This is a genomic window from Amycolatopsis anabasis, assembly GCF_009765355.1.
Classification (GTDB): domain Bacteria; phylum Actinomycetota; class Actinomycetes; order Mycobacteriales; family Pseudonocardiaceae; genus Amycolatopsis; species Amycolatopsis anabasis.
Genome location: NZ_VTHK01000011.1, coordinates 1 through 227,638, shown reverse-complemented (window position 1 = coordinate 227,638; position 227,638 = coordinate 1). Strand labels below are relative to the sequence as shown.

At 70.0% G+C, this 227,638-nt stretch carries 219 protein-coding genes, 3 pseudogenes and 1 riboswitch (1 of these 223 cut by a window edge); of the genes and pseudogenes, 135 read left to right on the top strand and 87 right to left on the bottom strand.

Annotated features, from left to right (window positions below; all coding sequences use genetic code 11):
• Nucleotides 1–513, bottom strand: partial view of a hypothetical protein gene (locus FXO23_RS17305; protein WP_158886031.1) — the 5' portion only. The gene continues 1,200 nt to the left of window position 1, outside the view; the window shows 513 of its 1,713 coding nt (coding positions 1–513); it begins with the start codon at nt 511–513; its stop codon lies beyond the left edge, outside the window.
• 718 nt (nt 514–1,231) lie between these two features.
• On the opposite strand from FXO23_RS17305, the pseudogene FXO23_RS17300 reads away from it, so the two are divergent.
• Nucleotides 1,232–1,531, top strand: a pseudogene (locus FXO23_RS17300) (SDR family NAD(P)-dependent oxidoreductase); the annotation flags it as partial.
• Nucleotides 1,532–1,860: 329 nt separating this feature from the next.
• Here the strand turns inward: FXO23_RS17300 and FXO23_RS17295 are convergent.
• On the bottom strand, nt 1,861–2,364 hold the full coding sequence (locus FXO23_RS17295; RefSeq protein ID WP_158886029.1) for a hypothetical protein: 504 nt from the start codon (nt 2,362–2,364) through the stop codon (nt 1,861–1,863).
• A 276-nt stretch (nt 2,365–2,640) separates the two neighbouring features.
• Here FXO23_RS17295 and FXO23_RS17290 point away from each other — a divergent pair, with 276 nt between their 5' ends.
• On the top strand, nt 2,641–3,321 hold the full coding sequence (locus FXO23_RS17290; protein WP_158886027.1) for a TetR/AcrR family transcriptional regulator: 681 nt from the start codon (nt 2,641–2,643) through the stop codon (nt 3,319–3,321).
• 451 nt (nt 3,322–3,772) lie between these two features.
• Here FXO23_RS17290 and FXO23_RS17285 read toward each other — a convergent pair whose 3' ends face one another.
• Nucleotides 3,773–4,696: a MarR family transcriptional regulator gene (locus FXO23_RS17285; RefSeq protein ID WP_158886025.1), complete on the bottom strand. Its 924-nt coding sequence runs from the start codon at nt 4,694–4,696 to the stop codon at nt 3,773–3,775.
• A gap of 190 nt (nt 4,697–4,886) precedes the next feature.
• Between FXO23_RS17285 and FXO23_RS17280 the strand changes: the two genes are divergently transcribed.
• Together FXO23_RS17280 and FXO23_RS17275 are read left to right on the top strand one after the other, a co-directional pair.
• A complete protein-coding gene (locus tag FXO23_RS17280) occupies nt 4,887–5,135 on the top strand; it encodes a hypothetical protein (RefSeq protein WP_246257394.1) in 249 nt (82 codons plus the stop codon).
• Nucleotides 5,132–6,508: a serine hydrolase domain-containing protein gene (locus FXO23_RS17275; RefSeq protein ID WP_158886021.1), complete on the top strand. Its 1,377-nt coding sequence runs from the start codon at nt 5,132–5,134 to the stop codon at nt 6,506–6,508. Before FXO23_RS17280 ends, FXO23_RS17275 begins: the two co-directional genes overlap by 4 nt.
• Nucleotides 6,509–6,699: 191 nt before the next feature.
• On the opposite strand, the gene FXO23_RS17270 is transcribed toward FXO23_RS17275, so the two are convergent.
• Nucleotides 6,700–8,856 carry an ATP-binding protein gene (locus FXO23_RS17270; RefSeq protein ID WP_158886019.1) on the bottom strand — a complete coding sequence of 719 codons (2,157 nt, stop codon included), beginning with the start codon at nt 8,854–8,856 and terminating at the stop codon, nt 6,700–6,702.
• Between the two features lie 359 nt (nt 8,857–9,215).
• Here FXO23_RS17270 and FXO23_RS17265 point away from each other — a divergent pair, with 359 nt between their 5' ends.
• Nucleotides 9,216–12,305 carry an AfsR/SARP family transcriptional regulator gene (locus FXO23_RS17265; RefSeq protein WP_158886017.1) on the top strand — a complete coding sequence of 1,030 codons (3,090 nt, stop codon included), beginning with the start codon at nt 9,216–9,218 and terminating at the stop codon, nt 12,303–12,305.
• A 58-nt stretch (nt 12,306–12,363) separates the two neighbouring features.
• Here FXO23_RS17265 and FXO23_RS17260 read toward each other — a convergent pair whose 3' ends face one another.
• Complete coding sequence (locus tag FXO23_RS17260; protein ID WP_158886015.1) at nt 12,364–13,956, bottom strand: carboxypeptidase-like regulatory domain-containing protein; 1,593 nt, start codon at nt 13,954–13,956, stop codon at nt 12,364–12,366.
• Complete coding sequence (locus tag FXO23_RS17255) at nt 13,953–15,224, bottom strand: MFS transporter (protein WP_246257445.1); 1,272 nt, start codon at nt 15,222–15,224, stop codon at nt 13,953–13,955. Before FXO23_RS17255 ends, FXO23_RS17260 begins: the two co-directional genes overlap by 4 nt.
• 266 nt (nt 15,225–15,490) lie before the next feature.
• Here FXO23_RS17255 and FXO23_RS51595 point away from each other — a divergent pair.
• From FXO23_RS51595 to FXO23_RS17240, 4 genes and pseudogenes are all read left to right on the top strand, one after another.
• Nucleotides 15,491–15,636, top strand: a pseudogene (locus tag FXO23_RS51595) (IS256 family transposase); the annotation flags it as partial.
• 592 nt (nt 15,637–16,228) lie between these two features.
• Nucleotides 16,229–17,806 (top strand): DUF8189 domain-containing protein, encoded by a 1,578-nt coding sequence (locus tag FXO23_RS50765; protein ID WP_246257391.1) that lies wholly within the window; start codon nt 16,229–16,231, stop codon nt 17,804–17,806.
• Nucleotides 17,807–18,085: 279 nt separating this feature from the next.
• Nucleotides 18,086–18,571 carry a bifunctional nuclease family protein gene (locus FXO23_RS17245; RefSeq protein WP_246257443.1) on the top strand — a complete coding sequence of 162 codons (486 nt, stop codon included), beginning with the start codon at nt 18,086–18,088 and terminating at the stop codon, nt 18,569–18,571.
• Nucleotides 18,572–18,678: 107 nt separating this feature from the next.
• Complete coding sequence (locus FXO23_RS17240) at nt 18,679–18,891, top strand: hypothetical protein (protein ID WP_179956800.1); 213 nt, start codon at nt 18,679–18,681, stop codon at nt 18,889–18,891.
• 9 nt (nt 18,892–18,900) lie between these two features.
• On the opposite strand, the gene FXO23_RS17235 is transcribed toward FXO23_RS17240, so the two are convergent.
• From FXO23_RS17235 to FXO23_RS17225, 3 genes are all read right to left on the bottom strand, one after another.
• Complete coding sequence (locus FXO23_RS17235; RefSeq protein ID WP_158886008.1) at nt 18,901–19,149, bottom strand: hypothetical protein; 249 nt, start codon at nt 19,147–19,149, stop codon at nt 18,901–18,903.
• 112 nt (nt 19,150–19,261) lie between these two features.
• Nucleotides 19,262–19,603, bottom strand: coding sequence for a terpene synthase family protein (locus FXO23_RS17230; RefSeq protein WP_158886006.1), 342 nt, complete (start codon nt 19,601–19,603; stop codon nt 19,262–19,264).
• Between the two features lie 183 nt (nt 19,604–19,786).
• Nucleotides 19,787–22,594, bottom strand: coding sequence for an AfsR/SARP family transcriptional regulator (locus FXO23_RS17225; RefSeq protein WP_218952071.1), 2,808 nt, complete (start codon nt 22,592–22,594; stop codon nt 19,787–19,789).
• 146 nt (nt 22,595–22,740) lie between these two features.
• Here FXO23_RS17225 and FXO23_RS17220 point away from each other — a divergent pair, with 146 nt between their 5' ends.
• Together FXO23_RS17220 and FXO23_RS17215 are read left to right on the top strand one after the other, a co-directional pair.
• Nucleotides 22,741–23,646 carry a hypothetical protein gene (locus tag FXO23_RS17220; protein ID WP_158886004.1) on the top strand — a complete coding sequence of 302 codons (906 nt, stop codon included), beginning with the start codon at nt 22,741–22,743 and terminating at the stop codon, nt 23,644–23,646.
• Complete coding sequence (locus FXO23_RS17215) at nt 23,621–24,913, top strand: hypothetical protein (protein WP_158886002.1); 1,293 nt, start codon at nt 23,621–23,623, stop codon at nt 24,911–24,913. Before FXO23_RS17220 ends, FXO23_RS17215 begins: the two co-directional genes overlap by 26 nt.
• A 236-nt stretch (nt 24,914–25,149) precedes the next feature.
• Here the strand turns inward: FXO23_RS17215 and FXO23_RS52680 are convergent, their stop codons facing one another.
• A complete protein-coding gene (locus tag FXO23_RS52680) occupies nt 25,150–25,353 on the bottom strand; it encodes a hypothetical protein (RefSeq protein WP_158886000.1) in 204 nt (67 codons plus the stop codon).
• A gap of 748 nt (nt 25,354–26,101) precedes the next feature.
• Between FXO23_RS52680 and FXO23_RS17205 the strand changes: the two genes are divergently transcribed.
• The 11 genes from FXO23_RS17205 to FXO23_RS17155 all read left to right on the top strand — a co-directional run bounded on the left by FXO23_RS17205 (nt 26,102) and on the right by FXO23_RS17155 (nt 56,936).
• Nucleotides 26,102–26,761 (top strand): helix-turn-helix transcriptional regulator, encoded by a 660-nt coding sequence (locus FXO23_RS17205; RefSeq protein WP_158885998.1) that lies wholly within the window; start codon nt 26,102–26,104, stop codon nt 26,759–26,761.
• A gap of 31 nt (nt 26,762–26,792) precedes the next feature.
• Complete coding sequence (locus tag FXO23_RS17200; RefSeq protein ID WP_158885996.1) at nt 26,793–27,290, top strand: DUF3291 domain-containing protein; 498 nt, start codon at nt 26,793–26,795, stop codon at nt 27,288–27,290.
• A 504-nt stretch (nt 27,291–27,794) separates the two neighbouring features.
• The gene (locus FXO23_RS17195) at nt 27,795–29,135 is read left to right on the top strand and encodes a serine hydrolase domain-containing protein (RefSeq protein ID WP_343034489.1); all 1,341 of its coding nucleotides are present in this window, start codon (nt 27,795–27,797) and stop codon (nt 29,133–29,135) included.
• A 12-nt stretch (nt 29,136–29,147) separates the two neighbouring features.
• Complete coding sequence (locus tag FXO23_RS17190; protein WP_158885992.1) at nt 29,148–30,050, top strand: ArsR/SmtB family transcription factor; 903 nt, start codon at nt 29,148–29,150, stop codon at nt 30,048–30,050.
• A gap of 108 nt (nt 30,051–30,158) precedes the next feature.
• Nucleotides 30,159–30,371: an MbtH family protein gene (locus FXO23_RS17185; RefSeq protein ID WP_158885990.1), complete on the top strand. Its 213-nt coding sequence runs from the start codon at nt 30,159–30,161 to the stop codon at nt 30,369–30,371.
• Between the two features lie 131 nt (nt 30,372–30,502).
• Nucleotides 30,503–39,973, top strand: a complete 9,471-nt coding sequence (locus FXO23_RS17180) for a non-ribosomal peptide synthetase (RefSeq protein WP_158885988.1) — start codon at nt 30,503–30,505, stop codon at nt 39,971–39,973.
• Between the two features lie 16 nt (nt 39,974–39,989).
• Nucleotides 39,990–41,087, top strand: coding sequence for an SAM-dependent methyltransferase (locus FXO23_RS17175; RefSeq protein ID WP_158885986.1), 1,098 nt, complete (start codon nt 39,990–39,992; stop codon nt 41,085–41,087).
• A 21-nt stretch (nt 41,088–41,108) separates the two neighbouring features.
• Nucleotides 41,109–53,411, top strand: a complete 12,303-nt coding sequence (locus tag FXO23_RS17170) for a non-ribosomal peptide synthetase (RefSeq protein ID WP_158885984.1) — start codon at nt 41,109–41,111, stop codon at nt 53,409–53,411.
• Nucleotides 53,412–53,444: 33 nt separating this feature from the next.
• A complete protein-coding gene (locus FXO23_RS17165) occupies nt 53,445–54,419 on the top strand; it encodes a TauD/TfdA family dioxygenase (protein ID WP_218952070.1) in 975 nt (324 codons plus the stop codon).
• A 25-nt stretch (nt 54,420–54,444) separates the two neighbouring features.
• On the top strand, nt 54,445–55,701 hold the full coding sequence (locus FXO23_RS17160) for an MFS transporter (RefSeq protein WP_158885982.1): 1,257 nt from the start codon (nt 54,445–54,447) through the stop codon (nt 55,699–55,701).
• An 11-nt stretch (nt 55,702–55,712) separates the two neighbouring features.
• Nucleotides 55,713–56,936 carry a cytochrome P450 gene (locus FXO23_RS17155; protein ID WP_158885980.1) on the top strand — a complete coding sequence of 408 codons (1,224 nt, stop codon included), beginning with the start codon at nt 55,713–55,715 and terminating at the stop codon, nt 56,934–56,936.
• Here FXO23_RS17155 and FXO23_RS17150 read toward each other — a convergent pair.
• Nucleotides 56,910–57,401: an ABA4-like family protein gene (locus FXO23_RS17150; protein WP_158885978.1), complete on the bottom strand. Its 492-nt coding sequence runs from the start codon at nt 57,399–57,401 to the stop codon at nt 56,910–56,912. The two genes, FXO23_RS17155 and FXO23_RS17150, sit on opposite strands and share 27 nt — an antisense overlap.
• Entirely contained in the window at nt 57,398–58,366 is a 969-nt protein-coding gene (locus FXO23_RS17145; protein WP_158885976.1) for a hypothetical protein, read from the bottom strand. Before FXO23_RS17145 ends, FXO23_RS17150 begins: the two co-directional genes overlap by 4 nt.
• A gap of 96 nt (nt 58,367–58,462) precedes the next feature.
• On the opposite strand from FXO23_RS17145, the gene FXO23_RS17140 reads away from it, so the two are divergent.
• Nucleotides 58,463–59,107: a MerR family transcriptional regulator gene (locus FXO23_RS17140; protein ID WP_158885974.1), complete on the top strand. Its 645-nt coding sequence runs from the start codon at nt 58,463–58,465 to the stop codon at nt 59,105–59,107.
• Nucleotides 59,108–59,185: 78 nt separating this feature from the next.
• On the opposite strand, the gene FXO23_RS17135 is transcribed toward FXO23_RS17140, so the two are convergent.
• Together FXO23_RS17135 and FXO23_RS17130 are read right to left on the bottom strand one after the other, a co-directional pair.
• Entirely contained in the window at nt 59,186–59,797 is a 612-nt protein-coding gene (locus tag FXO23_RS17135) for a hypothetical protein (protein ID WP_158885972.1), read from the bottom strand.
• A complete protein-coding gene (locus tag FXO23_RS17130) occupies nt 59,790–60,311 on the bottom strand; it encodes an RNA polymerase sigma factor (RefSeq protein ID WP_158885970.1) in 522 nt (173 codons plus the stop codon). Before FXO23_RS17130 ends, FXO23_RS17135 begins: the two co-directional genes overlap by 8 nt.
• Nucleotides 60,312–60,859: 548 nt before the next feature.
• On the opposite strand from FXO23_RS17130, the gene FXO23_RS17125 reads away from it, so the two are divergent.
• The 11 genes from FXO23_RS17125 to FXO23_RS17075 all read left to right on the top strand — a co-directional run bounded on the left by FXO23_RS17125 (nt 60,860) and on the right by FXO23_RS17075 (nt 71,714).
• On the top strand, nt 60,860–61,738 hold the full coding sequence (locus FXO23_RS17125; protein ID WP_158885968.1) for a hypothetical protein: 879 nt from the start codon (nt 60,860–60,862) through the stop codon (nt 61,736–61,738).
• Nucleotides 61,739–61,811: 73 nt separating this feature from the next.
• Nucleotides 61,812–62,219: a peptidase inhibitor family I36 protein gene (locus tag FXO23_RS17120; protein WP_158885966.1), complete on the top strand. Its 408-nt coding sequence runs from the start codon at nt 61,812–61,814 to the stop codon at nt 62,217–62,219.
• 595 nt (nt 62,220–62,814) lie between these two features.
• Nucleotides 62,815–64,020, top strand: coding sequence for a type III PLP-dependent enzyme (locus tag FXO23_RS17115; protein WP_425484872.1), 1,206 nt, complete (start codon nt 62,815–62,817; stop codon nt 64,018–64,020).
• Between the two features lie 61 nt (nt 64,021–64,081).
• Nucleotides 64,082–65,401, top strand: a complete 1,320-nt coding sequence (gene speD, locus FXO23_RS17110) for an adenosylmethionine decarboxylase (RefSeq protein WP_158885964.1) — start codon at nt 64,082–64,084, stop codon at nt 65,399–65,401.
• Between the two features lie 78 nt (nt 65,402–65,479).
• Nucleotides 65,480–66,049 carry a DUF3291 domain-containing protein gene (locus FXO23_RS17105; RefSeq protein ID WP_158885962.1) on the top strand — a complete coding sequence of 190 codons (570 nt, stop codon included), beginning with the start codon at nt 65,480–65,482 and terminating at the stop codon, nt 66,047–66,049.
• Nucleotides 66,046–67,167 (top strand): hypothetical protein, encoded by a 1,122-nt coding sequence (locus FXO23_RS17100; protein WP_158885960.1) that lies wholly within the window; start codon nt 66,046–66,048, stop codon nt 67,165–67,167. Before FXO23_RS17105 ends, FXO23_RS17100 begins: the two co-directional genes overlap by 4 nt.
• Before the next feature lie 19 nt (nt 67,168–67,186).
• Complete coding sequence (locus FXO23_RS17095) at nt 67,187–67,537, top strand: cupin domain-containing protein (protein ID WP_158885958.1); 351 nt, start codon at nt 67,187–67,189, stop codon at nt 67,535–67,537.
• Nucleotides 67,534–69,207, top strand: coding sequence for a methionine--tRNA ligase (locus FXO23_RS17090; RefSeq protein WP_158885956.1), 1,674 nt, complete (start codon nt 67,534–67,536; stop codon nt 69,205–69,207). The genes FXO23_RS17095 and FXO23_RS17090 overlap by 4 nt, the downstream gene beginning before the upstream one ends.
• A complete protein-coding gene (locus FXO23_RS17085) occupies nt 69,204–70,250 on the top strand; it encodes an FAD-dependent oxidoreductase (protein ID WP_158885954.1) in 1,047 nt (348 codons plus the stop codon). Before FXO23_RS17090 ends, FXO23_RS17085 begins: the two co-directional genes overlap by 4 nt.
• A 40-nt stretch (nt 70,251–70,290) precedes the next feature.
• The gene (locus FXO23_RS17080) at nt 70,291–70,776 is read left to right on the top strand and encodes a DUF4178 domain-containing protein (protein WP_158885952.1); all 486 of its coding nucleotides are present in this window, start codon (nt 70,291–70,293) and stop codon (nt 70,774–70,776) included.
• Nucleotides 70,773–71,714, top strand: coding sequence for a DMT family transporter (locus FXO23_RS17075; RefSeq protein WP_158885950.1), 942 nt, complete (start codon nt 70,773–70,775; stop codon nt 71,712–71,714). Before FXO23_RS17080 ends, FXO23_RS17075 begins: the two co-directional genes overlap by 4 nt.
• Before the next feature lie 98 nt (nt 71,715–71,812).
• Here the strand turns inward: FXO23_RS17075 and FXO23_RS17070 are convergent, their stop codons facing one another.
• The 3 genes from FXO23_RS17070 to FXO23_RS17060 form a co-directional block, all read right to left on the bottom strand.
• Nucleotides 71,813–74,347 (bottom strand): LamG-like jellyroll fold domain-containing protein, encoded by a 2,535-nt coding sequence (locus FXO23_RS17070; RefSeq protein WP_158885948.1) that lies wholly within the window; start codon nt 74,345–74,347, stop codon nt 71,813–71,815.
• A gap of 203 nt (nt 74,348–74,550) precedes the next feature.
• Complete coding sequence (locus tag FXO23_RS17065; protein ID WP_158886085.1) at nt 74,551–75,531, bottom strand: 2-hydroxyacid dehydrogenase; 981 nt, start codon at nt 75,529–75,531, stop codon at nt 74,551–74,553.
• Nucleotide 75,532: 1 nt separating this feature from the next.
• The gene (locus FXO23_RS17060; RefSeq protein WP_158885946.1) at nt 75,533–76,687 is read right to left on the bottom strand and encodes a pyridoxal phosphate-dependent aminotransferase; all 1,155 of its coding nucleotides are present in this window, start codon (nt 76,685–76,687) and stop codon (nt 75,533–75,535) included.
• A gap of 953 nt (nt 76,688–77,640) precedes the next feature.
• Between FXO23_RS17060 and FXO23_RS17055 the strand changes: the two genes are divergently transcribed.
• From FXO23_RS17055 to FXO23_RS17035, 5 genes are all read left to right on the top strand, one after another.
• Nucleotides 77,641–78,114, top strand: a complete 474-nt coding sequence (locus tag FXO23_RS17055; protein ID WP_158885944.1) for a phospholipase A2 — start codon at nt 77,641–77,643, stop codon at nt 78,112–78,114.
• Between the two features lie 64 nt (nt 78,115–78,178).
• A complete protein-coding gene (locus FXO23_RS17050) occupies nt 78,179–78,604 on the top strand; it encodes a hypothetical protein (RefSeq protein WP_158885942.1) in 426 nt (141 codons plus the stop codon).
• Between the two features lie 96 nt (nt 78,605–78,700).
• Nucleotides 78,701–79,369 (top strand): hypothetical protein, encoded by a 669-nt coding sequence (locus tag FXO23_RS17045; RefSeq protein WP_158885940.1) that lies wholly within the window; start codon nt 78,701–78,703, stop codon nt 79,367–79,369.
• A gap of 215 nt (nt 79,370–79,584) precedes the next feature.
• The gene (locus FXO23_RS17040; RefSeq protein WP_158885938.1) at nt 79,585–80,238 is read left to right on the top strand and encodes a response regulator transcription factor; all 654 of its coding nucleotides are present in this window, start codon (nt 79,585–79,587) and stop codon (nt 80,236–80,238) included.
• A 31-nt stretch (nt 80,239–80,269) separates the two neighbouring features.
• A complete protein-coding gene (locus tag FXO23_RS17035; protein WP_246257375.1) occupies nt 80,270–81,400 on the top strand; it encodes a sensor histidine kinase in 1,131 nt (376 codons plus the stop codon).
• On the opposite strand, the gene FXO23_RS17030 is transcribed toward FXO23_RS17035, so the two are convergent.
• Nucleotides 81,381–82,619: a serine hydrolase domain-containing protein gene (locus tag FXO23_RS17030; protein WP_158885933.1), complete on the bottom strand. Its 1,239-nt coding sequence runs from the start codon at nt 82,617–82,619 to the stop codon at nt 81,381–81,383. The two genes, FXO23_RS17035 and FXO23_RS17030, sit on opposite strands and share 20 nt — an antisense overlap.
• Nucleotides 82,620–82,670: 51 nt before the next feature.
• Between FXO23_RS17030 and FXO23_RS17025 the strand changes: the two genes are divergently transcribed.
• Nucleotides 82,671–82,868, top strand: coding sequence for a hypothetical protein (locus FXO23_RS17025; protein ID WP_158885931.1), 198 nt, complete (start codon nt 82,671–82,673; stop codon nt 82,866–82,868).
• A gap of 12 nt (nt 82,869–82,880) precedes the next feature.
• On the opposite strand, the gene FXO23_RS17020 is transcribed toward FXO23_RS17025, so the two are convergent.
• Together FXO23_RS17020 and FXO23_RS17015 are read right to left on the bottom strand one after the other, a co-directional pair.
• A complete protein-coding gene (locus FXO23_RS17020) occupies nt 82,881–84,908 on the bottom strand; it encodes a heavy metal translocating P-type ATPase (protein ID WP_158885929.1) in 2,028 nt (675 codons plus the stop codon).
• Nucleotides 84,905–85,279, bottom strand: a complete 375-nt coding sequence (locus FXO23_RS17015) for an ArsR/SmtB family transcription factor (protein WP_158885927.1) — start codon at nt 85,277–85,279, stop codon at nt 84,905–84,907. The genes FXO23_RS17020 and FXO23_RS17015 overlap by 4 nt, the downstream gene beginning before the upstream one ends.
• Before the next feature lie 67 nt (nt 85,280–85,346).
• Here FXO23_RS17015 and FXO23_RS17010 point away from each other — a divergent pair, with 67 nt between their 5' ends.
• The 8 genes from FXO23_RS17010 (at nt 85,347) to FXO23_RS16975 (ending at nt 91,318) form a co-directional block, all read left to right on the top strand.
• Nucleotides 85,347–85,958 carry a methyltransferase family protein gene (locus FXO23_RS17010; RefSeq protein WP_158885925.1) on the top strand — a complete coding sequence of 204 codons (612 nt, stop codon included), beginning with the start codon at nt 85,347–85,349 and terminating at the stop codon, nt 85,956–85,958.
• 176 nt (nt 85,959–86,134) lie between these two features.
• On the top strand, nt 86,135–87,163 hold the full coding sequence (locus FXO23_RS17005; protein WP_158885923.1) for a multicopper oxidase domain-containing protein: 1,029 nt from the start codon (nt 86,135–86,137) through the stop codon (nt 87,161–87,163).
• Nucleotides 87,160–88,338, top strand: coding sequence for a ZIP family metal transporter (locus FXO23_RS17000; RefSeq protein WP_158885921.1), 1,179 nt, complete (start codon nt 87,160–87,162; stop codon nt 88,336–88,338). Before FXO23_RS17005 ends, FXO23_RS17000 begins: the two co-directional genes overlap by 4 nt.
• A 217-nt stretch (nt 88,339–88,555) precedes the next feature.
• Nucleotides 88,556–89,305 carry a CPBP family intramembrane glutamic endopeptidase gene (locus FXO23_RS16995; protein WP_246257372.1) on the top strand — a complete coding sequence of 250 codons (750 nt, stop codon included), beginning with the start codon at nt 88,556–88,558 and terminating at the stop codon, nt 89,303–89,305.
• Nucleotides 89,306–89,444: 139 nt separating this feature from the next.
• Complete coding sequence (locus tag FXO23_RS16990) at nt 89,445–89,771, top strand: PadR family transcriptional regulator (protein ID WP_158885917.1); 327 nt, start codon at nt 89,445–89,447, stop codon at nt 89,769–89,771.
• Nucleotides 89,768–90,124 carry a DUF1048 domain-containing protein gene (locus FXO23_RS16985; protein WP_158885916.1) on the top strand — a complete coding sequence of 119 codons (357 nt, stop codon included), beginning with the start codon at nt 89,768–89,770 and terminating at the stop codon, nt 90,122–90,124. The genes FXO23_RS16990 and FXO23_RS16985 overlap by 4 nt, the downstream gene beginning before the upstream one ends.
• Before the next feature lies 1 nt (nt 90,125).
• Entirely contained in the window at nt 90,126–90,452 is a 327-nt protein-coding gene (locus tag FXO23_RS16980) for a DUF1048 domain-containing protein (RefSeq protein ID WP_158885914.1), read from the top strand.
• Nucleotides 90,453–90,571: 119 nt separating this feature from the next.
• Nucleotides 90,572–91,318 (top strand): phosphotransferase family protein, encoded by a 747-nt coding sequence (locus FXO23_RS16975; RefSeq protein WP_179956794.1) that lies wholly within the window; start codon nt 90,572–90,574, stop codon nt 91,316–91,318.
• 50 nt (nt 91,319–91,368) lie between these two features.
• Here FXO23_RS16975 and FXO23_RS16970 read toward each other — a convergent pair whose 3' ends face one another.
• The 3 genes from FXO23_RS16970 to FXO23_RS16960 form a co-directional block, all read right to left on the bottom strand.
• On the bottom strand, nt 91,369–91,833 hold the full coding sequence (locus FXO23_RS16970; RefSeq protein WP_158885912.1) for a VOC family protein: 465 nt from the start codon (nt 91,831–91,833) through the stop codon (nt 91,369–91,371).
• A 46-nt stretch (nt 91,834–91,879) separates the two neighbouring features.
• Nucleotides 91,880–92,101, bottom strand: a complete 222-nt coding sequence (locus tag FXO23_RS16965) for a hypothetical protein (RefSeq protein WP_158885910.1) — start codon at nt 92,099–92,101, stop codon at nt 91,880–91,882.
• A 127-nt stretch (nt 92,102–92,228) separates the two neighbouring features.
• The gene (locus FXO23_RS16960; protein WP_158885908.1) at nt 92,229–92,633 is read right to left on the bottom strand and encodes a hypothetical protein; all 405 of its coding nucleotides are present in this window, start codon (nt 92,631–92,633) and stop codon (nt 92,229–92,231) included.
• 260 nt (nt 92,634–92,893) lie between these two features.
• Between FXO23_RS16960 and FXO23_RS16955 the strand changes: the two genes are divergently transcribed.
• The gene (locus FXO23_RS16955) at nt 92,894–94,060 is read left to right on the top strand and encodes a PucR family transcriptional regulator (protein ID WP_158885906.1); all 1,167 of its coding nucleotides are present in this window, start codon (nt 92,894–92,896) and stop codon (nt 94,058–94,060) included.
• Between the two features lie 15 nt (nt 94,061–94,075).
• On the opposite strand, the gene FXO23_RS16950 is transcribed toward FXO23_RS16955, so the two are convergent.
• Nucleotides 94,076–94,858, bottom strand: coding sequence for an SDR family NAD(P)-dependent oxidoreductase (locus FXO23_RS16950; RefSeq protein WP_158885904.1), 783 nt, complete (start codon nt 94,856–94,858; stop codon nt 94,076–94,078).
• Between the two features lie 295 nt (nt 94,859–95,153).
• Between FXO23_RS16950 and FXO23_RS16945 the strand changes: the two genes are divergently transcribed.
• Nucleotides 95,154–96,392: a glycosyltransferase gene (locus FXO23_RS16945; protein ID WP_246257370.1), complete on the top strand. Its 1,239-nt coding sequence runs from the start codon at nt 95,154–95,156 to the stop codon at nt 96,390–96,392.
• Between the two features lie 65 nt (nt 96,393–96,457).
• Here the strand turns inward: FXO23_RS16945 and FXO23_RS16940 are convergent, their stop codons facing one another.
• Complete coding sequence (locus tag FXO23_RS16940) at nt 96,458–97,180, bottom strand: TetR/AcrR family transcriptional regulator (protein WP_246257367.1); 723 nt, start codon at nt 97,178–97,180, stop codon at nt 96,458–96,460.
• Between the two features lie 107 nt (nt 97,181–97,287).
• On the opposite strand from FXO23_RS16940, the gene FXO23_RS16935 reads away from it, so the two are divergent.
• Nucleotides 97,288–98,643 (top strand): serine hydrolase domain-containing protein, encoded by a 1,356-nt coding sequence (locus FXO23_RS16935; RefSeq protein ID WP_158885898.1) that lies wholly within the window; start codon nt 97,288–97,290, stop codon nt 98,641–98,643.
• Nucleotides 98,644–98,659: 16 nt separating this feature from the next.
• On the opposite strand, the gene FXO23_RS16930 is transcribed toward FXO23_RS16935, so the two are convergent.
• On the bottom strand, nt 98,660–100,546 hold the full coding sequence (locus FXO23_RS16930; protein ID WP_158885896.1) for an ATP-dependent acyl-CoA ligase: 1,887 nt from the start codon (nt 100,544–100,546) through the stop codon (nt 98,660–98,662).
• Entirely contained in the window at nt 100,543–101,697 is a 1,155-nt protein-coding gene (locus tag FXO23_RS16925; protein ID WP_158885894.1) for a thiolase family protein, read from the bottom strand. The genes FXO23_RS16930 and FXO23_RS16925 overlap by 4 nt, the downstream gene beginning before the upstream one ends.
• Nucleotides 101,698–101,773: 76 nt before the next feature.
• Between FXO23_RS16925 and FXO23_RS16920 the strand changes: the two genes are divergently transcribed.
• Nucleotides 101,774–102,295, top strand: coding sequence for a DUF7282 domain-containing protein (locus FXO23_RS16920; protein WP_158885892.1), 522 nt, complete (start codon nt 101,774–101,776; stop codon nt 102,293–102,295).
• Here the strand turns inward: FXO23_RS16920 and FXO23_RS16915 are convergent, their stop codons facing one another.
• A complete protein-coding gene (locus FXO23_RS16915; protein ID WP_158885890.1) occupies nt 102,296–103,264 on the bottom strand; it encodes a TIGR01777 family oxidoreductase in 969 nt (322 codons plus the stop codon). It abuts the gene before it with no gap.
• A gap of 138 nt (nt 103,265–103,402) precedes the next feature.
• Here FXO23_RS16915 and FXO23_RS16910 point away from each other — a divergent pair, with 138 nt between their 5' ends.
• A complete protein-coding gene (locus tag FXO23_RS16910; RefSeq protein WP_158885888.1) occupies nt 103,403–104,437 on the top strand; it encodes an LLM class flavin-dependent oxidoreductase in 1,035 nt (344 codons plus the stop codon).
• Between the two features lie 15 nt (nt 104,438–104,452).
• Here FXO23_RS16910 and FXO23_RS16905 read toward each other — a convergent pair whose 3' ends face one another.
• The 7 genes from FXO23_RS16905 to FXO23_RS16875 form a co-directional block, all read right to left on the bottom strand.
• Nucleotides 104,453–104,803: a pYEATS domain-containing protein gene (locus tag FXO23_RS16905; protein WP_158885886.1), complete on the bottom strand. Its 351-nt coding sequence runs from the start codon at nt 104,801–104,803 to the stop codon at nt 104,453–104,455.
• Nucleotides 104,804–104,833: 30 nt separating this feature from the next.
• On the bottom strand, nt 104,834–106,129 hold the full coding sequence (locus tag FXO23_RS16900) for an RNA polymerase sigma factor (RefSeq protein ID WP_158885884.1): 1,296 nt from the start codon (nt 106,127–106,129) through the stop codon (nt 104,834–104,836).
• Nucleotides 106,130–106,141: 12 nt separating this feature from the next.
• Nucleotides 106,142–106,561, bottom strand: coding sequence for a YciI family protein (locus tag FXO23_RS16895; protein WP_158885882.1), 420 nt, complete (start codon nt 106,559–106,561; stop codon nt 106,142–106,144).
• A gap of 162 nt (nt 106,562–106,723) precedes the next feature.
• Nucleotides 106,724–108,967 (bottom strand): catalase/peroxidase HPI, encoded by a 2,244-nt coding sequence (katG, locus tag FXO23_RS16890; RefSeq protein WP_158885880.1) that lies wholly within the window; start codon nt 108,965–108,967, stop codon nt 106,724–106,726.
• Nucleotides 108,968–108,996: 29 nt separating this feature from the next.
• Nucleotides 108,997–109,428 (bottom strand): Fur family transcriptional regulator, encoded by a 432-nt coding sequence (locus tag FXO23_RS16885; protein WP_158885878.1) that lies wholly within the window; start codon nt 109,426–109,428, stop codon nt 108,997–108,999.
• 60 nt (nt 109,429–109,488) lie between these two features.
• A complete protein-coding gene (locus FXO23_RS16880) occupies nt 109,489–109,839 on the bottom strand; it encodes a DoxX family protein (protein ID WP_158885876.1) in 351 nt (116 codons plus the stop codon).
• Nucleotides 109,840–109,870: 31 nt separating this feature from the next.
• Nucleotides 109,871–110,221 (bottom strand): DoxX family protein, encoded by a 351-nt coding sequence (locus tag FXO23_RS16875; RefSeq protein ID WP_158885874.1) that lies wholly within the window; start codon nt 110,219–110,221, stop codon nt 109,871–109,873.
• 137 nt (nt 110,222–110,358) lie between these two features.
• Here FXO23_RS16875 and FXO23_RS16870 point away from each other — a divergent pair, with 137 nt between their 5' ends.
• Nucleotides 110,359–111,252, top strand: a complete 894-nt coding sequence (locus tag FXO23_RS16870; RefSeq protein ID WP_158885872.1) for a LysR family transcriptional regulator — start codon at nt 110,359–110,361, stop codon at nt 111,250–111,252.
• A 92-nt stretch (nt 111,253–111,344) separates the two neighbouring features.
• On the top strand, nt 111,345–112,406 hold the full coding sequence (locus tag FXO23_RS16865) for an LLM class flavin-dependent oxidoreductase (protein ID WP_158885870.1): 1,062 nt from the start codon (nt 111,345–111,347) through the stop codon (nt 112,404–112,406).
• A gap of 15 nt (nt 112,407–112,421) precedes the next feature.
• Here FXO23_RS16865 and FXO23_RS16860 read toward each other — a convergent pair whose 3' ends face one another.
• Nucleotides 112,422–112,694, bottom strand: a complete 273-nt coding sequence (locus tag FXO23_RS16860) for an NAD-dependent epimerase/dehydratase family protein (protein ID WP_158885868.1) — start codon at nt 112,692–112,694, stop codon at nt 112,422–112,424.
• Nucleotides 112,691–112,984 carry a hypothetical protein gene (locus tag FXO23_RS16855; protein ID WP_158885866.1) on the bottom strand — a complete coding sequence of 98 codons (294 nt, stop codon included), beginning with the start codon at nt 112,982–112,984 and terminating at the stop codon, nt 112,691–112,693. Before FXO23_RS16855 ends, FXO23_RS16860 begins: the two co-directional genes overlap by 4 nt.
• Here FXO23_RS16855 and FXO23_RS16850 point away from each other — a divergent pair.
• From FXO23_RS16850 to FXO23_RS16830, 5 genes are read left to right on the top strand one after another with little or no spacing between them, the layout of a single operon-like run.
• Entirely contained in the window at nt 112,959–113,642 is a 684-nt protein-coding gene (locus FXO23_RS16850; protein ID WP_158885864.1) for an FAD binding domain-containing protein, read from the top strand. The two genes, FXO23_RS16855 and FXO23_RS16850, sit on opposite strands and share 26 nt — an antisense overlap.
• Nucleotides 113,643–113,658: 16 nt before the next feature.
• Nucleotides 113,659–114,183, top strand: coding sequence for a (2Fe-2S)-binding protein (locus tag FXO23_RS16845; RefSeq protein WP_158885862.1), 525 nt, complete (start codon nt 113,659–113,661; stop codon nt 114,181–114,183).
• 9 nt (nt 114,184–114,192) lie between these two features.
• The gene (locus FXO23_RS16840; RefSeq protein WP_158885860.1) at nt 114,193–114,372 is read left to right on the top strand and encodes a ribbon-helix-helix domain-containing protein; all 180 of its coding nucleotides are present in this window, start codon (nt 114,193–114,195) and stop codon (nt 114,370–114,372) included.
• 1 nt (nt 114,373) lies between these two features.
• Nucleotides 114,374–114,718: a VOC family protein gene (locus tag FXO23_RS16835; RefSeq protein ID WP_158885858.1), complete on the top strand. Its 345-nt coding sequence runs from the start codon at nt 114,374–114,376 to the stop codon at nt 114,716–114,718.
• Nucleotides 114,719–114,743: 25 nt separating this feature from the next.
• Nucleotides 114,744–115,586, top strand: a complete 843-nt coding sequence (locus FXO23_RS16830; protein ID WP_218952074.1) for a class I SAM-dependent methyltransferase — start codon at nt 114,744–114,746, stop codon at nt 115,584–115,586.
• A gap of 140 nt (nt 115,587–115,726) precedes the next feature.
• Here FXO23_RS16830 and FXO23_RS16825 read toward each other — a convergent pair whose 3' ends face one another.
• A complete protein-coding gene (locus FXO23_RS16825; protein ID WP_158885854.1) occupies nt 115,727–115,924 on the bottom strand; it encodes a hypothetical protein in 198 nt (65 codons plus the stop codon).
• 38 nt (nt 115,925–115,962) lie between these two features.
• Between FXO23_RS16825 and FXO23_RS16820 the strand changes: the two are divergent.
• Nucleotides 115,963–116,148: pseudogene (locus tag FXO23_RS16820) on the top strand (TetR/AcrR family transcriptional regulator C-terminal ligand-binding domain-containing protein); the annotation flags it as partial.
• A gap of 56 nt (nt 116,149–116,204) precedes the next feature.
• On the opposite strand, the gene FXO23_RS16815 reads toward FXO23_RS16820, so the two are convergent.
• The 4 genes from FXO23_RS16815 to FXO23_RS16800 all read right to left on the bottom strand — a co-directional run bounded on the left by FXO23_RS16815 (nt 116,205) and on the right by FXO23_RS16800 (nt 118,193).
• Nucleotides 116,205–116,516, bottom strand: a complete 312-nt coding sequence (locus FXO23_RS16815) for a J domain-containing protein (protein WP_158885852.1) — start codon at nt 116,514–116,516, stop codon at nt 116,205–116,207.
• Between the two features lie 23 nt (nt 116,517–116,539).
• Nucleotides 116,540–117,082 carry a hypothetical protein gene (locus FXO23_RS16810; protein ID WP_158885848.1) on the bottom strand — a complete coding sequence of 181 codons (543 nt, stop codon included), beginning with the start codon at nt 117,080–117,082 and terminating at the stop codon, nt 116,540–116,542.
• Nucleotides 117,083–117,209: 127 nt separating this feature from the next.
• Entirely contained in the window at nt 117,210–117,641 is a 432-nt protein-coding gene (locus FXO23_RS16805; RefSeq protein ID WP_158885846.1) for an Hsp20/alpha crystallin family protein, read from the bottom strand.
• A gap of 243 nt (nt 117,642–117,884) precedes the next feature.
• Nucleotides 117,885–118,193 carry a hypothetical protein gene (locus FXO23_RS16800; RefSeq protein ID WP_158885844.1) on the bottom strand — a complete coding sequence of 103 codons (309 nt, stop codon included), beginning with the start codon at nt 118,191–118,193 and terminating at the stop codon, nt 117,885–117,887.
• 160 nt (nt 118,194–118,353) lie between these two features.
• Between FXO23_RS16800 and FXO23_RS16795 the strand changes: the two genes are divergently transcribed.
• Entirely contained in the window at nt 118,354–118,689 is a 336-nt protein-coding gene (locus FXO23_RS16795) for a helix-turn-helix domain-containing protein (RefSeq protein WP_246257366.1), read from the top strand.
• Here the strand turns inward: FXO23_RS16795 and FXO23_RS16790 are convergent.
• Together FXO23_RS16790 and FXO23_RS16785 are read right to left on the bottom strand one after the other, a co-directional pair.
• Nucleotides 118,686–118,955 carry a DUF1905 domain-containing protein gene (locus tag FXO23_RS16790; RefSeq protein WP_158885840.1) on the bottom strand — a complete coding sequence of 90 codons (270 nt, stop codon included), beginning with the start codon at nt 118,953–118,955 and terminating at the stop codon, nt 118,686–118,688. The two genes, FXO23_RS16795 and FXO23_RS16790, sit on opposite strands and share 4 nt — an antisense overlap.
• A 30-nt stretch (nt 118,956–118,985) precedes the next feature.
• Nucleotides 118,986–119,384 (bottom strand): DUF1761 domain-containing protein, encoded by a 399-nt coding sequence (locus tag FXO23_RS16785; RefSeq protein ID WP_158885838.1) that lies wholly within the window; start codon nt 119,382–119,384, stop codon nt 118,986–118,988.
• A 298-nt stretch (nt 119,385–119,682) separates the two neighbouring features.
• Here FXO23_RS16785 and FXO23_RS16780 point away from each other — a divergent pair, with 298 nt between their 5' ends.
• The 6 genes from FXO23_RS16780 to FXO23_RS16755 all read left to right on the top strand — a co-directional run bounded on the left by FXO23_RS16780 (nt 119,683) and on the right by FXO23_RS16755 (nt 125,606).
• A complete protein-coding gene (locus FXO23_RS16780; protein WP_158885836.1) occupies nt 119,683–120,300 on the top strand; it encodes an ANTAR domain-containing response regulator in 618 nt (205 codons plus the stop codon).
• A gap of 266 nt (nt 120,301–120,566) precedes the next feature.
• Nucleotides 120,567–121,757, top strand: coding sequence for a branched-chain amino acid ABC transporter substrate-binding protein (locus FXO23_RS16775; RefSeq protein ID WP_158886082.1), 1,191 nt, complete (start codon nt 120,567–120,569; stop codon nt 121,755–121,757).
• Nucleotides 121,758–121,845: 88 nt separating this feature from the next.
• Nucleotides 121,846–122,859, top strand: a complete 1,014-nt coding sequence (locus tag FXO23_RS16770) for a branched-chain amino acid ABC transporter permease (protein ID WP_425484871.1) — start codon at nt 121,846–121,848, stop codon at nt 122,857–122,859.
• Complete coding sequence (locus FXO23_RS16765; protein WP_158885834.1) at nt 122,856–123,980, top strand: branched-chain amino acid ABC transporter permease; 1,125 nt, start codon at nt 122,856–122,858, stop codon at nt 123,978–123,980. The genes FXO23_RS16770 and FXO23_RS16765 overlap by 4 nt, the downstream gene beginning before the upstream one ends.
• Entirely contained in the window at nt 123,977–124,906 is a 930-nt protein-coding gene (locus FXO23_RS16760; RefSeq protein WP_158885832.1) for an ABC transporter ATP-binding protein, read from the top strand. The genes FXO23_RS16765 and FXO23_RS16760 overlap by 4 nt, the downstream gene beginning before the upstream one ends.
• Entirely contained in the window at nt 124,893–125,606 is a 714-nt protein-coding gene (locus tag FXO23_RS16755) for an ABC transporter ATP-binding protein (RefSeq protein ID WP_158885829.1), read from the top strand. The genes FXO23_RS16760 and FXO23_RS16755 overlap by 14 nt, the downstream gene beginning before the upstream one ends.
• Nucleotides 125,607–125,667: 61 nt before the next feature.
• Here the strand turns inward: FXO23_RS16755 and FXO23_RS16750 are convergent, their stop codons facing one another.
• Nucleotides 125,668–126,108 carry a PaaI family thioesterase gene (locus FXO23_RS16750; protein ID WP_158885827.1) on the bottom strand — a complete coding sequence of 147 codons (441 nt, stop codon included), beginning with the start codon at nt 126,106–126,108 and terminating at the stop codon, nt 125,668–125,670.
• Between the two features lie 84 nt (nt 126,109–126,192).
• Between FXO23_RS16750 and polA the strand changes: the two genes are divergently transcribed.
• Nucleotides 126,193–128,925 carry a DNA polymerase I gene (polA, locus tag FXO23_RS16745; RefSeq protein WP_158885825.1) on the top strand — a complete coding sequence of 911 codons (2,733 nt, stop codon included), beginning with the start codon at nt 126,193–126,195 and terminating at the stop codon, nt 128,923–128,925.
• 86 nt (nt 128,926–129,011) lie between these two features.
• A complete protein-coding gene (locus FXO23_RS16740) occupies nt 129,012–129,953 on the top strand; it encodes a hypothetical protein (RefSeq protein WP_158885824.1) in 942 nt (313 codons plus the stop codon).
• Here the strand turns inward: FXO23_RS16740 and FXO23_RS16735 are convergent.
• Entirely contained in the window at nt 129,906–131,177 is a 1,272-nt protein-coding gene (locus tag FXO23_RS16735) for a DNA glycosylase AlkZ-like family protein (RefSeq protein ID WP_158885822.1), read from the bottom strand. The two genes, FXO23_RS16740 and FXO23_RS16735, sit on opposite strands and share 48 nt — an antisense overlap.
• A 160-nt stretch (nt 131,178–131,337) precedes the next feature.
• Between FXO23_RS16735 and FXO23_RS16730 the strand changes: the two genes are divergently transcribed.
• The 3 genes from FXO23_RS16730 (at nt 131,338) to FXO23_RS16720 (ending at nt 132,953) form a co-directional block, all read left to right on the top strand.
• Nucleotides 131,338–131,778: a helix-turn-helix domain-containing protein gene (locus FXO23_RS16730; protein WP_158885820.1), complete on the top strand. Its 441-nt coding sequence runs from the start codon at nt 131,338–131,340 to the stop codon at nt 131,776–131,778.
• Nucleotides 131,779–131,810: 32 nt separating this feature from the next.
• Nucleotides 131,811–132,263 (top strand): VOC family protein, encoded by a 453-nt coding sequence (locus tag FXO23_RS16725; RefSeq protein WP_158885818.1) that lies wholly within the window; start codon nt 131,811–131,813, stop codon nt 132,261–132,263.
• Nucleotides 132,264–132,356: 93 nt separating this feature from the next.
• Nucleotides 132,357–132,953, top strand: coding sequence for a Rossmann-fold NAD(P)-binding domain-containing protein (locus tag FXO23_RS16720; RefSeq protein WP_246257364.1), 597 nt, complete (start codon nt 132,357–132,359; stop codon nt 132,951–132,953).
• On the opposite strand, the gene FXO23_RS16715 is transcribed toward FXO23_RS16720, so the two are convergent.
• The 6 genes from FXO23_RS16715 to FXO23_RS16690 all read right to left on the bottom strand — a co-directional run bounded on the left by FXO23_RS16715 (nt 132,950) and on the right by FXO23_RS16690 (nt 138,946).
• Complete coding sequence (locus tag FXO23_RS16715; protein ID WP_158885816.1) at nt 132,950–133,552, bottom strand: TetR/AcrR family transcriptional regulator; 603 nt, start codon at nt 133,550–133,552, stop codon at nt 132,950–132,952. The two genes, FXO23_RS16720 and FXO23_RS16715, sit on opposite strands and share 4 nt — an antisense overlap.
• Nucleotides 133,549–135,441, bottom strand: a complete 1,893-nt coding sequence (locus tag FXO23_RS16710; protein ID WP_158885814.1) for a YhgE/Pip domain-containing protein — start codon at nt 135,439–135,441, stop codon at nt 133,549–133,551. Before FXO23_RS16710 ends, FXO23_RS16715 begins: the two co-directional genes overlap by 4 nt.
• Entirely contained in the window at nt 135,438–136,109 is a 672-nt protein-coding gene (locus FXO23_RS16705) for an ATP-binding cassette domain-containing protein (protein WP_158885812.1), read from the bottom strand. Before FXO23_RS16705 ends, FXO23_RS16710 begins: the two co-directional genes overlap by 4 nt.
• A gap of 127 nt (nt 136,110–136,236) precedes the next feature.
• A complete protein-coding gene (locus tag FXO23_RS16700) occupies nt 136,237–137,160 on the bottom strand; it encodes a GNAT family N-acetyltransferase (RefSeq protein WP_158885810.1) in 924 nt (307 codons plus the stop codon).
• Between the two features lie 11 nt (nt 137,161–137,171).
• Nucleotides 137,172–138,077 (bottom strand): GNAT family N-acetyltransferase, encoded by a 906-nt coding sequence (locus tag FXO23_RS16695; protein WP_158885808.1) that lies wholly within the window; start codon nt 138,075–138,077, stop codon nt 137,172–137,174.
• Nucleotides 138,077–138,946 carry a class I SAM-dependent methyltransferase gene (locus FXO23_RS16690; protein WP_158885806.1) on the bottom strand — a complete coding sequence of 290 codons (870 nt, stop codon included), beginning with the start codon at nt 138,944–138,946 and terminating at the stop codon, nt 138,077–138,079. Before FXO23_RS16690 ends, FXO23_RS16695 begins: the two co-directional genes overlap by 1 nt.
• Nucleotides 138,947–139,231: 285 nt before the next feature.
• On the opposite strand from FXO23_RS16690, the gene rpsA reads away from it, so the two are divergent.
• The 5 genes from rpsA to FXO23_RS16660 all read left to right on the top strand — a co-directional run bounded on the left by rpsA (nt 139,232) and on the right by FXO23_RS16660 (nt 144,799).
• Nucleotides 139,232–140,734 carry a 30S ribosomal protein S1 gene (gene rpsA, locus FXO23_RS16685; RefSeq protein WP_158885804.1) on the top strand — a complete coding sequence of 501 codons (1,503 nt, stop codon included), beginning with the start codon at nt 139,232–139,234 and terminating at the stop codon, nt 140,732–140,734.
• Nucleotides 140,735–141,110: 376 nt separating this feature from the next.
• The gene (locus FXO23_RS16675) at nt 141,111–141,944 is read left to right on the top strand and encodes an ABC transporter permease (protein WP_179956793.1); all 834 of its coding nucleotides are present in this window, start codon (nt 141,111–141,113) and stop codon (nt 141,942–141,944) included.
• Nucleotides 141,929–142,648: an ABC transporter ATP-binding protein gene (locus FXO23_RS16670; RefSeq protein WP_246257362.1), complete on the top strand. Its 720-nt coding sequence runs from the start codon at nt 141,929–141,931 to the stop codon at nt 142,646–142,648. Before FXO23_RS16675 ends, FXO23_RS16670 begins: the two co-directional genes overlap by 16 nt.
• A complete protein-coding gene (locus tag FXO23_RS16665) occupies nt 142,635–143,642 on the top strand; it encodes an ABC transporter substrate-binding protein (protein ID WP_158885802.1) in 1,008 nt (335 codons plus the stop codon). The genes FXO23_RS16670 and FXO23_RS16665 overlap by 14 nt, the downstream gene beginning before the upstream one ends.
• Nucleotides 143,642–144,799: an LLM class flavin-dependent oxidoreductase gene (locus FXO23_RS16660; RefSeq protein ID WP_158885800.1), complete on the top strand. Its 1,158-nt coding sequence runs from the start codon at nt 143,642–143,644 to the stop codon at nt 144,797–144,799. The genes FXO23_RS16665 and FXO23_RS16660 overlap by 1 nt, the downstream gene beginning before the upstream one ends.
• 12 nt (nt 144,800–144,811) lie before the next feature.
• On the opposite strand, the gene FXO23_RS16655 is transcribed toward FXO23_RS16660, so the two are convergent.
• Nucleotides 144,812–145,759, bottom strand: coding sequence for a LysR family transcriptional regulator (locus tag FXO23_RS16655; protein ID WP_179956792.1), 948 nt, complete (start codon nt 145,757–145,759; stop codon nt 144,812–144,814).
• Between the two features lie 327 nt (nt 145,760–146,086).
• Between FXO23_RS16655 and FXO23_RS16650 the strand changes: the two genes are divergently transcribed.
• Entirely contained in the window at nt 146,087–146,932 is an 846-nt protein-coding gene (locus FXO23_RS16650) for a hypothetical protein (RefSeq protein WP_158885798.1), read from the top strand.
• A gap of 288 nt (nt 146,933–147,220) precedes the next feature.
• Entirely contained in the window at nt 147,221–148,006 is a 786-nt protein-coding gene (locus FXO23_RS16645) for a hypothetical protein (protein WP_158885796.1), read from the top strand.
• Between the two features lie 54 nt (nt 148,007–148,060).
• On the opposite strand, the gene FXO23_RS16640 is transcribed toward FXO23_RS16645, so the two are convergent.
• Nucleotides 148,061–148,810, bottom strand: a complete 750-nt coding sequence (locus tag FXO23_RS16640; RefSeq protein ID WP_158885794.1) for an IclR family transcriptional regulator — start codon at nt 148,808–148,810, stop codon at nt 148,061–148,063.
• A gap of 60 nt (nt 148,811–148,870) precedes the next feature.
• Here FXO23_RS16640 and FXO23_RS16635 point away from each other — a divergent pair, with 60 nt between their 5' ends.
• A complete protein-coding gene (locus tag FXO23_RS16635) occupies nt 148,871–149,788 on the top strand; it encodes an acetaldehyde dehydrogenase (acetylating) (protein ID WP_158885792.1) in 918 nt (305 codons plus the stop codon).
• Nucleotides 149,785–150,822: a 4-hydroxy-2-oxovalerate aldolase gene (gene dmpG, locus FXO23_RS16630; protein ID WP_158885790.1), complete on the top strand. Its 1,038-nt coding sequence runs from the start codon at nt 149,785–149,787 to the stop codon at nt 150,820–150,822. Before FXO23_RS16635 ends, dmpG begins: the two co-directional genes overlap by 4 nt.
• Here the strand turns inward: dmpG and FXO23_RS16625 are convergent.
• Complete coding sequence (locus FXO23_RS16625; RefSeq protein WP_158885788.1) at nt 150,813–151,418, bottom strand: TetR/AcrR family transcriptional regulator; 606 nt, start codon at nt 151,416–151,418, stop codon at nt 150,813–150,815. The genes dmpG and FXO23_RS16625 overlap by 10 nt on opposite strands.
• Nucleotides 151,419–151,508: 90 nt before the next feature.
• Between FXO23_RS16625 and FXO23_RS16620 the strand changes: the two genes are divergently transcribed.
• The 6 genes from FXO23_RS16620 to FXO23_RS16595 all read left to right on the top strand — a co-directional run bounded on the left by FXO23_RS16620 (nt 151,509) and on the right by FXO23_RS16595 (nt 158,624).
• Nucleotides 151,509–152,462 carry an oxygenase MpaB family protein gene (locus tag FXO23_RS16620; protein ID WP_158885786.1) on the top strand — a complete coding sequence of 318 codons (954 nt, stop codon included), beginning with the start codon at nt 151,509–151,511 and terminating at the stop codon, nt 152,460–152,462.
• A 10-nt stretch (nt 152,463–152,472) separates the two neighbouring features.
• Entirely contained in the window at nt 152,473–153,498 is a 1,026-nt protein-coding gene (locus FXO23_RS16615) for an LLM class F420-dependent oxidoreductase (RefSeq protein ID WP_158885784.1), read from the top strand.
• A gap of 220 nt (nt 153,499–153,718) precedes the next feature.
• On the top strand, nt 153,719–155,740 hold the full coding sequence (locus FXO23_RS16610) for a neutral/alkaline ceramidase (RefSeq protein ID WP_158885782.1): 2,022 nt from the start codon (nt 153,719–153,721) through the stop codon (nt 155,738–155,740).
• 9 nt (nt 155,741–155,749) lie between these two features.
• Nucleotides 155,750–156,640: a sphingomyelin phosphodiesterase gene (locus tag FXO23_RS16605; protein ID WP_158885780.1), complete on the top strand. Its 891-nt coding sequence runs from the start codon at nt 155,750–155,752 to the stop codon at nt 156,638–156,640.
• 26 nt (nt 156,641–156,666) lie between these two features.
• Nucleotides 156,667–157,971 carry an MFS transporter gene (locus FXO23_RS16600; RefSeq protein WP_158885778.1) on the top strand — a complete coding sequence of 435 codons (1,305 nt, stop codon included), beginning with the start codon at nt 156,667–156,669 and terminating at the stop codon, nt 157,969–157,971.
• Nucleotides 157,968–158,624 (top strand): histidine phosphatase family protein, encoded by a 657-nt coding sequence (locus FXO23_RS16595; protein WP_246257359.1) that lies wholly within the window; start codon nt 157,968–157,970, stop codon nt 158,622–158,624. Before FXO23_RS16600 ends, FXO23_RS16595 begins: the two co-directional genes overlap by 4 nt.
• A 33-nt stretch (nt 158,625–158,657) precedes the next feature.
• Here FXO23_RS16595 and FXO23_RS16590 read toward each other — a convergent pair whose 3' ends face one another.
• Both FXO23_RS16590 and FXO23_RS16585 read right to left on the bottom strand, forming a co-directional pair.
• On the bottom strand, nt 158,658–158,987 hold the full coding sequence (locus FXO23_RS16590; protein WP_158885776.1) for an antibiotic biosynthesis monooxygenase family protein: 330 nt from the start codon (nt 158,985–158,987) through the stop codon (nt 158,658–158,660).
• A gap of 59 nt (nt 158,988–159,046) precedes the next feature.
• Nucleotides 159,047–159,394 carry a hypothetical protein gene (locus FXO23_RS16585; protein ID WP_158885774.1) on the bottom strand — a complete coding sequence of 116 codons (348 nt, stop codon included), beginning with the start codon at nt 159,392–159,394 and terminating at the stop codon, nt 159,047–159,049.
• A 197-nt stretch (nt 159,395–159,591) separates the two neighbouring features.
• Between FXO23_RS16585 and FXO23_RS16580 the strand changes: the two genes are divergently transcribed.
• The 7 genes from FXO23_RS16580 (at nt 159,592) to FXO23_RS16550 (ending at nt 165,270) form a co-directional block, all read left to right on the top strand.
• Nucleotides 159,592–160,629, top strand: coding sequence for an ABC transporter substrate-binding protein (locus FXO23_RS16580; protein ID WP_158885772.1), 1,038 nt, complete (start codon nt 159,592–159,594; stop codon nt 160,627–160,629).
• The gene (locus FXO23_RS16575) at nt 160,626–162,137 is read left to right on the top strand and encodes a sugar ABC transporter ATP-binding protein (RefSeq protein WP_158885770.1); all 1,512 of its coding nucleotides are present in this window, start codon (nt 160,626–160,628) and stop codon (nt 162,135–162,137) included. Before FXO23_RS16580 ends, FXO23_RS16575 begins: the two co-directional genes overlap by 4 nt.
• Entirely contained in the window at nt 162,124–163,176 is a 1,053-nt protein-coding gene (locus tag FXO23_RS16570) for an ABC transporter permease (protein WP_158885768.1), read from the top strand. The genes FXO23_RS16575 and FXO23_RS16570 overlap by 14 nt, the downstream gene beginning before the upstream one ends.
• Nucleotides 163,177–163,343: 167 nt before the next feature.
• A complete protein-coding gene (locus tag FXO23_RS16565) occupies nt 163,344–163,640 on the top strand; it encodes a hypothetical protein (protein ID WP_158885766.1) in 297 nt (98 codons plus the stop codon).
• Between the two features lie 27 nt (nt 163,641–163,667).
• Complete coding sequence (locus tag FXO23_RS16560; RefSeq protein ID WP_158885764.1) at nt 163,668–164,054, top strand: Na-translocating system protein MpsC family protein; 387 nt, start codon at nt 163,668–163,670, stop codon at nt 164,052–164,054.
• Nucleotides 164,055–164,263: 209 nt separating this feature from the next.
• Nucleotides 164,264–164,857, top strand: a complete 594-nt coding sequence (locus FXO23_RS16555; RefSeq protein ID WP_158885762.1) for a cysteine dioxygenase — start codon at nt 164,264–164,266, stop codon at nt 164,855–164,857.
• The gene (locus FXO23_RS16550; RefSeq protein WP_158885760.1) at nt 164,854–165,270 is read left to right on the top strand and encodes a rhodanese-like domain-containing protein; all 417 of its coding nucleotides are present in this window, start codon (nt 164,854–164,856) and stop codon (nt 165,268–165,270) included. The genes FXO23_RS16555 and FXO23_RS16550 overlap by 4 nt, the downstream gene beginning before the upstream one ends.
• Nucleotides 165,271–165,321: 51 nt before the next feature.
• On the opposite strand, the gene FXO23_RS16545 is transcribed toward FXO23_RS16550, so the two are convergent.
• From FXO23_RS16545 to mrf, 4 genes are read right to left on the bottom strand one after another with little or no spacing between them, the layout of a single operon-like run.
• On the bottom strand, nt 165,322–166,419 hold the full coding sequence (locus tag FXO23_RS16545) for a GTP-binding protein (RefSeq protein ID WP_158885758.1): 1,098 nt from the start codon (nt 166,417–166,419) through the stop codon (nt 165,322–165,324).
• The gene (gene rpmF, locus FXO23_RS16540; RefSeq protein ID WP_158885756.1) at nt 166,416–166,577 is read right to left on the bottom strand and encodes a 50S ribosomal protein L32; all 162 of its coding nucleotides are present in this window, start codon (nt 166,575–166,577) and stop codon (nt 166,416–166,418) included. Before rpmF ends, FXO23_RS16545 begins: the two co-directional genes overlap by 4 nt.
• Nucleotides 166,577–166,840, bottom strand: coding sequence for a type B 50S ribosomal protein L31 (locus FXO23_RS16535; protein ID WP_158885754.1), 264 nt, complete (start codon nt 166,838–166,840; stop codon nt 166,577–166,579). The genes rpmF and FXO23_RS16535 overlap by 1 nt, the downstream gene beginning before the upstream one ends.
• Nucleotides 166,837–168,090: a ribosome hibernation factor-recruiting GTPase MRF gene (gene mrf, locus FXO23_RS16530; RefSeq protein WP_158885752.1), complete on the bottom strand. Its 1,254-nt coding sequence runs from the start codon at nt 168,088–168,090 to the stop codon at nt 166,837–166,839. Before mrf ends, FXO23_RS16535 begins: the two co-directional genes overlap by 4 nt.
• An 87-nt stretch (nt 168,091–168,177) precedes the next feature.
• On the opposite strand from mrf, the gene rpmB reads away from it, so the two are divergent.
• From rpmB to FXO23_RS16495, 7 genes are all read left to right on the top strand, one after another.
• On the top strand, nt 168,178–168,414 hold the full coding sequence (rpmB, locus tag FXO23_RS16525) for a 50S ribosomal protein L28 (RefSeq protein WP_158885750.1): 237 nt from the start codon (nt 168,178–168,180) through the stop codon (nt 168,412–168,414).
• Nucleotides 168,415–168,579, top strand: coding sequence for a 50S ribosomal protein L33 (gene rpmG / locus FXO23_RS16520; RefSeq protein ID WP_158885748.1), 165 nt, complete (start codon nt 168,415–168,417; stop codon nt 168,577–168,579). It abuts the gene before it with no gap.
• Nucleotides 168,579–168,884: a 30S ribosomal protein S14 gene (gene rpsN / locus FXO23_RS16515; protein ID WP_158885746.1), complete on the top strand. Its 306-nt coding sequence runs from the start codon at nt 168,579–168,581 to the stop codon at nt 168,882–168,884. The genes rpmG and rpsN overlap by 1 nt, the downstream gene beginning before the upstream one ends.
• 5 nt (nt 168,885–168,889) lie before the next feature.
• Nucleotides 168,890–169,129: a 30S ribosomal protein S18 gene (gene rpsR, locus FXO23_RS16510; RefSeq protein WP_158885744.1), complete on the top strand. Its 240-nt coding sequence runs from the start codon at nt 168,890–168,892 to the stop codon at nt 169,127–169,129.
• 71 nt (nt 169,130–169,200) lie between these two features.
• Nucleotides 169,201–169,593 (top strand): ankyrin repeat domain-containing protein, encoded by a 393-nt coding sequence (locus tag FXO23_RS16505; protein ID WP_158885742.1) that lies wholly within the window; start codon nt 169,201–169,203, stop codon nt 169,591–169,593.
• A gap of 37 nt (nt 169,594–169,630) precedes the next feature.
• Complete coding sequence (gene cobA / locus FXO23_RS16500; protein WP_158885740.1) at nt 169,631–170,848, top strand: uroporphyrinogen-III C-methyltransferase; 1,218 nt, start codon at nt 169,631–169,633, stop codon at nt 170,846–170,848.
• A gap of 62 nt (nt 170,849–170,910) precedes the next feature.
• A complete protein-coding gene (locus FXO23_RS16495) occupies nt 170,911–171,432 on the top strand; it encodes a hypothetical protein (RefSeq protein ID WP_158885738.1) in 522 nt (173 codons plus the stop codon).
• On the opposite strand, the gene FXO23_RS16490 is transcribed toward FXO23_RS16495, so the two are convergent.
• From FXO23_RS16490 to FXO23_RS16480, 3 genes are all read right to left on the bottom strand, one after another.
• The gene (locus FXO23_RS16490) at nt 171,395–172,201 is read right to left on the bottom strand and encodes a GNAT family N-acetyltransferase (RefSeq protein WP_158885736.1); all 807 of its coding nucleotides are present in this window, start codon (nt 172,199–172,201) and stop codon (nt 171,395–171,397) included. The genes FXO23_RS16495 and FXO23_RS16490 overlap by 38 nt on opposite strands.
• 43 nt (nt 172,202–172,244) lie before the next feature.
• A complete protein-coding gene (locus FXO23_RS16485; protein WP_179956791.1) occupies nt 172,245–173,120 on the bottom strand; it encodes an alpha/beta fold hydrolase in 876 nt (291 codons plus the stop codon).
• Between the two features lie 69 nt (nt 173,121–173,189).
• Nucleotides 173,190–173,972, bottom strand: a complete 783-nt coding sequence (locus FXO23_RS16480; protein WP_158885732.1) for an ABC transporter ATP-binding protein — start codon at nt 173,970–173,972, stop codon at nt 173,190–173,192.
• A gap of 79 nt (nt 173,973–174,051) precedes the next feature.
• Here FXO23_RS16480 and FXO23_RS16475 point away from each other — a divergent pair, with 79 nt between their 5' ends.
• Both FXO23_RS16475 and FXO23_RS16470 read left to right on the top strand, forming a co-directional pair.
• A complete protein-coding gene (locus FXO23_RS16475; protein ID WP_158885730.1) occupies nt 174,052–174,894 on the top strand; it encodes a crotonase/enoyl-CoA hydratase family protein in 843 nt (280 codons plus the stop codon).
• 22 nt (nt 174,895–174,916) lie between these two features.
• Nucleotides 174,917–176,647, top strand: coding sequence for an AMP-binding protein (locus FXO23_RS16470; RefSeq protein WP_281356542.1), 1,731 nt, complete (start codon nt 174,917–174,919; stop codon nt 176,645–176,647).
• A gap of 414 nt (nt 176,648–177,061) precedes the next feature.
• Here FXO23_RS16470 and FXO23_RS16465 read toward each other — a convergent pair whose 3' ends face one another.
• Together FXO23_RS16465 and FXO23_RS51580 are read right to left on the bottom strand one after the other, a co-directional pair.
• Nucleotides 177,062–177,499 carry a hypothetical protein gene (locus FXO23_RS16465; protein ID WP_158885728.1) on the bottom strand — a complete coding sequence of 146 codons (438 nt, stop codon included), beginning with the start codon at nt 177,497–177,499 and terminating at the stop codon, nt 177,062–177,064.
• A gap of 38 nt (nt 177,500–177,537) precedes the next feature.
• On the bottom strand, nt 177,538–178,065 hold the full coding sequence (locus FXO23_RS51580; protein WP_246257355.1) for a hypothetical protein: 528 nt from the start codon (nt 178,063–178,065) through the stop codon (nt 177,538–177,540).
• Between the two features lie 325 nt (nt 178,066–178,390).
• Between FXO23_RS51580 and FXO23_RS16455 the strand changes: the two genes are divergently transcribed.
• From FXO23_RS16455 to FXO23_RS16430, 6 genes are all read left to right on the top strand, one after another.
• A complete protein-coding gene (locus FXO23_RS16455; RefSeq protein WP_158886063.1) occupies nt 178,391–178,618 on the top strand; it encodes a hypothetical protein in 228 nt (75 codons plus the stop codon).
• Between the two features lie 34 nt (nt 178,619–178,652).
• Nucleotides 178,653–179,276, top strand: a complete 624-nt coding sequence (gene clsA, locus FXO23_RS16450) for a cardiolipin synthase ClsA (RefSeq protein WP_158885726.1) — start codon at nt 178,653–178,655, stop codon at nt 179,274–179,276.
• 56 nt (nt 179,277–179,332) lie between these two features.
• The gene (gene gcvH / locus FXO23_RS16445; RefSeq protein ID WP_158885724.1) at nt 179,333–179,722 is read left to right on the top strand and encodes a glycine cleavage system protein GcvH; all 390 of its coding nucleotides are present in this window, start codon (nt 179,333–179,335) and stop codon (nt 179,720–179,722) included.
• 125 nt (nt 179,723–179,847) lie between these two features.
• Nucleotides 179,848–180,312, top strand: coding sequence for a glycogen accumulation regulator GarA (gene garA, locus FXO23_RS16440; protein WP_158885722.1), 465 nt, complete (start codon nt 179,848–179,850; stop codon nt 180,310–180,312).
• Nucleotides 180,309–181,073, top strand: a complete 765-nt coding sequence (gene ftsR / locus FXO23_RS16435; protein WP_179956790.1) for a transcriptional regulator FtsR — start codon at nt 180,309–180,311, stop codon at nt 181,071–181,073. The genes garA and ftsR overlap by 4 nt, the downstream gene beginning before the upstream one ends.
• Before the next feature lie 230 nt (nt 181,074–181,303).
• Nucleotides 181,304–181,777, top strand: a complete 474-nt coding sequence (locus FXO23_RS16430) for a bifunctional nuclease family protein (RefSeq protein WP_158885720.1) — start codon at nt 181,304–181,306, stop codon at nt 181,775–181,777.
• Between the two features lie 45 nt (nt 181,778–181,822).
• Here FXO23_RS16430 and FXO23_RS16425 read toward each other — a convergent pair whose 3' ends face one another.
• Complete coding sequence (locus FXO23_RS16425) at nt 181,823–182,452, bottom strand: TetR/AcrR family transcriptional regulator (protein WP_158885718.1); 630 nt, start codon at nt 182,450–182,452, stop codon at nt 181,823–181,825.
• A gap of 246 nt (nt 182,453–182,698) precedes the next feature.
• On the opposite strand from FXO23_RS16425, the gene FXO23_RS16420 reads away from it, so the two are divergent.
• Both FXO23_RS16420 and gcvP read left to right on the top strand, forming a co-directional pair.
• A complete protein-coding gene (locus FXO23_RS16420) occupies nt 182,699–183,283 on the top strand; it encodes a MerR family transcriptional regulator (RefSeq protein ID WP_158885716.1) in 585 nt (194 codons plus the stop codon).
• A 40-nt stretch (nt 183,284–183,323) separates the two neighbouring features.
• A riboswitch (glycine riboswitch) is annotated at nt 183,324–183,424 on the top strand.
• 175 nt (nt 183,425–183,599) lie between these two features.
• Nucleotides 183,600–186,482 (top strand): aminomethyl-transferring glycine dehydrogenase, encoded by a 2,883-nt coding sequence (gene gcvP / locus FXO23_RS16415; protein WP_158885714.1) that lies wholly within the window; start codon nt 183,600–183,602, stop codon nt 186,480–186,482.
• On the opposite strand, the gene FXO23_RS16410 is transcribed toward gcvP, so the two are convergent.
• The 3 genes from FXO23_RS16410 to FXO23_RS16400 form a co-directional block, all read right to left on the bottom strand.
• Nucleotides 186,479–187,222, bottom strand: coding sequence for a class I SAM-dependent methyltransferase (locus tag FXO23_RS16410; RefSeq protein WP_158885712.1), 744 nt, complete (start codon nt 187,220–187,222; stop codon nt 186,479–186,481). The two genes, gcvP and FXO23_RS16410, sit on opposite strands and share 4 nt — an antisense overlap.
• Before the next feature lie 85 nt (nt 187,223–187,307).
• Nucleotides 187,308–187,670 (bottom strand): nuclear transport factor 2 family protein, encoded by a 363-nt coding sequence (locus FXO23_RS16405; RefSeq protein ID WP_158885710.1) that lies wholly within the window; start codon nt 187,668–187,670, stop codon nt 187,308–187,310.
• A gap of 1 nt (nt 187,671) precedes the next feature.
• Entirely contained in the window at nt 187,672–188,184 is a 513-nt protein-coding gene (locus FXO23_RS16400) for a PaaI family thioesterase (protein WP_158885708.1), read from the bottom strand.
• Between the two features lie 128 nt (nt 188,185–188,312).
• Between FXO23_RS16400 and FXO23_RS16395 the strand changes: the two genes are divergently transcribed.
• From FXO23_RS16395 to FXO23_RS16370, 6 genes are all read left to right on the top strand, one after another.
• Complete coding sequence (locus FXO23_RS16395) at nt 188,313–189,101, top strand: helix-turn-helix domain-containing protein (RefSeq protein WP_158886059.1); 789 nt, start codon at nt 188,313–188,315, stop codon at nt 189,099–189,101.
• Between the two features lie 43 nt (nt 189,102–189,144).
• Nucleotides 189,145–190,176 (top strand): DNA polymerase IV, encoded by a 1,032-nt coding sequence (locus FXO23_RS16390; protein ID WP_158885706.1) that lies wholly within the window; start codon nt 189,145–189,147, stop codon nt 190,174–190,176.
• Between the two features lie 90 nt (nt 190,177–190,266).
• Nucleotides 190,267–191,097 (top strand): aldo/keto reductase, encoded by an 831-nt coding sequence (locus tag FXO23_RS16385; protein ID WP_158885704.1) that lies wholly within the window; start codon nt 190,267–190,269, stop codon nt 191,095–191,097.
• Between the two features lie 100 nt (nt 191,098–191,197).
• Entirely contained in the window at nt 191,198–191,764 is a 567-nt protein-coding gene (locus tag FXO23_RS16380; protein WP_158885702.1) for a hypothetical protein, read from the top strand.
• Between the two features lie 3 nt (nt 191,765–191,767).
• Nucleotides 191,768–192,334, top strand: coding sequence for a DUF6239 family natural product biosynthesis protein (locus tag FXO23_RS16375; protein WP_158885700.1), 567 nt, complete (start codon nt 191,768–191,770; stop codon nt 192,332–192,334).
• 31 nt (nt 192,335–192,365) lie between these two features.
• Complete coding sequence (locus FXO23_RS16370; RefSeq protein ID WP_158885698.1) at nt 192,366–192,746, top strand: DUF2834 domain-containing protein; 381 nt, start codon at nt 192,366–192,368, stop codon at nt 192,744–192,746.
• On the opposite strand, the gene FXO23_RS16365 is transcribed toward FXO23_RS16370, so the two are convergent.
• Nucleotides 192,705–193,928, bottom strand: coding sequence for a GNAT family N-acetyltransferase (locus tag FXO23_RS16365; protein ID WP_158885696.1), 1,224 nt, complete (start codon nt 193,926–193,928; stop codon nt 192,705–192,707). The genes FXO23_RS16370 and FXO23_RS16365 overlap by 42 nt on opposite strands.
• Before the next feature lie 126 nt (nt 193,929–194,054).
• Here FXO23_RS16365 and FXO23_RS16360 point away from each other — a divergent pair, with 126 nt between their 5' ends.
• A complete protein-coding gene (locus tag FXO23_RS16360) occupies nt 194,055–194,465 on the top strand; it encodes a hypothetical protein (protein WP_158885693.1) in 411 nt (136 codons plus the stop codon).
• A 1-nt stretch (nt 194,466) separates the two neighbouring features.
• Here the strand turns inward: FXO23_RS16360 and FXO23_RS16355 are convergent, their stop codons facing one another.
• The 7 genes from FXO23_RS16355 to FXO23_RS16325 form a co-directional block, all read right to left on the bottom strand.
• A complete protein-coding gene (locus tag FXO23_RS16355; RefSeq protein ID WP_425484870.1) occupies nt 194,467–195,270 on the bottom strand; it encodes a hypothetical protein in 804 nt (267 codons plus the stop codon).
• Nucleotides 195,271–195,484: 214 nt separating this feature from the next.
• A complete protein-coding gene (locus FXO23_RS16350) occupies nt 195,485–196,366 on the bottom strand; it encodes a 3-methyladenine DNA glycosylase (RefSeq protein WP_158885692.1) in 882 nt (293 codons plus the stop codon).
• Nucleotides 196,367–196,388: 22 nt separating this feature from the next.
• On the bottom strand, nt 196,389–197,432 hold the full coding sequence (locus FXO23_RS16345; protein ID WP_158885690.1) for a hemolysin family protein: 1,044 nt from the start codon (nt 197,430–197,432) through the stop codon (nt 196,389–196,391).
• Entirely contained in the window at nt 197,429–198,787 is a 1,359-nt protein-coding gene (locus tag FXO23_RS16340) for a hemolysin family protein (protein ID WP_179956789.1), read from the bottom strand. The genes FXO23_RS16345 and FXO23_RS16340 overlap by 4 nt, the downstream gene beginning before the upstream one ends.
• A gap of 234 nt (nt 198,788–199,021) precedes the next feature.
• The gene (locus FXO23_RS16335; protein WP_158885688.1) at nt 199,022–199,588 is read right to left on the bottom strand and encodes a TIGR03086 family metal-binding protein; all 567 of its coding nucleotides are present in this window, start codon (nt 199,586–199,588) and stop codon (nt 199,022–199,024) included.
• 38 nt (nt 199,589–199,626) lie between these two features.
• On the bottom strand, nt 199,627–200,217 hold the full coding sequence (locus tag FXO23_RS16330; protein WP_158885686.1) for a TetR/AcrR family transcriptional regulator: 591 nt from the start codon (nt 200,215–200,217) through the stop codon (nt 199,627–199,629).
• 194 nt (nt 200,218–200,411) lie between these two features.
• Nucleotides 200,412–201,602: a Glu/Leu/Phe/Val dehydrogenase dimerization domain-containing protein gene (locus tag FXO23_RS16325; RefSeq protein ID WP_425484869.1), complete on the bottom strand. Its 1,191-nt coding sequence runs from the start codon at nt 201,600–201,602 to the stop codon at nt 200,412–200,414.
• A 220-nt stretch (nt 201,603–201,822) separates the two neighbouring features.
• On the opposite strand from FXO23_RS16325, the gene FXO23_RS16320 reads away from it, so the two are divergent.
• Nucleotides 201,823–202,734, top strand: coding sequence for a LysR family transcriptional regulator (locus tag FXO23_RS16320; RefSeq protein WP_158885684.1), 912 nt, complete (start codon nt 201,823–201,825; stop codon nt 202,732–202,734).
• A gap of 19 nt (nt 202,735–202,753) precedes the next feature.
• Here the strand turns inward: FXO23_RS16320 and FXO23_RS16315 are convergent, their stop codons facing one another.
• Nucleotides 202,754–202,987, bottom strand: coding sequence for a type II toxin-antitoxin system antitoxin (locus FXO23_RS16315; RefSeq protein WP_158885682.1), 234 nt, complete (start codon nt 202,985–202,987; stop codon nt 202,754–202,756).
• Between the two features lie 9 nt (nt 202,988–202,996).
• A complete protein-coding gene (locus FXO23_RS16310; protein ID WP_158885680.1) occupies nt 202,997–203,899 on the bottom strand; it encodes an SPFH domain-containing protein in 903 nt (300 codons plus the stop codon).
• Nucleotides 203,900–204,015: 116 nt separating this feature from the next.
• On the opposite strand from FXO23_RS16310, the gene FXO23_RS16305 reads away from it, so the two are divergent.
• The 7 genes from FXO23_RS16305 to FXO23_RS16275 all read left to right on the top strand — a co-directional run bounded on the left by FXO23_RS16305 (nt 204,016) and on the right by FXO23_RS16275 (nt 211,446).
• On the top strand, nt 204,016–204,666 hold the full coding sequence (locus FXO23_RS16305) for a hypothetical protein (protein WP_158885678.1): 651 nt from the start codon (nt 204,016–204,018) through the stop codon (nt 204,664–204,666).
• Nucleotides 204,667–204,807: 141 nt separating this feature from the next.
• Nucleotides 204,808–206,076 carry a glutamate-cysteine ligase family protein gene (locus tag FXO23_RS16300; RefSeq protein WP_158885676.1) on the top strand — a complete coding sequence of 423 codons (1,269 nt, stop codon included), beginning with the start codon at nt 204,808–204,810 and terminating at the stop codon, nt 206,074–206,076.
• Complete coding sequence (gene egtB / locus FXO23_RS16295) at nt 206,073–207,425, top strand: ergothioneine biosynthesis protein EgtB (RefSeq protein WP_246257350.1); 1,353 nt, start codon at nt 206,073–206,075, stop codon at nt 207,423–207,425. Before FXO23_RS16300 ends, egtB begins: the two co-directional genes overlap by 4 nt.
• Nucleotides 207,426–207,429: 4 nt before the next feature.
• Nucleotides 207,430–208,185, top strand: a complete 756-nt coding sequence (egtC, locus tag FXO23_RS16290) for an ergothioneine biosynthesis protein EgtC (RefSeq protein ID WP_158885674.1) — start codon at nt 207,430–207,432, stop codon at nt 208,183–208,185.
• A gap of 7 nt (nt 208,186–208,192) precedes the next feature.
• Nucleotides 208,193–209,170, top strand: a complete 978-nt coding sequence (egtD, locus tag FXO23_RS16285; RefSeq protein WP_158885672.1) for an L-histidine N(alpha)-methyltransferase — start codon at nt 208,193–208,195, stop codon at nt 209,168–209,170.
• Nucleotides 209,171–209,216: 46 nt separating this feature from the next.
• Nucleotides 209,217–209,633, top strand: coding sequence for a nitroreductase family deazaflavin-dependent oxidoreductase (locus tag FXO23_RS16280; protein ID WP_179956795.1), 417 nt, complete (start codon nt 209,217–209,219; stop codon nt 209,631–209,633).
• Nucleotides 209,634–209,808: 175 nt separating this feature from the next.
• Nucleotides 209,809–211,446 (top strand): alpha/beta hydrolase, encoded by a 1,638-nt coding sequence (locus FXO23_RS16275; RefSeq protein ID WP_425484868.1) that lies wholly within the window; start codon nt 209,809–209,811, stop codon nt 211,444–211,446.
• Between the two features lie 75 nt (nt 211,447–211,521).
• On the opposite strand, the gene FXO23_RS16270 is transcribed toward FXO23_RS16275, so the two are convergent.
• Nucleotides 211,522–214,332 carry an aconitate hydratase gene (locus FXO23_RS16270; RefSeq protein ID WP_158885668.1) on the bottom strand — a complete coding sequence of 937 codons (2,811 nt, stop codon included), beginning with the start codon at nt 214,330–214,332 and terminating at the stop codon, nt 211,522–211,524.
• A gap of 318 nt (nt 214,333–214,650) precedes the next feature.
• Between FXO23_RS16270 and FXO23_RS16265 the strand changes: the two genes are divergently transcribed.
• The 8 genes from FXO23_RS16265 to FXO23_RS16230 all read left to right on the top strand — a co-directional run bounded on the left by FXO23_RS16265 (nt 214,651) and on the right by FXO23_RS16230 (nt 222,127).
• Complete coding sequence (locus FXO23_RS16265; RefSeq protein WP_425484867.1) at nt 214,651–216,021, top strand: NlpC/P60 family protein; 1,371 nt, start codon at nt 214,651–214,653, stop codon at nt 216,019–216,021.
• 11 nt (nt 216,022–216,032) lie between these two features.
• A complete protein-coding gene (gene mobA / locus FXO23_RS16260; protein ID WP_158885666.1) occupies nt 216,033–216,590 on the top strand; it encodes a molybdenum cofactor guanylyltransferase in 558 nt (185 codons plus the stop codon).
• A 121-nt stretch (nt 216,591–216,711) separates the two neighbouring features.
• The gene (locus FXO23_RS16255; protein WP_158885664.1) at nt 216,712–217,770 is read left to right on the top strand and encodes an AAA family ATPase; all 1,059 of its coding nucleotides are present in this window, start codon (nt 216,712–216,714) and stop codon (nt 217,768–217,770) included.
• A 10-nt stretch (nt 217,771–217,780) separates the two neighbouring features.
• Nucleotides 217,781–218,725: a DUF58 domain-containing protein gene (locus FXO23_RS16250; protein WP_158885662.1), complete on the top strand. Its 945-nt coding sequence runs from the start codon at nt 217,781–217,783 to the stop codon at nt 218,723–218,725.
• A gap of 70 nt (nt 218,726–218,795) precedes the next feature.
• Complete coding sequence (locus FXO23_RS16245) at nt 218,796–219,779, top strand: VWA domain-containing protein (protein WP_158885660.1); 984 nt, start codon at nt 218,796–218,798, stop codon at nt 219,777–219,779.
• A 169-nt stretch (nt 219,780–219,948) separates the two neighbouring features.
• Nucleotides 219,949–220,734 carry a MerR family transcriptional regulator gene (locus FXO23_RS16240; protein WP_158885658.1) on the top strand — a complete coding sequence of 262 codons (786 nt, stop codon included), beginning with the start codon at nt 219,949–219,951 and terminating at the stop codon, nt 220,732–220,734.
• Nucleotides 220,731–221,327 (top strand): hypothetical protein, encoded by a 597-nt coding sequence (locus tag FXO23_RS16235; RefSeq protein ID WP_158885656.1) that lies wholly within the window; start codon nt 220,731–220,733, stop codon nt 221,325–221,327. Before FXO23_RS16240 ends, FXO23_RS16235 begins: the two co-directional genes overlap by 4 nt.
• A 68-nt stretch (nt 221,328–221,395) precedes the next feature.
• The gene (locus FXO23_RS16230) at nt 221,396–222,127 is read left to right on the top strand and encodes a hypothetical protein (protein WP_158885654.1); all 732 of its coding nucleotides are present in this window, start codon (nt 221,396–221,398) and stop codon (nt 222,125–222,127) included.
• A gap of 5 nt (nt 222,128–222,132) precedes the next feature.
• Here the strand turns inward: FXO23_RS16230 and FXO23_RS16225 are convergent, their stop codons facing one another.
• The 6 genes from FXO23_RS16225 to FXO23_RS16200 are packed head-to-tail and all read right to left on the bottom strand — an operon-like array spanning nt 222,133 to nt 227,474.
• Nucleotides 222,133–222,594 carry a tRNA (cytidine(34)-2'-O)-methyltransferase gene (locus tag FXO23_RS16225; RefSeq protein ID WP_158885652.1) on the bottom strand — a complete coding sequence of 154 codons (462 nt, stop codon included), beginning with the start codon at nt 222,592–222,594 and terminating at the stop codon, nt 222,133–222,135.
• A 57-nt stretch (nt 222,595–222,651) separates the two neighbouring features.
• On the bottom strand, nt 222,652–223,077 hold the full coding sequence (locus FXO23_RS16220; protein WP_158886045.1) for an acyl-CoA thioesterase: 426 nt from the start codon (nt 223,075–223,077) through the stop codon (nt 222,652–222,654).
• A 52-nt stretch (nt 223,078–223,129) separates the two neighbouring features.
• Entirely contained in the window at nt 223,130–224,071 is a 942-nt protein-coding gene (locus FXO23_RS16215) for a TAXI family TRAP transporter solute-binding subunit (protein WP_158885650.1), read from the bottom strand.
• Entirely contained in the window at nt 224,068–225,468 is a 1,401-nt protein-coding gene (locus FXO23_RS16210) for a sensor histidine kinase (protein ID WP_158885648.1), read from the bottom strand. Before FXO23_RS16210 ends, FXO23_RS16215 begins: the two co-directional genes overlap by 4 nt.
• A gap of 5 nt (nt 225,469–225,473) precedes the next feature.
• Nucleotides 225,474–226,139, bottom strand: coding sequence for a response regulator transcription factor (locus tag FXO23_RS16205; protein WP_158885646.1), 666 nt, complete (start codon nt 226,137–226,139; stop codon nt 225,474–225,476).
• Nucleotides 226,140–226,148: 9 nt separating this feature from the next.
• On the bottom strand, nt 226,149–227,474 hold the full coding sequence (locus tag FXO23_RS16200; RefSeq protein ID WP_158885644.1) for an MFS transporter: 1,326 nt from the start codon (nt 227,472–227,474) through the stop codon (nt 226,149–226,151).
• Between the last annotated feature and the right edge of the window lie 164 nt (nt 227,475–227,638).

The window sequence follows — 227,638 nt, the reverse complement described above, 5'->3', positions numbered from 1 at the left end:
CGCGGCATACGCCGCGATCCCCGCCGCTCCGGCCACTTCCACACCCGTGGCCAGCGCCCGCTCCGCCTGCTCGGCCAATTCCTGCCACACCCGGCTGGCGGTGGTGCGCAGCTGTGCCGCGTCCAAACCAGACAGCTGGTCGACCGCGTCGCGCCAGGCCGCGTCACGGGAGAACGGGCTGTTCGCGCGCCAATGGGACAGAGCCAGCCAGGTCATGGTGGGCGCGGCGGCCGCGAGCCCGGCCACCCAGCGGCGGGCGCGCACCACATACAGCACGACCCGGTAATAGGCCGCCGCGGCCGCGGGCAATTCGTCCACGAGCAGCCGGCCGCACCGTTGACACACGTCCTCCAGATCCAGCAGCGCAACCTGGTCGCCGTGCTCGATCTCCGCGGCGAACGAGCACCGCGCCCACTTCTGGGCGGCCAGCACATGCCATTTCACACCGCGGCCGCTGCGGGCGACCGGAATCCGCGCCGACTCCAGCGGCCCCAGCGGCAACCCGGTCTCCACAATCTCAGCGCGACCCGGGCGGGACTCAGGGCCGCGTATCGACCAGCCACCCCACTGCGCCGCTCGCGTCATCATCCCAGGCCCTTTCCCAAGGTTCGCCGAACAACGCGCCAGCCTAGGTGGCGGAACGCCTCCACACGACCGAGCCCCCAGCGCAGACCAGGATCACAACCGTGTTCAAGGACCTGCGCCGGGCGCTGTGCACAGCACTGGTGGCTACGGCGGCCGCGACCGCCTGCACGGCAACCCGACGCACCGCACGGGGCGGCGACGCCGGCCACGGTCACCAGTTCCGCCCCGCTACCGCGCAACGGCGCGCCGAAGGTCACGAACCCGCTGCCCGCTTCGGTGTTCGAGAAGCATCCGTGCGACGGATCGCTGACCCCGGCGCAGTTGACGGAACTGCTGGGGGAGGTGCCGCCCGCGAGGAAAACGGACAACGCCGCGGGGCCCGGTTGCGGCTGGACGAAGAGTTCCCCCCACGCGATCGTCGACCTGGCCTACCTGACCGGGGTGACCGACGGCCTGACCCAGATGTACGAGGTTCACGGAAATGGTGCTGACCAACCTCAGGGCCGGTACCTGAGCAACCCTTCGGTTCACGCCCGCCCTTTCCTCATCAGACTTGGCCTTGAACCCTGGATTGGGGGAGCGGCGGGGCGAGGTGTGGCGTTCTCGTGGCCCGGTTCTGTCGGTGTGGCCTGCCACGATCGGTTCCATGAGAGAGGTGTTGACGGGGAAGGTCATTCTGGTTGCGGGGGCGACGCGTGGTGCGGGTCGTGCGATCGCGGTGGAGTTGGGTGCTGCCGGGGCGACGGTGTATGTGACCGGGCGCAGCACGCGGGAGCAGCGTTCGGAGATGGGCCGCGCGGAGACGATCGAGGAGACCGCCGCGCTGGTGACCGCGGCCGGGGGTGTGGGGATCGCGGTCGCGGTTGATCATCTGGTGTCAGGGCAGGTGCGGGCACTGGTGGATCGGATCGACGACGAACAGGGTCGGCTGGACGTCCTGGTGTCGTAGCCGTGGGCGTACCGTCGTGGACATCGGGTTCGCCAACACGAGACGCCGTCACCACCGACGAATCATGCCTCATCTCGACTGGCGCTACCTCACCACCAACGACACGGGCCACGTGGCGTCGCCCACCGCTGGACGAGGTGTTCATCCGAGCCGGAGGTGGGTGTGCTCGGCGACTGCAGGTTCGCCGAGCACACCCACCGGGTCCAGGCGACGCGGCGACCGGACATCCCGGGGGCTGGTCGTCCACGCCCGTGGACGCCGGGGGCCGGTTGCCGCGTCGCCTGGGGGCCGCCGACTGCCGCAGCGACCGGCAGGGCGGCCTGTCCTTACTTCTTGGCCGCCAGGTCGACGGTGATGGGGTTGTCCTTGCCGGTGACCAGGCCGTTGATGATTTCGGTGTCGATCCCGCAGTCGGCGAACTTGGGGATTTGGTATTTTCCGGTCAGCCTGCCGCCCGCGGTCGGGTTGAAGCTTCCTTCGGACTTGAGTGCGATCCGCACCGGTGCCGTCGTCTTGCAATTCTGCATCGGGATACCGATACCGAAGTGGCCGACCTCGACAATCTGAATTCCGAAATCTCCGGCGACGTTCACGGCACCGGCCTGGAAGGTTCCGGCGAGGTCCGACGCCTGGGTGATCTTGATTTTGGCGTGCGTGGGGAGGAAACCGAACAGGGTGAAGTCCGTGCGGGCTTCCGGCAGTGTGATCTTCGCCCCGAGCTTGCCCGACTGCAGGTCGACCTCTACGTCGGTCTGGCCGGGGCCCAGCGGGAGTTTCGCATCCAAGCCCGCGAGATGGGTTTCGCCGACGGTGTCGTAGGCGATTTTCATCGGGGCGGCGTAGCTCGGGCTCGCTGTCATGATCAAAGCGCAGCAAGCGGTGGCGAAACCGAGGGCAACACTCTTTGTCCGGATGGTTCGTGTGCGCACGACAAAGCACTCCTATCGCTTTCAGAAACTGTCCGATACCCGAGGTACGGTACTGTTTCCAGAACAGCGCGTGCAAGCATGTTCGAGGGATAACGCGGAAATGTGCATCCTGGTTCGAGGTGCCGCCCGGAACAACCATGAAAGGGTGATAACTTCCGGAGATGATAAGGTGACGCGGTGGTTGCCGGGCCGGAGAAGACAGGCGGCGGACCCCGTCACCGTGCCGGTCGGCGCCTGCCCAGCGGCCGGCACGGGCTGAGCCGGGAGGACGTCGCCTCCTCGCAGCGCGAGCGCATCGTGCACGCCCTGTTCGCGGCGGTCGCCGAGAAGGGCTACCCCTCGACCACCATCGGCGACGTGGTCGAGCGCGCCGAAATCTCCCGCCGCACCTTCTACGAGCACTTCACCGGCAAGGAGGCGTGCTTCCTCGCCGCCTTCGACGGCGCCGTCGCGCAGGTGGGCGCCGAGATGAACACCGTCCTGGACACCCTGCCCAAGGATGACTGGCTCGAACGCGTCCGGCAGTCCTGGCGCGCGTTCCTGGGCGCCCTGGCCGGCAACCCGGCGGTCGCCTGGTCGCTCTACATCGAAACCTTCTCCGCCGGCCCCGCGGTCATTCAACGCACCACGGCCATCAACGCCGGATTCGCCGAGATCTTCCGCCGGCTCCACCGCCGGGCCCGTCGGCAGGACCCCGCCATCCAGAACCTCCCCCCGGAGGTTTTCGACCTCTACATCGGCGGCACCGCCGAACGTATCCGCGACTGCCTGCACACCCGGGGCGCCCAAGCGCTACCCGAGCTCGAGGATCTCTTCGTCGACACCATGAGCATCCTCTTCGGCAAACCACACCGCTGAGCACGGTGCCACGGCGCTCAAGACGTTCTACGGGGCTGACATCCCGGGTGACCGCGGCACTGAACAAGATCGCCGCCGAGAGATGCTCGGACGGCAACGCGGCGGGCTTGTCCCGCCGGCAGGGATACCCGGCGCTCGTTGGATTGCTGACCGGTGGTATCCGACACCATCGTTGTGTCGCCTGCCAGTGAGACAGAGCCGTGTGAAGGGACCACCACGTTGTCAGTCGTGGGCCCACCGGCAACAGGTGATCCACCGCGAGAACATGTTCCAGACCCGCCTTGCGGACCGGTCATGGCGACGGCGATCGAACGTCCGGAGATGCCGATTACAGGCGTTTCGGTGTCATGGCCTGGCCGAACGGTCGACTGACCAACTGGTCTCTGTCCGTGAGGTGCGGACGGAGACCCTGGTTCATATCCCCCTGCGGCGGGCCGCAGGCTTGGGTGGCTCACTTCTCGAGTGCTGCACGTTGCGCCGGGCTCAGCCGGTCCGGTCTCGGGGTGAGGATGTAGGTCTCTGGCCCGACGGGCCGTAGGGCGAGGGGATCGGCGATGCTTGGTCGACGTTGGATCGTTTCCAGCGCGTCGGTGGTGCGGTCTCGGGGCCAGCCGAGTGCGGTGGCCAGCGTGTCGAGGGTGAGCGGTCGACCGGCGTGAACGAGGGCGGCGAGCACGGTCAACGCGTCGTACACCGCGGTCTCGGTGAGGGTGCTGCCGCTCATCTGCTCGCTGAGCCGGCTGAAGAATTGGCCCATCCTGCCGAGTCGGGCGCCGGCGGTCGTGTCGGTGCCGAAGATTTCGCTGCCCCACTGGGCGGCGGTCGCGATTTCGCCGTGTGCGCCGGTGTCGGCCTGCCACGCCCGGAGCCAGACGTCGTCGTCGATGAGGTACCGCTCGCGGCGCCCGCCGGGATCCGGTTGGCGCACCACCAGTTCCATGGCTTCGAGGTGGGCGATGGACTTGGAGACCGACGCTGGGCTGACCTGGAGCCGGCGCACTAGGTCGGCCGCGGTCAGGCCGCTGGCGTCTGCGGTGAGCAGGCAGGCGAACACCCGGGCGGTCATCCGGGGTAGCCCGGTCGCGGCGAGCAGCGTTGCGAACTGGTCCACGAAGCCGCGCGCTGCCTCGGTCGGCTGCCCGTCGGTCGCCGGTTCGGCGGGCCGGGCCGGTTTGCGTCGGTGGGCACGGTGGCCGGCGACCTGCTGCGCGTGGTCGGCCAGGTAATCACCGGGCGCGCTGTTGCGTGCGACCTCGCGGCTGATCGTGGACGTTGGCCGGCCGAGGCGTCGGCCGATCTCGGCGTACCCGAGCCCGTCGGCCAGCCAGACCTCGATCCGTCGGCGGTCCTCATGGGTCAGCCTGCCTCCTGGCACCGGCACACCTCCTTTGCGTTCAGCCACAGTACATTGCAACGGCCCGGGCAGGGTAATTGCGTTCATTCACAATCATGTTGCAACGATTGGCTTTTCCTAAGTGTTTTTACGTGCTCATCTCATTGACGACTTCTGAAACGCAACGTAGCTTTTGCTCATCCGGAAAGAGAGGAAGCGGACGATGCAGGTAATGGCCGTGTCAACCGTCTCGGACGACGGCAAGTTCTGGGATGGCCTGAAGAAGGCACACGCGAAGCTCCCCAAGGGCGCCAAGTGGACGCTGGCGGTCGCGAGCACGGACGGGGCCAAGGCGGTGAACATCCTCGCCCACGACTCCATCGGCGGGGTCCGGGAGCTCTTCGAGGCACACGCCGGCGCCTACGCCACGACGGAGTACTTCGAAGCCGACGCCGCGAACGCGGTCGGTCTCCCGCGATGACAATCGACGTGCCGCGGATTCAAGCCCGGGTCGCCGAACTCCTGGCGGAGTACGGTATCCCGAGCGCCGCGATCGGCGTGCTCCACGGCGGCGAGCTCGCCGAGCTTGCGGTCGGCGTCAGGAACGTGGAAACGCGGGAACCCGCGACCTCGGACACCGTCTACCAGTGCGGCTCCATGACCAAAACGTGGACCGCGCTGGCCTTCATGCAGCTCGTCGACGAGGGGAAAGTCGATCTGGACGAGCCGGTGCGGACCTACCTGCCCGGCTTCACGGTGGCCGATCCCGAGACCAGCGCCCAGGTCACCCCTCGCCACCTGCTGAACCACACCAACGGCATCGAGGAAGCCTACGGCGATCCCGGCGAAGACGACGACGTCTACGAGCGCATGGTCGACAACATCGCCGACGCGCCCCAGGTCTTCCCGCTGGGCCACACCCACGGTTACAGCGCGGCGCTGGGTTACGCGATTCTCGCGCGGATCCTGGAAGTACTCGACGGCAAACGCTGGGACGACCTCATGCGGGAGCGTCTCTTCGCCCCCATGGGCCTGACCAGCACGAACAGCCGGCGGGAGCAGGTGGACGAAACCCGGGCCGCGACCGGGCACCTGCTCCGCTCCCTGGACGAGGGCCCCATCGTCACACCGATCGACCATCTGCCGCGAGCCTTCGGCCCCGGCGGCAACATCACCTCGACGACTCGCGAGGTGCTCGCCATGGCACACGTCCTGCTCAACGAAGGCACGGCGCCAAACGGACAGCGCATCATCTCGGCCACCAGCATCCGGGAGATGACGCGTTCGCGGGTGCCCGTACCGGATCCGTACCTGTTCGGGCCGGAATGGGCACTCGGCCTCATCGTGTGTGACTGGCACGGCCAAACCGCCTACGCGACCGACGGCAGCACGATCGGTCAGAACGCCCGGCTCCGGCTCGTGCCGGACTCCAACACCGCCATCGCGATGCTGACCAACGGCGGACCGCGGGAAAGCTTCTACCGCAAGGTGTTCAACGAGATCCTGACCGACCTCGGCACGGTCACCATCCCGGACCTACCCGCACCGGACCCGGCGCTGAACCTCGACCTGTCCAGGTATGAGGGCGTCTACGAGCGCCCCGGCGCCCGGTACGAGGTATCAGCCGAAGACGGAAAGCTGTCCCTGACCTTGGTCCTCGACCCGATGCAGGCAGAGTTCCTCCAGAAACCAGACCGCATCAGATACGAGCTGCTCCCAATAAGCGAGGCACATTTCCTGATGCCGTCGACGGATCCGGTGGAGGACGCCCAGACGGTCGCGATCTACGACTTCACCAACGGCACTGCCCGATACCTCCACACCAACTGCCGCGTGAACCCACGATCAGAGTGACCGTGTAAACAACCACGCGGAATTTCGTAAACGTCTTCGGAGAACGTCCTGTTTGGGGACGTCCAGTGAGCACCCTGGCGAACTTCGCGGCTGAGGAGAGCTTCGGTGGCCCCGGGGCTGCTCGTCGTGGCGGAACAACGTCGTACATCGGCGAATACTTCGTTGGCCAGGTCCAGCGCTGAGAGCATGAGTCAGTGTCTGACCTCTCTCAGGGTACGGAGCCGTTCTCTTAGAGCCGGAGCGTGGTGATCGCTGAACTTGTCGTAAATGGCCAGGGCATCACGCCAGCAGCCGAGTGCGCCTCCGATATCGCCCAGATGGCGCAGCGAGGTGCCGAGTGTTTCCAAGATGACGGCGGTCTCGGGCGGGTAGCGTTGATGGGATTCGATGGCGAGGGCTTGTTCGCACAGTGCCACCGCCTCCCGATGTTGCTCCATGCCCTGCCTGGCTTTGGCTATCTGGTGCAGGCTGGTGGCCTCGCCCCCGTGGTCGCCGAGCTGCTGGCGCAGGGGCAGGGCTCGTTCGGCGTGCCGGAGGGCCAGCTCGTATTTCCCCATCCCGGTGTACGCGGTGCTGAGGTTGCCTTCGATAACGCTTTCCAGACGCCCGTTCTGCGCTCCGGTGCTCAGTGGTAACGCTGCCCGCAGACATTCCCGCGCCCGGGTGTACCGCTTCTGGTCGAGATACAGCACGCCGTGATCGTTGAGCGCGTTCGCTTCGAGCCATGGGTTGCCGAGTGCACGAGCCAGGTGTAGGGCCTCCAGGTACATCTCCGTGGCGTCTCGCCATCGGCCGTTCGCCCGGTAGACCGCGCCCAGGTTCAGCAGGGCGTGGGTTTCCACGATGCGGTCACCGCCGCGGCGGGCCGCGTCCAGCCCCCGCTGATGGTTGTCGAGCAGGGTGTCCCAGTCCCGCCGCCAGAACAGCGTGATGCCGGTGGTGTGGGAGAGGAGGGCCGTGAACTGGTGCAGATTCTGCTGATCGGCTGATCTGGTCGCGGCGACCAGGTTGACGGATTCGGTGTCGAGCCATGCCCATGCCCGCTCGGGACCGGTGAAGGTGATCTCGGGAGTGGTGCGAGTCGCGGCGTTCAGTGCGGGATTCCAGGATGCGTGTGCGGGATGCAGGACCTGGTAGGCAGTGATGGCGTGCCAGGCGTACCACCGCAGTACGCGGTTCCGAGTGTGGTTCCGCTCCGCGGCGGGGTCGCCCCGGGCACGTTCGACGGCGTAGTCGTGTAGGAGGTCGTGAAAGCGGTAACGGGCTCGCCCGGCCGGTTCGATCAGGTGCGCCTCGGCGAGCGTGTCGAGCTGCCGCCGCGTGAGGCCGAGGTCTTGGTCCGCGATCGCGGCTGCGACGTGCAGGCCGATTTCGGGTCCGGGGTGCAGGCTCAGGCGCCGGAGCAGGCGTGCCTGTTCGGGGGAGAGGCGACGGTAGGACCAGTCGAACACCCTCCGCACCGCCGCTTTCTCGTCGCGGCCCCAGCTCAGCGCGTCCAGCCGGTACCGGTCGTTCGCCAGGTCAGCGACGACGTCGGCGACCGTGGCGTGCGGGCCGGTGGCACGGGTTGCGGCGATCCGCAATGCCAGCGGTAACCGGGCGCAGAGCCGGATCAGGTCGGCCACCGCACCGGGTTCGGCCGCCGCGCGTACCGGTCCGATGATGCCGCGCACCAGTTCGTCCGCTTCGGACGCGGTGAGCAGGTCGAGGGTGAGGCGGTGCGCGCCTTCGGTGACCACCAGGCCGGTGAGGCTGTCCCGGCTGGTCACCAGTACCGCGCAGCCCGGGGTTCCGGGCAGCAGCGGGCGGACCTGGTCGGCGCCTTCGGCGTTGTCCAGCACCATCAGCAGCCGCCGCCCGGCCAGCAACGACCGGAGCAGCGCGGCCCGCGCCTCCACATCGTTCGGTATCGCGCCCGCGGGTACCTCGAGCCCGCGCAGGAAGCTTTCCAGCACTTCGCTCACGTTGGCCGGGGTTCCGGGCCCGTACCCGCGCAGGTTGAAGTACAGGGTGCCGTCGGGGAACCGGTCCCGCACCCGATGCCCCCACCACACCGCCAGCGTGGTCTTGCCGATCCCCGCTGCGCCGTCCACCGCCGAGATCACCACCGCGCTCGAACCACCGCTCTCATCGTGGGCGGGCAGGAGCGCGTCCAGAGCGGTCACGTACTCGGCGCGACCGGTGAAATCCCGGATCGCCAACGGCAACTGTCGCGGAGGCGACCCAGCCCGTCCAGGGTCACCATGGCCTGCGCCGGTCAACGAGACGTGCTGGATCGACCCGGCCTGCACCACCGAACCGGTCACCCCATCACCGGCCTCATTATGGACACCGGTCTTGCCGTTCATGAGGTTCAGTCTGTCGGCTCACGGCCTAAGCTCCGCGTGTTCCGGACGAACACCACCTGCACGGAGCATCTATTCATGCCCATATGGAGGCAGCGAGCTGGGTGAAATTCCGACTCTGCAATTCTCGGCCTAAGGTCCACTCGAAGGAGCGTTGTGTCGCACCTGTGGAACAGGGACGGTGGTAGTCATGACGCGCGCGTGGCATTGGCGTCGTTCATGTCTCTTCCTCTCAACGGTGTCCGGGAAATCTCTCGCCAATACCGACCGACCCGGCACTGGAAAGGAATCGCGGTCGCTCGTTCGGCGCTGTTCGTCTCCGGATCGGTCTTCTACGCTGGTCCGCTGGGGAGGCGGGGCCGATGACGTCGTCGGATATCCGGTTTTCCGTGCTGGGACCGCTCACCGCCTGGCGGACCGGCCGGAAAATCGAACTGGGCTGGGCCAGGCAGCAGGCAGTACTCGCGGTGCTGGTGCTGGAACTGAACCGGCCGGTTCCGGTGCACAAGATCGTCGACGGGGTATGGGGCGACCGCGGTCCGCGCGATGCCCGCAACGCCGTGCAGACCTATGTCAGCCGTCTCCGCCGGGTGCTGCGGGCCGATGCCGCACCGGCGGAACCACCGCTGGTCTTCACCAAAGCCGGTTATCTGCTGCGCGGCGATCCGGCGGATCTCGACCTCGTTGCCTTCGAACGACACCTCGACGCGGCCCGCGAGCGGTACCGCACCGGTGATCTGCCGGGCGCGGCAGATCAGGTCGACGCCGCCCTCGCGCTCTGGCGCGGGGAACCGTTCGGCGGACTGGACGGCCCGCTGCTGGAGGCCGAACGGCAACGGTTGCAGGAGCGGCACCTCGGTGCGCTCGAGCTCCGGGCCACCATCAATCTGGATCGGGGTCGGACCGCGGAGAGCATCGCCGAGCTCACCCGGCTGGTGACTGGTCACCCGCTGCAGGAAAGGCTCCGGGCGCTGCTCATGCTCGCCCTCTGCCGGTGCGGGCGCCAGGCCGCCGCCCTGGACGTCTTCCAGGACGGGCGCCGCCGCCTCGCCGACGAGCTGGGCATCGACCCCGGGGAGGAGCTGCGGCGACTGCATGAGCGGATCCTGCGCGGGGACCCCGCGCTGGCCACGCCCGCGCCACCGGGCCGCAACACGCTGCCCGGTGATGTCCAGGATTTCACCGGCCGCGAAGCCGAACTGCGCCGGTTGCTCGCGGCCGCCGGGACGGGGCCGGCAACGGCGGCGGTGGTGGAGGCGATCGACGGCAGCGCCGGGGTCGGCAAGACGGCACTGGCCGTGCACGTGGCCCACCGGCTGATCGAGCGCTATCCCGACGCGCAGCTGTTCATCAACCTGCACGGCCACACCGCCGGCCACCGGCCCACCGAGCCACTGGCCGCGCTGGACACCCTGCTGCGGGCACTTGGCGTTCCCGGCGAGCGGATACCCGGCGAACTGGCTGCCCGCGCCGGACTGTGGCGGGCGGAACTGGCCGATCGCGCGGCGCTGGTGGTGCTGGACAACGCCGCCGACGCCGACCAGGTGCGGCCGCTGCTGCCGGGCACGGCCCGCTGCCTGACGCTGATCACCAGTCGCCGCCGGATGGTCGACCTCGACGCCCACACGCTGTCCCTGGACGTGCTCCCGCGGACCGACGCGGTCGAGCTGTTCACCCGCATCGTGGACGACGACCGCCTCGCCGTAGACCCGGACAGCGTCGACGAAGCGGTGCGGCTGTGTGGCCGCCTGCCGCTGGCTCTGCGGATCGCCGCCGCACGGTTACGCACCCGCCCGGCGTGGTCCCTGCGTTACCTGACCGACCGGCTCCGCCGGGGACAGCGGCGGCTGGCCGAGCTGTCCGCCGGGGATCGCAGTGTGGCCGCCGCGTTCTCGCTGTCCTACCGGCAGCTGACCGGCGAGCAGCAACGCCTGTTCCGGCTACTCGGCCTGCATCCGGGCCCGGACCTGGACGCCCACGCCGCGGCGGCGCTGGGCGACGACGATCTCGACGCCACCGAACGGCTTCTCGAGGCGCTGGTCGATGTGCATGTCCTGCAACAGCCGATGCCGGGGCGCTACCGGTTCCACGATCTCCTGCGGCACTACGCCCGCGCCACGGTCCAGGACCACGAACCGGAGGCCGAACGGCAGGCCGCGATCACCCGCCTGCTGGACTACTACCTCCGCACCACCGCGAAGGCCGTGCACACCCTCGCCCCCCACGAGCGGGATCGCCGGGGCGAACTGCCCGCTCCGGGCCGGGAATTGTGCGATTACGACCAGGCCCTGGCCTGGCTGGACACCGAACGGCCCAATCTGCTGGCCGCCGCCGGCCAAGCCCACGCCGACCGGCTTTCCCGGCTCCTCGGACCCTATCTCCACCTGCGCAATCACCTCGCGGACGCGCTCACCCTCGACACCCATGCCCTGACCGCCGCCCGCGACACCGGCGACCGGATCGACGAAGGACGGGCGCTGCGCCGGCTCGGCCACGACTACTACCGGCTCGATCGGTACGAGCGGGCACTTGCCTGTCACCAGCAGGCGATGGTGCTCTTCCGGGCGGCCGGTGAACACGGCCACGAAGGCGATGCGTTACGCGATCTCGGTGTCATGCATGGGCTTTTCGGGCGTTACCGGGAGGCGATCTCGGCCAACCGGCAGGCCCTCGCGATCGCCCGCGACATCGGCGACCGGGCCGGTGAGAGCGACGCGCTGGCCCACCTCGGCGTCGCCTGCGAACGCCTGGGGCAGTACCACGAAGCCCTTGCGCACCACCACCAGGCCCTGGCGATCGCCCGCGAAATCGGGCACCGCGCCGGGGAATGCTTTGCCCGGTGCGAACTCGGCGTCGTCCACAATCGACTGGGGGACTATCCCGCCGCCCTCGAACAGCACCGCCGGGCCCTGGACCTGGCCCGCCAGATCGGCCACCGGGCACACGAAGGCTATGCCCGCTGCCGCCTCGGCGAGGTGCACCGGCACCTCGGCCACTACCGGAATGCTCTTTCCCACCACCGTGAAGCCCTGGCCATCGCCCGCGAAATCGGGCATCGCGCCGGGGAAGGCTATGCGTTGTGCGGGCTGGGCCTGGTCTGCGAACGGCTCGGCCGTTACCAGGACGCCCTTGCCCACCACCGTGAAGCCCTGGCCATCGCCCGGGAGGTCGGCAACCGTGCCGACGAAAGCTATGCGTTGTGCGGGCTGGGCCTGGTCTGCGAACGGCTCGGCCGTTACGAAGACGCCCTTGCCCATCACCGGCAGGCCCTGGCGCTGGCCCGCGAAATCGGCCATCGCGCGCGAGAGGTCGACGCGTTGCGCGGCCTCGGGATGGTCCGCGAACGGCTGGGGCAGCACGGTGACGCCCGCGTCCTGCACGACCAGGCCCGGGCACTCGCCCGGGAAATCGGTTACCACACTGGGAAGGGCGCTGCCCTGAACGACGCATAACGGACGTTGAGCGTCGTGAACGACGCGTTGCGGACGGTGAACGTCCCGAAAGTGTCATTCAGGGCAGTGGTGCCCCGGCGAGGAAACGGTCCAGGACATTGCGGGTGATGGTGGAGACCACGTCGTCCACCAGCACCGCGGCGGGCCAGGCAATGGAACCGGCGGAGAACACCTCGCCGCCGCTGCCGGTTCGGAAGCTGACGATCTCGGCGCCGCCTTCGCCGGGATTGCGGCCGCGGGCCAGCAACCGGGTTCCGGGCGGGGTGTGGCGGCCGGTCTTGTCGGTCTCGTGCGCGGACGCCCCGCCGGGGCACCGTTCGTGCAGGCTCCGGACGCCGAACAGGTCGCCGGCGGCCAGGCCGGTATCGGTGAACGCCCAATGATCCGGATCGCATACTTCGTACGGCGCGCCGGTCATCGCGCCCGCGCTGGTGAACACCACACCGAGCAGCCCTGAGGTGGGCCGGAAGCTGCGGTGTATCCGGCTCTCGTGCGCCCCGGCAGCCTGGGTGCGGAACCGCAACGCGGTGTTCGCCTCGGTGAACTCGACCTCGCAGTCGACGCCGTTGCCGCCCAGGTAGGCGAGTTTGCCGCCGCGTTCGTGCACCCAGGAATGCACCGCGGAATACATCTGCCGGGACCAGTACTCCGGATGCGAGTTCAGCACCAACACCCGGTAGTCGTCCAGGTTCAGCGTGCCGTCATGCAGATGGGCATCGGCGTACAGGTCGTGCCGGTAGCCGGAGCGCTCCAGCCAGCTGATCAGCCGCCATTCGGCCGCCGCGAGATGGCAGGGCTGGCGGCCCCGGATCGGGTCCTCCGGACGGTCGCCCGGATCAATCTGGTTCAGCGGCTCCGGCCGGTCGAAGGACAGCGGCGGGTATGCCTCGTCCGGGTGCTCGTGTTCGCTGAAACCCGACTCCTGGTATCGGCGCATTTCCCGGCGGGGCACCAGAACCGGCGCGTCCGGCAGGCCGGCGGCGTTGACGTAGTTGCTCCGGCCGCCGAAATTGTTGTAGGCGTTCCAGGTGTTGGTGGAGGCGAGCACCGCGATCGGCGAACCGGGTCGGCCGGGCGCGACTACCCAGGGGAAGGAGAAACGCGCCCCGGATTCGCCTTCGGCCCGGAAGAAGTACAGCCCGCCGCGTCCGGGCGCGGACAGGTACTGGCGATGCGCGGGATCGGTGTAGCCCTGCTCGTTGAAGCGCACGCCGTCACCGGTGTAGTCGCCGTCCGGGGTCACCTGCACGGTGGCGCGGGGCGCGTGCTCGTCGAACCAGCCGATCAGCCGTTCCGGTTCGGCCTCCGCGCCATGACGCCACAAGCTCAGCCGGTACGGCTCCGGGCTGTGCACCCGGAATTCTCCCCGGTCCCCGGCCCGGACCCACTTCGGCCATACATAGCCCAGAATCCGGTCGGACAGCAGCCGGAACTGGTGCGGCCGCCCAGAACCCAGCCAGGCGTCGGCATGCTTGGCCCCGTACCCGTCCCTGGCCAGGGTGACCCGGTAATCGCCGGGCGGCAGGTCGACGTGAATCGCGCCGCTCGCGGTCGACCGCGTCCACCAGTGCCGGCGCCCGTCGGTGATCTCCACTGCCACTTGCGGCAGGGCGAGATAACGTTCGTCACTGACGTACCCGATCAGGCTCATCCGCCGCTCCTCTGGTCGGTGGTGACCGGCAACGGGTCACCCGCGCGGTCCGGCAACCGGAAGATCGCGAACGTGCTGAGCACGCAGGCTCCGATCACGTACAGACAGACGCCCCACGCCGCGCCGCCCGCAGCCGCCACCAGCGCGGTGCAGATCGCCGGCGCGAATCCACCGGCGAGCACCGCGGTGAACTGGTAGCCCAGGCCGATCCCGGTCGCCCTGGCCGTGGTGTCGAACAGCTCGGACAGGATCGTCTGAGACAGCGCGGACATCGCGATCACGCAGCCGGAGAAGCCGAGCACCATGGCCAGGCAGACCAACACCGGATCACCGGTGTCGAACAGCCAGAACACCGGGAAAATGGCCAGTGCCAGCCCGAGGCAGCCGCCGAGGAACACCGGCCGCCGCCCGATCCGGTCGGACAGCAGGCCCCAGGCCGGCGCGATCACCACCTCCACCCCGGCGGCCACCATCGTGGCGGTGTACGCCATCGTCGCGGAGAACCCCCGGCCGTGCAGGTACGCGGTGCCATAGGTGGTCACCACATAACCGCCGATGCTGTTGGCGAAGCCGAACATGATGCCGAAGACCAGGCTGCGCGGCCGCCGCAGCACGGCCAGCAGCGGCCAGCGGGCCCGTTTCGCCCGTCGGCCCCGGACCCGCTCGAATTCCGGCGTCTCCAGGACCCTCGACCGGATCAGCAGGCCGGCCACCAGCAGGAGCCCGCTGAGCATGAATGGCACCCGCCAGCCCCAGGAAAGGAACTGCTCGTCCGGCAAGGTGGAAAAGGCGTCCATCAACCCGGCGGAAACGAACAACGCGACCCCCGCCCCGGAAAGCAGCAACGAACCGTACAACCCGCGCCGGTGCGGCGGCGCGTGCTCGACCGCAAGCGAAGTCGCCCCGCCCATCTCACCGCCGGTGGAAAGCCCCTGAACCAGGCGCAGCACCACCAGCAGAATCGGCGCCCACAGCCCGATCTGCCGGTACCCGGGCAGCACTCCGATCAGCATCGTGGCCACCCCCATCAGCACAATGGTTATGATCAGCGCCGTTTTCCGGCCCACCCGATCCGCGATATGACCGAACACGATTCCGCCGACCGGCCGTAAAACGAACCCGACCGCGAACGTGGCGAACGACGCCAATTCAGCCGCGACCGGATCACCGGCGGGAAAGAACACCTTCGGGAAAACCACACTCGCAGCCAGGCCAAAAAGATAATAGTCGTAGTATTCGAGCAATGTCCCCACCGCGGCCGCCAGCACGGCCCGTCTCCGCGCGGCCTGCCGAGTCGCCGAAACGCAGTGGTCCGCCACCTCGGCACCTTTCTAAAAATGGCTACCCTATTCCGGGTTCACACCACCGGCCCGCTTCCGGCTGGGGGGACTCCCCAGCCCACCCAGCCGGAAGCCAGTTTCCCACTCCAGGGCGCGCCCCAGTTTGCGGCTGACGGTCTGCGCAGTCCTGTCACACCGCCTTAGTGGCTGGTCAGCGGCGGGAAACGGGCACAGGCGAGACGAACCATCGAACAAGCGGCATGAAATGCCTGTATCTTGTAACCCGCAGCCCGGCCCTACCGGGACCGGGGCGGCACGAGGGATGACGCACTGGAGGCCGATCATCAACACGTTCTCCATCACATTCGGTGACCGCTGGCCGGGCACCGAGCCTTACTGATCAACACGCCGAAACACCGTTCGCGTTGCGGGTCCCCTTGGCGGGTGTCCCCAACAGGAGCCCTCGAGCCCTGACGCGAAGACCGGCGCCGTGTGGGTTGATCCGGGAAGGGGATGGAAGCGATCGGGCATGGCCGCAGTCCCTTCCGGAATCCGTGCAGCACGAACCCCCGGGCCTGGCCAGGGGAGGAGGGCCCGGGAGTTGTGCCCGTGGCGGCCCCCTCCCTGCGAGGGGACCGCCACGGGGCTGGGCGGGCGATCGCAGCTCAGTTCCGCTCCAGCGGAGGGTAGCCTGTCGAAGGCGCGAACTGGCGACCAGCGCGGCCACACAATCGTGTCGGAATCGGCGCCCCGGCCCAGCACCCGATTCCCTCTCCCAGGCTAATTCCGCGGAGAACTGGCTCGAGGTAGGGGAGCGTAGGAGAAGATTGGATTTCCCGGGAGATCGTCCTCCCGTTCGTTGTGCGGTTCACCACGGATCCGTGAACCCCCGGAGAGAGGAGTCTTCGATCCGCGTCGGATTCTTCTCGCCGTCACCGAAAGCCGCTTCTTCGTGGCGAGATCGGGTGGTGTCGTTCGGGATCGCGCTGGTCGTGGCGACGGCCGCGCCGGTCCCCGCGGCGGACGCCGTGGTGGAGGCCACGGTGGACCAGTCTTTCCAGCAGCAGAGTCGTGCGGCGGCATTGGCGGACTCGGTCTCGGGCGCGCATGACGGCTATGTGGGGCAAGCGGGACCGGCAGCGCAAGCGGTGCTGGCCCAGTACCGGATCCCCGCGTCGGTCACGGTGGGACAGTCGGCGCTCGAGTCGAACTGGGGGCGTAGCAAGCTCAGCGTCGACGACCACAACTATTTCGGATTCAAGTGCACCGACCCGAACACCCCCGGACCGATCGCGACCGGTTGCCACCAATACGAGACGACCGAATGCGATCCGCAATGCCACCCCGTGGTCGCGCATTTCCGCGTGTACGCGTCGATGACGGATTCCTTCCGCGACTACGGCAGGCTCCTGACCACCAGCACTCTCTACGCACCGGCGCTCGCGTTCACCGGGGACCCCGACCGGTTCATCGTCGAAGTGGGCAAGCACTACGCGACCGACCCCGGATACGCGGGCAAGGTCACGGCCTTGATGCGCAACGGAAATCTCTACCGCTACAACACCCCGGACGCGCCCGCCGCACCTCCCTTCCGCGGCGCGGACGTAATCGCCGCCGACGACGGCGCGGTGTCGGCTTTCGCCAGGGCACCGTCGGGGGAGATCGTCACGGCCGGACAATCCCAGGCCGGCGGCGGTTGGTCGGGCTGGTCGAGCCTCGGTGGCAGCCTCGCGGGCGAACCCACTGCCGTCCGGGACCTCGCAGGCAAGGTGTCGGTGTTCGCCCGCGGAACGAACAACGAGATGTGGACATCGGGACAGTCGCAACCCGGCGGCGCCTGGTCCGGCTGGTCGAGTCTCGGCGGTGCGCTGGCCGGTGACCCAGCGGTGGTGCGCGACTCAACTGGCGCGATCAAGCTGTTCGCGGTCGGTGCCGACGGTCAACTGAGCACCGCCGGCCAAGCCGAGCCCCAGGGCGCCTGGAGCGGCTGGACCAAACTCGGCGGCAACCTCGTGGGCACGCCCGCGGTATGGGCCGCCGCCCACGGAGGCCTGTCCGTCTACGCTCGCGGTGCGGACGGCCAGGTGCACACCACGTCTCAGGCCAAACCCGAGGGCGAATGGGCCGGATGGACCGCCCTGGGTGGCGCTTTCGCCCACGACCCCTCCGTGGCGGTCGGCGTGAACGGCGCCGTATGCCTCTACGCGGTAGGAAGCGACCACCACGCTTACCTGACCTCCCAGCAACCCTCCGGCGGCCCGTGGACCGGCTGGTCCAGCTTCGGCGGTGACTTGACCGGGACACCGACGGCGGTCACCGCCGGCAACGGAGCTCTGACGGTTTTCGCGACCGGGGTCGACCAGCAGGCCCACACCACGGCGCAAACCCAACCAGGCGGCCCCTGGTCCGCCTGGAGCGGCCTCGGCGGCAACCTCGCCGGTTCGGTGTCGGTATCGGCTGCGGGAAGTGCGCTTGTCCTCTACGCCCTGGCCGCCGATCACCACCTGTACACCGCCGCGCAAGCCTGGCCGGGTGATACCTGGACCGGATGGACCCGCCTCACCAGCTGAACGCGGCCAAGCGTGGCCGGAGGCGGGCGGGCCGATTGCAACAACTTCTCGATCAAACCGCCGTTTGGGTTTATCTTTCCGTGCTGATCTGGGTAATGGTGTTCTCGATGGTGGGGAAGGCTGGCGAACCGGCCTGGCCGCTCGAGGTGGAAGAGCGGTCCCGGCAGCCCTGGATGGGTGATTGTTCTGGAGCGATGAAGATTCACGGTCGAGTTCCGCTCGGCGCGGCGGGAGTACGGTGGGGATATGGTCCCAGTGCGTTTGCACGGTGTGGCGGTGATGTCGCCGGATGCGGCCCCCGTGATGTTGCTCAGAGAAACCGTGGATTCCCGGCGATGGCTGCCCATCGTCATCGGTGTGCCTGAAGCCGAAGTGCTGGTCGCCCTTTTGGAGAAGGTCGAACCGGCACGGCCGAGCACGGTGGACTTGGTCGGCCTGGTGATCGACAAATTGGGGCACGCGGTCAGCCGAGTGGAGGTGACCGATCTGCGGGAGGGCATTTTCGTCGCTGACCTGGTCGTGGACGACCGTCTGAGGATCAGCGCGCGGCCGAGCGACGCGATCGCGATCGCCCTTCGCACCGGCGTGCCGGTGGAGGTCGACAACGGGGTGCTCGACGAAGCTTCGGTGGACCTTGAGGTTTCCGACGATTCGGAAATCGAAGGCTCCTCCCTGACCTTCCAGGACCAGGAACACACGGTCGAGGAATTCCGCGCCTTCCTCGACGAGGCGTCGCCCGAAGACTTCCGCGGCCCTCCCGGCTGACGCCGAGGTGGCATCGTGGTCGAGCCTGGCTTGGGGTGATTGATCGCGGCGATTCGGGGTACCCACGGGCCACCAGGAGTGAAGGAGGAGCCGTGTCGACCACCGAAATGGGTCAGGTGACCGGGACCAAGGACAAGAACTACAACATCATCTGGTTCGCCGAGGCCTGTCTGAGCAACGCGTTGCGGCTGGAGAGCTACATTCAGGACGCCGAGCGGGACGGCGACCGTGAGCTGGCGGGTTTCTTCCGGCGTGCGCAGAACGAAAGCCGTAAGGGCGCGGAACAGGCCAAGGAACTGCTGAAGCAGCGGCTCGACTAGTTGAACCAGTCAGGTGCTGGCCTGCGGTGCCTTACCGCCCTGGAGTAGCCGCGTCGCGCGTTCCAGCGCAGGCAGGAAGTCTTCGAAAAGCACGGTGCTTTCGTCGAAGCTCACCAGGCGCAAGGAATGATCGAACAGCGGGATGTCGATGTTGTTCCGAGACGGCTCGGCTTCCGGTTGAGTTTCGGCGTGTGCGGCACCAGCGCCCACTAGCAGCGACGCCAGGACGGCCGCCGCGCCGGTCAGTATCCTGGTCATATCTCCCTCTCGGCGTCCCCGCCGTCGGACTGGACACCCGAATCGGATGAATCCCAAGGAGTCCAAACGTACTTCTGATTTCCTCAGCCCGGCGTAGAGCGTAGCGTGGGTTTCAGCCGTGGTTCCACCACCAGGCTATGTTGGGATAGGGTATCTGCGGGTCAAGGTTGTGCAGGTAGCGCATGGGTTCGCTGGCGGTGGGGCGGAGTTTGTCGTACCGGCGCAGAAACAGCGAAGAGATTCGGTCGCGCACCACGACGGTTTCGGCGACGGCATCTTCCAGTGATATTTGCGGTTGTGGCGCAGCCCCTTCTTCGCTCTCCTTGCGGTAGGAGTAGATGTCGTTGTCGAGGGCGATGACGATGTCGGCGCTTTCCAGGAAGGCTTGGGCCGCGGGGCCAAGCCTGCGAGCACATCTCGATGACCGGCCAGGTGGTGTAGGCGCCCACGTCATCGATCCGGACCGCCAGGTAGTGGTCCTCGTTCAGCGGGGCTGCCGCGCGGCGAGCGGACTGTTTGCGCATGGTGCCGAGGACCTGCCCCACCACTTCCGCAGCGTGCATGATGTCGGAATTCGGGGAAAAGTGCCTATCGTCGATGACGAAGTACCAGACGCCGAAGAAGGGGGCGCCGCCGACTACGGGCGACCCCGTTGGCACTCAGGCGAATCGTCCTTGGCATCGGGCGGTGTTTCCGTGAGCCGCGCTTGGACCTGCTCGACTTCGCGGGTGCGGTTCTGGTCGTCGTACAGCGCGAGGGCCTGTTTCCAGAGCTGCCGCGCCGTGCGGTTCTGGCCGAGAGCGGCGTGGGTCCGGGCAAGGCGGTCGAGGGTGTCGGCTTCGGCGTAGCTGTGCCCGAGGTCGCGATGGATGCGGAGCGCCTGCCGGAAGTGATCGAGGGCTCGAAGGTGCTCGCCTTCGCCCTGGGCCAACTGGCCCAGGGAGGACAGGGCATCGGCCTCGCCGTCGCGGTCGGAGTGCCGGCGGAACAGGGTGAGGGCGAGGTCGGCATGGATCCGACCTTGCTCGTATTCACCGGTATCGGTGGAGTATTTCCCGACCTGGTTGTGTGCTTGAGCCTCCCACACCGGATTGCCGAGGGTCTGGAACAACGGAAGGGCGCGCGTGGCCTGGTCCAGCGCTCGGCGGTTGTCCCCGCGGCATTCCCACGCGTACGCGAGGACCAGGAGGGTGTGGGCCTGAGCTTCGACATCTCCCACCCGCCCGGCCAGTGCCATCGCCCGTTCGAGATTGTCCACCGCCTGATCGTGTTGATCGGCACGAATGAAGGCGATGCCGAGGTTGCGGTGGGCGAGGATCTGGGCGGCGGGATCGTCGAGGCACTCGGTGGCCGCCAGCCCCGCACGCCAGGCGCGGAGCTGGTGGTGCGAGTAACCCTGCCGGCGATGGAAGGTGTCCAACGTCCAGGCGATTCGCCAGACCGCGTCGTGCCAGCCGTGGTGAATCGCCAGCCGTTGGGCGGCAAGGACGTTGGCGTGCTCCGCGGCCAGCCACGCCAGCGCCGCGGTCTCGTCCCGTGGATGCAGGGGCTGGCAGCCGGTACCGGGTTCGCCGAGTTCGATTCGCATGCGGTGCGGGTGGAGAAGCCGTTCGGCCGCGTGGGCGGTGTGCAGGTAGAAGTCGGCCAACCGCCGCGCGGCGGCTTGCCGGGTGTCCTCGTCTCCGCTCCGGGCTGCCTGTTCGCCGGCGTAGAGGCGCAGCAGATCGTGCATGCGATAACGCCCGGGTACGTCTTCCTGGACGAGGTGAGCGGTGCGGAGTTCGCGCAGCACGAGCGGGACGTCGGGGGCGGGCAGGCCGCTGAGCGAGGCGACCGCGGCGCGGCTGACATCGGGGCCGTAGGCGTGTGCGAGCAGGGTGAACACCTCGGCGGCCCGGGGCGAGAGGTTCCGGTAGGAGGCGGCGAACACCGCCCGCATGCTGCCGGTGAGGCCGCCGGTGTCCAGTGCGTCCAGGCGGCTTGCGGTATCGCGAAGTTCCTCCGCGACGACCGCGAGGGGAAACGCGGGCCGGGCGGCGGCGCGGGCGGCCGCGATGCTCAGGGCGAGCGGGATTCCCTCGCACAGCTCGATCAGTTCGGTGACGACCTGAGGTTCGGCCGCGGTCCGATCGTGCCCGAGGTGGCCGGTGAGCAACTCGCGGGACTCCACCTCGTCGAGTCCGTCCAGGATCAGGGGATGCGCGCCGTGGGTGGCCGCGAGGTCACCGAGTTCTCGGCGGCTGGTCACCAGGACGGTGCAGGTGGGGCTACCGGGGAGCAGGGGAAGGATCTGGCCGGTGTCGTGGGCGTTGTCCAGCACGATCAGCAGGCTCCTGGTCGCGACCAGGCTGCGGTACAGCCCGGCTTGGGCGTGCGGGGTCGCCGGAATCGAGCCGGGCTCGGCGCCGAGCGCGTCCAGGAATCCGCGGAGGGCCGCTTCCGGGGGCAGTGGTTCCCCGGCCGGATCGAAACCGCGCAGATCGACGTAGAGCTGCCCGTCGGGGAAGCGATCGAGGTTGCGGTGTGCCCAGTGCAGGGCCAGCCAGGTCTTGCCGATCCCGCCGGGCCCGCCGATGGCCGAGATCGCCACCGTGCCCGCCGCCGCCTGCGCGATCTTGTCGAGTTCCGCGAGTGCACCGGCCCTGGCGACGAAGGTCGCCGGCGGCGCCGGTAGCTGACGCGGCACCACGACCGGCGGGGCCGGGGCCGGCGGGGCGAGCGCGGAATCGGCGGTGAGGATGCGCCGGTGCGTTTCCCGCAGCAGGGGACCGGGGTCGGCGCCGAGCTCTTCGGCGAGCAGGCGCCGCACCTGCTGGTAGTGCGCCAGCGCGTCGCGCTGGCGGCCGCTGCGGTACAGGGCAAGCAGGTACTGGCTTGCCAGCCGCTCGTTGAAGGGATGCCGGGACACCTGCGTGGCCAGTTCCCCGAGTATTTCCGCGTGCCGCCCCGCACGCAGCTTGAGGTCGACGAGGTCGATCTCGGCAGTGTGCCGCGCCTGCTCCACCCGCGCCCGCAGGCTGTTCACCCAGGGAGTGTCCAGTCCGGCGAAGGCCTCCCCGCGCCACAGTCCCAGCGCCCGTTCCAGCAGGACCTGGGCGCGCGGGTCCTCGGCCGTCCGTGCCTGCGCCAGGTACCGCTGGAACAGGTGCAGATCCACGGTGTCCGGGTCGAGTCGCAGCACGTAGCCCCCGGCCTGCTTGCCGATGTTGACGCCGTCGGCAGCGGACAGGGCCCGGCGCAAGCGGGACACGTAACTGTAGAGCGTGTCGCGGCCGCGCGCCGGAGGCCGATCGGCCCAAACCCGTTCCAGCAGCTCGTCCGCCGGAACACTCGTGTTCGCATCGGCCAGCAGCGCCACCAGCACGCACCGTTGACGGGCATGGCCGAGTTCGACGAACTCGCCGTCGACACGGGCTTCGACCTCACCCAGAAGTTGGAACTCCACCCGCCGGATATAGCCGGTTTGACTTGCGGATTCAAGGTCAATCGCAAGGTTCGTTGCATACCGGAGTTCTTATCGTCGCCCCCCATACCGCGGCGCCGGCCGCCGGAAGGGGCGCGACCGCGGCGAATCGCGCGAAAGAAGGTGTGATGCCACGACGTCAAATGACCCGGCTCAGACGCCGGACGCCGAAGAAGATCTGGATCTGGGCGGGATTCGCCGGTGGGCTGACCGTGGGAGCGGTGGGGGCGGCGGTGATCACCGGCGGTGGTGACGACCGGCCGCCCGCGCTCGCGACCGGTCAGACCACGCTGCCGGCGGAGTTCAAGGAACTGCTCGATCAGTACCTGGCCGAACAGGGATACCACCCGGCCGCGCAAGAGGCCGCGCCGCCGACCGTCCCGGAGACGCCGCCGACCGTTCCGGAGGCCGCACCGGTCAGCGAAGCCCCGCCGGTTCCACCCGCGCCGCCCGCTCCGGCTCAGGCGCCCCTCGCTTGGCTCCTCCCCGCCCGGGAGCGCGCGGTCGCCTCGGTCGCGTTCCCGTCCGAAACGAGTTCCGGACCGGTCGATGCGCCGTTCGCGGCGGTCCCGAGCGCGGTGGACGTGCGAGTTCCGCCGGTTTCAGCCGCGCTGGGGGTGCGGGTGGAACCGGTGGCGAACCAGGCGGAAGTGGAAACCGGCCCACCGCTCGCGAGCGCCGAAGCCCTGACCACGACGGCGGAGACCGCACCGGCTGCCGCGGCCACCATGGCGGCGCCCGAGCCGGTTGCCGTTGAGCCGGAGCCCTCCGCGCCCGGACGCGAGCGGGAACCAGCGATCGGCTATCCCGGTCCGGCGGTGGTGGGGGAGTACCAGCTCGCCGAACCAATGATGGCGCAGCGGAAGAAGCCGGAGCCAGACAAGGAAAGAGCGGAAGAACGGTCGCCTTCGAGGGAGAAGGCGGGCACGCACGAGAAGCCCGCGGCGATCGCGCCGAGCACGCAGGAGGAACCGATGGATGTGTCGCATGAGGAGGTGACCACGGTCAATGGCTTCCAAGGCAACGGCTTCTGAGACACCACTCGACGAAGCGCGGCGGCGGTTGCGCGCGGCGGGTATGCGAGTGCCGGCCCTGGCGGTGGCGACGGCAGTGGCCTTCGGCGGGGTTTCCTCCGTCGTCGAGGCGGTCGCGATCGCCGATCCGACACCGCCCCCTTCGGCGTCGGGCGAGGACCCCGGTGGTGGGAAGGCCCGCGAATTCTGGCGGTGGTACCAGGAGCAGCGGCTCAAGCACGCCGTTCGGTTCGACGAGTTCCTGAACCGCAAAGGTCTGCAGGGGATCAAGGGACTCGCCGAGAAGTGGACGGGCAACCCGACCGCCTCCTGGATGGTCCGCTACGGCTGGGCGCTCGAAGGCCTGCCCCAGCTGAAGAAGGACTGGGACACGGTGAAAGGCAAGTTCAAGCGCAAGAAGGGGGGAGACGGAAAGGATCCCGACGATCCCGGGCAGCAGGTTCGCCCCTCGAAAGGGCCGAAAGACCCCGGATCCACCGGGGCGCAGGCCACTCCGACGAACCCGCCCGCCACCGGGAAGAAAACCACCACGGGCAAGGGCACGCCGACCCCGAAGCGGGGGGTCACACCACCCGGGAAGACCACGATCAAGGTGCCGGTCGGCAAGCGTGCTGGTTCCAGGACCGGAGCTGCGGAGCTCATCGGCGAACTGCTCGGCCAGGCATACCAAGGACATGTCGATGCCGAACACCGGAAGCTGCTGGAGAAAGCGCTGCGCGATCCGGCACTGCGCCAGCGGATCATCAACGACTACCACCAGATCAAGGACGACAACCCGCTCGAGACACTCGGTCGCGGCTTCGACACCTCCAAGGGATTCACCCAGGGCGCCACGAGGGACATCGCGCCCAAGCTGATCGAATTCCAGAAGAAGCTCGATGCCAGGCTGAAGGCCGTGCAGGAGGCCGCGAACAGGTCCAGTTCCGATCCGCTGTACCGGCAGGCCCGGCGGGATTGCGGCGGTTACGAGACCTGCGTGGCGGACCGGGTCCAGAAGCTGCGCGCCAAGGCACGGCAGGCCAAATTGGACAAAGCTCGCGACGCCTTGATCGCCGGCAAGAAGTCCGTTTCGACGCCGACCGGCAAGCACACCACCAGAACCGCCGGCAAACCGATGTCGAAGAGCGACCGGGCCAAGTTGGACCGGGCTCGTGACGCGCTCATCGCGGACAAGAAGTCGGTCTCCACTCCGAAGGGCAAGCACGCCGCCAAGCCCAAGAACGCCCAGTACAAGGCGGCGCTGAAGAAGCAGAGCCTCCCGGCCTGACCCGGCCGAGAAGCACCGGCGTGGACGGGCGCCCGACTGGTGGCGCCCGTCCACGACGATCGTCGGCGGCGTTGCCCGGCCGACGCAGCGTCCTGCCGCTGGGTGGAACAGTCCGGGACCGATGCAGTTGACGAGGGCAGGTTTTCGTGTCCGCTTGGCCCTTCTCTCAATTCTCCGGCTTGGCCGGTCCCATCCACCTGTATCAATGTCTTTCGGCGAAGTCAGAAGTAATGCGCCTATGCCCGCGGCGGTTCCTCACCGGCCGCGGTCAGCGCCGCGTCCCGCAATGCCGCACGCAACCGTCCCACCTCCAGTGGGGACAGCACCGCGTACTCGCCCGCCGAAGCCACGACAACTCGTTCTCCCCAAACCACTACCGAAACCGGTCGCTTTCGACCATCCAGATCCCGGCCTGCGATGGACCACTCCCCATTCGCCATCCGACGATCCGCCCTTCTGCCCACGTCTCGTGCATCTGCTCGTGAACATACATACCCGCTGCTCCCGCGCAGGCAAATACGCAATACCGCGAACGAAGGTTTCCCAACGGGCGCGGACGGAGGAAGGGACGAGAACCCAACACGAAGAAATGACAACTTGCAGCGATCATGCCAAGATCTTTTCCAGTTTGGTACGGCCGTCTAGGTTCGCCAGGTCGAACACCTCATCACGGCGAGTGGTCTCGGGCCCGATGCGCCTCCACGCACGAGTGATACGTCGGTTGAGCGGCAACCGGCGCCGAAACACCCCTCCGGGTGACGACCGCGGGTGAGGTGCCGCGCCTGGCGGCCCGAGAAGTGAGCATCGTCGTCGAACGGGGCTTGACCGCGACCGGCTCCGCCGACCATTTCCAGCGGCGGCGTATTTCACGCGGGAGAACATCCTCCCAAAGTAAGTTTCCCGATAGTCCACGAACTTGCTGCGGACGGTATCGGTCTGCGCCATCTCAACGTGAAGGCGGTGTTCGCGAACTCGTTTACCCTGCCCAGACCGGTCGGCATGGTCCGCGCCCTGGACATCGCCGGACTTCCCTTGGAAGGCAGGCGTCAGGGGTGATGACGATGCCTGGAATAGGCACAGCGTCGACGGAGCAGGTGGGGGAGAGACGGAGCGGATGGGCTGACCGCGGTCAGGCTCGTGCCAGACGCGCCTTCTAACGAGAGTTTCCGTTGTTCTTAGAATGGCCGCGTGGAGGACATCGAGGCGATCGCCGTTCTGCAGGATCCCGTCCGGCGGCGGCTGTATGACTACGTGGCCGCCCAGGACCATGAGGTGAGCCGGAATGAGGCGGCTGAGGGCGCTGGGATCCAGCGCACGCTCGCTGCCTTCCATCTCGACAAGCTCGTGGACGCGGGGCTGCTGGAGACCGAAAGCAGGCGTCTGAGCGGGCGTTCGGGCCCGGGTGCCGGGCGGCCGGCCAAGCTCTACCGCCGGTCCGGTGCCGAGCACCAGTTCTCGGTCCCGGCGCGCGACTACCGCGTCGCCGCCGACCTGCTGGCCGAGGTGGTGGAGGTCGCTCGGCTGGACACCGAGTTGCAGGCCGCCGCCCGGCGGGAGGGGCGGGCCGCTCGCGCCGCCGCCGGGCCGGTCGAAGGTCTCGCCGCGGCGAAGGCCCTGCTGGCCGCTCGCGGCTACGAGCCTCGCATGGACGCCGACGGGGGTGTCCTGCGCATGGCCAACTGTCCCTTCCATGTCCTCTCCGAGCGGCATCCGGCGTTGGTGTGCGGCATGAACCTGGCGCTGCTGGAAGGGCTTGTGGAGGGCGCCGAAGGGCTGCGGGCCCGCATGGACCCGCGCCCGGGGCTGTGCTGCGTCGTTGTCGAACGTTCTAAAAATAATGGTGATTGACATAGAGAGGTCGCGATGGTGAGGTGAGGGCATGACGGGATATCACCTCGCCCAGCTCAACGTGGGCACCTTGAAATTCCCCCTTGATGACGTCCGCATGCACGGCTTCACGTCCATGCTCGACACGCTGAACGAGGTCGCCGACAACGCGCCCGGCTTCGTCTGGCGGCTGGTGGAGGACGGGGGCAACGACGCCACCGGGATCCGAACGTCGCTGGGCGACGAGGTCCTGGTGAACATGTCGGTCTGGGAGAGCCGAGACGCCTTGTGGGACTATGTCTATCGCAGCGGTCACCTGGACGTGCTGCGCCGTCGTGCGGAGTGGTTCCAGTTGCCGAAGGCGCCGTTCCAGGTGATGTGGTGGATCCCCGCCGGGCACATCCCCACCGTCGAGGAGGCCGTCGAGCGTCTGGAACTGCTACGCGAGCAGGGCCCCTCGTCCATTGCCTTCGGTTTCAGGGACGCCTACCTGCCTGAGGAAGCCGCCTCGGCGCGGTGGCGGCCGGCGGCGGCCGCAGTCAAAACGTAGGCAGATCACCGGCCGGGCGCCGCCATCGCCATGTACGACGTCCGGGGCAGGGGTTCCGGCTCCGAGTCGTGGTCTTCGCAGTGAGGTGCACTACGAGCGGCTGGGCAACTCCACCGTGACGAGGTGCCGTGCGCCGCCGGTCTTTGCTGATCTAGTGGCCGGCATCCTCAGATCTTTGCCGTACCCCGCTGTCGCTTGTAAGGAGTTCCACGGTGGTTCCGTGCGTTGTTTGCCGGAATAGGGTGGTTATCCCGTATTCGCGCGGAACCGACTGGGGTTCAGTTCATTCGTCATGACGGCGCTTCCGGTCGATCGTGTCTCTTGAGATGGGCGCCCGGTTGTGGGCGTGGTCACTGTGACGTCCGGTGGCTGCGCCTTGTTTGTCATGTTGTTCCGGAAATTGGATGTGTTGTCCCGCCGGCGTGACATGCAACGTGGAATCTTTCCGGAATTCCGGAAAGTAAGGGTCGTCCTGTGCTGCGCACACATTTGTATGGGACGTGTATGCGGTCGTTTGACCATCGCGCCATGATGTCTCGCCAATCCAGCGGAGATGGGAATGATGACCGGCTTTGCCGTCTTTTGAAACAGATTGCCGGGAAATGTCACGTTCCCGGGGCGCAGCTGACGTTGCACCGGTCCGGAGAAACGACGACGGTGGTGACCGGGGAGCGAGTCGCCGGGGCGCCGGTGCGTCCGGGCACGCCGTTCCCGCTCGGCTCGGTGAGCAAGTGCTTCACCGCGACGGTGGCCATGCAACTCGTCGCCGACGGCGACCTCGCGCTCGACGCGCCCCTTTCGGAGTATCTGCCCGAACTGGCGGCTTCCCGCGCTCGCGCGCCACGAGAGGTGACCCTGCGCCAGGTGCTCAGCCACACCGGCGGCCTCGTCTCCGACCACGAACCCGAAGACGAGGGCGCGGGTGTCCCGCACCGGTACGCGCTGGCCGTTCGCGATCTCGGTGACGTGGGCGTGCCCGGGGATTCCTTTTCCTACTCCAACACCGGTTACGTGCTCGTGGGCCATCTCGTCGAGCGGATCGCCGGGCTGGACTGGTGGGATGCGGTGGATTCCTTCGTGAACGGTCCGCTCGGGCTCGCCGTCGCGCGCCTCGGCGACCCCGTTGTCGCGCGGCGGATGGCGGTGCCGCATGTGGTCACCGGTGGCGTGGCCCGGGAGGTCGAACCGTTGCTGCCGGCGGGGTGGGCGCCGGCGGGCGGGCTTGTCGGGACGAGTGCGGATCTGGTCGCGTTCGCCCTGGCCCATCTCGATGGCGACCTGGTGCCCGACGACCTCGCCGCGCTCATGCGGCGCCCGGTGGAGGCCGAACCGTTCGGCATCGCCGACGGCTGGGGCCTGGGCTGGGGCGTGTACGAGGGGCCGGGCGGCCGCTGGGCCGGGCACGACGGCACGCTGGCCGGGACGACCTGTTCGTTGCGCTTCCACCCGGAAACGCGGACCGCGCTCGCCCTGGTGACCAACGCCTCGACCGGGCTCGACCTGTGGGCCGAAATCGTCGCGGAGTTGGAGGTGGGCACCTACGAGCCCGCCGCCGTCGAACCTGCCCCGGGGGCCGACCTCGACGAGTTCGCCGGTGACTACCGAAACGACACGACCTGCTTCTCGGTCCGCGCGCGCGGGACCGGCGGGCTCCAGCTCGAGGACGGGACCGGTTTCGCCGCCGTGCTGATGCCCGGGCGCGAGGACGTGTTCGGCGTTCGGCCCGACGGCGATCTCGGAGCGGCACCGCATATCGGCCGGTTCCTCCGCGATTCCGAGGGCCGGGTCAGCGCGATCCAGTTCAGCGGCCGGATAGCGCGGCGGAACGAGCGGGCGGCGAGATAGGACGCGCGAATCATGCGGAAGATCTACTTCGAACTCGAGGACGTGGTCCGGATCGACCGGCTCAAGACCCTGGGCCCGGAGACCGAGTCGATCTTCGCCCTGGACGCCTACCTGTACGGCCGCGGGCGGGCGATCACCGACTGGCGGCGGCGGGTCCGCGGCCAGCTCGGCGAGCTGAACCAGCCGATCTCCGCGCTGGCCGGAGTGCTGCGCCCGGTGCCGGAACTGTTGTGGCTGCTGGACGAACGGCTCGAACCGGACCCCGGCCGCCTCGCCGCCACCGGTCTCACCGCCGATCAGTTGGCCGGATTGGTCCAGCGGTTCGGCGAGGCCGTGGTGGCACCGTACTGGACCAGGGTCCTGGCACATCTCGACGGCGAGGAACGGGCGCGGGCCCGCGGCGCGGCGGGGACCGGGCTGGAATCGTTCCTGCGCAGCCTGCACAGCCGGATCCGGTGGAACTGGCCGATCCTGGAGGTGCGCGGCGGGGAATCCGGTGAGTTCCGGCTCGACCGGCAGGGACTGCTCATCGTCCCGTCGGCCTTCCTGCTCGAGCAGCCCGCTCTGCTCATCGAGCGCGTGCGGTCCCGCGGCCGCCCCGCGTTGATCGTCTCCGCGGCACCGAGCCCGGAGGTCCCGGGTGGCCTCTGGACCGGTGTGGACACCGGCGACGAAGCGTTGTGCGCGCTCGTCGGCCGCACCCGGGCGAAAGTGCTCCAGTCCCTTCGCGACGGCTGCACGACCGGGGAACTCGCCCGCAGGCTCGGAATCTCCGCCGCCGCGGTCAGCCAGCACACCGGTGTGCTGCGTGACGCGGGCCTCATCACCACCCTGCGCTCCCGAAATACCGTTCTGCACAACCTGACCGCATTGGGCGAACAACTCACCCTGGGCCGCATGCTCGTCTCGAACTGAGGGCTTTCCGGGGTGTTTTCGCGGTGGCTTAAGTTCGTTGACGAGTTTCCTGGGTGAGTCCAGCATGTTAATCACCGTCAAGGTACTGGGGATGACTGGGAGGATGCTGTGTCGAACCCGTTCGAAAATCCAGACGGGGATTATCTGGTGCTGGTGAACGCCGAGTTCCAGCACTCGCTGTGGCCCGCTTTCGCGGAGGTGCCGGACGGCTGGGAAGTGGCGTACGGCAAGGCGGATCGTGCCGCCTGCCTGGAGTACGTGACCGCCAACTGGACTGATCTCCGCCCGAAGAGCCTGATCGAACGCATGGCGAATCCGTAATCGTAATACCGTTTCAAGTCTTTGTTCTCCGCCGGTTGGGTTTCTCTTTACCGTGCCGGTTTCCCGAGATGCGGATACGGCATTTCGGTGACTGATTCTCGCTGCCCGCATTCGCTCTGAGGAGGTGTGGAGTGCGGCATCCCGAACCGTCGTTCGCGGCGGTGTTCGAAACACAGGTGGTCCGTGCGCCCGACGCTACGGCCCTGGTCCACGAGGACCTTTCCCTTTCCTACGCCGAGTTGAACGCGCGGGCGAACCGGCTGGCCCGGGCGCTGGTCCGGCGCGGCGCAGGTCCCGAACGGTTCGTCGCACTCGTGCTGCCGCACGGCCCGGACTTCGTCGTGGGCCTGCTCGCGGTGCTCAAGGCGGGGGCGGCGTACCTGCCGGTGGACACCGCCTACCCGGCCGAACGCATCGCCTACCTGTTCGCCGACGCCCGCCCGGCCTACGCGTTGTGCCTGCGGGACACCGAATCCGCCATCCCCGCCGGGGTGGACGTCCCGCGCCTGGTGCTCGACACCCCCGAGCTGGCCACCGAACTGGGCGAGCACCCCGAGACGAACCTGACCGACGCGGACCGGCTCGGCCCGGTGTCCACGGCCAACGCGGCCTACCTGATCTACACCTCGGGATCGACCGGGCGTCCCAAGGGCGTGGTGGTCACCCATTCCGGCGCCGCGATCTTCGGGCGCATGGACGAGCGGTTCGGCCTCGACGCGAACAGCCGGGCCCTGCAGTTCGCCTCGCTCGGCTTCGACGCGGCGGTCTGGGAGATCTTCGCGCCGTTCTCGGTCGGCGGCACCCTGGTGACCGCCCCGGCCGAACGGCTCGTCCCGGGTGAACCGCTGGCCACCCTGCTCACCGAGCAGCGGGTGACCCACGGAACGATCCCACCGGCCGCGCTCGCCGCGGTGCCGACCGAAACGCTGCCCGCCGGGATGTCGGTCATGGTCGCCGGTGAAGCGTCCACACCGGACCTCGTCGAACGCTGGTCGCGCGGCCGGACCATGGTCAACGGCTACGGCCCGACCGAGGCCACGGTGTGCGTGAGCGTGAGCCGCCCGCTCTCCGGTTCGAGCACACCGCCGCTGGGCGCCCCGCTCAGCGGAACCGGAATCCACGTCCTGGACGAGCGGCTGCGCCCGGTGCCGCCGGGATCGGCCGGGGAGTTGTACATCACCGGGATCGGCCTGGCCCGCGGTTACCTGAACCGGTCCGCGCTCACCGCCGAGCGGTTCGTCGCCGACCCCTTCGGCGCGCCCGGCGCCCGGATGTACCGCACCGGCGACCTGGTCCGGGTGCGGCAGGATGGCGAGCTGGAGTTCGCCGGCCGGGTGGACGACCAGGTGAAGATCCGCGGCTTCCGGATCGAGCTCGGCGAGATCGAGACCGTGCTGGCCGGTCATCCGGGCGTCGCGCAGGCCGTGGTGTCGGTCCGCGAGGACCAGGGTGAGAAGCAGCTCGTGGCCTATTTCGTCCCGGCCGGAAGCGCCCCGGAACGGGACGCGCTGCGCGAGCACCTGCTCGCCACCCTGCCCGAGTACATGATGCCCGCCGCGTTCGTCCCGCTCGCCGAACTCCCGCTCACCCCGCACGGCAAGGTCGACCGCGCCGCCCTGCCCGCGCCACCGAAGTCCACAGTGGACAAACACGTCGCCGGTCCGCGCACCCCGACCGAGCGGCGCCTCGCCGAGATCTGGCAGGACGTGCTCGGCGTCGACCGGATCGGGCCGGCAGACCACTTCTTCGCTTCCGGCGGCGACTCCCTCCGCGCGCTGCGCACCCTGCGGGAAGCCATGCGCGCCTTCGACGTGCAACTGTCCCCGCGGGTCCTGTTCGACGCGCCCACCCTCGCCGGCCTCGCCGCGGCCATCGACGGGCTGCGCGGCACCGCGGCCACCGAGATCCGGCGGGTGCCCCGGGACGGCGATCTGCCGCTGTCCCCGGCCCAGGACCGCCTGTGGTTCCTCCAGGAATTCGAGCCGGACAGCTACGAGTACAACGTCAACGGGGCCCTGCGGTTCACCGGTGCACTCGACCACGCGGCGCTGCGGCGCGCCCTGGACGCGCTGGTGGCCCGGCACGAATCCCTGCGCACCACGTTCGACTCGGCCGACGGCCGCGGACGCCAGCGGATCCATCCGCCGGCGCCGGTCGACCTGCGCACCATCGACGTGCGCGACCGCGCCGGCGACGGGGACCGGCTGATCCACGCCGAACTGGTGCGCCCGTTCGATCTGCGGCAAGGCCCGGTGTTCCGCACGCTGCTGGTGCGCCGCGCCGACACCGAGCACGTGCTCGTCTTCGCCCTGCACCACATCGTCACCGACGGCGCGTCGATGCGGATCCTGGCCGGGGAGCTGGCCGAGCTGTACCGCGCCGAGATCCGCGGGGACGCGGCGAACCTGCCCGAGCTGGCGGTGGGGTTCGCCGATTTCGCGGCCTGGCAGCGGGACGAATGGACGGACGAGGCGCTCGGCGAGCACCTGGCGTACTGGCGGGACCGGCTCGAGGGGTTGCCCGCGCTGGACTTCCCGCTCGACCATCCCCGCCCGCCGGTCCGCACGTACGCGGGTGTGCGGCACGAGTTCACCGTGCCGGCCGAGCTGACCGCCCGGCTGCGGGGGCTGGCCTCCCGCGCCGACGTGACCCTGTTCATGGCGCTCACCGCGGCGACCCAGGCGCTGCTGAGCCGGTACACCGGGCAGCAGGACCTCGCGGTCGGCACGGTCACCGCCGGGCGCAACCGCCCCGAGGCGGAACCGCTGATCGGCTTCTTCATCAACACCCTCGTGCTGCGCGCCCAGGCCGACCCGGCGCTGCCGTTCGACGCCTTTCTGGCCCAGGTCAAGGACACCGCGCTGGAGGCGTTCGCCCACCAGGACGTGCCGTTCGACCGGCTGGTGGACGCGGTGGGCCCGGAGCGGGACCCGGCCCGGACCCCGCTTTTCCAGGCGGTCGTGGTGGTCCAGGACGAGTGGGCGTCCACAATGGACCTCGGTGAGGTGCGGATCGAGAACGCCGAACTGCCCGAGGTCTCCGCGATCACCGACCTGGTCTTCGAATTCGCCGAGCAGGACGGCGGGCTGCGGGGTTCGCTCAGCTATCCCACCGCCCTGTTCCAACCGGAGACGATGGCGCGGCTGGCCGCGAACCTGGTGGCGCTGCTGGATTCGGCCACCCGCACACCCGAACTGCCGCTGTCCCGGCTCCCGGTGCTGGCCGCACCGGAGCGGCGGAAGCTGCTGGTGGCGAACAACGACACCGCCGGGGAGCAGCCGCTCGACGCGCCGCTGCACGAGCAGTTCGCCCGGCACGCCCGCCGCGCGCCGGACTCGGTCGCCGCGATCCACGACGGCGAACGGCTCGGCTACGGTGAGCTCGACCGCCGGTCCAACCGGCTCGCGCACCACCTGATCGCGCGCGGCGTCCGGCCGGGGGACGTGGTCGGCGTCGTCGCCGAGCGGGGCCTGGACCTGCCGGTCGAACTGCTCGGCGTGCTCAAGGCGGGCGCGGCGTACCTGCCGCTCGACCCCGCCGAACCCCGCGAACGTGCTGAGTTCATGCTGCGCGAGGCCGGTGCCGTGCTGCTCCTGGCGCACCGGCGCCACGTCGGCGACTTCGCCGGGGGACCGGCGCCCCTGCTCGTGCTCGACGACGAGCGCGCGGCGGTCGAAGCGCGGCCGGGCCACGCGCCGGGCATCGCGGTGTCCGCCGAGGACGTGGCCTGCGTGCTGTTCACCTCCGGCTCCACCGGCACTCCCAAGGGCGTGCTCTCGCCGCACCGCGCGACCGTGCACGCCCTGTGCGGCACCGGTTTCTTCGAACTGGGCCCGGAGGAGGTGATCCTGCAGTGCATGGGCGTCTCCTGGGACGGGCTGTCCCTGGAACTGTGGTCGGCCCTGTTGCACGGGGCGGCGCTGGTGTTCTACCCGGGCCGTTCGATCGACGCCGACGTGCTGGCCGCCGAGGTGCGGCGGCACGGGGTGACCACGATGTGCCTGGCCGCCGGGCTGTTCAGCGCGCTGGCCGAAAGCCACCTCGAGGTGTTCGGTGAGGTGCGCCAGGTGCTCTTCGGCGGGGATGTCGCCGGGATGGCGCAGATCCGCCGGGTCGCCCGCACCTTCCCGGAGCTGCGCCTGATCAACGGTTACGGGCCGGTGGAGACCATGATCGTCGGCGCGTGCCACCGGGTCCGCGCCGAGGACGTCACCGAAGAGCGGACCCTGGTGCCGATCGGGCCGCCGCTGCGGAACACCCGGATGTACGTGCTGGATGCCGCGCTGAACCCGGTGCCGACCGGGGTCGCCGGTGAGCTGTACATCGGCGGTGCCGGGGTGACCCACGGCTACCTGCGTGCCGAACTCTCCGCCGAGCGGTTCGTCGCCGATCCGTTCGGGCCGCCGGGATCGCGGGTCTACCGCACCGGCGACCTCGCCCGCTGGACCGCCGAAGGCCTGCTGGAGTTCCTGGGCCGGGCGGACAACCAGGTCAAGGTCCGCGGGTTCCGGATCGAACCCGGTGAAGTGGAAGCGGCGCTCGCCGCGGACGAGCGGGTGCGCCGGGCCGCCGTCGTGGTGCGCGAAGACGCGCCGGGTGTGAAGCGCCTGACCGCCTACGTCGTACCCGCCGGGGACGCTCGGCTCGCTCCGCCGGAGCTGCGCGCGCTCGCCGCCGCGCGGCTGCCGGACTACCTGGTCCCCGCGGATTTCGTCCTGCTCGACGAGATTCCGTTGACCCGCAACGGAAAGCTCGATCGGGCCGCGCTTCCGGCGCCGACCGGCCGCGGCGCGCTGGACACCGAGTACACCGAGCCGCGCCCCGGCGCCGAACGCGAGCTGGCCCGGATCTGGGCCGAGGTGCTCGGCCTGACCTCGGTGGGCAGCACGGACAACTTCTTCACCCTCGGCGGCGATTCGATCCTGAGCCTGCAGGTGGTCTCCCGGGCCCGCGAGGCCGGTCTCACGCTCAGCTCGAAGCTGCTGTTCGAACACCAGACCATCGCCGAACTCGCGGCGGCGATGACGGACGCGCCCCGCGCGCACGCCGACCAGGGCCCGGTCTCCGGTCCGGTGCCGCTGACTCCGATCCAGCGGTGGTTCTTCGACCGGCATCCCGACCATCCCGAGCACTTCAACCAGTGGCTGCGGGTCACGTTGAGCGCCGACGCCGACGAGGACTGCCTGCGGCGGGCGCTGAACGCGCTCGTCGGCCACCACGACGCGCTGCGCCTGCGGTACACCGAGGACGGCCAGGAAATCCAGGCCGAGACCGGCCCGCCGATGTTCGTCCGGTACCGGCTGTCCGAAGTGGACGAGAGCGCGCGGGACGCGGAGGTGACCGAGCGGATCGCCGCGCTGCAGCGGTCGATCGATCTGGCGAGGCCCCCGCTGCTGCGCGCCGCCCTGTTCGATCCCGGCTCGCCGGACCGGCGCGAGCTGGTGCTCACCATCCACCACCTGGCCGTGGACGCGGTGTCCTGGCAGATCCTGCTCGCCGATCTGGTCACCGCCTACGAGCAGCTGGTGCGCGGCGAACCGGTGCGGCTTCCGGACCGGACCACCTCGTTCCAGGCCTGGGCGAACGGTCTGGTCGCGGCCGCCGAAGCGGGCGCGTTCGACGGCGAACTGGAATTCTGGCAGCGAGCCGCGGACGTGCGCCCGCTGCCGCTCGACCTGGGCGGGAACGGCTCCGCGGGGCCGGTCTCCGCCGAGCAGAAGGTCACCGTGGAACTCGGCCGCGAGGACACCGACGCGTTGCTGCACGAGGTGCCCGCGGTCTACCGGACCCGGATCAACGACGTCCTGCTCGCCGCGCTGGCCGAGGTCGTCGCCGGGTGGACCGGGTCCGATCGGGTGCTGATCGACGTCGAAGGGCACGGCCGCGAGCACGCTTGGCAGCGCGAGCCGATGGATCCGTCCCGGACGGTCGGCTGGTTCACGTCGCTGTCCCCGGTTCTGCTCACCGTGCCGGATTCCGGCGACCGCGGTGCGCTGCTGAAGTCGGTCAAGGAACAGGTGCGCGCGGTGCCCGGTGGCGGCATCGGCCACGGCGCCCTGCGCCACCTCGCCGGGGCCGCGCTGCCCGGCGAACCCCAGATCGGCTTCAACTACCTGGGCCAGTGGGACTCGGTCACCGACGGCGGCACGCTCTACGACTCCGGCACGCTCGCCCTCGGGCTGGACCAGCATCCGGGACACGAGCGGGCGCACCTGCTCGACGTGCTCGCCGGTGTCCACTCCGGACGGTTGGCACTGACCTGTTCCTACTCGGCCGAGCACCACCACGCCGAAACCATGACGGACTTCGCGCGCAAGGTGCTCGACGCGCTCACCGCGATCATCCGGCACTGCCGCGCCCCGGAGGCCGGTGGCCGCACCCCGTCGGACTTCCCGCTGGCCCGCCTCGACCAGGACGCGGTGGACCGGATCGCGGGCGACGGGCGCGATGTCGAGGACATCTACCCGCTGACCCCGATGCAGAGCGGACTGCTGTTCCACAGCCTCGCCGAACCCGAGGACGACCTCTACCTGGCGCAGGTGAGTTTCGCGCTCGACGGCGTACCGGATCCGGAGCTCCTCGGCGCGGCCTGGCGCCGGGTGGTTTCCCGGCTGGGGATCCTGCGCACCTCGCTGCGCTGGCGCGGGGTGCCGGAGCCGTTGCAGGTGGTGCACCGCGCCGCCGACGTTCCGGTCACCTACCTGGACTGGACGGCCGAGCCGGAGCGGGAGCTGCGCGAGTTCCTGGCGCGTGATCGCGGAATCCCGTTGGCGCTCACCGAGCCGCCGCTGCTGCGGATCGCGATCGCGCGGCTGTCCGCGACCAGCGTGCACGTCGTGTTCACCTTCCACCACGTGCTGCTCGACGGCTGGAGCGTGCAGCAGGTGCTGGCCGACCTGTTCGCCGCGCACGCCGAACTGTCCGGCCGCCCGGCCACGCTCCGGACGCGGCGGCCGTTCGCGGACTACGTCGGCTGGCTCGCCGCTCAGGAAGCACGCACCGGCGCGGCCGCCGAGGAGTACTGGCGCGGTGTGCTCGCCGACCTGCCGGAACCGGCCGGGCTGCCCTACGACCGCGCCCCGGGCGAGGCCCACCGCGCCCGCGGCACCGAACAGGCGCGCACCCGGCTTTCCGAATCGGCGAGCCGGAAACTGCACACGTTCGCCAGGGCGCACCGGCTGACGCTCAACGTGATCGTGCAGGGCGCCTGGGCGTTGCTGCTGGCACGGCACTCCGGCGCCGAGCGGGTCTGCTTCGGCGCCACGGTGTCCGGCCGCGAAGCGGATCTGCCCGGTGTCGACGAGATTCCCGGGCTGTTCATCAACACCGTGCCGGTAGCGGCCACAGTGGACGGTCGCGAACCGGTGCTGGACTGGTTGCGGGACCTGCAGCGGCGGCAGGTGGACGCGCGGCGGTTCGAACACGTCTCGCTCGCCCAGCTGCGGAACTGGAGTGGCCGGGAACCCGGCGCGGAGCTGTTCGACAGCCTGGTGGTGTTCGAGAACTACCCGGTGCGCTACGCGGCCGCCGAGGACCACGGGCTCGAAATCCGGGAGGTGCGGGGCGCGGACGCCACCAACTACCCGCTGAACCTCGTCTTCTACGGCGCCGAGCGGCTTTCCTTCACCCTCGCCTACGACGAACGCTGCTTCGACCGCGCCACGGTCGACCGGCTCGCCCGGCAGCTGAGCGCCCTGCTCGAAGGCATCGCGGCGGCCCCGGACGGCACCCTGGCCGGGCTGTCCCTGCTGACCGAAGCCGACCGGAGCCTGCTCGAATCCTGGAACGACACCGCGCTGGCCTACCCCGCCGAGCGGTGCGTGCACGAACTGTTCGAGGAACAGGCCGACCGGACCCCGGACGCGGTCGCGCTGATCTGCGCAGGCCGCCGGATGACCTACGCGGAACTGGACGAGCGGGCGAACCGGCTCGCGCACCGCCTGCTCGGGCTGGGGGTGCGACCGGACGACGTGGTCGCGGTGTTCGCGCACCGCAACCTCGACATGGTGGTCGCGATGCTCGCCACGCTCAAGGCGGGCGCGGCCTACGCGATGGTGGATCCGCAGTTCCCCGACGAACGGATCGCCCTGATCCTGGGCGAAACCGCGGCCGGTGTGGTGCTGACCGAGCAGGACCTGCTCGCCCGCCTGCCGGCGAACGCGGGCGTCGCGGTCTGCCTCGACCGCGACACCGAGGTCGCCGCCCAGCCCGCCGACCGGCCGGCGGGCGGCGCCTCGGCCGCCAACCTCGCGTGCGTCATGTTCACCTCCGGCTCCACCGGGCGTCCCAAGGGAGTGCAGTCGCCGCACCGCGCGATGGTGCGCACCTTCTTCGGCCCGGACTACTTCGAGTTCGGCCCGGACGAGGTGTTCCTGCAGTACTCGCCGGTGTCCTGGGACGCGGCCGCGCTCGAACTGTGGGGCGCGCTGCTGCACGGCGGCACGAGTGTGCTGTGCCCGGCGCACGCCCTGGACCTCGACCTGGTGGTCTCGCTCGTCCTGGAGCACGAGGTGAGCGCGCTGTGGCTGTCGGCGAGCCTGTTCAACGTGCTCGTCGAGGAACACCCGCGGGTGTTCGAGGTGGTGCGCCAGGTGGCGACCGGCGGTGAGGCCGCCTCGCCCGAGCACGTTCGCCGGGCCCGCGCGCGGTTCCCCGGAGTCCGGCTCGCGCACTGCTGCGGCCCGGTGGAGAGCATGGTGTTCGCGACCTCCTACCTGGTGCCCGAACACGACGACCGTCCGCTCATTCCGGTCGGCGCGCCGCTGCCCAACACCCGGTGCCACGTCCTCGACGGTGACCTGAATCCGGTGCCGCCCGGGGTGCCGGGGGAGTGGTACATCGGCGGCGACGGGCTGGCGCGCAACTATCTCGGGCGGGCCGATCTGACCGCGGAACGGTTCGTGGCCGACCCGTTCGGACCGCCGGGCGCCCGGATGTACCGGACCGGCGACCTGGCCCGCTGGCGGCCGGACGGGCAGCTGGAGATCCTCGGCCGGGTCGACGACCAGGTGAAGATCCGGGGCCACCGCGTCGAACCCGGCGAGATCGAGTCGGTGCTCGTCACGCATCCGGACGTGACGCGGGCGGCGATCGCGGTCCGCGAGGACCGGCCGGGCGCCCGGCGGCTCGTGGCGTATCTCGTCGGCTCCGGCGATCCGGCCCGGGTACGGGAGTTCCTCGCCGACCGGTTGCCCGAGTACCTGGTGCCCGCCGCCTTCGTGACGCTGCCGGAACTGCCGCTGACACCCACCGGGAAGGTCGACCGCGCGGCCCTGCCCGCCCCGGCCGGACGGCCCGCGGTGGACACCGAGTACGCGGCGCCGGGCACCCCGACCGAGGAACGGCTGGCCGAGCTGTGGGGCGAGGTGCTCGGCGTGGAGCGGGTCGGTGTGCGGGACGACTTCTTCGCCCTCGGCGGGGATTCGATCCTGTCGATCCGGCTGGTTTCCGGTATCCGGGCGGGATTCGAGGTGAATCTCTCACCCCGGGTGATCTTCGACGCGCCGACCGTCGCCGCGCTCGCGGAGGTGGTGGAGGAGGCGGTGCTCGCCGACATCGAGCGCGCACTGGCAGCAGCGGAACAGGTCGCGGGCGGCGGCTGAGGAGAAGGGGGAGAACGTGGTGGAGAAGGACCGGATCGAGGTCGCCGGGCAGGCGGTCGACGTGCTCGTCGATTCCTCGCCGTGGGACGGGAAACGGCCCCAGCTGTGGCCGTCGGTGGGCATGTACCCGTGCTACGACGAACTGCTCTACGACTTCATGTCGATGGACGAGGTGCGCAACGAGGCGTACCGCGACGCGCTGGAACTCGTCGTGCCCGGACGGTCCGTCCTGGACATCGGCACCGGCCGCGACCTCAACTGGGCGCTGGAATCGGTCGGTTTCGGCGCGGACTCGGTGACCGCGGTCGAGGGCATGCCGGAAACCTACGAACTCGCGGCCGAACAGGCCGCCGAGAACGGCTGGCTGGACGACATCACCCTGCTGCGTGGCTGGTCCTCGGAGATCAGCCTGCCCCGGCCGGTCGAGGTGTGCGTGTCCGAGATCATCGGCGACATCGGTGGCGCCGAGGGCGCCGCCGCGATCCTCGCCGACGCCCGGCGGCGGCTGACCACCCCGGACGCGGTGTTCGTCCCGCACCGGTGCGTGACCTATGCCGCGGCCACCTGTTTCGCCGACATCTTCCCGGGTGGCGCCGGATTCTTCGCCGAGTCGCTGAACCTGCTGGGCCAGGCGTTCCGGGTCCACGGAGGCCCGTTCGACGTGCTGCTCGGCGTCGCCAACGTCGGGCCGGAGGCCCTGGTGTCCGATCACGCACCGGTCGAGGACCTGGAGTTCAACGGTGACCTGAGGACCGAGGGGGAGGGCTCGGCCACGCTCACCGTCGCGCGCCGCGGCCGGGTGGACGGCCTGCTGCTGTGGATCCGGCTGTGGTGCCTGCCCGATCGCGCGCCGATCGACTCGCTGACCATGCGCACCAACTGGATGCCGGTCTACCTGCCGCTGTTCGACGAGCCGCATCCGGTGGACGTGGGAGACACCCTGCGGCTGGCCGTCCGGCACAAACCCGGCGACGACGGCGTGCATCCCGACTATTCGGTGGCCGCGAGCCTGCGCACCGCCCACGGACCTGCCTTCGGCGAGTTCCGGACCGAGTACCGGCCCACGGCGTTTCGCGGGCGCCCGATCTACCAGCAGCTCTTTCCCGTCTCGTAAGCCCTGTAAGGAGTGGACACAGTGGACACCTCGTCGCGTGCGGACCGGATCGCGGCGCTCCCGGCACATCTTCGGGAGCGCCTGGCGGGGCGGCTGTCCGGCCGAGCGGAGTCCCGGGAGCGGATCGCCCGGGCCGAGCGGACCGGCCCGCTGCCGCTGTCCTTCGCGCAACAGCGCCTGTGGTTCCTCAACGAGCTCGAACCCGGGGGAGTCGAGTACAACAGCGGGTTCGCGGTGCGGCTGACCGGCGACCTCGACCGCGCCGCGCTGGTGACCGCGCTGCGCGGCCTGGTGCGGCGGCACGAGGCGCTGCGCACCACGTTCGACACCGAGGACGGCGCGGGGGTGCAGATCGTGCACCCGCCCTACGACCTCGAGCTGCCGGTGGCCGACTTGTCGCATGTGGACGCGGCGAGCCGATCGTCCGAACTGGACCGGGTGCTCACCGAGTTCAACCAGCCGTTCGACCTGCGCCGATCGCCGCTGTTCCGGGCGCGGCTGGTCCGGTTCGCCGCCGGCGACCACCTGCTCGTCCTCGGTTTCCACCACATCGTGATCGACGGCTGGTCGCTGGACGTGCTGTGCGACGAACTGGGCCGGGACTACGCCGCCGCCCTGCGCGGTGCGCCTTCGCGGGTTCCCGAACCCGAGGTGCAGTACCCGGATTACGCGGTCTGGCAACGGAACCGGCTCTCCGGCGCGGCCCTGGACGACCAGGTCGAATACTGGAAGGGGCAACTCGCCGGGATCACCCCGCTGGACCTGCCCACCGACCGCCCGCGCCCGCCGGTGCGCACCCAGGCGGGCGCGCTGCACGAGTTCACCGTGCCCGCCGAGGTCACCGAACGGCTCACCGCGCTCGGCCGGGAGCACGGGACCACCCTGTTCATGATCCTGCTGGCCGCGTGCCAGGTGCTGTTCTCCCGCTACTCCGGCCAGGACGACATCGCGCTCGGCACGGTGACCGCGGCCCGCAACCGTCCCGAGCTGAGCGGGACGGTCGGGTTCTTCACCAACACCGTGGTGGTGCGCTCGCACCTCGACGGGGACCGGGCCTTCACCGACCTCCTCGCCGAGGTCAAGGCGACCGTGCTGGACGCGCTCGCGCACGACGAGGTCCCGTTCGACCGGCTGGTCGAGGCGCTGCAACCGGAACGCGATCCCAGCCGCACCCCGCTGTTCCAGGCGCTGGTCGCCTACCGGAGCGCGGGCGGGCATCCGCTGGAACTGCCCGGCCTGCGGGTCGAGGAGCACAGCCTGCCCCGGACCGCGGCTACTTTCGACGTCAGCCTCGAGTTCCAGGACCGCGACGGCGTGCTGATCGGCGCGCTGGAGTACAACACCGACCTGTTCGACGCCGCGACGATCGAGCGGATGACCGGGCACCTGCTGGTGCTGCTCGGCGGGATCGCCGAACGGCCCGCCCGGCCCCTGGCCGAGCTGCCGTGGCTCACCGAAACCGAACGTCAGCGCCTGCTGCACGACTGGAACGACACCACCCGGTCCTATCCGGAACCCGAGCGCATCCACGACCTCTTCGAGCGGCGGGTCCGGGAAACCCCGGGCGCCATCGCCGTGGTGTACCAGGACCAGAGTCTCACCTTCGCCGAACTGGACCGCCGGGCGAACCAGCTCGCGCACGAGCTGGCCGACCGCGGGGTCGGCCCGGACGTGCTGGTCGGCTTGTGCGTGGAGCGCGGCCTCGACATGGTGACCGGCCTGCTCGGGGTGCTGAAGGCGGGCGGCGCCTACGTGCCGCTCGACCCCGGCTATCCGGCAGATCGTCTCGAGTTCATGCTCACCGACTCGGCCGCCAAGGTACTGCTGACCCAACGGTCCTCAGTGGACAAACTTCCGGCCCACAACGCCGACGTGATCTGCCTGGACGAGGCCTGGCCGGGGCTCTCGGCCCACCCCGGCACGCCACCGGCGACCGCGACCGGGCCGGAGGATCTGGCCTACGTCATCTACACCTCCGGCTCCTCGGGCACGCCGAAGGGGGTGATGATCGAGCACCGCCAGCTCGGCTACATCGCGGCCGCCTGGGACCTGCGGTACCGGCTGGCGGAGAAGAAACTCCGGTTCGTCTCGGTCACCACCCTCGCCGTCGACCTGTTCTTCTCCGATCTGCTGCGGTCCGCCTTCTTCGGCGGCACGCTGATCATCGCCGCGCCGGAGGTGGTCACCGACCCGCCGGCGCTGATCGCCGAGATCGAGCGCACCGGCGGCACCGGCATCGAACTGGTGCCGACCCTGGCGAACGCACTCGCCGCCGAACTCGCCGAACGCGGTAACCGGCTGCCGGATCTGGCGCTGGTGTCGGTCGGCTCGGAGGGCTGGCGGGCCGAGGACTGCGCGCGACTGCTCGACCGGCTCGGCCCCGGCAGCCTGGTGGTCAACGCCTACGGCTCGACCGAGGTCACCGTGGACTCCACCATCTTCGCGGTGTCCGAAGTGGACCTCGATGACCTGCCGCGGACGCCGTTCGTGCCGATCGGACGGCCGCTGCCGAACACCCGGGTGTACGTGGTCGACGGCGCGCTCCGGCCGGTCCCGGTCGGGGTCGCGGGCGAACTCCTCATCGGCGGCGGTGGGGTCGGCCGCGGCTACTGGAACCGCCCCGAACTGACCACCCAGCGGTTTCTCCCCGATCCCTTCGTCCCGGGTGGGCGCCTGTACCGCACCGGCGACCGGGTGCGGCTGCTCCCGGACGGCAACCTGGAGTTCCTCGGCCGGGTCGACGACCAGGTGAAGATCCGGGGCTTCCGGATCGAACCCGGCGAGGTCGAGGCCGTGCTCGCCGCCCACCCGGACCTGGCCGACGCCGCGGTGGTCGCCCGGGACGACGACCTCGGTCGGCCGCGGCTGGTCGGGTATGTCGTGCCCGGCGCGGCACGCCCGGCGACCGCCGAGCTGCGGGAGTTCCTGGAGGCCCGGCTCCCGGACTACATGGTGCCCGCGGCCTTCGTGACCCTGGACGAACTGCCGCTGACCCCGAACGGCAAGGTCGACCGCCGCAACCTGCCCGATCCGGACGCCCAGCCGGACACCGGAGCCGCCTACGTCGCGCCGCGCACGCCAATCGAGGAGGAACTGGCGCGGATCTGGGCCGAGGTGCTGCGCGTCGAACGGGTCGGCGTCGAGGACAACTTCTTCGAACTGGGCGGGGATTCGATCCTGAGCATCCAGGTCGTGTCCCGGGCCCGCCGCGCGGGGTGGAAACTGGTGGCCAAGGACCTCTTCGTCCACCAGACTATCGCCGGGCTGGCCACCGCGGTCCGCTCGGTGAAGCGACCGGCCAAGGCCGCCGCGACGCCCGAACCCGCCCCGGTGACCGGGTCCGCGCCGCTCACCCCGGTGCAGAAGTGGTTCTTCGAAACGCATACCGCCGTGCCGCACCACTACACCATGTCGGTGTCGCTGCACCTCGAAGACGACGTGGACGTGGCTGCCCTGCACGCCGCGGTCACCGCGCTCGCCGAACACCACGACGCCTTGCGCACCCGGTTCCGCAAGGTCGGCGGCGAACTGCGCCAGGACATCGCACCGGCCGGGATCGCCGAAGTGTTCTCCCGCCACGATCTGTCCGCTGTGGACGGTTCGGCGCGGCGCGCCGAACTGGAGAAGGCCGCGCTCGCGGCGCAGTCCGGGATGAACCTGGGCGCCGGCAAGCTGTTCCGGGCGGTGCTGTTCACCCTCGGCGACGGGGAACCGGACCGGCTGTTCCTCGTGGTCCACCACCTCGTGGTCGACGGGGTGTCCTGGCGGATCCTGCTGGAGGACCTGGAGACCGCCTACCACCAGGCACGCACCGGCCGCCCGGTCGACCTGGGCGCGAAGAGCACCGCCTTCACCGACTGGGCGGCGAAACTCGCGGAGTACGTCGCCGGTGGCGGGCTGGATGCCGAACTGGACTACTGGTCCGCCGTCTTCACCGAACCCGCGCCCGCGGTGCCGGTGGACGGCGACGGCCCGAACACCGCCGGATCGGGCACCGAGATCACCGTCCGGCTCGGCGCCGAAGAGACCGACGCGCTGCTGCACCGCGTACCGGGCGTGTACCGGACCCAGGTCAACGACGTGCTGATCAGCGCCATGGGTTCGGTGCTCGCGCGGTGGACCGGCGCGCGCCGGGTGCTGCTCGGCATGGAGGGCCACGGACGCGAGGAGATCCTGGACGACGTCGACCTCTCCCGCACGGTCGGCTGGTTCACCACCCACTTCCCGTGCGCACTGGACCTGCCCGAGGGCGGCTGGGGCGAGGTGATCCGCTCGGTCAAGGAGCAACTGCGCGCCCTGCCCGGCCGCGGCCTCGGCTACGACGCCCTGCGGTATCTCGGCAAGGAAGGTACCCGGGCCCGCGAGATGCACGCGGATCCCTTGCCGCGGATCAGTTTCAACTACCACGGGCAGTGGGACGCGTCGGCCGCCTCGGCCGGGCTCTACCGCCGCGCGACCTTCGGCGACCTCGGCCGGGATCTGGGCGCCGAAGAGGACCGCCCGTACCTGATCGACGTGGTGGGCATCGCCGATGGCGGCGAACTGGTCTTCACCTGGTTCTTCTCGGAGAACGTGTTCACCTCGGACACCGTGCGCGGCCTTGCCGGGCAACTGCTCGACGCGCTGCGCGAGATCGTGGCCCACTGCACGGGTGCCGAGGCCGGCGGCGCCACCCCGTCCGACTTCCCACTGTCCGAAGTAGACCAACACGCGCTGGACACCGCGCTGGGCGGCGGCCGGGGCCTGGAGGACCTGTACCCGCTCACCCCCATGCAGCAGGGCATGCTCTTCCACAGCCTGGTCGACGGCGAGCAGGACGCGTACTTCGACCAGCTCACCCTCGCGATCGACGGCGTGACCGATCCGGAGGCGCTGGCCACGGCCTGGCGTCGGGTGGTGGCGCGCACGCCGATCCTGCGCACCGCGTTCGTCTGGCAGGGGGTGCCGCAGCCCCTGCAGGCGGTGCATCGCGCGGTCGAGGTTCCGGTGGCGCGGCACGACTGGCGGCGGCTTTCGGAGGCCGCCCGCCAGATCGAACTGCGCCGCCTGCTCGATGCCGATCGCGCGGCCGGGCTCGACCTCGCCCAGGCCCCGCTGCTGCGGCTGGCGATCATCCGGATCTCCGACACCGAGGTCTGGCTGGTCCGCACCTCGCACCACATCCTGCTCGACGGCTGGAGCAACGCGCAGGTGCTGAACGAGGTGTTCGACGAATACGCGGCGATCCGGGACGGAGTGGCGAGCACGCCGCCCGCGCGGCGGCCCTTCGCCGACTACCTGGCGTGGCTGGGCGAGCAGGATCCGGCCGAGGCCGAACGGCACTGGCGGCGCGTGCTCGCCGGGTTCGACACGCCCACCCCGTTGCCGTTCGACCGCGCGCCGCGGGAGGCGCACACCACGCGCACCGGCGGGACCGTCCGGATCGAACTGTCCGAACGGGACACCGAACGGCTGTACGACCTGGCCCGGCGGAACCGGTTGACGCTCAACGCGGTGGTCCAGGGCGCGTGGGCGCGGCTGCTCGCCGCGTATTCCGGGGAATCGGATGTGCTGTTCGGGGCCACCGTCTCCGGGCGGCCCGCCGATCTGCCCGGGGTGGACGACATCACCGGCATCTTCATCAACACCATCCCGGTGCGGGTGGCCGTGGACGGTGAGCGGGACCTGGGGAGCTGGCTGGCCGACTTGCAGGCCGCGCAGGTCGAATCCCGGCAGTTCGAGCACGTCGCGCTGAACCGGCTGCGGGGCTGGAGCGAGCTGCCCGCCGGGACGAGCCTGTTCGACAGCCTGGTGGTGTTCGAGAACTTCCCGTTCGACGGCGACCGCGCCCCGCACGGGCTGGCGGTGACGCCGGTGGCGGCCCTGGACGACACCACCTACCCGCTCACCCTGAGCGCGTACCCGTTGCGGCGCTTCGCCTTCGACCTGGCCTACGACCGCGAGCTGTTCGACGAGGACACCGTCCGGCGGATGGCCGGGCAGTTCGAGGCGCTGCTCGCCGGTTTCCCGGACGATCCCGCGCGGCGGCTGGACGCGGTGCCGATGACGACCGCCGCGGACCGGCGGCTCCTGGGGTCCTGGCGGGGCGAGCCGTCCCCGTTCCCGCCCGCGCGCTGCGTGCACGAACTCTTCGCCGACCACGTCTCCGCCGCGCCCGGGGACACCGCGCTGGTGTGCGGTGCGGAAACCCTGACCTACGCCGAACTCGACGCCCGCGCGAACCGGCTCGCACACCTGCTGGCCGAACGCGGCGTGCGTCCCGGGGCGCTCGCCGCGATCTGCCTGCCGCGCGGGATCGACGTGGTGGTCGCCTTCCTCGCGGTCCTCAAGGCCGGGGGCGCCTACGTCCCGCTCGATCCCGGATATCCGGCCGAACGGCTGGAATTCATGGTGGCCGACGCCGCGCCCGCGGTGGTGATCACCGAAACCGGCCTCGCTGAGCGGTTCACCGGGGACACGATCCGGGTGGACGCCGCCGACCTCGGCCGGTGGCCGTCCACCCCGCCGGAAACCGGGGTCCGGCCCGGGGATCTGGCCTACGTCATCTACACCTCGGGCTCGACCGGAAAGCCCAAGGGGGTCATGGTCGAGCACCGCAACCTGTATGCGGTGGCGATGGGCTGGGACCACGCCTACCGGTTGGCGGCGCGCAAGCCGCGGCACTTCTCGGTGGCCAGCGTCTCCTTCGACGTCTTCCACGGCGACCTGCTGCGCGCGCTGTGCTTCGGCGGCACGCTGATCGTCTGCCCGGCCGACATCGTCGCCGATCCGCCGCGGCTGCTGGACGAACTGGACCGCACCGGGGCCACCGCGCTGGAACTCGTGCCGACCCTGGCCAACGCGGTGCTGGACGAGATTTCGCGCCGGGGCAGCGGGTTCGAACGGCTCGAACTGTTGTCCATCGGGTCCGAGGCCTGGCGTGCGCGGGACTGCCTGCGGTTGCGGTCGGTGCTCGCGCCGGACGCGATCCTGGTCAACTCCTACGGCGTCACCGAGGCGGCCATCGACTCGTGCCTGTTCCGGCCGACACCGGAAACCTTGGCGGGCCGGGCGTTGGTGCCGATCGGGCGGCCGCTGGCCGGGGTGCGCGTGCACGTTCTCGACGCCGCGCTGAATCCCGTTCCGGCAGGCGTGCCCGGGGAACTGTTCCTCGGCGGCGACACCGTCGCCCGGGGTTACCTCAACCGGCCGGAACTCACCGAGCAGCGGTTCGTGACTGCCCACGGTGAACGGCTTTATCGCACCGGGGACCGGGTCCGGTTCCTGGGCGATGGCACCCTGGACTTCCTGGGCCGAGCCGACGACCAGGTGAAGATCCGCGGCCACCGCGTCGAACTCGGCGAGGTCGAGGCGGCGCTCACCCGGCATCCGGGGATCCGGGACGCGGCCGTGACCGCACGCGGCGACGGCGGCCCCCGCCGCCTGGTGGCCTACTTCGTGCCCGCGGACGAAACGGCGCCCACCGCGACCGAACTGCGCGACTTCCTCGGGCGATCGCTGGCGGACTACCTGATCCCGGCGATCTTCACCGAACTCGACGCGCTTCCGTTGACGCCCAACGGAAAGGTCGACCGCCGGGCGCTGCCCGCGCCGGAGGGACACCCGGTCACCGGCGCCGAGCACGTACCGCCGCGCACCGGCGCCGAACGAGAGTTGGCCGAGATCTGGGCCGAGGTGCTCGGGATCGAACGGATCGGCGTGCACGACGACTTCTTCGAACTGGGCGGCGATTCGGTGCTGTCCATCCAGGTCATCTCCCGGATGCGGGCGCGCCTGGGCGCGGACCTCTCCCCGCGCGCCCTGTTCAGCCGTCGCACCATCGCCCGGCTCGCGGCGAGCCTCCCGGCGGAGCGCGGCGCGGACGCGGCCATTCCCGCGGCGCCCCGCGGCGGTGACCTGCCGCTGTCCTTCGCGCAGCAGCGGCTGTGGTTCCTGGACGAGTTCTCCTCGGGCAGTCCCGAATACAACACCTGCGCGGGGCTGCGGCTGACCGGCACGCTCGACCTCGAGGTGCTCCAGGACGCGGTGCGCGCCCTGGTCGCCCGGCACGAGTCGCTGCGCACGACGTTCCACGCGGTGGACGGGCACGGGGTGCAGCGGGTGCACGAGACCGCCGAGGTGCCGGTGCGCGTGACCGAGCTGTCCGGCGCGCCGGAGGACGAGGTGCGCGCCGTCCTCGCCCAGGAGGTGCGCACCCCGTTCGATCTCGGCACCGGCCCGCTGATCCGGGTGCTGCTCGTCCGGCGCGCGGAGACCGAGCACCTGCTGGTGCTGAGCCTGCACCACATCATCACCGACGGCTGGTCGATGGGTGTGCTCACCGAAGACCTCGCGACGCTGTACGCCGCCGGGATCCGCGGCGAGGCCGCCGACCTCCCTCCACTGCCGATCTCCTACGCCGACTTCGCGGTGTGGCAGCGCGACCGCGATCCGGGCGGCGAGCACCTCGGCTACTGGCAGGAGCGCCTGGCCGGGCTGGAGCCGCTGGAACTGCCCACCGACCGGCCGCGTCCGCCGGTGAAGACCTCGGCGGGCGCGGTGCACCCCTTCACCGTGCCCGCCGAGTTGGTCACCCGGCTCAAGGAGGTCGGCCGGTCCGCCGACGCGACCCTGTTCATGACCCTGCTCGCGGCGACGCAACTGCTGTTCGCCCGGTACTCCGGGCAGCGGGACATCGCGGTGGGCACGGTGACCTCCGGGCGGGACCGGGTCGAACTGGAGCGGCTGGCCGGGTTCTTCGTCAACACCCTGGTGTTGCGGTCCACAGTGGACACATCGGCGGGGTTCGCGGAACTGCTGGCGGGTGTGCGGGACACCGCGGTCGAGGCCTTCGCCCACGCGGATGTGCCGTTCGAGCGCCTGGTGGAACTCCTGCAGCCGGTCCGCGATCCCAGCCGGACCCCGCTGGTGCAGGCGCTGGTCGTCTTGCAGAACACGCCGGACACCCGGGTGCCGCTGGACGAGCTGACCATCGAGGAGTTCGCGCTGCCCACCGCGCTGGCGATCTTCGACCTCTCGGTGGAGTTCACCGAACGCGAGGGCGCCCTGCTCGGCGCCATCGAATACAACACGGACCTGTTCGACGCACGGACCGTCGCGCGGATGGCCGAGCACCTGCTGGTGCTGTTCGACGCGCTCACCGCCGATCCGCGGCGGCCGCTGGCCGAGGTGCCGATGGTCACCGAGGCCGAGCGTCGCGCGCTGACCGGCGCGTGGAACGACACCGGCGCCGCGACCGGCGCGGACCGCCGCGTGCACGAACTGGTCGCCGAGGCGGCCGCGGAGACTCCCGGGAAGATCGCCGTTTCCTGCGACGGCACCGGGATCGGCTACCGCGAACTCGACACTCGCGCCAACCGGCTGGCGCACCTGCTGATCGAGCGGGGCGTCGGCCCGGACGTGCCGGTCGGGGTCGCCCTGGAACGCGGCCTCGACCTCGTGGTCGCCCTGCTGGCGGTGCTCAAGGCGGGCGGCGGATACGTTCCGCTCGACCCGGCGTATCCGGCCGACCGGCTCGGCTTCATGCTGGCCGACTCCGGCGCGCCGGTGGTGCTCACCCGGTCGGAGCTGCGTGACCGGCTGCCGGAGACCGGCGCCGAGCTGCTGTGCCTGGACGCCGAGGCGGACGAACTCGCCCGGCGGTCCCCGGCCGCGCCCGAGGTTTCGGTGCGGCCGGAACACCTGGCCTATGTCATCTACACCTCGGGGTCGACCGGGAAGCCCAAGGGCGTCGGAGTCGAACACCGGAACGTGGCGAACCTGCTGCTGGCCACCCGGGCGGACTTCGGCTTCGGCCCGGACGACGTGTGGACGATGTTCCACTCCTACGCCTTCGACTTCTCGGTGTGGGAACTGTGGGGCGCGTTGAGTTCCGGCGGCCGTGTGGTGATCGTGCCCCGGGAGACCGCCCGCCGCCCCGAAGCGCTGTGGCGGCTGCTCGGCGACGAGGGCGTCACCGTGCTGAACCAGATCCCGTCCGGTTTCCGCGGCCTGGTGCTGCTCGCCGCCGAAGCCGGGCTCCCGGCGCCGGAAGCGCTGCGGCTGGTGATCTTCGGCGGTGAGGCGCTGGAGCCCGGGCACCTGCGCACCTGGTTCGAGCGGTACGGCGAAGGCGTGCGGCTGGTGAACATGTACGGGATCACCGAGACCACCGTGCACGTCACGCGCCAGGAACTGGATCGCGCGTCGATCGAGGCCGAGGGCCGGGTGTGCCTGGGCCGCCCGCTGCCCGGGTACCGCGCCTACCTGCTCGACGCCGACCGCCAGCTGGTGCCGGTCGGGGTCGCCGGTGAGCTGTACATCGGCGGCGCCGGGGTGGCCCGGGGTTACCTCAACCGGCCGGAGCTGACCGGGCAGCGCTTCACCGACAGCCCGTTCGAGGCGGGGGACCGGTTGTACCGCACCGGCGACCTGGCCCGATACCTGCCCGACGGCCGGCTCGAATACCTGGGACGCGCCGACGACCAGGTGAAGATCCGGGGTTTCCGGATCGAGCTCGGCGAGGTGGAGGCCGCGCTGTCCCGGCACCCGGAGGTGGCCGAGACCGCGGTGCTCGCGGTCCGCGACGCCGGGGGCGCGCGGCTGGTCGCCTACCTGGTGCCCCGGACCGGGGCGAACCCGGATTCGGCCGCGCTGCGCGGATTCCTCTCCGGCGCGCTGCCCGACTACATGGTGCCCGCGGCGTTCGTGACGCTGGAGAGGTTCCCGCTCACCCCGAGCGGGAAGGTCGACCGGCGTGCCCTGTCCGCCCCGCCGGAACCCGAGCGGACGGCCCCGGAACGCCAGGCGCCCGGCAACGTGGTCGAGGCGGCGGTGGCGCAGGTCTGGGCGCAGGTGCTCGGGGTGGCCGAAGTCGGGGTGCACGACAACTTCTTCGAACTGGGCGGCGATTCGATCCTGTCCATCCAGGTGGTCTCCCGGCTGCGCCGGGCCGGGCACCATGTGTCCACAAAGGACATCTTCACGCACCAGACGGTGGCCGAACTCGCGACCCGGGTCCGCGCGGCGGGCGACGCGGGGGAGCAGGGCCGCGAGTCCGGGCCGCTCACCCCGGTGCAGCACTGGTTCTTCGCCGAACACCCGGTCGCCCCGGATCACTTCACCATGTCGCTGCTGCTGGAACTGGCCGAAGGCGTGCGACCGGAAACGGTTCGGACCGCGCTGGACGCGGTCGTCACCCAGCACGACGCCCTGCGGAGCCGCTTCGACGGGGACGGGTGGCAACGCGTCGTGCCCGAGGCCCCGGCCGGATTCGAAGTGGTGCCATCCACTGTGGACATCGAGGAGCGGGCGCGGTCGGCGCAGTCCGGGCTCAGCCTGGCGCACGGGCCGCTGGTCCGCGCGGTGTTCGTCGAACCCGGTGCGGGGCCCGCGCGGCTGCTGCTCGTGGCGCACCACGCCGTGGTGGACGGGGTGTCCTGGCGAATCCTGCTGGAAGACCTGGACATCGCCTACCGGCAGGCCGCCGGGGGCCTCCCGATCGACCTCGGGGTGAAGACCACCGCGTACACCACCTGGGCCGCCCGGCTCGCCGCGCACGTCGCGAGCGGAGCGCTGGACGAGGAGATCGGGCACTGGCTCACCGTCGGTGAACTCGCCGGGAAGGCCGCGCTGCCGGTGGACCGGGACGGGGAGAACACGGTCGGTTCGGCGCGCTCGGTGTCGGTGCGGCTGTCCGCCGGGGAGACCTCGGTGCTGTTGCGCAAGGTCCCGGGCCGGTTCCGCACCCAGATCAACGACGTGCTGCTCGCCGCGCTCGCCCGGCCGCTCGCCGCCTGGACCGGACGGGACACCGTGGTGGTGGACCTCGAGGGCCATGGCCGGGAGGACGTCTTCGACGACGTGGACACCTCCCGCACGGTCGGCTGGTTCACCACGATCTACCCGGTCGCGCTGCGGGTGGGCGGGGACAGCCGCGACTGGCGCGCGCTGGCCCGTTCGGTGCGGGCGGATCTGCGCGCGGTGCCCGGCAAGGGACTCGGCTACGGCGCGCTGCGCTACCTGACACCGCCGGACGCACCCGGCCGCGTGCTGACCGGGCAGGCGACCGCGCAGCTGAGTTTCAACTACCTCGGTCAGTGGGACGGCGTGCTCGACGACGAGGGCATCTTCCGCGCGCAACTGCCCGCGGTCGGCGACGACCAGGCGCCGGCGCAGGCGCGGACCCACCTGATCGACGTCGTGGGCGGCGTCGGAGGCGGCGAACTGGAACTCACCTGGATCTATTCGGACCGGGTGCATGAGGAGGCGACCGTCCGGCGGCTGGCCGAGGAGGTCGCCGAGGCCCTGCGCGAGATCGTCCGCGAGGCGGACTCCCGGCGCTGATCCAAGTCACGAGAAGAGAAATGGGGTAACAGCGTGGAAAGAATCGTCCTGACCGAGACCGAGTCCGCGGAGATCGCCAGCCTCGCCGAGGAGGTGCTGACGAGCCTCGAAGACTGGGACCCGCTGCGTTTCGTCGACGAGGCGACCACGATCGCCGCGCGCTTGCCGTTGCGGTTGCGGCAGTTCCTGGTGAACGCGCGGGGCGCCGAGGCCGACGTGATCGTGGTGTCCGGGCTGCCGGTCGACCCCGATCTGGTGCCCACGCCCACCGGCTGGGACATGGCCGCCAAGACCGGGGCCGGGCGCCGCGAGGAACTCGTGCTCCTGCTGTGCGGTTCGGTGCTCGGCGACCCGTTCTGCTGGGCCACCCAGCAGGACGGCCGGGTGGTGCACGACGTGTGCCCGGCGCCGGGGATGGAGGAATCGCTGACCAGCGCCAGCAGCAAGGCGGCGTTGTCGCTGCACACCGAGGACGTGCACCACCCCTGCCGCGGCGACTACGTCTCGCTGTTCTGCCTGCGCAACCCGGACGCGGTGGGCACGACCATCGTGCGGATCGGCGCGCTCGACCTGCCGGAGGACACCCGCGAGGTGCTCGCGCAGGACCGGTTCCGGTTCTACCCGGACGATTCGCACACCGGCGCGGTGCTCAACGACCTGGTGAACTCCGACCGCCTGGCCGGGCGCGAGTTCCATGCGGGCCCGGTGCTCTTCGGCCCGAAGGAGCGGCCGTACCTGCGGTTCGACATCGACTTCATGTCCGGTGTGGACGGTACCGCGGACGAGGCGATCCGGGTGGCGCAGGAGCGGATCGGCGCCGCGGTGGAGCGGGTCGTGCTCGAACCGGGCGACGCGGTGTTCGTCGACAACTACCGCGTGGTGCACGGGCGCGAGCCGTTCTCCCCGCGTTACGACGGCAAGGACCGCTGGCTCAAGCGGCTCAACCTGATCCGCGACATCCGGCGGCTGTACGCGATGAGCGACGTGCGGTCCCGGGTGATCGCGTAGCGAGCGGGAGAGGAGGACGGCGGCCGTGTCCGGTTTGGTGACCAATGCGGTGGAGGGCGCGGCGCGTCCCCTCTCCCGCAACCGCGATTTCCACCTGCTGTGGGCCGGGCAGACCGGTTCCGAGCTGAGCAGCCAGATGTTCGTGCTCACCTACCCGCTGCTTGTGATGAGCCTGTCCGGGTCCCCGCTCGCGGTGAGCCTGGTCGGTTTCGTGCTGGCGGCGGCGCAGATGACCGCCGGGCTGCCCGCCGGGGTGCTCGCCGACCGCTGGGACCGCAAGCGGATCCTGGTGCTCGGCAGCGGGGCGCGCGCGATCGCGTTCGCGACCCTGGGCGTCGCGGTGTGGCTGGGTTTCGGGTCGATCTGGCACGTGGTGCTGGTGGCTCTGGTGGAAGGGATCGCGCTCGCGGCCGTCTTCCCGGCCGAGGAAGCGGCGCTGCCCCAGGTCGTGCCCGCCGGGCAGCTGCCCGACGCGATCGCGCTGAACGCCGCGCGCGGTTCGATCGGGCAGGTCGGCGGCAACGGCCTCGGCGGGCTCCTGTTCGGGATCGCCCGCGCGCTCCCGTTCCTCGGCAACGCGCTGGTCCAGGCGCTGTCGTTCCTCGCGCTGCTGTTCGTCCGGATACCCGCGCGGACCGCACCGGCGCGGCCCCGCGAGCACACGGTCGGCCGGTTCTGGCCGGACCTCGCCGCGGGCCTGCGCTGGATCGGCCGCCAGCCGGTCATCCGGTTGATCACCACCTGCGCGGTACTGCTGAACCTGGCGTTCGGCGCGCTGTACATCGTGTTCATCCTGCTCGCGCAGCAGCGCGGCGTCCCGGCCGGTCAGATCGGGCTGATGAGCGCGATGTTCGGCGGCGGCGGGGTGCTCGGCGCCCTGGTGTCCGGGCGGCTGCACCGCGCCCTGCATCCCCGGGTGTCGATCGCCGGGGTGTTCTGGGCGGCGACCGCGCTCACCCCGCTGCTCGCGTTCACCACCAACGTGTTCCTCGGCGGCCTGCTCCTCGGCACGGTGGCGTTCCTCGCGCCGCTGGCGAACACCACGATCGTGACCTACCAGTTGCTGCTGACCCCGGACGAACTGCGCGGCCGCCTTTCCGGGGCGATGGGCGTGTTCGACGGCGTCGGCGGCGCGCTCGGCCCGGCGCTGGGCGGCCTGCTCCTGGAATTCGCCGGTGGACGGGGCGCGCTGTTCTGCTGCGCCGCCCTGCTGCTGGCGCCCGCCCTGCTGACCGCGTTCAGCCCGACCCTGCGCCGTTTTTCGGGCGCCGCTACCGAATGAGGATGGAGACCATGACCCAGGCACCGGCGATCGCGGCGGTGGACCTCACCAACCCGCACACGTTCGTCGATTCCGACCTCACCGAGTTCTGGCGGCACCTGCGCGCCGAGACGCCGGTCTACCGGCATCCGGAAACCGAACGCGGTCCCGCGTTCTGGGTGCTGTCCAAGCACGCCGACTTCCTCGCGGTCTGCCGGGACACCAAGCGCTTCAGCTCGGAGCGGGGCAACGTGCTGGACACCTTGCTGCTGGGCGCCGACACCGCCGGCGGGAAGATGCTGGTGGTTTCCGATCCACCGCACCACGCGAAACTCCGCAAACTCCTGCTCAAGACGTTCACCCCGCGTGCGCTGCAGGTGATCGTGGACCGGTTGCGCGTCGTCACCGACGAACTCGTCGCCGAGGCGGTGGCGAAGGGCGAATGCGACATCGCCGCGGATGTCGCCGCGCACGTCCCGCTGGCCACCATCTGCGACCTGCTCGACGTGCCGCGGCAGGACCGCGCGGAGATCCTGCGGCTGACCAAGTCCACGATCAGCTCGGAAAATCCCGACCACACCGCGATGGACGGTTGGATGGCCAAGAACGACCTGCTGCTGTACTTCGCCGACCTGGCGGAACAGCGCCGCGACACCCCGCACGCGGACGTGGTCAGCCTGCTGGCCACCGCGGAGGTCGACGGCGCGCCACTGCCGTCGAACGAGGTCGTGCTCAACTGCTACAACCTGATCCTGGGCGGAGACGAAACGACCCGGCTGGCCATGGTCGGCGCGGTCCAGGCCTTCCTCGACCACCCCGCCCAGTGGGAACGCCTCCGCCGCGGCGAGGTCGAACTGGACACCGCGGTGGAGGAGATCCTGCGCTGGACCAGTCCCGCCATGCACTTCGGCCGCACCGCGAAACAGGACCTCGAGCTGAACGGGCAACCGATCAAGGCGGGGGAGATCGTCACCGTGTGGAGCGTCTCGGCCAACCGCGACGAGGAGATCTTCGACGCACCGGACGTTTTCGACCTGGGGCGCACCCCGAACAACCATGTGACCTTCGGCTACGGGCCGCACTTCTGCATCGGCGCCTACCTGGCCCGGGTCGAGGTGAAGGCCCTGCTCGAAGGCCTGCTCGCCCACGTCGGCGCGATCGACCCCCGCGGTCCCAGCCGCCGGATCTACTCCACCTGCCTCGTCGGCCTCAGCAGCCTCCCGGTCACCCTACGGCAAACGGCGGCTCACGGATGAGGGCGCAGACTTGACCGCCGCCTCGACCCGGTTGGCCGTGATCACGTCGTGGCCGGGGGAGCGGCGGATGATCAGGTAGAGCAGCAGGCCGAAGGGGGACAGCAGGATGGTGCAGGCCAGTAGCGGTCCCATGATCAGGGGGTGGATTCCCCGGTGCCGGGAGTCGAAGTACATCCAGCGTCCGAGGAACAGGTCGAACGAGATCAGGTGTGCCCAGAAGGTCGCCGCGCCGTAGTCGGTGCCGGCGAAGGCGCGCAGGGTTTCCAGGTCCGGACTGCTCAGCACGGACCAGAGTTCGCCGAGGCGGGGGAGGGTGAGGGTGCAGTAGACGATCAACGGCAGGGTCGTCACCCAGGGACTGCGCATCACCCGGCGGGTGAGGTGCCAGGTCGGGGTGAGGATGATCAGCGCCCAGAGCGGGGCCGCTAGGTAGAAGGTGATGTTGAACAGGGTGGTCGTGCTCATCGTGTGGTGACCGTGCCTTTCCTTGGTGTGTCAAGGGTTTCCCTGGCCTGGCGTAGTGCGGCAGTGACTGCGGCGAGCACCGCCGCGAGCAGTGCGGCGGCGGCGCCGAGGGTGAGCGGGTCCGGGTGGACGAGGGACTGGCCGCGCAGCGCCTGCCAGGTGACCAGTGCGATGAGGCCGAGGTAGCCCGCGGCGGCGATTCGCACCAGCCGTCCGCGCAGCGGCTCGTCGGCCAGCCGGGGCCACCGGGTCGCCGCCGCGCTGAGCGCGATCACCAGCAGCGGCAGGACTTGGAGCGCGTGCAGGCCGATGAAGTGCGGGATGCGCAGGTCGCCGCCCACCGTGCTCCAGCCGAGGATCGGGATGCCGGGGCCGCCGTCGGGCTGGCCCACCGTGTGCGCTCCGACCACGCCTGGTCCGCCCACCGCGCGCTGCCGGGGGTTCGATCCGGTCATCAGGACGCCCAGCGCCATGCCCAGCCCGCACAGCGCGGCCCCGGCCCGGATCGCGGACGTCACCGCGCGGTCCCCGCGGTGCCCGGCGAGCAGCGGGGGAACGAGCAGGAGGTGACCGATCAGCAGACCGATCGCGCTCGCCGTCATCACGTCGAACAGCGCGCTGTCGAGCGGGGTGTCGACGTTGAAGTGGCTGCGTTCGCCGCGCGCGATCTGCACCACGACCACGGCCATCTCGACCACGCCCGCCACGGTGAACACCGCGCCGCCCCACCACGCCGTTCGCCGCCATCGGCGCAGGTGGTGGTACATCCAGGACCAGGTGATCGCGTAGAGCGTGAAGGAGATGCAGAACTTCACCGACTTCGCCCAGATCGGCTCGCCGATCAGTTCCCGTCCGTCCAGCAGCAGACCGCCGAGGGACACCGCCCCGAGTCCGGTCATCGCGGCCGCGAATCCCATCAGCGGCCGGTGCCAGGTGAACGCTTCCCGCACCAGAGCCTTGCGCATGCTGTGCCTCCCAGAACCGAGTGGATAGCTTGGCTATCTGTTATGGGAAGCTAAGCTATCCATGCTGAGAGGAAGCACAGGAAAGGCGACCGCCGCATGCGCATGGCCGAGTTGAGCCGGGAGTCCGGGGTCCCGGTCGCGACCATCAAGTACTACCTGCGCGAGGGTTTGCTGCCGCCGGGCGAGCGGACCGGCCCGAACCAGGCCCGCTACGGCCGGGAGCACGTGCGCAGGCTGGGGCTGGTGCGCGCGCTGCTGGACGTGGCGGGCATGTCGATCGCGGACACCCGCGAGGTGGTCGCCGCGATCGACGAGCCGGAGACCGGGATGCACCACGTGCTCGGTTCCGCGCAGAAGCGGTTGACCCCGAGGCTCGTACCGGTGGATGAGGAGTCCCGGGCCTGGGCGGTGGAGCTGATCGAGACGGTCGCGGCGGAACGCGGCTGGCGTCTCGAACCGGAAGGCCCGGTGGTGGAGTCGCTGGTGGCCGGGCTGTGCGCGCTGCGCGACCTCGGGCTGACCGGCCCGGTCGAACGGCTCGGCCTGTACGCGGAGCTCGCCGACCGGGTCGCCGAGGTGGACTTCTCCTCGTTCACCGAACTGTCCACAGTGGAATCCATGGTGGAACTGGCGGTGGTCGGCACCGTGCTCACCGATAGCGTCACCGCGGCGCTGCGCCGGATCGCGCAGAAGAACGCGTCCGCCCGCTTCTTCGGCACGACACCGGACGAAAAGCCCTGAAACCCTGGAGGGCGAAGGGCGAGTGTCGCCTGATGGCTTGGGGCGCACCCGCCAGGAGTTGGCGGGTGCGCCCGTCGGTTATCCCTCGGAGGTGTTGAGTTGGGGTCCGGGGGAGGTTTCCTGGTTCATGTCCGAGTGGTTGGTGCCGGGACCGGCGGGCACGCTCACGCAGTCGGGCGGGGCTCCCTTGACCAGGAGCATGCCCAGGGTGAGCCTGCTGGCCGGGTTTCCCTCCGCGGTGACCACCACGGTGTCACCGGGTGGGACGTTCTTGGTCTGGAATACGATTTCCCCGTTCTGGGTCTGGGCTTGTGCCGTCATGCGACCGGTGGGCTTGTCCACGGGGAGTTCGCCGATGTCGGTGCAGCCGGGCTTGATCGGGACCACCACCGCCGGCACGCCTTGTTCGCGCAGTTCCTGGTTGGCGCCGTCGATCCCGGACGCATCGCGCAGTCTGACGGTCACCTCGCCGTTGGCGTCCTTGGTCACCGCGTATGCCGGGCTGCCACCGCCGAGCAGCACCGCACCGGCGGTGGCGGTGCCGACCAGTCCGAGCACGCCCGCGGCGATCCACAGGGGACGTCGCGAGGCGCGCGGCGCCGCGGACTCCTCGGGTTGCTTGGCCGCGTTCAGTGTCGGCCGGTATTCGGTGAGCAGATCGGTGAGCAGCCGATCCTCGAATTTACCCATCTCCCTGACTCCGTTCGTGATTGGCGATCTTGCGCAACCGGGCGCGCGCCCGCATCAGGCGCATCCGGATCGAGCCGGGCGACGCGCCGAGCGCGTGCGCGGCCTCTGCGGGCTTCAGACCCGCGATGTCCACCAGTTCCACGATTTCCCGGTCGAGTGAGGGAAGCGTGGCCAACTCGGCGACCAGTTCCCGGCCGGCGCGTTCGGCGTCGATCCGGTCGGCCAGTTCCGCCATCTCGTCGGACTCGAGCGGTCGCCGGCCCGCGAGCCGGAGCACCTTGTCCTGGTGGTGGCGGTACGCCTCGCAGTGCCTGGCATACACCCGCCGCGCGATCCCGAACACCCAGGAACGCACGGTGCCCTTGGCCGGATCGAAGGTGCCGAAGGACGTGATCACGTGGACGAACGTGTCCGAGGTGAGGTCCGCGACCGCCTGCGGGTCGGCGGTGCGCCGCGCGAAGAACGCGGTCACCGCGGCCACCTGCGACCGGTACAGCTTTTCGAATTCAGCCACCGGGCCGTGACTCACCGGCGGTTCTGGTGGTGGTAACGACTGGGCCGCCACCTCATCGGTGCATCTCGTTGTCTGGTTCACACCCTCTAGTTGCGCACCGATCGTGATTCCGTCACGGCCGGCCCCCAGTGGGAGGTCGGGCACGTCGCGAGGCTGTCTCGTCATGGGTTGGGTGCGGTTGTCCAGACGGCTGTGCAGGGACCGCCTCCAGTCTGCCAATGGGGTCGGACCCGGCGGGCAGCCCATCAAGCCCAGATCGGTGGATACCCGCCGTGTTCTTTCTCCTGGTCAGCTGGTGTTTCCCGCCGCTACCAGCGGAAAGGCAACCCGCTAGTCCTTCTCGTGCCCGGGTGCGTCGGCGATGATTCGGAGACGGGCCGCCACCACGCAGGCGGCTGGAGGCGGTGAAACGGCTGTGCGTCGCACCACCGGCGGCTTTGAAGCTGGGGAGTATAACTGTTTTGAATTCCGTTCATATTCGGCGTCTTGGTCCGGGCGGCCGCGTGACACCGGCTTTTGGAGCTATCGCACGCAGGGCGGTAAGCGGAATGGTGGCGGCGATTCTGTTGCCGGGAGCGGTCGGCTGCGCGAACGGATCGGCGCCCGCTGAACCGGTTGGACCCGTCCAGCCGCTCAGTGCGGCGGAACAGGAGTTGCTTGCCCGGGGCGAGGAGCGCCTGGTCCGCCACTGTATGAGCCGGCAAGGTTTCGTTTATCACGAAGTCGCCCCTTTGCCCGCCGAAAACGGCGAAGAGCACCGTGTTTTTCCCTACGTCGTCGATGATGTGTCCTGGGCACGCAAGTACGGGTACGGTGCTGTCCGGAGTGCCCAGCCGGGGGGACAACCACCTGTGCCGGGTCCCAACGAAGCCTACGTCAACAGCCTGCCCCCGGAACGGCAACGCGTGTACACGGTTACCTTGCAGGGGCAAGGCGGGCAACTGTCGGTACCGTTGCCGCACGGGGCACGGATCAGTGCCAGCGATCGCGGCTGCCTGGCCGAAGCCCGCCGCTCCCTCTATGGCGACCTGCCCCGATGGTTCCGTGCGAAGAACATCGCCCAACGGGTGGCCAAATTCGTCCAGGACGAGGTCCGAGCCGACGCTCGGTACCAGCAGGCGGTCCGCGACTGGGCGGCGTGCATCCGACGTTCCGGACGTGACGTGGCCGATCCCAAGCAACTCCACAAGGAGTTGGCGCACCGTACCCGCCAACTGGACAAGGTGGCAGCGAAATCCCTGGAGGTGGAGACCGCCGTCGCCGAGGCTACCTGCGCCACTTCGATCGGGATGACCGCGATCGTCGGTGAGCTGGAGCGCGAACATGAACCGGCCGTGCGGGCTACCTACCAACGCGAGTTGACCGACTTCGCAACGCTGAACCAAGCGGCTTTGCCCAGGGCACAAGAGCTACTGACCCACCCGTGAACGTGCCGACCGGCAATGGTCGGCCCGATAGAGAATGATTTGACGAAAGGAACGAACCGCGATTATGCGCAGAATGTTGACCGCCGCACTCGGCGTGGCCGCTACCGCAACCCTGCTTTCCGGCGGGATCGCCTCGGCCGATCCGGCAAAGGGGAGTCAGTCGAACTGTGAGCAAGGTTGGTTTTGCGCCTACGACGGCGACGAGCTAACCGGATTCTCAATTTACTGGACCGTTGGCCGGGACGATCCGGATTGGCACAGCGACAATATCGGTGACAAGGCCGAGTCGTTCCACAACAACGCACCGTGGGGCGGATCTACTTGGGTAGTGCTCTACCAGAACACCGGGCATTCGGGTTCGCGCGAGTGCCTCCAGCCAGGTGAGATCTTTGACCCGGCCGCATGGTACTGGGCGGAAAACGAAGTCTCCTCACACCTGTGGACCACACAGGCGGGGGCAGCCCAACGCTGCTCCGGGTGAGCCGGACGAGGTCACATCCGGCTCACTTCGCGGCTGGACACTCGGCCGCGCGCTGGGTGTGCTGTCCCGAGACGTTGGTGACAGGGTGTCACGGGATTAGATGATCTCGCCAGGGGTGCGGGCCTCCGGGTTCGGTGTGGATCAGCGCATCCGACGCCGAACCGGGAGGTCCTCCTTGGACCGCTCCTACTAGGTGTCCCACTAGTATTCCGGACCTGGTGAATGGTCGGTGAAATGGTCCAGGGACCGGTCCTGGCGCACGGTTGGATACTGGCTGCCATGCGTGGTTGGCCGAGACGGCATCGAACAGGGCTAACCCGGTCGTTATCGCCTCCGCGCTGCTGAAGAGTGCACATACGTGCTGGTCAGGAAAGATTCCGCTAGGCTTGCCGATGGCCTGGGAGTTGTTGTCGTGCATTGTCGGGTGTAATCGTGATCTTTGATTGATCATCATCGGGATGAATCGATCTTCGTTTGCGAAGTCGCCCTGCTGAACTTGTGCGGCAGTGCGTCCTGAATCCTCCACTCCGGTGGGATCGGCGGACACCTCCAGTGGATCTTTCGGCGGTAGCGATGTGCACGGGGAGGTTGCGGCATGGAAGTCGGGGTTTCTCAGCGTGGGTTGGCTACCTTTCCTCCTTCCAGTGGTATGCAATGTGCGGCGATCGGTCGTATTCGTTCCTTCTTGGATTCGCGAACCCCGTCCACGCCGTGCCTGGTCGTCGACTTGCGCAGTATTCGTGAACGGTACCTGGAGCTGACCGCGGCAATACCCGACGCACAGCTATTCTACGCAGTCAAGGCGAATCCTGCCTGCGAAATCCTGCGTCTGCTCGTCGAACTCGGTGCGAAATTCGATGTGGCCAGCATGCGTGAGATCGAGCTCTGCTTGGCCGAGGGGGCGGCACCGGGTGATCTGTCCTACGGCAACACGATCAAGAAGAGCGCCGACATCGCGGCCGCGTACGCGCTGGGCGTGCGGCAATTCACCACGGACAGCCTCGCTGATCTCACGAACATCGCCGAGCGGGCACCGGGTTCGTCGGTGTTCTGCCGGATCATGCTGGCCGACACGGGTTCGGTTACGCCGTTCGGACGCAAGTTCGGCTGCGTTCCGGAGATGGCCGCCGATTTGCTGGGGCGCGCGGCGGGGCTGGGGCTGGCGCCCGCCGGAGTGTCCTTCCACGTCGGATCGCAGCAGCTGAATCCGGCCGCGTGGGAAGCGGGCATAGCGGCGGCCGCCGGCATTGCCGCCAAGCTCGCGAAACGTGGGATCGGCCTGCCGCTGGTGAACGTCGGCGGTGGCTTTCCCGGTCGTTACACGCGGCTCCCCCCACCGGTTTCCGCCTACGCGGCGGCGCTGCGCGCCGCGCTGGCGCGACACTTCGGTGATGCGGGTTCGCCCATGCCGGGCGTGGTGCTCGAGCCTGGACGTTTCCTGGTGGCTGACGCCGGTTTGCTGCGCAGTGAGGTGGTGCTGGTGTCCCGCAAGTCCGATCGGGACGAGCATCGCTGGGTGTATGTGGATGTCGGCCGCTACAACGGCCTCGCGGAGACCGAGAACGAGTACATCACCTACCTGCTCAGCACTCCCGGGCGGGCCGGCGACACCGGTCCGGTGATTCTGGCGGGCCCGACCTGCGACGGCGATGACGTGCTGTACCAGCGCAGCGTTTACCACCTGCCGGTCGGGCTGCGGGCCGGCGACCACATCGACTTCCTGGGGACCGGTGCCTACACCGCCAGCTACTCCTCCATCGCGTTCAACGGGTTCGCGCCACTGCCGACCCACTGCATCTGATCCCATCAGACGCCGTTTTCTGGGGGATCCGCCCATTTGACGGAGCGGAAGGAATTCTCAGATGGCCGGAGCACCGAGCCCGACACACCACATCGGGGATTTCACCGGGCAACACGTCATCGCGGAACTGGAGGGCATCGACGCCGCATTGCTGGACGACGAGGCACTGCTGCACGACATCCTGGCGACCGCGCTGGCCGAGGCCGGCGCCACGGTGCTGGAACTGACCTCCCGGCGGTTCGCGCCGCAGGGCGTCACCCTCCTCGCCCTGCTGTCCGAATCGCATGCTTCCCTGCACACCTATCCCGAGGTCGGTTCGGCCTTCGTCGACGTGTTCACCTGCGGAAGCCAGGCCAAGCCCGAGTTGGCGGTGCGCAGGCTGGTGGAAGCGCTGCGCACCCCGGTGCTGCACATGAGAACCATCCACCGCGGCAAGACCGCGAAAGAACTGACCGCGAAACGGGGAATCGAGGGAAATTTGACCACCGCCGACCATTCCGCCCGCGTCAGCGAACCGCTGGGACAAGGGCTCACCCGTGTCTGGGACCTGCGGAAGGTTCGCTGGGAAGGGGATACCGCGTTCCAGCACCTGGTGATCGCCGATACGGCGCAGGGGGTCTCGCTGTTCTGCGACAACGACCGGCAAAGCACCGAGTTCAGCCAACTCGTCTACCACGAGGCGCTGCTCGTGCCCGCGCTGCTCCTCGCCGACCAGGTACGCACGGTGCTGGTGATCGGCTCCAGCGAGGGGGTCGCCTGCCAGATCGCGGTGGCAGCGGGCGCGAACCAGGTTGATCACGTGGACATCGACCGCGACGCGGTCAAGCTGTGCGCGGAGCACCTGCCCTACGGTTATACGCCCCGGGAACTGGCCGGCGCCGAACGCGGTGACGGCCCGATCCGGGTGCACTACGGCGACGGCTGGCAGTTCGTGGCCGACGCGCGAGCGCGCCGCGACCGCTACGACATCGTGCTCGTGGACCTGCCGGACGAGCGGATCAGCGAAGACGCGCAGCACAATCGGTTGTACGGTACCGACTTTCTCCGCATGTGCCGATCCGTTCTGAACCCCGGTGGAGTCGTGGCGACGCAGGCGGGGTGCCCGACCCTGTGGCGCAACCAGACGCTGCTCACCTCCTGGCGACGGTTCACCGAGACGTTCGCGACGACCGCCTACTTCGGTTCCGACGAACACGAGTGGGCGTACCTGTTCGGCCGGGTCGACGAGGTGGCCGACTCGACCGCGCTCATGGTCGAACGGCTGGCCGGCTGCCCGTACCGCCCGGTATCGATCGACGCCGAAACGCTGGTCGGTTCCTCGGTCCCGCCCTACCACGTGCGGCACCAGCGGCCCGTCCCCTCGGACGAACGCTCTTCCTGATCGGTCCGCGGTGACCGAGAGAGGCGAACAGCCATGACGGAACAGCGAGCCGCGGGGGCGAAGACAGGCGCTTGCGAGGTGACGGCGAAGCCCCTCGTGGCGTTCACGACCTGCGCCTACCTCAAGGAACCCTACGGCCACCCGAGCATCGACTCCTTCGACGAGCTGACCGAGCTGGTCTATGCCGAGGCGGAAGGAAGTCCCGGTTTCATCGCCCGGGCCGACTACGTCGACGACAACGTGGAGGCGAGCGACTTCGATCGCGACTGGGGCGTCTGGGGACCGCTGGCCACCCCGCGTTTCTACGCCGGCGGCACCACCGCCACGACCTACAGCGCGGCACAGACGCTCTCCCTCTGGCGCGATCTGGAAAGTGTGCGGAGGTTCGTCTATTCCGGACTCCACCTGCACGCGCTGAAGAACCGCCACACCTGGTTCCGGAAGTCGAATGTGCCCACGTACGCCATCTGGTGGGTTTCCGCGGGCACGATTCCCACCTGGACGGAGGCCGGTCAGCGGATCGAACTGCTCGCCGACCTGGGGCCCACGCCGACGGCGTTCGATCTGCGCGCGGCCTTCGACGCCGAAGGCGCCCCGGTCGAACCGCGTTCCGAGCGCTTGAGCCGCAACGGCGAGGACCGGTCATGAAGCCCGGCGTCGCGGAAGCGTCGTTGTCGACGCAGCTCGACGAGTTGCCGCAACAGGAGCTCAGCCTGGGAACCGATATCGACGCCGCGCACCGCGTCCTGCTCGATCCGTGCTGCCCGCCGGCTGAGAAGAAGGCGGAGCTGCTGCGCTGGATCGAACGCTGCCAGCCCTGCTTGTTCGGCCGATTGGCGGCCAAGGGCACGGCCGCCGCAGGCAGGGGAGAAGGCGGCGGCTCGGCGAAGGGCTTGACCCTCGACATCGCGTGGCTCGACGAATCCGATCTCGCCCGCGGGGCCGACCACGTCCGGTCCACGATCCAGCGCGAACGCCGAGTCTGGAAAGACCGGGCCGAACAGGGCTTGACGAGCGCGTTCCTGATCGTGTTCAACAGCCCCCGGCTGGCACGCGCACGGCCGAGCACCCGGCTGATCGGGGTATGTCGGCGACTCGCCGAGCTCTACCTGATCGAGTTCGGGCGCATCGAACCCGACGTGGTCTACCTCGAGGCACTGCCGCTGCGGGCGGCGAACGGCGAGCTGCGCCTGTTCAAGTCGAGCGTGCAGTTGTTCTACCCGGGGGCGCACCTCATGCGGAACCACGACCGGCGCATCCCCGGTGGCCTGGTCTTCTCCATGAACGCGCCGGGGCATTACGCGCGATCACTCGTCAGCCGCGGTCTCGTCCCGAACTTCGACCAAGCGGTGAAGTTCGTTTCCCGGAACGCACTTCGCACGATCGGCAACGGTGGGATCGGCCATCCGCACAAGCTGGGCAGCAGCTGGCACCACGCTCAACCGGGCGGCACCCGGCCCGAACCGCCGCACTGCCCGCCCACCGCCGCGGCCCGGGCGGCGACGCCGGAACGCTTCTCCGCGACATACCAGATCGACGTGCTGATTCAAGCCGACGTGCTCACCGACCCCGAACCCCGCCTCGACCGGCACCGCCGCGAAGACGTCTGGCCCTCCTTGCACCTCGAGTACATCCGCGCCCAGCCCGTACCGCCGCAGGACCCGGACTACGGCTGGTTCGACGGAATGCCCGTGGACGACTGCGCCAAGCATTTCAACCCCTGGGTCCCGGTCAAGGCCGTCAACCACCCGGATTTCAACTACTGAACCGCACTCGGGAGATCGGATGCTCATCAGGGATGTCAGCGACCAGCAACTCGTTCCCGCCTACGGGATCCAGTTCCAGCAGATCTACCCGCACGCCGGTGAAGACGCCGCGGATTGGGGCGTCGGGCGGTGTGTGGTGGAACCATCGCGCCAGACGGAACCGCATTCCCACGTCGAGCACGAGATGTTCGTCATCGTGGAAGGGGCCGGAGTCATCACGATCGACGACGAGGAGCAGGAGGTCGGCCGCGGGCAGGCCGTGCTGATCCCGGCCGGCGCGCGGCACACGTTCGCCAACCGCAGCACGCATGACCGCCTGGTGTTCCTGAACGTCTACTGGCCGCCCTCGCTGGGCCCGGTCGACTTGTGATCGGCGAAGAGACGGCCCGGCCCGTCATCGTCTCGGGATCACCCCCCACACCGAACGGTGACCTGCATCTCGGGCACCTCTCCGGTCCCTACAGCGGCGCGGACATCCTGGCCCGGGGGTGCCGGTTACTCGGGCGCGAGGCGACCTACCTGATCGGTTCGGACTACCACCAGAGCTACGTGCCGGAGAAGGCGCGGCAGGCAGGCGTCGATGCCACGGCATTGGCCAAGGAGTTCGACGACGAGATACAGGGACTGTTCCGGGCGATCGGGTTCAGCAACCCGAGTTACCTGCGGCCGTACGAGTCCGATCTCTACCTGCCGATGGTGCGGGGCTTCTTTCGCGAACTCGCCGCCAACGGGCACATCGAACGGCGTGACCAACAGTTCCTGTTCTGCCCGACGTGCCCGAGATACCTGGTCGACGCGTACGTCACCGGCACCTGTCCCCACTGCGGCAACGACGACTGCGACGGGAACCTGTGCGAGGTCTGCGCCCGGCCCAACCATTGCGTGGACCTGGTCGCCCCGCGCTGCAACCACTGCGGTTCGGCGCCCGAAGTCCGTACGCACCACCGGCTGGTCTTCCCCCTGGCCCGATACGCCGACCGGCTGGCGAGCTTCCACGCGGACGCGGTACTGGCACCCCAGTTGGAGGCACTGTGCCGGGACATGCTCGAACGCGGACTGCCGGACGTCCCCATCAGCCACCCCGCGGACTGGGGCATCGCGGTGCCGGTGGAAGCCTGCGCGGACCAACGGCTCAACGTCTGGGCGGAAATGGTTCCGGGGTACTTCGCCCAGCTCGCCGAGGCGTTGCGCGCCGGAGGAAAGGATCCGCGATCCTGGCGCGAAGTCTGGAACGCCGCGGACGTCGTGCAGTTCTTCGGCTGGGACAACGGATTCTTCCACGCCTTGTTGTTCCCGGCCTTGATGATGGCCTACGACGACACGCTCCGCTTGCCGCGGGCGCTGCTGACCAACGAGTTCTACCGCCTGGACGACAGCAAGTTCTCCACCAGCCGCCGGCACGCGATCTGGGGTGGTGCGCTGCTGTCGGTGGTGCCCGCCGACAGCGTCCGGTTCGCGCTCGCCCACGACCGTCCCCAGTTCGAGGCGACCTCGTTCACCTTCCAGCGCTTCCGCGCGCTCGTCGAAGGCGAGCTCGCCGCCGTCTGGGGGAGTTGGCTGGACGATGTGTTCAACCGCCTGGCCTCCGCCCGCTCAGGGATGGTCCCCGCGTTGGCGGGCGCCACCCGGTCGCAGATCGCGTTCGTCGCCGACATCCGGAGACTCGCCGAGGACTGCCTTTCGGCGTACTCGATCGCACACTTCTCACCTCGCCAAGCGGCGCGGGGTCTCTGCGAATTGGTCTGGCGGGCCCGGGACTTCGCCGCCGGCCAGTCCCGGCAGCGGGCGCGAGGCCCCGCGGCGCCCGAAGCCGCCACCGCGCTCGCGGCGGAGGCCACCGCGGTCAAGCACCTCGCCCAGCTTTCCTATCCGATCATGCCCGAGTTCTCCCGGCGGCTGTGGGCAGCCCTCGGCTACCGCGGTGAACCGCGCTGGGACGGCGGTACCCCGGTGCCCGCGGGACAGCGGATCGCCGCACCGGGGAACCCGTTCTTCCAGGCGCTGCCGGCGGACCTGGAAACCGCGACGGTCCGCCCGTGACGACGGCGATCGTGGTGGGCGCCGGGGTCTTCGGCCTGTCCATTGCCCGCGAGTTCGCGCTCCGCGGCTGGAGCGTCCGGGTCATCGACGAACGCGGACCGGGACAGACTGGTCCCTCGGCCGCCGAGTCGCGCGTCCTGCGCTTCGCACACGGGACGGACGAGTGGTACACCGCGTCCGCGCTGCGGGCGCTCGACGGCTGGCGGGAACTGGCGGCCGAGACCGGGCGGGAATTCTTCGTCGACTGCGGGGTTCTGCTCATCGAGCCGGAGAATGCCGCCGGCACGTGGGAGTTGGACAGCCGGGCGGTGCTCGAACGACTCGGCATCCCGGTCGAGCGGCTCACCTCGCGGGAGATCGCCTCGCGTTTCCCCGCCTTCGCGCTGAACGGTGTCGGCTTCGCGGTGTACGAGCCGACCGCGGGGGTGCTCCGCGCCCGGGACGCCGTCCTGGCGCTGGCCGCGTCGGCCATCGCGGCCGGGGCCGAACTGATCCGCGGCACGGCGGTTCCGGACCGGGATCGAGTCGTGGTCGACGGTGTCCCCGGTACCGCGGACCTCATCGTCTGGGCGCCCGGGCCGAGGCTTCCCGCCCTCTTCCCCGGCATGACCTCGGCACGACGCGTCCGGCAGGACAGCTTCTACGTCGCCGCACCGGCGGCCGCCGAGCCCGGACCGGCCTGGCTAGACACCGGCCGGGGCATGTACGGCGTGCCGGCCCTGAGCAGTGCGGGCACCAAGGTCGTCCCCGATGTGGAACTGGAGCCCGACGCTCCCGGCCGCGGTGACGCGGACGTGCGCGGCTACCTGGACGCACGTTTCCCCGGGCTCCGGGACGCCCCGGTGCTGCGCCGCGAACCCTGCTTCTACACCGCCATGCCGGACGGTCATTTCCTGCTGGGGCCGCACCCCCGCATGACCCGGACATGGCTCGTCGGAGGCGACTGCGGGCACGGGTTCAAACACGGCCCGGCCTGGGGCCACTACGTCTGCGATGTCGTGGAGGGCCGTAGCGCCCCGCCCGCGCGGTTCGCGCTTCGGTGAACACGGAGTACGCGGAGCCATCGACGAGGGAAGGAGGGCCATGGAGCGAGAACCTCGCCCGACGCCACCGACCGCGGGCGCACACGGCCTGCGCCTCCGCGCCGGGCGGTTCGCACCGGGGACCGAGTTCGACATCGCGAACCGCACCTGGTCGATTCGCGGCACCGTCATCTGCACCGACCCGGTGGAGACGTGGTTGGAGTGCTATCTCGCCGCCGCGACGGAGCACATCTGGCTTGCGGTCGAAGCCCGGGACGGCGCGGACCACTGCACGCTGTGGCACCGCACCGTCGTCCCCGGCAACCGCGGTCTCGTCCCGCCGGTCCCCGCGGGAGCCGACTTCCGCGAAGTGGAGCGGGGGAGCGCGGAGTTCTCGGCCAGCGGGTCGTTCGGTCTATTCGAGATCCCGCGGTCGGGGAGCCTGGACTACCTCGAGTTCCTCGGCGCGGATGGGGTGCGGACCGCGTTCGAGCGGTTCGCGCCCGCGTTGCCGTGGCTGGTCGGCTCCGAGGCGGGTGGCCGGTGAACGGCCGCGGAAAGCAGTTCACCGCACTGGTCGTCGCTTCCTTCGGGTGGGGAAGCGCCGGGACCTTCACCAAGTACGCCTTGGACTCCTGGGGGCCGATGACCCTCATCGCGGTCGAGCTGATCGCCGCGAACATCGTGCTCTGGCTGGTACTGCTCATCCGGGGATACGGTCGCCGTCCACCGCTGGCGCGCCTCATCGTGCTGGGCGCTTTGGAACCCGGGATCTCCTATGCCTTGATCACCATCGGCCTGACCCGTACCTCGGCCGCCAATACCGCGGTGCTCACCGGCACCGAGACGTGCATGGTCGTGCTGCTGGCAGCCGTGTTCCTGAAGGAACGGATCGGGCCGCGCGCGCTGGCCGGCACCGCGCTCGCCGTGGCCGGGGTGATCTCGCTGCACGGCTTCCACGGCATCGCGGAAATCAATCTGGGCGACCTGCTCGTCCTGGCCGGTACCTTGAGCGCCGCGGTCCACGTACTGGTGACGCGGGACCTGGCCAGGGACCTCGACACCGTGACCATGACCGCGCACCAGTTCCTCGCCGGCTTGCTGCTCATCCTGCCGTTCTCCGCGTACCGCTGGAGCACCGGCGAGGAAACCATCGATTTCTCGATCCCTTGGCACTCCTGGGTCGTCGCCGTCCTGATCGGCGTCTGCGGCTACGGTGGCAGCTTCCTGCTCTACAACTACGCGCTCGCGTCGGTTCCCGCCGGGCTGTCCGCCATCATCACCAACCTCATCCCGGTGTTCGGATTGTGCACCGCGGTTCTCGTCCTCAGCGAAACCCTCGCCCTGCACGCGATCCTCGGAGCGGTCCTGGTGCTCGCTTCGATCGCGATCTTTCCCAGGGAGGACGACTTCGCGACCGCCAGCCCCGTGGACCGTCCTCCGCCGAACCGCGCGAAACACGGCGAAGGCCATGGCAGGCGCTGATCGTCTCGACACACAGGGCCTCCGGAGTCGGGATCGGCGTCCTAGCCGCCTTCACCAAAGAAGGCATGGTGAAGGCGGCCTTCCCGAGTGCTCACCGGTCAGGGCCGGGTCGCCAGCGTGGCGATCTCCCGATCCGACAGCGCCCGGTCGAACAGGCGGACGTCGTCGACCGCACCGCGCAGGTGGTCGACCTGGTCGCCGCCGTACTGCGCGCGGCCGATCACGGTCGGGCCGGACGAGGAGTCGGCGACGCAGGCGCTGCGCGTGTCCACCTTGCGGCCGTCGACGTAGAGCGACACCGTGCCCGCTTTGGCGTCCCGCACGCCGGTGAGGTGGTACCAGCGTCCCGGCTCGGGCTTGTCCGGCGACAGCGCCCGCAGGCCGATGAAGCTCATCGCCCACCGTTGGTCCTGGCCGGAGTACTGCAGGAAGAACGCGCTGTCGCGCACCGAGTCCTGGCTGACGACGGTCTGGAACGCATTGTCGGCCACGTCCAGTTTCGCCCACGCCGACGCGGTGTAGCTGCTGCCGGTGTTCACCAGCGGCGCGCCGGTGTCGGCCTGGCCGTTGCCGGAGAACGCCACCGCACCGCCTTGCACACCGGTGGTCCAGGCGGCATTGGTGAGCTTCGCGTCGGCGTCCCCGACCGCGTCGGCGGCGGTACCGCCGCCGCCCTCGTCGAACCGGTAGGCGTGCACACCGTCGAGCCCCGGCGTGCCCGGGCCGGGGTCGGGCGTGCCCGGCCCGCTGCCGTCGGCTTTGCGGATGATTTCCTCGTTGATGGCCTTGACCTGGGCGAAATCCATCTTCGCCAGGTGCCGGTCGTAGGTGAGGAAGCCGTTCACCTCGTGCTCGACATCGGTGATCTGCGTGTAGATCGCGCCGCTGATGCCGCAGCGCTGCGCGGCCGTCAGCACGTCGCGCTGGTTGGCGACGTAGGCGCGAGTAAGGGCGACCTTGTCCGGCAGCAGTTCGCCGTAGCCGTGGCCCTCGCCGAACCACATGTGCCCCTCGATCTCCAGGCCGTAACCGCCGTGCTCGCCGTCGATGGCGGTGCGGCGCGCGTCCGGCGTAGGCATGGCCGGACCGTGGTACTGGTGCCAGTCGAGCACGTCGCCCTTGCCGGAGTCACCGAGTGAGGCACAGCAGTTCACCCCGCTGTGCGCGTTCACCAGCCGGGTCGGGTCCTGCCGCTTGACGTCGTCGGCGATGCGGCCGGTGGCCTCCCGCGACCACTCGCCCCAGCCTTCGTTGAACGGCACCCAGCCGACGATCGAGGTCCAGTTCTTCTTCTGCTCCACCAGTTCGTGCAACTCGGCCTCGAACGGACCCCACGCCTCGGGCGGCGGGCGCTCGTTGCTGGTCTTCATCGATGGCATGTCCTGCCACACCATCAGGCCGAGCCGGTCGGCGTGGTAGTACCAGCGGTCCGGTTCGGTCTTGATGTGCTTGCGCACGGTGTTGAAGCCCAGCTTCTTGTGCTGCTCGAGGTCGAACGCGAGCGCGGCGTCGGTCGGTGCGGTGTAGATGCCGTCCGGCCAGTACCCCTGGTCCAAAGTGGACATCAGAAAGGTGATCTTACCGTTGAGCGTCAGCCGCAGTTTGCCGTCGGCGCCCTTCGCCTGGCCGATCTCGCGCATGCCGAAGTAGGAGCTGATCCGGTCCACCGGGAAGAGACCGTCGCGCAGCACGACTTCGAGGTCGTACAGGTGCGGCGAGTCCGGCGACCACAGCTTGGCGTGCGGCACCGGCACCGTGATCGGCCGGTTGACCGGCCCGCGGGTCCGGCTGACCACCCGGTCGCCGTCCCGGACGACGACCTCGGCGGTGAGCGGTCGGTCGCCCGCGGCCCGCACGGTCAGGCCGAGCGTGGACGTGTCGACATCGGGCACCATGCCCAGCTCGGTGACATGGCCGCGCGACACCGGCTCCATCCACACCGTTTGCCAGATTCCCGACGCGCCCTCGTAGAAGATGCCCCGGTCGGGAACCCGGCGCTGCTTGCCGACCGGTTGCCAGGTGGCGTCGGTGCGGTCGGTGACGCCGACGACGATTTCCTGCTGCCCCAGCGGCGTCAGCGCGTCGGTGATGTCAGCGGAGAACGCGCCGTAGCCACCGGAGTGCTCGGCGACCTTGCGCCCGTTGACGTAGACCACCGCCGAGTGGTCGACGGCGCCGAAGTTCAGCTTGATCCGCGGTGCCACGCCGAACCGCCAGCGCAGGGGAACGGTCACCATGCGGCGATACCACATGTGGTCGGAGTGCCGGCCGACACCGGACAGGGCCGACTCGGCCGGATAGGGCACGAGGATCCGCTCCGGCAACGTGCGGCCGAAGGGCGGGGCCTCTCCCGCGGTGGCCCCGGCGAACTCCCACAGGCCGTTGAGGTTGCGCCATTCCTTGCGCACCAGTTGCGGGCGGGGGTATTCGGGCAACGCGTTGTCCGGGGAGACCTGGTGGGTCCACGGGGTCGGCAGCCGTGGCTCCTTCGGCGCCCACTCGGCGGCGCTCGCCGACGCCGGGACGCCGGTCACGAGCAGCAGCAACGCGATCGCCACCGAGACCACGGCGAGCAGGGGGCGGAGGTTTTCGCGCCGGGATCTTCGCAGTCGGGACGGTCGACCTCTTGACATCGTTGTCAACACCTCTCGGAGGGCGGCAGCGACGTTCTCGGTCGCTGACGCGGAGGAGTGCGGCCGCCCGGCACGCTGGGCGGCCGCCGATCAGTGTTTATTTCACGCAGGAAGTCAACATTTGTCAACGTACCCCACCACAAGTACTCAGATTGCAACAAGTCGATCGATCCAACTCGGCCGGCTCCTCGCCCAGGACATCGTTACCGCTCAAGCACTTCCGGGTTGAGCGGGGTGCGGGGACGTTCGCCTGCGATACCGGCGAAGAGGTTCTCCACCGCGAGCAGGCCCATGGCGACGCGGGTGCCCACGGTGGCGCTGCCGAGGTGCGGCAGCAGCGTGACGGAGTCCAGATCGAGCAGCGCCGCTTCGACCTGAGGCTCGCGCTCGTAGACGTCCAGGCCCGCGGCGAAGATCTCGCCCGCGTGCAGCGCCTCCGCCAGTGCGGCCTCGTCGACGATGGGGCCGCGTGCGGTGTTGACCAGCACCGCGGTGTGCTTCATCTTGCGGAAGGTCCCGGCGTTGAACAGGTGGCGGGTCTCCGGGGTGAGCGGTGCGTGCACGGACACCACGTCGGACTGGGCGAGCAGGTCGTCCAGCGACAGGTACTCCGCGCCCAGTCGCTGCTCCGCCTCGGCGGGCAGGCGGACAGCGTCGGAGTAGACGATGCGCATGCCGAACCCGGTGGCGCGGCGGGCGGCGGCCTGGCCGATGCGGCCGCAGCCCACGATGCCGAATGTCTTGCCGTACAGGTCGTGGCCGAGCATCATCCGCGGATCCCAGACCCACGGGGTGCGGGCGCGCAGGAAGCGGTCGCCCTCGGCGACGCGGCGGATGCTCGCGAGCACCAGTGCCCAGGCCAGGTCGGCGGTGGCTTCGGTGAGCACATCGGGGGTGTTGGTGACGAGCACTCCGCGGCGGGTGCACTCAGGCACGTCGATGTTGTCGAAGCCGACGGCGTGGTTTGCCACGATCTTCAGGCGCGGACCGGCGGCGTCGAGCAGTTCGGCGTCGACCTTCTCGGTGAGCAGGGTGAGCAGGCCGTCCTTGTCCTTGGCGCGGCGCAGCAGGTCATCGCGGGGCATCGCCTCCGGGGAGCGCTCCCAGAGGTCGAGTTCGCAGCGTCCCTCCAGCGCCCGCATCGCCTCGGGGACCAGCTCGCGGGTGAGCAGAACCTGGGGCAGATCAGCCACGGGATACCTCGCTCACCAGCGTCTCGAACGCCGACAGAGCAGCGCGGATGTTCTCGGTGGAGTTGGCGTAGGAGAACCGGAGATAGCCCTCTCCGTACTCGCCGAAGGCGGTGCCCGGCAGTGCGGCCACACCCGCCCGCTCCAGCAGCAGGTCGGACACCTTCTGTGCGGGCAGTCCCAGCTCGGTGATGTTGGCGAAGGAGTAGAACGCCCCGCCCGGCCGCAGCGCGGAGACGCCGGGGACAGCGTTGAGTCCGTCGGTGATGACTTCGCTGCGCTCGGCGAAGGTGGCCCGCATGCGCTCCACCTCGTCCCAAGGACCCTCCAGTGCGGCGATGGCGGCATGCTGGCTGAACGCCGACGTGCAGGACACCGAGTTGATCACCAGCCTGCTGATGGGTTCGACCAGCGCCTCCGGGAAGACGCCGAAGCCCAGCCGCCAGCCGGTCATGGCGAAGGTCTTGGACCACCCGTCCAGCAAGATCGTCCGCTCCGCCATGCCGGGCACGTCCAGCACGCTCTCGTGCACGCCGTCGTACCGCAACGCCCAGTACACCTCGTCGGAGAGCACGGTCAGATCGCGCTCGATGGCCAGTTCGGCGATGGCTTGCACCTGGTCCTTGGTCAGCGCGGAGCCGCACGGGTTGTGTGGCGAGTTGAGGATCAGCAGCTTCGTCCGATCCGTCACCAGGGAGGCCAGTTCGTCGGGGTCGACGGTGAAGCCGTTGGCTTCCCGCAGCGGGATGGGCACCGCGGTGGCGCCCGCGAACCGCGCGATCGATCCGTACATGGGGAAGCCGGGATCGGGGTAGATCACCTCGTCGCCCTCCTCGCACAGCGCGAGAATGGTGAAGAACATGATGGGTTTCGCGCCGGGTGTGATGACGACCTGGCCCGGCGAGGTGGTCATCCGGCCGGTCCGGCCCAGAAATCCCGCGATCGACTCACGTAACTCCGGAATGCCGGGAGCGGGAACGTAATGCGTGTGGCCTTTGCTCACCGCCTCCTGGGCGGCGGCCACGATATGGGCTGGGGTATCGAAATCCGGCTCGCCGATCTCCAGATGGATGATCTTCCTTCCGGTCTTCTCCAAGGCCTTCGCCTTGGCCAAAACCTCGAAGGCGGATTCGGTTCCGAGACGTCGCATTCGACTGGCAAGCTGCACTGCGCTCCCTTTCAGCTCCACGGCGGGTCAAAGTTTCGCCAAACTGACGGAATTGCCCAACCCACTGAACGGGTGACCTCTTTAACACTTTAACGTCGCACCCATATGACTGCTTTATGCCCCGGTCCGCGTCGCAGGCCCCGGGATGCCGCGCAGAAAGCCTTCGGGCCGCCGCTGCAACAGCACCGCTGAGGTCCGTGGTGTCGCAGGTCGGGAGTGGAGCGATCTACCGCATGGCCGCGCCCGGAGCGAAGGGGTCCCTGACTTCGGGTCCTATCCGCACTCCAGATCTTGTGCGCCCAGCCGAGGTGCTTGACCGCGCCGTGGCCGTACCTCTCCGCGCACTGCTCGGGGCTGGCATCGATATCGCCAAGCGTGGCCGGAGGCGTGCGGGCGGGCGGCCATGGTCACCGCTTCCGGAAAGGTCCCTCGTGTTCCGGATGGGGGCGGCGAAACACGAGGGACTGCTCCCCACTTCTTCAGCTCGTGCCCTGCACACGAGCCCTTGCGAGGGGTGGCCGCTGGTAATCGACGAGAAGGCAACGGCCACCCACACTCCCGACTCTAAGTCGATCAACGCCAGGGCCACACGCCCGCTACCCGAACGAGAAGCCGCGCCGCACTTCCACCGGGAACCTCGTCACCCGATCCGCGACGCGGCTTGCCGGGGTTCTCCCAGCGAGCGTCCGACGCCGGGTCAGCCGGGGCAAGGCGCGAAAGGTCCATCCCGGTGCGGCCACCTGATCGAATGGGATGGAAGTTCCCGAATTCAGGGTGATTGCCATGACGTTCTTGTGGTTACCCGCGGGTACGGCATTCGCCTGTTCGGGGGCATACCTGGGTGCTCGGTTCCCTTTTCTGGTCCACTTTTTCTGGCGGGTATCCGGTATTCCGTCGAGTAGTGGATTGTTCAGCGGTGTGGTGAGGAGATCGACATGGCAACGAGGAACGGCCGTCCACTTGCCCGGGTGGCCGGCGTATGCGTCGTCGCGCTGGCCACCTTGATGGCCGGTGTGATGCCGGCGTCTGCTTCCGGCGGGGTGCTGGACCGCGCAGACTACATCATGAACCAGCCCTACCGTCAGTTCGCGGAGATCGCCGCGGGGCGTGAGGCTCCCTTCGACTGGACCTCCGATGGCTGCTCGTACATGCCCGATACGGGTGGTTGGAAGAACTACTTCAAGCTGGTCTGCGCGCAACACGACTTTGGCTACCGCAACTACGGTGGTCGCGGTCAACTCAAGCTTGACCCGGACGACGACCGGCGCGAATGGATCGACGACAGGTTCCGGGAGGAACTGAAACGGGCCTGTGACAGCGACGGCGCGCAAGGTGAATTGTCAGCATGCCAAGGCGTCGCCGATGCCATGTACGCGGCAACCCGCTTGGCCGGAGGGCTCTTCTTCTAGCCGCTTCTGCCATCCCTCGATGGTCGAACGCGGGCTCTCGGAAAACCAAGGTCGGAGAGTAGTGATGACCCCGAATCCGCGAAAACCTGTTGAGCCGGCGTCCTCTGGATCGCCCCGGCGAGAGAGAAATAACCGGTACGCCAACACGTTCAACCTGCCCGGTATCAGCGTCCAGTTCGACGTACCCAAGATGGGCATCCCCCGGCCCGTCAAGAAAACCGCTGTGGTCGCGGCCAAGAAGGCGCAGGCGCTGATACCGCCGCCGAAACAGGTGGCTTTCTACGTGGGGTTGGGTGCGCTCGCCGCGCTGGATGTGATCGCCTGGCCGGTAGCCGTGGTGGTCGGCACCGGTACGGCACTCGCCCGCCGGTCCGGTGGTTCGGGCACCCCGGAACCGGCGGACACGAATTCCGCGGACATCCAAGAAGCGCGGGATGACAAGAAAACCGAACGCACGGAGACTCACGCACACGACAGCACCGGCCGCTAGATGTGTTGCCGCGCAGTCGACCGAGTAGACCGCGAACGGTGACCGTGTTCCGGAATTTCGCCGGAATTAGTTCAAAACCAGTCAGGAGAATGAAAAATGAGAAAGAAACTGTGGTTGAGAAGATCGGTGACCGTCGTTGTCGGGATGTTGGTCGCGATTGCGACGGCGGCGCCAGTCAACGCTCAGGCCGCCACTGAGCGCCATGGGTGGGCGGCAGTGGAGAACAATGCTCGTCACCTCGACAGCGTCACCGTCATGCACAAGTACAGCAACGACTACAAGAACACGCTCACGTGGAATAACGTTTCCTCCGGCACGAAGACTTCCGCCGACCTGCGCGTCGACTACCGCACGGGGGTCTTCACCACCGGTAAGGACTGGTGGTATCTGATCGCGGTAGACGATGAGGGGCGCACCTACATCAGCTACCCGCACAATTTTCAATGGCTGCTGGACAAGATCGAGGGCGCGGTGCTGGACTGGGCAAAAAAAGTGGTAAACACCTACAAGCAACCCAAGACGGGTAACTACAAGGAACGACGCAAAGAAGCCGTGAAGGACATGCTGGCCGGATTCGCTGTGCTGCTGCTCAACAGCGAAAGCACCGCCGGTTGGAAGCAGCACATCCTCAGGTCGGAGGACGACCGGAAGACCACCACGCTCACCATCCGCGGTTTGCCGGGCAGCGGCGAGCAAGCCAACGCCCTGAAGATCAGCTCTCCTTCAGGAACTTCGGAGACCAACATCCGGCTCTTCACCAGGTAACCACCCACAACAGGACACTGGCGGCGTGGATCCGGCCGCCACCACCAGGGCGGCTCACCTCGGCCAAGACCGTCACCCTCGACGAGATCCGGAAGGCGAGGACGGCGCTCACCGCGATCGGCGGTGAGATTGTGTCCGACCCGGGGTCACTGGCCATCGAAACCTCCGCGAAACATCGGTCGTGCTAGGCAGGGCACGGCGAAGGGAGCCGGAGGATGCGCCTGTTGATTGCCGAGGACGAGCGGTTCCTGGCGGAGTTGCTGGCCAAGGGGCTGCGCCGGGAGGGGGCCGCGGTCGACATCGCCCACACCGGGGACGCCGCGCTGGAGAAGCTGGGCGTGCACGACTACGACGTGCTCGTCCTGGATCGTGACCTGCCGGGAGTGCACGGCGACGATGTCTGCCGCGCACTGGTCAGGCGGGGCGTGCGTACCCGGATCCTGATGCTGACCGCGGCGGCGGGGCTGCGGGACCGCGTCGCGGGTCTGCACCTCGGTGCCGACGACTACCTGGGCAAGCCGTTCGAGTACGACGAGTTGTCGGCCAGGGTGCACGCCCTTGGCCGGCGGGCGCAGCCTCGCCGGCCGCCGGTGCTGGAGTACCGGGGTGTTGTCGTGGACACCGCGCGCCGGGCAGCCGCCCGGGAGGGGCGTCCACTGCCGTTGACCGGTAAGGAACTCGCCGTCCTGACGGTACTGGTCGAGGCGCGTGGTGCGGTGGTGAGTGCGGAGGAACTGCTCGAGCGCGTGTGGGACGAACACGCCGATCCGTTCACCAGCGCGGTGCGGGTGTGCCTGAGCAAACTGCGGGCCAAGTTGGGCGAGCCACCGTTGATCGAGACCGTGCCGCGCGCGGGATACCGGATCTGACGTGGGCCGCCGAGGGATACCGCGGAGTTCGGTGCGGGTCCGGCTGGCCGCCTTGTACGGTGGGCTCTTCCTGGCCTCCGGCGCGGTCTTGCTGGGGTTGGTCTACCTGCTCGTCCGGAACACCCTGACCCCGCGGTCGATCATCGAGGGGATACCCGAACCGAAGCCTCCGTGGACCGGCGAGCTGCCCGCTCCACCGGCCCCGCCGCCGCCCGCGGTCTCGGAAGGCGCGCTGCCCGGCCTCGCGCGGAGTGCGCGGGACACCGCACTGAACAACCTGCTGTTCTCCTCGGCGCTGGCCCTGGTAGTGCTGGTGCTGCTCTCCGTCCTCTGCGGTTGGTGGGTGGCCGGCCGGATCCTGCGACGGTTGCACCGGATCACCGCGACCGCGCGGCAGCTGTCCGGGCACGACCTGGACCGACGGGTGCGCATCACCGGGCCTGACGACGAGCTGAAGGAACTCGCCGACACCTTCGACGAGATGCTGTCGCGTTTGGACGGCGCGTTCGAGGCGCAGCGCCGGTTCGCCGCCAACGCCGCCCACGAGCTGCGCACCCCGCTCGCGATCGAGCGCACGGCGATCCAGGTCGGGCTGGACGACCCGGCGCCGGACGAGCTCCGGCAGGTCCGGGAGCAACTGCTGGAGACCAACCGGCGAAGCCAACGACTCATCGACGGGTTGCTCGTGCTGGCGCGGAGCGACGGTGGCCTGACCACTCGGGAACCGGCCGACCTGGCCGCGATCGTCACGAAGGTCGTCGATGACCACCGGGCGGATGCCCTCGCGGGTGGCATCGCCGTCCGCGTGGACGCCCTGCCGGCACGGGTGTCCGGCGACGTCGGCCTGCTCGAGCAGTTGGTGGGCAATCTCGTGCGGAACGCGATCCAGTACAACCATCCGGGAGGACACGTACGGGTCCGGACGATCACTCCGCCCGGTCTGGAGGTGAGCAACACCGGGCCGGTGATCGCGGCCGCGGAGGTGGACCGGTTGTTCGAGCCGTTCCGCCGAGGTGGGCCGGATCGAGTCGGTTCGGCCGACGGCACCGGCCTCGGGCTGTCCATCGTGCGAGCGATCGCCAACGCCCACGGCGGAGCGGTCACCGCCACGCCCGACCCGGCCGGTGGATTGACCGTCCGGATCACCCTCCCGGACGGATGACCTCGACAGCCGTCTGCAGAAAGGCGGCGGCGGGATCGGGTGGTCCCTCCGGCCTGGTCGGGAAACCCGTGTAGCACAACGCGATGCGGTCCAGACCGTCCGAGGTGGACAGCACTGTGTTGCGGTAGCCGTGGGTGTAGCCGCCGTGTCCCCACAGAACGTCACCACGCGGGTGAGCGAACCGCTGCAGTCCCAGCCCGTAGTCACGCGGATCCGGCCCGCCCGGCACCAGCGGCGGCGCTCCCGAGGATGTCTTCATCGCCGCCAGCAACTCCGCCGGAAGCAGCCTGCCCCCGAGCAAAGCCGAGAAGAACCGGCTCAGATCGGACAACGTCGACACGATCCCGCCGCCGGCCCAGCCCTGCTCGCATCGATCGCTGACATCCACCCACTCGTCCTCCCGGTCGTTGAAATGCGCGTAACCACGCAGACCCCGCGGCCCGAGCCGTGGCCCGCCGGGTAGCTCGGTACCGCGCAGACGCAGCGGAACGAGGAGCCGCCGGCGCAGTTCTCCGGCGTACGCCCGCCCGGTGACCCGCTCCAGCAGCAACCCGAGGACGAGGTAGTTGGTGGTGCTGTAGTCGAAACGCTGGCCCGGTTCGAACCTCGGTCCGCTTCGCACCGCCAGGGCGATCAGGTCGCGGGGTGCGATCGGCGCCCCCATGGCGCGGAGGAACTCGCGGTAGGAGGAGTTGCCCGGCCGCAGCGTGGGGAAGAGCAGGGCGGCGAAATCGGCCAGTCCGCTCGTCATGCCGAGCAGGTGCCGGACCGTCAACCGATCGTCGCCGGGCACGACGCCCGGCAGGTGCTGCCGGATCGGGTCCTCCAGCCGGAGCCGTCCTTCCGCCACGAGCTGCAGCACCACGGTGGCCGTGAACGCCTTGGTCACGCTGCCGATCCGGTACGGATAGTCCACACCGGGACGCGCGCGCGACGGTCGTTCGCGATCCGCGTACCCGGCCGCGCCCCGCCAGCACACGTCGGCACCGGCCACGGTTGCGATCGCGGCCACCGACCGCACCGCGGGATCGTCACGATCACCGACCAGGCCCGCCAGCGCGGAATCGAGCCGCTCATCCCGGCTGCCGTCCGGGCGCCGGTCGGCACGCGCGGCCGGGGCCGCGATGCCCGCCGTCAGGGCGACGGCGCCCGCTCCGGCCAGGCCCATCCGCAGCGCACCCCGCCGGGACACCGAATACCGTCTCGAATGCTGATGCATCAGCCACCCCTTTCCGCACGAGAACGTCGTCGCACCAGCAAAGACCAAGGGATGTTTCCCCGATGTTTCGGTCAGCGGCAGGCGGACACCGGTTGCTGGTACGGCCACGAGCGCCTGAGCACCGCCGAACCCGCGGTGCGCCCGGTGTGTCCAGCGGTGGTCGAGCAGGCCGGATTCGTGGTCGAGCACCAGGAGCGGCTCCAGGCGGGCATCGTGGAGCGGGTCGCCGCGCGCAAACCGGAGGCGTAGCGCCTCGCCGCGTTACTTCTGGTTGGTGGACAAGGGAATCACCGTCCGCTTCACGTCGGCTGCTGGTGGCGGGCAGCAGGTGCAGCCGTCGGCCTCGTCGGAGGGCGGGATCGTGGCGGCGGCCACCCGTTCCGGTGCCGCCGTTCCCGGCAATGGGCGGAGCCGACCCGCGCGGATGCCGTTGCCGATCACGAAGACTTCGGCGAGTTCGTGGATGAACACCACGGTGGCCAGGCCGAGGATGCCGAGGGCGGCGAGGGGGACGAGGGTGAGCACGATCGCCGCGGACAGGCCGATGTTCTGCAGCATGATCACCCGCGCGCGGCGGGCATGTGCGAGTGCTTGGGGCAGGTGGCGCAGGTCGGTGCCCATGAGGGCGACGTCGGCGGTTTCGATCGCGACGTCGGTGCCCATGGCGCCCATCGCGATGCCGACGTCGGCGGTGGCCAGGGCGGGGGCGTCGTTGACGCCATCGCCGACCATGGCGACCCCGCGGCGTTGGCCGAGTTGGGTGACCAGGCGGGCTTTGTCCTCGGGGTGGAGTTCGGCGTGCACGTCGGCGGGGTCGAGTCCGGCTTGGGTGGCGAGGGCGGTGGCGGTGCGGGTGTTGTCTCCGGTGAGCATGGCGACCCGCAGGCCCATGGCGTGGAGCGCGGCCACGGTGTCGGGGGCTTCGGGGCGGAGTTCGTCGCGGATGCCGACCAGGCCGAGGACGGACCGGTCGTGTTCGATGATCGCGACGGTGGTGCCGTTCTCCTGCAGCCGCGCTACTTCGGCCGCGAGTGGTCCGGGGTCGATCCAGCCGGGTTTGCCCAGCCGGGCCGGTTTGTCGTCGACCACGCCTTCCAGCCCGGCGCCGGTCACGGTGATCACGTTGCGGGCGGGCACGGGGTTGGGTGCGGCGGCGAGGATGGCGGCGGCGAGGGGGTGTTCGCTGCGGGCTTCGAGCGCGGCGGCCACCGTCAGCACCCGTTCGGCCGGGGTGTCGTCCGCGGGGATGATCTCGGTGACGGCGGGGGAGTTGCGGGTGAGGGTGCCGGTCTTGTCGAGCGCGACGGTGTGCACCGAGCCGAGTGTTTCGAGGGCGGCGCCGCCTTTGACCAGGACGCCGAGGCGGCTGGCCGCGCCGACCGCGGCGATCACGGTGACCGGCACGGAGATGGCCAGGGCGCAGGGGGCGGCGGCGACCAGGACGACCAGGGCCCGCTCGATCCAGGTGGCCGGGTCGCCGAGTAGCGCGCCGAGCCCGCCGATGAGCACGGCGAGGATCATGATGGCGGGGACCAGCGGGCGGGAGATGCGGTCGGCGATGCGCTGGCGGGCGCCTTTGCGGTGCTGGGCGTCCTCGACGATGCGCACGACCTTGGCCAGCGAGTTGCCGGCCACGGTGGCGGTGGTTTCGATGGTGAGGACGCCGGTGCCGTTGATCGATCCGGCGAACACCGCGTCACCGGGGCCGATCTCGACCGGCATGGACTCGCCGGTGATGGCTGAGGTGTCCACACTGGACTGTCCTGCTCGGACGGTTCCGTCGCTGGCGACGCGTTCCCCGGCGCGCACCAGCATCACCTCGCCCACCCGGAGTTCGCTGGGTGCGATCGTGGCTTCGCGGCCGTCGCGCAGCACGGTGACCCGGTCGGGCACCAGGGCGAGCAGGGCGCGCAGGCCGCGGCGGGTGCGGGCCAGCGAGTAGTCTTCCAGGGCTTCACTGATGGAGAACAGGAACGCGAGCATCGCGGCTTCGGCGAACTGGCCCAGGATCAGCGCGCCGATCAGGGCGATGGTCATCAGGGTGCCGACCCCGATCCGGCGCCGCAGAAGCGCGCGCAGGGTGCCGGGCACGAACGTGTAGCCGCCGGTGGCGGCGGCCAACAGGTGCAGCACCGTCTCGGTGGTCCCGGAGCCGAGCCACCCGGCGAGGAAGCCCGCGGCCAGCAGAACCCCGGCGAGGGCGGCGAGCTGGATCTCGCGGACCTGCCACAACCGTTGCGGCGCCTCGGATTCGGTGTGCCCGTCGTGGGCGCAGCATTCGGCGCTCATACCGGATCCACCTCCGCGTGCGTTTCGGTCAGGTCTCCGGTGATCGCGGTCAACGCGTGGTGCCCGGCGGGGGAGAGCCGGTACATCACCAGCTTGCCGTCCCGGCGGGAGGTGACCAGCCCGGCCGAGCGCAGCTGTCGCAGGTGGTGCGAGACCAGGGCTTGGGAGGAGCCGACGATCCACGCTAGGTCGCAGACGCAGAGTTCGTCGCCGACGTGCAGGGCGTGCGCGACCCGCAGCCGGGTCGGATCGCCCAGCGCCCGCAGCCGCTCCGCGCGCCGCGCGATCGCCTCCACGTCGGGCAGCGCGGTGCGCAGGGACTCGGCGTGGTCGAAGTCGATACACAGCAGCTCGCACCGGTCGTCACTCATAGCCTCAATCTAACGCGCGTTGATATGTTTGAACAGGTATGTGAGGTCATGATCCGGAGGTGCCCTGATGGCCGTGCTCGCGCTGGTGCTGTACCTGGTGTATTTGTTCGCGGCGTTCGGGTTGCGGAGCTGGCTGCAGTGGCGCCGCACCGGCTCCACCGGCATTCGCCGCCTGGGCGGCCGGGTCGGGTCACTGGAATGGTCCGGCGGGGCGCTGTTCCTGCTCGCCCTCGCGCTGGGGCTGGCCGGGCCGGTGCTGCAACTCGTGGGCGTCCTGGCACCGGTCGCCATGCTGAACCACACCGTCGTGCAAGGAGCCGGGGCGGCGCTGGCGGTGGCCGGGATCGCCGGAACCCTGGCCGCGCAGCAGGCGATGGGCGCCTCTTGGCGGGTCGGGGTCGACCGGGCGGAGACCACCGAGCTGGTCACCGGCGGGCTGTTCGCCCGGGTGCGCAACCCGATCTTCACCGCGATGATCACCGCCGCCCTCGGGCTGACCCTGCTGGCCCCCAACCCGGTGGCTCTGATCGGTCTGGTCGCACTCGTGACCGCGGTGGAGATCCAGGTCCGCGCGGTCGAGGAACCGTACCTGCGCCGCCATCACGGCGACGCCTACCAGCGCTACGCCTCCCGCGCGGGGCGGTTCCTGCCCGGCCTCGGCCTGCTCCCGCCCACCTGACCCAGCGGTGCGCCGCGGCCGGAAAGGTCACAGGGCGGTACCGATGCCTGCGGCGGACGGGTGAGCCGCCGCCGTACGGACACCCCAACCCTTGTATTCGCCACACCTCAGACCTAACTTTGGCACGCCAAAACCGTCGAGCTGGTCAAAACAGCCGGCTGGGAAGGGTGATGCTGATGGCCTCGGCAACGCGGCGCACATTTCTGGTGGGTGGTGCGGTGCTGGGCGCCGCGGGCACCGCCCTGGGCGCGCGCGGCGTGCTGGCGGCTTCCGCCGAGCCTGCCGATCACCCGCACGGCGGGCACGGTGGCGGGGTGAGCGGCCCGACCTTTCGCCAAGGCAGCACGGTCGACCACCGGGCGAACGGATTCCATCCCAGCGAAATCCTGCGCGACTTCGACTACGGCCGGGTCTCCACCACGCCCGAGGGCCGGACGGTGCGCGAATGGGACATCTTCGCCAGCGACGAGGAAATCGAGGTCGCGCCCGGTGTCCGGTTCCCGGCCTGGACCTTCGACAGCCGCGTCCCCGGCCCCACCCTGCGCTGCCGGCAAGGTGATCTGCTGCGGGTGCGGTTCACCAACGGATCCGCCCACCCGCACACCATGCACTTCCACGGCATCCACCCGGCCGCCATGGACGGCGTCCCCGGCACCGGGGCCGGGATCATCGAACCCGGCCGCAGCACGGTCTACGAATTCGACGCCGAACCGTTCGGGCTGCACCTCTACCACTGCCACGTCGGGCCACTGGCCGAACACATCGCCCGCGGCATGTACGGCACCTTCATCATCGACCCGCCCCAGCCGCGCGCCCCGGCGGACGAACTGGTCATGGTGATGCACGGCTACAACACCACCTTCGACGCCGAAGGAAACCAGCTCTACGCGGTCAACGGCATCCCCTTCCACTTCATGCACGAACCGATCCGGGTCCGCCGCGGCGAGCTGGTCCGGATCTACCTGGTCAACATCCTGGAATACGACCCGATCAACAGCTTCCACCTGCACGGCAACTTCTTCGACTACTACCCGACGGGCACCCGACTGGAACCCGCCGACTACACCGACACCGTCGTCCAGGCCCAGGGCCAGCGCGGCATCTGCGAACTGCGCTTCCCCCACCCCGGCCGGTTCATGTTCCACGCGCACAAGAGCGAGTTCGCCGAACTCGGCTGGATGGGCGCGTTCGAGGTGACCGCATGACCAGCAGTCCGGCCACCCGGCTGCGGGCGTGGGTGCCCGCGGCCGCGGCCCTCGCCCTCATCGGGATCGCCCTGGCCGCGCTCGCCGTACTCGGCGGCCGCACCCTGCCCGAACGGACCGGCCCGCCGATCGAGCAACTCGCCGTGGAACGCACCGACCTGGCCCCGGGCTCGATCGAACTCGTCCTGCGCAACACCGGCCCCGATCCGGTGCGGGTCGCGCAGGTGTTCGTCAACGACGCCTACGTCGACCTCACCGGCGCGACCGACCCCATCGGCCCCCGGGCGGCCGACACGCTGCGCCTGGACTACCCCTGGCAGGACGGGCAGCCGTACGTGGTCTCGATCCTCACCTCGACCGGCGTGGTGATCGAACACGACATCCCCGCCGCGGTCGCCACCCCGCGCGCCGATGGCGGCTTCTTCGCCGTGATGGCACTGCTGGGCACCTACGTCGGGATCATCCCCGTGGTGCTGGGCATGCTGTTCCTGCCGGTGCTGCGCCGGATCGGCCATCGGGGCATCCGCATCCTGCTCGCGATCACCGCGGGACTTCTGGTGTTCCTCGGCATCGACGCCACCCTCGAGGGCATCGAACTCGGCGAGCGCTCCGGCGGCGCGTTCGGCGGCCCGGCACTGGTCGTGCTCGGCGCCATCCTGGCCTTCCTCGCGCTGACCGCGGCCGACCGCTGGCTCAACCGCGGCCGGGACAACGATCACCGCCCCACCGGCCCGCGGCTGGCGTTCATGATCGCGATCGGTATCGGCCTGCACAACCTCGGCGAAGGCCTCGCCATCGGCGCCGCCTACGCCATCGGCGAACTCGCCCTGGGCGCCGCACTGGTCGTCGGGTTCACCATCCAGAACACCACCGAAGGCCTCGCCGTCGTCGCACCCCTGACCGAACGACGACCCCCGGTGCTCCACCTCCTCGGCCTCGGCATCCTCGCCGGCGCACCCGCCATCCTCGGCGCCCTCGTCGGCGCCACCGTCAACAACGCCGAACTCTCCGCCTTCCTGCTCGGCCTCGGCGTCGGCGCGATCGCCCAAGTCATCCGCCAAATCGCCCCCGCTCTCCGCAACCGCGAAGGCCGAGCACTCGACCCGGCCACCCTCGGCGGCACCGCCGCCGGACTGATCGCGATGTACCTCACCGGACTCCTCATCACCGCATGACACCGACGCCCGCCCGTCCCGGGCGGGCACACGTCATGTCATGCCGAGTTACGTGCCCAGCGACTCAGACGGCCGCGTTGTCAGTCCCGCCGGTGCGCCGTGTCCGTGCCGTGTCAGCGCCGTGTTCGCGGACCGGACGATCGTCTCCGGCATGGAGACCACGCGGAAACCCATGTCCACCACAGGAAGTGCTCGACCGAGCCGAATCGTTGAGCGGTTGCTGGCCGACCGCCACTCCCTGCCGCTGTCCATCGCGCTGCACCTCGTCCCGGGTGTCCTGATCGTCGCCGTCTACCTGCTCATCACCGAACCGCTGGTCAAGTCCATCGGCTACCCGCCGTTCCTGGGCTGGGCGATCGCCATGCTCCTGGCTCTCGTGCCGTTCGAACTCGGCCTGCTGCTGTGGCTGGGCCGACGGCGCAACGGCCGGTTCTCGCTGCGTGGCGTAGTGCACTACCAGGACAAGCCGCTCCCGCGCGGGAAACTCGTCGCCCTCGTCATCCCCCTGATCGTGTGGTTCCTGGTGGTGTCGACCGCGTTGACACCACTGGATGACTTCTTCTACGAGCTGTTGTTCCGGTGGGTCCCGTTCGAGGGCGCGGGCGGTGGCGTCACCGACGTCCTTGCCGGATACCCGAAGTCGGTCATGGTCATCGCGCTGGGGGCGTGCATTCCGCTGACCGGGCTGTCCTTCCCGATCATCGAGGAACTCTACTTCCGCGGCTTTCTGATGGCCCGCCTGTCCCGGCTGGGCCGGTGGTCGCCGGTGGTCAGCACGGTGCTGTTCTCGCTGTACCACCTGTGGTCGCCGTGGGTGTTCCTGTCCAGGCTGATCTTCTTTTTCCCGGGTCCCTGGTTCGTCTGGCAGAAGAAGGACCTGCGGGTGTCGATCGGGATGCACGCCGGCACGACCTTTCTCCTGCAGACCCTCGGCACCATCGCCCTCCTGCTGAACCTCATGCCGTGAGGCTCGGACCGGGCGGGGGAGCGCCCTCCACAATTTCGGGGTGGTGCTCGCCGCTTGCTGGGCACGGCCCACTACTCTGTGATACTGTGTAGTGGTACTTGGTGCCACAGAGTACCGGGAGGATCGAAGAGGGCCCACGATGGACGACCTGACGGAAATGCTGAAGGGCACGCTTGAGGGTTGCGTGCTGCAAATCATCGGCAGCGAGGAGACCTACGGGTACGCCATCACGCGTCGGCTGAACGAACTCGGCTTCGTCGACGTCGTCGAGGGGACGGTTTACACCATCCTGCTGCGACTGGAGAAGAACAGGCTCGTCCAAGTAACGAAACGACCGTCCGGGCAGGGTCCGCCGCGCAAGTTCTATGCGCTCAACGACGCGGGGCGCAAAGAACTCGCGACGTTCTGGGCGAAATGGGAATACATCACATCACGGATCGACAAACTCAAGGAGGGCGGGAGATGAACTTCTGGGAGACCATTACCGGCAGCGATCTCACCAGGGAATTCAAGGCGTTCGAAGCCCGGGTCGAGACATTGCCGGCCGACTACCGGGCGGCGTGGGAAAAGATCAATGGTCATCTTTCGCCCTATTCGGACTTCACCGGTCGAAACCTGATGCCGATACTCGACGGGGCTCTGGGGTTGCTCGAAGAGACAGCGGCCGATGGGCAGAGCCTTCGCGAGGTGCTGGGTGACGACATCGCGGGCTTCTGCGCGGCGCTGGCCGGCGGCGAAGGAGCCCGGAGCTATCGCGACCGGTGGCGCGAGCAGTTGAACAGGAACGTCGCGAGGAAATTGGCCCGGTTAGGAGGCTGACATGGGCATCCAACACATCATCGAGGGCAAGAAGCAGTGGCGGGCGCATATGGCGCGGGTCAAGGCGCTCCCGCCGGACTACCAGATCGTTTACAAGGAGATTCAACGGTACATCTTCAAGGTCGGACCGATCGACCTGCTTGACGGGCCCCTGCTCTCAGGAATCATCGATTTCTTCGAAGAGGGCGTCGCGGCCGGAAAGGGAGTCCTGGAACTCATCGGCAACGACGTCGCGGCCTTCTGCGACGACCTGCTCAAGGACTCGCGCACCTACGCGGACATCTATCAGGAATCCATCAGCGGAAAACCCGGCACGGCCGAGAAGTAAGCGGTGGCCGGTTCTTGGCCTGGTGATCGGGTGGCCGAGGTCGCGGTAGCGAGCGACCGACTCGGCGATCTGGTGCGCCGAAGATAAATCCGGCGACGTCGGTGATCATCCCCGCGATAATGGCCGACGTGGAGGAGGTCGAGGTCGTCGTCGCCCATCACGAGCGCGCGACCCTGCGCGTCGGCGACGTGTTCCTGAAGGTCGACGCTGATCAGGCGCGCACCGACGTCGAGGTCGACGCGATGGCCAGGGCGCCGATCCCGACTCCGGGGGTCCTGTGGCGGAAGCCGCCCGTGCTCGCGCTCGCCGCCCTCCCCGGGACGGCGCTCGGCCGCCTCGGCGAGCCGTCGACCGCGTCGTCTGCGGCGTGGGCCGCGGCGGGCGCCGCCGCACGGAAGCTGCACGACGCGCCGCTGCCGCCATGGCCCGGTCGCGGCCCCGACGAGATCGCCTCGCTCCTCGACGGCGAATGCGAGTGGCTCGTCACCAACGGCGTCCTTCCCACCGACGTGGTCACGCGCAACCGCCGGGTCGCCGAGGCCGCGCTCCGGCCGTGGACACCGGTGTTCACGCACGGCGACCTGCAGGTCACCCACGTGTTCGTCGACGGTGACGAGATCACCGGCGTGATCGACTGGTCCGAGGCGAGCCAGGGCGATGCCCTGTTCGACCTCGCCACCTTGACGCTGGGACACCAGGAGCACCTTGACGATGTCGTCGCCGGCTACGGCACCGACGTCGACCTCGACGTGATCCGCGCGTGGTGGTCGTTGCGAAGCTTGCTGGCGGTCCGCTGGCTGGCCGAGCACGGCTTCGACCCGTCGTCGCCGGGCTGCGAGATCGACGTGCTGAGATCGCGGCTGTGAGGCCGCACGAGCCCGACGGCTACGAGTGCCGTTCTGCCGCGTCGAGTGGGTCATCCCCTGGCGGTCGGATCGTGGAGGTCGAGCGCCGGCATCGCCACTGCGCCTTGGGCCCAGGTGTTGCGGAATCCCGGCTGGACCGCGAGGTCGACCAACTCGATCCGGGCTCCGATGCTGTCGAGACGGTGGTAGGTAAAGGAGCGACCGTAAGGGCAGGAGTCGAACTCGATCGGTGCGCCTCGAGCCACCAGGCGCTGTTTGTCCGTCATGACGTCCTCGGACCAGTAGCCGATGTGGTCGAATCGGGAACCGTCGGTCGCATCCCACGGACTGCCGGCCGGGCCCTGGATCACCTCGAAGAACGGTGGCCCCTCGACGGAGAACACGATGCGGTAGTCCCAGTCCCCGAGGGTGCCCGCGCGGACCGGACTCCAGGTCATGCCCAGAGTGCGGGTGAGGTCCCCGGTCGCCTGTCCGATGTCCTGAACTACGAAGCACAGGTGGTAGAAGGTGTTCACCCGTCCTGTCTACCGCGCTCGGGGCTCATGCCGTTCAGCGAGGTGGTCAGATGCTGGATCGCCGCCTCGATGTCCGCCGCCCGATCGCCCCCCCGGTCCGCTCGAGGTACCGCTGCCCGAACGTGTATTCGGTGTCCGCCATGACCCCTCGCACCCTGGCCAGTGGTTCGGGGAGCCCCTGCCGCTCGTAATACCGGATGGCCCGCGTCCCGGCCGCCCGGGCCTCCTCGACGTTCTTGCGCAGATTCGCTTCGGTCAGATAACTCAACGCTTGCGCGTACAGAGCCTGCTTTCCCTCGGGACCGTTCCCGACCTTTCGGCTCCGCCGGTCCACTGGTCGCTGGGACGGCCAGCCCGGTTCGCGAGCTGACCGCCCCAGCATGTATCGGGGTGCGTCAGGCGATGGTTTGGACGCGGAAGGTGGAAATTCGGGCCGTGCCACAACTGAGGTTGAAGTTGTAGGTGCCCACGGCCGGCAGAATGGCGCTGGAGACTTGCCGCCCGTCCGCGCAGTTCACGAACACCTGGATGGCGCCGGAGGTCACCTGGCAGGTGAAGGTGACGACGGTGAACGGCACCCGGCTGAAGTACCGGCAGTCGAAGACGGCGTTGATGCTCGCGTCACCGTTCTTGAGCTGCTTGCTCACGGTCTGCACCGGTGTGGAGTTGGCGGACCAGTCCCGGGCTACCGTCGCGACCTCGTTGGCCGGGGCGGCAGCGCCCGCGGTTGCGGCAGATGCGGCTACTGGCGCGAGGAAGAGGGCGGCGAACCCCAACGCCAGGATGAGCAGCGGCTTCATCGCTTTCGAGGCAAGGGATTCGGGTCCGATAAGTGGTCGACGCATAGTGCTTCTCCTCAACTGATTCGGTAAGGGGTTTTCTGACTGCGGCGAAATCATCCCGGGTGGCCGACGGGGACAGCTACGTGATTCCGCATGAATCTCGCCCGGCAGCGGGAAGATCAATTTGTCAATTCTCGCGACTCAGCGGGAACTCAGCGGGGATAAGTAGCCTCCGCGGTCTTGCCATGGGGATGGCGGGAGCGAGAGGGGAACGGAAAATGGAAGGCCTTTTCAAGTTGTTGTGGGACCGGGTCGGCAGCAACGCGCGGCGCGCCGTCGATGTCTACGTCAGCCAGCTCCCCGATTTCCGGTCGGTGGCCGAGGACGCGCGTGGCCGGGCCTCGATGCTGGACTTCGCGGTGCTGCTGCGCCGCCGGGAAGCCGAGCTCGCCTCCGATGGCGCTCCCTTCACCGACCAGGATTTGGCGGTACTGACGGCTTTTGGCGAGGAACGCGGCGCGCAGGGCGTTTCGGTGGATTCCCGGCGGCGCGTTCTCGATCTGCACGACGTGCTCACCCTGCGGGAGGTCCACGAAGCGGCCGGCTTGAACGAGGTCGACCACGTGACGGCGATGATCGGCTGGCTTTCCGTCAACGGCCTGACCGGGCAAGGCGCCTACACCCGGGGTTTCCTGAAGGGGCAGGAACGCTCGCTACCCCTGGTCAAACGGGTCCAGGACCTTGCCGGGACCTTGCTCGCGGACCGCTCGGTAGTGCCCGAGCTCGCGAAGAGCCTCAACCTGGGTCTCGCCGACCGGTATGTGGTCACGGCCGTGCGGGTCTCCGGGGTCCCGTTGCCGACGAGCCAGCGGCGGGAGGAGATCGTCGGCGCGTTGCTCAAGCGTTTTCCCGTGCCGATGACGTGGCGCGAACCCGAGGAACTGGTGGCGCTGCTTCCCCGCGGTGACACCGAAGCGTCGGAGGAACGCGCGATCTGCCTCGTCCGGGAATTCGCACAGCTGACCGGACGGCCGTGCGCGACCGGTGCCGCCACCGGGCGGGTTCGCGCGCTGGGTGACACGGTCGCGCTGGCACGCAGGATCAGCCAGGTGGCGCCCGTCGAGGCCGTGCCGCGGCGGCTGCACACCATGGCCGATGTCTTCGTCGAACTCGGTGTCGCGCAGTTGCCGCAGGTCGACGACTGGTTGCGCGGCCTCGCGCAGCGGCTGGCCGGCGGCCCCGATCTGCTGGCCACGCTGGACGCCTACTACCAGTACGACATGAACCGGTTGAACACCGCCGGGGCGCTGCACATCCACCCGAGAACGCTCGACTACCGCCTCCGGCGGGTCCGGGAACTCGCCGGAATGGAACCCGGTTCGCTGCAAGGCGTGCGCGTTCTCAGCGCCGTGGTCGCCCGCGTGCTCGCCGGACGCTGGAGCTGACCGAACACGCGCGGTTCACGCGGGGAAGGCCGATCGCGCGGAGTAGCCGAAGTCGACGGTCAGCGCCGTGCCATGGATGCCGGTGGCGCGCGGGGAGGCGAGGAACAGCGCGTGCTCGGCGATGTGTTCGGGCTGATGCACGGGGTATCCGGCGTCGGTGAAGTCGGCGCGATCGAGGTCGCCGCGGCTCATCGGCGTGTCGACGACGGACGGGCAGACGGCGTTGACGCGCACCTGACCGGCCGTTTCCACCGAGAGCGCCCGCGCCAGCTGGACCACCGCGGCCTTCGACGCGCAGTACGGGACCATCCCGGGGGCGGCGACGAGGGCCGAATCGCTCGCGACCAGCACCGCGGCGCCGTGGGGCGCGGAGCGCAGCGCGGGGAGGGCGTGTTTCAGCGTCAGGTAGGTGCCGGTGACGTTCACGGCGAAGACACGTTGCCAGTCGGCGAGGGAGGTTTGCTCCAGCCGGTTGCCGACCGGGCCGGAGACCCCGGCGCAGGTGACGACGATGTCGATGCGACCGAGGCGTTGGAGTGCCGAGCCGACGGCCGAGCGTATCGATGGCTCGTCGGTGACGTCCGTGGTGATCGCCAGTGCCGGGAGGTCGCGTCGGCGGAGGGCGTCCGCCTGTTCCCGGGCGCCTTCGCCGTCCCGATCCAGCAGCACGGGCGTCGCACCCTGCTTCGCCGCCAGGTTGGCGACCGCGGCGCCGATGCCGCTCGCGGCGCCGGTGACGAGGACGACGGCGCCGCCGAGATCCGCGGGAGTATCGACCGGGGTGAACGACTCGCCCATCTGTCTCCTCGTCGTCGTGGTGCATCCGGATTTCCAGCACCGTAAGGGGGCTCGGCGCCGTGCACCTAGGACACCCGCGCACAGGACTTGTCCACGGCGGATCCCGCCGAATAGGGAAAACGAGAAAGAGCGCCGAGACCGCGTTCTCGATGGAGGAGAAATGGTGCGGGCGAGGAGATTCCTTTCCCTGCCCCCTTCAACATATAGCGGACTGGGGGACTTGCGGCAAGGCCCGGGTCGTGCCGCAGAATTCGTCGGCCGAAAGTCAGTACCTGCGGAAATGGGGAGTTGCGAAGTGCGTGTGTTGATGACGACGTGGGGATCGCGCGGGGACGTCGAACCGTTGGCAGGGCTCGCGGTGGCGTTGCGGGAACTCGGCGCCCAGGCGCGGGTGTGCGCGCCACCGGACGAGGATTTCGCGGCGTTGCTGGGGCGCGCCGATGTGCCGCTGGTGCCGCTCGGCCCGACGGTGCGCTCGGTGGTCGCCAACCCGAAGCCACCGACGGCGGAAGACGCGTTCCGGCTCGCGCCCGAACTGGTCGCCGCGCGGTTCGCCACGCTCACGGCGGTGGCCGAGGGGTGTGACGTGCTGCTGGCGACCGGCCTGCTGCCGGCCGGTGCCCGGGACGTGGCCGAGAAGCTGGGCATCCGCTACGTGTTCGCGTGCTTCCAGAGCTTCGGACTGCCGTCGCGGCACCGCCCTCCACTGGGGCGGCCGGGCTTGTCCCAGCAGGGCGAGACCGACAACCGGGTGCTGTGGGAGCGGGACGCCCAGGCGGTGAACGCCTTGTACGGCAAGGCGGTCAACCGCCATCGGGCGGCGATCGGCCTGCCGCCGGTGGACAACGTCCGCGACTACGTCTTCACCGGCCGGCCGTGGCTGGCGGCGGACGCGACGCTGTGCCCGCCGGAGGACATCACGGATCTCGACGTCGTGCGGACCGGGGCGTGGATCCTGCCCGACGACCGCCCGCTCCCGGACGAGCTGGAGGCGTTCCTGGACGCCGGTGAACCACCGGTGTACGTGGGCTTCGGCAGCATGGCCGCGCACGCCCCGAAGGCCATCGCCCGGGTGGCCATCGAGGCGGTCCGCGCGCGGGGCCGCCGGGTCGTCCTCGGCCGCGGCTGGGCCGAACTGGTCCCGATCGACGACGCCGACGACTGCTTCGTCGTCGGCGAGGTCAACCAGCAGGCCCTGTTCCGCCGGGTGGCCGCCGTCGTGCACCACGGCGGCGCGGGCACCACGACGACCGCCGCGCGAGCGGGCGCGCCCCAGGTGGTGGTGCCCCAGATCGCGGACCAGCCGTGCTGGGCCGCCCGCGTGGCCGAGCTGGGCATCGGCGTGGCACATCAGGGCTCGACGCCGACCTTCGACTCCCTGTCCGCCGCGCTCACCACGGCCCTGAGCCCCGAGACCCGGGCGCGCGCCAGGGCCGTGGCCGGCACGATCCGCACCGACGGGGCGACGGTGGCCGCGAAGCTGCTCCTCGAAACGGCCAATCCGGAATCGGCTTCGGGTGCCTTCGTGGCGTAGTGCCGCCGGAAGCCAGAACCCGCGGAACAGGTGGGGCCGGTGCGGTACCGCACCGGCCACCGCCGTTACGCGAGGCGCGCCTGCAGGCCGTCGAGGATTCGCTCGAGCCCGTAGGCGAACTTGTCCTCCCGCACCCCAGCGGCGGATCCGCGGGCCCTGGCCTCGGCGTACAGCTGCCGCAGCCGCGGGTACTCCTGGGACGCCTCCTCGGCGATGGGAAGGATGCTCCGCAGGTGCTCCTCCTCGTCCTCGCCGGTGCGGGAGAGCCGGTTCACCGTCGCCGCCTCCGTCGACGCGATGCCCATGACGTAGACGGAGACGGTGGTCCAGGCCAGGTCCGCCTCCGCCAGCGAGAACCCGCCCGCCACGAACAAGGCGAGCACCTGGTCGGACACGCGCATCATCTTCGGTCCGAGGTAACTGAGCCCGACCGCGTCGATCACCGAGGCGAACCACGGGTGCCGCAGGAACGTCGACCGCAGGCTGTGGGCGATCCCGGCCACGGCGTCGCGCCAGGCCGCGGGGTCGTCGATCTCCGGCACCTCGATCTCGCCGTAGACCTCGTCGATCACCAGCTCGATCAGCTCGTCCTTGTTGGTCACGTGCCAGTAGACGGCGGTGGCGACGGCGCCGAGCTCGGTGCCGAGCTTGCGCATGCTGAGGCCGTCGACGCCTTCGGCGTCGAGTAGCCGGAGAGCCCCGGCGACGATCTGCTCGCGGGTCAGGGACGGCTGGTCGCGCCTGCGCCGTCGCGGCCGGGTCCACACAGAGGAGCCCTCTGCCTGCATAGCGTCCTCCTCGGAAGTCATGCACAGCGTACAGGACAGCTGCACGGTGTTCTGCTAACTTGAACACCGTGCAGCTAACTGCACACTGTTCAGTAGAGGAGATTCGCATGACCTTCGACATGGATCATTGGCAGCCTCGGCTCGACGAGCTGCGCGAGGCCAACCACGTTCCGGGCGCGGGGCTCGCCGTGCTCGTCGACGGCGCGGTGCACGAGCTGGCCAGTGGCGTGCTGCACCGCGGCACGGGCGTGCCGGTGACGACGGATTCGGTGTTCCAGCTCGGATCCGTCGCCAAGATCTACACCTCGACACAGGTGATGCAGCTCGTCGACGAAGGCCTGCTCGACCTCGACGCGCCGATCAAGGACGTGCTGCCGGACTTCGCGGTCGCCGACCCCGAGGTGACCAAGACGGTCACGGCCCGCCAGCTGCTCAGCCACACCAGCGGCATCAGCGGCGACTTCTACTACGACTCGGGGCGCGGCGACGACTGCCTGGCCCGCTATCTGGAGGCGGTGGAGCGGGTGGGCCAGGACTGCCCGCCCGGCCTGATGGTCTCCTACAGCCCGACCGGGTACATGATCCTCGGCCGCCTCATCGAGGTGCTCACCGGCCAGATCTGGGACGTCGCGCTGCGGGAGCGGCTGCTCGAGCCGCTCGGCGCCAAGCACACCGTGACGCTGCCGGAGGACGCGCTGCGGTTCAACGCCGCGATGAGCCACCTCGGCGAACCCGGGCGGATGCCGGACCCGGCGCCGGCCTGGAACCCGATGCCGCGCGCCAGCGGGCCCAACGGTTTCGTCGTCGCCAGCGCCGGTGACGTGGTCAAGCTCGCCCGGCTGCACCTCAACGGGGGCACGGCCGCCGACGGCACCAGGGTGCTGAGCGCGGAGAGCGTGGCCGCGATGCAGCGGCGGCAGATGGACGTGCCGGACAAGTGGACGGTCAGCGCCGACGGGTGGGGTCTGGGCTGGACGCTGTACGACTGGCACGGCGTGGCCGGGTACGGCCACGACGGCTCGGCCATCGGGCAGTACGCCTACCTGCGCGTCGTCCCCTCGGCCGGAGTCGCCGTCGCGCTGGTCACCAACGGGGGTGGCGCGCACCCGCTCTACGCCGCCCTGTTCCGCGAACTGCTCGGCGAACTGGCCGGGGTGCGGATGCCGGAACCCTTCGGCCCGGCCGCCCGGCCGCCGGTCGTCGACATGACCCCGCTGCTGGGCACCTACCGGCGCGAGGGCGTGGTCATCACGGTCACCCCCGGGCACCTGCGCTACGAGTTCGTCGACACCTTCAAGGACCTGCCGCCGCTCGAGGCCGAGCTGGTCCCGGTCTCCGGCACCGTCTTCGCCGCGTCCGCTCCCGGATTCAGCGAGGACTGGATGCCCGTCATCTTCACCACCCTCCCGGACGGGGCCGGATGCTGCTACGTCGGCATGCGCGCCGCCCCCAAGGTCGCCTGATCCCTCGAGCTGACGACTACCGCGGCGGGGAGGCCGTCGCGTCCCAGGTGCCGGGGGTGATTCCGGTTTCGCGGAGGACGACCTTGCGGATCTTGCCGTTTTCGGTCATCGGCAAGGTTTCGGCGAAACGGATGTAGCGGGGGAGCGCGAAGCGGGCGAGCCGAGGTCGCAGGAACGCGATCAGGTCCTCCGGCGGGAGGGCCGAGCCGGGTCGCGGCACGATGCACGCCATCACCTCGTCCTCGGCCATCTCGGACGGGACCGCGTAAACGGCGACCTGTGCGACGGCCGGGTGCTGGGCGATGGCCTGCTCGACCTCGAACGAGGAGATGTTCTCGCCGCGGCGGCGGATGGCGTCCTTGATGCGGTCGAGGAAGCGGTACCAGCCGTCCGCGTCGCGCACCACGCGGTCGCCGGTGTGGAACCACAGGTTGCGCCAGGCTTCGACGGTCTTCTCGGGCATGGCGAAGTAACCGGTGGCGAACGAGAACGGTTCGGTGTGGCGCAGGATCAGCTCCCCCGGGGTCCCGTCGGGGACCGGCTGGTCCTGCTCGTCCACGACCCGCGCGTCGAAGCCGGGCAGCACCTTGCCCAGGTACCCCGGCCGCTGGCGCCCCGCGGGGGCGCTGATGGTCATATTGGTTTCGGTCGAGCCGTAGCCCTCGAGCAAGGTGATTCCGAAACGCTCGCGGAAAGGGATGTGCAGGTTCGCGGGGGTGGCGGGGGAGAGCGCGATCCTGATCCGGTGCGCGCGGTCGTGCTCGCCCGGCTCGCGCCGGTACAGGATGTTGATCATCGCGCCGAGCAGGTAGGTCACCGTCGCCCCGGTGGCGGTGGCTTCGGTCCAGAAGCGGGATGCGGAGAACCGCGCGCCGAGCACGAAGGTCGCGCCGTTGATCAGCGCTTGGACGAACGCGGTGAGCGCGTTCATGTGGAACAGCGGCAGCACGGTGAACAGCACGTCGTCCTCGCCGATCGTCAGGTGATCCCCGACGATGACGCCGTACCAGTAGAGCTGGGCGTGCGGGCAGCAGACTCCCTTGGGCAGTCCGGTCGTGCCGGAGGTGTAGAGGATGACCGCGGTGTCCCCGGGCCGCACGTCCGCCGCCGGGACGGGGTCGCCGGCCGCGGGGATCGGGCGCACCGGGTACGGCCGCCGCGGCTGCCGCGCCCCCTCGCTACCGGGGAAGAGCCACACCTGCTCCAGGGTGCCGGGTGCGTCGACGTGGTCGAGCACGTCGAGCAGTTCCGGTTCGAGCACCAGCACCCGGGCGCCGGAGTTGGCCAGGCCGTGGCGCAGCCCGTCCCCGCGCACCGCCACGTTGAGCGGCACCACGATGACGCCGAGCCAGGCGCAGCCGAGCATGAGATCGAGCAGCTCGAGCCGGTTCCCGGACAGGGTGGCGACCCGGTCGCCGCGCCGGAGCCCGGCGGCGGTGAGCATCCCGGCGGTGCGGGCCGCCGCGTCGCGCACCTCGCGGTAGCTGAGCACCACGTCACCGACGCGCACCAGCGGCTTGTCGCCGTACCGCTCGGCCTGGCGCTCCAGCAGGGCGGGCAGCGTCTGCCGCGCGAAAGGCAGTGGGAGGACCGCCTGCCCCGCGGCCGGATCCGGGACGTAGGCGACCGGCTCGGGTGAGCTGGTGTCCGGTGTGGAGGTCAGGCGCACCTCGTCACCCGGCTCGACCTGAGCGCCCGCGGGGAACGAGGCCACCACGATCGGGCCCAGTTCGGTGCGGACCGAGGCCAGCGTCCGCTCACCGGTAGTCGTGAGTTCTTCGATCACACCGTGTCGCGCCGGGGCGGCGGTGAGGTCGTCGCGGTGACACCGGGGGCAGGCGTCGCGGCGGGGGAAGTGCACCGCACCGCAGGACCGGCAGCGGGACAGGTGGATTCCGGTCATGGCACTCGCTCCAGGATCGCGAGATTGGCGCAGGCGCCGTAGCGGTAGAGCACCATTCCGTACCCGGTGACCGCGGCGAACCGGGCGCGCTCGACCTGGCGGCGATCGGCGCGGCCGCGAAGCTGGGTGACGGCTTCGACCAGTCCGTGCAGCCCGGCCGCCGCCCCGGCCTGCCCCGCCGACAGCTGCCCGCCGGAGGTGTTGAGCGGCAACCGCCCGGCGCCGATCCGCTCCGCCAGCAGCCGCCGCGGGTCGCCGTCCGGAACGAACCCGAGATCGGCGAGCTGGATCAGCACCATGACCGGGTAGTCGTCGTACACCGACCACACGTCCACCTCCGCCGGGCCGATCCCGGCGACCGACCACAGCTCGGGTGCGATCTGGGCGAGTCCCGTGCTCAGGCCGTCCCCGGTCTGGTCGTCGTGGTTGATCACGCCGCCGACGCCGAGCACCTCGGCCGCGGCGCCGTCGCGGAGCCGGTCCCGGGTGGTGACGACGATCGCGTCGGCGCCGGTGACCGGTGGCACGCAGTCGAAGCGGTGCAGCGGGGGCGCGACCGCGGGTGCGGCGAGGTACTCCTCGAGGGACAGCGGCGTTCGGTACACCGCCCCGGGATTGAGCGCGGCCCACGCGCGTTGCGCGATCGGGATGTGCGCGTAGTCCGCGCGGCCCAGGCCGTGCCGGGCCATGTGCCGTTGGGTGAGCATGGCGAACAGGGGATTGGGGCCGGGCATCGGCAGCGGGGTGAGGTGGTCGCGGGTGGCGGTGTTGTATTCGGCCACCAGCGCGGCGAAGGCGTCGCCGGTCATCCGGTCTCCCGCGGCCACCACGACGACCTCGGCGTCACCGGCCCGCACCGCGCGCACGGCGTGCTGGAGCATGTTGAGCGCGCTGGCGCCGCCGTTGGTGTCCTCCATGATCCACCGCAGCCGCAACCCCATCCGCCAGGCGAGATCCACCGCGTGATCCGGGCGCAGCGTGAAGCTGCTGACCGCGAACCCGTCGACAGCACCGAGTTCGAGCCCGGCATCGGCTACCGCGCGCCGCACCGCGTCGACGAGCACCGCCGGAGTCGTCCGCGACGCGGCCGGGTGCCGGGTGTACGGCGACTCGGCGGCTCCGGCCACCACCACAGCATCTCGCGGGGCCATGAGCGCGAGTATTTCATGACGATCTACTCATCTTCGGCTCATCGTGCTGCCATCCGGTCCGGCGAAGCTAGCGGGCATGACGACCTCACACCGTGCCTCGTTCCTGCTCGTGACCACCGGCGTCCTCGGCGTGCTGCTCGGGGCGTGCTCGGGCGGCGCGGACCCCGCGCCCGCCGCACCCGCGCCGCTACCGGCCGCCGCCCCGCGGACCGCACCCGGCCTCCCGCCGTCGGCCGGTCAGCCGATGAGTTCGCCGCAGCCCGTGTCCTTCCCGCACAGCGAGCTGGATGCCGACGACCAGTTCGGCGACGGCGCCCGCGTGCTGATCGAGGAAACCGAGTTGCCGGTGACCGGCCACGTCGCCGTCTACGACCAAGCGGGGACCGTGCTCGGCTCCGCGCCGGTGCGGCCGGGCGCGCACCGCGGTGCCGCGGTCACGCTCGAACCCGCGCTGCGGAAGGGCACCCACTCCTTGCGTGCCGTGCTGACCGTCGACGACGGCGACGGGAAGTACGACCCCGCCCACGACGCGCCGGTGCGCGACGACGGCACCGACAACGACCTCGAAGACGACCAATTCCTTTACACCGTGGGCTGATCACCGCGTTGAGCGGTGCTTCCCGGTTCGCCGCACCAGATCTTGGGCCGCGTCCGGCCAGTGCGGGAAGTCGAAGGAGAAACCCGCGCCGAGGAGCCGGCCGGGCGTGACCCTTCGGCTTTTCAGCAGCAGTTCGGTGTCGGAGCGCAGGACGAAAGCGCCGAGTTCGGCCATCCACTTGGTCGCCGGCAGTCCAATCGGGACGCCCCGCGCGGCGCGGAGTGTGCGCATGAATTCGCGGTGCGGCAGGGGATCGGGTGCGGCGAGGTTGATCGGTCCGTGCAGATCGTCCCGCTCCAGCAGGAATTCGACCGCCCGGACCATGTCCTGGTCGTGGATCCAGGAGACGTACTGGGCGCCGCCGGCGACCGGGCCGCCGAGGCCGAGCCGAACCATCTGGAGCAGGACGTCGAAGATCCCGCCGCGATCGGGGCTCATCACCATGGCTGTCCTGAGCGCGACCTTGCGCGTGTGCGGCGTGGCGGCCTGCTGCTGGGCCTGTTCCCACGCTTTGGCGATGTCGACGCTGAAGGCCCAGTAAGCGGGAACCTCGGTTTCCGCGCCGCCGAGGACGCCGGTCGCCTCGTCGTTGGGTGCGTCGAAGCGGTGCGCGTAGATCGTGGCGGTGCTCATCTGCAGCCACACCTTCGGCGGGCTCGCGGCACGCTCGATCGCCGCCCCCACGGCGCGGGTGGACTCCACCCGCGAGTTCATCATCTCCCGCAGGTTTGCCGAGGTGTAGCGGCAACTCACGCTGCGGCCCGCCAGGTTGATCACCGCGTCGCAGCCGTCGAGTTCGGCGACCCACGCCCCCGCGGTGCGGCCGTCCCAGCGGACGCGACGGACCCCCGCCCCCAGCCCGAGGTCGTCTCGGCGGCTCAGCACCACCACGTCATGACCGGCCTCGGCCAGCGCCCGGCTCAGGAATCCGCCGATGTGCCCGGTGCCCCCGGGTAGCACGACCTTCATGAACGCCCCCCGTCATCCACGCCCTGTTCGGCGAATCGACCGTAGCACCGGCGCGGGTTCGCAATACGGCCCGCGCGGCTGAAGGTGAGCGACGTCGCGGAGCGCGGGATAATCGCCGCGGACGAAGGGGGATCAGGGATGACGGGTACGGCCGGGGCTCGGCGGGCGGGGGTGCGTCTGTCGGTTTTGGACACCTCGCCGATCGTGGAAGGCGCCACCGCACGACAGGCGCTCCACCGGACGGTCGACCTCGCGAGGCTGGCCGAGGGGCTGGGCTTCCACCGGTATTGGGTGCCCGAGCACCACAGCATGCGCGGGGTGGCCAGTTCCGCCCCCGCGGTGCTGATCGGCCACCTGGCGAACGCGACCCGGCGGCTGCGCGTCGGCGCCGGCGGGGTGCTGCTGCCCAACCACGCGCCGATCGTGATCGCCGAGCAGTTCGGCACGCTGGAAGCATTCCACCCGGGACGGATCGACCTCGGACTCGGCCGCGCTCCGGGCGGGCCTCCCGCGGCCGTCGACGCCGTCCGCGGCGAACCCGAGCGCACCGCGAAGCCCTTCGCCGGGCAACTCGGCGAGCTGCTGGGCTACTTCGCGCCGGCCGAGGACGCGCGGGTGACGGCGATCCCCGCCATCGGCAACGCGCCGCCGATCTGGCTGCTCGGCTCCTCGCCCGCCAGCGCCCAGCTGGCCGGGGAACGCGGCCTTCCCTACGCCTTCGCGCACCATCTCCGCCCGGCCAATGCGGTGGAGGCCGTGCGCGCCTACCACGCGGCATTCCGGCCCTCGGTCCACGCCGCGGCGCCGGTGCTGCTGGTCAGCGTGTCCGTCATCGCCGCGGACACCGACGAGCGCGCCGAGTGGCTGGCCGGTTCCACCCGGCTGAAGGTCCTCAGCCGGGTGCGGGGCAACCGGATTCGCCTGCCGAGCCCGGAGGACGCCGCGGCCTATCCGTATACCGACGACGACCGCGCCGAAATCGCCGCACGTTCCGGCAGCGTCCTCACCGGCTCCCCGGAGACCGTGGCCAAGAACCTGCAAACCGTGCTCGACGACACCGGCGCCGGTGAGCTGATGGTGACCACCCCGGTCTACCACCACGCCGACCGGCGCCGGTCCTACGAACTCGTCGCCGGGATCGCCGACCGGCTGCGGCCACCCGGGAAAGACTGAGCCACGATCAGCACGTCAGAAGTTGATGTACCGCTCCAGCCGCAAGGGTCGCGACCGGCCTGCCACGTGGACGTCGGCCGAGAGGTTGAACATCCCCCAGGCCGAGGTCCGCAGCCCGAAGTTCGTTGCCCGGTCGGTGACCTCGCGGTCCAGTTCGCGATCGTCGTCTCCCACGAGGAAGACGTGGATGCTGTGGTACCGGTAGCTTCCCCGGTCCGAGGCGCCGGCCTCGAAGGAAGCGCCCTGCGCCACGCGACTGGCGACGATGTCGGCGAGCCCGCGGAGCGACCCGCGGAACCGGAACGCCAGCACCGCGACGAGCACCGGCCAGACCAGGCTTTGGAACAGCGGTATCCAGTCGCGCACCGGCGGGGACCGTAGCGGTAGCCGGTGAAATCAGGATGAAACGCCGAGGTCGGTGAGCTTGCGCCGCAGCAGTTCCCGCTCGCGCTGGTTGCCGCACAGCCGCACGGCGTGCTCCAGTTCGGTGCGCGCCTCGCCGGTGCGGCCCAGGCGGGTGAGCAGTTCCCCGCGAACGCTGGGCAGCAGGTGCGAGTTCGCCAGCGCCTCGGCTGCCACCAGTTCGTCCACGATCGGCAGCGCGGCCGCGGGCCCCTGGGCCATGGAGACCGCCACCGCCCGGTTGAGGTCGACGACCGGCGACGGCGCGAGCCGGCCCAGCGCCTCGTAGAGGAGCACGACGCGCTCCCAGTTCGTCGCGTCGACCGACGGGGCGATGGCGTGGCATTCGGCGATCGCCGCCTGCAAGCCGTAGGCGCCCAAGCCCCGGCCGACCCGTTCCGCGTGCGCCAGGGCGGCCCGTCCCCGGCGGATCGCGGCGCGGTCCCAGCGGCGGCGGTCCTGGTGCTCCAGCAGCACCGGCTCGCCGTCCGGCCCGGTGCGGGCGGGAAAGCGCGCCGCGGTCAGCTCGAGCAGCGCCAGCAGGCCGTAGACCTCGGGCTCGTCCGGCACCAGCCGGGTCAGCACCCGCGCCAGGCGCACCGCCTCGCGCGCGAGGTCGAGCCGGATCAGAGCGTCCCCGGAGCTGGCCGAGGACCCTTCGGTGAAGATCAGGTAGACCACGTTGAGCACCGAGCCGAGGCGTTCGCTCCGCTCCGCTGCGGGCGGCACCGCGAACGGCACCCGGGCCGCGGCAAGGGTTTTCTTCGCCCGGGTGATCCGGGCCTGCACGGTGGCGGTCGGGACGAGGAACGCCTTGGCGATCTCGTCGCTGGTGAGCCCGCCGACGACCCGCAGGGTGAGCGCCACCCTCGCCTCCCGCGACAGCACGGGGTGGCAGGAGATGAACATCAGCGCGAGCACGTCGTCGTCGATCTGGTCCGGATCCCACAGCACGTCCCCGCCGTCCCGGGCCGGATCGGCGGGCGCGCTCCCCGCGGCGACGCCGCCCTCGCCCAGGTGGTGGGCGAGGGCGGCATACCTTTCGTCGAGGGCGGAGCGCCGGCGGAACGCGTCGATCGCACGGCGACGGCCGACGGTGAGCAACCACCCCGCGGGGTTGCGGGGCACGCCGTCACGCGGCCAGCTCACCAGCGCTTCGGCCAGCGCCTCCTGGGCGAGGTCCTCGGCGAGCGTGAAGTCGCCGGTGTACCGGGCCAGCGCGCCGACGATCCGCGCGGACTCGATCCGCCAGACCGCCGCGACCGCGTCACGACCGCCCGCGTCTGCCATCGCGTCCGGGCTTCAGAGCTGGCCGGTCGCTTCGCGCCACGCCCGCTCCTTCTGGATCCACTCGTTGTCCTGCGGGAACTCGTCGATGCTGGCGACCCGGCGGATCTCGCACTTGGTGCCCGGACCGGCCATCGGCGCCCGCTTCGCCCACGCCACGGCCTCTTCCTTGGAGGAGACGTCCAGGATCCAGTAGCCGCCGAACAGCTCCTTGGTCTCGCCGTACGGTCCGTCGGTGACCACCGGCGGCTGGGACGAGTAGTCGACGACCACACCCTCGGCGGCGTCGTCCAGCCCCTCGGCGGCGACCAGGACGCCCGCCTGGATCATCTCGTCGTTGAACCGCCCCATCGACTCGAGGATCTCGTTGAAGTCGACGTTCTGGAACGCCTCGTACGACTCGTCGGTGGCCCGCATGATCAGCATGTACTTCATGGTTGTCTCCCTATGGTGTCCGGGGCCCGCGTCGACCCTCTCACCCCTGGGTCGAACGGGGAATGTCGCGGATCGACACGCTCGCCGATCTTTTTCCGGGAGACTCCGCGCGCACCCGGGATGTCCAGGTCGGCCGGCGAGCGGCCGACCTGGACGCCGGGGTCAGACGAGGTCGTACCGGTCGAGGTTCATGACCTTGTTCCAGGCGGACACGAAGTCGCGCACGAACTTCTCCCGCGAGTCGTCGCTCGCGTAAACCTCGGCGATGGCCCGCAGCTCGGAGTTCGAGCCGAAGAGGAGGTCGACGCGGCTGCCGGTCCACTTGACCTCGCCGGTGGCGCGGTCGCGGCCCTCGAAGGTCTCCGCGGTCGCGCCGTTTTCCGACGTGGCCTTCCACTCCGTGCCCATGTCGAGCAGGTTCACGAAGAAGTCGTTGGTCAGCGATCCGGGCGACGAGGTGAACACGCCCAGCGGGGTCTGCCGGTAGTTCGCGCCCAGGACACGCAGGCCGCCCACCAGGACGGTCATCTCGGGCGCGCTGAGGTTCAGCAGGTTCGCGCGGTCGACCAGCAGGTACTCGGACGGCAGCCGGTGGCCCTTGCCGCGGTAGTTGCGGAACCCGTCGGCGACCGGCTCCAGCGGGGCGAAGGACTCGACGTCGGTCTGCTCCTGCGACGCGTCCCCGCGCCCCGGGGTGAAGGGCACCTGGACGTCGATGCCGGCGTTCTTCGCGGCCTGCTCGACGGCGGCACATCCGCCGAGCACGATGAGGTCGGCGATCGAGACCTTCTTCCCGCCGGTCTGGGCGTTGTTGAAGGACTCCTGGATCCCCTCCAGGGTGCGCAGCACGGTCGCCAGCGTGTCGGGGTCGTTGACCTCCCAGCCCCGCTGCGGCTCGAGGCGGATCCGCGCGCCGTTCGCGCCGCCGCGCTTGTCGCTGCCGCGGAACGTCGAGGCCGACGCCCACGCGGTGGACACGAGCTGGGAAACCGACAGCCCCGAGTCGAGGATCTGGCTCTTGAGGGCGGCGACGTCCGCGGGCCCGACGAGCTCGTGGTCCACGGCGGGGATCGGGTCCTGCCAGATCAGCGTCTCCTGCGGGACCAGCGGCCCGAGGTAGCGCTGGATCGGGCCCATGTCGCGGTGGGTCAGCTTGAACCAGGCCCGGGCGAACGCGTCCGCGAGCTGGTCCGGGTTCTCCAGGAAGCGCCGCGAAATCGGCTCGTAGATCGGGTCGAACCGGAGCGAGAGGTCCGTGGTCAGCATCGTCGGGGGACGCGTCAGCTCGCCGGTCTCCGGGTCGGGCACCGTGTTGGCCCCGGCGCCGTCCTTCGGCTGCCACTGGTGGGCCCCGGCGGGGCTCTTGGTCAGCTCCCACTCGTAGCCGAACAGGGTCTCGAAGAAGCTGTTGTCCCACTTCGTCGGGGTGGGCGTCCAGGTGACCTCGAGGCCGCTGGTGATCGCGTCCCGGCCCTTGCCGGTGCCGAACGAGTTCTTCCAGCCCAGGCCCTGCTCCTCCAGCGGGGCGGCCTCGGGCTCGGGGCCGACGTGCTTGTCGGCGTCGGCCGCGCCGTGGGCCTTGCCGAAGGTGTGGCCGCCCGCGATCAGCGCGACGGTCTCCTCGTCGTTCATCGCCATGCGCCGGAACGTCTCGCGGATGTCGCGGGCCGCGGCGAGCGGATCCGGGTTGCCGTTGGGGCCTTCGGGGTTGACGTAGATGAGGCCCATCTGGACGGCGGCCAGCGGGTCCTCCAGGTCCCGGTCACCGGAGTAGCGCTCGTCGCCGAGCCAGGTGCGCTCGGGACCCCAGTAGACGTCCTCGTCGGGCTCCCAGACGTCCGCCCGGCCGCCGGCGAAGCCGAAGGTCTTGAGGCCCATGGTTTCCAGGGCGCGGTTGCCCGCGAAGATCATCAGGTCGGCCCACGAGATCTTGCGGCCGTACTTCTTCTTCACCGGCCAGAGCAGCCGGCGCGCCTTGTCCAGGCTCACGTTGTCCGGCCAGCTGTTCAACGGCGCGAAGCGCTGCATCCCGGCGCCCGCGCCCCCGCGGCCGTCGTTGATGCGGTACGTGCCCGCGCTGTGCCACGCCATCCGGATGAACAGCCCGCCGTAGTGGCCGAAGTCGGCGGGCCACCAGTCCTGCGAGGTGGTCAGCACCTCGTCGACGTCCCGCGCCAGGGCGTCGAGGTCCAGGGTCAGGAACTCCTTGGCGTAGTCGAAGTCCTCGCCCATGGGGTTGGCCACGGCCGGGTGCTTCCGGAGGATCTTCAGGTTGAGCTGGTTCGGCCACCAGTCTTGGTTGCTCCCACCCTCGGTCGGGTGGTTGAAGCGTCCGACTGAGACCGGGCACCCGCCTGCGCTCTCCTTGTTCATCTCGCCGACGACGGCGTCAGGGGTGTCAGACACGGGAATCCTTCCGGGATAAGAGCGTTCGCTCAGGAACTGATTGCAATGGAGCAGCCGGGGCACAGGCCCCAGTAGATGACCTCGGCCTCGTCGATCACGAAACCGTGGTCGTCGGACGCGGTCAAGCAAGGCGCGGTGCCCACGGCGCAGTCGACATCGGCGATTGCGCCGCACGACCGGCACACGACGTGGTGGTGGTTGTCCCCGACCCGCGCCTCGTAGCGCGCCACCGAGCCCGGCGGCTCGATGCGCCGCAGCAGACCCGCCGCGGTCAGCGCGCGCAGCACGTCGTAGACGGCCTGGTGGGACACCCCGCCGAGATCCGCGCGCACGACACCGAGGATCGAGTCGGTGTCGGCGTGCGGGTGATCGTGCACCGCGGACAGCACCGCCACCCGGGGCCGCGTCACGCGCAGCGCGACCCCGCGCAGCATGCGCTCGAAGTCCGCGGTCGTGGGCACGCGCCGAAGTGTGGCCCAGTTTCTGGAACCAATCAAGTTGCCTGGGCGAGGGAGATGTGCTCAGACCGCCGCGATGTGCAGCAGCAGTGACCCCGCGGCCAGCACGAAGGGCACGGCGGGGAACGGGAGGTGCGCGTAGCAGCGAGCGCGGACGACGGTGAAGATCGCGCCGGCGAAGTAGGCGACCAGCCCGGCCGCGGCGGCGAGGCCGAGCGGCGGCACGGCGAAGCCGAGGAGCAGCCCGGCGGCTCCGGCCGCCTTCAGCAGGCCGAGCGAGAGCAGCCAGGAGTGCGGGATGCCGTACTTGGTCATGTTGTCCACGACCCAGCCGACGCGGGCGAGGTCCATCGCCGCCGCCACGGCGTTGCCCGCGGCGGTGACGATGGTGACGACGAGGTAAGCGGTGAACATCGGGCCTACTCGGGAACGGGGTGGATGGTGGTCATCGCGCCAGGGCGAGGGCGAGCGAGGCGACGGCCAGGCCGAAGTAGACCCCGGGGAAGGCGATGTTGTAGAAGACGCGAGCGCGCAGGTGGGCGATGAGGGCGCCGGCGAAGAACAGGACGAGCCCGATCGCGGCGGCGATGCCGAGGGGCCGAACGCCCACCAGCCCGAGGAGGAGCCCGATGGCCCCGGCGGCCTTGAGCGCGGCGAGCGGCGGGATCCAGGACCGCGGGAGGCCCACCTCGGCCGAATTGGCGAGGACGAACTTGGCCCGGGCGAGATCCGCGACGGCGATCCCGGCGTTGAGCGCGATCGTGATGGTCGTGACGACTACATAAGCGATGAACATGGGGGTGTGCTTTCGTTCAGCCGAACATGCGGTAGGTGCCGACGAGCTCGAGCGGTTGCGGTGCCGGGCGAGCCGCTGCTTCCAGCCTGGCCTCGGTCCGTCTTCGCGTCCAATACCTGCGGCTATAACCTGGCGGCATGGATATCGACACCCGGCTGCTGCGGTACTTCGCCGCCGTGGCCGAGGAAGGGAACCTCACCCGCGCCGCGGAACGGCTGTTCGTGTCCCAACCCGCGCTGACCAAGCAGATCAAGCAGCTGGAGACCAAACTCGGGGTGCGGCTGTTCACGCGGTCCCGCGCCGGTATGGCGCTCACCGAACCGGGCCAGACCCTGGCCGAGCGGGCGCCGACCCTGCTGGCCGACTGGGACCGCCTGCTGCGGGAGACCAAGGGCGCGGCCAGCCGGGCGGCCCGCGTGCTGCGGGTCGGGTTCCTCGCCAGTGCCGCCAACGAGGCCACCCAGCAGATCATCACGGAATTCACCCGCCTCCGGCCGGGCTGGCGGGTCGACATGCGCCAGGCCTCGTGGTCGAACCCGACCGCCGGACTCGCCGACGGGGACGTCGACGCCGCCCTGCTGCGGCTGCCCTTCCCCGGTCAGGAAATCCTGCGCGTGGAGGTGCTGCTGACCGAACCCCGCTGGGTCGCGCTCCCCACCGGGCACCCGCTCGCCACCCGGGACGAGATCGCCTTCCACGAGCTGTGGGACGAGCCGTTCGTGGCGACCCCACCCGAAACGGGCCGGTGGCGCGACTACTGGCTGGCCACCGACGAACGCGACGGCCGTCCCCCGCGCATCGGCGCCGTCACCGAGCAGCCCGACGCCTGGCTCAGCGCCATCGCCAACGGCTACGGCATCGCCCTCGCCCCGGAATCCGCCGCCCGCTTCTATGCCCGCCCCGGCGTCACCTACCGGCCGGTCATCGGCGTCAGCCCCAGCCAGGTCGGCGTCGCCTGGGCGCCCGCCGGCGACACCAACCCCGTCATCCAGGACTTCGTCCGGTGCTGCCTGGACAACAAACCGAACTGAACGAGGAGCGGGCATTCCACGGGCGCCACGCGTGCGGGAATACTATCGGCATACCAGGTGTTTGAGCGTTCAACTACATGAAGGAGTGGAACGTGAGCTACGAATTCCTGGGCACGCGGCGGGAGCCGACCTTCGGCCTGGACACCTTCGGCGATGTGGAGAACGGCGCGAACGGGCAGCCGGTGAGCCAGGCGGAGGCCATTCGCCAGGTGGTGGCCGAGGGCGTGCTGGCGGATCGGGTGGGGGTGGACTACCTCGGCGTCGGCGAGCACCACCGCGCGGAGATGGCGGTGTCCTCGCCGGACGTCGTGCTGGCCGCGATCGCGGGGCAGACCGAGCGGATCCGCCTCGGCACCGCGGTGACGGTGCTCAGCTCGGACGACCCGGTGCGGGTGTACGAGCGGTTCGCCACGCTGGACGCCATTTCCCGGGGCCGCGCCGAGGTCACGCTCGGGCGCGGCTCGTTCACCGAGTCGTTCCCGCTGTTCGGCTACTCGCTGGCCGACTACGACGTGCTGTTCACCGAGAAGCTGGACCTGTTCACGCACCTGCGGGAGGAGAAGCCGGTCACCTGGACCGGCACCGTGCGACCTCCGCTGGACGGCGCACAGGCCTTCCCGCTCACCGAATCGGGCAGCCTGCCCGCATGGGTGGGCGTCGGCGGCACCCCGCAGTCGGTGGTCCGGGCGGCCGCGTACGGCCTGCCGCTGGTGCTGGCCGTGATCGGCGGGTCCCCGGAGCGATTCGCGCCGCTGGCCGAGCTGTACCGGCGCGCCCTGCGGGAGGCGGGCCACGAGGAGTTGCCGATCTCCATGCACAGTCCGGGGCACGTCGCCGAAACCGACGAACTCGCGGCGGCCCAGCACTTCCCGCACCACCAGGCCGCATTCGCCAAGATCGGCGCGGAGCGCGGGTGGGCGCCGATGACCCGCGCCGACTACGACGCCATGGCCGGGCCGCGCGGCGCGCTGTTCGTCGGTTCGCCGGAGACCGTCGCGCGCAAGATCGCCTGGTCGGTGCGCACCCTCGGCCTGTCCCGGTTCCAGCTCAAGTACGGCGCCGGCGCGCTACCGCACGAGCAGCGGCTCGAATCGATCCGGCGGTACGGCGAACAGGTCATCCCCCGGGTCAGGGAACTGCTGGCCGACGACTGAAAGGCGGCAGGCGCGTCAGCCGTTCAGGGCCGGGAACCCGGTCCGCCAGGTCGGATGGCCGGGACGCCAGCCGCGGGAACGGGCCAGGGAGTTGACCGCTCCGCGTTCCCAGCCCTGCCGCCCGGCCGCCGGTTCGGGTGCGGGCACGCCGAGTGCCGTTGCCAGTTCCGGCAGCCATTCGCGCGCCCGCGCGGGCTCGTCGTCCACGACGTTGACCGGTCCGCCCGGCCAGTGCAGCGCGTCGGCCGCGGCCCGCGCCGCGTCCTCGACGTGGACGAAGGAACTCACCGCGTCGTTGGCCTCGATGCTGCCCAGGAACTTCGCGGCCGGGTCACCGGCCAGGGCCGCGGCGACGGCGCCGCCGGGCGCGTACCAGGTGTGCCCGGGCCGTACAGGACACCGAAGCGCAGCAGCACGGCGGTGTCCACTTCGGACGCTGTTTCCTCCAGCGCCCGGATGCCGTGCACCATCCGGGCCCGCGGCCCCGCCGCCCCGTCGTCGAGGGGTACCGACTCGTCGGCCGGGGTGTCCCCGGGAGCGTATGCCCAGCAGATGGACTGGGTGACGATCCGGCGCACCCCGGCCGCCTTGGCCGCGGCCAGCGAGCTGCTTTCCGAGTACGCGGGCGAGGCGGCGGTGCTCGGCGGCGGGACCGTGCTGCTGCCGATGATGCACCGCGCCGAGATCACCGCGCGGCACGTGGTGGATCTGCGCGGGCTCGGCCTGGACACCGTCACCGAGCACGCCGGTCACGTCGAAATCGGCGCGATGGCCACCTACCGCGACCTGCTCGCCTCGCCGGTGCTGGCGCGCAGGGCGCCGCTGCTGCCGAGGATGGCCGCCGGGGTCACCGGTGGCGATCAGGTGCGCAATCTCGGCACGATCGGCGGGTCGGCGTGTTTCGCGAACCCGTCCTCGGATGTGCCCGCCGTGCTGGTCGCGCTCGGCGTGACGCTGCGAGTGCACGGCACCTCGGGGTACCGCGACGTCGCCGCCGCGGATTTCTTCCGCGGCGCCTTCACCACCGATCTCGCGGACGGCGAGTTCCTCGCCTCGCTGCTGGTGCCGCACCGGCCCGGCCGGAACGGTTACCACAAGCTGAAACTCTGCGAAGGCAGCTGGCCGATCGTCACCGCGGTGGCCACCATCCATCCCCCTGGAGCGACGTCCTCGCCGACGCGGCGTACCGCCGCGCGGTGGCCGGAGTGGTCGCCCGCCGTGCCGTCACCGACCTGATCGAAGGAACGAACCGATGAACACCCCGGACCAGGCACCGCCCGCGCGCACGATCACCTTGCGGGTCAACGGAATCGAGCACACTGTCGGCATCGAGGACCGGGAGTTGCTGGTCGACGTGATCCGGCGGAGGCTGACGCTGACCGGAACCCACGCCGGTTGCTACAACGGCGACTGCCCGGTGACCATGAACGGCGGGATCGTCAAGGCCTGCCTGGTCCTGGCGGCCAGTGCGGACGGTGCGGAGATCACCACGATCGAGGGCTTCTCCGGCGGCGCGGGACTCGACCCGATTCAGGAGGCGTTCTGGGCCGAGGACGGATTCCAGTGCGATTTCTGCCTGCCCGGCCAGCTGTTCGCCACCCGGAACCTGCTCGACAGCGATCCCGAACCGGATGAGCGCGCGATCCGCGGCGCGCTGAGCGGGAACATCTGCCGGTGCACCGGATACGTCACCGTGGTCCGGGCCGTCCAGGAGGCGCCGCGACGGTCAACCGTCCTGAGCCAGCGCACCCTGTCCTTCGCGTTGCTAGGATGCTAGCATCGGCTCGTGGGTGATGAGGAAGTCAAGCAGTTCAACGTGTACCTGCCGATCGGACTGATCAAACAGGTCAAGCACCACGCCATCGAGGAGGGCCTGTCGCTCTCGGCGCTGGTCGCCGACGCGCTGCGCGCCTACCTCGACGACGCCCACGGGCAACGACCGCAACCGCCTGGGAAGGAAACCTGATATGACCACCGGAGGGATCGAGGCCGTGTTCCTGGAGACCCACAACTGGGGCAAGGCGGCGAAGTTCTTCCAAGCGCTGGGCTTCGAGCTGGAGTTCGCGACCGACCACAACTCCGGTCAGCTCCGCAACGGTGATGGTCCGTACGTGTTCATCGCCGAGGTCCCCGAGGACCGCGAGCCCGGAATGCGGATCGCGCTCAAGGTGGCCGACGCGGACGCGTTCCGCGCCGATCCCGCCGTCGACGTGGTCACGCCGTTCGAGGAAACCCATTACGGGACCAGGGAAATGACTGTCCGCGATCCCGACGGGCGGCTCTGGAGCCTGCAAGCTCCCGGCAAGAACTGAAGGGGAAATTGTGGCAGACGAGCGAATCGCGACACCGGACGACACCGCGGTGCGGGTCGCCCTCTGGCGGGCGATGCATGTCCAGGTCGACCCGCCGCCGCACGTGCTCGAGGACGAGATCGGCCTGCGGCTGGCGGCTCCCGGCGCGGGCTGGCGCGACCGCCCGGACATGGATCCGCACGCCACCAGCGGGTACCGGGGCGCCATCGTGTCCCGGGCTCGGTTCATCGAGGACCTGGTCGCCGAGCAGGCCGGCCGCGGCGTCACCCAGTACGTCATCTTGGGGGCTGGCCTGGACACCTTTGCCCAACGCAGGCCGGAGATCGCCGCCAACCTCCGGGTCTTCGAGGTCGAGCAGCCCGGACCGCAGGCCTGGAAGCGCCAACGCCTGATCGAACTCGGTTACGGCATCCCGGACTGGCTGCGACTGGTGCCCGTCGACTTCGAGGCGAGCGAGTCCTGGTGGGAGCGGTTGTCCGCCGCCGGTTTCGATTCCGATCGCCCCGCGGTCATCGTTTCCACCGGCGTCACCATGTACCTCACCAAGGACGCGACCGCGGCCACCCTGCGCCAGATCGCCGGGCTCGCCCCCGGCTCGACGCTCGCCATGACGTTCCTGCTGCCGATCGAACTCGTCGACGACGTCGATCGTCCCGGACGCCAGGCGGCCGATGACGGTGCGCGCGCGTCCGGAACGCCGTTCATCAGCCTCTACACCCCGCAGGAGATGCTGGCACTGGCCCGCGAAGCCGGTTTCCGGGACGCCCAGCACGTATCGGGAACCCAGCTCGCCGAGCGCTACTTCGCCGAGCGGACCGACGGCCTCCGCCCGTCGACCGGAGAGGATCTCCTGCTGGCCACCACCTGACGGCGCGAGCGGCCGTTTCCGCGCGGCACCGGCCCGCGGCAGTGCGGAACCGCCGCTGTGCCCGAACTCGCACCGGGCGTCACCGCCGACGAGGTCCGAGCGGTCACCGAACCGGAACCACTCGTCCCGTCCTGCCCGGGTCAGGTTCGGGTTCCCCGTTCGTCGCACGGCAGCCGGCCGGGCCCGTAGACAGCGGTGAAGTCCTCGGTGAGGTCGGTGGCGGTGTTCGCCATTTCCGTGGCGTCGATCCGGATGGCCCCCGCGAACGGTTCGTCGACGTCGTTGATCACCAGCAGCGAACCGATGGACAACGCGGCCGTGGCGGCCACGGCGATCACGTGGAACACGTTGCGGCTGGTGGGAATCGAGTAGGCGCCAACAGGAACGCGACCTGCTCGCGCGCGGAATCGACGCCGGTGAGATCTCGCCAAGACTCGGCCCCGACGCCGCGATCGACGCCCTGTTCGGCCCGATCGTCTATTGCGCCCTGATGGGGTCGAGCATCCCCCGCGGCCTGGTGGACACCCTCTTCGAAGACCTGCTCAGGCCCCGCTCCGGCTGACGGCGCGGGGCATCACCGCGGATTCGCTTATCCGGCAGGAAGTTCCGCTCGGGCGGTCACCGGTACGGGTGGTGGCGGACGGGACCCGCGCGAAGGTCGGGGCCGGGTCGCGGCGGTCGCTTGTGGACGACGATGGGGGTGCCGGAATCCCGGCCGGGCTGGGTGCGGTCGTGGGCGGCGCGTTGTTCGGGGTCGCGCAGCAGCCGGTAGGCGGCCAGGACCGCGGCCAGCCGGTCGGGATCGGGCCGGTGCGCGTCGGGGTGCAGCGCGCGGACGAGGCGCCGGTAGGCGGCGGTGATCTCGGCCTGCGGGGCGTCGCGGTCCACGCCGAGCACGGCGTACGGGTCCGGAGGCGGGGTCCGAGTCATCGCGCCGACTTTCCGAACGCGGGTCATTCCTCGTCGGCGGTCACCGGGATGACGCGGTGCTGCTCGGCGACATCGGCCGGATCGGCCTCGAGCGCCGCGGACTGGCGCAGCTGATCGGCCAGCGCGAGTTCGTCGAGGCCGGTGTCGTCGTCGGGCAGCGCGGGGCGTTGCTGGTCGGCCACGTCCGCCGCGGGCTTGATGTCGTCGGGCATCACGGGTCCTCCTGAACCGTCGAGCTGGCGGGTGGTGAGCAGTCGGCACAGGTCGTCGCGGGCGGGGGCGAGCAGCCGGGGCCCGGTGATCAGGCAGCCGTGCACGGCGTGCAGATCGGCGAGGAGTTCGCCGAGCACCTGTGCTTCCCGGCGCCCCGCCAGGGCCGCGGGGGCCTGGCGCGACACGGCGCGCACGAACTCGGCCAGCGCGTCGGCGACCCGCATGGCGCCGTCCACACCCGCGTGCAGTTCGGGCAACTCCGGTGGGCGGGTGGCCAGGATGTGCTCGGCATCGAGCAGCAGGCGCGAGGCCCGCTCCAGCAGCCCGCCCAGGGGCTCGCTCTCCGGCCGCACCTCCCGTGCTCACCTCCTCCTCATGCGCCGCACTGGCTGGTGGGTTCCCTGTGGAGTTGATTTGAATCGGCCTCGCCGCCGATGACCGGGGTCAGGACGGGCGAGGCCGACGTGTTCGCGGGGATGGTCAGGCGTTGATCTGCTTGGCCTCACCGCCCCCGGTGATCGCGATCTTGCGGGGTTTGGCCTGCTCGGCCACCGGAATCCGCAGCGTGAGCACACCGGCGTCGTAGCTGGCCCGGATGCTGTCCGCGTCCAGGGTGTCGCCCAGGAACAGCTGGCGGGAGAACACCCCGCGGGGTCGCTCGGCCGCGGTCACCTCGACGTCCTCGCCGAACTCGGCCTTGCGTTCGGCCCGGACGGTCAGCACGTTGCGCTCCACGTCCAGATCGATCGAGTCGGCCGGGACACCGGGCAGATCGAACGCCACCACGTACTCGTCACCGGAGCGGTAGGCGTCCATCGGCATCACCGCCGGCCGCGAGGTCGTGCCGGTGGCACCGAAGAACTGCTGAGTCAGCCGATCCAGCTCCCGGAACGGGTCGGTCCGCATCAACATCACAACTGCCTCCTTCCACCTGCCGCCACGTGGTGTGGCGGACCCTCAATGCTGCCTTCATAGTTGCCAACGACCGGCTCAAGTTTTCTGTTCCCGCAACCACACGTTTGGCGGAAGGGGTGGCGTGCCCGGCGAGTGCCCCGTCCTCCGACGGCGAGGCCCCTGCCACGAACCGTCCGTGGCAGGGGCCGAGCCGCTGGAAAGGAATAGCCCATCGTGGTTGTCGACGATCGTTCGCGTGCATCACCTGCCTTTCCGCACCTCGCGCATGCTCGGGCGAGCGGGCCGCGGAGGGGAACGCTGCCGCACCGACTGTCGCCGCGCGGGAAGCGCGCTCTCGCCGATCGGCCGGACGCCGGGATGGATTCCGGCGGGCGCGGGACTCCCGTGCGGGCGCGGCGCGACCCGCGGCGGGTGCCCATCGCCCGGCGGGGAGGCGGGGAAGTTGGCGGCCACGATCGCGTCGAACTCCGCGCGCAGCCAGGCCGGATCCTGGCAGACCAACTCGGCGAAGGTCTGCGTCGCCACCGTGTCTCGCATGGTCTCCGGCATCGCGGATCACTCCCCGGCATCACCGCTCGTTCGCCCGTACCAGGTCATTCACCGTTACGGTTTTTATATAGCGCCGACTGGAGATTGTGTCAAGCAAGGGTGCCAGATAACGTGGAGTGGAGATCACTGTCTCGACGATGTGCGGGGAAGGGTGTGCGGGTTGGCCGATCTGGGCAAGCTCGACGATGCGGACTACCCGGCGTTCACCACCGGGCAGGCCGCGCAGATGCTGGGCGTGCAGGTGGCGTTCCTGCGCAGCCTCGACACCGCCGGGGTGGTGCGCCCCGAACGGTCCGAGGGCGGGCACCGGCGCTACTCCCGCCGCCAGCTCGAACTCGCCGCCCGGCTCCGGGAACAGTTCGACCAGGGGCACACCCTCGCCGCCGCGGCGCGCATCGTCGGCCTGGAAGACCGGCTCGCCGCCGCGGAAGACGAGATCAGTACCCTGCGTGATCGGCTCGCCGATGCCGAAACCCGCAGTCCTCCGCCCGGCTAGGACTCGATCCGCTTCTCCAGCCGGACGGTCACGATGTCGCCGGCCTCCTTGCCGATCGCCTTGCGGACGCTGGCTTTGACGGGGAGTTTGTGCGTGCCGTCGCCCAGCGCCATGAACGAACTCTCGAACGGATGGCCGTCGATTCTGCCCCGGACCTTGACCAGCCCCCGCGTTCCGAAGAATTCGACCGATTCCGGCCAGATGAGGTAGGTCCAGCCGCCCTTTTCGGGGCTCTTGCGCAGCGTCGCGGTGAATTCCTTGTTCATCGTTGCCACTCCTTCGTTTTCTTCGCCGTCTCAGCGCCACACGCCGACGATGACGGCGATGATCAGCAGTTTGCTCAGCCAGTCGCCCGCGTGCAGGACGGCCAGCCGCCACGGGACCTTCTCGTGGATGACCGAGCCGGTGAGGAGCACGACCGGAAATCCGATCCAGAGCGCGAATCCGAGCGTCGCCGCCCCCGCCCAGCCGGCGATTCCGGTCTTGGCGATCACCCCGGCGAGGACGGCGGCGATGACGAGATGCTTGACGAGTTCGACCGGCATCAGCCACATCGGCGGCCGTGCCGCGGCCGCCTCGCGGGCGGCGGGGCTGAGCCGCTGGTAATGACCGCCGAGAATCGCGTAGTAGACGAAAGCCGCCGCGAACGCGGCCACCGCGGCGACGCCGACCGCCAGGTAGTTGAGATCGAGCATGAGAACCTCCCGGGTCCGTGCACGCCCTCGATCCGGGTGGTCCAGCCGGTCGGCCGGGCGCGTTCGGTGCTACATCGATCCCGCGTCGCCGAATTCGACACGTCTGAGAGTGGCGTGGGTCACAGACGCCGGGGTTGCTGTACCACTCCCGGCGCGCCCCGCGCCACCGTGACACACCGGCTCGGCGGGCCGGGGTCACGTGGTGAACGCCATCTGTGGAGCTGGATCGTTCCCGGTAGGCTTTTGGTTCGCGGTACGCCGCACTTTCCGATCCCGTCGAGCACGCAGGAGGACCCCGGTGACCGAACAGGCTGCCGAGGCCGGCGCAGTCGCCACCGAGCCGCAGCGCCGGGTGCTCGTCGCCGAAGACGAAGCGCTGATCCGGCTCGATCTCGTGGAGATGCTCCGCGAGGAGGGCTACCAGGTGGTCGGCGAGGCCGGCGACGGGGAAGAGGCCATCAAACTGGCCAATGACCTGAAACCGGATCTGGTGATCCTCGACGTCAAGATGCCCAAGCTGGACGGCATCGAGGCGGCCTCCAAGATCACCGGCGACCGGGTCGCCCCGGTCGTCATCCTCACCGCCTTCAGCCAGCGCGATCTGGTCGAGCGCGCGCGGGACGCGGGGACGATGGCCTACCTGGTCAAACCGTTCGCGAAGCGGGACCTGGTGCCCGCCATCGAACTCGCGGTCAGCCGGTTCGCCGAGCTGCAAGCCCTGGAATCCGAGGTCGCCGGGCTCACCGACCGGCTGGAAACCCGCAAGGCCATCGACCGCGCCAAGGGTCTCCTGATGACCCAGCAGGGCCTCACCGAGCCCGAGGCGTTCCGCTGGATCCAGCGCACCGCGATGGATCGCCGTACCACGATGAAGGCCGTCGCAGAAGCGGTCGTGGAAAGTATCGGCCAAAAGTAGCACTCTCCTCGCCTTGCCGGCGAGCACACGTTCACTCACCGTGATCACCCGATGGTCGCTACTGACGATCGGGTGGGAATCTTTGGGTAACTCTCGTGACCACCGTCACGATGTGGAAACAAGAACACGAGTGAACCTGTGCAACTCCCCGTTGGACGGCTACGTTCAGCGGCCAAGTCAGGTCCCTGGCAGGGACTGCCGCTTTTCAAGCGGCTCGTCGGCATTTGGAGGAACGAGTGTCAAGAGCACGACTCACGCGAGCTTTCGTGCTGGCCGCGGCGGCGTCGATCGCCCTCGGTGCATGTGCAGCGCGTGACGACGGTGGTTCCGGGAACAACAACTCGGGCAACCAGTCCCAGGCGGCGGCCCCGGAACAGGCGGCCAACGCCGCGGACCCGGCCGGCGACGGCAAGGCCAAGTGCGCGCCGGTTTCGATCGCGTACGCCGGCACCATCAACGGCGACAACGCCGCGCTCGGCCAGAACATCCTGAACGGGGTGCGGGTCGCCGTCGAGCGGCACAACAACGCCAACAAGGAATGCCAGGTCGGGCTGAAGGAATTCGAAACCGAGGGTGCGGCCGACAAGGCGCCCGGCACGGTGACCCAGATCGCGAACACGAAGGAAATCATCGGCGTGGTCGGCCTCCCGTTCTCGGGTGAGTCCAAGGCTGCCGGCAACATCTTCAACTCCGCGGGCCTGGTCAGCGTGACCCCGTCGGCGACCGGCCCGGCGCTGAGCACCAACGGTTGGAAGACGTTCTTCCGCGGCCTCGGCAACGACAACACCCAGGGACCGGCCGCCGCCAAGTTCATCACCGGCGAGCTCAAGGCCACCAAGGTGTGCGTGGTCGAGGACGACTCCGAGTACGGCGTCGGCCTGGCCAACGCCATCAAGCAGGCGCTCGGGGACAAAGCCACCTGCCAGGAGAAGGTCAAGTCCAAGCAGATCGACTTCGCCGCCGTGGTGAACAAGATCAAGAGCGAGAACCCGCAGGCCATCTTCTACTCCGGCTACTACCGCGAGGCCGCGCCGTTCGCGCAGCAGCTCGCCAACGCCGGTGTCGAGGCCAAGTTCGTCGCGCCGGACGGCGTGAAGGACGACGAGTTCGTCAAGGGCGCCGGGGACGCGGCGGCCAAGGCCTACTTCACCTGCCCGTGCGTGCCGGCCGACCAGTTCAAGGAGTTCAACGAGGGCTACAAGGCGATCTCCGGCGGCAAGGAGCCGGGCACCTATTCGCCCGAGGGCTACGACCTCGCGACGATCCTGCTCAAGGGCATCGACGCCGGAAAGGTCGACCGCGCCGGTCTGCTCGACTTCGTCAAGAACTACGACGGCCAGGGCCTGACCAAGCACTTCAAGTGGGACGACAAGGGCGAGTTGGCCAAGACCACGGTGTGGACCTACAAGGTCGAAAACGGGAAAATCGTCCGCAACACCGAGATCAAGGACAACTGACTTCGGTCCGATTCTTGGTTAGCCGGGGCGCGCGTTCGGCGGCTTGATCCCGCCGGATGGGCGCCCCGGCTCCACATGGAGAACGAGTGTGTTCATTCACCACGAGTTACCTGCGCTGTTCGCACAAGACGACAGCTGGATCAAGTTCGACGTCGGCGCCCTCGGTGACCAGTTCTGGAACAACACCGTCGAAGGCCTGTCCCAGGGCAGCATCTACGCCCTGGTGGCACTCGGATACACCCTGGTCTACGGCGTTCTGAAACTCATCAACTTCGCGCATTCGGAAGTATTCGTCTACGGCGCCTACGCCACCTGGTTCACATTCTTCGGGCTCGGCTTCCGGCCGGGTGCCACGCCCGAGCTCCCCCTGATCGAACTCATCGGTTTCCTGGCGCTGGCGCTGATAGCCGCGATGGCGATCTCGGGCGGCACCGCGGTCGCCCTGGAACGGATCGCCTACCGCCCACTGCGCAACCGCGGCGCCCCGAGGCTGGTCTTCCTGATCACCGCGATCGGCGCGTCGTTCGTGCTCCAGCAGCTCATCTTCATCTGGCGCGGCGGCAACGCCGAACAGGCGATCCGCTTGCTCAAGCCGCAGGAGGTCTTCGAGATCTTCGGCGCGAGCGTCACCAACATCACGATCGTCATCGTGATCGCCTCGGTGCTGCTGTGGTTCATCGCCGACTACTTCGTCAACCGCACCCGGCTGGGCCGCGGAATCCGGGCGGTCGCCCAGGATCCGGACACCGCGACGCTGATGGGCGTCAACAAGGAACGCGTCATCATGCTGACGTTCCTCGTCGGCGGGCTGCTGGCCGGTGCGGCGGCGCTGTTCTACATGATGAAGTTCCCGCAGGGCGCCTGGTACCAGGGCGGTTTCATCCTGGGCATCAAGGCGTTCACCGCGGCCGTGCTCGGCGGCATCGGCAACCTGCGCGGCGCGCTGCTCGGCGGCCTGCTGCTCGGGCTCGTGGAGAACTACGGCCAGTCGCTGTTCGGCGGCGAATGGCGCGACGTGGTGGCTTTCGTGCTGCTCGTGCTCATTCTCATGTTCCGTCCGACCGGCATCCTCGGTGAATCTCTAGGGAAGGCAAGGGCATGACGACCGCGGTCAAATCCCGCCGTTCCCTCGGGGAATGGTGGAACAACCTCAACCGGCCCCAGCAGTGGGCGATCCTGATCCCCGCGGTCGTCCTGATCTACCTGCTGCCGGTGCTCAATCCGCCGATCATCTCGACCGAACCGGGTTACGACTTCCCGATCGCCATGTTCGAGGTGGCCCGGTACGCGCTGATCGCGATCGGGCTGAACGTGGTGGTCGGCCAGGCGGGCCTGCTCGACCTCGGCTACGTCGGGTTCTTCGCGATCGGCGCCTACGTCGCGGCGCTGTTCACCAGTCCCGACTCGTCGCTGGCCAAGCTGCCCTTCCTCGCGGTGATCCCGATCGCCATGGGCATCACCATGATCTTCGGGATCATCCTGGGCACGCCGACCCTGCGGCTGCGCGGCGACTACCTCGCCATCGTGACGCTGGGCTTCGGCGAGATCGTCCGCCTGCTGGCCGACAACGTCGACCCGTTGCGCGGCAACCAGGGTTTCCAGGAGGTCGGCCAGCCGCCGGGGACCAACGCCGACGGCAGCCCGCTGTTCAACAACACCGACGGCACACCGTGGTACTGGCTGTGCGTCACGGTCATCATCGTGGTCCTGCTCCTGGTCGGGAACCTGGAGCGGAGCCGGGTCGGCCGGGCCTGGGTCGCGATCCGCGACGACGAGGACGCGGCCGAGATCATGGGTGTGGCCACGTTCAAGTTCAAGATCTGGGCGTTCGTCATCGGCGCGGCGATCGGCGGGCTCTCCGGTTCGCTCTACGCCGGGCAGTTGGGCTTCGTGAACAACCAGAAGTTCGACGTGGTCACCTCGATGCTGTTCCTGGCCGCGGTCATCCTCGGCGGTTCGGGGAACAAGGTCGGCGTGCTGCTCGGTGCGTTCGTGGTGGCCTACGTGCCGCTGCGGTTCCTGGTGATCGCCGAGTACAAGTACCTGATCTTCGGCGTCGCCCTGATCATTCTGATGATCTTCCGGCCGCAGGGCCTGCTCGGCGCCCGCCAGCGCTTGCTCGCCTTCGGCAGGCAGGCGTATCAACGGCTTATCGGCAAGGGTGAACAGATCAGCAGCGACGCGGCGCTCGTCGTGGAGAAGAACGGGGGAGGCAAAGCATGACGACCGATCCCGGGAACGGCGGGCCGGAGGTGCCCGCGGAAGGCGGCCTGGTCGCCGAGGTCGAGCGGATGACCGCGGAGGAGCGCGCCCAGCACTTCGCCGAGGTGGCCGAGGTCGTCGCGCCGGATCGCGAGATCCAGGTCGACGTCGGCCAGACGCTGCTGGAACTGCGGGAGCTGACCGTCCGGTTCGGTGGCCTGGTCGCGCTCGACGCGGTCTCGTTCGAGATCCGCCGCGGCGAGATCCTCGGCCTGATCGGGCCGAACGGCGCCGGGAAGACCACCTGCTTCAACGCGATGACCGGGGTGTACCGGCCGAGTGCGGGTGAGGTGCTGCTGGAGGACAAACCGCTGGGCAAGTCCGCCAAGCACCGCATCACCCAGCTCGGCATCGCCCGGACGTTCCAGAACATCCGGCTCTTCGCCGAGATGACCGCGCTGGAGAACGTCGTGGTGGGCACCGACGCGCGGCACAAGACGAGCGTGCTCGGCGCGCTCGTCCGGTCGCCGCGCCACCACCGGGAGGAGAAGGAGGCGATCGAGCGGGCGATGGCCCTGCTCGAATTCGTCGGCATCGCCGACCGGGCGGCGGACAAGGCGAAGAACCTGCCCTACGGGTACCAGCGGCGCCTGGAGATCGCGCGGGCGCTGGCCACCGAGCCGAAGCTGCTCTGCCTCGACGAACCCGCCGCCGGGTTCAACCCCCAGGAGAAGGAAGACCTGATGGGGCTGATCCGGCGGATCCGCGACGACGGCTACACCGTCCTGCTGATCGAACACGACATGAAACTCGTCATGGGCGTGACCGATCGCATCGTGGTGCTCGAGTTCGGGAAGAAGATCGCTGAAGGACTGCCGGCCGAGATCAGGGAGAACCCCGCTGTGATCGCCGCCTACCTGGGAGTGCCTGACGATGACGTTGCTTGAACTGTCCGGAGTGTCCGTCCACTATGGACGGATCAAGGCGGTGTCCGAGCTGTCCATCAGCGTCGAAGAGGGTGAGATCGTCACCCTCATCGGGGCGAACGGGGCCGGCAAGTCCACCACCATGCGGGCGATTTCCGGGATCCGGCCGGTTTCCGCCGGGCGGATCCGGTTCGCGGGCGAGGACATCACCAGGCTGCGGGCGGATCTGCGGGTGGTGCGCGGGATCTCGCAGGCGCCGGAAGGCCGGGGGATCTTCCCGGGCATGACGGTCCTGGAGAACCTGGACATGGGCGCCTACGCGCGCAAGGACCGCAAGAACCTCACCGCCGATCTGGACCGGGTGTTCGAGCTGTTCCCGCGGCTCAACGAGCGCAAGACCCAGGCCGGGGGCACGCTGTCCGGCGGGGAGCAGCAGATGCTCGCCATCGGCCGCGCGCTGATGGCGAAGCCGAAACTGCTGCTGCTGGACGAACCGTCGATGGGGCTCGCCCCGCAGTTCATCCAGCAGATCTTCCGGATCATCACGGAGATCAACGAGCAGGGCACGACCGTGCTGCTGGTGGAGCAGAACGCGCAGCAGGCGCTGTCCCGGGCGCACCGGGCCTACGTGCTGGAGACCGGGCAGATCACCAAGTCCGGCCGCGGCAAGGAACTGCTCGCCGACGCCAGCATCAAGGAGGCCTACCTCGGCGTCGGCTGACCGGGTACTGGGGGTCGTGAGGGTTTGGGCCGGTTAGAACCGGCCGGAACGCTCACGACCCCTACTCGCCCGGCGGCCGGTCCCGGACCACGCAGGTGAGGCGGGCCGTGCAGCTGCGCCGGCCGCGGTCGTCGCGGATCTCGATGTCGACGGTGACCGTGCCCCGGCCGACGTGCACCGGCGTGGCGATCCCGGTGACCAGCCCCTCCCGCACCGCGCGGTGATGGGTGCAGGACAGTTCGAGTCCCATCGCCATCCGGTCGGCGCCGGCGTTGAGGGCGGCCAGGATCGAGCCCAGCGCCTCGGCGAGCGCCGCGTTCGCGCCCCCGTGCAGCAGCCCGTACGGCTGCAGATTGCCCGCGACCGGGATCGTGCCGACCACCCGCTCCGCGCTGACCTCGGTCAGCTTCAGGCCGATCTTGTCGTTGAGCTGCTGGTCTGCGACGGCAGGGTCGATCCCCGCGAACTCCTCGAGATCCTTCTCGGACAACTGCTCGGGCAAAACGTGCTTCCTTTCCGGCGCGACACCCCCACATGCGCGGACGCTCACGAAAGAGTGTCGGGGTATCACCCTAGACTCGCCCCCGTGAGCCCCAGCGAGAACACCTCAGTTGCGAAAGACACAGCCCAGCGGCCGCGGCTGCTGCTGATCGACGGCCACTCGATGGCCTACCGGGCGTTCTTCGCCGTACCGGCCGATCGCTTCCGCACCTCGACCGGCCAGGTCACCAACGCGGTGTTCGGCTTCACCTCCATGCTGATCAACCTGCTGCGCGACGAGGAGCCGACCCACCTGGCCGTGGCGTTCGACCTGTCCCGCAAGACCTTCCGCTCGGAGACCTACGCCGAGTACAAGGCCACCCGGTCGGCGACCCCGGATGATTTCAAGGGGCAGGTCGCGCTCGTCCAGGACGTTCTGCGGGTGCTGGGCATCCCGGTGCTGACCAAGGAGAACTACGAGGCCGACGACATCATCGCCACGCTGACCACCCAGGCGGACGCGAACGGTTACCAGATCCTCATCTGCACCGGCGACCGCGACGCGCTGCAGCTGGTCAACGAGTCGGTGACGGTGCTCTACCCGAAGAAGGGCGTGTCGGACCTGGTCCGCTTCGATCCGGCCGCGGTCGAGGAGAAGTACGGCCTGACCCCGGTCCAGTACCCGGACTTCGCCGCGCTGCGGGGCGACCCGTCGGACAACCTGCCGGGCATTCCGGGGGTGGGGGAGAAGACCGCCGCCAAGTGGATCAAGCAGTTCGGCACGCTCGGCGACCTCATCGACCGGGTGGACGAGGTCAAGGGCAAGGTCGGTGACGCGCTGCGCGCCCACCTCGACGCGGTCATGCTCAACCGGCAGCTGACCTCGCTGGTCAAGGACGTGCCGCTGGAGCACACCCCGGCCGATCTGGAGCTGAAGCCGTGGGACCGCGACGCGGTGCACCGGCTCTTCGACGAGCTCGAGTTCCGGGTGCTGCGCGATCGGCTGTTCGCCACCCTGTCCAGCGCCGAACCCGAAGCCGAGGCGGGGATCGAGGCGCGCGGCGAGGCGCTGGCCCCGGGTGCGGTGGCCGGCTGGCTGGCCGAGCACGCGCCGCCGGGGAAGACGGTCGGCCTGTCCTTCCGCACGACCGGCGTGTCGGTCCGCGCCGACGTCCTCGCGATCACGCTCGCCGCGGCCGACGGCGAGGGCGCCTACCTGGATCTGACCAAGCTGGACGAGGCGGACGACAAGGCGCTCACCGCGTGGCTGGCGGACGCGAACGTGCCCAAGGTCGGGCACTCGCTGAAGGTCCCGCTGCACGCGCTGCTCGCCCGGGGCTGGCGGCTGGGCGGGCTCGCGATGGACACCGAGCTCGCGGCCTACCTGGTGCGGCCGGGGCAGCGGTCGTTCGAACTGGAAGACCTGGTGCTGCGGTACGTGCAGCGCGAGCTGCGGACCGACGGCGACGACGGCGACGGTCAGCTGTCCCTGCTCGACGGCGACGGCGCGGCCGAGGAAGCCGATCGCAAACTGGTCCAGGCCGAACTCGTCCGGGCCCGCGCGGTCGCGGAACTGGCCGGGGCGTTGCAGGGCGAGCTGGGCAAGATCGGCGCGGCCACCCTGCTCGACGAGCTGGAACTGCCGCTGCTCACGGTCATCACCGACGTCGAGGCCGCCGGCATCGCGGTCGACGTCGACCAGCTCACCGAACTCGAGGCGCACTACGGCGGCCGGGTGAAGCACGCGGCGGAGAACGCGTACGGGGTGATCGGCAAGCAGATCAACCTGGGCTCGCCCAAGCAGCTGCAGGTGGTGCTGTTCGACGAGCTGGCCATGCCGAAGACCAAGCGCACCAAGACCGGGTACACCACCGACGCCGAGGCGTTGCAGACCCTGTACGAGAAGACCGAGCACCCGTTCCTGGCGCACCTGCTCGAGCACCGGGACGCCACCCGGTTGAAGTCCACTGTGGAGGGTCTGATCAAGTCGGTCGCCGACGACGGCCGGATCCACACCACGCTGTACCAGACCATCGCGGCCACCGGACGCTTGTCGTCGACCGAGCCGAACCTGCAGAACATCCCGATCCGCACCGACGAGGGCCGCCGGATCCGGGACGCGTTCGTGGTCGGCGCGGGCTACGCCGAACTGCTGACCGCGGACTACAGCCAGATCGAGATGCGGATCATGGCGCACCTGTCCGAGGACGCGGCGCTGATCGAGGCGTTCCAGTCGGGCTTCGACTTCCACGCGGCGACCGCGGCCCGGGTGTTCTCGGTCGAGCCGTCCGAGGTGACCGGCCCGCAGCGCGCCAAGATCAAGGCGATGAACTACGGGCTCGCCTACGGCCTGTCCGCGTACGGCCTTTCCCAGCAGTTGCGGATCTCCACCGAGGAGGCTCGCGAGCTGATGGACGACTACTTCGAACGGTTCGGCGGGGTGCGCGACTACCTGCACAACGTCGTCGGCGAGGCGGCCAAGGTCGGCTACACCGAGACGATCTTCGGCCGTCGCCGTTATCTGCCCGATCTGAACAGCGACAACCGGCAGCGCCGCGAGATGGCCGAGCGCATGGCGTTGAACGCGCCGATCCAGGGCAGCGCGGCGGACATCATCAAGGTCGCGATGCTCAACGTGCACCGCGGGCTGTCCGAGGCGAAGCTGCGCAGCCGGGTGCTGCTCCAGGTGCACGACGAACTGGTGCTGGAAGTCTCCGAGGGCGAGCGTGACGAGGTGGAAGCCTTGGTGCGCAAGGAAATGGGTGCGGCCTACGAACTCGCCGTGCCGCTGGAGGTGTCGGTCGGCTTCGGTCGCTCCTGGAACGACGCCGCGCACTAGGCACGCTGCGAGAGGTGGCGGCGCCCGGCGGTGGCTAGCGTCGCTGTGGGATGCCCGGGCGGGTAGTCCCCACAGCGGGAGGACAGATGGCCACCACGCCGCTCACCCAGTCGCCCACGCCGTCGGCGTTCGGCGGCGGCCCCTACCCGTCCCGGCGAGCGCGGCTGATCGCGCTGTCCGTGCTCGCCGGTTTCGCGCTCACCGTGCTCTGGTCGGCCCGGTTCGTGGACCGGGTGATCGGGGACAACGTGGCGAACACGCTCCTCGGCCACGACGCCAGGGAAACCCCCATCAGCGGGGCGTGGGCGGGCGCCCTGTTCGCCTTCGTGACCGGGCTGGCGGGGAGTTTCACCGCGTGCAACGTCGCGGCGTTCGGCGCGGTCGCGCCGCTCGTCGGCGAGCAGGCGCCCGGCCGCCGGCGGCTCGGGCAGACGCTCAAACCGGTGGGCTGGATCGCGGTCGGCACGCTGGCGGTCTCCGCGGCGTACGGCGTGCTGGTCGCGCTGGTCGGCACCCGGATGCCGCAGTTCGCCACGACGCCGGGCGGCGGCGGGCTGTCCCCGCGCGGCATCCAGTCCATGGTGGTGTTCGGGGTGATCGGGCTGGCGTTCCTCGCGCTGGGCCTGATCTCCACGGGTGTCCTGCGCACTCCCGCGACCTTCCGGCGGCACCCGAACGCCCCGCTGGTCCTGCTCGGCGCGCTCATCGGCGGGTTCCTGATCGGCCGCCCGTACCCGCTGTTCCGGATCATGTTCCGGGACGCGGCGGAAAGCCACAACGTGTTCTACGGCGCGGGGGCGTTCCTCCTGCAGTCGGCGGGCAACATCGCGCTCATGGTGGTGCTCTTCCTGCTGCTCACCTATGTCGCCGGGGACCGGTTGCGGCGCTGGTTCGCCCGCGGGCCCGCGCGGGTCGCGACGGTCACCGGCAGCGCGCTCCTGGTGGGCGGGACGTTCACCTTGTTCTACTGGGTGCTGCGGTCACTCGGCCGCGCGGGAATCATCTGGTACCCGGCGATCGGCTGGTAACGGTCCACAGTGGACCAAGGGTTGGCCCGCGCGCAGGGCGGCGATTCGCGGGGCCCGGCTCTTGGGCGAGTCGAGGCTGCTCATCCGGGCGTCACCGAGTTGGTCGCGCACGTAGTTCCGGGTGGCGGACACGGCTTTCCGCAGCGCCGGGGTTGGTGTGACGAATGCCTGGTAGACGATCTCTTCGGTGTCCGGGTCGTATTCCCACAGGCCGACGACGCGGCCGCGATCGACGATGATCGAGCACGGGGGATCGGACTCGTCGCCGAGGGTGCGGCCGGGTTTGGCCGCCGGGGACTGCCGGGCCGCGTCACCCGGATCGAGCAGACGGCCCGGATCCCGGTGCAGCAGGTGGATTCCGTCGATCCAGGCGACCAGCGCGTAGCAGGCCGCGCGGGGCACGGTGAACTTCTCGAACGCGGCGACCTGATCGGGCGGCAGCAGCAGTTCGGTGCCCTCGATCGGGCGCAGGTCCAGCGGTTCGACCGCCTGCTTCGCCGCGGCCGCGGTCAGCCCGGAGAACCACCGGAAGTGTTTCAGCGACGCCGGACCGGCCCAGCCGAAGTACCGCCGGGCGAGCTCGGCGTGCGCGGCACCGCGGTCCGGTTCGGCGTCCGTCAGCGGCGAAGGCGACCACGGCACGTACCCGAACCGCTGCTGGTCCAACCGCCCGTTCACCGGGACCCGGCGGATCCTGCCCCGCGCCTGCAACAGGCCGAGCGCCAGCGGCAGGGTGGTGGTCAGGCCGCGCTTCTTGCCCGCCTCGCCCAGGTTGCGCACGGCCTCGCCGACGGCGCGCTTGATGCCGGCGGGGTCCAGCGGCTCCCCGGCGGAGTCCAGCGCCGCGACGATCCGGTCACTCAACCGGTCGATTTCCTCGCGCGTCACGCCCAGGTGCTTGGCGGCGGCCGCGATCTCGCCGTCCGGCGCGCCCGAGCCCGCGGCGAGACCGAGCGCGAAGTCCTGCCTGGGCACGACATAGGTGCAGCCGCGGGCCGAGGGCAGCTCGTGCACCTCCAGATTCGCCACCGCCTTGTCGACCGCCTCCCGGTCGAGCCCGGCGCGGGCGAAGAGTCCGAGGTAGGGCCCGCAGCCGCCGACCGACCGGGCCCATCCGGTGCGGGCCAGCACGTCGTGCGGGGAGGCGCCGTCCAGGGAGCCGTCGAGACCCTGCCGGTGGGCCCACCACGCCCGCAACTTCTCGAGGGAGACCGCAGTCGTCATGGCACCATTATATCCACAGCGGATATAACCAGGCCGAGGTGACCGACCCGGCACGTCGTCCAAGAGCCTGTCTTCGGTCCCCTTTGTGGGTGGGTCGTGAGTGTTCGGGCCGGTTGTTTTTCGACCCAGCAGGCTCCAAAACAGGGTCTAAGGTCGCCTCATGAGGACGGACGTGGCGGCGCTGACCCGGCTGCGGGGTGCGAAGGACTGGATCGACGCCCACTACGCCGACCCCGTCGACGTCACCGAACTCGCCGCGGTCGCCGGGTGGTCGCGCGCGCATTTCCTCCGCCTGTTCGCCGCGGCCTACGGCGAGACGCCGGGCGCCTACCTCACCCGGCGGCGGATCGAACGCGCGCAGGACCTGCTGCGGTCGGCGAACCTGACGGTCACCGAGATCTGCCTGCTCGTCGGGTTCACCAGCCTGGGCACGTTCAGCCGCCGGTTCACCGAACTCGTGGGCAGCTCGCCGACGGAGTACCGGGCCGAGGCGCGCTCGGCCGGCGCACCGCCGGTGCCCGGGTGCTACCTGATGATGTGGACCCGGCCGGGACCGAAGACCAGACTTTCGGATAAGCCCGCGGACGGGGACCGCGGATAGCGTTCTCGGTGGAACCCGACCGAGGAGGATTCATGATCGATGCGATGTCGCATTCCTGCATCTACGTGCTGAACCACGATTCGGCGAAGGCGTTCTACACCGAGAAGCTCGGTTTCCAGGTGCGCGCGGACGAACTGATGGGGGACCGGTTCCGCTGGCTCACCGTGGGCCCCGCCGAGCAGCCGGACCTGGAGATCATCCTGATGGAGCCCGGGCCGCCGCAGCACGATCCGGAGACGGAGAAGCAACTGCGCGAACTGATCGCCAAGGGGGCGATCGGCCCGGGCGCACTGTCCACAGGCGACTGCCGCAAGGCGTACGAGGTGCTGTCCGCCCGGGGCGTGACCTTCCTGCAAGAACCGGCCGAGCGGCCCTACGGGATCGAGGCGGTCTTCCGCGACGATTCGGGCAACTGGTTCAGCCTGACCGAGCGCCGCGCGTTCGACCCGAACAAGGAATGGTGCTTCGAACCCAACCCGAGCTGATCGCATGTCCCCGTTGTGACCAGTGTGTTTCCGGTTCGAAAACCGATTCGCGGCACGCGGCGGCGGTGCCGTGAGCGCGGTAGCGTCGCCCGTATGACGGCCAGGAGAGCGTTGATCCTGGGGGGAACCGGCATGGTGGACGAGGTCGCGCGGATGCTGATCGGGGAGGGCTGGCGGGTGGTGCTGCCGAGCCGCCGCCCCAACCCGATCGCGCGCGCCGGAGGCAGACCGGCGCTTCGCGCGTCGCGGCCACGGGGGCATCGCCCGAACGGGAAACCGGGCGGGTCCGGGGACGCGATCTGGGTGGAGGCCCAGTGGGAACGCCCGCGGGAACTGGCCCGGCGGGCCGAGCACGCGCTGGGCGGACCGGCCGAACTGCTGGTGGCGTGGGTGCACGAGTCCTACCGCCGGTCCGTGCTCGGCGCGGTCGAGCGCCTGCTGACCGCGGAGGCGCCGATCGTCGAGGTCCGGGACGGCATCGGCATCGGCACCTCGGACCAGGCGGATCCGCTCCTGGTGGAGCACCCGACCCAGCAGGTGTTCCTGGGCAGCCGGTCGGGATGGGACGGCGCCCGGGTCCTCACCCACGCCGAGATCACCGAAGGCGTGCTCGACGCCGTGCGCCGCGCGCTGGAGGGGCGGCCGACCTCGGTGCACCAGATCGGCCAGCCCCGGCCACTCGTGCGCTAGCTTTCGCCGCCCAGCACCGGGTTCGCGGCCACGCCCCGGATCAGCAGCATCACCGAGTTCCGGACCTCGGCCCGGGAGCGCTGCGGCTGGAACACCTGCCAGTCCAGCGCGACCACCAGCAGGGTGCCGAACAGCCCGGCGGCCGCGGTCGGGATCCGCACCCCGGCGGGCAGCCGCCCGGCCTCGTCGATGCGCTGCAACTGCTCCTTGACGATCGTGATGATCTCCTCGCGCAGCAGCGTCAGCGTCTCGTGCCACTGGCCGGGCGTCCGCCACATCTCGCTGACCAGGAGCTGGGAAAAGCCCCGGTAGTCCCGGATGAACACCAGCGCGGCGTCCACTTGCGACTCGAGCGCGACGACCGGATCGGGGTCCGCGGCGGCGGCGCGGAGCCGCTCGGCGAGCTGGCCGACGCCGTAGCGCAGCAGCGCGTCGACCAGCGCGTCCTTGCTGCCGAAGTTGTAGTACACCGTGCCCTTCGCGACCCCGGCCTCGGCCGCGATCTCGTCCACGGTGAGGCCGACGAGTCCCCGGCTGGTGGCCAGTTTCAGGGTGGCGTCGAACAACTTCTGCTTGGTGGCCTCCGCCCGTGCGCTCATAGCGCGAGTTCCGGTTTCAGGTGCTTGACCGTCCACACGCGACGCTTGTACGCGGCGAAGGTGGACACCGCGATCCCGCCGACCAGGTACGCGACCAGGACCCCGACGTCGCCGAGGATCTTCAGTTCGGCGCCGGTGTAGAGCAGGTGCCGGAACCCGTCGATCGCGTAGCTCATCGGCAGCGCGACGTGCAACGGGTACAGCGCGTCGGGGATCGTCTGCCACGGGAACGTGCCGCCCGCGCTCACCAGTTGCAGCACGAGCAGGACCAGGCCGAGGAACTTGCCCACCGCGCCGAACAACGCGTTCAGGGCGTGCACGATCGCGGTGAACGAAAGCGAGACCAGGAACGCGAACCCGATCGCGCCGAGCGGATGGGCGACGTGGATGCCCACCAGCCAGGTCACCGCGCCGAACAGCACGATCACCTGCGCGAGGCCGAGCACGGCCGAGGACAGCCAGCCGCCGAGGGCCACCCCCAGGGGCGAGGCGCCCGCGGTGAGCGCCCGGGTGGACAGCGGGCGCAGCAGCAGGAACAGCACGAACGCGCCGATCCAGGTGGCGAGCGCGATGAAGAACGGCGCGAGTCCCTGGCCGTAGGTGCCCGCCGAGGCCTCGCCGACCGCGTGCACCGCCACCGGATCGGCGATCGTGTTCGCGGTGGCCGCCCGGGTCGGGTCGTCCGGATTCGGGATCTGCTTCAGCCCGGACTGCAGGCCGTCGCGCAGCTGGTTCGCGCCGTTCGCCAGATCGGTGGTGCCGCCCAGGGCGGTCTTCTCGCCCTCGTTGAGCTTGGCGGCGCCCCCGTTGAGCTGGTTCGCGCCGTCGGCGGCCTTCGCGATGCCGCCGGTCAGCGTCGGCGCCGATCCGGCGAGCTGCGCGGCGCCGTCGGCGACCTGCCGGGACCCGTCGGCCAGCTTGGCGAGCTGGGCGTTCGCGTCCTGGACCTTGGCGTTGGCGTTGTCGATCGGGGCGCGGAGCTGGCCGAGGACGCCGAGCACCCGCTGGACCTGCTGCTCGTCGAAGCCGTCCTGCCGCAGGCGCTGGGCCAGCTGGTTGTTGGTGTTGTCGAGGCTGTTCTGCAGATCGGTCGAACCACCCGCGAGCAGCGCGCCGACCTCGGCGACCCGGGCGTTGCCCGCGGCCACCTGGCTCGCGCCGTCGGCGAGCTGCCGGGACTTCGCGGGGAGCTGGGCGGTGCTGTCGCGCAGGGTGTTCAGCCCGGCGGAGAGCTGGACGCTGCCGGTGGCGAGTTGCTGGGCGCCGTCGGCGAGCTGCTGCTGACCGGACTTGAGCTGGTTCGCCCCGTCCGCGAGCTTGCCCGCCCCGTTGGTCGCCTCGGAGATCTTCCCGTAGATGGTGGACAGCCCGACCAGGAACCGGTCGGCGGCTTCGCTGCCGACCTTCTCCGCGATGGTCTTCCGCACCTGCTCGGCGACCTGCTTGGCGATCGTGCCGGCCAGGTAGTTGTTGGCGTCGTTCGTGGTGAGCGTGACGGTCGCCTGCTGCGGTTCGAAGTTCCCGCTGGACAGCAGCGCCTTGGAGAAGTCGCGCGGGATGCCGATGGCGAAGGAGTACTTGTCGTTGCGGACCCCGTCCCGGGCTTCCTGCTCGGACACCTCGTGCCACTGGAAGGTGCCGGAGGAGACCAGTTCGTCGGTCACCTCGCGGCCGACGTTGCGGTGCTGGCCGTTCGCATCGGCACCGGTGTCGCTGGTGACCACCGCGGCGGGCAGTTTGTTCAGGCGGCCGTACGGGTCGTAGTTGGCGTACAGGTAGAACGACGCGTACAGGAGCGGGACCAGGATCAGCGCGGCCATCGCGAGCTTGGGCAGGGTGCCCGCGGTCAGCCGCCGCAGCTCGTTGACGGCGATCCGGATGCTGCTCATGCGTTCTCTCCAGACGGGGTGGTGGCTTCGAGGCAGAGCCGCGGCTCGGGCTGGTCGTGTTCGCCGACGCGCGCGGGCGGCTGGGGCAGCGCGCCGATCGGCGTGGTCGCGGTCAGGACGACGACGGCGAGGCCGCGCTCGGCGTGTTCGTGGGCGAGCATCGACCAGGTTTCGAGTTCGCTGGTGTGCCGGTCGGGGGTGTCCAGGACGAGCATCCGGACGCCCTTCCGCGTCGCGGCCAGCTCGGTGAGCAGACGGGTGCGCAGCGCACCGGCGAGGTTCTCGAACCGCGTGCCGGCGTAGCCTCCGACGTCGTGCTCGGTCAGCCAGCGCTTGACGGCGTCGGCGCCCGCGGGCCGCTGGGCCAGGGCGAGCTCTTCGCCGACGACCACGCGCAGCGTCAGCGCGCCGTCGGGCTCGCTGACCCCGGGAGCGTCGACCACCGCGACCTTTTCCCGCAACTTCGCGTCGTCGTGGACGCCGTCGACGGTCACCGTGCCGGTGGTCGGTTTGATCCGGCCGGCGAGCGCCAGGCCGAAGGCGGTGATCCCGATACCCGGCTCGCCGTGCAGGATCGCCAGATGGCCCTCGCCGAGGGCGAGCGACGTCGGCGGTAACAGCGTGCCGTGCGGCCCTTGGACGGAAACGCGATCGGCTCGTACCTGCACAGGCTACTCCTTTTGAACTGACTGGTCAGTCTAAAAGTAAGTCCTGAGCTGGGGGAGCGGCAAGCCGGGCGAGTGTGATCTCACCCTCCCGAGTGATCACGTCCGGACCGCGGTCGCCGGTCTTCAGTCAGCGCAGTGCGGTAGCCGGGCGTACCTCCCACATCGTCCAGAGTGGACGGTAGCCCTGCCGGTGCCAGAACACCGAGGCCAGCGGGCTGGGCGGGTTGTAGTAGAGGTACGTGCCGCGTGCTCCCTCCCGGTGGAATTCGGCGTGGACGACCGACATCAGCGCGCGGCCGACCCCGCCGCCCCGGCATTCCGGGCTGGTCACCACGTTGTTGACGTAGCCCCACCGGCCGAGCGGCAGGAGTTCGGCCGCCGCCGAGTCGGCGGTGGCCTCGATCCAGCCGCATTCGGCCAGCCCGATCGGCGTTCCGGCCCGTTCGGCCAGCCAGACCGGAGCACCGGAGTCCAGCCTGCGCCGCAATCCGGGCGCCAGCAAATCGGCGGTGTTGGCCGGGGCGGCGCTGCCGACCAGGCCGGTGTAGTCGAAAGTGGACACCGTCAGTCTCAGCGCGGCGTCGAAGTCGGCGGCCCGGGCCCGGCGGATCCGGACCGCCGCGGCGGGCGGCTCGGGGTCCGGCTCGGGCGGTCCGGTGCGGACGGCGAGCGCCGAGATCGGTGCGAGCCCGTGATCGAGGAAGGCCCGGATCGCCTCGGCGTCCCGGCTGGGCCAGTTCACCAGGCAGGCCGAGTTCGCGCCGGGCCGCTCGCCGTCCATCCGGCTCCGCCAGGCGCGCAGCAGCGCGTCCATCCCCGCGGTCCCGGTGTCGCCGGGGAAGGGGAACAGCTGCCACACCTCGGCCGCCGACGACAGCAGTTCCGGCGAATCCGCGGGATATGCCTGGTGCCGCAGCACCGCGGCGACCCGGGTGCCGTCGGCGGTCGCGGCCTCCAGGAGGTCGCCGTCCGGCGGACCGGCGGCCTCGGGCAGCAGCCGGTCGAGCGCCGCGAACCGGGCGCGCTGCGCGGCCACCAGTGATTCCTGCACGTGATTCCTCGTTACCGCAAAGCCGTCGCCGGTCCGATCGACCAGATCGTCCAGAGTGGACGATAGCCCTGCCGGTGCCAGAACACCGGGGACAGCGGGTTGATCGGGTTGTAGAACAAGAACGTACCGCGGGTGCCGGGGCCGTTCAGTTCCCGGTGGGCCACCGCCATCAGCGTCCGGCCCACCCCGTTCCCGCGGGCCGCCGGGGCCACCGAGACCGTGCGCACGAAACCCCAGCGCCCGTCCGGGAGGCGGCCGGTGAGCGTGCTGCCCTCGACCGTGGACACCGGACGGCAGGCCGCCATTCCGACCGTCAGGCCGCCGCGTTCGGCGAGCCACACCCGGCCCCGGCTCAGGTTGCCGCGGATGCCGGGTGCCAGCTTCTCGGCCGCGTCGGCGGGCACGCTGGCCCGGCCGAGCAGCGCCGCGTACCGCAGTTCGGCCAGCTCCAGATCGACGAGTTCCTCGAGATCGGCCGCGCTCGCCTCGCGCACGGTGAGATCGGCGCGGGGCGGGGCGTCGGCCGGGTCCGGGCCGCGCACGGCGAGCGCGCTTTCCGGCACCAGGCCGTGGTTCAGCAGCACCCGGACCGCTTCGGCGTCCCGGCTCGGCCACGCCAGCACGCAGGCGGACTCCGCGCCCGGCCGATCGCGGCGGAGCCGGGCGCGCCACGCGGTCAGCAGCGCGTCCAGCCCGCGCCCGCCGGTGTCACCGAGCACCGGGGTGAGCTCCCAGGTCTCCGGCGGGGACCACATCGCCTCGGCGGACCGGTGCGCCCGGCGGTAGAGCACCCCGAAGACTTCCCGCCCGTCTGCGGTCCGGGCGGTGAGCCGGTCGCCGGACGGCGGTTCGCGGGCGGGCGGGAGGAGCGGATCGAGGGCGGCGAAGCGGGTCGACTGCGCGCGCACCGGATCCATTACCCGTCCAGGTGGCAGCGGAAGATCGCGGTGCCGGGGAAGAGCTTGCCGCGCAGCGGGCTCCACTGGCCCCAGACCCGGGTGTGGCCCTCGGGCCATTCCGGCTCGATCAGATCGTCCAGCCGGAAGCCCGCGCCGGTGAGCGCCCGCACATAGTCGCCGAGGGTCCGGTGGTACTCGACATAGGTCGCGGCGCCTTCGCCGTCGGTCTCCACGTACGGCGTGCGGTCGAAGTAGGGCTGGGTCGCGGTGAGCCCGGCGGGGCCGGGATCGTCGGGGAAGATCCAGCGCATCGGATGGGTCACCGCGAAGACCCACCGGCCGCCGGGCCGCAGCACCCGGGCGAGTTCGGCGAACACCGCGTCGATCGAACGCACGAACGGGATCGCGCCGAAGGCCGAGCAGGCGAGGTCCGCGCTGCCGGTGGCCAGCGGTAGCCGTTCGGCGGTCGCCTGCAGCAGCGGGACGTCGAGCCCGGTCCGGGCGTTGCCCGCCCGCGCGTGCCGCAGCATCCCGTCCGACAGGTCCAGCCCGATCGGCCGGGCGCCCGCGCCCGCGAGCCACCGGGAGCAGGCCGCCTGGCCGCAGCCGACCTCGAGCACGCGCTTGCCGCGCACGTCGCCGAGCAGGGCCTCCTCGGCCTCGCGCAGCCCCTCCGGGCACCAGACGAAATCGGCGTCGCCGAGGAACTCGCCGTGGGTGGCCTGGTAGTCGTCGGCGTCCGCGTCCCACCAGGCCAGATTGGCGGCGGTCGCCTCGCCCTCGGTGACGTCGCGGTAGGCGATGCCGGCGGTGCCGAGCAACTGGTTCGCTCGTGCGTGGCGGTCTTCCGGGGGCGCGGCGCCGCCCGTGGGCGATGGCTGGGACACGCGAGTATTGTCGCCCAGGCCGGTGTCGTATAGACGACCCGGTACGGAGTGCGGACCCTGATTGTGCCGCCTGCGGGCAGCCGCGTAGGATACCTGTTAGCGCAGTGGGTTCGCGCTACCTTCCACTCAGCGACAGTTGCTGGGAACCGGGTCGCGCACCAGTTTGGCGGGGATGCTTGCGGCCGTTCCTTCGTGGACGATTGCTTGGTTCGCTGCCGCACGCCCCACCGCGCACGCAAACTGCAAACCCACTATTCCCAAGCCGTTACCGGAGCTACCCGCCTAATGACCACCGACACCACCACCGCCCCGACGTCCGCCGCGCAGACCCAGCAGGTCGCGGTCAACGACATCGGGTCGGAGGAAGACTTCCTCGCCGCCATCGACAAGACGATCAAGTACTTCAACGATGGCGACATCGTCGAGGGCACCATCGTCAAGGTCGATCGCGATGAAGTGCTGCTCGACATCGGGTACAAGACTGAGGGTGTCATCCCCTCGCGTGAGCTCTCCATCAAGCACGATGTCGACCCGGCTGAGGTTGTCACCGTCGGCGATGAGGTCGAAGCCCTCGTTCTCCAGAAGGAGGACAAGGAAGGCCGCCTGATCCTGTCCAAGAAGCGCGCGCAGTACGAGCGCGCCTGGGGCACGATCGAGGAGCTCAAGGAGAAGGACGAGCCCGTCAAGGGCACCGTCATCGAGGTCGTCAAGGGCGGCCTGATCCTGGACATCGGCCTGCGCGGCTTCCTGCCCGCGTCGCTGGTCGAGATGCGCCGGGTGCGCGACCTGCAGCCGTACGTCGGCCGCGAGCTCGAGGCGAAGATCATCGAGCTGGACAAGAACCGCAACAACGTGGTCCTGTCCCGGCGGGCCTACCTGGAGCAGACCCAGTCCGAGGTGCGCAGCGAGTTCCTCAACGCGCTCGCCAAGGGCCAGGTCCGCAAGGGCGTCGTCTCCTCGATCGTCAACTTCGGCGCGTTCGTGGACCTCGGCGGCGTCGACGGTCTGGTGCACGTCTCCGAGCTGTCCTGGAAGCACATCGACCACCCGAGCGAGGTCGTTGAGGTCGGCCAGGAGGTCACGGTCGAGGTGCTGGACGTGGACATGGACCGCGAGCGCGTGTCCCTGTCGCTGAAGGCCACCCAGGAAGACCCGTGGCGCCAGTTCGCCCGCACCCACGCGATCGGCCAGATCGTGCCGGGCAAGGTCACCAAGCTCGTCCCGTTCGGCGCGTTCGTCCGCGTCGAGGAGGGCATCGAGGGCCTGGTGCACATCTCCGAGCTGGCCGAGCGCCACGTGGAGATCCCGGAGCAGGTCGTCCAGGTCAACGGCGACGTGATGGTCAAGGTCATCGACATCGACCTGGAGCGCCGCCGGATCTCGCTGTCCCTCAAGCAGGCCAACGAGGGCGTGTCCCCGGACGCCGAGTTCGACCCGACCCAGTACGGCATGGCCGCCGAGTACGACGAGCAGGGCAACTACATCTACCCGGAGGGCTTCGACCCGGACACCCAGGAGTGGCAGGAGGGCTTCGACAAGCAGCGTGAGGAGTGGGAGCGGCAGTACGCCGAGGCCCACCAGCGCTACGAGGCCCACATGAAGCAGGTCGCCAAGGCGGCGGAGGCCGACGCGGCGGCCGCGGCCGAGGGTGCGACCGGCGGCGAAGGCGGTGGCGACCAGAGCTACACCTCCGCCCCGTCCGACTCCGCTTCGAAGAGCAGCGGTGGCACCCTCGCCAGCGACGAGCAGCTCGCCGCCCTCCGCGAGAAGCTGTCCGGCGGCGCGTGATCCACGCCCGCTAGCCAGTACCCCAACGGCGGCCCCGGTTCCCACGAACCGGGGCCGCCGTTTTCGTGCGCGCGTTTCCCCGTTCCGGCAGGCGAAATCCACGTTCGGGCAAGTGAGTTGCACGTTCGGGACAGCGAAATCAACACTCGGGCAAGCGAGTCGCACGTTCAGGCACGGGGGTGGCGTGTCCGGATGGCGGGACTGTCCGTCCGTTCGTTGACATCATCCGATCGTGGGCTGAAAACTCCGTGGCATGAAGCGCGGCGCTGACCTGGTGCACCGGCTGCATGTCGATCTCCGGCAGCAGGCGAGCGCGATCTGTCCGGCTTCCCGATAGCCGCCCCGAGCAACCCTGCCTTCTTCCCGGGAGAAATCCGTGTCGATTTCCACCACGGGCGTCCTGGCACGTCCGAGTCCGGCCACCGGCGAACCCCCATCCGCCTTACCACGTAAGCGAATCCGGCGGCGCATCGACCTGCGCCGGTGGATCAGCCCGGTGGCACTCGTCCTGCTGTGGCAGCTCGCCAGCGGCACCGGGCTCCTGCCGCCGGAGAAACTGAGCTCGCCGTGGACGGTGCTCCAAGCCGGGATCGAGGTGGCGCGCGACGGCGAACTCGGCGTCGCGTTCTCCGTCTCGCCGAGCCGGGTCGGCGCCGGGTTCCTCATCGGCGCGGCCGCCGGGCTGCTGCTCGGGATCGTCGCCGGCCTGTCCCGGTGGGGCGAGGTGCTGGTCGACCCGCCCGTGCAGATGCTGCGCACACTGCCGTTCCTCGGCCTGATCCCGCTGTTCATCCTGTGGTTCGGCATCGGCGAGGAACCCAAGATCGCCCTGGTGGCACTCGGCGTCGCGTTTCCCCTGTACCTGAACACGCATTCGGGCATTCGCCACGTCGACGACCAGCTGATCGAAGCCACCCGCGCACTCGGGTTCACCCGCGCCGAACGCCTGTGGCACGTCGTCCTGCCCGGTGCGTTGCCGCAGACCCTGGTCGGCCTCCGGCAATCGCTCGGGATGGCGTGGCTGGCGCTGATCGTGGGGGAGACCGTCAACGCCGACGCCGGACTCGGCTACCTGATCAACAACGCCCGCGAGTTCCTGCGCACGGACGTGATCGTCGTCGGGCTCGTGGTCTACGCGATCCTCGGGCTCGTCACCGATGCCCTGGTACGCCTGATCGAACGGAGGGCCCTGCGGTGGCGGGCGCGGTGACCGAACCGGCGGTCGAGGTCCGCGGCCTGACCAAGCGGTTCGGCGACCGCGCCGTTCTGTCCGAATTGGACCTCGGCATCGAGCGCGGCGAGTTCGTCGCGCTGCTCGGCCGCAGCGGCTCCGGGAAGTCCACCCTGTTGCGGGTGCTCGCCGGGCTGGACGCCGAGATCGAAGGCCGGGCCGCGGTGCGCGGCACGGTGTCGGTCGCCTTCCAGCAGCCGCGGCTGCTGCCCTGGCGCAAGGTCTGGCGCAACGTGGTGCTCGGCCTGCACCGACCGGACGCGAACCGCGACCTGGCGATCCGGGCGCTGGAGGAGGTCCGGCTCGCCGCCCACGCCGACAAGTGGCCGGGCACCCTGTCCGGCGGCGAGGCGCAGCGGCTGTCGCTGGCCCGGGCGCTGGTGCGCGAACCGGACCTGCTGCTGCTCGACGAGCCGTTCGGCGCCCTGGACGCGCTGACCAGGCTCGCGATGCACCGGCTGGTCGAAGACCTCTGGCAGCGCCACCGCCCGGCCGTCCTGCTGGTGACCCATGACGTCGACGAAGCCCTGCTGCTCGCGGACCGGGTGCTGGTGCTCGGCGAGGGCCACATCGTCGCCGAACACGTCCTCGCCCACCCCCGGCCCCGGCGGCTCGCCGACCACGTCGACGTCCGCACGAAGGTGCTGGCCGATCTGGGAGTGACCGATCATGCGACTGCGTAACCTGCTCGCCGCGGCGACCGTGGCGCTCGCGGTGACCGGCTGCGGCACGTCGACCGGATCGGGCGGCGATCCGGTGCCCGCCCCGGTGAGCCCGGCGGAGCTGGCCAAGGTCACCCTGAAGGTCGGCGACCAGAAGGGCGGGGTGAAATCGCTGCTCACCGCGGCGGGCCTGCTGAAGGACGTGCCGTACCAGATCGAATGGTCGACCTTCACCTCGGGCCCGCCGCTGCTCGAGGCCGCGTCCGCGGGCGCCATCGATCTCGGCCGGGTCGGCAACACGCCGCCGATCTTCGCCGCCGCGGCGAACGCGAAGATCGCGGTGATCAGCCCGGCGAAGGCCCCGGTGGCGGACGACGCGATCCTGGTGCCCGCCGATTCGCCGCTCAAGCAGGTGAGCGAGCTGCGCGGGAAGACCATCGGGGTCGCCAAGGGCAGCTCGGCGCACGGTCAGATCCTCTACACCCTGCGCGCGAACGGACTGTCCACAAAGGACGTGAAGCTGTCCTTCCTGCAGCCGTCGGAGGCGTACGCGGCCTTCAACCAGCACCAGATCGACGCGTGGGCGGTCTGGGATCCCTACACCGCGCAGGCCCAGTTGGAGTCGCGGGCCCGTGTGCTCGCCGACGGCAGGGACACCACGAACGGGTACGTCTTCCAGGTCGCTTCGAAGGCCGCCCTCGCCGACGCCGGGCGGAACTCGGCGATCCGGGACTACGTCACCCGGGTCGCGCACGCCCAGCGCTGGGCGGAAACGCATCGCGCGGAATGGGCGCGGGTGTGGGCGGCCGAGACCGGGCTCAAACCCGAGGTCGCCCAGGCCGCCACCCAACGCGGGGTCGAACTGCCGGTGCCGTTCGACGACCAGGTGGTGAAGTCCGAACAGGAGTTGGCCGACGCGTTCGGCGAAGACAAGACGCTGCCCGGCAAGGTCGACTTCGCGAAGTTCGTCGACCGCCGGTTCGTCCCCGATCTCGATGCCGCGAGGAGCAACTGATGAGCGTGAAACTGCACTGGTTCCTGCCGACCTCCGGTGACGGGCGGACGATCGTGGAGCGCTTCCACGCCAACCGGTCCCAGGGCCCGGCCGCGCAGCGCGATCCGGACATCGAATACCTCGCGCAGATCGCCCGCGCCGCCGAGCAACTCGGGTTCGAAGGCGCGCTGACCCCCACCGGCACGTGGTGCGAGGATGCCTGGCTCAGCACGGCCGCCCTGATCCGCGAGACCCGGCGGCTCAAGTTCCTCGTCGCGTTCCGGCCGGGCGTGCTCTCGCCGACGCTGGCCGCGCAGATGGCGGGCACCTACCAGCGGATCTCCGGCGGGCGCCTGCTGCTCAACATCGTCACCGGCGGGGACGCGGTCGAGCAGCGCCGGTTCGGCGACTGGCACGATCACGACCAGCGGTACGCGCGCACCGATGAGTTCCTCACCATCGTGCGCGGGATCTGGTCCGGGAAGCCGTTCGACTTCGAAGGCGAGCACCTGCGCGTGGCCGGGGCGACTAACCTGGCCTCGCCGGATCCGTTGCCGCCGCTGTACTTCGGCGGCTCGTCGCCCGCCGCCCTCCCGGTCGCCGCGCGGCACGCCGACGTCTACCTCACCTGGGGCGAACCGCCCGCGCAGGTCGCCGAGAAGATCGGCAAGGTGCGCGAACTCGCCGCGGCGGCCGGGCGGAAGATCCGGTTCGGCATCCGGCTGCACACCATTTCCCGGGACACCTCCGCCGAGGCCTGGACCGAGGCGCAGAAGCTGCTGGACGCGCTGAGCCCGGAACAGGTGGAGAAGGCGCAGCGGCAACTGGCGGCGAGCGAATCCGTCGGGCAGCAGCGGATGGTCGCGTTGCACGGCGGTGGTCTGGACCGGGGTGTGCGCGGGTTGGAAATCCATCCCGGGTTGTGGGCCGGGGTCGGCCTGGTCCGCGGCGGCGCGGGCACCTCACTTGTCGGCAGCCACGCGGAGGTGGCCGAGCTGATCGAGGAGTACCACGCGATCGGCGTCGAGGAGTTCGTGCTCTCCGGTTATCCGCATCTGGAGGAGGCGTACTGGTTCGGCGAGGGCGTCCGCCCGGAACTCGCCCGGCGCGGCCTGCTCGACGGCGTGCCGGTGCTGCGGCAGGGCGCGCATCCGGAACGCAACGTCGCCGCGTTGTGAACCGTTCCTGACCTATTCGGCCCGCGGGCCGTGCGGCACCGTGTGATCGCGGTACCCGAATTCCCGGCCGCACGACGAAATCACCCGGGTGGCCGGGTTGTTCGGCGTCCCGGCGGTGTGGCTGTTCGCGCTGACGCGGGTGGCGATCCGGACGAAGGCGGCGAGCGGCCGAGAGCGGCTGTCCTCCGGCCAGGCGATCAGCACCGCGGTCGGTTCGGCGTCGAGCACGGGAACGCCGACCAGATCGTGCCGCAGGTGATCGAGCATCGATTCGGGGAGCACGGCGATCACCCGCCCGAGCGCGATGAGCTGCATCAGCTGACCGGCGTCCCGGATGTCCGGACCGGTGGCGGCGGTGGTCCGGCTCGGCCGGTAGGGCATCGGCTCACCGTCCAGATCGGACAGTCGAAGGGCCGCGCGGCCGGCGAACCGGTGCCGGCGCGGGAGCACGGCGATCTGCCGTTCGCGCAGGAGTTCTTCCTGATCGAACCCGGTCAGGTCGCGGTCGGTGCCGGGGACCAGCGCGAGGTCGGCTCGGCCGTCCCGCAGCGCCGCCACCTGTTCACCGGCGCCGCAGACGAGCACCTCCACCGGCACCGCGTCCGGATCGGACTCGTAGGCGGCGAGGATCTCCGGCAGCAGGTCGCCGTCGATTCCCGGCTTCAGCGCCAGCACCAGCCGCCGACCGGCCTGCCCGGCGCGGCGGGCCCGGCGCGCGGCCGCGGCGACGGTGTCCAGCGCCTTGGTCCCCTCGTGCAGCAGCACCGCACCGGCCTCGGTGAGCTCGACCCGGCGGCTGCTGCGCCGCAGCAGTTCCACCCCGAGCCGGCGTTCGAGCTGCTTGATCGCTCGCGACAGCGGCGGCTGCGCTATTCCCAGCCGTTCGGCGGCGCGTCCGAAATGCAGTTCTTCGGCCACCGCGACGAAGTACGCCAGCTCCCGGGTTTCCAGCCGATCCATGTCATTACGGTATCGGTCGCGACCGGCGCCGGGCAGCCGGACAGGCCGGGGCCGCTGGTGATCGTTCGGGCACGCCCCGCGTAGTGGCCGAAAAGTGATCCGGCGGCGGACCACTTGCGGGCGGGTTGAATTTTTCTTGAGCGGTGTTGAATCCGCTGATGGGAAGTGCGCGGGGGAGTCCCGGCGGTCGGCGGCACGGCGAACGGGATGTGCGGAATGGGCTGTTCGGACGCTGCCGGGGTTTTGCGGAATCCGATAACTTCTCCGCAGGCCCACTCGAGGCCGTGAAAAACATGGGGAGGTTTTGTGAGAAGTTCACGTAATGGAGTGCGAAGACCCGGTCTGTGGACGGCCGCGGTCGCCGTGCTCGCGTCGGCATTCCTGGCGCTTTCCGGCACCGCGAATGCCAGTCCCGGTAACGAAGCCAAGCCCGATTCCGATGCGTTCCGGGTAGCTTCGAGTACCGGAAAGGGGGCCAGTGCCCAATCGGTAGCCGGATCGCCGGACTTCTACCAGATTCGGGACAACGGACAGCTTTGGCGCTACGCGCACACGGGTTCAGGATTCACCGGGCACTCCCTCGGGGGCGGCTGGGAGAACACCTCCAACGTCGCCCTCGTGGCCGACCGCGCCTTCGTGGAAACGAAGGGGAATGTGCTTCGCCTGTGGGTGGTCGACAAGACGAGCGGGGGGTACCAGCTCCGGTTCGACCGGGACGGGGGTTACGGCTGGGAGAACGCCCGGTTGATCACTGGTGTCGGTGACGCCACTGGTGACGGGTGGGTCGACTTCGTGGTGGTCACCGCCAGTGGCGAGCTCAACCTGTGGCGTTACGATCCCAACGCGACGACGTTCGTCTTCGATCGCACCTTGGGGTACGGCTGGCAGAACGCCAAGCAGATCGCGGGGACCGACGACTCAAGCGTATTCGTGGAAACCGATTATGCGGGGAACCTCCACGCCTGGGGCATTCCGCCGACGGGTTATGCCGAAGGCGGGGTTGTCATGGGGGGTTGGGGTAATGTCCGGCTGCTCGGCCCGGGTGGCGTGGGTCCGTCCTTCGTGTCGGTGCGCTACGACGGCCAGCTGGTCCAATGGGAATGGAACGAAACCGAGGGGTTCCATCCGACTTATCAGGACGGCGGCTGGGGTAACGCCCGGGTGCTCGGCTGACAATCGGAACTGCTGACCGGGTGTGCGGGGGCGGAATGGTCCCCGCACACCTTTTCCGTTGAATCGTTGAATTGAGTTGAATTGCCTGGTAGCGCGCGGGGGCTGCCCGGTGTGACGTTCGAAACTGTCCGCGCTCCGGTTGTGAAAATGGGCTGAGGTTCTCCCCGGAATCCGCTAGATTTCCGGCAGGCCCAACAGGGCCGGATAAATCTGGGAGGTTTGGTGAGAAGTTCACGTAATGGAGCGCGGAGACGCGGCTTTTGGACGGCCGTCACTTCCGTGCTCGCGGTGGCATTGCTGTCGCTTACCGGCACCGCCAATGCCGCAGCCGGTTCCGCGGCGGGCGTGGTCGATCGCGCTCTCGACGCCGGAAAGGGCGTGAGCACGAGGTCCATCGACGGTCAGCCGGGCTTCCTGCAGATTCGTTACGACGGCTCGCTGTGGTTCTACGAGCACACGGAGTCCGGGTTCGTCGGGCACCCCCTCGGCGGGGGCTGGGAAAGCACCTCCCAGGTGGCGCTCATCTCGGGTGGCGGCGGATTCCTCGAAGTGAAGAACGGTGTTCTCCGCATCTGGCTGATCGACGTCCAGAACGGGTACTCCCTGCACTTCGGCGGCGACATCATGGGCGGTTGGGACAACGCCAAGCTGATCGCGGGCGTGGGCGAGGTCAACGGGGACAACCTGGTCGACTTCGTCGAGGTCACCACCGGCGGCCAGCTCGAGCTCTGGCTGGGCGACGAGACCGCTGGTTTCAAGCACGGCCGGACGCTCGGCTACGGCTGGCAGAACGCCAAGCAGATCGCCGGCACCAACGACTACGCCCAGTTCGTCGAGACCGACGCGCAGGGGCAGCTGTCGATCTGGGGAATCCCGCCCGAGGGTTACGTCCAGGGTGGCGTGCTCATGGGCGGCTGGGACAACGTCCGGTTGCTGGGGCCCGGCGGGGTCGCCGACTCGTTCGTGTCGGTGCGCCACGACGGCACCCTCGTCCAGTGGAAGTGGGTGGAGAACGACAACTACCACCCCGGGATCCAGGACGGGGGCTGGGGTAACACCCGCCTGCTCGGCTGATTCGCGCATTCCTCGACGGGCGTGCGGGAGCCAGGTGCTCCCGCACGCCCGTCGCTATCCCAGTGACCTGGAAAGCGCGAGCGCGGCGGTGCGGACCGCGGGCGCGATCCGGTCGACGCGCATCCGGTTGCTCCAGCCGGACAGGGAAATGGCCGCGACCGCCCGGCCGCCCCGGTCGAGCACCGGGCTCGCCGCGCAGATCACCCCGGTGCGCGATTCCTCGCGTTCGTAGGCGACCCCTTCCGCCCGCACCTTGGTCAGCTGGCGCCGGAGCAGTCCGGGCGCGGTGATCGTGCGCGGGCCGATCCTGGGCAACCCGGCCGCCAGCACCTTGTCCAGCACCGAATCGGGGGAGAAGGCGAGGATCGCCTTGCCGACGCCGGTGGCGTGCGCGGGGAAGCGGCCGCCGATCCGGGACGGCAGATTGGGTGCGTCCGCCCCGCGCAGGATGTCCAGGTACACCACCTCGGTGCCCTCCAGTACGGCCAGGTGCACCGTGTTGCGGGTGGCTTCCCGCAGATCGGCCAGATGCGGGCGGGCGGAGTCGACCAGGCCGCGCTGCCGGGTGGCGAGCTGGCCGATTTCGAAGAGCTTCAGTCCGAGCCGGACCGAGGTGCGTTCCCGTTCCAGCAGCCCGTGCGCGACCAGGTGGCCGACCAGCCGGTGCACGCTCGATTTCGGCAACGTGGTCCGGCGGGCGAGTTCGGAGACGCCCAGCGCGTCGTCCCCCGGCCGGAAGGCGGTCAGCAACGCGGTCAGACGGGCGGCGGTCGCCCCGTCGTCGTTCCGCTCAGCGGCACACATGGCTGGATTGTGCCCCATGCCGGGGTCCACCGTGGAGGGGACTCGACACGGGAGACCAGTATGGGGCAGCAGAAGGCGGTGGCCGCGATCGTCGGCCCCGGGAACATCGGCACCGACCTGCTCGCGAAGTTGCGCCGCAGCCAGGTGGTGGACGTGCGGTACATGGTCGGCGTGGACCCGGCCTCCGACGGGCTCGCCCGGGCGGCCGAACTCGGGCTGGAGGCGTCCGCGGAGGGCGTGGACTGGCTGCTCACCCGGGACGTCCGGCCCGACCTGGTGTTCGAGGCGACCTCGGCCAAGGCGCATCTGGCCAACGCCCCGCGGTACGCGGAGGCGAACATCCAGGCGATCGACCTCACCCCGGCGGCGATCGGCCCGTTCACCTGTCCGGCGGTGAACCTTCCGTCCTATGTGGACGCGCCGAACGTCAACATGATCACCTGCGGCGGGCAGGCGACGATCCCGATCGTGCACGCGGTGTCCCGGGTGACGCCGGTGCCCTACGCGGAGATCGTCGCGTCGGTGTCGTCCCGTTCGGCCGGTCCGGGGACCCGGGCGAACATCGACGAGTTCACCGAGACCACCGCGCGCGGGATCGAGGAGGTCGGCGGCGCGGCGCGCGGCAAGGCGATCATCATCATCAACCCGGTCGAGCCGCCGATGATCATGCGGGACACCGTGTTCTGCGCGATCGATCCGGACGCCGACCGCGATGCGATCACCGAGTCGATCCACCGCATGGTCGCCGACGTCCAGGTGTATGTGCCGGGCTACACGCTCAAGGCCGAACCGCAGTACGACGAGCCGCGCCCGGGGTGGAACGGGAAGGCGCGGGTCGCGGTGTTCCTGGAAGTCGCGGGCAACGGCGACTATCTGCCGACCTACGCGGGAAACCTGGACATCATGACGGCCGCCGCGGCGCGGGTCGGCGAGTTGCTCGGCGAGCGGATCGTGAGTGGGAAGAAGGTGTCGGCGTGAGCACTTGGGACGACGTCGAGCGCGAGGTCCGGATCGTCGACACCACCCTGCGCGACGGCAGCCACGCGATGGCCCACCAGTTCACCGAGGAGAACGTCCGCGACACCGTGCGCGCACTGGACAGCGCGGGCGTGTCCCTGATCGAGGTGACCCACGGCGACGGCCTCGGTGGGTCGACGTTCAACTACGGGTTCTCCCTGGTCGACGAGCGCAAGCTGATCGCCGCCGCGGTCGACGAGGCGAAACGCGCGAAGATCGCCGTGCTGCTGCTGCCCGGTCTCGGCACGGTCACCGACCTCAAGGCCGCCGCCGACCTCGGCGTCGGCGCGGTGCGGATCGCGACGCACTGCACCGAGGCGGACGTGTCGATCCAGCATTTCAGCGCGGCGCGCGAACTCGGCCTGGAGACCGTGGGTTTCCTGATGCTGTCGCATATGTCCACACCGGACGCGCTGGCGAAACAGGGCCGGATCATGGTCGACGCGGGCTGCCAGTGCGTCTACGTGGTCGATTCGGCGGGCGCGCTGATCCTGGAGGAGGCCGCCGACCGGATCGCCGCACTCGTCGCCGAGTTCGGCGATCAGGCGCAGGTCGGCTACCACGGGCACCAGAACCTGAGCTTCGGCGTGGCGAACTCGGTGCTCGGGTACCGCGCGGGCGCCCGCCAGATCGACGGTTCCCTCGTCGCGCTCGGGGCGGGGGCGGGCAATTCGCCGACCGAGGTGCTCGCCGCGACCTTCGAACGCCTCGGGATCACCACCGGTGTGGACAAGGACGTCCTGATGGACGCCGCGGAGAACGTGGTGAAGCCGTACATCACCCGGCTGCCGGTGATGGACCGGTCCTCGATCGTGCAGGGGTTCGCCGGGGTGTACTCCAGCTTCCTGCTGCACGCCGAGCGCGCCGCCGAACGCTACGGCGTCCCCGCGCACGAGATCCTCTACCGGGTGGGCGCGCGGAAATACGTCGGCGGCCAGGAAGACATGATCATCGACATCGCGCTGCAACTGGCCGCGGAGCGAGATCAGGAATGAGTCTCCGCCCGGCTGAGCAGGCGGACGCAGTGCGCGATCAGCTGCTCGCGGCTGACTTCCAGGGTTCCGTTGAGGTAGGCGATGAACAGGTTCGCGAGCGCGCCGACCAGCCCGATCGCGGTCATCTCGCGGTCCAGTTCGCTGGTCCGGGTGGGCAACTGCTCGCGAACGAGCGCGGCGAACGCGGGCAGCAGCGAAACCCCGCGCGCGGACAGCGTCGGATCGGTGGTCGGGGCGAGCAGCAGCACCCGACCCTTGCGCGGATCGTCCAGCATCAGCTCCACGAACGCGGTCACCGCGGCCTCGGCGCGCACCTCGGGGTCGCGGCTGCTGTCCGGCACCGCGTCCACCAGCGCCTGGTGCGCCTGCGCGGCGACGCCCTCGTAGACCGCGAGCACGAGTTCCTCGCGGTCGGCGAAGCTCTCGTAGAAGTACCGCTCGGTGAGCTTCGCGTGGCGGCACACCGCGCGCACGCTCACCGCCGGGATGCCCTCGTTGCCGAGCAGGTCCAGCCCGGCCGCGAGCAACTGCTCACGGCGCGCCGCCTTGCGATCGGTCAGCGTGGTCCCACCCCAGGTCCGGCTTCCGGTCGGCATCCGATCTCTCCTTGGTTGACTGCGCCCGTTGTCAACCCTAGTCTGACAACGGGTGTAGTCACTTCGTTCTCAGCGAGGAGAGTCCGGGACATGACGCAGCTGGATGAACGTGGAACGCGGCAGCGGGCGGAACCGGAGCCGCTCGGTCCCGACTCGCTGACCTGGAAGTACTTCGGCGACTGGCGCGGCCTGCTGATCGCGCTGTGGGCCGGGTCCATGCAGAACATGCACCCCGAGCTGGGGGCGGGCGTCGAGGAGCATTCGCAGTTCTTCAAGGAGCGCTGGCAGCGGCTGTTCCGCTCGCTGTACCCGATCGGCGGCGTGGTCTACGACGGTCCGCGCGCCCATCAGACGGCACTGCGGGTCCGCGGCTACCACGACACCATCAAAGGCGTGGACAAGAAGGGGCGCAGGTACCACGCCCTCAACCCGGACACCTACTACTGGGCGCATTCCACGTTCTTCGTGAGCACGATCCTGATCGCCGACCACTTCATGGGCGGGATCGGCGAGGCCGAGAAGCGGAAGCTGTTCGACGAGCACATCCAGTGGTACCGGATGTACGACATGAGCATGCGCCCGGTGCCGAAGTCCTGGGAGGAGTTCCAGGAGTACTGGCACCACATGTGCACCGAGGTGCTCGAGGACAACAAGGCGACCCGGGACGTGCTGGACATCGGCGAGATCGCCAAGCCGAACTGGTTGCCGTGGCTGCCGGAATTCGTCTGGAAGTTGGTACGCGGCACGGTGGCCCGGAACTTCGTCTGGCTCACGGTCGGCCTGTACGACCAGGCGATCCGGGACCGGCTCGGGTTCACCTGGACGGCGCGGGACGCGCGGCGGCACCGCCGGGTCGGGCGGCTCATCAACCTGGTGTTCAAGCTGGTGCCGCACGACCGCCGCTACCACCCCCGGGCACGGGCGGGCTGGCGACGAGTCCGCGGCGAGGTCGCGGCGGACGCCCCGCTGGTCGAAACCCCGCGGCGCAACCTGCCCCCGCTGGACGAGCGGGACTCACCGACGCACTATTCACCCGAGGTCTAAGGAGCGGTCTATGAAACTGGGCTACCACATCGGCTATTGGTCGGCCGGGCCGCCGGACGGCGCGCTCGACGCCATCGTGGCCGCCGAGCAGCTCGGTTTCGATTCGGTCTGGACCGCCGAGGGGTACGGCTCGGACGCGTTCACCCCGCTCGCCTGGTGGGGCGCCGCGACCTCGCGGATCAAGCTCGGCACGAACATCGTGCAGATGTCGGCGCGCACCCCGACCGCCACCGCGATGAGCGCGCTCACCTTGGACCACCTCTCCGGCGGCCGGTTCGTCCTCGGCCTGGGCGCGTCCGGCCCCCAGGTGGTCGAGGGCTGGTACGGGCAGTCCTATCCGCGGCCGCTGGCCCGGACCCGCGAATACGTCGAGATCGTGCGGAAGGTCGTCGCCCGCGAGGCGCCGGTGACCCTGGACGGCGAGTTCTTCCAGTTGCCGCTGCGGGGCGGCACCGGGCTCGGCAAACCGCTGAAGTCCACCGTGCACCCGCTGCGCACGGAGATCCCGATCTACCTCGCCGCCGAGGGGCCGAAGAACGTGGCCCTGTCCGCGGAGATCTGCGACGGCTGGCTGCCGCTGTTCTTCTCCCCGAAGAGCGACGCCTTCTACCGGGCCGCCCTGGACGAGGGCTTCGCGCGCCCCGGCGCCCGCCGGACCCGGGACGATTTCGAAGTCGCCGCCTCGGCGCCGGTGATCGTGCACGACGACGTCGAGACGGCGGCCGATCTGATCCGCCCGTCGCTCGCGCTCTACATCGGCGGGATGGGGGCGAAGAGCGTCAACTTCCACCACGACGTGTTCGCCCGGATGGGATATGAGGACGTGGCGGACAAGGTGCAGGAGCTTTACCTGGCCGGGCACAAGGCGGACGCGACCGCGGCCATCCCCACCTCGCTGGTCGAGGACATCGCGCTCATCGGCCCCGCCGCGAAGATCCGCGACGAACTGGCCGCGTGGGAGGAAACCGTGGTCACCACGTTGCTGCTGCGCGGCGACGCCGCCACCCTCCGCGCCGTCACCGAAGCGATCTCGTAACCGCGCCAACCCCAATGCCGCTTTCGGTGCGTGGCGCGCACCGAAAGCCCCATCTGATACCCGCCAACTCCCGTAACGGGGAACTCGGGCTACCGAAACGGGGAACACACGCGACCAGAACGGGGAACTCGCGGCGGGCCCTTGGCGTGGTGAAGCGGATCACGTAGTGTTCCTCCAACATTGAATGTGAATGTGGTTCATATTCGTGGGGAGGTGGGCAGTGCCGGTCACGCGGAGGCAGGTGCTGGCGGGTGCGGCGAGCGTTCCGCTGGCGGCCGGGCTGCTCGCGCCGTCCGCCGCGGCCGCGCAGGGGGCGGACGAGTACCTGGTCGGCTGCGGCATCGCGGACGTGACCGGTCCCGCGGCCGAGAACGGCATGATGGGCTACTCCATGCCGCAGCAGCAGACCGCGGGCATCCACCTGCGCACCCGGGCGCGGGCCTACCTCGTGGCGGCCGGTGTGAAGCGGATCGTGTTCGTCAACGCCGATCTCGGCGCGATCTTCCAGTCCGTGCACCAGGGTGTGCTCGCGCGGCTGGCCGGGGAGTTCGGCTCGCTCTACACCGAGCAGAACGTGCTGCTCAACGCGACGCACACGCATTCGGCGTGCGGGGGCGACTCGCACTACGCGGCCTACGACCTCTCGATTCTCGGGTTCCAGGAGCAGGTCTACGAGGCCGTGGTGTCCGGGATCGTCGAGGCGATCACCGCCGCGCACCGGAACCTGAAACCCGGCCGGATCACGATCGGCCGCACCGAGCTGACCGACGCCAGCGTGAACCGGTCCCGGACCGCGTTCGAGCTGAACCCGCCGGAGGACAAGGCGCACTTCCCGCTGTCGATCGATCCGGCGGTGACCGTCCTGCGGTTCTCCCAGGGCGGGCGGGACGTCGGCGCGATCACCTGGTTCGCCACGCACGGCACCTCGATGACCAACACCAACCACCTGATCAGCGGGGACAACAAGGGGTACGCCGCCTACGCCTGGGAGCACGACCACGCCGGGGTGCGGTACCTGGACGGGCCGCCCGGATTCGTGGCCGCCTTCCCGCAGACCAACTCCGGGGACATGTCCCCGAACCTGAACCTCAAACCCGGTTCGGGGCCGACCGAGGACGAGTTCGAGAACACCCGGATCATCGGCGAGCGCCAGTTCCACGCGGCCAGGCGCGCCTACGATTCGGCCACCGAGGCGATCACCGGCGGCGTCGACCACCGGATGTCCTATGTGGACATGTCGAAGGTGGCCGTGGACGGGAAGTACACCCCGGACCACAGGCCGCACACCACGTGCACCGCGGCGATCGGGGCGTCCATGCTGGCCGGGAGCACCGAGGACGGGCCGGGCATCCCGATCCCCGAGGGCATCAAGAACCCGTTCATCGACTGGCTCGGCGGGATCGACGCGCCGATCCCGCGTGCCCTGGCCGACGCCCAGGCGCCCAAACTCGTCGCGGTCCCGTTCGGCGCGATGAAGCCGTACCCGTGGGCGCCGGAGGTGCTGCCGCTGCAGATCGTCCGAATCGGACAGTTGTATCTGGTCGCCGGGCCGGCGGAGTACACCATCGTGGCCGGGCTCCGGATCCGCCGCACGGTCGCCGCGGAGCTGGGTGTGCCGCTGGAGAACGTGCTGATGCAGGGGTATGCCAACGCCTACAGCCAGTACGTCACCACGCCGGAGGAGTACGACTCGCAGCAGTACGAGGGTGCGTCCACCCTGTTCGGCCGGTACACCCTGCCCGCCTACCAGCAGGAGTTCGCCCGGCTCGCCGCCGCGATGCGCGCCGGGAGACCGGTCGAGCGCGGACCGGCGCCCCGCGACCTCACCGGCAAGCTGATCAACTTCCAGCCCGGGGTCGTGTTCGACAGCGCGCCGCTGTTCAAGGCGTTCGGGGACGTCCTGACCGAGGCGCAGGGGAGCTACCGGCGCGGCGAGCGGGTGTCGGTCGAATTCGTGACCGGGCACCCGAAGAACAACCTCCGCCGCGGGCAGACGTTCCTCGAGGTGCAACGCCTGGTCGACGGCGCCTGGGTGCGCCATGCCGACGATGGCGACTGGGCCACCAAGTTCCACTGGACGCGCACGTTCGTCGCCGAATCGAAGGCGACCATCACCTGGGACATCCCGGCGAACACGCCGGTCGGGAAGTACCGGATCGTGCACCACGGCGACTGGAAGAACGGCTGGAACGGCGCCATCACGGCGTTCCGCGGCACGTCCCGGGCCTTTGTCGTGTCCTAGGGGAACCCGGTGACGCCCGCGCAGGGGGCGGGCGTCACCTCGCTGCGGGTGCTGGCGTTCAACCTCTGCCAACTGCCCCGCGGTCTGCACCCGGGCGCCAAACGGGCGCGTGCCGAAGCCGCGGAGGCGACCATCCGGCGGGTCGATCCCGATGTGCTGCTGCTGGCCGAGGCGTTCAGCGCGCAGGCCGCGGACCTGCTGGCCCGGCTCGCGGACCGGTGGCCGCACCGGACTCCGCTGGTCGGCCGGGCGCCGGTCGGGTCCACCGCGAACCGCCGGATCACCTGGTTCGCGGTGAGCGGGGGAGCCGCCGTGCTGAGCAGGCACCCGATGACCGAACGGCATCAGGTGGTCTTCGCCAGTTCCTACTGGCGCACCACCGACTTCCTGGCCAACAAGGGCGCCGCGCTGGTCCGCCTGCTGGTGCGCGATCGTCCGATCTGGATGCTGGGCACCCACCTGCAGGCCGACGAGGGGCCGGGCACGCGGCGCAAGGCGCACCGGGTACGGCTGGCGCAGCTGGCCGAGGTGCGCGGTCTGATCACCCGGCACGTCCCGGCGACCGAGCCCGTGGTGGTCGGCGGCGACCTGAACATCGAACACCGGGCCGGGCGGTCCCGGCCCGACGGCCTGGGCCGCGGTCAGCTCGAGCAGGCCGAGGCGGTGCTGGGTGCCGCCCTGGCCACCGTTCCCGCCGGGGAGTTCACCTTCGACGCGCGGACGAATCCGCTGGCCGCGAAGTCCGTCGGCGACTCGTATCGGGACAGCCTGGACTACCTCGGTACCCTGCGCGGCGGAAACCGTCCACGCGTCGAGGTCGGCCCGGTGCGGCTGGTGCGTTACGACGGTGACACGATTCCCTCCGACCACTACCCGGTGGTGGCGGAGATCGAATACTAGGGTGGCTCGCACCCCCGAGGAGGATCATGGCCGCGCTGGCAGCGAGGACGAGGCTCGGCTACTCACTCGGATCGTTCGTCACGGGCGCCTTCGGCACGGTCCCCGGGCTGCTGTTGCTGCCCTACCTGACCGACACCATGGCGGTGCCCGGAGCGGTCGCGGGGATCATCGTGCTGGTGCCCAAGGCGTGGGACGTCCTGTTCAACCCGTTCGCCGGGACGCTGTCGGACGCCGATCTGGCCCGGCGGGGGAGCAGGCGGCGGTTCCTGCTCTTCGGCGGCATCGGGGTGGCCATCCTGTTCGCGGCGATGTTCGCGGGGCCGGACCTCGGCGCCGTGCCGGTGGACGCCGGGTACGTCGTACTGGCGTTCTTCTTGTGCGCCACCGCGTTCGCGTTCTTCCAGGTGCCGTTCAACGCGCTGCCCGCCGAACTCACCGACTCGTACGACGAGCGGACGAAGCTGACCAGCTGGCGCATCGGCGTGCTGGCGATCGCGATCCTGGTTTCCGGCGCGGGCGCACCGGCGATTACCGACGGCATCGGTGGGGCGGCCGGTTACCGCGTCATGGGGGTGGTCATCGGGCTGATCATCCTCGGCGGCGCCCTCGGCGTCTTTTTCGGAATCCGTGGTGCGCCGGTCGGCGCGGTGCGGCCGGAGACGGTCGGCTGGCGCGAACTGGTGAGCACGATCCGCGCCTGGCGGCCGTTCCGCTGGTTGCTCGGGGTCTACTTCATCCAGGCACTCGGCATCGCCACGCTCCTGGCCGGAGTGAGCTACGCGGCGCGGCACGTGCTCGGTGATCCGAGCCTGCAGAAGTTCCTGTTCGCCGGGTTCGTCGGCCCGGCGCTGCTGATGATGCCGGTGTGGCCGCGCATCGGCACACGGTGGGGCAAGCTCTTCGGTTTCCGCGCCGCGTCGATCGCGTTCGCGGTGGCGCTGGTGGGCCTACTCGGAGCACGGGTCTTTCCGATCTGGGTGTCGTTCTGCCTGGTCGCGCTCGCCGGGGTCGGGTACGCGGGTATCCAGGTGTTCCCGCTGGCAATCCTGCCCGATCTGATCAGCGCCGAGGAGGAACGCACCGGAGGCACCCGGGCCGGGGTCGCGGCCGGGGTGTGGACCGCGTCGGAGACCCTCGGCCTCGCGCTCGGCCCGGGCCTGTTCGGGCTGGTGCTCACGGCGGGCGGTTATGTGTCCAGTGTGGACGGTTTGGCGACGCAGCCGTCCAGCGCGGTGACCGCGATCCTGCTCGGCTTCACCTTGCTCCCGGCGGTCCTGGTGGTGTGCGGGATTCCCTTGCTGCGCAAGAGCGTGCTCGAGGTCCGCGCGTGACCGAGCGGGAACCGGTGCGCACCCTCCACGTCGTCACGCACCCGGAGGCGACCCACCACGTCGACCGGGTGGTGGGCGGATGGCACGACTCGCGGCTCACCCCGGCCGGTGCGCGTGCGGCGGCCGCCATCGCCGAGTCGCTCCGGAGCCGGGTGCCCGAGGACGCGGACGTGGAGCTGTTCTCGTCGGATCTGCGACGCACGCTGCAGACGGCCACCGTGGTGGGCGACCTGTTCGGCGTGCGGCCGGTCGTGGACCGGCGACTGCGCGAGAAGTCCTACGGCGAGGCCGAGGGCAGGCCGCAGGAGTGGCTGGACCAGCGGTTCGTCCCGCCTCCGCCGGTGGGGGATCGGATGCGGCACCACGAAGGGGTGCCGGGCGCCGAGACCAAGGCGGCGTTCGCGCAGCGCGTCTACGCGGCCCTGGACGCGATCCTGGAACGTCCCCGCGCGCACCAGATCATCGTGACGCACGGCGGCGCCCTCACGTTCGTGGTGGCGTCGTGGATCGGGATGCCGATCGATTCGGTCGGCTATGTCAACTTCCGGGTCGCTTCGGGGAGCATCACGGTGCTCCGCGAGGACGGCTACTTCCGCAACCGCGAGGTCGCCAGCCTCGGCGACACCAGCCACCTCGCCGAGTTGAGTGTATAACGTCCTATACGGCTCGGCTCAGGAGCGCCCGGGTCAGGCCCGCTCGAAGCCGTAAGCCCGCTCAACCTTGGCGACTTCGATGTGGTAGTCGGCGTACCACCGCTCCTTGCCGAGCCGCTGCGCCTCGAGGTGCTCGGGGTGTCGCTGCCACGCCGTGATCGACTGCGCGTCGCGGTAGTACAGCACGGTGAGTTCCCGGCCATCGGCTCCGGTCTGCGACTCCCGGCCCAGATATCCGGGCTGCGCGCGGCCCAGTTCGGCCATCCGCTCGTCCATGGCCGCGTAGCCGTCCAGGTCCTTCTCGTTCAGGGCGCTGCTGATGATCACCGCGTAGTACGGCGGCTCGGGTCTGGTGAAGGGCACCAGCGGATCTTAGGAAGCCCGAATTGCCTTCACCAACAGCATTTTCCGCGCCGGACGGGTCAGCGCTTCTTGCGGGAGTCGCGCTCGAGGAGGCGTTCGCCGAGGTGGACCGACCGCTCGCCCAGCTCTTCGCTCCAGCGCGCCAGGGAGTCGCCGACCCGGGTGAACGTCCGCTGCACGGTCCGGCTCGCGCGGGTACTGCCCCGGTCGGCCAGTTCCGCGAGGCGGTCCCCGGTAGCCTCCGCGAGGTACGCCAGGCGGTCGCCGAGTTCCTCGGCGCGGTTGGCGGTCTGCCCGGCCTGGCGTGCGATCCAGTCGTCGGCGTCCCGCCGCAGGGCCCGCGCGGCGACCCGGGATTCCCGTTTCGTGGTCGACACCAGGTGTTTGAGAGCCGTCGGCACGTCCATCGATACCACCCTTTGAGTGCACAAGTGTTCACTCAATATAGCCGGGCCCGTGCGCGGTGATCAAGGATGCGAGAGTCGCGGCAGGACAAGAACCCGCCGAGAACCGGGATCCGATCGAAGTAATCGATTACTTGAAACCGGCGGTAGCCGGTGTTACGTTCCCGAAACGAGCCGCTCACCCGTTAGGTGGACCCCGCATGGCGCGCAATCGACTGCTGTTCTCGGCCCCGTTCGTCGGGGCCGCGCTGGTGCTGGCACTGGTGATCGGGCTGGTCGTCGGCAAGGCCACGTCCAGCTCCGGCCCGGGCGGGAACGCCGGCCCGGGCAAGGCGTCCGGCCTGCGGGTCGACGTGATCGTCAAGGCCACCGACTCCTCGTTCTGGCAGAGCATGTTCGCCGGGGCGCAGAAGGCGGGGGAGGACCTCGGGGTCGAGGTGGGCCGGTTCGGCCCGACCTCGGAGACCGACGTCAACGAGCAGGTTCAACTGGTGGAGAACTCGATCTCGCGCGGGGTCAACGCGATCGTGCTCGCGGCGAACTCGGAAACCGCGCTGAACAAGGCGATCGACCGCGCCCGGGACGCCGGGATCAAGGTGATCACCGTGGACGGCACGGTCACCACGAAGACCGAGGCGTTCATCGGCACCAACAACCTGCGCGCCGGTGAGCAGGCCGGGCAGCGGCTGTGCAAGCTCATCGGGGAGCAGGGAAAGACGAGTGGCCGGGTGCTCCTGGAGAACGCGGTCGCCGGGGTCCAGGCACTCGGCGACCGCGCCCGGGGCTTCCGCGAAGGGCTGGCGGCGAACTGCCCGCAGATCACCGTGTGGGAGGAACGCTTCAACAACAACGACATCGCCACCGCCGCCAACCAGACCAACGACGCGCTCGGCGCGGTGCCGGACCTGGTGGGCGTGTTCGCCGCGAACAACATGTCCGGCAACGGCGTCGCCCGCGCGGTCAAGGACACCGGTCGCACCGCGAACCTGCCGGTGGTCGCGTTCGACTCCGACCCGCAGGAGAACGCCGCCCTGGCCGACGGATCGATCGACGCGCTGGTGGTGCAGAACCCGTACTTCTTCGGCTACCAGGGCGTCACCGAGGCGATCGCGGTGTCCACCGGCGCGAAGGTGCCGCTCAGCCTGGACCCCGGCGCGGTCGTCGCCGACCAGGCGAACATGAACGACCCGGCGGTGAAGGACCTGCTGAACCCGCCGACCGCGCAGGCCAGCAAATGACACCCGTGATCCGGCTTTCCGGGCTGCGCAAGGCTTTCGGCGGGAACGTGGCGCTCGACGACGTGTCGCTGGACCTGCGGCGCGGGGAGGTGCACTGCCTCGCCGGGGAGAACGGCGCCGGGAAGTCCACGCTGATCCGGATCCTCACCGGAGCACTCAAGCGCGACGCCGGGGACTACTTCGTCGACGACCGGGAGATGGCGGCCGCGCTGACCCCGGCCGCCACGCGCGCCGCCGGAATCGGTGCGGTGTACCAGGAACTGAGCCTGCTGCCGGATCTGTCGGTCGCGGAGAACCTGCTGATGGGCCGCCTGCCGAACCGCGGCGGCGTGGTCGACCGGCGGGGGCTGCGGGACCAGGCCCGCGCGCGGCTGTCCAAAGTAGACCTCGAAGGGCTCGATCCGGGCACCCCGGTCGCCGAGCTGCCCGCCGCGACGCGGCAGCTGGTGGAGATCGCCAAGGTGCTCGGCGACGACCCCCGCGTGATCATCTTCGACGAGCCGACCACCGCGCTGTCCGGTGACGAGGCGGAATCCCTGCTGCGCCGCATCGCCCGGCTGCGCGACGAAGGCGTGGCGATCCTGTACGTCAGCCACCGGCTGGAGGAGATGTTCGAGATCGGCGACCGGGTCACCGTGCTGCGCGACGGCGTGGTCACCCGCACCGCCGCGATGTCCGAGCTGAGCGAGGACACGCTGATCGCGGCGATGGTCGGCCGGGACGTCGAGGACCTCTACCCGGAAACGCCCGCCCGGACCGAGAACGGGAACGCGCTGCTGCGGGTGCGCGGGCTGCGGCCACCGGGCAGCCCGCACGCGGTGGACCTCGACGTGCGCGCGGGCGAGATCGTCGGCATCGCCGGACTGCTCGGCGCGGGCCGCAGCGAGCTGCTGCGGGCGATCTTCGGCGCCGATCCGCCGGAATCCGGGACCGTCGAGGTGGCCGGGAAACCGGTGCCGACCGGGCGTCCCCGCGAGGCCGTGCGCGCCGGAATCGGCCTGCTCAGCGAGGACCGCAAGGAACTGGGCCTGCTGCCCGAGCTCACCATCCGGGAGAACGCGTCGGTGGCGAGCCTGCGCGGGATCGCGTCGCGCGGCCTGCTCTCCCGCCGCCGCGAGGCGCAGCGGGTGGATTCGGTGCTGGACGGGATGCGCCTGCGCGCGGGTTCCTACGACCAGCCGGTGTCCACTTTGTCCGGCGGGAACCAGCAGAAGGTGCTGATCGCGCGCTGGCTGGTGTCCCGGGTGCGGGTGCTGTTGTTCGACGAGCCGACCAAGGGCGTCGACGTCGGCGCGAAGGCCGAGCTGTACGCGCTGATCGGCGATCTGGCCGCCCAGGGCTTCGCGATCGTCGTGGTGTCCTCCTACCTGCCCGAACTGCTCGGGCTGGTCGACCGGATCGTCGTGCTGAAGTCCGGACGGGTCGTCGGCGAGGTGCCCGCGGCCGAGGCCACCGAAGAAGGACTGCTCACGCTGGCAAGTACCGGGAGACTCAATGGCGCTGCCTAAACTGATCGTCCGCGAGCGCGACATCGGGGACCGGCCGTCGCGGATCATCGGCTGGAGCGACGCCGTCGGCCGCGAAGGTGGCGGGCTGGTCGTCCTGGTGATCCTGTTCGGCGCGCTGGCGCTGGCCAGCGACAGCTTCCTCACCGGCGGCAACATGGCCAACCTGTCCCGGCAGTGGGCGGTGTACGGCATCATCGCGATCGGCGAGCTGCTGGTCATCCTGACCAAGGGCATCGATCTCTCGGTCGGCTCGGTGGTCGGGCTGACCGGCGCGGTCGCGGCCCAGCTGCTGGTCCTGGGCTTCCCGATCCCGCTCGCAGTGCTGTGCGCGGTGCTGGTCGGCGGGGTCGTCGGGGTGATCAACGGGATCCTGGTGGCGTACGCGAAACTGCCGCCGTTCATCGTCACGCTGGGGATGATGGGCGCCGCGCGCGGGGTGGTCCTGGTGATCACCAACGCGAACACCATCCAGCCGCTGCCGGAGGGGTTCTCCTCGATCGCCAACGAATCGCTGCTCGGCATCCCGAACCTGCTCTGGATCACCGTGATCGTCATCATCGCGATCGGTTTCCTGTTGCGCCGCACGGTTTTCGGGCGGTATGTGTACGCGGCGGGTTCGAACGCGGAATCGGCTCGCCTGTCCGGCGTCCCGGTACCGCGGGTCCTGGTCACCGTCTACGCGATGTCCGGGCTGCTCGCCGGGCTCGGCGGGGTGCTGCTGGCGTCGCGGCTGGACGCCGGGGTGCCGACGATGGGGGAGACCTACGAACTGGACGCGATCGCGGCCTGCGTGATCGGCGGGGCGAGCCTGTTCGGCGCGAAGGGCAGCGCGCTGGGCGCGGCCACCGGCGCGCTGATCACCTCGACCTTGAACAACGGCGGCAACCTGCTCGGCATCAACTCGTTCTACCTGCGGATCGCGATCGGCGTGCTGATCCTGCTGGCGGTGTCGTTCGACCAGCTGCAGGGGCGGCTCTTCGCCCGCGGGGAGCAGACCCAGGCCGGGACGTCCGGGAACTCGCCACCGGGTGAGCCTTGACCTCCAGTTAGCTGGAGGTCGCAGGATGGCCATGCCCCTGGTGGGGGTGGCCGACCCCTCTGGGGGTGGGGTCGCCCGCCCCTCGACCGGATTACGCAGCCTGCCGGGTCCGCGGTGCGGTGTTAGCGTCGTCATTGCTCCATTCGCGTGATTCGGGAGGCGCGACCATGACCAGCGCACACGTCCAGCACACCGGGCACGACCACGTCCACGGCCAGGACTGCGGGCACGTCGCGGTGCCGCACAACGGGCACGTCGACTACGTGCACGACGGGCACCTGCACCGCGAGCACGACGGGCACTACGACGAGTGCGAGCCCGCCGGGCACCAGGCCCACGAAGGGCACGAGCACACCCACGGCCCGGGCTGCGGGCATGTGGCCGTCCCGCACGGCGACCACACCGACTACCTGCACGACGGCCACCGCCACGCCGAACACGGCGACCATTACGACGAGCACTGACCGTTCCGCCCGGTACGCTTGCTCTCCGTGCAGATCACGCGCGCGCAGCGGAACGCGGTGGCGGAACGGATCACCCAGCTCGAGCGGTCGTTCTACGGCCGCGGCCCGAGCAACGTCAAGGTGTCGGTGAGCCAGGACGATCCGGTGAGCCTGGTCGTCCTGTCGATCGACAGCCTGACCGCCGCGGACAGCGTGCTGAGCGAGCGCGGCTACCGCGAAGCGGTGATCCGGCACCACGAAGCCCTGCACGAGGCCACCCGCGCGGACTTCATCGGCGCGGTCGAGGAGGTCGTCGAGGCGCGCGTGCACGCGTACCTGGCCCAGGTGCATCCGACCACCGGGCACGCCGTCCGGGTGTTCATCTTCGCCGATCTCGGCGATTCGCTGGAGCTGGACGATCTTGGCACCGGATGATCGATTCCGTTGTGCCCCGAGGTCCGTTAGCATCGGTGTCGTTGACAATTCCACAAGGTTGATTCGGGTTTCCGGGCAACGGATTCGGTGATCGCCGCCGGGTTCGCGGCCGGGCCGCCCGAGCGAGATGACCCGCCGGTGGGGTGGTGGCGAGGGCCTGTGCGCCCGCGTCCGGCCACATCGCGGGTTCAAGCGGAGGAGCTTGTCTCGTGACGACACCATTGAGCACATCCCGGCACTGGGCCGAACTGTGCCCGCGCGGCGCCGACTTCGAACGGACGCCGTCCGGTCCACGCGCCCGGCCCGACGCCCTGCGGCGGACCGTGTCCGCCCTCGCCGCCCGGCCCGACTTGTGGTCGGAGCACGTGCGGTTCGATCTCACCGAACGATATTTCACCCGGTTGCACCACGACGAGCTGTTCGAGGTGTGGCTGATCTGCTGGGAACTGGGCCAGGACACCCTGCTGCACGACCACGGCGGAAGCGTCGGCGCGTTCGCGGTCGCCGAAGGCAGCCTGGTCGAGGACCACGGCGATCGGCGCGGTACCCAGCTCCGCACCCGGGTGCACCGCGCGGGTGCGAGCGTGGCGTTCGGCGTGGACTACCTGCACAACCTGGTGAACATCGCCACCGAACCGGCGGTCACCGTGCACGCCTATTCGCGGCCGCTGCGGACGATGAACTTCTACTGCTGGGTGCCATCAGGGCCGCGGTATCTCCGGGAGATCCCGTGCGATTCACCGGAGCCGGACACCGGAGACCTCGAGCTGGTCGCCGCGCGGACCCGGGCGGCGCACCTATGAGCGACGTGATCACGCGGCGCCTGGCCGAGGCGCGTCGCCGGGTCACGCGGTACTCGCCGGAGGAAGCGGCCCGGGCCGTGGAAGACGGCGCGCTGCTGATCGACCTGCGACCGCTGGAGTACCGCCTGCGCAACGGCGAGATCCCGGGTGCGGTGTCGGTGTCCCGGCACGTGCTGGAGTGGCGGCTCGACGTCAGCAGCGAATGGCGGCTGAAGGAACTGGCGGCGGGGGACCTCGACCGCGAGATCATTCTGATCTGCAACGAGGGCTACACCTCCAGCCTCGCCGCCGACCAGGTCATGGGCCTGCTCGGCCTGCGGGACGTGAAGGACGTCGTCGGCGGCTTCGCGGCCTGGCAGGCGGCGGGCCTGCCGACCGTCCCCCGCCTGATCCGCGCCGCACCACCGGACTAGGGCTCGACTACGGCCCGGAAGTGCGCGCACTTCCGGGCCGTAGGCGGGTCGTCAGTGGCCGTGAACGTGGTGGACGTCCCACACCGGGAACGGGTCCTCGGCGGTGGGTTCGCCGTTGGCGAGGAGGCACCGGTCCAGGGCGGTGAGCAGGGCGGCCTTGTCCAGTTCGGTGCCGATGAACACCAGTTCCTGGCTCGCCCGCCCGGCGGCGCCCTGCGGTTCGAACCGCACGACCGACCCCGCCTGCGACCACAGCCCGAGTACTCCGGGCCGGGACGCCAGCGTGAAGAAACCCTTGGAACGCAACACCTTCCCGTAGCTCCCGGAGTCGAGTTCCGCGGTGACGAACTCCCACAACCGTTCCGGGTGGAAGGGCCGGTCGGCGCGGAACACCACGCTGGAGATCCCGTACTCCTCGGTCTCGGGCACGTGGTCGCCGTTGAGTTCGGCGACCCAGCCCGGCGCCTGCCGCGCCCGCTCCACGTCGTACCGCCCGGTGCCCAGGACCCGGCGGCCCGGCACCCGCCCGTGCCGGGACCGGACGACGTCCGCCACCGGGTTGAGCCGGTGCAGCACGGCCGCCAGCCGGTCCAGTTCCGGTTCCGGCACGAGGTCGCATTTGTTGAGCAGCAGCACATCCGCGAACTCGATCTGTTCGATCAGCAGATCGCTCACGGTCCGGGAGTCCCCGTCGTACTGGTCCAGGTCCCGTTCGGCCAGCAGGTCCCCGGAGTCCAGTTCCCGGGCGAAGTTCACCGCGTCCACCACGGTGACCATGGTGTCCAGCCGGGCGCCGTCGAGCAGGGTCGCGCCGTCGTCCCGGGCGAACGAGAAGGTCGCCGCGACCGGCATCGGCTCGGAGATCCCGCTCGACTCGATGAGCAGGTAGTCGAACCGGCCGTCCCGGCACAGCCGGTCCACCTCTTCGAGCAGATCGTCCCGCAGGGTGCAGCAGATGCACCCGTTGGTCATCTCCACCAGCCGCTCCTCGGTCCGGACCAGGGCGGCGTCGATGTTGACCTCGCTCATGTCGTTCACGATGACCGCGACCCGCAGCCCCTCCCGGTTGGCCAGGAGGTGGTTGAGCAACGTCGTCTTCCCGGCCCCGAGGAAACCGGACAGCACGGTGACCGGTACCGGCGCGGTCACCGCGGCTCAAACCGGTGGAAGTGGCGGATGAGCTTGCGCGGCACCAGTTTCCGCTTGCCGTCGACGGTGATCGGGACCAGATCGGGCGCCGCCGCCTTCCACTGCGCGCGGCGTGCGCGGGTGTTCGCGCGGGACATCTTGCGCTTGGGGACGGCCATTACCGCGCACCTCCGGACTTGCGCTGCCCGTAGCGCCGGTGGAACTTCTCCACCTGGCCCGCGGTGTCCATGATCCGCCGGTTGCCGGTCCAAAACGGGTGCGACCACGCGCTGACGTCCACCAGCACCAGGGGATAGGTGTGCCCGTCGGACCATTCGATCGTGCGGTCCGAGGTGATGGTGGACCGGGTGAGGAAGGCGTCCCCGGTGGCGGAATCCTTGAAGACCACCGGGTGGTAGTCGGGGTGGATGTTCGGTTTCACGCGTTGTTTTCCTTTCCGTGCGTGCTGTTCGCGTCGTAGGCGTCGTCGGCGACTTCGGTGTCCTCGCACGGTTCTTCGTGCCAGTCGCCGAACGGATCGGGGTAGTGGCGCCAGGCCTCGGGCCCCGCGGCCAGCTCCTCGTCGGTGAGCAGGGTGCCGCGCAGGGCGGCCTCGATCTCCTCGGGGGTGGCCTGATCGGTGACCACGACGAGTTCCTGGGCGCGGTCGCCGAACACCGGGTCCCAGCGCAGCGAGGCCAGCGTGCGGCGCTCGGGGGAGACCTCGTCCCAGGCGGGCCCGCCGGGCGAGTCGAGCCACGGCCCGGCGTGGCCGATGCCGAGGCCGCCACCCGCGGATTCCACCCAGAACGCCACGTCCGGCTGGCTGGCGACCCAGGCGCGGCCGCGGGTCCGCACCACGCCTTCGAGCAGGACGTCGATGGCGTCGTGCAGCCGTTCGGGGTGGAACGGGCGCCGTGCGGTGAACGGCAGCAGCGCGATCCCGCAGTCGGCGTGCAGCGGCGGCTCGCCGCGCAGCAGCGGGCCGTGCGGATCGGTGATCTCGCCGCGGCGGGCGTCCGGCGGCACCGCGGCCGCCAGCTTCTCGGCGTCCACAGTGGACAGAGAGAGGCGGGGCGCGCCCGGGGCGACCCGGTCGAGCACCGCGGCGGCCTTCGCGGCGCTCCACGCGTCGGTCGCCGCGCCCGCGAGGACCAGCACGTCGGCGAACTCGGCCTGGGACAGCGCGACCTGGGCGACCGTGCGCTCGTCGTCCGGGCTGGCCCGCAGGCCGCGGTCGGCGAGGGTGTCGTCGCCGGTCACGTCGGCGAGCCAGTGCGCGCGGTCGAGGACCGTGACCACCGCGTCCAGGTCCACGTCGGTGCTCACCGGGCGGTCGCCGACCAGGACGTTGCGCAGCGCCCAGCTCACCGGTTCCGGCTCCATGGCCTCGTCCAGCCGGACGACGATCCGCTGGACCTCGGGCATGCGGGCGAGCTTGCGCAGCAGGGGGAGCAGGTCCTCGCGCAGGGTGCAGGACACGCATCCGTGCGCCAGTTCCAGAGCGGTGAGCTGGTCACGCGGGCCGAGCTGGATCCGCCGGCGGACCACGCCGGAGGTGATGTGGCGCAGGTCGTGGTGCACCACGGCGGTGCCCGGGCGGGCGGTGCGCAGCAGGTCGGCGAGCCGCGCGCTCGGTCCGGGCGCGAGGCCGCTGATCAGGGTGAGGGGCACGCGCGGGTTGTCGGTCAAGGCAGCTCCAGACGGGGGCTGATCGGGGGCGGGGACGTCTGTGTACAGTAAATGAAAACGAGTATCAATACCAATTCAGGAGGTCGCGTGTCCGCCGTGTGCCAGGTCACCGGTCGCAAACCGGGTTACGGCAAGCAGGTGTCGCATTCGCACAAACGCACGTCTCGCCGCTGGGAGCCCAACCTGCAGACCCGCCGGTACTGGGTGCCCAGCGAGGGGCGCTGGGTCCGGCTCCGGGTGTCGGTCAAGGGCATGAAGACGATCGACAAGCGCGGGATCGAGTCGGTCGTCGCCGAACTGCGCGCGAACGGGGTGAAGCTCTAGATGGCGCGCAACGACATCCGGCCGATCATCAAGCTCCGGTCCACGGCCGGGACCGGCTACACGTACGTGACCAGGAAGAACCGGCGCAACGATCCGGACCGCATGGTGCTGCGCAAGTACGACCCGGTGGCCCGCAGGCACGTCGAGTTCAAGGAGGACCGCTGATGGCGAAGAAGTCCAAGATCGCCAAGGACGCGCAGCGCCGGGCCGTGGTCGCGCGGCACGCCGAACGCCGCGCCGAGCTCAAGGAGACGATCCGCTCGCCGCGGTCCACGCCCGAGCAGAAGGCCGCCGCGGTCTCCGCGCTGCAGGCGTTGCCCCGCGACGCCAGCCCGACCCGGCTGCGCAACCGGGACGCGGCCGACGGCCGCCCGCGCGGTTACCTCCGCAAGTTCGGACTGTCCCGCGTGCGGGTCCGGCAGATGGCGCACGACGGCCAGCTACCCGGCGTCTCGAAGTCGAGTTGGTGAGGAACATGCCCAGGGTGAACACCAAGGGTCCGGTGCGGCGCAAGCGCAACCCGCTGCACGCCGAGCGAGTGTCCGAAGTGGACTGGAAGGACGTGGACCTGCTGCGCAAGTTCATCTCCGACCGGGGCAAGATCCGGGCTCGCCGGGTCACCGGACTGACCCCGCAACAGCAGAAGCGCGTCGCGACGGCCATCAAGAACGCCCGGGAGATGGCGCTGCTGCCGTACCCGCACGCGGGCCGCTGACGGGCGCCCGCCCGGCGAGCCGGATGCACTCCGAGTCGCCGGGCGGGCGGTGGGTTTGAGAAGGTAGCGGCATGAACGACGCCGAGCCCGACCCCGAGCTGCTCGCCCTGTGGGCGAAGGTCTTCGCCTTCGCCCGATCCGGTGAGACCGAGACCCTCGCGGCCTATGTGGACGCCGGGCTGCCCGCGAACCTGACCAACGACAAGGGCGACACCCTGGTCATGCTCGCGGCCTACCACGGGCACGCCGACACGGTCTCCGCGCTGCTGGAGCGGGGCGCCGATCCGAACCGGCTGAACGACCGCGGGCAGAGCCCGCTGGCCGGTGCGGTGTTCAAGAACGAGCCCGAGGTGGTCAAGGCCCTGCTGGCGGGCGGGGCCGATCCGGACGCCGGCCAACCCTCCGCGGTGGACACCGCGCAGGCCTTCGGCAACACCGAGTTGCTCACATTGCTGCGGCCCTGACGCGCAGGACCGGACTTCGGCAGGCATGCTATCCGGCATGCCAGACGACCACCACTATCTCGCCGGCCTCGAACTCACCGGTCGCCGCGTCGTCATGATCGGCGGCGGGACGGTCGCCCAGCGCAGGCTGCCCCGCCTGATCGGCGCCGGCGCCGCCGTCGAGGTGATCTCCCCGCACACCACGCCCGCGGTCAGCGCGATGGCCGACGCGGGCGAGCTGGTCTGGCACCCGCGGCGGTACGCCGACGGTGATCTCGACGGGGCCTGGTACGCGCTGGCCTGCACCAACGACCCCGAGGTGAACGCCGCCGTCTGCGCGGAGGCCGAACGCTCGCGGGTGTTCTGCGTGCGCGCGGACTCCGGGATCGACGGGAGCGCGGTGACCCCCGCGGTGGGCCGTCACGAGGGGCTGCTGCTCGGCGTGCTCTCCGGCGGGCAGCCGCTGCGCTCGGTGGCCGTGCGCGACGGCATCCTCGAGGGGTTGCGGACCGGCGCGATCGCCGGCGCGGCGGAGCCGAGCGGTGACGAGTTGCCCGGCGTGGCGCTGGTCGGCGGCGGCCCGGGGGATCCGGAGCTGATCACCGTGCGGGGGCGGCGGCTGCTGGCCCGCGCCGACGTGGTGGTCGCCGACCGGCTGGCGCCCCGCGAACTGCTCGACGAGCTGCCGCCCGAGGTCGAGGTGGTGGACGCGGCGAAGATCCCGTACGGCCGCGCCGCGAGCCAGGACCTGATCAACGCCGCGCTGATCGAAAACGCCAAGGCGGGAAAGTTCGTCGTGCGGCTCAAGGGCGGCGACCCGTACGTCTTCGGCCGCGGTTTCGAGGAGCTGCTGGCGTGCGTCGAGGCCGGGGTCCCGGTGACCACCGTGCCGGGGATCACCAGCGCGTTCGCCGTGCCCGCGGTGGCCGGGGTCCCGGTGACCCATCGCGGCGTGTCGCACGAGGTCGTGGTGGTGTCCGGGCACGTGCCGCCGGGGCACGCGGAGTCCCTTGTGGACTGGTCGGCGCTCGGTCGCCTGCGCGGGACGATCGTGCTGATGATGGGCGTCGAACGGCTCCCGCAGTTCGCCGAGGCGCTGCTCGCCAACGGCCGCCCGGCGGACACCCCGGTGGCGATCGTGGAGGACGGCACCATGCGGACCCAGCGCGTGCTCAGGTCCACATTGGACTCGGTGGCGGCGGAGGCGAAGGCCGCCGGGGTCCGGCCGCCCGCGGTGATCGTGATCGGCCCGGTCGCCGGGCTCGGTCAGCCCTGACCAGTACGAAACGCCTTCGGTTCCGCAGCCTCCTTCGTGCACACTGAGCACGGGAGGGAGCCATGAGCAAGCCCGACACACCGCACCGATTCCGGGACCGAGAGGTGACCAGCTGGGACTTCGTGCTGGGCGCCGACGAGGTGCTGGTGCACTGCCCGCGCTGCGACGCCCGGGCGAAGGTGATCTCCCGGCCGGGAGATCCACCGGCACGACTGCACGATCGTCGTCGGCTGGTGTGCTTCGCGTGCGGTCACGCTGCCGACGAAACCCGGGAGGCCGCGAAGACGCGGTGCGGTCCCGCGGGGGTCGGGACCGTGCGCGATCCGTTCTTCGGATGCCGATTGTGGCTGCAGGCCGACTGCCGGGGCGAGGTGCTGTGGGCCTACAACCTCCGGCACCTGGCGTACCTGCGGTCCTATGTGGAGGCCGGGCTCCGGGAGAAGTTCGTGCCCGACCCCGCAAACGGCTCCTACCGCCGGATGACCATGACCGCCAAGCTGCCCGCCTGGCTGAAGTCCGCGAAGAACCGGAGCGAGGTACTGCGCGTCATCGATCGGCTTGGGGAGTCAGGTGGTGCTCGGTGAACTCGCCGGTGACCTGGAAGCCGAGCTTGCGGTAGACCGGCTCGCCGTCCGCCGACGCCTGCAGCACCGCGTGCCGGAAACCTTCCGCACGGGCGGCGTGCAGGGGCGCGAGGGTCAGCGCCGTGCCGAAACCGCGGCGGCGGTACGCGGCGAGCGTCGAGATGTTGTAGATCCCCGCGACCCCGCCGCCGTAGAACACCTCGGCCGAGGCGACCGCCCGGCCCTCGTGGTAGCCGACGAAGTAGCGGGCCGGGGAGTCCGGCGCGAGCGCGAGCGGCGCGGTCAGTTCGGCGAACCGGAGCACGGTCGCCGCCGGCGGATCCCAGTTGGCGGCGAGCACGCGGGCGTAGTCCAGCAACTGGTCCGGCGTCCCGGCCCGGGTGATCACCAGCCCGTCCGGGGTCGCCAGGTCCGGCAGGTCGCCGAGGTCGGCGTACATCGACGCCTCGGTTTCCGCGGCGGGCAGTCCCGCGTCCGACAACCGGGCCGAGAGGTCGCCGGGCTCCGAGGCCGGGCCGACCCACCACGAGAACGGCCTTCCCGCGGCCGTCAACCGGGCCACCACCTCGGTGATCCGGGACGCGGCATCCGCGGGCGAGAACCGCGCCGCGGCGACGATGTTGTAGGTGTCGTCGTCCAGCCCGCTGTCGGAAACCAGCACGTCCCCGGGATCGTGCACCACCATTCCCGGGGTGTGCCGGTGCAGATGGCTCGCGTGCTCGGCCAGGTTGCGCTCGGCACGCTCGGCCAGATCGGCGCCGTCGGTCATGCGTTGCAGCGAAGCAGGTCCGGCGCCCGCCGCGCAAACGAGATTAGTAGCACCGGCCGAGGAAGTCGGCGATCGCCTCGGTGAGCCGTTTCGGGTCCAGGCGGAGTTCGACCGGGCTGCGGGCCTGGATGAACTCGGCGTTCGGCATGTCCGCGGCGAGGGTGTCCGCGTCACCGAAGGGATGGATCGGATCGCGCTGGTGGCCGATCACCAGCGCCGGCGCGGTGATCTCGCGGCGCACCGACTTCGGCGGGGCCGTCCGTCCGAAGAGGACACCGTGGATCAGCGCGGCCATCGGGGCGGGCCGCTGGCGCAGCGTGTCGGTGACGACGTCGACCCACTGGTTGCCGTGCGGCACCAGGCTCGCCACCGCCGCGACGCCCTGCACGCTCACCGGGAGGAACCGCGCGGCGAACAGCAGCGGGGCGAAGGTGAGCAGCCCGGCGACGATCGCGTTGTCCAGCACCGGCATCTCCACGACCAAGCCGTGCAGCCGGTCGGGCGAGGCGACCGCGACCTCCAGCGCCACGTTCGCGCCCAGGGAGGTGCCGCCGACCACGGCCCGGTCGATGCCGAGGTGATCGAGCAGGCCGACGGTCTGCTCGGCGAACGCGGGCATCGAGTACAGCCACGACTCGGTCGGCCGGTCCGATTCACCGTGCCCGAGCAGGTCGAGGGTGAACACCCGGAACCCGGCGCGGGCGAGTTTGCGGGCGAGCGGGGCGTGCATCCGCCGGGTGAGCATGAACCCGTGGGCGAGGACGACCACCCGCTCGCCGCCGCCGAACTCGGTGTACGCCAGCCGGTGGCCGTTGTGCAGGAACGAACCGGCGAGCTCGATCGGCCGGGTGGCCTTCGTGGCGGCGCGCGGCTGGGGCTCGACGTCCTTCAGTGCGGTCGCGCTGCTGGCCATGTTCACTTCCGTCCCTTCCCCGTTCACCAACTGCTTCCGACCAGGAAACCATTTCGGGCCGGGAGGAGAACACCTTCAGGAGGAGGTCGTGGCCGAAGCGACAACCACCGGCGCGCCGTCTCCGGGTGCGGTGAGGACGTCCGCCTCCACGTCGTACAGGGTGCGGATCAGCCGGGCGTCCACGATCTCCCGCGGCGGTCCGGACGCGACGATCCGGCCGTCCCGCATGGCGACCAGCAGGTCCGCGTAGCGCGCGGCGGAGGCGATGTCGTGCAGCACCATGACCACCGTGCGACCGGCGCTCGCGACCCGCCGGACCAGGTCGAGCACCTCGACCTGGTGGCCGAGGTCCAGGGCGCTGGTCGGCTCGTCGAGCAGGGTCACCGGTGTCTGCTGGGCGAGGACCATGGCCAGCCAGGCCCGTTGCCGCTGGCCGCCGGACAGCTGGTCCACCCGGTGCTCGGCGAGGTCGGCCACCCCGGTCGAGGCCATCGCGTCCGCGGTGGCCCGCTCGTCGTCGATCGACCACTGCCGGAGCAGGCCCTGGTGCGGATGCCGCCCGTAGGCGACCAGCCCGGCGACCGTGACCCCTTCGGGTGCGAGCGGGGCCTGGGGGAGCAGGGTGAGCCGGTGCGCCGCCTGCCGCGGGCGCAGCCGCCAGATGTCCGCGCCGCCCACGGTGACCCGCCCGGAGATCGGCCGATGTATCCGGGCGACCGCGCGCAGCAGCGTCGACTTCCCGCATCCGTTCGGCCCGACGACGGCCACCACCTGCCCGGGCGGAACGGTCAGGTCGACGCCGTCGACCGCGACCTTGTCCCGATATCCGGCTCGCAACTCCGAGATCACCAACTCCACAAGGCAAGGCTAACCTTGCCCGATGGTCCGAGGGGGGACAGCTGGCATGTGGTCAACAGCATGGGACAAGATGTCAGCCATGACTGCTACCGCTGAGAACCTCCCGGACCTGGTCTCGCTCAAGGTGGAGCGCACCGGACACGTGGCCGAGGTGACGCTGCTCGGCCCGGCCAAGGGCAACGCGATGGGGCCGGACTTCTGGCGCGAACTGCCCCTGGTCTTCGGCGCGCTGGACGAGGATCCCGAGGTGCGGGTGATCGTGCTGACCGGCAGCGGTAAGCACTTCTCGTACGGCCTCGACCTCCCGGCGATGATGCCCGGCTGGGCGGAGTACCTGACCGGGGAGGCGCTCGCGGCCCCGCGCACCAAGTTCCTGAACGAGGTGCGCAAACTGCAGGAAAGCGTCAATTCGGTCGCCGCCACCCGCAAACCGGTCATCGCGGCCGTGTCCGGCTGGTGCATCGGCGGCGGGGTGGACGTGGTCAGCGCCGCCGACATCCGGCTCGCCAGCGCCGACGCCAAGTTCAGCGTCCGCGAGGTCAAGGTGGCGATCGTGGCCGACCTGGGCAGCCTGCAGCGGCTCGCGTCCGTCATCGGCGAGGGGCACCTCCGGGAGCTGGCGCTGACCGGCAAGGACATCGACGCGGCCCGGGCCGAGAAGATCGGTCTGGTCAACGACGTGTACCCGGACCAGGAAGCCGTGCTGGCCGCCGCGCGCTCGCTCGCCGAAGAGATCGCTGCGAATCCGCCGCTCGTGGTGCAAGGTGTCAAGGACGTGCTGTCGATCAACACCGAACGGCAGATCGCCGACGGGCTGCGCTACGTCTCCTCGTGGAACGCCGCGTTCCTGCCCAGCAAGGATCTCGCCGAGGCGGTGCAGGCTTTCCTGGAGCGCCGGCAGCCGGAGTTCAAGGGCGAGTAGCGGCGGAAGAGGAGAGATCATCGTGAGCCATGGGACAGCGTCGTCTCCAGCGTCTTTGCCGGGGCACCAGGCCTTTCGACAGGCCCGGGACTTCCTGCTCGCCCACCGCGAGGATTACGACACCGCGAACCGCGACTTCGCCTGGCCCGAGCTGACCGAGTTCAACTGGGCCCTGGACTGGTTCGACGCGATCGCCGCCGATCCGGCGAACGCCGAGCGTTACGCGCTCTGGATCGTGGAAGAGGACGGCTCGCAATCGCGCTGGACCTTCCCGGAGATGTCCCGCCGGTCGAACCAGGTCGCCAACTGGCTGCGCGCGCGGGGGGTGCGCCGGGGCGACCGGCTGATCCTGATGCTCGGCAACCAGGGCGAGCTGTGGGAGACCATCCTCGCGGCGATCAAACTGGGCGCGGTGATCATTCCCGCGTCAACGCTGCTCGGCCCGGCCGACCTCACCGACCGCGTCGAGCGGGGCGCGGCCCGGCACGTGGTGATCCGCTCGGCGGACACCGGGAAGTTCGCGGACGTGTCCGGCGACTACACGCGGATCGCGGTCGGCGAGCCGGTGGACGGCTGGCTGTCCTTCGCCGACGCCTACGCGGCGGACCCGGAGTTCACCCCGGACGGATCCACCGCCGCGAGCGATCCGCTGCTGCTGTACTTCACCTCCGGCACCACCGCGAAGCCGAAACTCGTGCAGCACACACACGTCTCCTACCCGGTCGGCCATCTGTCCACAATGTACTGGATCGGCCTCGAACCGGGGGACGTGCACCTGAACATCTCCTCGCCGGGCTGGGCGAAACACGCCTGGAGCAACGTCTTCGCCCCGTGGAACGCCGAGGCGACCGTCTTCCTCTACAACTACAGCCGCTTCGACGCCGCCGCCCTGATGTCCCAGATGGACCGCTGCGGCATCACCAGTTTCTGCGCGCCGCCGACCGTGTGGCGCATGCTGATCCAGGCCGACCTGACCGCGCTGAAGACCCCGCCGAAGAAGGTCGTGGGCGCGGGGGAGCCGCTCAACCCCGAGGTGATCGAGCAGGTCCGCAAGTCCTGGGGCGTCACCATCCGCGACGGCTTCGGCCAGACCGAGAGCAGCGTGCAGATCGCCAACACGCCCGGTCAGCCGGTCAAACCCGGTTCGATGGGCCGCGCGCTGCCCGGGTTCGCGGTCACCCTGGTCGACCCGGTCTCCGGCGAACCGGCCACCGAGGGCGAGATCTGCCTCGACCTCGCGCGCCGCCCGGTCGGGCTCATGGTGGGCTACGCGGACGACGACGAACGCACCGCGACCGCGTTCGCCGGTGGCTACTACCACACCGGCGACGTCGGCTCGGTCGACGAGGACGGCTACGTCACCTACGTCGGGCGGACCGACGACGTGTTCAAGGCGTCGGACTACCGGATCTCGCCGTTCGAGCTGGAAAGCGTGCTGCTGGAACACGACGCCGTCGCCGAGGCCGCCGTGGTGCCCGCACCGGACCCGATCCGGCTCGCGGTGCCGAAGGCGTACGTGGTGCTCGCGGGCGGGCACCAGCCGACCGCCGAGACCGCGGTGAGCATCCTGGCGTTCTGCCGGGAGAACCTCGCGCCGTACAAGCGGATCCGGCGGCTCGAGTTCGCCGAGCTGCCCAAGACCATCTCCGGCAAAATCCGGCGCGTCGAACTGCGAGGCCGGGAGAACGAGGCCACCGACACCCGCCCACCCGGCGAGTTCCGCGAGGAAGACTTCCCCCAGCTCAAGAGCTAGCCCAAGTCCCCCAATGTGGCTTTCGGTACCTTCAACGCCCCGAAAGCCGCATTGGGTACCTTGAACGCCCCCAACGCCACATTGGGTTTTCTCGGTGTGTGGTGTGGTGCTGTGCTCGTGGGGTGCCCGGGTGTGGAGTTCGCCTACCGAGATGGGGAACTCGGTGTGCCGAGATGGGGGACTCGCGCGTCCGGAATGGGGGACTCGCGGCAGGTGGGGGTCTGCTGCCGCGAGTTCCCCGTTTTGGTCGGGTGTGTTCCCGTTTCGGTTGCTCGAGTTCCCCGTTTCGGGAGTTGGCGGGTGTCCGATGCGGCCTTCGGTGCACGAGGGAAGGCAAGGCTCCCCCACGCCGCATCGAGCACGCCGAACACCTCTCGACAAGCCCTACCGAGAAAACCTCATTGGGGAAAACGGCTACTTGGCGGGGGAGCCTTCGATGAGGCGGCCGTCTTCGGTGGAGCAGGTGGTGGGGTCGGTCGGCGAGCCGCTGCCGCACGTCCAGCCGCCGAGGCTGACCGGGCCGGCGCCGTCCGGTTTGTTCGCCTCGGCGGGCGTGATCTTCTGGAAGTACTCGGTGAGCACCTGGGTCGCCTGTGCGCAGTCCTCCGAGCCCTCGCGGACCACCACCTTCGCCTTGGCGCCGCCGATCGCGGTCACCGGACCGCAGTCGGTGCCGGGTGCCGCCGGATTGGCCGCCGGCAGCAACGCGGGGCCGGTGGGCGCCGCGGCCGCGGGGGAGGACTGGCTCGCCGGGGGCTGATCCGGGTTGTCCCCGCCGCCGCAGCCCGCGAGCAGCAGGGCGGCGGCGGGGACGAGCAGGCCGAGCGGGCGGAGGGCGGGTTGGCTTCTCATGGACCTTCCTAGTGCGGTTACGACCACCGTGCGTGGACTCATTCGACCGGGACGACCGCGGCGAGCACCGACTTGTCCTGCATGCTGCAGGTGGTGCCGCCCTGGGCGGCGGGCGGGCCGGAGACGCACAGCCAGCCGTCGACGGTGTCGCTCACCGGTTCGTTCGACTGCGCGGACTGGCGGCCCGCGATCTTCTGGTGGAACGCGGCGACCACCCGCTTGGCCTGCGCGCAGTCGACCCCGCCCGCGTGCGAGTCGAGCACCTGCAGCGTCTGCCCGCTGGCGGCGGTGACCGTGCCGCACGAACCGTCCGTCGGCACGTTCTCCTTGCCGGTGGACTTCGGCGGGGCGGGTGGGGCGCTGCTCGGCGGCGCGGGCGTGGTGCTCGGCGCGGCGCTGGACGTCGCGACCGCGGTCGGGCCGGGTGGCGGTGCGGGCTGGGCGGCGGGTGGCGCGTCGTCCGAGCAACCGCCGAGTACGAGCGCGCAGAGGCAGGCGGCGGTCACGAGGCCGGCCCGGCCCGCGGCGTTCGAGGCGGTCAACGCGATCCCTTCGTTCTTGCTCAACCTGGCGCGCGTCAATTCTGGCCCGGCCGGCGCGCGAAACGCGGTATTGGACACCCGCGGGTCCGGGGGAGATTACCGCGCGTGGTCGGTCGCTGGTCACCGCGGTGTCCCCTCCCCGCACCTTGCTAGTCCACAAAGGACGGTTGCCCGGGCGGGTGCTACGGACGGTCGTCTTGAACGCTCCAGCGAGGTGGGTGAATTTCCTTAGAAGGCGGATTAATCGTTAACACCGCGCGGAAAGCAGCCGACAAGATGGGTGTAACGATCCGTGCACCAGACGGGCGTACGGTCGTACTGGGGAGAACGCACCATGGAAGCAAGTGAGATGAGCACCGAAGCGGAAAGCGAAACCGAGACCCCGAATCCCACCGGCACGGCGGGCGCGCCGCCGACCATGCCGTGCACCGTCGTGTGGAGCCGGGGACGTCCCTACGTGCTGGAGGGCGGCTCGGGCCGTCCCCGCTGGATGGGCACCGACACCCGGGGCCGCCCCGAGGCCCTGACCCGCGCCGACCTGCAGCGCCGCGGCTGGAGCTACCGGCGCGCCAGCTGACCGGTCGCCGCCGCGCACTGGCTACGCTGACCGGGTGAGTCAGCCCCCCGAAGCGAGCGTCGAGCGGGCCGAGCCCACACTGCTGCGGCAGCTGTGGACGGTGCCCAACCTGTTGTCCGTCCTCCGGCTCGCCGGAGTTCCGGTCTTCCTGTGGCTGCTGCTCGGCCCGAAGGAGGACGGCTGGGCGCTGGCGATCCTGGTCTTCGGCGGCGTCAGCGACTGGCTGGACGGCAAGCTGGCCCGCTGGCTGAACCAGATGAGCCGGCTCGGTCAGCTGCTCGATCCGGCGGCCGACCGGCTGTACATCCTCGCCACGCTGATCGCCTTCCTGGTCCGCGACATCGTGCCGTGGTGGGTGGTCGTGCCGCTGGTCCTGCGCGAGGCGGTGCTCGGCGTGTGCATCCTGTGCTTGCGCCGCAACGATTTCGCCCCGCCCGAGGTCACCTACATCGGCAAGGGCGCGACCTTCGTGCTGATGTACGCGTTCCCGTTCCTGCTGCTCACCCAGGGCGGGTCGACGGTCGCGGAGATCGCTCGCCCGATCGGCTACGCCTTCACGACCTGGGGCTGCGTGCTCTACCTGTGGTCCGGCGCCCTCTACGTGATCCAAACCGTCCGGGCGATATCGCCGAGGCGGGATGCGGCGTCCGCGGCCTAGGTGGAAGACTGCGCGCTACAGATCTGGCGGGTTGGTGGCACGAAAGGGGAACGGCGTTGTCCGCTCCAGAAGAACTGCGCTACACCGAGGAGCACGAGTGGGTGGCCGCTCGGGACGGCGACTCGATCCGGGTGGGGATCACCGAGTACGCCCAGGACCAGCTCGGCGATGTGGTGTTCGTCGATCTGCCCGAGGTGGGCAAGCAGCTCAGCGCCGGGGACGTGTTCGGCGAGGTGGAGTCGACCAAGAGCGTGTCCGAGCTGTTCACCCCGCTGGACGGCGAGGTCGTGGCGGTCAACGAGGCGGTGACCGACTCGCCGGAGCTGATCAACAGCGATCCCTACGGCGAGGGGTGGCTCATCGAGATCAAACTCGACGACGGCGCGGGCGTCGACAGCCTGCTCGACGCCGAGGCGTACCAGCGGCTGACCTCGCCGGAGGCATGATCGAATACCGCATCCGCGTGGTTGCCGGTTTGGGGAGCCCCAGGCTCCGCAACTGACCAGGCACGGTACGTTGGCAACAACACGTTCTTGGGTAGTGAAGCACTTCACTGGTTAGGAGAGCTCAGGTGAGCACGAACGACGGGCCCGGCGTTCCCCCGGAGCAGTCTCCGGAGCGGACCTCTGTCTTCCGGGCCGATTTCCTGGCTGATGTCGAGGGCCAGGAGGCACCTGCTCCGGAACCGCCGGTCGCCGGGGTGGACGCCCTGCCGGCCGGGTCGGCGCTGCTGGTCGTCAAGCGGGGGCCGAACGCCGGTTCCCGGTTCCTGCTCGACCGTGACACCACGAGCGCGGGCCGGCACCCGGACAGCGACATCTTCCTCGACGACGTCACGGTTTCCCGGCGGCACGCCGAATTCCGCCGGGAGGGCGGCGAGTTCGTGGTCATCGACGTGGGCAGCCTGAACGGCACCTATGTCAACCGGGAACCGGTCGACCAGGCCGTGCTGGCCGGTGGCGACGAGGTCCAGATCGGCAAGTTCCGCCTGGTCTTCCTGACGGGCCCGGGGCACGGAGGTCAGGCGGCGCGATGACGGCGGCCGGGCGGCCACAACGCGACGGGTTGAGCATCGGGGCCGTGCTGGCGCAACTGCGCGGTGACTTCCCCGATGTCACCATCTCCAAGATCCGGTTCCTGGAGTCGGAGGGCCTGGTCCGGCCGGGCCGCACTCCTTCGGGGTACCGGCAGTTCGCGGCGGCGGACGTGGAGCGTCTGCGGTTCGTCCTGGCCGCCCAGCGGGACCATTACTTGCCGCTCAAGGTCATCAAGGAGCAACTGGACGCGGCCGATCGCGGCGTGGATCCGCCGAACTCGGCCGTCCGGTTGCCGCGCAAGCTCGTTTCACTGGGTTCCCACGAGTCTGCTCGGACGGACGGTGAACGATCCGCCATGCCCTGCGCCGACGATTTCGCGAGCGAGCGGGAGATCCGGCTGACCAAGGAGGAACTGCTCGCCCAGGCGGGCGTCGACGCGGCGACCTTGGCCGAACTGCAGCAGTACGGACTGATCCGGCCGGGCGCGGCCGGGTTCTACGACGGCGACGCGGTGCAGGTCGCCAAGACCGTCAAGGCGATGACCGAATACGGCATCGAGCCCCGCCATCTGCGCGCGTTCCGGGCTTCGGCCGACCGCGAGGTCGGCCTCCTGGAGCAGATCGTTACGCCGGTGTATCGGCACCGTGACGCCGACGCCAAGGCGCGGGCGGACGAGGTGGTCAGGGAACTCGCCGCGCTGTCGGTCGCCCTGCATACACTCCTGGTGAAAGCGGGCATTCGCGGCGTAACCGGTGGCTGAGGCCCGGCTCCGGGGGCCTGCCCAGGCATCGGGTTGATAATGCCACAATCCCACGTCTCAAAGTTCTGTCCCACATGCCGTACGGTTAGTCCAAGGGTTGGCTACAGCGCGAACCTGAGATGTCCAGACAGCGAGCACAGCGCCGCGATGACGGGTAGCGTCGATGATGTCGATGCGGGATCCTCGAAACAGCGCTGCAGCCCGCGCGCAGGAGAGGGAGGCGAAGCCCGATGAGCGAAATGCGCGTCGTCGGCGTGCGGGTCGAGTTGCCCGCGAATCAGCCGATCTTGTTGCTGCGGGAGACGGAAGGCGAGCGGTACCTCCCGATTTGGATCGGGTCCGTGGAGGCCACCGCGATCGCCCTCGAGCAGCAGGGCGTTCGCCCGGCGCGGCCGTTGACCCACGACTTGCTCAAGGAAGTCATCGGAGCCCTCGGCAGGGAGCTCGAACAGGTCGTGATCACCGACCTGCGCGAGGGAACCTTCTTCGCCGAGCTGGTTTTCGACGGCGATGTCCGGGTCTCCGCCAGGCCGAGTGACTCGGTCGCGCTTGCCCTGCGGGTCGGAGTGCCGATCCACGCCGAGGACGCGGTCCTCGAAGAAGCCGGGTTGATCATCCCGGACGAGCAGGAGGACGAAGTCGAGAAGTTCCGGGAGTTCCTCGACTCCGTCTCGCCCGAAGACTTCCGCGGCGCCGATACCTAGCATGCTGTCGTGAGTGTTCAGGCCGGTTAGCACCGGCCTGAACACTCACGACCTCGGCGCTGTGGTCCGCTCGAAGAGATCGGCCAGTTCACGGCCGTAGCGGTCCAGGTCCAGCGAGGGGTCGGCGGTGAACGCCGCGGCCGCGCCGTCGATGGCATGCGCGATCGTCCTCGCTACGACATCCGGCTGAAATTCCCCGAAAGCTCCCTCCTGCTGACCCTGCCGGAGAATGCGCTCGAACTGCCCGATCCGGAAACCCTCCAGCAGCGGGCCGGACACCGACCAGCCCTCCGGGTCGTCCGCGTTGGCGGCGACCTCGCGGAGCACCTGCACGCACTCCGGGTAGTCGCGGAGGAAGCGCACCTCCGACTCGATCATGGCGCGCAGCATCGTGGCTCGATCGGTCGTCCCGTCGGCCAGTTCGAGCGCGAACTTCTGCTTGATGTCCAGCGCCGTCGTGACGACTGCCTGCATCAATCCGGCTTTGTTGCCGAAGTGGTAGCCGATGATCCGGGTGCTGCTCAGCCCCGCGCGTTCCTTGATGCGGGCGAACGACGTCTTGCGGTAGCCGAGGTCGGCGATCGTGGCGATCGTGGCGGACAGGATCTGGGCCCGGCGGGCGGCCTCGGTCACGCTCAGGCCGAGTTCGGGCTGGAGGTCGGGAGTTATCTGCATGAGTAAAAAATAACACGGCCGAGTAAGTTTGCCAACGTTCGGGGTAACTCTCGATCCGGGCTTGAGGTCGACCGCGCGTCGCGTTGACCGAGCCCCCGCCCGCGCTTACCGTCAATGGAGGTAAATCGCTACGGTGTGATTCGGCCATCTGGGGCACGCCGGCGGCGGTTCCATCGCCATGGGTCCCGCCCCGGGACTCGGGTGCTTGTTTCGACCGGTCACCAGGCCGGGCGAGGGGAGGCATGCGTGGTCGAGGCTGGTAGTCATTCGGAGAACCAGCCGATCCAGGTCGCCGACGGCGAGCAGGGTGAGCTGTTTCCCGATTCGTCGCTGCCGGACGAGCTGGTCGGCTACCGCGGGCCCGCCGCCTGTCAGATCGCCGGCATCACCTACCGGCAGCTGGACTACTGGGCGCGGACGAAGCTCGTCGCGCCGAGTATCCGCACGGCGCACGGCTCGGGGTCGCAGCGCCTCTACTCGTTCAAGGACATCCTGGTCCTCAAGATCGTGAAGCGGCTCCTGGACACCGGTGTCTCGTTGCAGAACATCCGGGTCGCGGTCGAGCACCTGCGCGCGCGGGGCGTGCGCGACCTCGCGAAGGTCACCCTGTTCTCGGACGGCACCACCGTGTACGAGTGCACCTCGCCGGAGGAGATCGTGGATCTGCTCCAGGGCGGTCAGGGCGTGTTCGGCATCGCGGTCAGCGGGGCGATGCAGGAGATCAGCGGAACCATCCACGAGTTCCCGGCGGAACGCGCCGACGGCGGCCACGTCGAGGCGCACGTCCCGGACGAGCTGACCCAGCGGCGTAACGCTCGCCGCACCGGCTGAGTCCCTGATCTGTCACAGGGTACTCTGATCACGCAGTCGCCGAACCCGCGCGGGAGAGTCCGGGCCACCAACAATGAGCCCGGCGCCGAAGGAGCAAGTCCTCCCCGGAACCTCTCAGGCACCAAGGACCGCGCGGGCGAGACGCCTCTGGAAAGTGGGTCGGCAGGTAACCGCCTGGCGCCCCCGCCGAAGGTGCAAGCCCGGCTCAACACACGGGTGAACCTCTCAGGCGCTCCTTGAGCGGGCATGGACAGAGTGGGGAGGGCCAGGACACCGGTGTCCACGGCCCGACCCCACCTCTCCGGGAGGCGCACTGATGGCAGACCGACTTCCGCTCGCCGCACTGGAGCACGGCACCCCGTTCGCCGACCGCCACATCGGGCCGCGCCCCGAGGAACTGGCGCGCATGCTCGAGGTCATCGGTGTCGAGTCGCTCGACGAACTCGCGCGGCGGGCCGTTCCGTCGTCGATCCGCGAGCCGAAGCCGGTGCTCGACCTCCCCGCACCCGCCACCGAAGCGGAGGCGCTGGCCGAACTGCGCGAGCTGGCGCGGGCCAACCGGCCGATGGTGCAGATGATCGGCCTCGGCTACCACGGCACCGTGACCCCGCCGGTGATCCGCCGCAGCGTGCTGGAGAACCCGGCCTGGTACACCGCCTACACGCCGTACCAGCCGGAGATCTCGCAGGGGCGGCTCGAGGCGCTGCTGAACTTCCAGACGATGATCGCCGATCTCACCGGCCTGCCGATCGCCAACGCCTCGATGCTGGACGAATCGACCGCGGCCGCCGAGGCGATGACGTTGGTCCGCCGGGCGGGAAAGCACAAGTCGGCCAAGTTCGTGGTGGACCTCGACACGCTGCCGCAGACCATCGAGGTGGTGCGGACCCGGGCCGAACCGCTGGGCATCGAAATCGTCCTCGCGGATCTCAGCCAGGGCATCGAAGGCCTCGGCCTGGGCGGCGACTTCTTCGGCCTGCTGCTGTCCTATCCCGGGGCGTCCGGCGCCGTGCGGGAACACGAGCGGGTCATCGCCGAGGCCCGTGCGCTCGGCGCGTCGGTCGTGGTGGCCGCCGATCCGCTCGCGCTGACCCTGCTCCGCCCGCCCGGCGAACTCGGGGCGGACGTCGTGGTCGGTTCCACGCAGCGGTTCGGCGTTCCGCTGGGTTTCGGCGGGCCGCACGCCGGATACCTCGCGGTCCGGAAGGGGCTGGAACGGCAGTTGCCGGGCCGCCTGGTGGGCGTGTCGGTGGACGCCGACGGTTCGACCGCCTACCGGCTGGCCCTGCAGACGCGGGAACAGCACATCCGGCGGGAGAAGGCCACCAGCAACATCTGCACCGCGCAGGTTCTGCTCGCGGTGATCGCCTCGATGTACGCGGTCTACCACGGCCCGGAGGGGCTGCGGTCGATCGCGACCCGGACGCACCGGATGGCGACCGTGCTCGCGGCGGGGCTCGCCGAGGGCGGGGTGGACGTCGTGCACGGGGAGTTCTTCGACACCGTGCTGGCGAACGTGCCCGGCCGGGCCGCGGCGGTCGTCGCGGCGGCCCGCGATCTCGGGGTCAACCTGCGCCTGGCCGATCCGGACCACGTCGGCATCGCCTGCGACGAGACCACCACGCGGGAACATCTTTCCTTGGTGTGGAAGGCATTCGGCGTCGGTGTGTCCGATGTGGACTCGCTGGACGCGGACACCGCGGACGCGATTCCGCCGGAGCTGGCGCGCACCAGCGAGTACCTCACCCATCCGGTGTTCCACGCGCACCGCTCGGAAACCGCGCTGCTGCGTTACCTGCGCGCGCTCGCGGACAAGGACGTGGCGCTGGACCGCAGCATGATCCCGCTCGGATCGTGCACCATGAAGCTGAACGCGGCGGCCGAGATGGAACCCATCACCTGGCCGGAATTCGCCGAACTGCACCCGTTCGCCCCGGCCGAGGACGCGGCCGGGTTGCTGCGGATCGTGTCGGACCTCGAACGCTGGCTCGCCCGGATCACCGGCTACGACGCGGTTTCGCTCCAGCCGAACGCGGGCAGCCAGGGGGAGTTCGCCGGGCTGCTGGCGATCCGGGCCTACCACCGCGCTCGCGGTGCGGGGGAGCGGGACGTCTGCCTGATCCCGGCCAGCGCGCACGGCACGAACGCGGCCAGCGCGGTGATGGCCGGAATGCGCGTGGTCGTGGTGCGCTGCGACGAGCAGGGCAACATCGACCTCGGGCATCTAAAGTCCACTGTGGACAAACATCGCGCCGATCTGGCCGCGATCATGATCACCTACCCCTCCACGCACGGGGTCTACGAGGACACCGTGCGCGAGGTCTGCGGCATCGTGCACGACGCGGGTGGTCAGGTCTATGTGGACGGTGCGAATCTCAACGCCCTGATCGGCCTGGCGCAGTACGGGAAGTTCGGTTCGGACGTATCGCATCTGAACTTGCACAAGACTTTCTGCATTCCGCACGGCGGAGGTGGCCCGGGCGTCGGTCCGATCGGGGTCCGCGCCCATCTCGCCCCGTTCCTGCCCAACCATCCGCTGCAGCCCGCGGCCGGTCCGGCCACCGGGGTCGGCCCGATCAGCGCGGCGCCGTGGGGCAGCGCGTCGATCCTGCCGATCTCCTGGGCGTACGTGCGGATGATGGGCGCGGACGACCTGCGCCGCGCGACGCTGACCGCCGTCGCCGCGGCGAACTACGTGGCGCGGCGGCTGACCGAGCATTTCCCGGTGCTGTACGCGGGAACCGACGGTCTGGTCGCGCACGAGTGCATCCTCGATCTGCGGCCGATCACCAAGCGGACCGGGGTCACGGTCGACGACGTGGCGAAGCGGCTGGCCGACTACGGGCTGCACGCGCCGACGATGTCGTTCCCGGTCGCCGGAACGCTGATGGTCGAGCCGACCGAAAGCGAGGACCTCGGCGAGTTGGACCGGTTCTGCGACGCGATGATCGCGATCCGCGGCGAGATTGACCGGGTGGCCGCGGGGGAGTGGCCGGTCGAGGACAGTCCACTGCGGAACGCCCCGCACACCGCGCGCTGCGTGGCGGGGGACTGGGACCGTCCGTACAGCCGCGAGGTCGCGGTGTTCCCCGCCGGGTTCACCGCGAACAAGATCTGGCCCCCGGTCCGCCGCATCGACGGCGCCACCGGCGACCGGAACCTCGTCTGCTCCTGCCCGCCGCTGGAGGCCTACTCCTAGGAGGGTTTGGTGGCGGTGACCAGTTTGGTGGGCATCCAGGGGCCGCTCCACCAGCCGCGCCACCCCTGGTCGCGGACGGTCACGCCGCTCATGGACTCCTCGAGCAGGGTGCGGCGGTAGGCGCTGGTGGCGGTGATGTCGGCGATGGCGAGGCGGCCACCGGGTTTGAGGACGCGGACGGCCTCCCGGATCGCCTGCGCCCGGCCCGCTTCGGCCTTGATGTTGTGGATCGCCAGGCTGCTCACGACGACGTCGAAGGAGGCGTCCGGGAACGGCAGATCCGTCATGTCCGCGGTGTGCAGTTCGACCCGGTCGGCGACCCCCTCGGCCGCCGCGTTGCGTTCGGTGACCTCGGCCGCGTTGCCGGACTGGTCGACGCCGCGCCAGAGGTCCACGCCGACCGCCTTGCCGCCGGGGCCGAGCCGCCGGGCGGCCGCCAGGAGCACCGCGCCCCGCCCGCAGCCCAGGTCGAGCACGCGTTCGTCCCCGCCGAGGGCGAGGTCGTTCAGCGCGTCCGACCAGATCTCGAACTTCCCGCGCCGGGTGGCGTGGAGGTAAGTGCCGCCGAGCACCACGAGCACCACGGCGATGATCAGCGGCGCCAGCGCGCCGCCGATTCCGTCGGTGACGAGAAAGACGATTCCGAAGACCAGTGCGATCAGCGCACCGGCGAAATAGCCGAAGGGGACATAAGGTGCGTCGATCCCATATGTTCCCTTTCGTCCCGCGCGTGCCGACATTCTTTCACCCCTTTCCGGTATCGAATCTAAACCAGGGGTGGAACCGGGCCGCCACGGGGCAGGCGTCCCCGTGGCGGCCCGGTGATCAGCCCGGGACCTTGTCCAGGAAGCCGAAGACCTGGCGGACCCGCCCGTCTTCGGTCGCCACCACGTCGAACCCGATGGCCAGCGGTTCCCCGGCGCCGGGCGCGCCGAGGTGCCAGTGGAACCGGGCGGTGTCGTGGTGGCCGTCGACCGCGCCGGGCAGGCTGAACACCAGGCCCGCGAACTGTTCCTGCGCGCCGGCGATGAACCCGTCGATCCCGGCCCAGCCGCGCACCGCGCCGAGCGGATCGGTGTAGGTGGCGTCCTCGGTGAAGACCCGCTCGATCAACTCGCGCCGCCGGGCCGGGTCGGTCTCGTTCCACACGTCGATGTACCGCTTCGCGATCGTGCCGTGTTCGGTCATGTCATTTCTCCTCGGTTTGTTTGCTTGCTGACAAAAGATTGGGCAGAACGGTCGCCGAGGCCTGCGCCAGCAGCGAATCCGCGGAATCGAGCAGGCTCGCCCGGGCGACCAGCCGCTTCCGTCCGAAATGGACCAGTTCGGCTCGCGCCCGGTAGGAATGGCCCGCCACGACGGGACGGAAGTAGTCGACGGTCAGGTTCAGCGTCAGCATCGGATAACCCCGGTCGCACCGGCTCACCGCCGCGTTGCAGCAGACCTGGTCGAAAACCATCGCGATATAACCGCCGTCCACTCCGCCCGCGAAATTGCACAACGCGGGCGGCGGAGTCCAGTCCAATTCCACTTCACCCGCACGGGCTTCCCGCAATCGCAGGCCCAGATAGCCGTACCGCCCGGGATGGGGAATTCGTCCCGCCGCCACGGCCCGCAACAGTTCCAGGCCGTTCAGGTCATTCCACGAGGCGCGTACCGCGGACTGGAATTCGTCCGGCGCCCGTGCGGCCTTGCTGGTCATCGTCGTCCTTTCGCCAACTCGTTTTCGCCGCACCACAATGACCGGGTAAGTCGCGGCGCGTCGATTACCTCCGAGGTCATGGCGAGCGCGACCGGGCACCCCGTAACGTCGGCCCGGTGACGACCGTGATGAACGCCCGGGACCAGCGCCCGATCGGTGAGCTGCTCCGGCAGTGGCGCGAGCGCAGGCGGATCAGCCAGCTGGATCTGGCGATTTCGGCGGAGATCTCCACCCGCCACCTGAGCTTCGTGGAGACCGGGCGGTCGAAGCCGAGCCGGGAGATGGTGCTGCGCCTCGGCGAGCACCTGGAGGTCCCGTTGCGCGAACGCAACCAGCTGCTGCTCGCGGCCGGGTACGCCCCGGTGTACCGGCAGGGTGAGCTCGCCGACCCGGAGCTGGCGGCGGTGCGGCAGGCGGTGAAGCAGATCCTCACCGGGCACGATCCGTACCCCGCGGTCGTCGTCGATCGCGCCTGGACCATGCTCGACGCGAACTCCAGCATCGCGGTCCTGGTCGACGGCGTGGCTCCCGAACTGCTCGCCCCGCCCGCGAACGCGCTGCGCGCGACGCTGCATCCGGACGGGATGGCGCCGCACATCGTGAACCTGGGGGAGTGGCGCGCACACCTGCTGGGCCGGCTGCGCCGCCAGGTCGCGGTCACCGCGGACCCCGAGCTGGCCGAACTGCTCGACGAACTGCGGGGATACCCGTGCGATCAACCCGTGCCGGAGGTGGAGATCCCCGGACCGGGCGACATCGTGATCCCGCTGCGGATCCGGCGCGGCGACACCGAACTCGCCTTCTTCAGCACGGTCGCGACCTTCGGCACCCCGGTGGACGTCACCGTCGCCGAGCTGGTCATCGAATCGTTCTTCCCCGCGGACGAGGTGACCGCCGAACACCTGCGGGCGCGCTGAGCGCTTCCGGCGCGATCCGGGCCGAAGCGGCACACTGGACGCCATGTCCACCCAGGACTGGATCCTGCACGTCGACCTCGACCAGTTCATCGCGGCGGTCGAGATCGCGCGGCATCCCGAACTGCGCGGGCGGCCGGTGGTCGTCGGCGGCTCCGGTGATCCCACCGAGCGGGCCGTGGTCGCCACCGCTTCCTACGAGGCGCGGGAGTTCGGCATCCAGTCCGGGATGCCGTTGCGCTTCGCCGCCCGGCGCTGCCCGGACGCGGTGTTCCTGCCCTCGGATCCACCGGCCTACGAGAAGGTGTCCGAGCAGGTGATGGCGACCCTGCGCGAGCTCCCGGTGGTCGTCCAGGTGATGGGCTGGGACGAGGCGTTCCTCGGCGCCCGCACCGGTGACCCCGAGGCGCTCGCCGCCCAGGTCCAGCGCGCGGTGTCCGCCGAAACCGGGCTGTCCTGTTCGGTCGGCATCGGGGACAACACCCTGCGCGCCAAACTCGCCACCGGATTCGCCAAACCCGCCGGGATCTACCGGCTCACCGCCGAGAACTGGATGCCGGTGATGGCCGACCGGCCGACCGACGCCCTGTGGGGCATCGGCCGGAAGACGGCGAAGAAGCTCGCCGAGGCCGGATACGCCACGGTGGCCGAACTGGCCGCCGCCGGCCGGGACGGCCTGGCCGCGCGGTTCGGGCCGACGATGGGCCCGTGGTACCGCATGCTGGCCCACGGCTACGGCGAAACCGAGGTGACGAGCACCCCGTACGTCCCGCGTGGCCGGGGCCGGTCGACCACGTTCCAGGAGAACCTGACCGATCCCGCGGAGATCGCCGAGCAGCTGGGCGTGCTGGCCCGGCGGGTCGCCGAGGACGTGGCCGAGGAGGGGCGTCCGGCCGCGCGGGTGCAGGTGACCGTCCGGTTCGCACCGTTCTTCACCCAGACCCGCAGCCTCACCCTGCCCGCGCCGACCAGCGACGCCGCCGAGATCGAACGGGCGGCCCGGACCGTGCTCGAGCGGTTCGAGGGAAACCGGCCGATCCGGCTGCTCGGCGTGCGCGCGGAGTTCCCGCGAGCCTGATCGGGTGGGTGTCCGGCCGGTCGCACCCGGTGATGAGAAGATGCCCGCGGCGGGACCAAACGAGAACGTACGACGTGAGGAAACAGCCCGATGGCCAACGTTCCCAGCATCACCCTGAACAACGACGTCGCGATCCCGCAGCTCGGGTTCGGGGTCTACCAGGTTCCGGCGGAGGACACCGCGAAGGTCGTGCGCATCGCGCTGGAAACCGGGTACCGCAGCATCGACACGGCCGCGGCCTACCGCAACGAAGCCGGTGTCGGGGAGGCGATCCGCTCGTCCGGCCTGCCGCGTGCGGAGCTGTTCGTCACCACCAAGCTGTGGAACTCCGACCAGGGCTACGACGCCACGCTGCGCGCGTTCGACGCGAGCGCCGGGCAACTCGGCCTGGACCAGATCGACCTGTACCTGATCCACTGGCCGGTGCCGAAGCGGGATTGCTACGTGGACAGCTGGCGGGCCATCGAGAAGCTCTACGCCGACGGCCGGGTGCGCGCGATCGGGGTGTCCAACTTCCACATTCCGCATCTGCGGCGGCTGTTCGACGAGACCGGGATCGTCCCGGCGGTCAACCAGGTCGAGCTGCACCCGTATCTGCCCCAGGCCGAGCTCCGCGGGTTCCACGCCGAGCACGGCATCGTCACCGAGGCCTGGAGCCCGCTGGCGCAGGGCGCGCTGCTGTCCGCGGAGCTGATCACCAGCCTGGCCGCCAAGTACGGCAAGAGCCCGGCGCAGGTCGTGCTGCGCTGGCACCTCCAACTCGGGAACGTGGTGATCCCCAAAACGGTGACGCCTTCCCGGATCGCCGAGAACCTCGACGTCTTCGATTTCGAATTGGCCGAGGACGATCTGGCCGCGATCGGCGAACTGGACAACGGAAACCGGGTCGGCCCCGACCCGGACACCTTCAATCTCGCCTGATTCACCCCGGAGTTCAGCAGTTTGGAAGTAGCCGACCGGCCCCCTGCCTCATAACCTTGTTATACGACTCGTCGACGCGGAGGTGGAAGGGGCGGAGCTGATGAGCACTCAGGTTCAGGCCGCTGGGTGGAAGGGTGTCATCCCGGCGCTCAACCTGCGGGGGCACAAACTCGCACTGCTGGGCTTCCTGCTGATCGTGCTCGCGCACTGGGCCGAGCACATCGCGCAGGCCATCCAGATCTACGCCCTGGACTGGCCGCGGCCCGAGGCCGGTGGCGTGCTCGGACTCGTCTTCCCGTGGCTGGTTTCCTCGGAATGGCTGCACTACGGATTCGCCGTGGTGATGCTGTTCTTCTTCATCGTGCTGCGCCACGGCTTCACCGGACGATCCCGCACCTGGTGGCAGATCGCGCTGTGGATCCAGGTGTGGCACCACTTCGAACACCTGCTCCTGCTGGTGCAGGCGTCGACCGGCGCGCACCTGCTGGGCAAGCCCCAGCCGACCAGCATCGCCCAGCTCGTGTTCCCCCGCGTCGAACTGCACCTGTTCTACAACGCGATCGTGTTCGTGCCGATGGTCGTGGCGATGGTGTACCACCTCCGGCCGAACGCCGAGGAACGCGCGCAGATGCGGTGTTCGTGCGCGGCGCCGGTGCTGGTGCGCTGAGTTGTGCTCGGTGGACACGACCACGTCCTGAGCGTCCCGGTCAGCATCGGACCGCTCGTCCTGCGGATCGCCCTGCTGTCGGCGGTCCCGGTCGTCGCCGGGTTCGCGATCATGCGGGTGTTCCAGCTGGAATCGAGCCGTGCGACCAAATTCGGCGTCGCCGCGGTCGCCGGGATCGCGGTGGTGCTCGAGCTGCTGCTCGCCGGCGGGCTGGATCTTCCGGAACAAGCGGTGGTGCCGCTGCTGGCCGCATTGGCCGGACCGCTCTACCTGCTGCGGTCCCAGGATCCCCGCTTCCGCGTGGCGGTGGGACGGACGCGCCGGGCCGCGCCCTGGGTGGTGTCGGTGACCGCGGTGGCCGCGGCCGTCGAGTTCGGCCGGGCCTGGTTCGGCGGCCGGGAATCGAACGCCGCCCTGCTGCACACCGGCATCGTGCTCGCCCTGGTGGCGCTGTCCTGGTTCGTGCTGTGCCAGCCCCGCTCCCGGGCGGTGCGGGTGCTCGTCCGGGGCCAGGCGGTGGTGCTCGCGGTCGCGATCACCGGGGTGACGCCCACCCTCTTGGCACCTTGACAACAATCTTGGGCGGGCGCCTAATGACACGATGAACACCCGGGACAAAACGCTCGTCGGGATCTACGCGCTGGTCGCGGCCGGGGCGCTGGTGGCGACCTGGTGGAACAACCTCGCCTACTTCGCCCAGCCGGGCAACGACGGCATTCTCGGATTCATCCGGGACGGGTACGCCAACCACGCGGCGGCCTCGCTGACCAACGACGTCATCCTGGTCGCGGTGGCCGCCATCGTCTGGATGTTCGTCGAGGCGCACCGGATCGGGCTCCGGCACGCCTGGGTCTACGCCGTGCTATCGGTGGTCATCGCGATCAGCGTGGCGTTCCCGCTGTTCCTGATCGCCCGGCAACGCAAATTGGCCGCCGCCCGGTCAGAAGCCGTCGTCGGTGTAGGGCGCGAGGGGAGTGCGTAGCGCCGCGCCGAACCGCTCCGCCGCACCGGGTGCGTGCTCGGTGATCAGCCCGGCCCGGACGAGCCGGACCGGATCGGCGCCGCCCAGGTAGACGCGGGCGAGTTCGCGCGCGGTGATCGTCAGCTCGGCGGCCGCGGTGGTGGGCTCGCAGCTCCCCGAGTCCTCGCGGGTGATCAGCCGCCACGAACCGTTGTTGCGGCCGATCTGCTCGTCCCGGACGTCGAGCACCAGCTCGGCCGGTGCGGCGTAGCACCGCGCGCCGAGCGCCGCGGGAACGTCGATCAGGCGCAGCCACAGGGAAGGGTGTTCGCGGAGGGTGAGATCGTCCTCGTCGGCGAGGAGCAGCGGCAGCAGGTCGTCCACCGGGCGAGTGCCGCGGATCCGGTCGATCAGATCGATCTCGGTGAGAAAGCGCCACAGCGTCGCCTCACCGGCCGGATCGCTCGAGTGCAGTTCCCTGAGCTGCAGGACGCAGGTGTCGTCGTCGAGGTCGAGGGTGCGGTAGATCGCGTAGCCCTCGGGTTCGCGGCCCGGCCCGAGCAGGACGATCCGCGGCGGGCTGAAGTCGTCGTCCTCCTCGTCGATCTCGGGCAGGATCATGCGCTGCCACCACCCGGTGTCCCGCGCGAACCGCCCGGCGCGGCGAACGCGGGCGTCCTGGTAGAGAGCGGCGAGGGCCTTGGGCGCCTGTTCCGGTTCGAGCAGGCGGAGGTCGCCGGGTTCCGGTTCGACCGCCAGCCGCACCGGTCCGCGCGTGACGAGTTCGAATTCGACCGCCCGGGTGGCGACGCCGAAGCCGAACCGGCCGTAGATCGCGGCTTCGGACGGCCACAAACCGGCCAGCGGCGTGCCTTCGGCGACCGCGTCCCGCCACAGCCGGTTCAGCATCGCGGTCAGCACCCCGCGGCGGCGATGCGTCGGCAGCACCCCGGCCAGGGTGACCCCGGCACACGGAACCTGGGCTCCCGGAACGGAAATCCGGCGGGGGAGCCAGGCGATCGCACCGATCAGCTGCCCGTCGTCGTAGGCGCCGATCCGTCGCGCGCGGCGCCAGAGCCAGCGGTTGCGGGCTTCGGTGTCCTCGTCGGATTCGTGGAAGACGATGTCGGAGAGCCGGACCATCCGGCCGAGGTGGGATTCGGGGATCTCGCGGACCTCGATCGAGGCGGTGCGGGAAGGCACGCCCGATGGTATCCGGGATCGGCCGTTCACCTAGGGGAGTGGAATCCGGGAAACCCTTAGTCCTGCGGGTACTCCTACTGTGCGAAGAGTCAGAACATGATCGACAGGAGGTGTGTTGTGCGAAAGATGCTCGCTGTCACCGTGACCGTGGCCGGGCTCGCCCTGGTGGCCGCCGGATGCTCGGGTGAGGAGAAGCCAGCCGCGTCGGCCCCCGCTCCGGCTCCGGCGCCGAGCAGCAGCCCCGCGGCGCCACCGCCGCCGGCGTCCTCCGGCCCCCTCACCCGGAACGTGGACTTCCGGGGCGGGCAGGTCAACCCCCCGGCGGAGGTGGTGGAGATCGCGCGCGGCCAGCAGATCTCGCTGCACGTCAGCTCGGACCGGCACGACGACATCGAGGTCACCGGTTACCCGGACAAGACCGAGGACGTCGATCCCGGTGACCCGGAGGACCTCGACTTCGTGCCGGACCGGCCCGGTGACATCCCGGTCCGGTTGCGGGCGGCCGGGGTCGACCTGCTCACCCTGCGGGTGCGCTAGGTCAGGTCGCCTTGAGCCCGGCGCTCACGAAGTCGGCCTGCTGCGCGGGTTGCTTGAGGTAGTCCCGGAACGCCTGCGCGGCACGCTGCTGGACGTCGTCCACGCCCTTGCCGGCCAGGCCCAGGTACGGGTAGTCGGCCGAACGCGCCGACGCCACCGACTCCGGCCGGGAGCCCACCAGCTCCGGTTTGGCGGTGGTCAGTTCGCCGACCCACCAGGAGGCCTCCGGAAGCCAGGCCGCGGGCAGGCCGCCGATCGCGTCCAGGTTGCTGCGGCCGGTGAGCGCGTTCAGCACCCGCTCGGAAGGCATCGCCTCGACCCGGATGTTGATGCAATGCGAGTGCACCACGGTCCGCGCCTGGTTCCACCGGTTGGCCGCCGCGGCCACCGGCTTCTCCGCGCTCGGGGTCACCACGACCCGGATCGCCGCGTCCCCCTCGGCGCAGTTGGTCGCCTCGGCTTCGGCCCGGCTGTTGAGCACGCCGTCCGCCCAGCCCCAGCCGAGCCAGCCGAGGACGAGCAGGGCGGCCAGCACCACGCAGGCGATCGGCCACTTCGCGATCTTCCGGCGGCCGGCGGCCTTGCCGATGGCCCGGTGCGAGCCGGTGTCGGTGGACCGGCCCGCCACCCGGAAGGACCCGGTGTCGTACGCGTCGCCGACCACCCGGTGCGAACCGGTGCCGGTGGCGCTGCCGACCACCCGGTGCGAGCCCGTGCCGGTGGACCGCCCGACTACGCGGTGCGAACCGGTGTCGGTCGACCGCCCGACTACGCGGTGCGAACCGGTGTCGGTGGGGCGGCCCACCGCCGGGTGCACATCGGTGTCACCGAATCGGGTGTCACGGGGCTGAGGACGGAACGGAGCGGGGTCATCTTCCACCCTGCTATGGCGTCCCATCGGCATCCCTTTCGGAAGGTTGAGTCTGCTCTGCGTATGCAATCAAAACGTTATCACTCTAACAGGGGAGCGGAAACGAGCAAATGTGATGACAGTCCGTTGTTTGAGGACGCCATTAGGGCTATTTCGCGATGCTAAGCAAATAGTGGCAATGCGCGATCAGGCGATCACGCAAGGGTGCGGACTCGCGGGCGAAGGCCGCCTGGGCGCGGGCGTACTCGGCCCGCCCCTCGGCGGTCTCGATCCGCACCGGCGGATAGCCGAGTCCGGACAGGTCGTACGGGCTCGCCCGCATGTCCAGTTCGCGGATCGTGGCCGCCAGTTCGAAGCAGTCGCCGAGCAGCTCGGACGGGAGAAACGGGTCGAGTTTGTACGCCCATTTGAACAGGTCCATATTGGCGTGCAGGCAGCCGGGCTGTTCCAGGTCGAGCTGGGTTTCCCGGGTGGGCGTGAGCTCGTTGCGCGGCCGTGCGGCGTCGGTGAAGAAGCGGAACGCGTCGTAGTGCCCGCAGCGCACGTCGAGGGACTCCACCAGCTGATCCGTCCCCGCGGAGCCGAGTCGCAACGGCAGTTGCGCGTGCCGGAGCTGCTCGGCGGGCTGCCGGTACACCATCGCCCATTCGTGCAGGCCGAAACAGCTCAGCCGGGGGCTGCGCGCGGCGGTCGCCTCCAGCAGTGACAGCGCGAACCGGGCGGTCCGGACGCGTTTTCCGGTGAAACCGCGCTCGTCCAGCGCGATCCCGCCCGGGACCTCGTGATAGCCCTGGCGATCCAGGAAGGCGCGGGCGGCGGAGCCGGCGAGAATCACGCCCGGGCCCGGCTGCCACCGTTCGAGATAGGACGGCCGATGTGAATAGTAGGTGAACAGAAAATCCAGGACTGGATGTTTCTCACCACGTGCACGCCGTTCCTGGTGGGGAATCGTCCACTTGCGCATTCGTTCGGTGTGCGCCCGTTCCCGAGCGCGCCACTCGGATTCCGGCAGCACGGTCGGGGCGGACATGTTCCCATGGTGGACCATCGGCTCAGCTCGTCACGTGCGTGCCGTCGCGGACCGTGCCCACGTACTCCTCGACCAGGTCCTCCAGCGCGACGACCCCGATGACCCGGCCCTGGTCGTCCAGCGCGCGGGCCAGATGACCGCCGTCCTTGAGCATCATCGACAGCGCCCGGTCCAGCCGGGCGCCCGCCGGCAGGTCGATGAGGCGCCGGGTCTTGGCCGCCGGGACCGTGGTGGTCGGCGCGTCACCGGCCTGGTCCAGCACGTCCTTCACGTGCAGGTAGCCGACCAGCTCACCGGCTCCGGTCCGGATCGGGAACCGGGAGAATCCGGTCGAGGACACCGCGCTCTCCACATCGCCCAGGGTCGGCGCGGTGCCCAGCGTGGTGACCTGGTCGATGGGCACCAGCACGTCGGCGACCGTCTTCTGGACCGAGGACAGCGTCTGGCTGAGCCGTTCGTGCTCGGACTGCTCCAGCAGGCCTTCGCGCCGTGACTCGCTGAGCAGCTCGGCCAGTTCGGCGGAGGTGTACGCGGTTTCCAACTCGTCCTTCGGCTCGACCTTCACCAGGCGCAGCAACGAGTTCGCGACGAAGTTCAGCAGCCAGATGAACGGGTTGGCCAGCTTGACCCACGCCACGTGCGCCGGGACCAGCCAGAGCGCGAGGCGTTCCGGTTCGGCGATCGCGAGGTTCTTCGGCACCATCTCACCGATCAGCACGTGCAGGATCGTGATGAACGCGAGCGCGATCGCGAACGAGATCGGGTGCAGCAGGACTTCCGGGAGGTGCAGGAGTTCGAAGGCCCCGGCGAGCTGGTGCGCGATCGCCGGTTCGCCCAGGCGGCCGAGCAGCAGCGAGCAGATGGTGATGCCGAGCTGGGCCCCGGCCAGCATCAGCGAAACGTTCTTGCTGGCGTTGATCACGATCTGCGCCCGGGCCTTGCCCTGTTCGCGCAGGGCTTCCAGCCGGTCGCGGCGCGACGAGATCAGGGTGAACTCGGCGCCCACGAAGAACGCGTTGGCCAGCAGCAGCACGACCACCAGGAAGATGTAGAACCAGTCGTTCATCGGGCGAGCTCCCGATCCGATCGGGGTTGCCACGCGCTGGCCGGGCCGCCGCCCAGGTGGCGCACGTCGATCTCGGCGATGCGGTGGCGGTCCATGGTGCGCACGGTCAGCCGCCAGCCGTCGACGTCGATGCCGTCCCCGGCGATCGGGATCCGGCCCAGCCGCTCCAGCACCAGCCCGGCGATCGTCTCGTAATCGCCTTCGGGCATCCGGAATCCGGTGATCTCGGCGATCTCGTCGGCACGCAACTGCCCGGAGACCATCCAGGTGTCCGTGGCCAGCCGCTGCGAGCTGGGCGCCTCCCGCTCGTCGTGCTCGTCGCGGACATCGCCGATGATCTCCTCGACGACGTCCTCCAGGGTCACCAGCCCGGCCATGCCGCCGTATTCGTCCACCACGACCGCCAGCTGGAACCGGGAATCGCGCAGGCGGTTGAGCAGCGCGTCCCCGGGCAGGGATTCCGGAACGGTCGGCACCGGTCGCATCACCGAGCCGACCCGGACCGCGTCGCGCTCGCCGGCGGGCACGGTGAAGGCCTGTTTGATGTGCACCGCGCCCTGCACGTCGTCGAGATCCTCGCGGTAGACCGGAAACCGCGAGAACCCGGTGCGCCGCGCGAGTTCGATGAGGTCGGTCACCGACGCGTCGATGGAGAGCGATTCGACTTGGACGCGCGGGGTCATCAGATCGTCGGCGGTGCGCTCGCCGAAGCGCAGGGACCGGTCCAGCAGTTCCGCGGTCGAGGTGTCCAGGGTGCCGCTCGCCGCGCTGGAGCGCACGATCGAGCCGAGTTCCTGCGGTGACCGCGCCGAACGCAGTTCCTCCTGCGGTTCCACCCCGAACTTGCGCACCAGCCAGTTCGCGCTGTTGTTCATCAGCGTGATCAGCCAGCGGAACAGCGCGGAGAAGCGGGAGTGGTACCCGGCGACCGCCCGCGCGGTCCGCAGCGGCCGCGCGATCGCCAGGTTCTTCGGCATCATCTCGCCGAGGATCATGGACAGCGAGGTGGCCAGCAGCAGCGCGATGACCAGCGAGCCGCCCGCGGCGAAACCGTCGGAGAACCCGATCGCGGTGAGCAGCGGGCGGACCAGCCGACCGATCAGCGGTTCGGCCACGTACCCGGTGACCAGCGTGGTCAGCGTGATGGCGACCTGGGCGCCGGACAGCTGGAAGGACAGCGTGCGGTGCGCCCGCTGCACCGTCTTCGAGCGACGGTCGCCGACCTGGCGCACGTCGGCGTCGACGGTGCTGCGTTCCAGGGCGGTGAGCGAGAATTCGGCCGCGACGGCGAGGCCGGTGCCCACGGTCAGCAACACGAAGAACACGACGCCGAGGACCGAAAGCAGAATGTCCATCAGCGTGAATCCCGCCTCGGTCCGGGCACGCGCACCAGGCGTGCCGGGCGGAGATCGCCCCAGGTCAGGCGGGCGGGGACATCGGGTAAGCCGGGTTCGTCACCCGGCTCAGTACTGTCACCAGGTGACTGCGCATCGCGCACGAAAAGAGTCACTCCTCATAAGGATGGAACAAAGACTGCGCCGGTATGCGTAATTCTACCGTCAACAGTCGCCGCACGTGCGCGGGACGGCTCAACCCGGTGCGCGGCCGAGCAGGGCGACCAGGCGATCGGGGGCGCTCGCGTCCTCGCCTGCCTTGACCGGCGGGGCGAAGATCCCCAGCCCCTGCCAGGACTCGACCTGGGGACCGAACTCGTCGATGAGCCGCCGGGCGAGCTCCTCGCCGATGGGCTGCGGTGCGCCGATGGCGGTCGCCAGGTCCCAGCCGTGCACGGCGAGGTCGACGGTCATCTGCCAGCCGTATTCGGCCGCGCCGATCTCGCCGCCGGTGACCTGCACGCGGCGCCGCACCGCGCCCGGTGCGGTCCACGCCCGGCGAGCCTCGGCCGCGGAGCCCTCCCAGGCGGCCACCGGATCGTCGCCGAGGACATCGCCGTCGAACCGGTCGCCGATCTCGGCGAGCGTCGCACCGGCCAGCAGGTGCGGGACCCACAGCTGCTCGGCGACCAGGTGGTTCACCAGGTCCCGGACGTTCCAGTCCGGGCACGGGGTCGGCGCCGCCCACTGGCCGGGTTCGATCCGGTGGACGAGGTCGTCGAACCCGCGCAGCGCCTGCCCGTGTGCGTCGAGGAGTTCCATGTCCCCACTGCACCACGGGCCACCGGCAAGCGCAGCGATCAGTGCGCCTCGGTACGCGCGGAGTGCCGCCGGACGGTCTCCTCGACCAGGTTCAGCACGGGTTCCAGATCGTCCGCGGGCAGGCCCATCGCGAGGTGGGAGACCAGGCCCTCGAGCACCAGTTCCAGGAACGCGGTGAGCACGTCCACGTCGACGTCGTCGCGCAGGTTTCCGGCCTCCCGCTGGCGCAGCAGGCGCTGCCTGGTCGCCCGGGTGAGCTGCTCGGACCGCTCGGCCCAGCGGGCCCGGAACTCCGGATCGGTGCGCAGCCGCCGCGACACCTCGAGCCGGGTGCCCAGCCAGTCCGCCGGATGCTCGCTGTCGCCCGAGAGCAGGTCCCGCATGACCTGCACCAGCCCCTGGGCCGCGACGACCTCCGCCATCCGCACGGCGTCGTCCTCGGCGAGCGCGAGGAACAGCGACTCCTTGTCGCGGAAGTGGTGGAAGATCGCGCCGCGCGAGAGGCCGGTCGCTTCCTCGAGCCGGCGAACCGTGGCACCCTCATAGCCGTAGCGTGCGAAGCAGACTCGCGAGCCGTCGAGGATCTGGCGCCGGCGTGCGTCGAGGTGGTCCTGGCTGACCCGTGGCATCCTGTGATCCTGGCACCGCGGGCGGTATGTTCGCAATCCGTACGTACGTACTGTTTTTCACACTTCGCGCGCTTCGGCACCTCGCCTGCCGAAACGGGGAACTCGGTGTACCGAAACGGGGGACTCGCGCGTCCGAAATGGGGGACTCGCGACGGCGGGCCCGCGCTCGCTCGCGAGTCCCCGGGCTTCGGACGCTAGGGGATCAGCAGCGCGGCGTCGTTTTCCGGCTGCGCCTCGCGTTCGGCCCGGTTCTGCGCGGCCATCCGGAGTCCGGCTTCGCGGGGCGGCATCCCGTCGATCGACCACTGGCCGAGCAGCAGGGCGACCTTGGCCTGCATCTCGGTGCGCAGGCGCAGGAACGAATCCGCCGGATCGGCGCCGACCTCGCCGAGCAGCAGCCACCACGCCCAGGCGGCCGCGCCCGCGTTGGCCACGAAGTCCGGGATCACCGGGATGCCGCGCCCGGCGAGCATCGCCTCCGCCTCCGGGGTGGTCGCCGCGTTGGCGGCCTCGATCACGACCTTCGCCCGGACGTCCATCGCGTTGTCCGGGGTGAGGGCGTAGGAGATCGCGGCGGGCACGAGTATGTCGGCGTCCAGGGCGATCACCTCGCCGCGGGGGAGGCGGCGCACCCCGCCGGGGACCCGGGTCCGGTCGATCTCGCCGAACGCGTCGCGCGACTCCAGCAGGGCCGGGATGTCCAGGCCCGCCGGGTCGTACAGGGTGCCCGCGGCGTCGGCCACCGCGACCACGCGCATCCCGGCCTCGTGCAGGTACCAGGCCGCGCCGCCGCCCATGGTGCCGATGCCCTGGACGGCCACGGTCGTGTCCTCGGCGCGCATCGCCCAGGACGCGGCGACGCCGAGGCAGGCCTGCGCCACGCCGTAGCCGCCGATCACGTCCCCGAGCAGCAGGCCGCCGGGCACCGGTGCGTTCAGGCCCGCCTGCACCCGGCGCAGCGTGCGTTCCGGATCGGTCGAGCGCCGGATCGCCGCGTGGTAGGACTGCTGCAGCCCGAGGTCGGCGAACGCCTCGTCGATCAGGTGCTGGGGGACGCCCAGGTCCTCCGCGGTCACCCAGTGCGCGTCCAGCCACGGGCGCATCGCCGAGCAGAAGCGCTTGAGCACGTCGAAGGCGCGCGGGTCCTTCGGGTCGAGGTCGATGCCGCCCTTGGCGCCGCCGACCGGCAGGTTGAAGGCCGCGGTCTTGTTGGCCATCCCGCGGGCGAGGTCCTCCACCTCGGACATCGTGCAGCTGGCGCGCATGCGGGTCCCGCCGGTGGCCAGGCCCGAGACCAGGGTGTGCACCACCAGGTAGCCGCGGGTGCCGGTGACCGGGTCGGTCCAGGTCAGTCTCAGCAACGGGTCAATCCGATCGGTGCGCACGACTCCCACCTCCACGCTGGTTTTCGATCTCGGTCACCGGGCCCGGGCCCCGTGCTGCGCGCAGCGTGCAGCGCGCCGGATTCTCCTTGTGGCTCAAGGGAAAGGGTGCCGCGATGCGGTTCGGGGTGAGGGCCGGGTTCGCCCGGCACTGTCAGGGTGCGCCCGGCCACGCCCGCGCGTCCAGTTAAAGATCATGCACATTTGCCTTTAGGGTTGGTGCATGGAGCTTTCGTTACACCGTTTGCGGATGCTCCGGGAACTGCATCGCCGGGGTACCGTGACCGCCGCCGCGGTGGCCCTGCATTACACCGCCTCCGCGGTTTCCCAGCAGCTCGCGCAACTCGAGCGCGATGTCGGTGCGAAACTGTTCGAACGGCTCGGCCGGCGGGTGCAGTTGACCGAACTGGGTGTGCTGCTCACCGAACACGCCGAAGAAATCCTAGGTTCAGTCGAACGGGCGACAATGGCCTTGGAAGAGGCGCAGGAAACGGTTTCCGTGCGGCTCACCGCGGGAGTGTGGGCGTCGGTGGCGTCCGGCCTGCTGCCGTCGGCGTTGAACGCCCTGGCGGCCGAACACCCCGGCATCGAGGTCAAAACGATCGAACTGGCCCCGGAGGACACCGCCGACGCGGTGCGGGACGGCACGCTCGACCTCTCGTTCGTGATCGACTACACCGACGCCCCGATGCCGTGGGGGCGAGGGCTCGAGCGCTCGGTCATCGCGGTGGAGCGGCTGCACGCGGCGGTGCCGGCCGGGACGTTCCCCGGGGGCGGGGTGTCGCTGCTGGAGCTGGCCGAGCATCCGTGGATCCTGTCCAGCGCGAAGAGCCATTTCGGACGCGCGGTCCGGGTCGCCTGCCAGCGAAACGGCTTCGAGCCGAAGATCAACCACGAGGTCGGCGAGCAGGTGACCGCGATGGCCATGGTCGGCGCCGGGCTGGGCATCACCCTGGTCTCCGATCTGGGGCTGACCCTGCGGCCGCCCGGGGTGGACATCGTGGCGCTCACGACCCCGGTGATGCGCACGGTCTCGATCGCGTACCGCACCACCGCGCTGCGCCGCCACGCCCTGCACCTGGTGATCGAAGCGGTCCGCACGGCCGCCGCCGAACTCGGCGTCGGCGTCCCCTGACGCGGGTCCGCCAAGCGGTTCAGGGCGCGGGGTCCTCCCCGGCCGGGGGATCGCGCTCCTCCTTGCGGGGTCGCCCGCGCGGGCGCATGCGGCCGACCGCGCTCGGCAGCCGGCCCGCGTCCGACAGCGCCTGCCGCAGCAGGAACTCGATCTGCGCGTTGGTGCTGCGCAACTCGTCCGCCGCCCACCGCGCCAGCGCGTCGTGCACCGCGGGGTCCAGGCGGAGGAGGAGTTTCTTGCGCTCGGCCGGCACGCGGTACGCCTACTGGTAGAGGGTCCCGGCGTTGACCACCGGCTGGGCGTCGTGGTCGCCGCAGAGCACGACGAGCAGATTGCTGACCATGGCCGCCTTGCGCTCGTCGTCGAGGTCGACGACCTGGTTCTCGGTGAGCCGTTCCAGCGCGGTCTCCACCATGCCCACCGCGCCGTCGACGATCCGCTGCCGGGCCGCGACCACGGCGCCGGCCTGCTGCCGCCGCAGCATCGCGTTCGCGATCTCCGGTGCGTACGCCAGATGCGTGAACCGGGATTCGATGACCTTGACCCCGGCCGACGCCACCCGCTCCGCGATCTCGACCGACAGCTTCTCGGTGATCTCCTCGGCGTTGTCCCGCAGGGAGAGTTCGCCGTCGCCGTGCGCGTCGTAGGGGTAGTTGTTGGCGATGTGCCGCACCGCGGTCTCGGTCTGGATCGCGACGAACCGCTCGAAACTGTCGACCGCGAACATCGCCTTCGCGGTGTCCTCGACCCGCCACACCACCACCGCGGCGATCTCGATGGGGCTGCCGTCCGCGTCGTTGACCTTGGCCACGTCGGTCTCGTGGTTGCGGATCCGGGTGGAGACCCGGCGCCGCCGGGTGAACGGGTTCACCCAGCGCAGCCCGTCCGTCCGGATCGTTCCGGTGTACCGGCCGAGCAGTTGCAGCACTCGCGACTCGCCGGGGTTGACCGGGGTGAGGCCGTAGCCGCAGACGACCGCGGCGACCACCAGCACCCCGCCCGCGATGGTGGCCACCAGCGGGCCGCTCGCGTCGTCCGCCCGGCTGACGCCGACCAGGAACAGCGCGAGCCCGCCGATCCCGGCCACCAGGATCAGCCCGAGCGCGAGAAAACCGTTCGCTCCGTTGACGACGCGTTCCCGGGTCTCCGGTGTCCTGCCTGCCATGGTTCCTCCCAGTTCCCGTTGTGCGACCAGGCTAGCATAGTGATATCACTTTTTCGGGTGGTCGTCTCACCCGGTCGGCGGATGCGTCGCGGTGTCGGGATGCTTGGATCGGCGGGGTGACTTTCGCCATCGGGATCTTCGATCTGTTCGCCTACGCCATACCCGGCTCGCTCTACTTGGGGCTCTTCGGCTATCTGGCGACCCGGTTGCACTGGATCGACGCGGCCGCGGCGGGCCGGACCCCGGTGGTGCTGCTGATCATCGCGGTCGTGCTGCTCAGCTACCTGCTCGGCTTCCTGGCCTATCCGGTCGGGGCGCTGGCCGACCGGCTGGCGCCGCGCTGGTACCGGCACGATCCCCGGGAGACCTTCCTCCGCCGCGAACCGGCCCTGCGGAATCGCGAGTTCGTCAGAGTGCACGGTTTCCTGCTGCTCTCCGCGGTGGAGCTGCACGACCGCGAGGCCGCGATGGACGTCTCGCGCCTGCGCGCGTCCGGGCTGATGCTGCGCAACTGCAGTGCGCCACTGCTGCTGGGAGCCGTGGCCGCGATCGTCGAGCTGATCGTGGGCGGGCACCGGTGGTTCGCCGCCGTCTCGGCGGTGCTGCTGGTGGCGGCGAGCGGGGGCACGATCTCGCAGGGGCGCAAGCTCCGCCGCTGGGCGCAGTCGAAGACGCTGGAACTCGCCGCCTGGATTCCCGACATCGACGAGCGGATCCGTGTCATGCGAGGCGAAGGACCCGCCGTCAAGGACGCGCACGGCGACTGATCAGGTCCGTTTTGTGGCGGAGTGCCGGATCCTGCGGGATGGATGGGTCCTCCTGCCGGGCGAGACGAACGCTGAAAATGTCGGACCCCCCGTGTAGCGTCCGAAGTCAAGTGATCCCAGGGACTGGACTGTGGTGATGACATGACAGCGGTTCACGAATTCCCGAAGCGCACCAACAGATCGGCCCCCGCAGCCGATCTCGCCGCGAAGGTGGTCTCCGACCGCGCGGAGGGCGAGTCCTATGTGGCGTCGGTGTGCTTCAAGCACGGCCCGCCGCGCCTGTTCGGCGTGGAACTGGAGTACACCGTGCACTACGCAGACGACCCTCGAAGACCCCTGAATCCCGACGACCTCGCCCGGGCGCTGGGCGTGCACACGCCTCGCACCCTTCGCCCCGAAAGCCCCGCACTTCCCTTGCCGGGCGGCTCGCCAATGAGTCTCGAACCCGGCTGCCAGGTCGAAATTTCCGCCCTACCGCAGACTTCGTTGCGGAAGCTGGCGAACACCGTCTCCGCCGATCTGGCCTATCTCGCCGACGCACTGGCCCGGAAGGGGCTCCGGCTCGGCACCACCGGAATCGACGCGCACCGGACGCCCGCGCGACTCCTGGACACCGAGCGCTACGCCACGATGGAACGGCGGTTCGCGCCGCTGGGCACCGGCGGAATCACCATGATGTGCAGCACCGCCGGTCTGCAGGTCTGCGTCGACACCGGTGAGGCCGCGGACGCCGCGTCCCGTTGGGCCGCGGTGCACGCGCTCGGCCCGCCCTTGCTGGCCGCCTTCGCGAACTCCCGGCGGCACGCGGGCGAGGACACCGGAGCGGCCTCGGCCCGCTGGCTGTCCGTGATGGGCACCGAACACTCGCGCACCTTCGCGGCCGACGCCTCGCCGGATCCGGCCGTGAGCTGGGCCCGGCGGATCATGGACACCCCGTTGATGCTGCTCCGGCGGCCCGAGGGGTCCTGGGACGCGCCACCCGGGCTCACCTTCGCGGACTGGGTCGCCCGTCGCGGTGCGGCCGGAGTGCTCGCCCCGCCCACCGTCGGCGATCTCGACTACCACCTGACCACGATGTTCACCCCGGTACGCCCGCAGGGCTACCTCGAAGTGCGCTACCTGGACGCGCAGGAACCCGAACGCTGGCTGTACCCGGTGGCGCTGCTCGTCGCGCTGCTGGCCAAACCGTCCACAGTAGACAAAGTGCTGGCGATCTGCGAGCCCGTGGCCCGGTGCTGGCGCGAAGCCGCACGCTGCGGGCTGGCCGATCCGGCCATCGCCGCCGCGGCCGCCGCCGTGGTGGACCTGGCCTGCGCCGAACTGACCACGACCGATCTCCCGGCCGAAACGATCGCCGAGATCACCGACGGCGTGCAGCGTCTCGTGCGCGCGGGAAGGAGCAAACCGTGACTGAGCCGAACATCATCGAGGCGACCAACCCGTTGCGCGAGCTGAGCCCGCAGGATCTCCGCGCCCATGCGGCCGAGGCGTTGACCCGGGCGCGGGCCCGCAGCGTCGCGCTCACCGACGCGGTCGACGACGAGGACCTGACCCGCCAGCACTCGAAGCTGATGTCGCCGCTGGTCTGGGATCTGGCCCATATCGGTAGCCAGGAAGAGCTGTGGCTGGTGCGGGACGTCGGCGGCCGGGAGCCGCTGCGGCCCGACATCGACGACCTCTACGACGCCTTCCAGCACGCCCGTGCCGACCGGCCCGAGCTGCCGCTGCTCGGGCCGGCGGAGGCCCGCCGGTATGTCGGGCAGGTGCGCGAGAAGGCGTTCGACGTACTGGAGAAGGCTCCGCTGGAGGGCCGCCGGCTCACCGAACTCGGGTTCGCCTTCGGCATGATCACCCAGCACGAGCAGCAGCACGACGAGACCATGCTGGCCACCCACCAGCTGCGCAAGGGCGACCCGGTGCTGCACGCACCCGCCCCGCCCGCGCGTCGCGCCGGTTCGCTGCCGCCCGAGGTGTTCGTGCCCGCGGGCCCGTTCCTGATGGGCACGTCGGCCGAACCGTGGGCCCTGGACAACGAACGTCCGGCGCATGAGGTCCACGTGGACGCCTACTACCTGGACACCACGCCGGTGACCAACGGCGCCTACGCCGAATTCGTCGACTCCGGCGGTTACCGGCAGCCGCGGTGGTGGAGCGAGGCGGGCTGGGCCTACCTGACCGCGCACGACATCACCGCTCCCCGGTTCTGGCGGCGCGAACAGGACGGCTGGTGGCGCACCCGGTTCGGGGTGTACGAACGCGTTCCGGCCGATCAGCCGGTGGTGCACGTTTCCTTCCACGAGGCCGAGGCGTACGCCGCGTGGGCGGGCAAGCGGCTCCCGACCGAGCGGGAGTGGGAGAAGGCCGCCCGGTTCGATCCCGCCACCGGGCAGTCGCGCCGGTATCCGTGGGGCAACGAGGAACCGACCCCGGAGCACGCGAATCTCGGGCAGCGGCACCTCAGCCCCGCGGCGGCGGGGGCGTATCCGGCGGGCGCGTCGCCGCTCGGGGCGCACCAGCTGATCGGGGACGTCTGGGAGTGGACCAGTACGGATTTCCACGGCTACCCGGGTTTCGGCGCGTTCCCTTACCGCGAATACTCGGAGGTCTTCTTCGGGCCGGACTACAAGGTGTTGCGCGGTGGTTCGTTCGGCACCGACGCCGCGGCCATCCGCGGCACGTTCCGCAACTGGGACTACCCGATCCGGCGGCAGATCTTCTCGGGCTTCCGGTGCGCGCGCGACGCCGACGGGCGGGCGTGAGGGGATGTGCCGCCATCTGGGTTATCTCGGTCCCGCTCGCGCGCCGTCGGAACTGCTCTTCGAAGCGCCGCATTCCTTGCTGCGCCAGTCCTACGCGCCGAAGGACATGCGGGCCGGCGGCACGGTGAATGCGGACGGTTTCGGGCTCGGCTGGTACGGCCCGGACGGCGAGGTCGTCCGGTACCGGCGGCCGAGTCCGATGTGGACTGACGAATCGCTGCCGGTACTGGCCAAGTCCTTGCGCGCCAACGCGTTCGTGGTGGCGGTGCGCTCCGGCACGCCGGGTATGCCGGTCACCGAGGCGGCCTGCGCGCCGTTTTCGGAGGGCCCGTGGCTGTTCAGCCACAACGGTGTGGTGCGCGGCTGGCCGGATTCGGTCGCCACGCTCGCGGAGAAACTCCCGGTGGCCGAACTGCTGCGGCTGGAGGCGCCGACGGATTCGGCGCTGCTCTGGGCGTTGCTGCGGGATCGCTTGCGCGCGGGGGAGGACCTGGTGCGGGCGACCGTCGAACTCGTCACCGGGGTGGAGCGGGCCGCACCGGACTCGCGGTTGAACCTGCTGCTGACCGACGGCACCACGCTGGTGGCCACCGCCTGGACGCACGCGCTTTCCGTGCGGCGGTCCGGGGACGCGGTCGTGGTCGCGTCCGAACCGTGCGACGCCGAACCCGGGTGGACCCCGGTGCCCGAACGCCATGCCGTGGTCGCGACGCGCGACTCGGCCGACTTCATTCCCCTCGAATTCGATCGGAGTGCGTGACCCCGTCATGAGCAATCTGGACCTGAACGTGCACAACCACCTCGATGAGGGGACCGAGGCCCTGCGGGCCGACGTGCGCGAAGGACTGTCGGCGGCGACGAAATGGCTGCCGCCGAAGTGGTTCTACGACGCTCGTGGCAGCGAGCTGTTCGAGGAGATCACCACGCTGCCGGAGTACTACCCGACCCGCGCGGAACGGGAGATCCTCACCCGCGAGGCCGCCGAGATCGCGCGCGTCACCGCGGCGCGGACCCTGGTCGAGCTCGGCTCCGGTTCGAGCGAGAAGACCAGGCTCCTGCTGGACTCGTTGCGCGCGCACGGCAGCCTCGGCGAGTTCGTCCCGCTGGACGTGTCTTCGTCCGCGCTCAACGCGGCGGCGGAGGCGATCACCGCGGAATACCCCGGGCTGTCCGTGCACGGGGTGGTCGGGGACTTCACCGAGCACCTCGAGCTGCTCCCCGGTGCACGGCCCCGGCTGGTCGCGTTCCTCGGCGGCACGATCGGCAACTTCCTGCCCGCGGAGCGGAGCAAGTTCCTGCGCTCGGTGCGGGACGTGCTCGACGAAGGGGAGTGGCTGCTGCTGGGCACCGATCTGGTGAAGAACCCGGACGTCCTGATCCGGGCCTACGACGACGCGGCCGGGGTGACCGCGGAGTTCAACCGCAACGTGCTGCGGGTGATCAACGCCCGGCTCGGCGCGGACTTCGATCCGGACCGGTTCGCGCACGAGTCCTACTGGGACGCCGAGCGGAGCTGGATCGAGATGCGCCTGCGGGCCAAGGAGGATCTGACCGTGCGGATTCCCGGCGCCGGGATGGAAGTGTGGTTCGCCGAAGGCGAGTACGTGCGCACCGAGATCTCGGCGAAGTTCCGGCCGGGACAGGTGCGGGACGAACTGGCCGACGCCGGGTTCGCGCTGGAGCGCTGGTGGACCGACGCGGAGAACCGCTTCGGAGTGTCTTTGGCAAGATCGGTACGTGCGTAACCCCTTACCGCGACTGGCCCGTTCGCTGGGCACTCGTCCGTGGCTGATGAAACTGGCCCCCGGAATCGTCTGGGCGGACCACCGGCTGCACCGGTGGTCCGGCGGGCGGGTGAGCCTGGTGGCGATCGCCGGGCTGCCGTCGTTGCGGCTGACCGCGGTGGGCCGCAAGAGCGGCCTGCCGCGCAGCACCAACCTGCTGTACTTCCCGGACGGCGCGAACTACGTGCTGATCGGCTCCAACTGGGGCAAGCCGCGGCATCCGGCCTGGACGCACAACCTGCGTGCGAAGCCGGAAGCGACCATCGCGGTCCGCGGCCGGGAGATCCCGGTGCGCGCCCGGGAGGTCGAAGGCGCCGAGTACGACGCACTCTGGCAGCGGCTGCTGGCGTTCTGGCCGGGCTACGAAATGGAACGGGAACTAGCCGCACGGGAACTGCCGATCTTCGTTCTGACACCACGTTAGTGCTGCCCGGACATTGACTGCTGACAGCGCGTTAGGCCATTCTGCCGTCGGTCATTCGGCCGGGTCGGAACCATCCTTTCGGTTGGTGACTGTGCGGATACGGCTGTGCCATGTTCGTGTTGCGAACAGCTTCGCGGCGCAGCAGGATCCGCGGGAGCGACGGGAGGGAGTGGTTGTGTCGAAGTCCGCATGGGGCCGGGTACGCAGGCTGTCGGGAACACTGGTGGTGACGGGGGCGCTGGTCGCCCTGCCGGTCACCGCCGCCACCGCCGAAGATACGCCGACCCCGGCACAGGTCGGCGCGGTACCACCGGTGCAGTGGACGTCGTGCCCGGCGTCCTCGTTGCCCGGGGTGCCGCCGGATCAGGCCGGGCAGTTCAGCTGCGCGACCTACCGGGTGCCGATCGATCACGACAACGCCGCGCTCGGCACGATCGATCTCGCGTTGCTCAAACGTGCCGCGGCGAAACCGGACCAGCGGATCGGGTCGCTGTTCCTCAACCCCGGCGGCCCCGGCGGTCCGGGGCTGACCACCCCGATCCGGGCGGTCAACTACTTCGATCCGGTGGTGCTGGAGCGGTTCGACACGATCGGTTTCGACCCGCGCGGGGTCGGGGCGAGCAGCCCGCTGCGCTGCTTCACCACCGCGGAGGACGCGCAGGACGTGCTGGGGCCGCAGGTCGGGGTCCCGCTGAGCCAGCGGGAGATCTCCGCGACGCTGGCTTCGTACCGCGACTACGGCCAGTTCTGCAAGCGCAACGCGGGCGCGCTGACCGAACACATGTCCACCCGGGACGTCGTGCGCGACCTCGACCTGTTGCGCGCGGCGGTGGGGGACCCGAAGCTGAACTTCGTCGGCTTCTCCTACGGCACGCTCATCGGGGCGACCTACGCCAACATGTTCCCGAAGACCGCCCGCGCGCTGGTGCTCGACGGGAACGTGGACCCGGAACTGCGGACCAGCGACGGGCTGCAGTACGACCGGGAGCGGGCGAAGGGGTTCGAGATCTCGCTCGACGGCTTCCTGACCAGGTGTCAGGAGGCCGGGGCGAAATGCGCGTTCAGCGCCGGGCAGCCGCGGGAGAAGTTCGACGAGCTGCGCACCTACCTGCACCAGCAGCCGCTCGCGTTGCCGGACGGTGCGACGCTCGACATCAGCCGGTTCACCAGCGGGGTGTCCGGGGCGCTGTACTCACCGGAGGCGTTCGGCAGCCTCGCCACGGAACTGCAGCGGATATACGACCTGCTGCACCCACCGGCCGGTCAGGCGCCGCCGAAGTTCACCGCGCAGCACCTGACCACGCTGCTGAACCCGCCGCACAACGCGCGCTTCGACCGCGGCGACAGCCCGTACCTCGGTGACGACTCGTATTTCGCGGTGAACTGCTCGGACAAGCCGTTCTTCCACCCCCAGGAGGAAACGCCCGCCATCGCGGCGAAATGGGAACGGGAGTCGCCGACCTTCGGACGCTCGCAGGCGTTCTCGGACGCGGCCGCCTGCCCGGTGTGGCCGATGCGGAACTTCGACGCCGCCTACCGCGGCCCGTGGAACAAGTCGACGGAGAACCCGGTGCTGGTGGTCGGCAACTACTTCGACCCGGCCACCCAGTACAAGTTCGCCAAGCGGATGGCCGACCAGCTCGGCAACGCGCGCCTGCTTTCGGTGGACGCGTTCGGCCACTGCATCCTCGGTTCCTCGGCGGGCGTGGACAAGGCCACCGCGGACTACCTGGTCGACCTCAAGGCGCCGGCACCCGCCCAGGTCTTCCAACCGGACACCCAGCCCTTCGACCCACCCGCGTCGCCGAGCTAGCACGCAGGTGTCATGAGGGGACCCCTCCAGACGAAAATTGTCTGGAGGGGTCCCCTCATGAAAGTGCCGCGGGGATCAGGCGCGGGTCATTTTGCGGAGGACGTACTGGAGGATGCCGCCGTTGCGGTAGTAGTCCGCCTCGCCCGGGGTGTCGATGCGGACGACCGCGTCGAACTCCACCTTGGCGCCGTCCTGCTTGGTGGCGGTCACGTGGACCGTCCGCGGGGTCTCGCCCTCGTTGAGCTTGGTGATGCCCGAGATGTCGAACGTCTCGGTGCCGTCCAGGCCCAGCGACTTGGCCGATTCCCCCTCCGGGAACTGCAGCGGGATGACGCCCATGCCGATCAGGTTCGACCGGTGGATGCGCTCGAACGACTCGGTGATCACCGCGCGGACGCCGAGGAGCCGGGTGCCCTTCGCCGCCCAGTCGCGCGAAGAGCCGGAGCCGTACTCCTTGCCGCCGAGCACGACCAGCGGGACACCCGCCTCGGCGTAGTTCTGCGCCGCGTCGTAGATGAACGCCTGCGGCGCGCCTTCCTGGGTGAAGTCGCGGGTGTAGCCGCCCTGCACGTCGTCCAGGAGCTGGTTGCGCAGCCGGATGTTGGCGAACGTGCCGCGGATCATCACCTCGTGGTTGCCGCGGCGGGAACCGTACGAGTTGAAGTCCTTGCGCTCGATGCCGTGCTCGGTCAGGTACTGGCCCGCGGGCGAGTCGACCTTGATCGCACCGGCCGGGGAGATGTGGTCGGTGGTCACCGAGTCGCCCAGCTTCGCCAGCACCCGCGCCCCGGAGATGTCCTCGACCGGGGCGGGCTCGGCCTGCATGCCCTCGAAGTACGGGGGCTTGCGGACGTAGGTGGACCGCGGGTCCCAGTCGAAGGTCTTGCCCTCCGGGGTGGGCAGGGACTTCCAGCGGTCGCCGCCGTCGAAGACGTCCGCGTAGTCCTTGGAGAACATCTCCTGCGTGATCGCGGAGTCGATGGTCTCCTGGATCTCCTGCGGCGACGGCCAGATGTCGGCCAGGAACACGTCGTTGCCCTGCTCGTCCTGGCCGAGCGGCTGCTCTTCGAAGTCGAAGTCCATGGTCCCGGCCAGCGCGTAGGCGATCACCAGCGGCGGCGAGGCCAGGTAGTTCATCTTCACGTCCGGGTTGATCCGGCCCTCGAAGTTGCGGTTACCGGACAGCACCGACACGACGGTGAGGTCGTTCTCCTGCACGGCGGCGGAGATCTCCTCGGGCAGCGGGCCGGAGTTGCCGATGCACGTGGTGCAGCCGTAGCCGACCAGGTGGTAACCCAGCTTCTCCAGGTACGGCCAGAGCCCGGCCTTCTCGTAGTAGTCGGTGACGACCTGCGAACCCGGCGCCATCGAGGTCTTCACCCACGGCTTGACCGTGAGGCCCTTGTTGACCGCGTTCCGCGCGAGCAGCGCCGCGCCGAGCATGACCGACGGGTTCGAGGTGTTGGTGCACGAGGTGATCGAGGCGATCACCACGGCGCCGTGGTCGAGCACGAACTCACCGCGGTCCGCGGACTTCACCCGCACCGGCTTGGTGGGACGGCCCGAGGCGCCGTTCGCGGCGGACTGCACCGGAACCGCGTCCTCGTCCGCGAAGCCCAGGGCGGGCGCGTCGCTGGCGGGGAAGGACTCCTCGCTGCTCTCGTCCACATTGGTGTGCGGGGTTGGGTACTGCTCCTCGACGTAGTCGTGCACCGACTTGCGGAACGAGGACTTCGCGTCGGACAGTTCGATGCGGTCCTGCGGGCGCTTCGGCCCGGCGATCGACGGGACGACCGTGGACAGGTCCAGCTCGAGGTACTCGGAGTAGGACGGCTCGTGCGCCGGGTCGTGCCAGAGGCCCTGCTCCTTGGCGTAGGTCTCCACCAGCGCGACCTGCTCGGCGGAGCGACCGGTCAGCTTGAGGTAGCGGATGGTCTCCTCGTCGATCGGGAAGATCGCCGCGGTGGAGCCGAACTCCGGGCTCATGTTGCCGATGGTCGCGCGGTTGGCCAGCGGCACCGCGCCGACGCTCTCGCCGTAGAACTCGACGAACTTGCCGACCACGCCGTGGCGGCGCAGCATCTCGGTGATGGTGAGCACCACGTCGGTGGCGGTGACCCCGGCCGGGATCTCGCCGGTCAGCTTGAAGCCGACGACCCGCGGGATGAGCATCGACACCGGCTGGCCGAGCATCGCGGCCTCGGCCTCGATGCCGCCGACGCCCCAGCCCAGCACGCCGAGGCCGTTCACCATGGTGGTGTGCGAGTCGGTGCCGACGCAGGAGTCGGGGTAGGCCTGTCCGCCCCGGGCCATCACCGTGCGGGCGAGGTGCTCGATGTTGACCTGGTGCACGATGCCGGTGCCCGGCGGGACGACCTTGAACTCGTCGAACGCGCCCTGCCCCCAGCGCAGGAACTGGTAGCGCTCGCGGTTGCGCTCGTATTCGATCTCCACGTTCCGCTCGAAGGCGTCCGCGCGGCCGAACACGTCGATGATCACCGAGTGGTCGATGACCAGTTCGGCCGGGGCGAGCGGGTTGACCTTGTCCGGGTCGCCGCCGAGGTCGGTCACGGCCTCGCGCATGGTGGCGAGGTCGACCACGCACGGCACGCCGGTAAAGTCCTGCATGATCACCCGCGCCGGGGTGAACTGGATCTCGATCGACGGATCGGCGTTGGGATCCCAGCCGCCGAGCGCGCGGATGTGGTCGGCGGTGATGTTCGCGCCGTCCTCGGTGCGCAGCAGGTTCTCGAGCAGGATCTTCAGGCTGTAGGGAAGGCGCTGCGAGCCTTCGACCTTGTTCAGGCGGAACACCTCGTAGGAGGCGTCGCCGACCTTCAGCGTGTCGCGTGCGCCGAAGCTGTCCTTGCTGACAGGTGCAGTCACGTCTAACTCCAGTGGCGTGGACGCTGCCCCGGCTGGGGCTTGGTCCCGGGGCGGTTCGGTTGTCGTTCGGGTTCAGGGGCGAGTCTTGCGCACCCTCGCCATGTCCGCAGACGCGGGGACGGGGCTGGGCTCCCTGCTGGCATAAACAGTACGCTTGTCCTTTTTTAACTTCAAGCGCGACACGCATCACCCACGTTGGGGAATTTGAGGCAGACGGTAGCTGTGTGGTCACTGTGACACTTGGTAAACATGTGGCATTAGTGGCACAGTTGCTCCGAATGAGCACCGGGCCGGCGAGGGGCGGGTCCGGGACGGGAGGTGGAGGCCGTGCCGAGAAGGCAGAGTGGCGGGGCGATCCCCCGGCTGCTTGTGGTCGGGGCGTTCGGCCTGGTGGCGCTGCTCGGTGCGGCCGGTACGGGTGTGGCGGCGCCGCCACCACCGCCGAATCCGAGCGATTCCGAGATCGACGCCAGCCGGGCCGAGGCGAACGCCCGGGCGGGCGAGGTCGGCCAGCTCACCAACCAGCTCGCCGCGGCCGAAAGCAAGCTCTCCGAGCTGCAGGCCGATGTCGAACTGAAGATGGAAGAGGCCAACAAGGCCCTGGTCGACATGCAGACGGCGCAGGACGCCGCGGGTCAGGCCCGGCTGGACGCCGAGGCGGCGCGGCGCGAGTCCGACGCTGCCGTCGGCGCGATCGAGATCGCGCGGCAGAACCTGGACCGGTTCATCGCGGGGAGCTACCAGCAGGGCAGCACGATCGGGTCGATGTCGGCCTATATCGGCTCGGACAGTCCGAAGGACCTGCTGGCCCGGGCGCAGATGCTGAACGCGGTCGGCGGCAGCCAGCTCCACGCTCTGGAGGAGATGCGGCGCGCGCAGGCCGAGAAGGCGAACAAGGACGCGGCGGCCCGCAAGGCGCTGGAGATCGCCGAGCAGAAGCAGGCCGCGGCCGAACGCGCCAAGGGCACCGCGGACGCGGCGCAGGCGGCGGCCGTGCACGCGCAGGAGAGCCAGCAGAGCCAGGCCGCCCAGCTCGAGGCCAACAAGCAGAGCGTCGAGCAGCGGTTGTTCCAGGCCCAGGAGAAGGTCAGCGGGCTGCAGGGGCAGCGCCAGCGCTACCAGGACTGGCTGGCCCAGAAGCAGCGCGAGGACGAGGAGCGGGCGCGGCAAGCCGCGCTGGCGGCGGCCGCCAGCCAGGGCAATCAGGGCGGCGGCGGCAACAACGATCCGGCGCCCCCGCCGCGCGGGCGGCCCTCGGCCCCGGCCGGCGCGAGTGTGGAGGCGGTGATCGCCCGGGCGATGTCCCAGCTCGGCCTGCCCTACGCGTGGGGCGGCGGCAACGCGAGCGGGCCCACCCGGGGCATCCGCGACGGCGGCGTCGCCGACCGGTTCGGCGACTACCGCAAGATCGGGTTCGACTGCTCGGGCCTGATGATCTACGCGTTCGCCGGGGTGCGGTCGCTGCCGCACTACAGCGGCTACCAGTACCACGCGGGCCGCAAGGTGCCGCTGTCCCAGATGCGCCGGGGCGACATGCTGTTCTGGGGCGGTGGCGGCGGAATCCACCACGTGGCGCTCTACCTCGGCAACGGCCAGATGGTCGAGGCACCGCAGTCCGGTTCGGTGGTCAAGGTGTCGCCGGTCCGGTACGGCGGGATCATGCCCTACGCCACGCGGCTGATCGGCTAACGTTCACCGCCATGAGCCTGGCCGGAATCGTGCTGGCCGGTGGCGGCGCACACCGACTGTCCGGAGTGGACAAGCCGATGCTCGACGTGCGCGGAAAGCCGTTGCTGCGCACGGTTGTCGCCGCCCTGACCGGGGCCGATCCGGTGATCGTGGTCGGTCCGCGGCGGGACGGGGTGCCCGGCGTCCGGTGGACCCGCGAGGAACCGCCGGGCGGGGGACCGGTCGCCGCCCTCGCTGCCGGGCTCGCCGCGGCGCCGCCGGAAACCGAGCTGGTCGCCGTGCTGGCCGGGGACCTCGCCCGGATCACTCCGTCCACTGTGGATCGCCTGCGGGCGGCGGTCGGCGCGGGGGACGGGGCCGTGCTGGTCGACGCCGACGGCAGGCGGCAGTGGCTGATCGGCGTCTGGCGGGCGCGGGCGCTGCGGGAGGCGCTGCCGCCGGAGCCCGCGGGCGCGTCCCTGCGCCGGACCCTGGCCGGGCTTGCCGTCGTGGCGGTCCCGGAGTTGCCGGGGGAGAGCGCGGACGTCGACACGCCCGAGGATCTGGAGCGGCTCCGCCGGGAGTCGTAACGGGTGGCAGGGCTTTCACAGCCGTCATACGGGTGATCCGGTTGGCTACCGTCACGCACAGTCGTGTCACGCGAACGGTACGGTCGGCGCGGCACATCCGATCATCAGCGAGGGAGGCACCGTGACGGAGTCCGGGTACGCCGACGGCGCGGCCGGCCAGCAATCCGGCACGCCGGCGCGGGACGCGCAGCTCCTGGAACGCACCGTGTTCGAGGTCAAGCGGATCATCGTCGGGCAGGACCGGCTGGTGGAGCGCATGCTCGTCGGCCTGCTCGCGAAGGGGCACCTGCTGCTGGAGGGTGTGCCCGGTGTGGCCAAGACGCTCGCCGTGGAGACCTTCGCCCGGGTCGTCGGCGGTTCCTTCTCGCGTGTGCAGTTCACCCCCGACCTGGTCCCGGCCGATATCCTCGGCACCCGCATCTACCGCCAGGGCAGCGAGCAGTTCGACGTCGAGCTCGGCCCGGTGGTGGCGAACTTCGTGCTCGCCGACGAGATCAACCGCGCCCCCGCGAAGGTGCAGTCGGCCATGCTCGAGGTGATGGCCGAGCGGCACGTGTCGATCGGCGGCAAGACCTTCCCGATGCCCGATCCGTTCCTGGTGCTGGCCACCCAGAACCCGATCGAGAACGAGGGCGTGTACCCGCTGCCGGAGGCGCAGCGCGACCGGTTCCTGTTCAAGATCGTCGTCGAGTACCCGACGGCCGAGGAGGAGCGGGAGATCGTCTACCGGATGGGCGTGACCCCGCCGGAGCCGCACGAGGTGCTCAGCCCCGCCGAACTGGTCCGGCTGCAGGGCGTCGCGTCCCAGGTGTTCGTGCACCACGCGCTGGTGGACTACGTGGTGCGCCTGGTGCTGACCACGCGGACCCCGGCCGAGCACGGGCTGACCGATGTGGCGGGCTGGGTGTCCTACGGTGCCTCGCCGCGCGCCAGCCTGGGCATCATCGCCGCGGCCCGCGCGCTGGCGCTGGTCCGCGGGCGCGATTACGTGCTGCCGCAGGACGTGGTCGACGTGGTCCCGGACGTGCTCCGGCACCGGCTCGTGCTGTCCTACGACGCGCTGGCCGACGGGGTGCCGCTGGACCACATCATCACGCGGGTGCTGCAGACCGTGCCGCTGCCCCAGGTGTCGGCGCGGCCGCAGGGCGGCCCGGGCCACCCCGTCCCCGCGGGCAGGTGAGCGGGTCACAGTGAGGGACGAGAACGGCACCAGGCCCGACTGGGCGCCACCGGTTCTGCGTGGCGAGCGCCTGGAGGCCGGTCTGCGCACGCTCGAGCTCGAGGTGCGGCGCCGGTTGGACGGCCTGTTGCAGGGAAACCACCTCGGGTTGGTGCCCGGCCCGGGGTCCGAGCCGGGGGAGGCCCGGCCGTACCAGCCCGGCGACGACGTGCGGCGGATGGACTGGGCGGTCACCGCGCGCACCACGGTCCCGCACATCCGGGAGACCGTGGCCGACCGCGAACTGGAGACCTGGGTCGTCGCGGATCTGTCCGCCAGCCTGGACTTCGGCACCGCGCTCTGCGAGAAGCGGGATCTGGTGGTCTGCGCGATCGCGGCGCTCGCCCACCTCACCGCGGCGGGCGGCGGCAACCGGCTCGGCGCGCTGATCGCCAACGGCGCGCAGACCACCCGGATCCCGGCCCGCGGCGGGCTGGCGCACGTCCGCGGGCTGGTCCGCCGGGTCGCGACGACACCGCGCGCCCCCGAGGGCACCCGGGGAGATCTGGCCGCGGCGATCGAACAGCTGCGGCGGCCGCCCCGGCGCCGGGGGCTCGCGGTGGTGGTTTCCGACTTCCTCGGCGACACCGCGTGGCAGCGGCCGCTGCGCGCGCTGTCGGCCCGGCACGATCTGATCGGGGTGGAGATCGTCGATCCGCGGGATGTCGACCTGCCCGAGGTGGGCACGGTCGTGCTGGCCGATCCGGAAACCGGACGGCAGCGCGAGGTGCACGCGTCCCCGTTGCTGCGCAAGGAATTCGCCGCGGCCGCGCAGGCGCACCGCGACCAGGTCGCCGCCGCGCTGCGCAAGGCGGGCGCCGCGCATCTGGTGCTGCGCACCGATTCGGACTGGATCGCGGACACCGTGCGGTTCGTGGTCGCCCGCAAGCGGCGCTGGTCCGGGGGTGTGGCATGAAGCGCACGATGCCAGGTCGCGGCACTCGAGACGCGATCGCGGTCGCGCGCGAACTCGCGGGAGGCGCGGCATGAGCCTTACCGGTTTCAGCGCGCCCTGGTGGTTCCTGCTGCTGTTCGCGGTGGCCGCGGTCGCCGTCGGGTACTTCCTGGCCCAGCGGGTGCGGCGCAAGCGCACCATGAAGTTCACGAACCTGGAACTGCTGGACAAGGTCGCGCCGAAGAGCCAGGGCTGGATCCGGCACGTCCCGGCCGCCCTGATCCTCGTTTCGCTGATCCTGCTGACCGTCGGGCTGGCCGGGCCGACCGCCGAGCAACGGGTGCCGCGCAACCGCGCGACCGTCCTGCTGGTGATCGACGTGTCGCTGTCCATGGAGGCGACCGACGTCGCGCCGAGCCGGATCAAGGCCGCGCAGGCGGCCGCGAAATCGTTCGTGGAGGGGTTGACCCCGGGGATCAACCTGGGCCTGGTGACGTTCGCCGGTACCGCGACCGTGCAGGTCGCGCCCACCACGCAGCGGCAGGGCGTGGTCCGGTCCATCGAGAACCTCAAACTCGCGCAGTCGACCGCGACCGGTGAGGGGATTTTCGCGGCGCTGCAGTCGATCGAGGGCTTCTCGTCGGTGGTGGGCGGGGCCGAGGGGCCGCCGCCCGCGCGGATCGTGCTGATGAGTGACGGCAAGCAGACCGTCCCCACCGACGACCCGTTCGGCCCGCGCGGCGCCTACACCGCGGCGCAGGCGTCGAAGCAGGCGCAGATCCCGATCTCGACGATCTCGTTCGGCACCTCGCACGGTTCGGTGGGCATCGACGGCAAGGATGTCGAGGTCGCGGTCGACGACGACTCGTTGCAGGAGGTCGCCCGGCTTTCCGGCGGTGAGTTCTACAAGGCGGCCACCGCCGACGAGCTCAAGCGCGTCTACGACAACCTCGGCGAGCAGATCGGCTACGAGCTCAAGGACGCCGACGCCAGCCGGCCGTGGGTCATCCTTGGCACGCTGGTGCTGATGATCGCCGCGGCGGGTTCGTTGTTCCTCGGCCAGCGATTGCCCTGACCCATGGCCGAGATCAAGGGCTGGCAGGGGTCGTGAGTGGACAGACCGGTTAGAACCAGTCCAAACACTCACGACCCCCAGTACCCGGCTCCCTCGCTTTCGGCGCGACCGAGGAGGCGACTCGGCGCGAAGTTGACCTTGTCGCGGCGTCAGGGTTTCTACTGGACGCATGCGGATCGGTGAACTCGCGGGCTTGGTCGGCGTCTCGGCGCGGACGGTGCGGCATTACCACCGCCGGGGGTTGCTGCCCGAACCCGAGCGGCGGGCGAACGGCTACCGCCGGTACGGATTGCGCGATGCGATCGAGCTGGCGCGGATCCGGCGCCTGACCGAACTCGGGCTGAGCCTGGACGAGGTGCGGGACGCGCTCGCCGACGACCGGGGTCGCGACCTGCACGAGATCCTGGTCGAACTGGACGGCGACCTCGCGCGGCAGGAGCAGCGGATCCGGGACCGCCGGGCGCGGCTCGCGGTGCTGATCGAGCGCGCGGAACGGGGTGCGGTGCACGCCGACGATTCGGTGTCGCCGGAAATGGCGGAATTGCTGGGAAAACTCGAACAAGGCACCGGCGCGGAGTCCGCGCTGGCGGTCCGGGAACGCGAGTTGTTCGCATTGCTGGACACCACCGCCGGGCCGGTCGAACGAGAACGCGTCCTGGCGGCGATGGCGCCGCTGGCGGCCGATCCGGAGTTCGTGGCGCGCGGGCGGGAGCTGGCCCGGCGGCTCGAGGAACTCGCGGACGCACCGGTGGACGATCCGCGGGTGGAACCGCTCGCGGCCGTGTTCGCCGACGGCTTCCCGGCCGGGGTGCTCACCGGGGACGGGTTCGACGTGGACGACGCGTTCGGCGCGGCGGTCCTGGACTCGCTCGCCCCCGCCCAGGCCGAAGTTCTGCGGCGTGCACTGCGGCTCGTCTCCGAGCGGACCCGTGACGGCGACGGGGACGGCCGGTGAACCGGGCGCTGCGGCGCCTGGCGGTGAGCCAGCTGCGCGGATTGACCGATCTCGGCGCCTGGCTGTCACGCCGTCGCGTCGGGCTCGCCCCCGGCGACGTCGAACTCGGCTACGGGCGCGAACAGGTGCCGATGATGCTCGCACTGGCGTTCGTCCTCGGCCTGGAGACCGCGGTGGTCGGGCTGCTCGTGCCGTGGCCGGTGGTGCACGTCCTGGACGCGTGCGCGGTGCTCCAGGTCCTGGGCCTGGCGGCCACCGCGGTCGTCCGGCCGCATCGGGTGGGGAACGGCGTGTTGCTGCTGCGGAACGGCACCCAGTTCACGCTGGAGGTGCCGTTGACCTCGGTCGCCGCGGTGCGCGCCGAGCGTAAACAGCACAGCGGCCCCACCCTGCGACTCCGGGAACGGGAGTTCGCCGTCGTGGTGGGCAACCAGACCGATGTGGTCGTCGAACTGTCCGAACCGGTCGCGGTCGTGCTCAACGGCACCGCGGGCGAGGCGACCGTCCTGCGTTTCCGCGCCGACGAACCGCGCGCCGCGGTCGCCGCGATCAAGGCGGCCTTGCCGAAGGCTCTGCCGCATCCGCTCGGCTGAACTACGATGCGGTGCCGCGCCATCCGGCGCTCGGCGGGTCAGGTGCGGAACGGCGGAGGTGCCGGCGGGTGAACACCCTGTCGTTGGTGTCGGCGATCGTGTCCTTCGGCTCGGCGTTGACGACCGTGCTGCTCGGCGCGTTGTTCGAAGCCCGGCGTCGCCACGGCGACCGGCTGGAGGAGCGGCGGCACCGGGTCAGCCGGTACCGCGACCCGTTGCTCCAGGCCGCCGCGCTGCTGATGGGCAGGCTGGCCAACGCGTTCAACGATCCGAAGGGCGAGAACAGGTTCCTGCTCGAGGACGACGATCGGCACCAGGAGTACGTCGTCTACGAGAGCGCCTACCGGTTCGCCTGGTACCTCGGCTGGGTCGAGATCATGTACCGGGAGGCGCGTTTCCTGGACCTCGGCAGCCGCCGCCGCAACCGGCGGCTGCTGGAGTTGCTCGGGGGAGTGGGCGGCGCGATCAGCCGTCCGATCGAGGGCGACCAGACGTTCCGGCTGCTCGGGGGCGAACAGCGGGCGCTCGGTGAGTTGATGACCCGCCCGGCGGTGGAGGGCGAGGATCGGCTGCGGTGCCTCGGTTACATCGAGTTCCACACCAGGATGGCGACCGATCCCGAGTTCAAACGCTGGTTCGAGCCGTTGCTGCGGGACATCGCGCGATTCGCCGCGGATCGGGAGTCCGGTCGGCCGCGGTTGGTGGAGGTGCACAACGCACTGCTGAACCTGATCAACTTCCTGGATCCGAAGGCGGTCTGGGTGGTCGGCCTGGAGCGCCGCGAGCCGCTATCCGGATGAGGTGCTCAGCTGCCCGGGAAGTCGTGCTGGCGCCAGGCTTCGTAGATCGCGATCGACGCGGCGTTGGCCAGGTTCAGCGATCGGGAGGTGGGCAGCATCGGCAGCCGGAGCCGGTCGGTGATCTCGGCGGCGTGCTGCACCTCGGCGGGCAGGCCGGCCGATTCGGGGCCGAAGAGCAGCACGTCCCCCGGGGAGTAGGCGATTTCGGCGTAGGAGCGGTTCGCGGTGGTGCTGAACGCGTACACCTTCGCCGGGAGCAGGGCGTGCCAGGCGGCGTCCAGATCGGCGTGCACCCGGACGCAGGCGAGGTCGTGGTAGTCCAGCCCGGCGCGCCGGAGGTGTTTGGCGTCGAGGGAGAAACCGAGCGGTTCCACCAGGTGCAGTTCGCTGCCGGTGTTGGCGGCCAGCCGGATCGCGTTACCCGTGTTCTGCGGGATTTCGGGGCGGTAGAACAGCATCCGGAACATGGTGGTGGTTCTTCCGCCTCCGTTCCCCGGCCGTTGCCCCGGTCATCGTACGCCGGGTCAGGCCTGCGGAGCGTAGGCGGTGAAGATCTGCTGGATGTCCTCGGGCGGTTCGGCCGGGCGCATGGTTTCCATGCTCACCCAGACATAACGGGTCTTGACCACGGTCACCGTCTCCTCGCCCCGGTTGATCCGGAACTCGAACAGCAGCGAGGTCCGGCCGACGCGTTCGACGTAGGCCTCCACCACGAGTTCGTCCTCGAAGTGGCACGGCGCCAGGTAGCGGATGTTCGACTCGGCCACCACCTGGTCGTAGCCGCGTTCCAGCAGCTTCGCGTGCGACCCGAACAGCGCCTTCGAGCATTCGAAGGCGGCCATGTCCACATAGGCCAGATAGTTGGCGTTGAACACGATGCCCTGCCCGTCGCATTCGTGGTAGCGGACGCGCAGCGGCATGCGGACGATCGGTTCGCCCCGCTCGGTCATGGCCTCGACCCCCATTCCGGCAACGATCAACAAGGCCAACCTACCGCGAAGATCAACCGTGCAGGTCCCGGTACGCGTTCGCGGCCCCCGGGTGCAGCGGCACGGTCCCGGTGCCGATCAGCGTCCGCACGTCGAGGAACTGGGTGCCGACCGCCTGCGCGGGCACCAGATCCGCGGCCCGGTTCACCAGGACCCGGACGACCGCGGCGGCCAGCTCGTCGGGCAGGGCGGCCGAGGTCACCAGCAGGTTCGCCACGCCGATGGTCGGCACCTCGCGCGGCGCCCGGTAGACGCCCGCGGGGACCCGGACCTCCTCGTACACCGGGCCGTACGCCGCGCGCAGGGCGGGCAGCACGCCGTCCAGCGCGACCAGTGCGATCGGGGTGGCCTGGTCCAGTTCGGTCAGCGCCGGGGTCGGGACGCCGCCGGACCAGAGGAACGCGTCGACCCGCCGCTCGCGCAACGCGGCGATCGCCTCCGCGAACGGGAAATGCTGGACAGCCAACGGGATTCCGGCCGTTTCGAACAGCCGCTGGCCGGATTGCGCCGCGCCCGACCCGGCGGCGCCGAGCGACACGGTCCGGCCCGCGAGATCGGCGAGCGTGCGTACCGGGCCGTCGGCGCGCACCACGAGCTGGAGGTAGTTCTCGTACACGCGCCCGAGCGCGCGCAGCGGCACCGCTTCGCCGAACGGCGGCTTGCCCGCGACGGCGGACTGGGCGACATCGGCGAGCACCAGGCCGAGGTCGGCGGTCCCTTCGCGCACGCGCTGCACGTTCGCGACACTCGCCTCGGTCGGCGCCGCGGTGCAGCGCAGCCGCGGTTCGGCGCGGTTCAGCTCGGCGGCGAGGAGTTCGGCGAAGGCGAGGTAGAAGCCGCCGCTTTCCCCGGCCGCGATGGTGAGCGAACGTTCCGGCCCCTGGTAGCCGCCGGTGGCGCAGCCGGTCAGGAGTGCCAGCCCGCCGAGCAGCGCGGTGCGCCGGGAGAAGGTCATCTCTCCTCCAGCGGCAGCTCGATGCGGACGATCAACCCGTGCGGTTCGGCGGCGCGCAGTTCCAGCGTCCCGCCGCGCGCGCCGATCTGCCGCTGCGCGATGGCCAGGCCGAGCCCGGTGCCGCGCGGCGCGCCGTCCCGTTCGGCCCGCCAGAACCGTTCGGTCGCGCGGGCCAGTTCGGCCGCGGAAAGCCCGGGCCCGTCGTCTTCGACCACGATCCGGGCGATCCCGGCGGCGTGGTCGGCGGCCCAGTCGCACCGCACCCGTGCGCCCTCGCCCGCGTAGGCGACCGCGTTGTCCAGCAGCACGTCGAGGATCTGCGCGAGTTCCGATTCCGGGCAGCGCACCAGGACCGGTTCGGTGTGCTCGGCCGGGGGCGGCAACCGGACCCCCGCCCGTTCGGCCGCGGCCCCCCAGGCGTCGAGCCGTTCGGCGAGCACCGAAGCCACGTCCGAGGGTTCGTCGCCGTGGTCGCCGACCGCCAGCCGGGTCGCGGTGCTGTCCGCGACCGCCAGCGCGAGCAGCCCGTCGAGCAGCGCTTCGAGCCGTTCGACTTCGGTGACCGTGGCGCGGTACGCGCGCTGCCCGCATGCGTCCACGCGCTCGGCCAGCGAGTCCACCCGCAGCCGCAGCGCGGCCATCGGATTGCGCAGCTGGTGCGAGGCGTCGGCGACGAGCCGCCGCTGCTGTTCTGCGGCTTCGACCACCGCGTCGGACATCCGGTTGAACGAGGTCGCCAGCGAGCGCAGTTCCTTCGGGCCCCCGCGGGCGGGAACCTGCGCGCGGTGGCCCGCGGTCACCGCGGCGACGCCGCCCTCCAGTTCGTGCAGCGGCCGCAGCACCCAGCGGGCCAGCAACATCGCCACCAGCACGAACACCATCCCGGCGAGCAGCGCTCCCGCCGCGACGACCGCCCACCGCCCCGCCACGTCCCGCGCGGCGGCCGCGACCGACGCGCGCAGCACGACCACCCCGGACACGCGGGTGGCGGTGCCGATCGGCCGCGCGAACAGCACGGGCGCGTCCGACCACGGGCGGACCGTCTCCGGCGGCGGGCTCGGCTGGTTGCGCATGGTCGCGTCGACGAGCGCGCGCACCCCGGGTTCGCCCGCCGAGAGCCCGCCGACCTGGACCAGCGGGATCTGGCGCGCGTCGACCACGACCACCGATTCGCCGTAGACCTGGGCGTACCGCTTGGCCTCCTCGGCCAGCGCGGCGCTGTCGCTGGAAGCGACCGCCTGCTGCGCGAGCACCGCGAACCGGTCCACGTCGGCGTTGCGGGCGATCACCAGCTGCTGGGTGCGCTGCTCGGCGGTGGCAGAAAGCAGCGGCAGCGCGAACGCGGCCACCGCGGCCAGCGCGAAGGCCACCAGGACGACGAGCAGCCGCGCGCGCACGACGGTCAGCCCCCGAGGCGGTAGCCGAAACCGCGGATCGTGCTGAGCAACCCGGGCCGGTTGAGCTTGGCGCGCAACTGGGTCAGGTGCACGTCCAGCGACCGGGAGACCGCGAGGTAGGCGTCGCCCCAGACCTCGTCCATCAGCTGCTGGCGGCTCACCGCGGTGCCCGGGCGGGCGGCCAGCACGGCGAGCACGTCGAACTCCTTGGTGGTGAGCCCGACGTCCACGCCACCGACCAGGACCCGCCGCGCGCCCAGGTCGATCTCCACGTCCTCGATGCGGACGGTGTCCGCGGCGGGCGCGGTGCGGGCGCCCGCCCGCCGGACCACCGCGTCCATCCGGGCGAGCAGTTCGGCCAGGCGGACCGGCTTCGCGAGGTAGTCGTCGGCGCCGAGGCGCAGGCCCCGCACCACCGAACGCTCGTCGTCGCGGGCGGTCAGCACCACGACCGCGACCTCGGACACCTGCCGGATCTTGCGCAGCACGTCCAGGCCGTCGAGATCGGGCAGGCCGAGGTCGAGCAGCACCAGATCGGCGTCGCGGTGCCGGGTCAGCGCGTCACTGCCCCGGGCCACCCGGGTGACGGGGTGGCCGCGCGCGTGCAACGACTCGGAGAGCGCGTCGGCGACCCCGTCGTCGTCCTCGACGAGTAACACGCGCACGGCCACACCTTCCACCTACGAGACCGAAGAGCCCTTCTCCAGTTCGGAACTCTTCGAAGTCTCGCGCATTGTGCCGTAGACGATCAGCGAGACCAGGATGCAACCCGCGACGTACCAGAAGAACAGCGGTTCGTGGCCGATCTTCTTGAGCCACTGGGCGATCAGTTCGGCGGTCCCGCCGAAGATCGCCACCGTCAGGGCGTACGGCAGCCCCACCCCGAGGGCGCGGATCCGGGTGGGGAACAGCTCGGCCTTCACGATCGCGTTGATCGAGGTGTACCCGGTGACGATCACCAGCGCGCTGAGCATGAGCAGGAAGGCGAGCACCGGCTGCGAGGTCTTCGCCATGGTGGTCATCAGCGGAACGGTGAGCAGCGTCCCGGCGATCCCGAAGAACAGCAGCATCGGCCGCCGCCCGATCCGGTCGGAGATCCGCCCGGCGATCGGCTGCAGGATCACGAACACCAGCAGCGCCGCGAAGTTGATCCAGGTGACCGTGGTCTTCGGGATGTGCGCGGTGTTCTCCATGAACTTCTGCATGTAGGTCGTGTAGGTGTAGAACGCGACCGTGCCGCCCAGCGTCAGGCCCACGACCAGCGCGATCTCCTTCGGGTGCCGCAGCAGCGCGCGGATCGTGCCGCGTTCGCCCGGGGTCTTGGCCTCGCCGCCGGTTTCGGCCCGGTAGCTCGCCGATTCGTCCATCCCGCGCCGCAGGTACATCACCAGCACCGCGCCGAGCGCGCCGACGGCGAACGCGATCCGCCAGCCCCACGAGTACATCTGCTCCTCGGTGAGCAGCTGCTGCAGCACGATCTGCAGGGCCAGCGCGAGCAGCTGGCCCGCGGTGAGCGTCACGTACTGGAAACTGGAGTAGAAGCCGCGTTTGCCCGGTGAGGCCACTTCGGACAGATAGGTCGCCGAGGTCGAGTACTCGCCGCCCACCGACAGGCCCTGCAGCAGCCGCGCGAGCACGAGCAGGATCGGCGCGGCGACCCCGATCGTGGCGTACCCGGGCGTGAACGTGATCACCAGCGAACCGGCGGCCATCAGGGTCACCGAGAGGACCAGCGCGGTCCGGCGCCCGAAGCGGTCGGCGAACCTGCCGAGCAGCCAGCCGCCGATCGGCCGCATGAGGAACCCGACCGCGAAGATCGCGGCGCTGTTGAGGAACTGCGCGGTCGTGTCGCCCTTCGGGAAGAACGAACGGGCGAAATACGTGGTGAACGCGGCGTAGGCGTACCAGTCGTACCATTCGATCAAATTGCCGATCGAGCCGCGCAGCACGTTGCCGATCACGCGCTTCTCGCTCGCCGAAGACGCCTCGGCGATCCGCGTAGTCATCATTGACCTCCTGTGTTCTGACTCACCGTGACCACTCGGGGAGCGGGGAACAAGAAGGTGAAGAACTTCCTAACAGTCGCTTAGGGAAGTCGGGCTTACCGTCCGCTAGACGACCTATTCCAAGGGGTGCGAGGTCGAAGACGTAGGCGAGGGTGTCCATGATC

Excerpts from the sequence above, each read along its gene's own strand:
- FXO23_RS17295 (WP_158886029.1), bottom strand. The coding sequence starts at position 2,364 with ATGAAAATCGCCTACGACACCGTCGGCGAAACCCATCTCGCGGGCTTG.
- FXO23_RS17280 (WP_246257394.1), top strand. The coding sequence starts at position 4,887 with ATGGCCGTGTCAACCGTCTCGGACGACGGCAAGTTCTGGGATGGCCTG.
- FXO23_RS17275 (WP_158886021.1), top strand. The coding sequence starts at position 5,132 with ATGACAATCGACGTGCCGCGGATTCAAGCCCGGGTCGCCGAACTCCTG.
- FXO23_RS17270 (WP_158886019.1), bottom strand. The coding sequence starts at position 8,856 with ATGAACGGCAAGACCGGTGTCCATAATGAGGCCGGTGATGGGGTGACC.
- FXO23_RS17265 (WP_158886017.1), top strand. The coding sequence starts at position 9,216 with ATGACGTCGTCGGATATCCGGTTTTCCGTGCTGGGACCGCTCACCGCC.
- FXO23_RS17260 (WP_158886015.1), bottom strand. The coding sequence starts at position 13,956 with ATGAGCCTGATCGGGTACGTCAGTGACGAACGTTATCTCGCCCTGCCG.
- FXO23_RS17245 (WP_246257443.1), top strand. The coding sequence starts at position 18,086 with ATGTCGCCGGATGCGGCCCCCGTGATGTTGCTCAGAGAAACCGTGGAT.
- FXO23_RS17240 (WP_179956800.1), top strand. The coding sequence starts at position 18,679 with ATGGGTCAGGTGACCGGGACCAAGGACAAGAACTACAACATCATCTGG.
- FXO23_RS17235 (WP_158886008.1), bottom strand. The coding sequence starts at position 19,149 with ATGACCAGGATACTGACCGGCGCGGCGGCCGTCCTGGCGTCGCTGCTA.
- FXO23_RS17230 (WP_158886006.1), bottom strand. The coding sequence starts at position 19,603 with ATGACGTGGGCGCCTACACCACCTGGCCGGTCATCGAGATGTGCTCGC.
- FXO23_RS17220 (WP_158886004.1), top strand. The coding sequence starts at position 22,741 with ATGCCACGACGTCAAATGACCCGGCTCAGACGCCGGACGCCGAAGAAG.
- FXO23_RS17215 (WP_158886002.1), top strand. The coding sequence starts at position 23,621 with ATGGCTTCCAAGGCAACGGCTTCTGAGACACCACTCGACGAAGCGCGG.
- FXO23_RS52680 (WP_158886000.1), bottom strand. The coding sequence starts at position 25,353 with ATGGCGAATGGGGAGTGGTCCATCGCAGGCCGGGATCTGGATGGTCGA.
- FXO23_RS17200 (WP_158885996.1), top strand. The coding sequence starts at position 26,793 with ATGACGGGATATCACCTCGCCCAGCTCAACGTGGGCACCTTGAAATTC.
- FXO23_RS17195 (WP_343034489.1), top strand. The coding sequence starts at position 27,795 with ATGCGGTCGTTTGACCATCGCGCCATGATGTCTCGCCAATCCAGCGGA.
- FXO23_RS17190 (WP_158885992.1), top strand. The coding sequence starts at position 29,148 with ATGCGGAAGATCTACTTCGAACTCGAGGACGTGGTCCGGATCGACCGG.
- FXO23_RS17155 (WP_158885980.1), top strand. The coding sequence starts at position 55,713 with ATGACCCAGGCACCGGCGATCGCGGCGGTGGACCTCACCAACCCGCAC.
- FXO23_RS17150 (WP_158885978.1), bottom strand. The coding sequence starts at position 57,401 with ATGAGCACGACCACCCTGTTCAACATCACCTTCTACCTAGCGGCCCCG.
- FXO23_RS17145 (WP_158885976.1), bottom strand. The coding sequence starts at position 58,366 with ATGCGCAAGGCTCTGGTGCGGGAAGCGTTCACCTGGCACCGGCCGCTG.
- FXO23_RS17140 (WP_158885974.1), top strand. The coding sequence starts at position 58,463 with ATGCGCATGGCCGAGTTGAGCCGGGAGTCCGGGGTCCCGGTCGCGACC.
- FXO23_RS17135 (WP_158885972.1), bottom strand. The coding sequence starts at position 59,797 with ATGGGTAAATTCGAGGATCGGCTGCTCACCGATCTGCTCACCGAATAC.
- FXO23_RS17125 (WP_158885968.1), top strand. The coding sequence starts at position 60,860 with ATGGTGGCGGCGATTCTGTTGCCGGGAGCGGTCGGCTGCGCGAACGGA.
- FXO23_RS17120 (WP_158885966.1), top strand. The coding sequence starts at position 61,812 with ATGTTGACCGCCGCACTCGGCGTGGCCGCTACCGCAACCCTGCTTTCC.
- FXO23_RS17115 (WP_425484872.1), top strand. The coding sequence starts at position 62,815 with ATGGAAGTCGGGGTTTCTCAGCGTGGGTTGGCTACCTTTCCTCCTTCC.
- speD (WP_158885964.1), top strand. The coding sequence starts at position 64,082 with ATGGCCGGAGCACCGAGCCCGACACACCACATCGGGGATTTCACCGGG.
- FXO23_RS17100 (WP_158885960.1), top strand. The coding sequence starts at position 66,046 with ATGAAGCCCGGCGTCGCGGAAGCGTCGTTGTCGACGCAGCTCGACGAG.
- FXO23_RS17095 (WP_158885958.1), top strand. The coding sequence starts at position 67,187 with ATGCTCATCAGGGATGTCAGCGACCAGCAACTCGTTCCCGCCTACGGG.
- FXO23_RS17080 (WP_158885952.1), top strand. The coding sequence starts at position 70,291 with ATGGAGCGAGAACCTCGCCCGACGCCACCGACCGCGGGCGCACACGGC.
- FXO23_RS17070 (WP_158885948.1), bottom strand. The coding sequence starts at position 74,347 with ATGTCAAGAGGTCGACCGTCCCGACTGCGAAGATCCCGGCGCGAAAAC.
- FXO23_RS17060 (WP_158885946.1), bottom strand. The coding sequence starts at position 76,687 with ATGCGACGTCTCGGAACCGAATCCGCCTTCGAGGTTTTGGCCAAGGCG.
- FXO23_RS17055 (WP_158885944.1), top strand. The coding sequence starts at position 77,641 with ATGGCAACGAGGAACGGCCGTCCACTTGCCCGGGTGGCCGGCGTATGC.
- FXO23_RS17050 (WP_158885942.1), top strand. The coding sequence starts at position 78,179 with ATGACCCCGAATCCGCGAAAACCTGTTGAGCCGGCGTCCTCTGGATCG.
- FXO23_RS17045 (WP_158885940.1), top strand. The coding sequence starts at position 78,701 with ATGAGAAAGAAACTGTGGTTGAGAAGATCGGTGACCGTCGTTGTCGGG.
- FXO23_RS17040 (WP_158885938.1), top strand. The coding sequence starts at position 79,585 with ATGCGCCTGTTGATTGCCGAGGACGAGCGGTTCCTGGCGGAGTTGCTG.
- FXO23_RS17030 (WP_158885933.1), bottom strand. The coding sequence starts at position 82,619 with ATGCATCAGCATTCGAGACGGTATTCGGTGTCCCGGCGGGGTGCGCTG.
- FXO23_RS17025 (WP_158885931.1), top strand. The coding sequence starts at position 82,671 with ATGTTTCCCCGATGTTTCGGTCAGCGGCAGGCGGACACCGGTTGCTGG.
- FXO23_RS17020 (WP_158885929.1), bottom strand. The coding sequence starts at position 84,908 with ATGAGCGCCGAATGCTGCGCCCACGACGGGCACACCGAATCCGAGGCG.
- FXO23_RS17015 (WP_158885927.1), bottom strand. The coding sequence starts at position 85,279 with ATGAGTGACGACCGGTGCGAGCTGCTGTGTATCGACTTCGACCACGCC.
- FXO23_RS17010 (WP_158885925.1), top strand. The coding sequence starts at position 85,347 with ATGGCCGTGCTCGCGCTGGTGCTGTACCTGGTGTATTTGTTCGCGGCG.
- FXO23_RS17005 (WP_158885923.1), top strand. The coding sequence starts at position 86,135 with ATGGCCTCGGCAACGCGGCGCACATTTCTGGTGGGTGGTGCGGTGCTG.
- FXO23_RS17000 (WP_158885921.1), top strand. The coding sequence starts at position 87,160 with ATGACCAGCAGTCCGGCCACCCGGCTGCGGGCGTGGGTGCCCGCGGCC.
- FXO23_RS16990 (WP_158885917.1), top strand. The coding sequence starts at position 89,445 with ATGGACGACCTGACGGAAATGCTGAAGGGCACGCTTGAGGGTTGCGTG.
- FXO23_RS16985 (WP_158885916.1), top strand. The coding sequence starts at position 89,768 with ATGAACTTCTGGGAGACCATTACCGGCAGCGATCTCACCAGGGAATTC.
- FXO23_RS16980 (WP_158885914.1), top strand. The coding sequence starts at position 90,126 with ATGGGCATCCAACACATCATCGAGGGCAAGAAGCAGTGGCGGGCGCAT.
- FXO23_RS16975 (WP_179956794.1), top strand. The coding sequence starts at position 90,572 with ATGGCCGACGTGGAGGAGGTCGAGGTCGTCGTCGCCCATCACGAGCGC.
- FXO23_RS16960 (WP_158885908.1), bottom strand. The coding sequence starts at position 92,633 with ATGAAGCCGCTGCTCATCCTGGCGTTGGGGTTCGCCGCCCTCTTCCTC.
- FXO23_RS16955 (WP_158885906.1), top strand. The coding sequence starts at position 92,894 with ATGGAAGGCCTTTTCAAGTTGTTGTGGGACCGGGTCGGCAGCAACGCG.
- FXO23_RS16950 (WP_158885904.1), bottom strand. The coding sequence starts at position 94,858 with ATGGGCGAGTCGTTCACCCCGGTCGATACTCCCGCGGATCTCGGCGGC.
- FXO23_RS16940 (WP_246257367.1), bottom strand. The coding sequence starts at position 97,180 with ATGCAGGCAGAGGGCTCCTCTGTGTGGACCCGGCCGCGACGGCGCAGG.
- FXO23_RS16935 (WP_158885898.1), top strand. The coding sequence starts at position 97,288 with ATGACCTTCGACATGGATCATTGGCAGCCTCGGCTCGACGAGCTGCGC.
- FXO23_RS16930 (WP_158885896.1), bottom strand. The coding sequence starts at position 100,546 with ATGACCGGAATCCACCTGTCCCGCTGCCGGTCCTGCGGTGCGGTGCAC.
- FXO23_RS16925 (WP_158885894.1), bottom strand. The coding sequence starts at position 101,697 with ATGGCCCCGCGAGATGCTGTGGTGGTGGCCGGAGCCGCCGAGTCGCCG.
- FXO23_RS16920 (WP_158885892.1), top strand. The coding sequence starts at position 101,774 with ATGACGACCTCACACCGTGCCTCGTTCCTGCTCGTGACCACCGGCGTC.
- FXO23_RS16915 (WP_158885890.1), bottom strand. The coding sequence starts at position 103,264 with ATGAAGGTCGTGCTACCCGGGGGCACCGGGCACATCGGCGGATTCCTG.
- FXO23_RS16910 (WP_158885888.1), top strand. The coding sequence starts at position 103,403 with ATGACGGGTACGGCCGGGGCTCGGCGGGCGGGGGTGCGTCTGTCGGTT.
- FXO23_RS16900 (WP_158885884.1), bottom strand. The coding sequence starts at position 106,129 with ATGGCAGACGCGGGCGGTCGTGACGCGGTCGCGGCGGTCTGGCGGATC.
- FXO23_RS16895 (WP_158885882.1), bottom strand. The coding sequence starts at position 106,561 with ATGAAGTACATGCTGATCATGCGGGCCACCGACGAGTCGTACGAGGCG.
- FXO23_RS16880 (WP_158885876.1), bottom strand. The coding sequence starts at position 109,839 with ATGTTCACCGCTTACCTCGTCGTCACCATCGTCACCGCCGCGGGCAAC.
- FXO23_RS16875 (WP_158885874.1), bottom strand. The coding sequence starts at position 110,221 with ATGTTCATCGCTTATGTAGTCGTCACGACCATCACGATCGCGCTCAAC.
- FXO23_RS16870 (WP_158885872.1), top strand. The coding sequence starts at position 110,359 with ATGGATATCGACACCCGGCTGCTGCGGTACTTCGCCGCCGTGGCCGAG.
- FXO23_RS16850 (WP_158885864.1), top strand. The coding sequence starts at position 112,959 with ATGGACTGGGTGACGATCCGGCGCACCCCGGCCGCCTTGGCCGCGGCC.
- FXO23_RS16845 (WP_158885862.1), top strand. The coding sequence starts at position 113,659 with ATGAACACCCCGGACCAGGCACCGCCCGCGCGCACGATCACCTTGCGG.
- FXO23_RS16835 (WP_158885858.1), top strand. The coding sequence starts at position 114,374 with ATGACCACCGGAGGGATCGAGGCCGTGTTCCTGGAGACCCACAACTGG.
- FXO23_RS16815 (WP_158885852.1), bottom strand. The coding sequence starts at position 116,516 with ATGACTCGGACCCCGCCTCCGGACCCGTACGCCGTGCTCGGCGTGGAC.
- FXO23_RS16805 (WP_158885846.1), bottom strand. The coding sequence starts at position 117,641 with ATGTTGATGCGGACCGACCCGTTCCGGGAGCTGGATCGGCTGACTCAG.
- FXO23_RS16800 (WP_158885844.1), bottom strand. The coding sequence starts at position 118,193 with ATGCCGGAGACCATGCGAGACACGGTGGCGACGCAGACCTTCGCCGAG.
- FXO23_RS16790 (WP_158885840.1), bottom strand. The coding sequence starts at position 118,955 with ATGAACAAGGAATTCACCGCGACGCTGCGCAAGAGCCCCGAAAAGGGC.
- FXO23_RS16785 (WP_158885838.1), bottom strand. The coding sequence starts at position 119,384 with ATGCTCGATCTCAACTACCTGGCGGTCGGCGTCGCCGCGGTGGCCGCG.
- FXO23_RS16765 (WP_158885834.1), top strand. The coding sequence starts at position 122,856 with ATGACGACCGCGGTCAAATCCCGCCGTTCCCTCGGGGAATGGTGGAAC.
- FXO23_RS16760 (WP_158885832.1), top strand. The coding sequence starts at position 123,977 with ATGACGACCGATCCCGGGAACGGCGGGCCGGAGGTGCCCGCGGAAGGC.
- FXO23_RS16755 (WP_158885829.1), top strand. The coding sequence starts at position 124,893 with ATGACGTTGCTTGAACTGTCCGGAGTGTCCGTCCACTATGGACGGATC.
- FXO23_RS16740 (WP_158885824.1), top strand. The coding sequence starts at position 129,012 with ATGGCCACCACGCCGCTCACCCAGTCGCCCACGCCGTCGGCGTTCGGC.
- FXO23_RS16735 (WP_158885822.1), bottom strand. The coding sequence starts at position 131,177 with ATGACGACTGCGGTCTCCCTCGAGAAGTTGCGGGCGTGGTGGGCCCAC.
- FXO23_RS16730 (WP_158885820.1), top strand. The coding sequence starts at position 131,338 with ATGAGGACGGACGTGGCGGCGCTGACCCGGCTGCGGGGTGCGAAGGAC.
- FXO23_RS16725 (WP_158885818.1), top strand. The coding sequence starts at position 131,811 with ATGATCGATGCGATGTCGCATTCCTGCATCTACGTGCTGAACCACGAT.
- FXO23_RS16720 (WP_246257364.1), top strand. The coding sequence starts at position 132,357 with ATGACGGCCAGGAGAGCGTTGATCCTGGGGGGAACCGGCATGGTGGAC.
- FXO23_RS16715 (WP_158885816.1), bottom strand. The coding sequence starts at position 133,552 with ATGAGCGCACGGGCGGAGGCCACCAAGCAGAAGTTGTTCGACGCCACC.
- FXO23_RS16710 (WP_158885814.1), bottom strand. The coding sequence starts at position 135,441 with ATGAGCAGCATCCGGATCGCCGTCAACGAGCTGCGGCGGCTGACCGCG.
- FXO23_RS16695 (WP_158885808.1), bottom strand. The coding sequence starts at position 138,077 with ATGGATCCGGTGCGCGCGCAGTCGACCCGCTTCGCCGCCCTCGATCCG.
- rpsA (WP_158885804.1), top strand. The coding sequence starts at position 139,232 with ATGACCACCGACACCACCACCGCCCCGACGTCCGCCGCGCAGACCCAG.
- FXO23_RS16665 (WP_158885802.1), top strand. The coding sequence starts at position 142,635 with ATGCGACTGCGTAACCTGCTCGCCGCGGCGACCGTGGCGCTCGCGGTG.
- FXO23_RS16660 (WP_158885800.1), top strand. The coding sequence starts at position 143,642 with ATGAGCGTGAAACTGCACTGGTTCCTGCCGACCTCCGGTGACGGGCGG.
- FXO23_RS16655 (WP_179956792.1), bottom strand. The coding sequence starts at position 145,759 with ATGGATCGGCTGGAAACCCGGGAGCTGGCGTACTTCGTCGCGGTGGCC.
- FXO23_RS16640 (WP_158885794.1), bottom strand. The coding sequence starts at position 148,810 with ATGTGTGCCGCTGAGCGGAACGACGACGGGGCGACCGCCGCCCGTCTG.
- FXO23_RS16635 (WP_158885792.1), top strand. The coding sequence starts at position 148,871 with ATGGGGCAGCAGAAGGCGGTGGCCGCGATCGTCGGCCCCGGGAACATC.
- FXO23_RS16625 (WP_158885788.1), bottom strand. The coding sequence starts at position 151,418 with ATGCCGACCGGAAGCCGGACCTGGGGTGGGACCACGCTGACCGATCGC.
- FXO23_RS16620 (WP_158885786.1), top strand. The coding sequence starts at position 151,509 with ATGACGCAGCTGGATGAACGTGGAACGCGGCAGCGGGCGGAACCGGAG.
- FXO23_RS16615 (WP_158885784.1), top strand. The coding sequence starts at position 152,473 with ATGAAACTGGGCTACCACATCGGCTATTGGTCGGCCGGGCCGCCGGAC.
- FXO23_RS16600 (WP_158885778.1), top strand. The coding sequence starts at position 156,667 with ATGGCCGCGCTGGCAGCGAGGACGAGGCTCGGCTACTCACTCGGATCG.
- FXO23_RS16585 (WP_158885774.1), bottom strand. The coding sequence starts at position 159,394 with ATGGACGTGCCGACGGCTCTCAAACACCTGGTGTCGACCACGAAACGG.
- FXO23_RS16580 (WP_158885772.1), top strand. The coding sequence starts at position 159,592 with ATGGCGCGCAATCGACTGCTGTTCTCGGCCCCGTTCGTCGGGGCCGCG.
- FXO23_RS16575 (WP_158885770.1), top strand. The coding sequence starts at position 160,626 with ATGACACCCGTGATCCGGCTTTCCGGGCTGCGCAAGGCTTTCGGCGGG.
- FXO23_RS16570 (WP_158885768.1), top strand. The coding sequence starts at position 162,124 with ATGGCGCTGCCTAAACTGATCGTCCGCGAGCGCGACATCGGGGACCGG.
- FXO23_RS16565 (WP_158885766.1), top strand. The coding sequence starts at position 163,344 with ATGACCAGCGCACACGTCCAGCACACCGGGCACGACCACGTCCACGGC.
- FXO23_RS16550 (WP_158885760.1), top strand. The coding sequence starts at position 164,854 with ATGAGCGACGTGATCACGCGGCGCCTGGCCGAGGCGCGTCGCCGGGTC.
- rpmF (WP_158885756.1), bottom strand. The coding sequence starts at position 166,577 with ATGGCCGTCCCCAAGCGCAAGATGTCCCGCGCGAACACCCGCGCACGC.
- rpmG (WP_158885748.1), top strand. The coding sequence starts at position 168,415 with ATGGCGCGCAACGACATCCGGCCGATCATCAAGCTCCGGTCCACGGCC.
- rpsN (WP_158885746.1), top strand. The coding sequence starts at position 168,579 with ATGGCGAAGAAGTCCAAGATCGCCAAGGACGCGCAGCGCCGGGCCGTG.
- rpsR (WP_158885744.1), top strand. The coding sequence starts at position 168,890 with ATGCCCAGGGTGAACACCAAGGGTCCGGTGCGGCGCAAGCGCAACCCG.
- FXO23_RS16505 (WP_158885742.1), top strand. The coding sequence starts at position 169,201 with ATGAACGACGCCGAGCCCGACCCCGAGCTGCTCGCCCTGTGGGCGAAG.
- cobA (WP_158885740.1), top strand. The coding sequence starts at position 169,631 with ATGCCAGACGACCACCACTATCTCGCCGGCCTCGAACTCACCGGTCGC.
- FXO23_RS16495 (WP_158885738.1), top strand. The coding sequence starts at position 170,911 with ATGAGCAAGCCCGACACACCGCACCGATTCCGGGACCGAGAGGTGACC.
- FXO23_RS16490 (WP_158885736.1), bottom strand. The coding sequence starts at position 172,201 with ATGACCGACGGCGCCGATCTGGCCGAGCGTGCCGAGCGCAACCTGGCC.
- FXO23_RS16475 (WP_158885730.1), top strand. The coding sequence starts at position 174,052 with ATGACTGCTACCGCTGAGAACCTCCCGGACCTGGTCTCGCTCAAGGTG.
- FXO23_RS16465 (WP_158885728.1), bottom strand. The coding sequence starts at position 177,499 with ATGAGAAGCCAACCCGCCCTCCGCCCGCTCGGCCTGCTCGTCCCCGCC.
- FXO23_RS16455 (WP_158886063.1), top strand. The coding sequence starts at position 178,391 with ATGAGCACCGAAGCGGAAAGCGAAACCGAGACCCCGAATCCCACCGGC.
- ftsR (WP_179956790.1), top strand. The coding sequence starts at position 180,309 with ATGACGGCGGCCGGGCGGCCACAACGCGACGGGTTGAGCATCGGGGCC.
- FXO23_RS16430 (WP_158885720.1), top strand. The coding sequence starts at position 181,304 with ATGAGCGAAATGCGCGTCGTCGGCGTGCGGGTCGAGTTGCCCGCGAAT.
- FXO23_RS16425 (WP_158885718.1), bottom strand. The coding sequence starts at position 182,452 with ATGCAGATAACTCCCGACCTCCAGCCCGAACTCGGCCTGAGCGTGACC.
- gcvP (WP_158885714.1), top strand. The coding sequence starts at position 183,600 with ATGGCAGACCGACTTCCGCTCGCCGCACTGGAGCACGGCACCCCGTTC.
- FXO23_RS16410 (WP_158885712.1), bottom strand. The coding sequence starts at position 187,222 with ATGTCGGCACGCGCGGGACGAAAGGGAACATATGGGATCGACGCACCT.
- FXO23_RS16405 (WP_158885710.1), bottom strand. The coding sequence starts at position 187,670 with ATGACCGAACACGGCACGATCGCGAAGCGGTACATCGACGTGTGGAAC.
- FXO23_RS16400 (WP_158885708.1), bottom strand. The coding sequence starts at position 188,184 with ATGACCAGCAAGGCCGCACGGGCGCCGGACGAATTCCAGTCCGCGGTA.
- FXO23_RS16395 (WP_158886059.1), top strand. The coding sequence starts at position 188,313 with ATGAACGCCCGGGACCAGCGCCCGATCGGTGAGCTGCTCCGGCAGTGG.
- FXO23_RS16390 (WP_158885706.1), top strand. The coding sequence starts at position 189,145 with ATGTCCACCCAGGACTGGATCCTGCACGTCGACCTCGACCAGTTCATC.
- FXO23_RS16385 (WP_158885704.1), top strand. The coding sequence starts at position 190,267 with ATGGCCAACGTTCCCAGCATCACCCTGAACAACGACGTCGCGATCCCG.
- FXO23_RS16380 (WP_158885702.1), top strand. The coding sequence starts at position 191,198 with ATGAGCACTCAGGTTCAGGCCGCTGGGTGGAAGGGTGTCATCCCGGCG.
- FXO23_RS16370 (WP_158885698.1), top strand. The coding sequence starts at position 192,366 with ATGAACACCCGGGACAAAACGCTCGTCGGGATCTACGCGCTGGTCGCG.
- FXO23_RS16360 (WP_158885693.1), top strand. The coding sequence starts at position 194,055 with ATGCTCGCTGTCACCGTGACCGTGGCCGGGCTCGCCCTGGTGGCCGCC.
- FXO23_RS16350 (WP_158885692.1), bottom strand. The coding sequence starts at position 196,366 with ATGTCCGCCCCGACCGTGCTGCCGGAATCCGAGTGGCGCGCTCGGGAA.
- FXO23_RS16345 (WP_158885690.1), bottom strand. The coding sequence starts at position 197,432 with ATGAACGACTGGTTCTACATCTTCCTGGTGGTCGTGCTGCTGCTGGCC.
- FXO23_RS16340 (WP_179956789.1), bottom strand. The coding sequence starts at position 198,787 with ATGGACATTCTGCTTTCGGTCCTCGGCGTCGTGTTCTTCGTGTTGCTG.
- FXO23_RS16335 (WP_158885688.1), bottom strand. The coding sequence starts at position 199,588 with ATGGAACTCCTCGACGCACACGGGCAGGCGCTGCGCGGGTTCGACGAC.
- FXO23_RS16330 (WP_158885686.1), bottom strand. The coding sequence starts at position 200,217 with ATGCCACGGGTCAGCCAGGACCACCTCGACGCACGCCGGCGCCAGATC.
- FXO23_RS16320 (WP_158885684.1), top strand. The coding sequence starts at position 201,823 with ATGGAGCTTTCGTTACACCGTTTGCGGATGCTCCGGGAACTGCATCGC.
- FXO23_RS16310 (WP_158885680.1), bottom strand. The coding sequence starts at position 203,899 with ATGGCAGGCAGGACACCGGAGACCCGGGAACGCGTCGTCAACGGAGCG.
- FXO23_RS16300 (WP_158885676.1), top strand. The coding sequence starts at position 204,808 with ATGACAGCGGTTCACGAATTCCCGAAGCGCACCAACAGATCGGCCCCC.
- egtC (WP_158885674.1), top strand. The coding sequence starts at position 207,430 with ATGTGCCGCCATCTGGGTTATCTCGGTCCCGCTCGCGCGCCGTCGGAA.
- egtD (WP_158885672.1), top strand. The coding sequence starts at position 208,193 with ATGAGCAATCTGGACCTGAACGTGCACAACCACCTCGATGAGGGGACC.
- FXO23_RS16280 (WP_179956795.1), top strand. The coding sequence starts at position 209,217 with ATGAAACTGGCCCCCGGAATCGTCTGGGCGGACCACCGGCTGCACCGG.
- mobA (WP_158885666.1), top strand. The coding sequence starts at position 216,033 with ATGAGCCTGGCCGGAATCGTGCTGGCCGGTGGCGGCGCACACCGACTG.
- FXO23_RS16245 (WP_158885660.1), top strand. The coding sequence starts at position 218,796 with ATGAGCCTTACCGGTTTCAGCGCGCCCTGGTGGTTCCTGCTGCTGTTC.
- FXO23_RS16240 (WP_158885658.1), top strand. The coding sequence starts at position 219,949 with ATGCGGATCGGTGAACTCGCGGGCTTGGTCGGCGTCTCGGCGCGGACG.
- FXO23_RS16225 (WP_158885652.1), bottom strand. The coding sequence starts at position 222,594 with ATGTTCCGGATGCTGTTCTACCGCCCCGAAATCCCGCAGAACACGGGT.
- FXO23_RS16220 (WP_158886045.1), bottom strand. The coding sequence starts at position 223,077 with ATGACCGAGCGGGGCGAACCGATCGTCCGCATGCCGCTGCGCGTCCGC.
- FXO23_RS16215 (WP_158885650.1), bottom strand. The coding sequence starts at position 224,071 with ATGACCTTCTCCCGGCGCACCGCGCTGCTCGGCGGGCTGGCACTCCTG.
- FXO23_RS16200 (WP_158885644.1), bottom strand. The coding sequence starts at position 227,474 with ATGACTACGCGGATCGCCGAGGCGTCTTCGGCGAGCGAGAAGCGCGTG.